At 60.0% G+C, this 225,908-nt stretch carries 215 protein-coding genes, 6 tRNA genes, 1 pseudogene and 1 riboswitch (2 of these 223 running past the window's edge); of the genes and pseudogenes, 102 read left to right on the forward strand and 120 right to left on the reverse strand.

The genetic code is table 11. The annotated features are described in order from the left end of the window. The 3 genes in view from ACQZ60_RS07515 to ccoG are tightly spaced (each overlapping or abutting the next) and all read right to left on the reverse strand, a layout consistent with a single transcriptional unit that may run on beyond the window. On the reverse strand, nt 1–482 hold the 5' end (the start) of the coding sequence (locus ACQZ60_RS07515) for a cation-translocating P-type ATPase (RefSeq protein WP_448735004.1). The gene continues 1,810 nt to the left of window position 1, outside the view; only the first 482 of its 2,292 coding nucleotides appear in the window; it begins with the start codon at nt 480–482; its stop codon lies off the left edge, out of view. Further along, nucleotides 479–979: a FixH family protein gene (locus ACQZ60_RS07520; RefSeq protein WP_142845515.1), complete on the reverse strand. Its 501-nt coding sequence runs from the start codon at nt 977–979 to the stop codon at nt 479–481. The genes ACQZ60_RS07515 and ACQZ60_RS07520 overlap by 4 nt, the downstream gene beginning before the upstream one ends. Continuing rightward, nucleotides 976–2,559, reverse strand: coding sequence for a cytochrome c oxidase accessory protein CcoG (ccoG, locus tag ACQZ60_RS07525; protein ID WP_448735005.1), 1,584 nt, complete (start codon nt 2,557–2,559; stop codon nt 976–978). The genes ACQZ60_RS07520 and ccoG overlap by 4 nt, the downstream gene beginning before the upstream one ends. 119 nt (nt 2,560–2,678) lie before the next feature. Here ccoG and ACQZ60_RS07530 point away from each other — a divergent pair, with 119 nt between their 5' ends. Then, a complete protein-coding gene (locus tag ACQZ60_RS07530) occupies nt 2,679–3,083 on the forward strand; it encodes an SRPBCC family protein (RefSeq protein ID WP_448735006.1) in 405 nt (134 codons plus the stop codon). A 10-nt stretch (nt 3,084–3,093) separates the two neighbouring features. Continuing rightward, nucleotides 3,094–3,450, forward strand: coding sequence for a VOC family protein (locus ACQZ60_RS07535; RefSeq protein ID WP_448735007.1), 357 nt, complete (start codon nt 3,094–3,096; stop codon nt 3,448–3,450). A 221-nt stretch (nt 3,451–3,671) separates the two neighbouring features. Here ACQZ60_RS07535 and ccoP read toward each other — a convergent pair whose 3' ends face one another. Genes ccoP through ccoN form a run of 4 tightly spaced genes read right to left on the reverse strand, consistent with a single transcriptional unit; the run spans nt 3,672 to nt 7,070 of the window. After that, complete coding sequence (gene ccoP, locus ACQZ60_RS07540; RefSeq protein ID WP_020813187.1) at nt 3,672–4,535, reverse strand: cytochrome-c oxidase, cbb3-type subunit III; 864 nt, start codon at nt 4,533–4,535, stop codon at nt 3,672–3,674. Between the two features lie 3 nt (nt 4,536–4,538). Further along, a complete protein-coding gene (locus ACQZ60_RS07545) occupies nt 4,539–4,691 on the reverse strand; it encodes a CcoQ/FixQ family Cbb3-type cytochrome c oxidase assembly chaperone (protein WP_003525003.1) in 153 nt (50 codons plus the stop codon). A 13-nt stretch (nt 4,692–4,704) separates the two neighbouring features. After that, nucleotides 4,705–5,436, reverse strand: a complete 732-nt coding sequence (gene ccoO, locus ACQZ60_RS07550) for a cytochrome-c oxidase, cbb3-type subunit II (protein ID WP_448735008.1) — start codon at nt 5,434–5,436, stop codon at nt 4,705–4,707. 11 nt (nt 5,437–5,447) lie between these two features. Further along, a complete protein-coding gene (gene ccoN / locus ACQZ60_RS07555; protein WP_142779226.1) occupies nt 5,448–7,070 on the reverse strand; it encodes a cytochrome-c oxidase, cbb3-type subunit I in 1,623 nt (540 codons plus the stop codon). Nucleotides 7,071–7,381: 311 nt separating this feature from the next. On the opposite strand from ccoN, the gene ACQZ60_RS07560 reads away from it, so the two are divergent. From ACQZ60_RS07560 to ACQZ60_RS07570, 3 genes are all read left to right on the forward strand, one after another. Then, nucleotides 7,382–7,870, forward strand: coding sequence for an RNA polymerase sigma factor (locus tag ACQZ60_RS07560; RefSeq protein WP_245289574.1), 489 nt, complete (start codon nt 7,382–7,384; stop codon nt 7,868–7,870). Nucleotides 7,871–7,926: 56 nt separating this feature from the next. Further along, nucleotides 7,927–8,862, forward strand: coding sequence for a FecR family protein (locus tag ACQZ60_RS07565; protein WP_448735009.1), 936 nt, complete (start codon nt 7,927–7,929; stop codon nt 8,860–8,862). Between the two features lie 90 nt (nt 8,863–8,952). After that, the gene (locus ACQZ60_RS07570) at nt 8,953–11,988 is read left to right on the forward strand and encodes a TonB-dependent receptor (RefSeq protein ID WP_031234514.1); all 3,036 of its coding nucleotides are present in this window, start codon (nt 8,953–8,955) and stop codon (nt 11,986–11,988) included. Between the two features lie 6 nt (nt 11,989–11,994). On the opposite strand, the gene cobU is transcribed toward ACQZ60_RS07570, so the two are convergent. Then, nucleotides 11,995–12,516, reverse strand: a complete 522-nt coding sequence (cobU, locus tag ACQZ60_RS07575) for a bifunctional adenosylcobinamide kinase/adenosylcobinamide-phosphate guanylyltransferase (protein WP_020813192.1) — start codon at nt 12,514–12,516, stop codon at nt 11,995–11,997. A 503-nt stretch (nt 12,517–13,019) separates the two neighbouring features. Here cobU and ACQZ60_RS07580 point away from each other — a divergent pair. Both ACQZ60_RS07580 and ACQZ60_RS07585 read left to right on the forward strand, forming a co-directional pair. Further along, complete coding sequence (locus tag ACQZ60_RS07580; RefSeq protein ID WP_003524993.1) at nt 13,020–13,712, forward strand: DUF599 domain-containing protein; 693 nt, start codon at nt 13,020–13,022, stop codon at nt 13,710–13,712. Between the two features lie 69 nt (nt 13,713–13,781). Then, nucleotides 13,782–14,747 (forward strand): heparan-alpha-glucosaminide N-acetyltransferase, encoded by a 966-nt coding sequence (locus ACQZ60_RS07585; protein ID WP_020813194.1) that lies wholly within the window; start codon nt 13,782–13,784, stop codon nt 14,745–14,747. A 164-nt stretch (nt 14,748–14,911) separates the two neighbouring features. Here the strand turns inward: ACQZ60_RS07585 and ACQZ60_RS07590 are convergent, their stop codons facing one another. Next, entirely contained in the window at nt 14,912–15,298 is a 387-nt protein-coding gene (locus ACQZ60_RS07590) for a MerR family transcriptional regulator (protein WP_003495942.1), read from the reverse strand. A gap of 71 nt (nt 15,299–15,369) precedes the next feature. Further along, complete coding sequence (gene mgtE, locus ACQZ60_RS07595; protein WP_448735010.1) at nt 15,370–16,797, reverse strand: magnesium transporter; 1,428 nt, start codon at nt 16,795–16,797, stop codon at nt 15,370–15,372. Between the two features lie 393 nt (nt 16,798–17,190). Between mgtE and ACQZ60_RS07600 the strand changes: the two genes are divergently transcribed. The 3 genes from ACQZ60_RS07600 to ACQZ60_RS07610 are packed head-to-tail and all read left to right on the forward strand — an operon-like array spanning nt 17,191 to nt 20,305. Beyond that, the gene (locus ACQZ60_RS07600) at nt 17,191–19,491 is read left to right on the forward strand and encodes an FdhF/YdeP family oxidoreductase (RefSeq protein ID WP_020813195.1); all 2,301 of its coding nucleotides are present in this window, start codon (nt 17,191–17,193) and stop codon (nt 19,489–19,491) included. Then, nucleotides 19,491–19,793, forward strand: a complete 303-nt coding sequence (locus ACQZ60_RS07605) for a hypothetical protein (protein WP_020813196.1) — start codon at nt 19,491–19,493, stop codon at nt 19,791–19,793. Before ACQZ60_RS07600 ends, ACQZ60_RS07605 begins: the two co-directional genes overlap by 1 nt. A 17-nt stretch (nt 19,794–19,810) precedes the next feature. Beyond that, nucleotides 19,811–20,305 carry a peptide deformylase gene (locus ACQZ60_RS07610; protein ID WP_448735011.1) on the forward strand — a complete coding sequence of 165 codons (495 nt, stop codon included), beginning with the start codon at nt 19,811–19,813 and terminating at the stop codon, nt 20,303–20,305. Between the two features lie 3 nt (nt 20,306–20,308). On the opposite strand, the gene ACQZ60_RS07615 is transcribed toward ACQZ60_RS07610, so the two are convergent. After that, nucleotides 20,309–20,734: an OsmC family protein gene (locus tag ACQZ60_RS07615; RefSeq protein ID WP_020813198.1), complete on the reverse strand. Its 426-nt coding sequence runs from the start codon at nt 20,732–20,734 to the stop codon at nt 20,309–20,311. Nucleotides 20,735–20,845: 111 nt separating this feature from the next. On the opposite strand from ACQZ60_RS07615, the gene ACQZ60_RS07620 reads away from it, so the two are divergent. After that, nucleotides 20,846–21,013 carry a Thivi_2564 family membrane protein gene (locus tag ACQZ60_RS07620; protein ID WP_003502827.1) on the forward strand — a complete coding sequence of 56 codons (168 nt, stop codon included), beginning with the start codon at nt 20,846–20,848 and terminating at the stop codon, nt 21,011–21,013. 77 nt (nt 21,014–21,090) lie between these two features. On the opposite strand, the gene ACQZ60_RS07625 is transcribed toward ACQZ60_RS07620, so the two are convergent. Beyond that, on the reverse strand, nt 21,091–21,516 hold the full coding sequence (locus ACQZ60_RS07625) for a PAS domain-containing protein (RefSeq protein WP_020813199.1): 426 nt from the start codon (nt 21,514–21,516) through the stop codon (nt 21,091–21,093). Between the two features lie 301 nt (nt 21,517–21,817). Here ACQZ60_RS07625 and ACQZ60_RS07630 point away from each other — a divergent pair, with 301 nt between their 5' ends. Continuing rightward, nucleotides 21,818–21,979, forward strand: a complete 162-nt coding sequence (locus ACQZ60_RS07630) for a hypothetical protein (protein WP_078053104.1) — start codon at nt 21,818–21,820, stop codon at nt 21,977–21,979. 198 nt (nt 21,980–22,177) lie between these two features. Here ACQZ60_RS07630 and ACQZ60_RS07635 read toward each other — a convergent pair. Continuing rightward, nucleotides 22,178–22,262: transfer RNA gene (locus ACQZ60_RS07635), tRNA-Leu, on the reverse strand. A gap of 189 nt (nt 22,263–22,451) precedes the next feature. Between ACQZ60_RS07635 and lipB the strand changes: the two genes are divergently transcribed. From lipB to ACQZ60_RS07650, 3 genes are all read left to right on the forward strand, one after another. Then, nucleotides 22,452–23,183, forward strand: coding sequence for a lipoyl(octanoyl) transferase LipB (gene lipB, locus ACQZ60_RS07640; protein WP_121490406.1), 732 nt, complete (start codon nt 22,452–22,454; stop codon nt 23,181–23,183). 66 nt (nt 23,184–23,249) lie between these two features. Further along, nucleotides 23,250–24,317: an NAD(P)-dependent alcohol dehydrogenase gene (locus ACQZ60_RS07645; RefSeq protein ID WP_059753106.1), complete on the forward strand. Its 1,068-nt coding sequence runs from the start codon at nt 23,250–23,252 to the stop codon at nt 24,315–24,317. Nucleotides 24,318–24,404: 87 nt separating this feature from the next. Further along, nucleotides 24,405–25,340, forward strand: a complete 936-nt coding sequence (locus ACQZ60_RS07650) for a DMT family transporter (protein ID WP_003524974.1) — start codon at nt 24,405–24,407, stop codon at nt 25,338–25,340. Between the two features lie 20 nt (nt 25,341–25,360). Here the strand turns inward: ACQZ60_RS07650 and ACQZ60_RS07655 are convergent, their stop codons facing one another. The 5 genes from ACQZ60_RS07655 to yajC all read right to left on the reverse strand — a co-directional run bounded on the left by ACQZ60_RS07655 (nt 25,361) and on the right by yajC (nt 30,227). Beyond that, entirely contained in the window at nt 25,361–25,819 is a 459-nt protein-coding gene (locus ACQZ60_RS07655; protein WP_059753108.1) for a hypothetical protein, read from the reverse strand. A gap of 145 nt (nt 25,820–25,964) precedes the next feature. After that, nucleotides 25,965–26,810 carry a phytoene/squalene synthase family protein gene (locus tag ACQZ60_RS07660; protein ID WP_448735012.1) on the reverse strand — a complete coding sequence of 282 codons (846 nt, stop codon included), beginning with the start codon at nt 26,808–26,810 and terminating at the stop codon, nt 25,965–25,967. A 23-nt stretch (nt 26,811–26,833) separates the two neighbouring features. Continuing rightward, nucleotides 26,834–27,226, reverse strand: coding sequence for an Mth938-like domain-containing protein (locus ACQZ60_RS07665; protein ID WP_003524967.1), 393 nt, complete (start codon nt 27,224–27,226; stop codon nt 26,834–26,836). Next, on the reverse strand, nt 27,226–29,799 hold the full coding sequence (gene secDF / locus ACQZ60_RS07670) for a protein translocase subunit SecDF (RefSeq protein ID WP_003524965.1): 2,574 nt from the start codon (nt 29,797–29,799) through the stop codon (nt 27,226–27,228). The genes ACQZ60_RS07665 and secDF overlap by 1 nt, the downstream gene beginning before the upstream one ends. An 80-nt stretch (nt 29,800–29,879) precedes the next feature. Beyond that, complete coding sequence (gene yajC, locus ACQZ60_RS07675) at nt 29,880–30,227, reverse strand: preprotein translocase subunit YajC (RefSeq protein ID WP_003524964.1); 348 nt, start codon at nt 30,225–30,227, stop codon at nt 29,880–29,882. A 206-nt stretch (nt 30,228–30,433) separates the two neighbouring features. Here yajC and ACQZ60_RS07680 point away from each other — a divergent pair, with 206 nt between their 5' ends. After that, nucleotides 30,434–31,306, forward strand: a complete 873-nt coding sequence (locus tag ACQZ60_RS07680; RefSeq protein ID WP_448735013.1) for an ATP-binding protein — start codon at nt 30,434–30,436, stop codon at nt 31,304–31,306. Between the two features lie 161 nt (nt 31,307–31,467). Then, nucleotides 31,468–32,658 (forward strand): formaldehyde dehydrogenase, glutathione-independent, encoded by a 1,191-nt coding sequence (gene fdhA, locus ACQZ60_RS07685; protein ID WP_003524961.1) that lies wholly within the window; start codon nt 31,468–31,470, stop codon nt 32,656–32,658. Between the two features lie 97 nt (nt 32,659–32,755). Here fdhA and ACQZ60_RS07690 read toward each other — a convergent pair whose 3' ends face one another. After that, complete coding sequence (locus ACQZ60_RS07690; RefSeq protein WP_448735014.1) at nt 32,756–33,415, reverse strand: TetR/AcrR family transcriptional regulator; 660 nt, start codon at nt 33,413–33,415, stop codon at nt 32,756–32,758. 110 nt (nt 33,416–33,525) lie between these two features. On the opposite strand from ACQZ60_RS07690, the gene ACQZ60_RS07695 reads away from it, so the two are divergent. Then, entirely contained in the window at nt 33,526–34,920 is a 1,395-nt protein-coding gene (locus ACQZ60_RS07695) for a cytochrome P450 (protein ID WP_448735015.1), read from the forward strand. Between the two features lie 55 nt (nt 34,921–34,975). Here ACQZ60_RS07695 and ACQZ60_RS07700 read toward each other — a convergent pair whose 3' ends face one another. The 3 genes from ACQZ60_RS07700 to ACQZ60_RS07710 all read right to left on the reverse strand — a co-directional run bounded on the left by ACQZ60_RS07700 (nt 34,976) and on the right by ACQZ60_RS07710 (nt 37,122). Continuing rightward, complete coding sequence (locus tag ACQZ60_RS07700; protein WP_003524869.1) at nt 34,976–35,179, reverse strand: DUF3126 family protein; 204 nt, start codon at nt 35,177–35,179, stop codon at nt 34,976–34,978. A gap of 141 nt (nt 35,180–35,320) precedes the next feature. Next, nucleotides 35,321–36,145, reverse strand: coding sequence for a serine O-acetyltransferase (gene cysE / locus ACQZ60_RS07705; RefSeq protein ID WP_035261225.1), 825 nt, complete (start codon nt 36,143–36,145; stop codon nt 35,321–35,323). Nucleotides 36,146–36,345: 200 nt separating this feature from the next. Further along, nucleotides 36,346–37,122: an alpha/beta fold hydrolase gene (locus ACQZ60_RS07710; protein WP_080818716.1), complete on the reverse strand. Its 777-nt coding sequence runs from the start codon at nt 37,120–37,122 to the stop codon at nt 36,346–36,348. 170 nt (nt 37,123–37,292) lie between these two features. Here ACQZ60_RS07710 and ACQZ60_RS07715 point away from each other — a divergent pair, with 170 nt between their 5' ends. Both ACQZ60_RS07715 and ACQZ60_RS07720 read left to right on the forward strand, forming a co-directional pair. Next, a complete protein-coding gene (locus ACQZ60_RS07715) occupies nt 37,293–37,538 on the forward strand; it encodes a zinc-finger domain-containing protein (RefSeq protein ID WP_035261222.1) in 246 nt (81 codons plus the stop codon). Nucleotides 37,539–37,568: 30 nt separating this feature from the next. Then, complete coding sequence (locus ACQZ60_RS07720; protein ID WP_448735016.1) at nt 37,569–38,750, forward strand: FAD-dependent monooxygenase; 1,182 nt, start codon at nt 37,569–37,571, stop codon at nt 38,748–38,750. A gap of 2 nt (nt 38,751–38,752) precedes the next feature. Here ACQZ60_RS07720 and ACQZ60_RS07725 read toward each other — a convergent pair whose 3' ends face one another. Next, a complete protein-coding gene (locus tag ACQZ60_RS07725; protein ID WP_448735017.1) occupies nt 38,753–39,940 on the reverse strand; it encodes a cystathionine beta-lyase in 1,188 nt (395 codons plus the stop codon). Between the two features lie 376 nt (nt 39,941–40,316). Between ACQZ60_RS07725 and ACQZ60_RS07730 the strand changes: the two genes are divergently transcribed. The 6 genes from ACQZ60_RS07730 to ACQZ60_RS07755 all read left to right on the forward strand — a co-directional run bounded on the left by ACQZ60_RS07730 (nt 40,317) and on the right by ACQZ60_RS07755 (nt 45,799). After that, on the forward strand, nt 40,317–41,339 hold the full coding sequence (locus ACQZ60_RS07730) for an amino acid ABC transporter substrate-binding protein (protein WP_003524863.1): 1,023 nt from the start codon (nt 40,317–40,319) through the stop codon (nt 41,337–41,339). A 106-nt stretch (nt 41,340–41,445) separates the two neighbouring features. After that, the gene (locus tag ACQZ60_RS07735; protein ID WP_003524861.1) at nt 41,446–42,642 is read left to right on the forward strand and encodes an amino acid ABC transporter permease; all 1,197 of its coding nucleotides are present in this window, start codon (nt 41,446–41,448) and stop codon (nt 42,640–42,642) included. Between the two features lie 2 nt (nt 42,643–42,644). After that, nucleotides 42,645–43,802: an amino acid ABC transporter permease gene (locus tag ACQZ60_RS07740; protein WP_003524858.1), complete on the forward strand. Its 1,158-nt coding sequence runs from the start codon at nt 42,645–42,647 to the stop codon at nt 43,800–43,802. 11 nt (nt 43,803–43,813) lie between these two features. Beyond that, on the forward strand, nt 43,814–44,587 hold the full coding sequence (locus ACQZ60_RS07745; protein ID WP_003524857.1) for an amino acid ABC transporter ATP-binding protein: 774 nt from the start codon (nt 43,814–43,816) through the stop codon (nt 44,585–44,587). 610 nt (nt 44,588–45,197) lie between these two features. Continuing rightward, nucleotides 45,198–45,272: transfer RNA gene (locus ACQZ60_RS07750), tRNA-Glu, on the forward strand. 452 nt (nt 45,273–45,724) lie between these two features. Further along, nucleotides 45,725–45,799, forward strand: a tRNA-Glu gene (locus ACQZ60_RS07755). 128 nt (nt 45,800–45,927) lie between these two features. Here ACQZ60_RS07755 and recJ read toward each other — a convergent pair. The 5 genes from recJ to ACQZ60_RS07780 all read right to left on the reverse strand — a co-directional run bounded on the left by recJ (nt 45,928) and on the right by ACQZ60_RS07780 (nt 52,096). Then, nucleotides 45,928–47,736 carry a single-stranded-DNA-specific exonuclease RecJ gene (gene recJ / locus ACQZ60_RS07760; protein ID WP_236780859.1) on the reverse strand — a complete coding sequence of 603 codons (1,809 nt, stop codon included), beginning with the start codon at nt 47,734–47,736 and terminating at the stop codon, nt 45,928–45,930. 94 nt (nt 47,737–47,830) lie between these two features. Further along, complete coding sequence (locus tag ACQZ60_RS07765) at nt 47,831–48,055, reverse strand: hypothetical protein (protein ID WP_003524853.1); 225 nt, start codon at nt 48,053–48,055, stop codon at nt 47,831–47,833. Nucleotides 48,056–48,242: 187 nt separating this feature from the next. Then, nucleotides 48,243–49,553 (reverse strand): homoserine dehydrogenase, encoded by a 1,311-nt coding sequence (locus ACQZ60_RS07770; RefSeq protein ID WP_448735018.1) that lies wholly within the window; start codon nt 49,551–49,553, stop codon nt 48,243–48,245. A 60-nt stretch (nt 49,554–49,613) separates the two neighbouring features. Further along, complete coding sequence (locus ACQZ60_RS07775) at nt 49,614–50,834, reverse strand: LL-diaminopimelate aminotransferase (protein WP_059758717.1); 1,221 nt, start codon at nt 50,832–50,834, stop codon at nt 49,614–49,616. A gap of 302 nt (nt 50,835–51,136) precedes the next feature. Then, nucleotides 51,137–52,096, reverse strand: coding sequence for a nucleoside hydrolase (locus ACQZ60_RS07780; RefSeq protein ID WP_031233910.1), 960 nt, complete (start codon nt 52,094–52,096; stop codon nt 51,137–51,139). 184 nt (nt 52,097–52,280) lie between these two features. On the opposite strand from ACQZ60_RS07780, the gene ACQZ60_RS07785 reads away from it, so the two are divergent. Then, nucleotides 52,281–53,084 carry a TSUP family transporter gene (locus tag ACQZ60_RS07785; RefSeq protein ID WP_031233909.1) on the forward strand — a complete coding sequence of 268 codons (804 nt, stop codon included), beginning with the start codon at nt 52,281–52,283 and terminating at the stop codon, nt 53,082–53,084. Between the two features lie 48 nt (nt 53,085–53,132). On the opposite strand, the gene ACQZ60_RS07790 is transcribed toward ACQZ60_RS07785, so the two are convergent. The 8 genes from ACQZ60_RS07790 to hemN form a co-directional block, all read right to left on the reverse strand. Next, nucleotides 53,133–53,828, reverse strand: a complete 696-nt coding sequence (locus ACQZ60_RS07790) for a nitrogen regulation protein NR(II) (protein ID WP_020810296.1) — start codon at nt 53,826–53,828, stop codon at nt 53,133–53,135. 279 nt (nt 53,829–54,107) lie between these two features. Then, nucleotides 54,108–55,037 (reverse strand): lipid A biosynthesis lauroyl acyltransferase, encoded by a 930-nt coding sequence (locus ACQZ60_RS07795; protein ID WP_423753072.1) that lies wholly within the window; start codon nt 55,035–55,037, stop codon nt 54,108–54,110. A 5-nt stretch (nt 55,038–55,042) separates the two neighbouring features. Continuing rightward, nucleotides 55,043–56,071, reverse strand: a complete 1,029-nt coding sequence (locus tag ACQZ60_RS07800) for a zinc-binding dehydrogenase (RefSeq protein ID WP_174056829.1) — start codon at nt 56,069–56,071, stop codon at nt 55,043–55,045. Between the two features lie 157 nt (nt 56,072–56,228). Beyond that, complete coding sequence (locus ACQZ60_RS07805; RefSeq protein WP_003524844.1) at nt 56,229–57,512, reverse strand: beta-ketoacyl-ACP synthase; 1,284 nt, start codon at nt 57,510–57,512, stop codon at nt 56,229–56,231. An 11-nt stretch (nt 57,513–57,523) separates the two neighbouring features. After that, nucleotides 57,524–58,720: a beta-ketoacyl-ACP synthase gene (locus ACQZ60_RS07810; RefSeq protein WP_080851947.1), complete on the reverse strand. Its 1,197-nt coding sequence runs from the start codon at nt 58,718–58,720 to the stop codon at nt 57,524–57,526. Between the two features lie 209 nt (nt 58,721–58,929). Further along, nucleotides 58,930–59,409 (reverse strand): 3-hydroxyacyl-ACP dehydratase FabZ family protein, encoded by a 480-nt coding sequence (locus tag ACQZ60_RS07815; RefSeq protein ID WP_020810293.1) that lies wholly within the window; start codon nt 59,407–59,409, stop codon nt 58,930–58,932. Nucleotides 59,410–59,497: 88 nt separating this feature from the next. Then, nucleotides 59,498–59,782, reverse strand: coding sequence for an acyl carrier protein (locus ACQZ60_RS07820; protein WP_003495848.1), 285 nt, complete (start codon nt 59,780–59,782; stop codon nt 59,498–59,500). 114 nt (nt 59,783–59,896) lie between these two features. Continuing rightward, nucleotides 59,897–61,246, reverse strand: coding sequence for an oxygen-independent coproporphyrinogen III oxidase (gene hemN, locus ACQZ60_RS07825; RefSeq protein ID WP_448735019.1), 1,350 nt, complete (start codon nt 61,244–61,246; stop codon nt 59,897–59,899). A 213-nt stretch (nt 61,247–61,459) separates the two neighbouring features. Between hemN and fnrN the strand changes: the two genes are divergently transcribed. Next, entirely contained in the window at nt 61,460–62,185 is a 726-nt protein-coding gene (gene fnrN / locus ACQZ60_RS07830; RefSeq protein ID WP_080851943.1) for a transcriptional regulator FnrN, read from the forward strand. 293 nt (nt 62,186–62,478) lie between these two features. Here the strand turns inward: fnrN and ACQZ60_RS07835 are convergent, their stop codons facing one another. Together ACQZ60_RS07835 and ACQZ60_RS07840 are read right to left on the reverse strand one after the other, a co-directional pair. After that, nucleotides 62,479–62,787, reverse strand: coding sequence for a hypothetical protein (locus ACQZ60_RS07835; RefSeq protein WP_080851942.1), 309 nt, complete (start codon nt 62,785–62,787; stop codon nt 62,479–62,481). Nucleotides 62,788–62,820: 33 nt separating this feature from the next. After that, a complete protein-coding gene (locus tag ACQZ60_RS07840) occupies nt 62,821–63,360 on the reverse strand; it encodes a hypothetical protein (protein WP_425647317.1) in 540 nt (179 codons plus the stop codon). A gap of 25 nt (nt 63,361–63,385) precedes the next feature. On the opposite strand from ACQZ60_RS07840, the gene ACQZ60_RS07845 reads away from it, so the two are divergent. The 6 genes from ACQZ60_RS07845 to ACQZ60_RS07870 all read left to right on the forward strand — a co-directional run bounded on the left by ACQZ60_RS07845 (nt 63,386) and on the right by ACQZ60_RS07870 (nt 70,015). Next, complete coding sequence (locus ACQZ60_RS07845; RefSeq protein ID WP_448735020.1) at nt 63,386–65,245, forward strand: PHA/PHB synthase family protein; 1,860 nt, start codon at nt 63,386–63,388, stop codon at nt 65,243–65,245. Nucleotides 65,246–65,275: 30 nt separating this feature from the next. After that, nucleotides 65,276–65,995 carry a DNA/RNA nuclease SfsA gene (gene sfsA, locus ACQZ60_RS07850; RefSeq protein WP_271046057.1) on the forward strand — a complete coding sequence of 240 codons (720 nt, stop codon included), beginning with the start codon at nt 65,276–65,278 and terminating at the stop codon, nt 65,993–65,995. A 31-nt stretch (nt 65,996–66,026) separates the two neighbouring features. Continuing rightward, nucleotides 66,027–66,866 (forward strand): type I methionyl aminopeptidase, encoded by an 840-nt coding sequence (map, locus tag ACQZ60_RS07855; RefSeq protein ID WP_035223263.1) that lies wholly within the window; start codon nt 66,027–66,029, stop codon nt 66,864–66,866. A gap of 14 nt (nt 66,867–66,880) precedes the next feature. Next, the gene (gene radC / locus ACQZ60_RS07860) at nt 66,881–67,714 is read left to right on the forward strand and encodes a RadC family protein (protein WP_448735021.1); all 834 of its coding nucleotides are present in this window, start codon (nt 66,881–66,883) and stop codon (nt 67,712–67,714) included. Between the two features lie 137 nt (nt 67,715–67,851). Next, entirely contained in the window at nt 67,852–68,274 is a 423-nt protein-coding gene (locus ACQZ60_RS07865; protein WP_003524819.1) for a TadE/TadG family type IV pilus assembly protein, read from the forward strand. Nucleotide 68,275: 1 nt separating this feature from the next. Beyond that, on the forward strand, nt 68,276–70,015 hold the full coding sequence (locus tag ACQZ60_RS07870) for a TadG family pilus assembly protein (protein WP_448735022.1): 1,740 nt from the start codon (nt 68,276–68,278) through the stop codon (nt 70,013–70,015). Nucleotides 70,016–70,081: 66 nt separating this feature from the next. Here the strand turns inward: ACQZ60_RS07870 and ACQZ60_RS07875 are convergent, their stop codons facing one another. The 4 genes from ACQZ60_RS07875 to rpiA form a co-directional block, all read right to left on the reverse strand. Beyond that, nucleotides 70,082–71,458: a class II 3-deoxy-7-phosphoheptulonate synthase gene (locus ACQZ60_RS07875; protein ID WP_035262011.1), complete on the reverse strand. Its 1,377-nt coding sequence runs from the start codon at nt 71,456–71,458 to the stop codon at nt 70,082–70,084. A 248-nt stretch (nt 71,459–71,706) separates the two neighbouring features. Next, nucleotides 71,707–73,092 carry a glutathione-disulfide reductase gene (gene gor / locus ACQZ60_RS07880; protein WP_035262014.1) on the reverse strand — a complete coding sequence of 462 codons (1,386 nt, stop codon included), beginning with the start codon at nt 73,090–73,092 and terminating at the stop codon, nt 71,707–71,709. A 208-nt stretch (nt 73,093–73,300) separates the two neighbouring features. Beyond that, entirely contained in the window at nt 73,301–73,870 is a 570-nt protein-coding gene (locus ACQZ60_RS07885; protein ID WP_003524811.1) for a DUF2059 domain-containing protein, read from the reverse strand. Nucleotides 73,871–73,886: 16 nt separating this feature from the next. Beyond that, on the reverse strand, nt 73,887–74,582 hold the full coding sequence (gene rpiA / locus ACQZ60_RS07890) for a ribose-5-phosphate isomerase RpiA (protein ID WP_035262017.1): 696 nt from the start codon (nt 74,580–74,582) through the stop codon (nt 73,887–73,889). Nucleotides 74,583–74,772: 190 nt separating this feature from the next. Between rpiA and ACQZ60_RS07895 the strand changes: the two genes are divergently transcribed. After that, nucleotides 74,773–75,474, forward strand: coding sequence for a phosphoglycolate phosphatase (locus ACQZ60_RS07895; RefSeq protein ID WP_020811185.1), 702 nt, complete (start codon nt 74,773–74,775; stop codon nt 75,472–75,474). A 312-nt stretch (nt 75,475–75,786) separates the two neighbouring features. Here ACQZ60_RS07895 and ACQZ60_RS07900 read toward each other — a convergent pair whose 3' ends face one another. Beyond that, on the reverse strand, nt 75,787–77,736 hold the full coding sequence (locus ACQZ60_RS07900) for a L,D-transpeptidase family protein (RefSeq protein ID WP_020811186.1): 1,950 nt from the start codon (nt 77,734–77,736) through the stop codon (nt 75,787–75,789). Nucleotides 77,737–78,148: 412 nt separating this feature from the next. Between ACQZ60_RS07900 and fumC the strand changes: the two genes are divergently transcribed. Then, nucleotides 78,149–79,540 carry a class II fumarate hydratase gene (fumC, locus tag ACQZ60_RS07905; protein WP_003524804.1) on the forward strand — a complete coding sequence of 464 codons (1,392 nt, stop codon included), beginning with the start codon at nt 78,149–78,151 and terminating at the stop codon, nt 79,538–79,540. A 120-nt stretch (nt 79,541–79,660) separates the two neighbouring features. After that, nucleotides 79,661–79,993: a hypothetical protein gene (locus ACQZ60_RS07910; protein ID WP_155246281.1), complete on the forward strand. Its 333-nt coding sequence runs from the start codon at nt 79,661–79,663 to the stop codon at nt 79,991–79,993. A gap of 118 nt (nt 79,994–80,111) precedes the next feature. On the opposite strand, the gene ACQZ60_RS07915 is transcribed toward ACQZ60_RS07910, so the two are convergent. The 4 genes from ACQZ60_RS07915 to ACQZ60_RS07930 all read right to left on the reverse strand — a co-directional run bounded on the left by ACQZ60_RS07915 (nt 80,112) and on the right by ACQZ60_RS07930 (nt 84,336). Continuing rightward, nucleotides 80,112–81,740 (reverse strand): CTP synthase, encoded by a 1,629-nt coding sequence (locus ACQZ60_RS07915; protein ID WP_035223457.1) that lies wholly within the window; start codon nt 81,738–81,740, stop codon nt 80,112–80,114. 159 nt (nt 81,741–81,899) lie between these two features. Continuing rightward, on the reverse strand, nt 81,900–82,355 hold the full coding sequence (gene secG, locus ACQZ60_RS07920; RefSeq protein ID WP_003524802.1) for a preprotein translocase subunit SecG: 456 nt from the start codon (nt 82,353–82,355) through the stop codon (nt 81,900–81,902). A 116-nt stretch (nt 82,356–82,471) separates the two neighbouring features. Beyond that, the gene (gene tpiA / locus ACQZ60_RS07925; protein WP_304982655.1) at nt 82,472–83,242 is read right to left on the reverse strand and encodes a triose-phosphate isomerase; all 771 of its coding nucleotides are present in this window, start codon (nt 83,240–83,242) and stop codon (nt 82,472–82,474) included. A gap of 212 nt (nt 83,243–83,454) precedes the next feature. Continuing rightward, a complete protein-coding gene (locus ACQZ60_RS07930; RefSeq protein WP_020809900.1) occupies nt 83,455–84,336 on the reverse strand; it encodes an alpha/beta fold hydrolase in 882 nt (293 codons plus the stop codon). 225 nt (nt 84,337–84,561) lie between these two features. Here ACQZ60_RS07930 and parE point away from each other — a divergent pair, with 225 nt between their 5' ends. Further along, on the forward strand, nt 84,562–86,676 hold the full coding sequence (gene parE, locus ACQZ60_RS07935; protein WP_020809899.1) for a DNA topoisomerase IV subunit B: 2,115 nt from the start codon (nt 84,562–84,564) through the stop codon (nt 86,674–86,676). A 67-nt stretch (nt 86,677–86,743) separates the two neighbouring features. Further along, nucleotides 86,744–87,634: an NAD-dependent epimerase/dehydratase family protein gene (locus ACQZ60_RS07940; RefSeq protein ID WP_448735023.1), complete on the forward strand. Its 891-nt coding sequence runs from the start codon at nt 86,744–86,746 to the stop codon at nt 87,632–87,634. A 10-nt stretch (nt 87,635–87,644) separates the two neighbouring features. On the opposite strand, the pseudogene ACQZ60_RS07945 reads toward ACQZ60_RS07940, so the two are convergent. From ACQZ60_RS07945 to ACQZ60_RS07955, 3 genes and pseudogenes are all read right to left on the reverse strand, one after another. Further along, nucleotides 87,645–88,254 (reverse strand): annotated as a pseudogene (locus tag ACQZ60_RS07945) (ATP-dependent Clp protease proteolytic subunit). Between the two features lie 41 nt (nt 88,255–88,295). Then, nucleotides 88,296–88,652: an SRPBCC family protein gene (locus tag ACQZ60_RS07950; protein ID WP_304982659.1), complete on the reverse strand. Its 357-nt coding sequence runs from the start codon at nt 88,650–88,652 to the stop codon at nt 88,296–88,298. Beyond that, nucleotides 88,649–88,963 (reverse strand): ArsR/SmtB family transcription factor, encoded by a 315-nt coding sequence (locus ACQZ60_RS07955; RefSeq protein WP_003524773.1) that lies wholly within the window; start codon nt 88,961–88,963, stop codon nt 88,649–88,651. The genes ACQZ60_RS07950 and ACQZ60_RS07955 overlap by 4 nt, the downstream gene beginning before the upstream one ends. A 159-nt stretch (nt 88,964–89,122) precedes the next feature. On the opposite strand from ACQZ60_RS07955, the gene ACQZ60_RS07960 reads away from it, so the two are divergent. Beyond that, nucleotides 89,123–90,679: a phospholipase D family protein gene (locus ACQZ60_RS07960; protein WP_020809894.1), complete on the forward strand. Its 1,557-nt coding sequence runs from the start codon at nt 89,123–89,125 to the stop codon at nt 90,677–90,679. 15 nt (nt 90,680–90,694) lie between these two features. Here ACQZ60_RS07960 and ACQZ60_RS07965 read toward each other — a convergent pair whose 3' ends face one another. From ACQZ60_RS07965 to ACQZ60_RS07985, 5 genes are all read right to left on the reverse strand, one after another. Beyond that, on the reverse strand, nt 90,695–91,528 hold the full coding sequence (locus ACQZ60_RS07965) for a response regulator (RefSeq protein ID WP_003524770.1): 834 nt from the start codon (nt 91,526–91,528) through the stop codon (nt 90,695–90,697). 162 nt (nt 91,529–91,690) lie between these two features. Beyond that, nucleotides 91,691–94,204 (reverse strand): GcvT family protein, encoded by a 2,514-nt coding sequence (locus tag ACQZ60_RS07970; RefSeq protein WP_065115789.1) that lies wholly within the window; start codon nt 94,202–94,204, stop codon nt 91,691–91,693. Nucleotides 94,205–94,469: 265 nt separating this feature from the next. After that, on the reverse strand, nt 94,470–94,808 hold the full coding sequence (locus ACQZ60_RS07975; protein WP_425647285.1) for a hypothetical protein: 339 nt from the start codon (nt 94,806–94,808) through the stop codon (nt 94,470–94,472). Continuing rightward, nucleotides 94,805–96,127 (reverse strand): hypothetical protein, encoded by a 1,323-nt coding sequence (locus tag ACQZ60_RS07980; RefSeq protein ID WP_448735024.1) that lies wholly within the window; start codon nt 96,125–96,127, stop codon nt 94,805–94,807. The genes ACQZ60_RS07975 and ACQZ60_RS07980 overlap by 4 nt, the downstream gene beginning before the upstream one ends. Nucleotides 96,128–96,384: 257 nt before the next feature. Continuing rightward, complete coding sequence (locus tag ACQZ60_RS07985; protein ID WP_448735025.1) at nt 96,385–99,066, reverse strand: mechanosensitive ion channel domain-containing protein; 2,682 nt, start codon at nt 99,064–99,066, stop codon at nt 96,385–96,387. A gap of 122 nt (nt 99,067–99,188) precedes the next feature. Here ACQZ60_RS07985 and ACQZ60_RS07990 point away from each other — a divergent pair, with 122 nt between their 5' ends. Both ACQZ60_RS07990 and ACQZ60_RS07995 read left to right on the forward strand, forming a co-directional pair. Beyond that, a complete protein-coding gene (locus ACQZ60_RS07990) occupies nt 99,189–99,443 on the forward strand; it encodes a GlsB/YeaQ/YmgE family stress response membrane protein (protein ID WP_003524764.1) in 255 nt (84 codons plus the stop codon). Nucleotides 99,444–99,597: 154 nt separating this feature from the next. Further along, a tRNA-Lys gene (locus ACQZ60_RS07995) sits at nt 99,598–99,673 on the forward strand. Between the two features lie 170 nt (nt 99,674–99,843). Here the strand turns inward: ACQZ60_RS07995 and ACQZ60_RS08000 are convergent. Then, complete coding sequence (locus tag ACQZ60_RS08000) at nt 99,844–100,680, reverse strand: hypothetical protein (RefSeq protein ID WP_448735026.1); 837 nt, start codon at nt 100,678–100,680, stop codon at nt 99,844–99,846. Between the two features lie 78 nt (nt 100,681–100,758). Here ACQZ60_RS08000 and ACQZ60_RS08005 point away from each other — a divergent pair, with 78 nt between their 5' ends. The 3 genes from ACQZ60_RS08005 (at nt 100,759) to ACQZ60_RS08015 (ending at nt 101,913) form a co-directional block, all read left to right on the forward strand. Continuing rightward, nucleotides 100,759–101,010: a hypothetical protein gene (locus tag ACQZ60_RS08005; protein WP_448735027.1), complete on the forward strand. Its 252-nt coding sequence runs from the start codon at nt 100,759–100,761 to the stop codon at nt 101,008–101,010. A 201-nt stretch (nt 101,011–101,211) separates the two neighbouring features. Continuing rightward, the gene (locus ACQZ60_RS08010) at nt 101,212–101,442 is read left to right on the forward strand and encodes a hypothetical protein (RefSeq protein ID WP_003524760.1); all 231 of its coding nucleotides are present in this window, start codon (nt 101,212–101,214) and stop codon (nt 101,440–101,442) included. A 282-nt stretch (nt 101,443–101,724) separates the two neighbouring features. Further along, the gene (locus ACQZ60_RS08015) at nt 101,725–101,913 is read left to right on the forward strand and encodes a hypothetical protein (RefSeq protein ID WP_448735028.1); all 189 of its coding nucleotides are present in this window, start codon (nt 101,725–101,727) and stop codon (nt 101,911–101,913) included. 236 nt (nt 101,914–102,149) lie between these two features. Here ACQZ60_RS08015 and ACQZ60_RS08020 read toward each other — a convergent pair whose 3' ends face one another. Further along, the gene (locus ACQZ60_RS08020) at nt 102,150–102,398 is read right to left on the reverse strand and encodes a hypothetical protein (protein WP_003524756.1); all 249 of its coding nucleotides are present in this window, start codon (nt 102,396–102,398) and stop codon (nt 102,150–102,152) included. Between the two features lie 156 nt (nt 102,399–102,554). Further along, on the reverse strand, nt 102,555–102,713 hold the full coding sequence (locus tag ACQZ60_RS08025; protein WP_448735029.1) for a hypothetical protein: 159 nt from the start codon (nt 102,711–102,713) through the stop codon (nt 102,555–102,557). Between the two features lie 370 nt (nt 102,714–103,083). Here ACQZ60_RS08025 and ACQZ60_RS08030 point away from each other — a divergent pair, with 370 nt between their 5' ends. Then, nucleotides 103,084–103,521 carry a PACE efflux transporter gene (locus tag ACQZ60_RS08030; RefSeq protein ID WP_080851886.1) on the forward strand — a complete coding sequence of 146 codons (438 nt, stop codon included), beginning with the start codon at nt 103,084–103,086 and terminating at the stop codon, nt 103,519–103,521. 21 nt (nt 103,522–103,542) lie between these two features. On the opposite strand, the gene ACQZ60_RS08035 is transcribed toward ACQZ60_RS08030, so the two are convergent. From ACQZ60_RS08035 to ACQZ60_RS08055, 5 genes are all read right to left on the reverse strand, one after another. Further along, nucleotides 103,543–104,508, reverse strand: coding sequence for an alpha/beta hydrolase family protein (locus ACQZ60_RS08035; protein ID WP_448735030.1), 966 nt, complete (start codon nt 104,506–104,508; stop codon nt 103,543–103,545). 112 nt (nt 104,509–104,620) lie between these two features. Continuing rightward, nucleotides 104,621–105,226, reverse strand: coding sequence for an ABC-type transport auxiliary lipoprotein family protein (locus ACQZ60_RS08040; protein WP_020810469.1), 606 nt, complete (start codon nt 105,224–105,226; stop codon nt 104,621–104,623). A 15-nt stretch (nt 105,227–105,241) separates the two neighbouring features. After that, nucleotides 105,242–106,612 carry an MlaD family protein gene (locus ACQZ60_RS08045; RefSeq protein ID WP_020810470.1) on the reverse strand — a complete coding sequence of 457 codons (1,371 nt, stop codon included), beginning with the start codon at nt 106,610–106,612 and terminating at the stop codon, nt 105,242–105,244. An 8-nt stretch (nt 106,613–106,620) separates the two neighbouring features. Then, nucleotides 106,621–107,457, reverse strand: coding sequence for an ABC transporter ATP-binding protein (locus ACQZ60_RS08050; RefSeq protein WP_035223193.1), 837 nt, complete (start codon nt 107,455–107,457; stop codon nt 106,621–106,623). 10 nt (nt 107,458–107,467) lie between these two features. Next, nucleotides 107,468–108,628 carry an ABC transporter permease gene (locus tag ACQZ60_RS08055; protein WP_020810472.1) on the reverse strand — a complete coding sequence of 387 codons (1,161 nt, stop codon included), beginning with the start codon at nt 108,626–108,628 and terminating at the stop codon, nt 107,468–107,470. 143 nt (nt 108,629–108,771) lie between these two features. On the opposite strand from ACQZ60_RS08055, the gene dgcA reads away from it, so the two are divergent. Beyond that, nucleotides 108,772–109,755 (forward strand): N-acetyl-D-Glu racemase DgcA, encoded by a 984-nt coding sequence (gene dgcA, locus ACQZ60_RS08060; RefSeq protein ID WP_035260342.1) that lies wholly within the window; start codon nt 108,772–108,774, stop codon nt 109,753–109,755. A gap of 535 nt (nt 109,756–110,290) precedes the next feature. Here the strand turns inward: dgcA and ACQZ60_RS08065 are convergent. Next, on the reverse strand, nt 110,291–111,130 hold the full coding sequence (locus tag ACQZ60_RS08065; RefSeq protein ID WP_004433026.1) for a UDP-2,3-diacylglucosamine diphosphatase: 840 nt from the start codon (nt 111,128–111,130) through the stop codon (nt 110,291–110,293). 228 nt (nt 111,131–111,358) lie between these two features. Between ACQZ60_RS08065 and ACQZ60_RS08070 the strand changes: the two genes are divergently transcribed. After that, nucleotides 111,359–113,674 carry an NADP-dependent malic enzyme gene (locus ACQZ60_RS08070; RefSeq protein ID WP_020809546.1) on the forward strand — a complete coding sequence of 772 codons (2,316 nt, stop codon included), beginning with the start codon at nt 111,359–111,361 and terminating at the stop codon, nt 113,672–113,674. A gap of 136 nt (nt 113,675–113,810) precedes the next feature. Further along, a complete protein-coding gene (locus ACQZ60_RS08075) occupies nt 113,811–114,923 on the forward strand; it encodes a DUF2865 domain-containing protein (protein WP_031233649.1) in 1,113 nt (370 codons plus the stop codon). 194 nt (nt 114,924–115,117) lie between these two features. Here the strand turns inward: ACQZ60_RS08075 and bluB are convergent, their stop codons facing one another. Together bluB and ACQZ60_RS08085 are read right to left on the reverse strand one after the other, a co-directional pair. Next, nucleotides 115,118–115,834, reverse strand: coding sequence for a 5,6-dimethylbenzimidazole synthase (gene bluB / locus ACQZ60_RS08080; RefSeq protein WP_059760139.1), 717 nt, complete (start codon nt 115,832–115,834; stop codon nt 115,118–115,120). A 77-nt stretch (nt 115,835–115,911) separates the two neighbouring features. After that, nucleotides 115,912–116,093, reverse strand: a riboswitch (cobalamin riboswitch). 64 nt (nt 116,094–116,157) lie between these two features. Beyond that, the gene (locus ACQZ60_RS08085; protein ID WP_059760141.1) at nt 116,158–116,988 is read right to left on the reverse strand and encodes a TolB family protein; all 831 of its coding nucleotides are present in this window, start codon (nt 116,986–116,988) and stop codon (nt 116,158–116,160) included. A 188-nt stretch (nt 116,989–117,176) separates the two neighbouring features. On the opposite strand from ACQZ60_RS08085, the gene ACQZ60_RS08090 reads away from it, so the two are divergent. Next, nucleotides 117,177–117,554 (forward strand): glyoxalase superfamily protein, encoded by a 378-nt coding sequence (locus ACQZ60_RS08090; protein WP_059760143.1) that lies wholly within the window; start codon nt 117,177–117,179, stop codon nt 117,552–117,554. A gap of 253 nt (nt 117,555–117,807) precedes the next feature. Here ACQZ60_RS08090 and ACQZ60_RS08095 read toward each other — a convergent pair whose 3' ends face one another. Beyond that, complete coding sequence (locus tag ACQZ60_RS08095) at nt 117,808–119,487, reverse strand: NAD+ synthase (RefSeq protein WP_059760145.1); 1,680 nt, start codon at nt 119,485–119,487, stop codon at nt 117,808–117,810. 222 nt (nt 119,488–119,709) lie between these two features. Between ACQZ60_RS08095 and ACQZ60_RS08100 the strand changes: the two genes are divergently transcribed. The 3 genes from ACQZ60_RS08100 (at nt 119,710) to sthA (ending at nt 124,455) form a co-directional block, all read left to right on the forward strand. Beyond that, nucleotides 119,710–121,650: an LTA synthase family protein gene (locus ACQZ60_RS08100; RefSeq protein ID WP_448735031.1), complete on the forward strand. Its 1,941-nt coding sequence runs from the start codon at nt 119,710–119,712 to the stop codon at nt 121,648–121,650. Between the two features lie 116 nt (nt 121,651–121,766). Then, nucleotides 121,767–122,300 carry a DUF1003 domain-containing protein gene (locus tag ACQZ60_RS08105; protein ID WP_448735032.1) on the forward strand — a complete coding sequence of 178 codons (534 nt, stop codon included), beginning with the start codon at nt 121,767–121,769 and terminating at the stop codon, nt 122,298–122,300. A gap of 751 nt (nt 122,301–123,051) precedes the next feature. Continuing rightward, entirely contained in the window at nt 123,052–124,455 is a 1,404-nt protein-coding gene (gene sthA / locus ACQZ60_RS08110; RefSeq protein ID WP_448735033.1) for a Si-specific NAD(P)(+) transhydrogenase, read from the forward strand. A gap of 200 nt (nt 124,456–124,655) precedes the next feature. Here sthA and ACQZ60_RS08115 read toward each other — a convergent pair whose 3' ends face one another. Then, on the reverse strand, nt 124,656–125,315 hold the full coding sequence (locus ACQZ60_RS08115) for a hypothetical protein (protein ID WP_004433046.1): 660 nt from the start codon (nt 125,313–125,315) through the stop codon (nt 124,656–124,658). A 369-nt stretch (nt 125,316–125,684) separates the two neighbouring features. Here ACQZ60_RS08115 and ACQZ60_RS08120 point away from each other — a divergent pair, with 369 nt between their 5' ends. After that, nucleotides 125,685–126,554, forward strand: coding sequence for a DUF6615 family protein (locus ACQZ60_RS08120; RefSeq protein WP_448735034.1), 870 nt, complete (start codon nt 125,685–125,687; stop codon nt 126,552–126,554). A 182-nt stretch (nt 126,555–126,736) separates the two neighbouring features. Here the strand turns inward: ACQZ60_RS08120 and tig are convergent, their stop codons facing one another. Together tig and ACQZ60_RS08130 are read right to left on the reverse strand one after the other, a co-directional pair. After that, entirely contained in the window at nt 126,737–128,215 is a 1,479-nt protein-coding gene (tig, locus tag ACQZ60_RS08125; RefSeq protein WP_448735035.1) for a trigger factor, read from the reverse strand. Between the two features lie 239 nt (nt 128,216–128,454). After that, a tRNA-Leu gene (locus tag ACQZ60_RS08130) sits at nt 128,455–128,537 on the reverse strand. 664 nt (nt 128,538–129,201) lie between these two features. Between ACQZ60_RS08130 and ACQZ60_RS08135 the strand changes: the two genes are divergently transcribed. The 3 genes from ACQZ60_RS08135 to trmFO all read left to right on the forward strand — a co-directional run bounded on the left by ACQZ60_RS08135 (nt 129,202) and on the right by trmFO (nt 131,897). Then, nucleotides 129,202–129,348 carry a DUF1127 domain-containing protein gene (locus tag ACQZ60_RS08135; RefSeq protein WP_004433052.1) on the forward strand — a complete coding sequence of 49 codons (147 nt, stop codon included), beginning with the start codon at nt 129,202–129,204 and terminating at the stop codon, nt 129,346–129,348. Nucleotides 129,349–129,828: 480 nt separating this feature from the next. Further along, complete coding sequence (locus tag ACQZ60_RS08140; RefSeq protein WP_003495735.1) at nt 129,829–129,972, forward strand: DUF1127 domain-containing protein; 144 nt, start codon at nt 129,829–129,831, stop codon at nt 129,970–129,972. A 482-nt stretch (nt 129,973–130,454) separates the two neighbouring features. After that, nucleotides 130,455–131,897, forward strand: coding sequence for a methylenetetrahydrofolate--tRNA-(uracil(54)-C(5))-methyltransferase (FADH(2)-oxidizing) TrmFO (trmFO, locus tag ACQZ60_RS08145; RefSeq protein WP_020811362.1), 1,443 nt, complete (start codon nt 130,455–130,457; stop codon nt 131,895–131,897). Nucleotides 131,898–131,903: 6 nt separating this feature from the next. Here the strand turns inward: trmFO and ACQZ60_RS08150 are convergent, their stop codons facing one another. The 4 genes from ACQZ60_RS08150 to ACQZ60_RS08165 are packed head-to-tail and all read right to left on the reverse strand — an operon-like array spanning nt 131,904 to nt 134,436. Further along, nucleotides 131,904–132,506: a TadE/TadG family type IV pilus assembly protein gene (locus tag ACQZ60_RS08150; RefSeq protein WP_020811361.1), complete on the reverse strand. Its 603-nt coding sequence runs from the start codon at nt 132,504–132,506 to the stop codon at nt 131,904–131,906. Next, nucleotides 132,503–133,069, reverse strand: coding sequence for a TadE/TadG family type IV pilus assembly protein (locus ACQZ60_RS08155; protein ID WP_448735036.1), 567 nt, complete (start codon nt 133,067–133,069; stop codon nt 132,503–132,505). Before ACQZ60_RS08155 ends, ACQZ60_RS08150 begins: the two co-directional genes overlap by 4 nt. Before the next feature lies 1 nt (nt 133,070). Then, nucleotides 133,071–134,198 carry a pilus assembly protein gene (locus tag ACQZ60_RS08160; RefSeq protein WP_155246289.1) on the reverse strand — a complete coding sequence of 376 codons (1,128 nt, stop codon included), beginning with the start codon at nt 134,196–134,198 and terminating at the stop codon, nt 133,071–133,073. Further along, nucleotides 134,146–134,436: a hypothetical protein gene (locus ACQZ60_RS08165; RefSeq protein WP_155246288.1), complete on the reverse strand. Its 291-nt coding sequence runs from the start codon at nt 134,434–134,436 to the stop codon at nt 134,146–134,148. Before ACQZ60_RS08165 ends, ACQZ60_RS08160 begins: the two co-directional genes overlap by 53 nt. Nucleotides 134,437–134,713: 277 nt before the next feature. Between ACQZ60_RS08165 and ACQZ60_RS08170 the strand changes: the two genes are divergently transcribed. The 5 genes from ACQZ60_RS08170 (at nt 134,714) to ACQZ60_RS08190 (ending at nt 140,028) form a co-directional block, all read left to right on the forward strand. Further along, entirely contained in the window at nt 134,714–135,841 is a 1,128-nt protein-coding gene (locus ACQZ60_RS08170) for an S-(hydroxymethyl)glutathione dehydrogenase/class III alcohol dehydrogenase (protein ID WP_003525152.1), read from the forward strand. Nucleotides 135,842–136,128: 287 nt separating this feature from the next. Next, a complete protein-coding gene (locus tag ACQZ60_RS08175; protein WP_448735037.1) occupies nt 136,129–136,869 on the forward strand; it encodes a hypothetical protein in 741 nt (246 codons plus the stop codon). A 105-nt stretch (nt 136,870–136,974) separates the two neighbouring features. Beyond that, entirely contained in the window at nt 136,975–137,238 is a 264-nt protein-coding gene (locus tag ACQZ60_RS08180) for an acyl carrier protein (RefSeq protein ID WP_003525150.1), read from the forward strand. After that, nucleotides 137,235–138,767, forward strand: a complete 1,533-nt coding sequence (locus tag ACQZ60_RS08185; RefSeq protein ID WP_448735038.1) for an AMP-binding protein — start codon at nt 137,235–137,237, stop codon at nt 138,765–138,767. The genes ACQZ60_RS08180 and ACQZ60_RS08185 overlap by 4 nt, the downstream gene beginning before the upstream one ends. Beyond that, nucleotides 138,751–140,028 carry a type III PLP-dependent enzyme gene (locus ACQZ60_RS08190; protein ID WP_448735039.1) on the forward strand — a complete coding sequence of 426 codons (1,278 nt, stop codon included), beginning with the start codon at nt 138,751–138,753 and terminating at the stop codon, nt 140,026–140,028. Before ACQZ60_RS08185 ends, ACQZ60_RS08190 begins: the two co-directional genes overlap by 17 nt. Here ACQZ60_RS08190 and ACQZ60_RS08195 read toward each other — a convergent pair whose 3' ends face one another. From ACQZ60_RS08195 to coaD, 6 genes are all read right to left on the reverse strand, one after another. After that, nucleotides 140,029–141,186, reverse strand: coding sequence for an aminodeoxychorismate synthase component I (locus ACQZ60_RS08195; RefSeq protein ID WP_448735040.1), 1,158 nt, complete (start codon nt 141,184–141,186; stop codon nt 140,029–140,031). A 190-nt stretch (nt 141,187–141,376) separates the two neighbouring features. Continuing rightward, entirely contained in the window at nt 141,377–142,507 is a 1,131-nt protein-coding gene (gene tgt / locus ACQZ60_RS08200; protein WP_448735041.1) for a tRNA guanosine(34) transglycosylase Tgt, read from the reverse strand. Further along, the gene (gene queA, locus ACQZ60_RS08205; protein ID WP_020810246.1) at nt 142,507–143,589 is read right to left on the reverse strand and encodes a tRNA preQ1(34) S-adenosylmethionine ribosyltransferase-isomerase QueA; all 1,083 of its coding nucleotides are present in this window, start codon (nt 143,587–143,589) and stop codon (nt 142,507–142,509) included. The genes tgt and queA overlap by 1 nt, the downstream gene beginning before the upstream one ends. A gap of 323 nt (nt 143,590–143,912) precedes the next feature. Then, nucleotides 143,913–144,422 (reverse strand): peptidylprolyl isomerase, encoded by a 510-nt coding sequence (locus ACQZ60_RS08210; protein ID WP_448735042.1) that lies wholly within the window; start codon nt 144,420–144,422, stop codon nt 143,913–143,915. Between the two features lie 37 nt (nt 144,423–144,459). After that, complete coding sequence (locus tag ACQZ60_RS08215) at nt 144,460–145,029, reverse strand: peptidylprolyl isomerase (protein ID WP_059760168.1); 570 nt, start codon at nt 145,027–145,029, stop codon at nt 144,460–144,462. 29 nt (nt 145,030–145,058) lie between these two features. Then, nucleotides 145,059–145,553, reverse strand: a complete 495-nt coding sequence (gene coaD / locus ACQZ60_RS08220; RefSeq protein WP_020810243.1) for a pantetheine-phosphate adenylyltransferase — start codon at nt 145,551–145,553, stop codon at nt 145,059–145,061. A 436-nt stretch (nt 145,554–145,989) separates the two neighbouring features. Here coaD and ACQZ60_RS08225 point away from each other — a divergent pair, with 436 nt between their 5' ends. From ACQZ60_RS08225 to ACQZ60_RS08260, 8 genes are all read left to right on the forward strand, one after another. Then, nucleotides 145,990–146,169 (forward strand): hypothetical protein, encoded by a 180-nt coding sequence (locus ACQZ60_RS08225; protein WP_003522749.1) that lies wholly within the window; start codon nt 145,990–145,992, stop codon nt 146,167–146,169. Nucleotides 146,170–146,209: 40 nt separating this feature from the next. Then, nucleotides 146,210–146,344 (forward strand): hypothetical protein, encoded by a 135-nt coding sequence (locus ACQZ60_RS08230; protein ID WP_003522748.1) that lies wholly within the window; start codon nt 146,210–146,212, stop codon nt 146,342–146,344. A 270-nt stretch (nt 146,345–146,614) separates the two neighbouring features. Beyond that, nucleotides 146,615–148,507, forward strand: a complete 1,893-nt coding sequence (locus ACQZ60_RS08235) for a peptidylprolyl isomerase (RefSeq protein ID WP_142779297.1) — start codon at nt 146,615–146,617, stop codon at nt 148,505–148,507. Nucleotides 148,508–148,523: 16 nt separating this feature from the next. Further along, on the forward strand, nt 148,524–149,543 hold the full coding sequence (gene trpD / locus ACQZ60_RS08240; protein ID WP_448735043.1) for an anthranilate phosphoribosyltransferase: 1,020 nt from the start codon (nt 148,524–148,526) through the stop codon (nt 149,541–149,543). 10 nt (nt 149,544–149,553) lie between these two features. After that, nucleotides 149,554–150,369: an indole-3-glycerol phosphate synthase TrpC gene (gene trpC, locus ACQZ60_RS08245; RefSeq protein WP_448735044.1), complete on the forward strand. Its 816-nt coding sequence runs from the start codon at nt 149,554–149,556 to the stop codon at nt 150,367–150,369. A 7-nt stretch (nt 150,370–150,376) separates the two neighbouring features. Next, nucleotides 150,377–150,868, forward strand: coding sequence for a cyclic pyranopterin monophosphate synthase MoaC (moaC, locus tag ACQZ60_RS08250; protein ID WP_448735045.1), 492 nt, complete (start codon nt 150,377–150,379; stop codon nt 150,866–150,868). After that, a complete protein-coding gene (locus ACQZ60_RS08255) occupies nt 150,869–152,086 on the forward strand; it encodes a molybdopterin molybdotransferase MoeA (RefSeq protein WP_448735046.1) in 1,218 nt (405 codons plus the stop codon). 506 nt (nt 152,087–152,592) lie between these two features. Beyond that, nucleotides 152,593–153,663 carry a GGDEF domain-containing protein gene (locus ACQZ60_RS08260; RefSeq protein ID WP_020809132.1) on the forward strand — a complete coding sequence of 357 codons (1,071 nt, stop codon included), beginning with the start codon at nt 152,593–152,595 and terminating at the stop codon, nt 153,661–153,663. Nucleotides 153,664–153,887: 224 nt separating this feature from the next. Here the strand turns inward: ACQZ60_RS08260 and ACQZ60_RS08265 are convergent, their stop codons facing one another. The 3 genes from ACQZ60_RS08265 to ACQZ60_RS08275 all read right to left on the reverse strand — a co-directional run bounded on the left by ACQZ60_RS08265 (nt 153,888) and on the right by ACQZ60_RS08275 (nt 157,041). Next, nucleotides 153,888–154,496, reverse strand: coding sequence for a pyridoxamine 5'-phosphate oxidase family protein (locus tag ACQZ60_RS08265; protein WP_080816895.1), 609 nt, complete (start codon nt 154,494–154,496; stop codon nt 153,888–153,890). 54 nt (nt 154,497–154,550) lie between these two features. After that, nucleotides 154,551–156,362 carry a monovalent cation:proton antiporter-2 (CPA2) family protein gene (locus ACQZ60_RS08270; RefSeq protein WP_080851818.1) on the reverse strand — a complete coding sequence of 604 codons (1,812 nt, stop codon included), beginning with the start codon at nt 156,360–156,362 and terminating at the stop codon, nt 154,551–154,553. A gap of 310 nt (nt 156,363–156,672) precedes the next feature. Then, nucleotides 156,673–157,041 (reverse strand): gamma-butyrobetaine hydroxylase family protein, encoded by a 369-nt coding sequence (locus ACQZ60_RS08275; RefSeq protein ID WP_003522738.1) that lies wholly within the window; start codon nt 157,039–157,041, stop codon nt 156,673–156,675. A 132-nt stretch (nt 157,042–157,173) separates the two neighbouring features. On the opposite strand from ACQZ60_RS08275, the gene moaA reads away from it, so the two are divergent. The 5 genes from moaA (at nt 157,174) to mobB (ending at nt 161,699) form a co-directional block, all read left to right on the forward strand. After that, on the forward strand, nt 157,174–158,223 hold the full coding sequence (gene moaA / locus ACQZ60_RS08280; RefSeq protein ID WP_031233491.1) for a GTP 3',8-cyclase MoaA: 1,050 nt from the start codon (nt 157,174–157,176) through the stop codon (nt 158,221–158,223). 171 nt (nt 158,224–158,394) lie between these two features. Next, nucleotides 158,395–159,363: a DMT family transporter gene (locus ACQZ60_RS08285; protein ID WP_035260165.1), complete on the forward strand. Its 969-nt coding sequence runs from the start codon at nt 158,395–158,397 to the stop codon at nt 159,361–159,363. A 1-nt stretch (nt 159,364) separates the two neighbouring features. Further along, on the forward strand, nt 159,365–160,564 hold the full coding sequence (locus tag ACQZ60_RS08290; protein WP_020809125.1) for a multidrug effflux MFS transporter: 1,200 nt from the start codon (nt 159,365–159,367) through the stop codon (nt 160,562–160,564). Next, the gene (gene mobA / locus ACQZ60_RS08295; RefSeq protein ID WP_448735047.1) at nt 160,561–161,187 is read left to right on the forward strand and encodes a molybdenum cofactor guanylyltransferase MobA; all 627 of its coding nucleotides are present in this window, start codon (nt 160,561–160,563) and stop codon (nt 161,185–161,187) included. The genes ACQZ60_RS08290 and mobA overlap by 4 nt, the downstream gene beginning before the upstream one ends. Next, entirely contained in the window at nt 161,184–161,699 is a 516-nt protein-coding gene (gene mobB, locus ACQZ60_RS08300; RefSeq protein ID WP_448735048.1) for a molybdopterin-guanine dinucleotide biosynthesis protein B, read from the forward strand. Before mobA ends, mobB begins: the two co-directional genes overlap by 4 nt. Before the next feature lie 287 nt (nt 161,700–161,986). Here the strand turns inward: mobB and ACQZ60_RS08305 are convergent, their stop codons facing one another. From ACQZ60_RS08305 to ACQZ60_RS08365, 13 genes are all read right to left on the reverse strand, one after another. Continuing rightward, nucleotides 161,987–163,552, reverse strand: coding sequence for a LysM peptidoglycan-binding domain-containing M23 family metallopeptidase (locus tag ACQZ60_RS08305; RefSeq protein ID WP_003522732.1), 1,566 nt, complete (start codon nt 163,550–163,552; stop codon nt 161,987–161,989). Between the two features lie 345 nt (nt 163,553–163,897). Next, nucleotides 163,898–164,551, reverse strand: coding sequence for a protein-L-isoaspartate(D-aspartate) O-methyltransferase (locus ACQZ60_RS08310; protein WP_003522731.1), 654 nt, complete (start codon nt 164,549–164,551; stop codon nt 163,898–163,900). Next, nucleotides 164,548–165,318, reverse strand: a complete 771-nt coding sequence (gene surE / locus ACQZ60_RS08315) for a 5'/3'-nucleotidase SurE (protein WP_020811580.1) — start codon at nt 165,316–165,318, stop codon at nt 164,548–164,550. The genes ACQZ60_RS08310 and surE overlap by 4 nt, the downstream gene beginning before the upstream one ends. A gap of 205 nt (nt 165,319–165,523) precedes the next feature. Further along, complete coding sequence (gene serS, locus ACQZ60_RS08320) at nt 165,524–166,807, reverse strand: serine--tRNA ligase (RefSeq protein WP_448735049.1); 1,284 nt, start codon at nt 166,805–166,807, stop codon at nt 165,524–165,526. Between the two features lie 101 nt (nt 166,808–166,908). Next, the gene (gene tatC, locus ACQZ60_RS08325; RefSeq protein WP_003522727.1) at nt 166,909–167,712 is read right to left on the reverse strand and encodes a twin-arginine translocase subunit TatC; all 804 of its coding nucleotides are present in this window, start codon (nt 167,710–167,712) and stop codon (nt 166,909–166,911) included. Continuing rightward, entirely contained in the window at nt 167,709–168,467 is a 759-nt protein-coding gene (tatB, locus tag ACQZ60_RS08330) for a Sec-independent protein translocase protein TatB (RefSeq protein WP_448735050.1), read from the reverse strand. Before tatB ends, tatC begins: the two co-directional genes overlap by 4 nt. Before the next feature lie 157 nt (nt 168,468–168,624). Then, complete coding sequence (locus ACQZ60_RS08335; protein ID WP_003509722.1) at nt 168,625–168,831, reverse strand: twin-arginine translocase TatA/TatE family subunit; 207 nt, start codon at nt 168,829–168,831, stop codon at nt 168,625–168,627. A 128-nt stretch (nt 168,832–168,959) separates the two neighbouring features. After that, nucleotides 168,960–169,694 (reverse strand): SMC-Scp complex subunit ScpB, encoded by a 735-nt coding sequence (gene scpB, locus ACQZ60_RS08340; protein WP_121490267.1) that lies wholly within the window; start codon nt 169,692–169,694, stop codon nt 168,960–168,962. Beyond that, the gene (locus ACQZ60_RS08345) at nt 169,684–170,532 is read right to left on the reverse strand and encodes a segregation and condensation protein A (RefSeq protein ID WP_003522723.1); all 849 of its coding nucleotides are present in this window, start codon (nt 170,530–170,532) and stop codon (nt 169,684–169,686) included. Before ACQZ60_RS08345 ends, scpB begins: the two co-directional genes overlap by 11 nt. Nucleotides 170,533–170,590: 58 nt before the next feature. Next, nucleotides 170,591–171,607 carry a beta-N-acetylhexosaminidase gene (nagZ, locus tag ACQZ60_RS08350; RefSeq protein WP_448735051.1) on the reverse strand — a complete coding sequence of 339 codons (1,017 nt, stop codon included), beginning with the start codon at nt 171,605–171,607 and terminating at the stop codon, nt 170,591–170,593. Nucleotides 171,608–171,867: 260 nt separating this feature from the next. After that, a complete protein-coding gene (locus tag ACQZ60_RS08355) occupies nt 171,868–174,870 on the reverse strand; it encodes an SPOR domain-containing protein (protein WP_448735052.1) in 3,003 nt (1,000 codons plus the stop codon). Nucleotides 174,871–174,936: 66 nt separating this feature from the next. Further along, nucleotides 174,937–176,694 carry an arginine--tRNA ligase gene (gene argS / locus ACQZ60_RS08360; RefSeq protein ID WP_003522720.1) on the reverse strand — a complete coding sequence of 586 codons (1,758 nt, stop codon included), beginning with the start codon at nt 176,692–176,694 and terminating at the stop codon, nt 174,937–174,939. A 75-nt stretch (nt 176,695–176,769) separates the two neighbouring features. After that, nucleotides 176,770–177,987 (reverse strand): deoxyguanosinetriphosphate triphosphohydrolase, encoded by a 1,218-nt coding sequence (locus ACQZ60_RS08365; protein WP_059760463.1) that lies wholly within the window; start codon nt 177,985–177,987, stop codon nt 176,770–176,772. Between the two features lie 215 nt (nt 177,988–178,202). Here ACQZ60_RS08365 and erpA point away from each other — a divergent pair, with 215 nt between their 5' ends. Together erpA and xth are read left to right on the forward strand one after the other, a co-directional pair. Further along, nucleotides 178,203–178,535, forward strand: a complete 333-nt coding sequence (erpA, locus tag ACQZ60_RS08370) for an iron-sulfur cluster insertion protein ErpA (RefSeq protein WP_020811519.1) — start codon at nt 178,203–178,205, stop codon at nt 178,533–178,535. 311 nt (nt 178,536–178,846) lie between these two features. Next, a complete protein-coding gene (xth, locus tag ACQZ60_RS08375; RefSeq protein WP_020811520.1) occupies nt 178,847–179,644 on the forward strand; it encodes an exodeoxyribonuclease III in 798 nt (265 codons plus the stop codon). A gap of 90 nt (nt 179,645–179,734) precedes the next feature. On the opposite strand, the gene exoR is transcribed toward xth, so the two are convergent. From exoR to ACQZ60_RS08400, 5 genes are all read right to left on the reverse strand, one after another. Then, entirely contained in the window at nt 179,735–180,529 is a 795-nt protein-coding gene (gene exoR / locus ACQZ60_RS08380; protein ID WP_003509731.1) for an exopolysaccharide production regulator ExoR, read from the reverse strand. A 564-nt stretch (nt 180,530–181,093) separates the two neighbouring features. Beyond that, complete coding sequence (locus ACQZ60_RS08385) at nt 181,094–182,383, reverse strand: outer membrane protein transport protein (RefSeq protein WP_448735053.1); 1,290 nt, start codon at nt 182,381–182,383, stop codon at nt 181,094–181,096. A 461-nt stretch (nt 182,384–182,844) separates the two neighbouring features. Next, nucleotides 182,845–185,688 (reverse strand): valine--tRNA ligase, encoded by a 2,844-nt coding sequence (locus tag ACQZ60_RS08390; RefSeq protein ID WP_035263974.1) that lies wholly within the window; start codon nt 185,686–185,688, stop codon nt 182,845–182,847. Nucleotides 185,689–185,908: 220 nt separating this feature from the next. Beyond that, entirely contained in the window at nt 185,909–186,916 is a 1,008-nt protein-coding gene (gene popZ, locus ACQZ60_RS08395; RefSeq protein ID WP_035263970.1) for a cell division protein PopZ, read from the reverse strand. A gap of 389 nt (nt 186,917–187,305) precedes the next feature. Further along, nucleotides 187,306–187,977, reverse strand: a complete 672-nt coding sequence (locus ACQZ60_RS08400; RefSeq protein ID WP_035263968.1) for a protein-L-isoaspartate O-methyltransferase family protein — start codon at nt 187,975–187,977, stop codon at nt 187,306–187,308. A gap of 304 nt (nt 187,978–188,281) precedes the next feature. On the opposite strand from ACQZ60_RS08400, the gene ACQZ60_RS08405 reads away from it, so the two are divergent. Continuing rightward, nucleotides 188,282–188,355, forward strand: a tRNA-Cys gene (locus ACQZ60_RS08405). Between the two features lie 106 nt (nt 188,356–188,461). Here ACQZ60_RS08405 and ACQZ60_RS08410 read toward each other — a convergent pair. Continuing rightward, on the reverse strand, nt 188,462–188,614 hold the full coding sequence (locus ACQZ60_RS08410; RefSeq protein WP_003495626.1) for a DUF3309 family protein: 153 nt from the start codon (nt 188,612–188,614) through the stop codon (nt 188,462–188,464). Between the two features lie 708 nt (nt 188,615–189,322). On the opposite strand from ACQZ60_RS08410, the gene ACQZ60_RS08415 reads away from it, so the two are divergent. Further along, a complete protein-coding gene (locus ACQZ60_RS08415; RefSeq protein WP_003523369.1) occupies nt 189,323–189,628 on the forward strand; it encodes a hypothetical protein in 306 nt (101 codons plus the stop codon). Nucleotides 189,629–189,722: 94 nt separating this feature from the next. Then, nucleotides 189,723–189,968, forward strand: coding sequence for a DUF982 domain-containing protein (locus ACQZ60_RS08420; RefSeq protein ID WP_003523370.1), 246 nt, complete (start codon nt 189,723–189,725; stop codon nt 189,966–189,968). A gap of 513 nt (nt 189,969–190,481) precedes the next feature. On the opposite strand, the gene wrbA is transcribed toward ACQZ60_RS08420, so the two are convergent. Beyond that, entirely contained in the window at nt 190,482–191,081 is a 600-nt protein-coding gene (gene wrbA, locus ACQZ60_RS08425; RefSeq protein WP_003509751.1) for an NAD(P)H:quinone oxidoreductase type IV, read from the reverse strand. Between the two features lie 277 nt (nt 191,082–191,358). On the opposite strand from wrbA, the gene ACQZ60_RS08430 reads away from it, so the two are divergent. From ACQZ60_RS08430 to ACQZ60_RS08460, 7 genes are all read left to right on the forward strand, one after another. Further along, nucleotides 191,359–192,150 carry a competence/damage-inducible protein A gene (locus ACQZ60_RS08430; protein ID WP_003523372.1) on the forward strand — a complete coding sequence of 264 codons (792 nt, stop codon included), beginning with the start codon at nt 191,359–191,361 and terminating at the stop codon, nt 192,148–192,150. Between the two features lie 221 nt (nt 192,151–192,371). Next, nucleotides 192,372–193,217, forward strand: a complete 846-nt coding sequence (locus ACQZ60_RS08435) for a universal stress protein (RefSeq protein ID WP_142779320.1) — start codon at nt 192,372–192,374, stop codon at nt 193,215–193,217. 300 nt (nt 193,218–193,517) lie between these two features. Next, entirely contained in the window at nt 193,518–194,015 is a 498-nt protein-coding gene (gene gpt / locus ACQZ60_RS08440; protein ID WP_448735054.1) for a xanthine phosphoribosyltransferase, read from the forward strand. 553 nt (nt 194,016–194,568) lie between these two features. Then, nucleotides 194,569–194,700 carry a hypothetical protein gene (locus tag ACQZ60_RS08445; RefSeq protein WP_256364474.1) on the forward strand — a complete coding sequence of 44 codons (132 nt, stop codon included), beginning with the start codon at nt 194,569–194,571 and terminating at the stop codon, nt 194,698–194,700. Next, nucleotides 194,690–198,508: a vitamin B12-dependent ribonucleotide reductase gene (locus ACQZ60_RS08450; protein WP_448735055.1), complete on the forward strand. Its 3,819-nt coding sequence runs from the start codon at nt 194,690–194,692 to the stop codon at nt 198,506–198,508. The genes ACQZ60_RS08445 and ACQZ60_RS08450 overlap by 11 nt, the downstream gene beginning before the upstream one ends. Nucleotides 198,509–198,622: 114 nt before the next feature. Next, entirely contained in the window at nt 198,623–198,901 is a 279-nt protein-coding gene (locus tag ACQZ60_RS08455) for a BrnT family toxin (RefSeq protein ID WP_142779324.1), read from the forward strand. Continuing rightward, a complete protein-coding gene (locus ACQZ60_RS08460) occupies nt 198,891–199,223 on the forward strand; it encodes a helix-turn-helix domain-containing protein (protein ID WP_196377957.1) in 333 nt (110 codons plus the stop codon). Before ACQZ60_RS08455 ends, ACQZ60_RS08460 begins: the two co-directional genes overlap by 11 nt. A 6-nt stretch (nt 199,224–199,229) precedes the next feature. Here the strand turns inward: ACQZ60_RS08460 and ACQZ60_RS08465 are convergent, their stop codons facing one another. Further along, nucleotides 199,230–200,555 (reverse strand): Nramp family divalent metal transporter, encoded by a 1,326-nt coding sequence (locus ACQZ60_RS08465; RefSeq protein ID WP_448735056.1) that lies wholly within the window; start codon nt 200,553–200,555, stop codon nt 199,230–199,232. A 357-nt stretch (nt 200,556–200,912) separates the two neighbouring features. Between ACQZ60_RS08465 and ACQZ60_RS08470 the strand changes: the two genes are divergently transcribed. Next, nucleotides 200,913–201,140: a hypothetical protein gene (locus ACQZ60_RS08470; protein WP_003523379.1), complete on the forward strand. Its 228-nt coding sequence runs from the start codon at nt 200,913–200,915 to the stop codon at nt 201,138–201,140. A gap of 25 nt (nt 201,141–201,165) precedes the next feature. Here the strand turns inward: ACQZ60_RS08470 and ACQZ60_RS08475 are convergent, their stop codons facing one another. Next, on the reverse strand, nt 201,166–202,899 hold the full coding sequence (locus ACQZ60_RS08475) for an ABC transporter ATP-binding protein (RefSeq protein WP_448735057.1): 1,734 nt from the start codon (nt 202,897–202,899) through the stop codon (nt 201,166–201,168). 229 nt (nt 202,900–203,128) lie between these two features. Here ACQZ60_RS08475 and ACQZ60_RS08480 point away from each other — a divergent pair, with 229 nt between their 5' ends. Further along, nucleotides 203,129–204,364, forward strand: coding sequence for an AI-2E family transporter (locus ACQZ60_RS08480; protein ID WP_220318594.1), 1,236 nt, complete (start codon nt 203,129–203,131; stop codon nt 204,362–204,364). Between the two features lie 182 nt (nt 204,365–204,546). Here the strand turns inward: ACQZ60_RS08480 and ACQZ60_RS08485 are convergent, their stop codons facing one another. Further along, nucleotides 204,547–205,002, reverse strand: coding sequence for a GNAT family N-acetyltransferase (locus ACQZ60_RS08485; RefSeq protein ID WP_448735058.1), 456 nt, complete (start codon nt 205,000–205,002; stop codon nt 204,547–204,549). A 106-nt stretch (nt 205,003–205,108) separates the two neighbouring features. Between ACQZ60_RS08485 and ACQZ60_RS08490 the strand changes: the two genes are divergently transcribed. After that, complete coding sequence (locus tag ACQZ60_RS08490) at nt 205,109–205,528, forward strand: hypothetical protein (protein ID WP_080851767.1); 420 nt, start codon at nt 205,109–205,111, stop codon at nt 205,526–205,528. 167 nt (nt 205,529–205,695) lie between these two features. On the opposite strand, the gene ACQZ60_RS08495 is transcribed toward ACQZ60_RS08490, so the two are convergent. From ACQZ60_RS08495 to ACQZ60_RS08505, 3 genes are all read right to left on the reverse strand, one after another. Next, nucleotides 205,696–206,886, reverse strand: coding sequence for a DUF2336 domain-containing protein (locus ACQZ60_RS08495; protein ID WP_448735059.1), 1,191 nt, complete (start codon nt 206,884–206,886; stop codon nt 205,696–205,698). A 75-nt stretch (nt 206,887–206,961) separates the two neighbouring features. Beyond that, complete coding sequence (locus ACQZ60_RS08500; RefSeq protein WP_448735060.1) at nt 206,962–207,573, reverse strand: flavin reductase family protein; 612 nt, start codon at nt 207,571–207,573, stop codon at nt 206,962–206,964. Beyond that, nucleotides 207,573–208,154, reverse strand: coding sequence for a nitroreductase family protein (locus tag ACQZ60_RS08505; protein WP_020808944.1), 582 nt, complete (start codon nt 208,152–208,154; stop codon nt 207,573–207,575). The genes ACQZ60_RS08500 and ACQZ60_RS08505 overlap by 1 nt, the downstream gene beginning before the upstream one ends. 110 nt (nt 208,155–208,264) lie before the next feature. Between ACQZ60_RS08505 and ACQZ60_RS08510 the strand changes: the two genes are divergently transcribed. Then, nucleotides 208,265–209,245 (forward strand): hypothetical protein, encoded by a 981-nt coding sequence (locus ACQZ60_RS08510; RefSeq protein ID WP_059760238.1) that lies wholly within the window; start codon nt 208,265–208,267, stop codon nt 209,243–209,245. Nucleotides 209,246–209,455: 210 nt separating this feature from the next. On the opposite strand, the gene thrS is transcribed toward ACQZ60_RS08510, so the two are convergent. The 4 genes from thrS to ACQZ60_RS08530 all read right to left on the reverse strand — a co-directional run bounded on the left by thrS (nt 209,456) and on the right by ACQZ60_RS08530 (nt 212,915). After that, on the reverse strand, nt 209,456–211,459 hold the full coding sequence (thrS, locus tag ACQZ60_RS08515; RefSeq protein WP_448735061.1) for a threonine--tRNA ligase: 2,004 nt from the start codon (nt 211,457–211,459) through the stop codon (nt 209,456–209,458). A 125-nt stretch (nt 211,460–211,584) separates the two neighbouring features. After that, nucleotides 211,585–212,109, reverse strand: a complete 525-nt coding sequence (locus ACQZ60_RS08520) for a DUF1697 domain-containing protein (RefSeq protein WP_448735062.1) — start codon at nt 212,107–212,109, stop codon at nt 211,585–211,587. Then, entirely contained in the window at nt 212,106–212,465 is a 360-nt protein-coding gene (gene yidD, locus ACQZ60_RS08525; RefSeq protein ID WP_080816842.1) for a membrane protein insertion efficiency factor YidD, read from the reverse strand. Before yidD ends, ACQZ60_RS08520 begins: the two co-directional genes overlap by 4 nt. 3 nt (nt 212,466–212,468) lie before the next feature. Continuing rightward, nucleotides 212,469–212,915: an iron-sulfur cluster assembly scaffold protein gene (locus ACQZ60_RS08530; protein ID WP_003523393.1), complete on the reverse strand. Its 447-nt coding sequence runs from the start codon at nt 212,913–212,915 to the stop codon at nt 212,469–212,471. Nucleotides 212,916–213,197: 282 nt separating this feature from the next. Here ACQZ60_RS08530 and folE point away from each other — a divergent pair, with 282 nt between their 5' ends. The 4 genes from folE to ACQZ60_RS08550 all read left to right on the forward strand — a co-directional run bounded on the left by folE (nt 213,198) and on the right by ACQZ60_RS08550 (nt 215,811). Next, nucleotides 213,198–213,824, forward strand: a complete 627-nt coding sequence (gene folE, locus ACQZ60_RS08535; protein ID WP_003495569.1) for a GTP cyclohydrolase I FolE — start codon at nt 213,198–213,200, stop codon at nt 213,822–213,824. Between the two features lie 124 nt (nt 213,825–213,948). Further along, nucleotides 213,949–214,401: a phosphoribosyl-AMP cyclohydrolase gene (gene hisI, locus ACQZ60_RS08540; RefSeq protein WP_020811294.1), complete on the forward strand. Its 453-nt coding sequence runs from the start codon at nt 213,949–213,951 to the stop codon at nt 214,399–214,401. Nucleotides 214,402–214,496: 95 nt separating this feature from the next. After that, a complete protein-coding gene (locus ACQZ60_RS08545) occupies nt 214,497–215,435 on the forward strand; it encodes a patatin-like phospholipase family protein (protein ID WP_003508061.1) in 939 nt (312 codons plus the stop codon). 46 nt (nt 215,436–215,481) lie between these two features. Next, entirely contained in the window at nt 215,482–215,811 is a 330-nt protein-coding gene (locus ACQZ60_RS08550; RefSeq protein ID WP_111792193.1) for a hypothetical protein, read from the forward strand. A 52-nt stretch (nt 215,812–215,863) separates the two neighbouring features. Here ACQZ60_RS08550 and ACQZ60_RS08555 read toward each other — a convergent pair whose 3' ends face one another. After that, nucleotides 215,864–216,298 carry a CBS domain-containing protein gene (locus tag ACQZ60_RS08555; protein WP_003508059.1) on the reverse strand — a complete coding sequence of 145 codons (435 nt, stop codon included), beginning with the start codon at nt 216,296–216,298 and terminating at the stop codon, nt 215,864–215,866. A 154-nt stretch (nt 216,299–216,452) separates the two neighbouring features. Continuing rightward, nucleotides 216,453–217,190 (reverse strand): rhomboid family intramembrane serine protease, encoded by a 738-nt coding sequence (locus tag ACQZ60_RS08560; RefSeq protein ID WP_020811297.1) that lies wholly within the window; start codon nt 217,188–217,190, stop codon nt 216,453–216,455. 354 nt (nt 217,191–217,544) lie between these two features. Between ACQZ60_RS08560 and ACQZ60_RS08565 the strand changes: the two genes are divergently transcribed. Together ACQZ60_RS08565 and ACQZ60_RS08570 are read left to right on the forward strand one after the other, a co-directional pair. Further along, complete coding sequence (locus ACQZ60_RS08565; protein WP_162724110.1) at nt 217,545–218,087, forward strand: PAS domain-containing protein; 543 nt, start codon at nt 217,545–217,547, stop codon at nt 218,085–218,087. Nucleotides 218,088–218,271: 184 nt separating this feature from the next. Next, nucleotides 218,272–218,889: a PilZ domain-containing protein gene (locus tag ACQZ60_RS08570; protein ID WP_003508056.1), complete on the forward strand. Its 618-nt coding sequence runs from the start codon at nt 218,272–218,274 to the stop codon at nt 218,887–218,889. Between the two features lie 247 nt (nt 218,890–219,136). Here the strand turns inward: ACQZ60_RS08570 and ACQZ60_RS08575 are convergent, their stop codons facing one another. Then, nucleotides 219,137–219,376, reverse strand: a complete 240-nt coding sequence (locus ACQZ60_RS08575; RefSeq protein WP_448735063.1) for a hypothetical protein — start codon at nt 219,374–219,376, stop codon at nt 219,137–219,139. A gap of 278 nt (nt 219,377–219,654) precedes the next feature. On the opposite strand from ACQZ60_RS08575, the gene ACQZ60_RS08580 reads away from it, so the two are divergent. After that, on the forward strand, nt 219,655–220,263 hold the full coding sequence (locus tag ACQZ60_RS08580) for a transglutaminase-like cysteine peptidase (protein WP_003523403.1): 609 nt from the start codon (nt 219,655–219,657) through the stop codon (nt 220,261–220,263). Between the two features lie 84 nt (nt 220,264–220,347). On the opposite strand, the gene ACQZ60_RS08585 is transcribed toward ACQZ60_RS08580, so the two are convergent. Together ACQZ60_RS08585 and ACQZ60_RS08590 are read right to left on the reverse strand one after the other, a co-directional pair. Continuing rightward, complete coding sequence (locus ACQZ60_RS08585) at nt 220,348–220,782, reverse strand: DUF1489 family protein (protein WP_020012781.1); 435 nt, start codon at nt 220,780–220,782, stop codon at nt 220,348–220,350. A gap of 65 nt (nt 220,783–220,847) precedes the next feature. Beyond that, nucleotides 220,848–222,251, reverse strand: coding sequence for an L-serine ammonia-lyase (locus tag ACQZ60_RS08590; RefSeq protein WP_174039234.1), 1,404 nt, complete (start codon nt 222,249–222,251; stop codon nt 220,848–220,850). On the opposite strand from ACQZ60_RS08590, the gene ACQZ60_RS08595 reads away from it, so the two are divergent. Further along, on the forward strand, nt 222,250–222,516 hold the full coding sequence (locus ACQZ60_RS08595; protein WP_162935857.1) for a hypothetical protein: 267 nt from the start codon (nt 222,250–222,252) through the stop codon (nt 222,514–222,516). The genes ACQZ60_RS08590 and ACQZ60_RS08595 overlap by 2 nt on opposite strands. 391 nt (nt 222,517–222,907) lie before the next feature. Then, complete coding sequence (locus tag ACQZ60_RS08600; protein ID WP_137003655.1) at nt 222,908–223,258, forward strand: hypothetical protein; 351 nt, start codon at nt 222,908–222,910, stop codon at nt 223,256–223,258. A gap of 9 nt (nt 223,259–223,267) precedes the next feature. Here the strand turns inward: ACQZ60_RS08600 and ACQZ60_RS08605 are convergent, their stop codons facing one another. Together ACQZ60_RS08605 and ACQZ60_RS08610 are read right to left on the reverse strand one after the other, a co-directional pair. Next, nucleotides 223,268–224,020 carry a phosphodiester glycosidase family protein gene (locus ACQZ60_RS08605; RefSeq protein WP_448735064.1) on the reverse strand — a complete coding sequence of 251 codons (753 nt, stop codon included), beginning with the start codon at nt 224,018–224,020 and terminating at the stop codon, nt 223,268–223,270. Between the two features lie 118 nt (nt 224,021–224,138). After that, entirely contained in the window at nt 224,139–224,300 is a 162-nt protein-coding gene (locus ACQZ60_RS08610; RefSeq protein WP_003495552.1) for an entericidin domain-containing protein, read from the reverse strand. Nucleotides 224,301–224,492: 192 nt separating this feature from the next. Here ACQZ60_RS08610 and ACQZ60_RS08615 point away from each other — a divergent pair, with 192 nt between their 5' ends. Both ACQZ60_RS08615 and ACQZ60_RS08620 read left to right on the forward strand, forming a co-directional pair. Next, entirely contained in the window at nt 224,493–225,269 is a 777-nt protein-coding gene (locus tag ACQZ60_RS08615) for a formyl transferase (protein WP_448735324.1), read from the forward strand. 89 nt (nt 225,270–225,358) lie between these two features. After that, a protein-coding gene (locus tag ACQZ60_RS08620; protein WP_448735065.1) for a methylenetetrahydrofolate reductase crosses the window boundary here: on the forward strand, nt 225,359–225,908 show its 5' portion. The gene runs 371 nt beyond the window's last position; the window shows 550 of its 921 coding nt (coding positions 1–550); its start codon is at nt 225,359–225,361; its stop codon lies off the right edge, out of view.

Raw genomic sequence — 225,908 nt, forward strand, 5'->3', positions numbered from 1 at the left:
GAAATCCAGTGGAACATGTCGCGCGTCGCCGCATCCGCCCCCGACCACACGGAAACGGACAGAAGCATGATATTGGCGGAGGCAAAACCGCACAGCGCCACCGCCCTGATCAGCTGCGAGCGCAACGCGTCCGAAGCATCCTGCCCGCTGGCGAAAAGATGTGTGCGGTATCCCGTCGACAGGATTGTACGGGCAATCTCGGCGGGATCGGTCCTGACGCCATTGACCTCTTCCCTCCAGACAACCGCCACACGTTTGGACGACAGGTTCACACGCGCCCGCTCCACTTGGCGCAGACGGCCGAGCGCGGTCTCGATGGTGGTGATGCAGACGCCGCAATACACATCCGGCACGCTGAGATCGGTCTGGCGCAGCCCCTGCCCCAGATCGCGGCTCGCCAGCAGCAATTCCTCCGACGATGGCGGATTGACCGGCTCGCCAAGTTGCAGCGAACCTTCCGTTCCCGGTGCGCAGCAGCTCATTTGCGCCCCCTGATGACGGCGATCCGCGTGCCCTCATGCACGATGATCCGGCCGTCCTTGACGGCGGTAACCTCGACGATCCATTGGCCCGGCAACATGTCATGCGGGCCGGTGAAGACGCCGGTGGAAACCGGGGTCAGTTCCATGTCGAAATTCTGGCGTTCCCCGACAGGCCGGCGAAAATGCGCCGTCACCTTATCGGTGTCGACCGGGCCGGTGTCGGGATGAAATACCTCGTAACGCACCGTCTTTTCATCCACGATGAGCTTGCCCTTGATACCGGTCGCGGCCCTTGCCTTGGCGGCTTCCGCCTTGGCGTTGAACTGCTGGCTGGCCACATAGGTATTGGGCACGACGAGCCCGCTCCAGCTGTTGACCGCGTTCCAGGCCATCACCATGTTGACGGTGATGACGGTGCCGAAAAACAGCAGCATGACACCCAGCATATGCCAGCCGGTGAACGTGAAACCGGACGTCTGACGATTGTTCACGGTCATTTTTTCACTCCCGGAGCGTTGAAGACAGCATCGTAGCGGGCCGTCTCATGGCCGCCCGTATCGCTGACGATGAATTCGAAATTTTCCGCCGCCCGCGCCACATCTTTGCCCGGCAGGGTGACGAAGACCTTCAGCGTCGTCGCCTCGTCCGGCTCCACCGTCACTTCGAAGGTGCGTGCGGCCGTATCCGGCATGCCGTTGATCTTCATCACCGCATTCGGAATGCCCTCGATGGTCAGGCTCATTGTGCGTGGCTGCGGCACCATGTTGAGAATGCGCACCGTATAGCCGTTGCGAATGGAACCGTTCGATTCCAGCACATATTGCGGATTGCGGTCATGCAGGACATTCAGCGCCAGCCGCTCGCGCGTCACCAGCGCAAACAGCATGCCGATACCGACCGCCGACCATATGGCCGTGTAAAGCAACGTGCGCGGCCGGAAGACGATGCGCCAGTTGAAGTGGCGGACGCTCTTCCTGAAGCTACCGTCCTCCTCGCGCACCTTTGCGGGGCGGATGGCATGCTCACCATTGCCGGTCGCCAGCGCCATGTTGGACTGGTATTCGGAAAGCGTCGCATAGGCGATCAGCCCGCGCGGCTTGCCGATCTTGTCCATCACCCCGTCGCAGGCATCGATGCAGAGCGCGCAGGTGATGCATTCCAACTGCTGCCCGTCCCTGATATCAATGCCCATGGGACAGACCGCGACGCAGGCATTGCAATCGACGCAGTCGCCGATGCTCTCCCCTGCCGCCGCAGCCTTCTTGGCATGCCGCGAGCGCGGTTCGCCGCGCCAGTCATTATAGGTGACGACAAGCGAATTCTCATCCAGCATCGCCGCCTGAATGCGCGGCCAGGGACACATATAGGTGCAGACCTGTTCCCGCATCAGCCCGCCGAAGACATAGGTGGTGGCGGTGAGGATGGCGACGGTGGAATAGGCGATCATCGGCGCCTGCCCGGTCATGAACTGCATCGCCAGTGTCGGCGCATCGGCGAAATAGAAAATCCAGGCGCCGCCGGTCAGAACGCCGATCACCAGCCAGATCGCGTGTTTCAGCACCCGCTTGCGCAATTTGCCGAATGTGAAGGGCGCGGCATCCAGTTTCATGCGCGCGTTCCTATCGCCCTCTATCGCCCGCTCGACCACCAGAAACAGGTCGACCCAGACGGTCTGCGGACAGGTGTAACCGCACCATGCACGCCCGACAGCGGACGTGACGAGAAAGAGCCCAAGCCCGGCCATGACCAGCAATCCGGCGACGAAGAAGAACTCCTGCGGCCAGATTTCGATGAAGAAGAAATAAAAGCGCCGGTTGGCGATATCGATCAGCACCGCCTGATCCGGCGCATAGGGACCGCGATCCCAGCGCAGGAACGGCGTCAGATAATAAATGCCGAGCGTGACCAGCATCACCAGCCATTTGAACCGCCGAAACCGCCCCTCAGCGCGCTTGGGAAAAATCTTCCTGCGTGCTTCGTAGAGCGGTTTGCGCGTTTTTGCGGAATTGACGGCTTCCGCCTCCAGCCTTTCGACAGGCTGTTGCGGGCGGTCCTGTCCGGCGCGATAGATGTTCATGATAGGAGTCCGTTTTTATCTCCTTGCTTTCTCCCATCTCCCCGGTGAAACATCCTTGACTTACATCAAGTGACGACAAAGTGGCGCAGTATGGGAACGCGCCGCCAAGGGAGGATGAAATGCCTGTCATGCAGTCGAGAATCATTCATCTGTCGGTCGAAAAACCCTGGAGCCACGTCTATGACTTCGCCTCCAACCCGCAGAACATGCCGCACTGGGCCGCAGGCCTTGCGGGCGGCCTCACACCGGACGGCGAGGACTGGATTGCCGAGGGCGGGCCGCTTGGCGAGGTGCGGGTCAATTTCGCGCCCGCAAACGAGTTCGGCGTCATCGACCATGTCGTGACCTTGCCGGATGGTGTGAAGGTTTATAACGCGCTACGGGTAACGCCGAATGGCAGCGGCACGGAGGTGAGTTTCACCCTGCTTCGCCTTCAGGGCATGACGGACGAGGATTTCGAGCAGGATGCAAAAGCGATCACGGCCGATCTCGAAACGCTGAAGGCGCTGCTCGAAAAGGATTGATGGAGGAAGCATGACCACGAATACGAACGACCGGCGGATCGACTATGTCGAATTCAACGTCGCCGATATCGAGCGCAGCAAGGAATTTTACGGCGGCGCCTTCGGCTGGTCCTTTAAGGATTACGGTCCGCAATATTGCGAGTTTTCCGATGGCCGGCTGACCGGCGGTTTCACCACCACGGCGCCGGTCTCGGCCAAGGGCGGACCGCTCGTCATTCTCTACGCCGCCGATATCGAGGATGTGCAGCGACGCGTCGAAGCCGCCGGCGGGCAGATCAGCGTCGCAATCTTCGAGTTTCCGGGCGGGCGGCGTTTTCACTTCACCGATCCGGACGGGTATGAACTGGCTGTCTGGTCGGACCGATAAAGAAAAAAGGGCCGCTATGCGGCCCTTTGAGTGTGATGGCAGAGCTTCTTTACACTCGACGTCATCCTTGGGCTTGTCCCAAGGATCTAATCACGTCCAATTAAATCGAGACGTTGCAGATGCTCGGGACAGGCCCGAGCATGACGGAAGAGAGCTTTCAGGCCGCTGTCATCTATCCGGGGGCCGCATGACACAGCCCTTTCCATTTCCTGTCTTTGCTATCACTCACCACCGCCAAGCGAATGAACGAAGATCGCCAGCTGCTTGACCGTCGTATCGCCGAGGCGCTCACCCCAGGCGGGCATGACCCCGTGCTTGGGCGACCGTATCTGCGAGACAATCCCCTCTTCGCCCTGCGACTTCAGCCAGATCGCATCGGCGAGATTGGGCGCGCCGAATTCGCGGTTGCCCTTGGCGTCTTCCCCGTGGCAGGAGGCGCAATTGTCGGCAAAGAGCTGCTTGCCGGGCTCCACCAGCGCCGGGTTGGAGGGGGTGCCGGTGAGACTGACGACATAGGCGGCAACCTCGCGGATTTCATTCGACTGGAGGATATCGCTAAAGGCCGGCATTTCCGAAGCGCGCGTATCCGCATCGTCGGCAAAACGAATGCCGTGCTTCACCGTCGTATAGATGTCGTCGACGCTGCCGCCCCACATCCAGTCGTCATCGTTGAGGTTGGGATAACCCTGCCCGCCTTCAGCACCTGAACCGTGACACTGAATGCAATTGACCTTGAAAGCGGCAGCGCCGCCGGAAAGGGCAAATTGCATCAGAGTCGGGTCGGCCTGAATTTCGGCAAGCGACGAATTGGCGATCTTGTCGACAAAGACGCTCTGCGACTGTTTTGCATCGGCAATTTCGGCGGCGATGTCGCCGCGGCTGTTCCAGCCGAGCAACCCTTGCGTCGCCCCATTGATCAGCGGCCATGCCGGATAGGCGATGGTGTAACCGATGGCCCAGAGGATCGTGAAATAGAAGGTCCAGACCCACCAGCGCGGCATGGGATTGTTCAGTTCGCGGATACCGTCCCATTCATGGCCGGTGGTTTCGACGCCGCTGATGTCATCAATGTGTTTTTCGGACATATCCTAGTCCTCCTTAAGCGGAATGCTGGCGGCATCGTCCGCGGCTTGTCTGGAGCCGGGGCGAAGGGTGAAAACGACGACGCCGGCAAAGAACAGGGTCATGGCAAGCAGGCCCCAGCTATCGGCGAAGTGGCGCATGGCCGTGTAGGTTTCCATGGCTTAAACCTCCTCACCGGTATCCGGCGGCATCGTCATAGGTCGAGAAATCGACCAGCGTGCCGAGCATCTGCAGATAGGCGACCAGCGCATCCATTTCGGTAAGCTTGGCCGGATCGCCGTCGAAATCGCCCACCTTCGCCTTCGGATAACGCGCCAGAAGTTCCGACGAATCCGCATTCGGGTCGGCCTGGGCGGCAAGATCGGCGGCGGATTTTTCGATCATCTCGTCACTATAGGGCACGCCGACGGCGCGGTTGGCCTTCAGCTCCATGGAAACGTCGGTGATCTTCAGCGGCGTGGTCTTCAGGAACGCATAGGAGGGCATGATCGATTCCGGCACCACCGAACGCGGATCGGCCAGATGCTGCACGTGCCACTCGTTCGAATAACGATCTCCGACGCGCGCGAGGTCCGGCCCCGTGCGCTTGGAACCCCACTGGAACGGGTGGTCGTACATGGATTCCGCCGCCAGGCTGTAGTGCCCGTAACGCTCCACCTCGTCGCGGAACGGCCGGATCATCTGGCTGTGGCAGACATAACACCCCTCGCGGATGTAGATGTTGCGCCCGGCCAGCTCCAGCGGCGTGTAGGGTCGCATGCCCTCCACTTTCTCGATGGTGTTTTCGAGATAGAAGAGCGGTGCGATTTCAACGATGCCGCCGATGGAAACGACCAGCAGGGAACCGACCAGAAGCAGCGTCGCGTTGCGTTCGATGACGGCGTGTTTGTCAAGAATGGACATGGGGCCCCTCCTTATTCAGCAGGCTGCAGCGAGGGTGCCGCGCCTTTGCTGGCGCCCTCCTCGCGTTGATGACCGAGGATGGTCATCGTGACGTTGTAGGCCATGATCAGCGCGCCGCTGAGGAACATCAGGCCGCCCAAGGCACGCATCACGTAATAGGGGAACAGCGCCGCGACCGATTCCGCGAAGGAATAGACGAGGAAGCCTTGGGCATCGTATTCGCGCCACATCAGCGCCTGCTGGATGCCGGCCACCCACATGACGGCGGCGTAAACGACGATGCCGAGCGTGGCGAGCCAGAAGTGCCAGTTGACCAGTTGCAGGCTGTAGAGACGCTCCCTGCCCCAGAGTTTCGGCGTCAGGTAATAGATCGCGCCGAAAGTGATCATGCCGTTCCAGCCGAGTGCGCCGGAATGAACATGGCCGATGGTCCAGTCGGTATAGTGGCTGAGCGAGTTGACGGCCTTGATCGACATCATCGGACCTTCGAAAGTCGCCATGCCGTAGAAGGCCACCGCCATCACCATCATGCGCACGACGGGATCGGTACGGATCTTGTCCCATGCGCCCGAAAGCGTCATCAGGCCGTTGATCATGCCGCCCCACGACGGCATCCACAGCATGACAGAGAACACCATGCCGAGCGTCTGCGCCCAGTCCGGCAGCGCGGTATAGTGCAGATGGTGCGGGCCGGCCCAGATATACATGAAGATCAGCGCCCAGAAGTGGATGATCGACAGGCGGTAGGAATAGACCGGGCGGTTCACCTGCTTCGGGATGAAGTAGTACATCATGCCGAGGAAGCCGGCCGTCAGGAAGAAGCCGACGGCGTTATGGCCGTACCACCATTGCGTCAGCGCGTCCTGCACGCCCGAGAAGGCCGAATAGCTCTTGATCCCGAGGAAGGACACCGGCACCGCCAGATTATTGACGATATGCAGCATGGCGATGGTGACGATGAAGCTCAGGTAGAACCAGTTCGCCACATAGATATGCGGCTCCTTGCGCGTGAGGATCGTACCGAGGAACACAAGCAGATAGGCGACCCATACGATGGTCAGCCAGATGTCCACATACCATTCGGGTTCCGCATATTCGCGTCCCTGCGTAATACCGAGCAGATAGCCGGTGGCGGCCATGACGATGAAGAGGTTGTAGCCCCAGAACACGAACCAGCCGAGATTGCCGCCGAACAGGCGCGCCCGACAGGTTCTCTGCACCACGTAAAAGGAGGTGGCGATCAGCGCATTTCCCCCGAAAGCGAAGATCACCGCCGATGTGTGCAGCGGCCGCATCCGGCCGAAATTGAAATAGGGCGCGATATTGAGATCGGGAAAAGCGAGCTGAAGCGCCACCACGACGCCGACCAGAAAACCGACGACACCCCAGAACACGGTGGCGATGACGCCGTATTTCACCACCTCATCGAAATATTCCGACTTGAGGCGGGCACGCGCGGCTGAATCGACAGGCGCGAAGGAGACACGGCGCAGCAGAAGCACCGTGCTGACCAGAAGCGTAAAGAACAGCACCCACATATGGGCGGCGAAAAGACTGTCATGGGCAAAGGCTGCCCCGAGCAACGCGAGAAAGGCGCCGAGCGCCACGATCGCGGTTTCTAACGTGTAATTCATTGTTGGTTTCCCCCAACGTGCAAGCCGACCGACGAAAAGCACGGCACGCGCCTGGGAGAGCGGAAACGCGCCTTTGCGTCGGTTGGAGCATTGCCACCGGCAGGGCAACGCCACCTTGATCCAGATCAAGAAAAAGAACCCGGAAAAAATATGAATAATACAATCATGTTTTTATTGCCTTTTCATGTGGCAATGCTATTTCGTCTGGGAAACTGCGGCTTTAACTGGATTGGCAAAAGATTATAATGAGTTCGAAGCCGCCGATCGAAGTATCTCCAGAACGTTTTTCCGACGAAAGGCGTCCGCTGGACATGTCTATTGAACGTTATTACAGGGAGATAATTCAGGCTGTCAGTCGAAAAGGTATCGATCAGTCCCTGTCGCACGATGTCGTGCATGATCTTTATATAAAGCTTGCAACCAGTGACCATCGGCTGGAACACAAATCCAGTATAAAAGCCTTTCTCATTCGGGCGGCCGTCAATCTCGGTTTCGACAGGATGAGAAGAGCCGCTTTCGAAACACGGCTTTTCGCGCAGCTTGACCGATCCGCAGAAGCAATCGCCACCCAGCAGCACGCCCCCGGACAAAATCTTGATCTCCGCAAGCGGCTTACGGCATTGCGCGAGGCAATCCAGGCTTTGCCGCCGACATGCCGCCGGGTGTTCATAGCACACAGGGTGGGACAAATACCGCGCGAGGATATCGCCGCCGCCATGGGCATCACACGTGGATCGGTGGACAGGCATTTGCGACATGCCGTGCTCCATTGTCTGGAAAAGATGGATCAGTTCGACTAGCCGCATTCGGCGCCCAATTCCGCAACCCCGATTGAACGCGATGGAAACGTGAAAGCATGACAGACAACAGCAAGCGCATCCGGCAACAAGCGGTGGATTGGGCGCTCTGTCTTTCGGAAACCACAAGCCCGACCGAAAAGGAAGAGTTCGACCGGTGGCTCGCGGCCGATCCCGCGCATGCGGAAGCCTATCGTCGTGTCGCTGCCGTGCTTGATCATACGCATATCGCGCTTGCAAAAGAGCCGGCTTTCACGAGGAAGGCATTTCGCCGCGGCAAAGGGCCTGGCAAAATAATCGTGGCCGTCCTTTTGCTGACGGTTTCAGGTAGCCTCATTGCCGTCTTGGATGTTCCAACCCAACTCAGGGTCGACCTGATGACGGCGAAGACGGAACTGCGAACCGAAAAGCTGCCGGACGGTTCGACCATACATATGAATTCCGATACCGCGATTGCACTTTCCTTCTCCAACGGACGCCGAAGGATAGATTTGCTGAAAGGCGAAGCCTATTTCGAGGTGGCGCGGTCCGATACGCTCGGCGCTTTCGAAGTCGCCACGCCGGAGGGCGCCGTCACGGCGCTCGGAACGGCTTTCGACGTCAATCTTCTGGAGAGCGGCTTTGAGGTAACGGTGACAGAAAGCAGGGTCGCCGTCCATTCCGACGCCACGAAGCAAAGGGTCGTTCTGGATCCGGGAAAACGCATCATCGTCGATGACGCGGGCATCGGACCTGAGGAAACGGTCCCAGCGGAGTTTCAGACACCCTGGCGCAACGGTCGCCTCGTCTTCGACGATCGCCCGCTATCGGAGGTGGTCACCCAGATATTCCGTCATATACCCGGCCGCGTCATTACGCTCGATCCCCGTCTGAACAGGAAAAGGATAACCGGTTCGTTCAATCTGACGGATGGAAACCGCGCACTTGACGATTTCGCCGATGCTTTCGGTCTGCGGATCGCCCGGACCGGCAAATTCCTGACTATAATTTACTAGTTTTTCTTCACCGGACTGCAGAAACCCCGATGCTCATTCGTCTAGCTCCCCGACAAACCTTTTTTATCGGATTTGCTGGGGATTGGGGATATGAAGAGAAAGATCGTTATGCGCGGCATGCTGGCTGCGGCCCTTTATAGCGGCGCGAGCCTGTGCGTGATGCCGCTTGCGACCGCGCAAACGCCAGGTGAAGCCATAACATTCGAAATTCCCGCCGGCAAACTATCCGCGACTCTCAACGCGCTGGCAGCACGCCTCGGCTTACAGATCGGCATCGAAGCTTCACTCGTCAGGGAAAGAACCACATCCGGCCTTTCGGGTTCCTTCACACCCTCGCAAGCCATAAGCCGTCTTTTGCGGGGCACCGGACTTCAATACCGTTTCCTGAATGACAAGGTCGTCACCATCACCGCCACACCCCAGGCATCGGTAGAGGCGGAAGGCACGGAGCTCGAACCAATCATTGTGTCAGGCGCAGGATTTGGCCGCTTCAACGGGGAAAAAACCGCGGCCTACGATCAGGCGCAAAGCGCTTACTTCGTGGATGAGGAAACGATCAGCCGGCTGACCGGCTCCAGCCCTTCCGATATTCTGAAAGGAATTCCAGGCGTCTATACCGGCGAAGCGCGGACAGGCGGAGGCATCGATCCCAATATTCGCGGTCTGCAAGGGCAAAAGCGGGTCAAGGTGACCGTGGACGGCGCGGAAAACAGCATCGATGTCTATCGCGGTTATGCGGGGCGTCAGGAAAGAAACTATATCGATCCGGATTTGATAAGCTCGGTCAGCGTCTTCAAAGGCCCCTCTCCCGCCCTTGACGCCATCGGCGGCACCATCGCCATGTCGACGATCCGGCCGGAGGATGTTCTGATAGAGGGCAACGAAATCGGCGTGAGGCTCAGGGGAAGCGTCGCTTCCAACAGCGCATCGTTGCCCGATACTTTCAATGCGCCGGAAAATACCGACAGAAACTCGTTTTTCGAACCGCAAACGGGCAATGGAAGCGCTGCCTTCGCACTCGGCCAGGAAAACTTCGACGTGGTTGGCGCCTATGCAAAACGTCACAACGGCAATTACTTCGCCGGCAGCAAGGGCCGCGACAAATATCGGATATTCCAGGATGGAAGAGAGGAAAACTCGGTCGCAAAGCTCTACCCGGATGGCGGCGAGGTGTTCAACACCTCAAGCCAGACGGAATCCGCCCTATTCAAGCTGACATTGCGTCCGCTCGAGGATCACACACTGGATCTCGGCTATCGCTATTTCAATGGTCGCATGGGCGAGATCATGAGTTCGCAAATATTGCGAAACTCAACAGGCTCCATCCCGCAATGGGATCCCTCGACGGTCAACAGCGATAGCGTAACGGCACGATACAGGTGGAATCCACAAGACAGCGACCTCATCGACCTGACAGCCAATTTCGCTTATTCGCATCTGGCCTATGACGGCTATCTGACGCTATCGAGCCAGACGCCCAGCGACCGGCCCGCATGCAACGACGATCCTTTCTCGGAGCGGTGCTACAAACGCTTTTACGGCGCGTCACGTATCATGGAGACGACTTCGGTTGATATCGCCAACACATCCAAAGTCGACACCGAGATTGGACAGTTCAAAATCAACTATGGTGCGGCGCTGCGCTTCGAGAAGCTTTTCCCGCCCTCGGACGCCCCCAGCGAAGCCAATGGCAGACAGGTCAGCGGAAACTTTCATCAGCAGGCGGACCGTGAGCAGTTCGATAGCTTCGGCACAGTGACCTGGGAGCCGGACGAGCGCCTGGACATCAGCCTCGGCGGCAGGTTCACCAAATTCAAGACCTACGATCATAACAAAAGACGTGAAGAAGAGACTTATACGATCAACCGTAAATCGCTCTATTTTTACAAGAACGAAACCGAGTACGACTTCCTGGTCGATGGCGACGGCAATCTGGTTCCGGACGGCAACGGCTGGTACCTGTATGATTATTCTCTTCCGCTAGAGACACGCCCAGTGCCGCGCGGCAATGCGTTCTGGTATTCCGATACCCAAGGGAACTATACCGATGCCACCGATCCGCGAAAGATGCCCGATGGCAAAGGATATCCTGTTGGACACGCGGGGGATGACAGTGAAATGACATCTCTTTCCTCTTTAGACTATGATGACAGTCTCACTTTGGTCGAAAGTGATCAATGGTCCAGCGAGGGTAAAAGAACCATATATTATGACAATCTGCGGCGTCGCAACTCAGGCTTTGCGCCCAGTCTCAGCGGCAGCTACGAAGTTTTCGATGGCTGGAAGCTTCACGCGGCCTATACCCACGGGATTCGTATGCCAAGCCTCACGGAATCCATGGTCGGCAACGCTTCGGCCGCGGCGCCTGCCGATCTGAGACCCGAACAGGCCCGCAACCTCGAATTCGGCGTGTCGACCAAAATGGAAAATCTTCTGGAGGGCGGCGACAGTTTCATGGCCCGCCTCTCCTACTTCAACAACAAAACCAAGGACTACATCACCCGACACGAATATTATAATGAGGGCTCCTACAGGGATCCCGCGCTCAGGAGACTGGCGCGCCAATATAATAATGCGTTCTACAATGCCGATTCCTTTACCGTGAAGGGACTGGAACTCCAGGCGACATACGACAATGGAGCGTTCTTCACGGATGTTTCGGCCACATACAATCTCTCAGCCACAACATGCGCACCCGATGTAGCGCAATTCATGAGGACAATGTCCTCCGACAGCCGGCTGAAAAACATACCCGGATGCGTCGATGGCGGGTTCTCCGGCTCCTTCACGAACGCGCAAAACCCGCCCCAATACACATTGACCGGAACCTTCGGAGCGCGTTTCCTGGATGAGGCTCTGGAAATCGCAACCAGAGTGACCCACACGAGCGCGCCGATCACGAAACTGGATAAACCCTGGAACAATTTCGGAGGCGTCGCGACACAGCTATTCTACCAGCCGGTGACGCTCTTTGATTTATCCGCATCCTACAAGATAAGCGAAAACGCCACCGCCGGATTCAGCATCGAAAACGTGTTCGACCGCTACTACATCGATCCCCTGTCGCTCAGCATGATGCCGGGTCCAGGACGGACATTCAAAGCGTCCCTCACTATGAAGTTCTAAGCGCAATTAGCCCTTCATCTTCAGGGGCAGACCGGCGGCGACAAAATAGACCTCAGCGGCAATGGCGGCGATTCGCTGATGCAGGCGGCCGGCGTGATCGCGAAATTCCCGCGCCATGCGGTTTTCCGGCACGATGCCGAGACCGACTTCGTTGGAGACGAAAATCAGCCTCGCCCGAGCCGATACAATCGCCGCCTCAAGCGCCGCAAAGGCAACCTCGATATCGGCATTCTCCATCATCAGATTGGTGAGCCACAGGGTGAGGCAATCGATGAGAACGACATTTTCCGGCGCGTCGAGCTGCTCCAGCACGGCGGCAATATCGACGGGCGCTTCATGGGTGGTCCATTCGCCGCCGCGCCGCGCCTGATGATGGACGATGCGGTCGCGCATCTCGTCATCCCATGCCCGGCCGGTGGCCAGATAATGCAGGCTTCCACCGGACTTGCCCGCAAGCTCCTCTGCAAAACGGGACTTGCCGGAGCGCGCGCCGCCAAGAATGAAAACGGAGCGGTTTTTATCTGTCATCTAAAACCTGAAGGAAGAGAATGAAGCGGACCGGCATCTTCGCCGTGTCGCAAGCCAGGGACAGGCAGACATGAAGGGAACGATTCGTAGAAAAAGGCGTCCCCCGGTTGCTCATGCCGGACTGCCGCTGATACCGGACCGGAGAAAACAAGACCTGCCTGCAGGATGCGGGGCATATCAGCCTTGGCGACTCCGGATACCGGAAACACCGGTCCTGATGAAAGGCTAGGTGCGAACGGCTATCCTGTCAATCGGTCCCTGCCGTTAGCCAAAAATCAGGCGGAACCGGGACGCAAAACCTTAATCCGGAACCGGCAGACCTGTCGTCCGCGACTGGATTGATAAAGCGACTTGGTTACCGGAAAGTTAGCGAAAAACCGAATGATGAAACCGCAACGCCAAAGGAGAATATGGAGTGACGGCAGCCGCCGCCATTGCCTTGCCATCGCCTTCAAATCAATATGCTTTCGAAGATTCGCAAACAGCAAGGTGACCTGCCCGTGATGACCGTCATGGACTATATCTCGATCGTCGTTTTCATCCTGTTATGGGCCGTCTATACCCATGTCACGACGGGAACGAGGCTGTTTTCGAGAGCCAGCCTCAATCAGGCCATGGCCGAGCGCCGCCGCGACTGGATCATGAACTCGCTGAAGCGCGACCTGAAGATGATCGACACGCAGATTATGGCCGGCCTGCAGAACGGCACCGCCTTTTTCGCCTCCACCTCCATCTTCGCCATCGGCGGATGTTTCGCCCTTCTGGGCGCGACAGAACAGGTCGAATCGGTGTTTCGCGACATGCCTTTCGTTCATTATGCCGGGCGCACGGCCTTCGAACTGAAGGTCATCGGGCTCACCTGTCTTTTCGGTTATTCCTTCTTCAAGTTCGGCTGGTCCTACCGCCTGTTCAACTATTGCACGATCCTGTTCGGCGCCATTCCCATGGTCCACGATGTCGGCGCCGATCGCGAGGCGGCGGAGCGGGCGGCCGAAAACGTCATAAAGATGAACATCATCGCTGCTAAGAACTTCAATGACGGCCTGCGGACCATCTTTCTGTCCATCGGTTATCTCGGCTGGTTCATCAGCCCTTACGTCTTCATCGCCAGCACGGTCATCATCATCGTGGCGCTGTTACGCCGCCAGTTCTTTTCCGAAGCACGACGCGCCATCATGGAAGAAAACAGGCCTTGAAATAGCCGCACTTCAAGGGCCAAGCCCATCGTGATACCGGCCTCCCCGAAAGCTTGAAAAACGGAAACCATGGACACGAACGCAGCCGCAAACGAAAACCGCCGCAAAGGCCGCATAGGCGGTCTCGACACCCTGCGCGGGCTGGCCCTCATCGCCATGGCGTCCTACCACTTCACGTGGAATCTGGAATATTTCGGCTATCTCGAACCCGGCACGGCGACGACCGGCCTGTGGAAACTCTATGCGCGCGGCATCGCCAGCTCGTTCCTGTTTCTGGCAGGTTTCAGCCTGTTTCTCGCCCATGGCAAGGGCGTGAACTGGCCGTCCTTCGGCAAGCGTTTTGCGATGGTGGCCGGCTCGGCGCTGCTCATTACCGTCGCCACCTATTTCGCCTTTCCGGACAGCTTCATCTTCTTCGGCATATTGCACAATATCGCCGCCGCAAGCCTTGTCGGGCTGCTGTTCCTGCGAGCACCCGCGGCCGTGACGCTGCTTTTTGCAGCGATCGCTTTCATCCTGCCGCACTATCTGCAATCGGAACTGTTCAACGCAAAATGGCTGGCCTGGATCGGTTTTTCCACCATGCCCCCCCGCTCGAACGATTATGTGCCGCTTCTCCCCTGGCTTGCGCCCTTCCTTGCCGGACTTGCGGTCTCGCAATTCGTCACGCCGCGCGACTGGCTCGACCGCTTTCGAAGCCCGAGTTCACCTCGCAACCTGATCGCAGGCGCCGGCCGTCACAGCCTTGCCTTTTACCTCATTCACCAGCCGGTGCTGATCGGCCTCGTCTACACGCTGTCGCTCATCGCCCCGCCCCCGCCTGTCGATCAGGTCGAGCTTTACAAATCGAGCTGTGAGAAGAGCTGCGTCGAGCAGGCGAACGGGCTGGAACTGTGCCAGCGTTTTTGCGGCTGCACGCTGGAGAAGCTGCAGGCGGAAAACCTGTTCGACACGATGATGGAAGGCAAGCTCAGCGCCGATCAGCAGACGAAGGTCAGCGAGGTGGCGCAACAGTGTACCGTTGAGGCGCAGTAGGCTCAGGTAGCCAGAACGTTAGCCTTGCCGCCTTTTCTTCTCCCCGGCGGGGAGAAGAGACAAGCAAAACCCGCTCGTTCCATATGCAACAAAAATGGAAAGGCTTCGGAGCAATTCTCGACAGTTACGTCGACGGAATAGCCAATACCGCTATAGGGCCGGCTTCAAGTCCCAACGCCGATTTCGGCAAGCCGCGTCAGACAGGCTTCTTCGACATTGTCGAGTTCCGCCAGCGTCTCTTCGATGTCCTTGCGTTTTTGCCTGAGATCGGCGCGCTTTTCATCGACCTTCTTCATCAGAAGCACCAGTTGGCCCGATTCGCCCGGCGGCTCCTTGTAGACGTGAATGATTTCGCGAATTTCGGAGATCGTGAAACCGATACGGCGGCCACGCAGGATTTCCTGAATGAGGCGGCGGTCCGCAGCCCTGAAAAGCCGGGTGCGCCCGCGACGCTCAGGGTGAATAAGCCCCTCGTCCTCATAAAATCTCAAGGTACGGGTGGAAACACCGAATTCGCGTGTCAGTTCGGTTATGCTATAATACTTGTCCAAGGGCCTATCCGATTCATAACCGGATGATATTATTTGACCTTCACGTAAAAGTCAATTTTTGCCCGCTTCCCCTATCCGGAAATACCGTACCACCAGGTCGCGATCCCCAGAAAGGCGAAAAAGCCGACAATATCTGTCACCGCCGTGACGAAGACTGCCGAGGAGACGGCCGGGTCCGCTCCGAACTTGTCGAGCACCAGCGGAATGAGAATGCCCGCCAGCGCCGCCGCCAGCATGTTGAGACACATGGCCGTGGCGATGATGCCACCGATATGGATATCCTGAAACCAGACACCGGCGACAATGCCGATGGCGCAACCGAACAGCATGCCGTTCAGGATACCCACACCCGCCTCGCGCCTGATGATGCGGGCGGCGTTGTGAATATCGAGGCTTTTGGTGGCGAGCGCCCGCACCGACACCGTCATGGTCTGCGATCCGGCATTGCCGCCCATACCGGCCACCGCCGGCATCAGGATCGCCAGAGCGATAATCTGCTGGATCGTCGCATCGAACAGGCTGATGACCGAGGCGGACAGAAAGGCGGTAAGGAGATTGACGGCAAGCCAGGGCACACGCGAGCGCGAGGTGCTGACAATGCTATCAGACAGCTCTTCGTCACCGACACCGCCAAGGCGCAGCAGATCCTCTTCGGCCTCTTCCTGAATGACGTCCACCACGTCATCGATGGTCAGCACGCCCACCAGCCGGCCGTTGTCATCGACTACGGCTGCGGAGAGAAGGTCGTATTGCTCAAAAAGCTGCGCGGCCTCTTCCTGGTCCATCTCGGCCGGAATGGAGTGGTTGGTCTCGTGCATGATCGTTTCGATCTTCACCTGACGCTTAGCGCGCAGCACGCGATCGAGATCAAGCGCACCGACCAGCTTGAACGTGGGATCGATAACGAAAATTTGCGAGAAGGATTCCGGCAACTCTTCTTCTTCGCGCAGATAATCGATGGTCTGCCCCACGGTCCAGAACGGCGGCACGGCCACGAACTCCGTCTGCATGCGGCGGCCGGCCGAACTTTCCGGATAATCCAGCGCCCTCATCAGCCGCACGCGTTCGGTGAACGGCAGTTGCGAGAGAATATCCTCGCGGTCTTCGTCGTCGAGGTCCTCGAGAATATAGACGGCGTCGTCCGAATCCAGCTCGCCGATGCCGGCGGCAATCTGCTCGTTCGACATCTGGTCGACGATATCGAGACGGATGCCCTCGTCCACCTCGGTCAGCGCCGTCATGTCGAAATCGGAACCGAGAAGCCGCACCAGCGCATGGCGCTGTTCAGGCAGGATGGATTCCAGGAGGTCGCCGAGTTCCGATTCGTGCAGCCGCGCCACATTCTTGCGCAGGAAAAGCAGATCGCGGTCAGCGATCGCCGCACCCACCATCGTCAGAAAATCCGAGCGGACGGACCCGTCTTCTGCGTAAATATCGGAGGGCGCTTCCGCAGGCTTCATGTCCTCGGGCGCGACAGGATCGTCGTCACGGTCTGTCATCTGGCGTCCCCTTGTATTCAAATGCCGCAGTGCACGGATGCGCAGGCAGAATGGCGTTAAAAGGTTTATTGTCAACAACCGGATAGCGGCAAATAAACAAGCTCTCCGGCTGCGGCGAAAAATCCATCCGACATTCCCCTTCCGGTTCGCAGGCTCAGCCGCGGCCAGCGGCTATAGGCATGTTTAGCCAAGCTTTGCAGCTTGTTTTGCGACAACGCCCACCCCCTTTACGCCGTTCCCGTTTTAAATGTCGAACGGGCGAACAAAGGTTTCGCCGCAATGCACAATTAAGACATTGACAGGCAGCGTGGAACGGCGCTTCTGGATAGGCATTTGACAAACGGCAAACGCCGGCAGGCGGGCACGAGAAGACAGTTTCCGGGAATCAGGACCATGAGCAAGACGGACTTCATAGGCAAGGCATCGACCGCCGCAGGCGGCTGGGGCGCACTCAAAAGCGTCGGCAAACGCCTTCTTGAATCCGGTGCCCCGATTTCCGGCGCCCGCACGCTTTTGAAGACCAACCAGCCGGACGGATTCGACTGCCCGGGCTGCGCCTGGGGCGACCCGGAACACGGCTCATCTTTCGAGTTCTGCGAAAACGGCGTCAAGGCGGTGTCATGGGAAGCAACGGAAGCCCGCGTGCCGCCGGACTTCTTCGCCAGCCGCACCGTCTCGGAACTGCGCAGCTGGTCCGACTACGATCTGGAAAAGCAGGGCCGCCTCACCCACCCCATGCGTTATGACCGGGCGAGCGACAAATATCTGCCCGTCTCCTGGGACGATGCCTTCGCCGAAATCGGTCGTATTCTCAACAGTCTCGACAGCCCGGACCGGGCGGAGTTCTATACCTCCGGCCGCGCCTCCAACGAGGCTGCCTTCCTCTATCAGTTGATGGTTCGGCTTTACGGCACCAACAATTTCCCCGACTGTTCCAACATGTGCCACGAAGCAAGCGGCGTCGGCCTTAAGGCTTCGATCGGCGTCGGCAAAGGCACCGTCTTGCTTGAGGATTTCGAGCAGACGGACGCCATTTTCGTCATCGGGCAAAATCCCGGCACCAACCATCCCCGCATGCTGGGCGACCTGCGCCGCGCCGCCCTTCGCGGCGCCCGCATCGCCGTTTTCAACCCCATCCGCGAAAAGGGTCTGGAGCGCTTTGCCGACCCGCAGGACAAGGTGGAGATGATTACCGGCAGCAGCACCCGCATCGCCACCAATTATTACCAGCCGCGCCAGGGCGGCGACATGGCGGCCGTGCGCGGCATGAGCAAGGCGGTGTTCGCCGCTGACGATGCCGCAAGGGCGGCGGGCGAACCCGCCATCATCGATTACGACTTCATCGCCGAACATGCGGCGGAGTTCGAGGCCTATCGCGCCGCCGTCGATGCAACGAGCTGGGAAAGCATCCTCGACCAGTCCGGCCTCACCCGCGCGGAGATTGAGGAATCCGCCCGTATCTACATGAATGCCGGTTCCGTCATCGCCACCTGGGCCATGGGCGTCACCCAGCACAAGCATTCGGTCATCATCGTTCGCGAGATCACCAATTTCATGCTGCTGCGCGGCAATATCGGCCGTCCGGGCGCCGGCCTTTGCCCGGTGCGCGGCCATTCCAACGTGCAGGGCGACCGCACCGTCGGCATCGATGAAAAAGCCCCGCCCGCACTTCTCGACGCGCTGGAAAAGGAACTCGGCGTCCCCATGCCGCGCAAGCCCGGCCACAACACCGTCGAAGCCGTCGCCGCCATGCTGGACGGCGAGGCGGATACTTTCATCGCGCTCGGCGGCAATTTCATGCGTGCGACGCCCGACAGCCCGCTGATCGTCAAGGCCTTCGAAAAGCAGAAGCTGACCGTCAACATCGCCACCAAGCTCAACCATTCGCATCTGGTGCCGGGCGAAACTTCATTCGTGCTGCCCTGTCTCGGCCGAACGGAAATCGACCGCAATTCGGCCGGCCGCTCGCAGATCGTCACGGTGGAGGATTCCATGAGCATGGTGCACGGTTCCGGCGGCATCAATCCGCCGGCCTCGGATGAGCTGCGTTCGGAAGTCGCCATCGTCGCCGGCATCGCCGAGGCGACGCTTGGCAATGCCCAAGTCGACTGGAAGGCGCTTGCCGATGACTACGATCTCATCCGCGACATGATCGAGCGGGTCATTCCCGGTTTCGATAATTTCAACGAGCGCGTCCGCGTGCCGCGCGGTTTTCATCTGCGCAACGCAGCAGCCGAACGGGAATGGAACACACCGGCGAAAAAGGCCACCTTCTATAGCGGTCCGCTGCCCGAACAAACCGAACACCAGCAGGCGCTCACGCGCGATGACCTCTTCGTATTGCAGACCTTCCGCAGCCACGATCAATACAACACCACGATCTACGGCATGGATGACCGATATCGCGGTGTCTATGGCGAGCGCCACGTCATCTTCATGAATCCGAAGGACATGGAAGCGCTCGGCGCCCATTCCCGCCAGCGCGTCGATGTCATCGGCGAATATGGCGACGGCGTTGAACGCATTGCGCGGAATTTCCGGCTGGTGCCCTATAATATCCCGCAGGGCAGCGTCGGCGGTTATTATCCCGAACTTAACGTGCTGGTGCCGCTGTCGAGCTATGGCGAAGGCAGTTTCACGCCGACATCGAAATCGGTGCTCGTCTCCGTTCGCCTGCGCCGGGATGCCTCCTGATGGAAGAGGAGCAATCCGCCGCCGCGTTCATGGCGGCGGTGGAGCGGGTTCATGAAAGCGCCTCACGGGCGCTGACAGCCACGGGCGCAGCGATCCTTCTTTCGGTTTATCTGAACATCGCCGCTGACAGCCGCAGCATCGCCAACCGGCTGGGGCTTGCACACGCCCTCATTCTGCGCGAAATCACTGCCCTGTCGCCACGTTTCGTGCAGGTGACAAAACGCGATGCCCGCACCCAGCGCAGCTTTCTGGAGGCAACCGAAGAAGGACAGGCCCTTGCGGCGGCGTCCCTGCGGATTTGAAACGAACGGAGCATTCCTTGGCAATCAGGCCGATCCTGCCCTACCCCCATCCCGGCTTGTCCGAAATCTGCGCGCCGGTCACGGCTTTCGACGGGCAATTGCAGGAGCTGGTGACGGACCTGATCGACACGATGCGCGCCGCGCCCGGCGTCGGCATCACCGCCGCCCATATCGGCGTCAAACAGCGAGTTTTTGTGCTGGAGTTGACACCGGGAACCGTCCTTACCTACATCAACCCTGAAGTCGTCAGCCAATCCACGCAGACTATGCGCCATGTGGAGGGCAGCGTCTCCATGCCGGGATTTACCGACGAGGTGGAGCGGCCCTCCGAAATCGAGGTGAGATTTCAGGACATAGCCGGCGGCGAACACCGGCAGACCGCCGGGGGATTTCACGCCATCTGCATCCAGCACGAGATCGACCAGCTGGACGGCATTTTCTGGCTGAAGCGCCTCTCAAAGCTCAAGCGCGACCGGCTGGTGAAAAAATGGGAAAAATCCCGGAAATCCTGATGGTCAGCCGGTAATCGAAAGCGCAAATTCCGCATCGCCCTTCAGCGTGTTGCTGACGGTGCAGATATCCTCCGCCATATGGGCGATGGCGCCGCGCGCGGCCTCATCGAAATCCCCCTTTATCTCGATCCGGACATCGAAACGCACGATCCGCGACGGCTCCTCCTCAGCCTTTTCGCCTGATACATGCACCGTGACCTTCTCGAACCGGTCGAGCACACCCATGCGGCTCGCCGCAATCCGGGCGCTGAGCGCCAGACAGGCCGACAGCGACGAATAAAGAAGGTCGAGCGGATTGAAACCCGGCTCCGAGGCCGCCGTCACCACCGTCAGGGCGCCTCCAGTGGCCGTGACGACATCGGGATGCCCGAGACGGCCAAGAGTGACGACAGCGCCCGTCGGCCGCTTTTTAACCCTGAACTGATTCATGCCCGACCTCACACCGCGATTTCACCCGATGGAACCAAAATTAGCCTCGCGCTTTTACTCACGCAACGGTGAACGACCGTTGAGTATTGATTGAAAAGGGAGCTGGGACATATGGTTACATCTACGCTCGTCAGCATTCTGATCACCTTCCTGGTGATTGTGCTCGTCTTGTGGCTTATCGCGCGACTGCCGGTCGGCGGCGGTGCGAAACAGATCGCACAGGTGATCGTCATCATCATCGGCATTATTTCGCTGCTGAAATATCTTGCCGTCTTCTGATGTCCCGGCACAGTGCAGACGAAAAAAGGCGGCGAAAGCCGCCTCTTTTTATGCACGATTTTCACCCCGTCCGGTCGCTATTGCCGAGGCTCGAACTGATAGGTTTTTTTCAGGGTAATATCCCGAACGCTGCCAATACCCAGAAACGGCGTATTGTCGGCATCAAAAATCGCCCTGCCCTTCGCCACAATCCACCGGTCCGACCCATCCGGCAGATTGACCTTGTAGCGCTGGTCGAAAAACACACCGGTAGTGATGCTCTCAAAAATGGCCTGCGCCACCTGATCGCGCATCTCGACATCGATTCTTTCCAGAATCTCCTCGATCGTCACCCCGCGCGACGCAACCGGCTCCGAAAACCCGTGGCATTCCGCAGTGACCGCATCCATGATCAGCCTGTTGTCGGAAATGCTCCACATGTAATAGCCAAGCGCATTGTCTGAATCCGTTTTGTCCCCCAGCACGAAAACCCCCAGACATATTTTCCTGACAAAAGCTAACATCGGACCTCTAATATTCCACCCCTCGTTTTTGTAGGGGGGAACCGCACGACTACTGCAGCGTGCATCGATATCCACCGAAATTTGACGATGGCCGAATCCAGCTAGAGCATTTCCAGTAAAAGTGCGCAGCGGTTTTACGTCTGGAAATGCGAAAAAACAAAGCGATAGAGCACGTCCGACGATTCCGTTTTGACCGGACGTGCTCCAGGGTTCCGAAATGGACGATAAATTTCAAAGAGGCATCGCAAAACCACCTGGCTGCGCCTACATGGCTTGTGATGACATGTCGAAGGAGTTCAATATGGTGCGAGCCGCCCTCACTTTCGGATTGCTGACCGCAACCGTCTTTCTGGCCGGGTGCCAGACGTGGCATAGTCCATATCGTGGAAACGAGTGGCGCATGGATCAGGTCATGGACGGTGACCCCTACCGTGTCGGTGACGGCCAGCGCAACCGACGCTGATCCACCTCGTCCATTCAATTCGAACGGCGGCAGGTCGATAATTTGCCGCCCTTAATTCATGGCGCTCTGGCTGCGGGATAAAGCAGATTGGTGTGGCTTGGGGCACATCCAATACCGTCCAACGAACCGGGGACAGGAAACAGAAGGCAAGCTAAACGACTGGCTAAAAAAGAAAAAACCCGCCGAAGCGGGTTTCTTTGGTGCGGTCGAGAAGACTCGAACTTCCACGGGTTGCCCCACAGCGACCTCAACGCTGCGCGTCTACCAATTCCGCCACGACCGCATCGTGGTAGGCGTCGACTTGCGCCGACGGGGGTGCATGTAGCAAAAGGATTTTCGGTGCACAAGAGCGTCGTGACAGTTTTTTGAAATTAAAAATCGCACCGCACCATCCTATATGCAGGAAGCCCGGAAATGCTGGGGTTGCGGCCTTGTCGCCATTTTGCGAGAAGGCTGTGGAAAGGACTTTTTCATGCTCACACGCACCGATATCGAGACAAACATGCTGCCCGCCGCCGGTTCGCCGCCCGTACGCTGGCGAATCTCGGAAGGCCTCGTCCCTTATGAACAGGCGATTGAGGAAATGGAGCGTGAAGTCGCCGCCATCGCCAGCGGCGAAGCAGACGAGCTCGTCTGGCTTCTGGAACATCCGCCGCTCTATACCGCCGGCACCAGCGCCGATGCCGCCGACCTCATTGAACCGGAGCGTTTTCCTGTCTTCGCCACGGGTCGTGGCGGTGAATATACCTATCACGGGCCGGGACAGCGGGTCGTCTATGTCATGCTCGACCTGAAGCGGCGGCGGCAGGATGTTCGCGCTTATGTGGCGGCGCTGGAGGATGTCATCATCCGCACGCTCGACAAGATGAATGTGCGTGGCGAGCGGCGCGAGGACCGCGTCGGCGTCTGGGTCAGGCGTCCGGAAAAACCGCTGCTTCCCGATGGCGGCATGGCCGAGGACAAGATCGCGGCACTTGGCATCAGGCTGCGCAAATGGGTGAGCTTCCACGGGCTCTCGATCAATGTCGATCCAGACCTCTCGCATTTTTCCGGCATCGTTCCCTGCGGCATCAGCGCCTATGGCGTCACCAGCCTTGTCGATCTTGGATTGCCGGTTATGATCGGCGACGTCGACGTTCTGCTGCGCGAGGCCTTTGAGGAGGTGTTTGGCGAGGCAGTGCCCGAAACCGGCGCAAGCGGCTGATCCCACCGCAACCTTTGCCGCAGGCCGGTGTTTCCAGCATCGATCACCACAAGAGGAGGAACGATCATGTTCACTACGTCCGCCTATGCCTGCGATGACGGCTCTTCGCCGATGAAGCTCGCGACCATCAAGCGTCGCGATCCCGGCCCGCGCGATGTCGAAATCGAGATAGAATTCTGTGGCGTCTGCCACTCCGATATCCACACTGCCCGCAGCGAATGGCCGGGCTCCCTCTATCCCTGCGTTCCCGGCCACGAAATCATCGGCCGCGTCGGGCGGGTGGGCTCGCAGGTCACCCGGTTCAAGGCGGGCGACCGCGTCGGCGTCGGCTGTATCGTCGATAGCTGCCGGGAATGCGCAAGCTGCGCCGAGGGGCTGGAGCAATATTGCGAAAACGGCATGACCGGCACCTATAATTCGCCCGACAAAGCGATGGGCGGCGGCGCGCATACGCTCGGCGGTTATTCCGCCCACGTCGTCGTCGATGACCGTTACGTCCTCAACATTCCCGAAGGCCTCGATCCGGCGGCGGCAGCACCCCTGCTCTGCGCGGGTATCACCACCTATTCGCCGCTGCGCCACTGGAACGCCGGACCCGGCAAGCGTGTCGGCGTCGTCGGTCTTGGCGGTCTTGGCCATATGGCGGTCAAGCTCGCCAATGCCATGGGCGCAACCGTGGTGATGATCACGACCTCGCCCGCCAAAGCGGAGGACGCGAAAAAGCTCGGCGCCCACGAGGTGATCGTCTCGCGCGATGCCGAGCAGATGAAAAAGGCCGCCTCGAGCCTCGATCTCATCATCGACGCCGTGGCCGCCGACCATGACATCAACGCCTATCTGGCGCTGCTGAAACGCGATGGCGCGCTGGTGCAGGTGGGCGCACCGGAAAAGCCGCTCTCGGTTATGGCCTTCAGCCTCATTCCCGGCCGCAAGACCTTTGCCGGTTCGATGATCGGCGGCATTCCCGAGACGCAGGAGATGCTGGATTTCTGCGCCGAAAAAGGCATCGCCGCCGAAATCGAGATGATCGATATCGATCAGATCAACGACGCTTATGAACGCATGATAAAAAGCGATGTGCGTTATCGCTTCGTCATTGATATGAAGAGCCTGCCGCGCCAGAAGGCCGCCTGACCCCGGAAGGGGGCGACCTTGCGGGCGTCCCCTCTCCTGTTGGACCTTTTGGTCGAAAGCGCAGCCTGACCCATGACTCCCCGATCCATGACCAGCCAGACCGGTTTCAACGATATCGCCAAGGGCATGACCATCATGGCGGGTTGCATGCTGGTGCTGCCGGTCATGGATGCGATTGCTAAATACATGGCGGTGAGCGGCGGCATGTCGCCGGCGCAGGTGACCTTCTACCGCTTCTTTTTCCAGGTGCTCTGCACCCTGCCGCTGCTGCTCGTGGTGTCGCCCAGGGCGCTGTTCAGCGCCAGACGGCCGTGGATGAACTGCCTGCGCGGCGTCCTGCACGCCTCGGCCAGCCTGATGTTCTTCGCCGCCGTCAAATACATGCCGCTCGCCGATGTCTTCGCGATCTATTTCGTCGAGCCTTTCATGCTGACGATGATGTCGGCCCTCTTCCTCGGCGACAAGGTGGGCTGGAAGCGCTGGACGGCGATTGCGGTCGGCTTCGGCGGTGCCTTGATCGTCATTCAGCCGAGTTTCGAAATCTTCGGCTGGACATCGCTTCTGCCGGTCGCCTGCGCCTTTCTTTATACGCTCTACCTCTTCCTGAACCGCGCCATCGGCGATGCCGACAGCCCGCTTGTCATGCAGACAATGTCGGGCATTGCGGGAACCGTGTTCATGGGGGCTGCACTTTTCGCCGGCGATGCGCTGGGCGACAAGGATTTTGCCGTCTCGCTGCCGCAATCCGGCTTCGCACTTGCCCTTCTCGTATTGTTGGGGTCGATATCCGGCTACATGCACCTGCTGATTGTCAGGGCCTTCCGGCTGGCGCCGCTCTCTCTGCTGGCGCCGTTCCAGTATTTCGAGATCATCTCGGCGACGATCCTCGGTTATGCGCTGTTTTCGGATTTCCCGACGCCGTCGAAATGGCTCGGCATCCTCATCATCGTCGCATCCGGCCTGTTCATCATCTGGCGCGAACGCCAGCAGGCCGGTGCGAACCCGCCGCTTGACGGACAGTGACAGCCGACACCTGACGTGCCTCAACCGTTCGAGGGCAGCGGCCCTTCGTCGTGATGGTCCTGCGCCTCCACGAGACTGCCGAGCAGCCAAAGGGAAACCTCGGCCGCCTCTCCGGCCGATTTGAACCGGTATGAGCCGCTATATTTCGGCATGTCGAAAAAGGTGACGACGAAACCGTCGCCGCTTTCAAGACTTTCGACCCGGATGCGCTCGGGATCGATCATCACGCACACATAATGCGATCCCATATTGCGCATGAAGCCGGCCTTGTTGTCGTGCAGCCGCACGAAGGCTGCGCCGCCATCCGCCGTCATATGCAGACTTCTGATCGCCTCATTGGGAAAGGCGCGGGCGAAATCCATGATCGCCTGCCCCACATCATGACTGTTATCCTCATCCGTCGCCCGCGACATGCGCCAGGCGTAAACAGCGAAGACCGAAAGCAGCACGAAAACGATAATCCAGATCGCAATACTCATCCGGGACGCTCCCTCAGCATCGAAACATCAAGATTCGCGAATCGAAACGATGCGAACCCGGTTCAGGTTCATATAGACCGAGGCTTGTGTGAAGTGTGGCTTTGCGGGATCGACGTCGTTTCGCCGCCTGGCACGGTCCGCGCCATCAGAAACGCTTGAGGAAGGAAGCCTTTGCCAGCAGCCATTGCCGGCGAAGCTGCGACAGTTGCAGGTCGCCGTCGAATACGCCGCTCCCCGCCTTTCTGGCGGCGGCGATGACCGGCCCGGACAGGGCGACGGGAAGATAGGCGGCAAAGACATTTTTCGAAATCTTCGAGCGTCTCGCCTTCTCGATATGATCCAGCGCATGGGCCGCGAAAATTTCGATGGCGATGCCGATGCGCTGCCTGTCCTGCCCTTCAAGAAATGTTTCGCGGTCGAGCCCGGCCGCAGCCAGCATATCGGCGGGAATATAGACCTGCCCGCGACGCCGGTGCAGCGGCATGAGCAGCAGCATGCCCGCCATGGCCTGCGCCACGCCCGCGTGACCTGCCGCCTCCGCGCTGGATGCGGCGTCTTCAGTGGAAAGCACGAGGCTTGCAAGCTGGATCAATGCGGATGCGGTCTCTCCGGCATAGCCTTCCAGCGCATTGCGATCCTCGAACAGGTCGTCATAGAGATCGAAGATACGCGCTTCGATCATATTGGCGAGAACCGGGCGCGGCAGGCGATAATGCTCTATCGTCGTCAAAAGCGCTGCAGCCACCGGGTGGGACTGGCTGTCGCCGTGCGGATTGCCGTCGAGAAGATCGCGCCACCATTGCATGCGTACCTCGCCGGGCAGCGCTTCGCGCACGGAATCACGGATGCGGGCAATTTCGGCATTGAAGGCGTATAGCGCGGCAAGCGCATTGCGCCTGTCGGCAGGCGACAGAAGACAGGCGAGATAGCGGTCGCGATCGGTGTCGCGCAGCGTCGCGAGGCAGACGTCGAGATTTTCTGTGGGTGCCATGGTTCCCCGCGCGAAACGTCCTGTCAGCCTTCGACGGCAATCAGCGCCGCGGCCACGGCGCGCGATTCCGACAGCATGATATTATAGGTGCGCACGGCGGCACCCGTGCTCATCGGATCCACCGAAATGCCCGCCTCCTTGAAGGCGGCGCGCAATTCCTTCGGCAGAACCCGCATGCCGTCGCCCGTGCCGATCAGAAGCACTTCGATATCCTGCGCTTCCGCCAGAACCTTTTCGAAATGTCCGACCGTCAGTTCTTTCGCATCGACAGGCTCCCACCCGTAGATGCCCGAAGGCAGGAGCAAAAGCGAACCGCGATGCGACATGTCGGCAAAACGGAACCCGCCATTGCCATAGGCATCGATGGGCGCCCGGCCGGGAAAATGGGCCGGGCGTATTTCAATCCCGCCGGCCATCAGACGGCAGGCTTGCCGCCAATGGCGCCGGTGTTGTTTTCTTTCTTGTCGTCCTTCTCGTCTTCCGCATCCTTGCTGTCAGGACGCAGCTTGAAGGCGATCAGCACCGGAGCGGCGATGTAGACCGAGGAGAACACGCCGATACCGACACCGAACAGCATGGCGAAGGTGAAGGAACGGATGACCTCGCCGCCGAAGAGATACAGTGCCAGAAGTGCCAGAAGTACGGTCAGACCGGTAAGGATCGTACGCGAAAGAGTCTGGTTCAGCGACACGTCGATGATCATGGAAAGCGGCATCTTCTTGTATCGCCTAAGGTTTTCACGGACACGGTCGTAGATGACCACGGTATCGTTCAGCGAATATCCGATGATCGTAAGGATCGCCGCGATACTGGTCAGATTGAACTCTATCCCAAGGAAGACGAACAGGCCGATAGTGAAGACCACGTCGTGCACCATGGAGATGACCGCGCCGAGTGCAAACTGCCATTCGAAGCGAACCCAGATGTAGACCATGATCGCCGCCATGGCGAGCATAACGCCGATGGTGGAGGTAACCGTCAGGTCGCCGGAAACGGCAGGACCGACGACTTCCACGCGGCGGAAGTCATATTTGTCCTCAAGCTCGCCGCGTACCATGGTGATGGCTGACTGCTCGGCATTTTCGCCGCCGTCCTGCGCCTGGATGCGGATGAGAACATCCTGCGGCGTACCGAAATTCTGCGCCTGGATTTCACCGAGATTGAGCTGGTTCAGACGATCGCGAATATCGGCGAGATCGGCTTCACCCTGCTTGGCGCGCACTTCGATGACCGAACCGCCCTGGAAATCGATGCCGAGGTTCAGACCCTTGGCCACGAAACCGCCGACGCAGGCGAGCATGATGGCGCCGGTGATCATGAATACCACGCGGCGATAACGCATGAAGGGAATGTCGCGACCGTCGAACATGGCGGTGCGGACACCCTTCGGCAGGTGTTTCGGGCGGCTGCGGCGAACCCAGTAGCCGAACATCCACGCCGTAAGCGTATAGGCCGTGAAGACGGTGGTGATGATACCGACGGCCAGCGTGACTGCGAAGCCCTTCACCGGGCCTGTGCCCATGTAGAACAGCACACTTGCCACGATCAGCGTCGTCAGGTTGGCGTCGATAATGGTCGCAAAGGCGCGGGTGAAGCCGTTATCCAATGACTGGATCAGCGGTTTACCGCTCTTCACCTCCTCGCGTATGCGCTCATAGATCAGAACGTTCGAATCCACAGCCATGCCGATGGTCAAGACGATACCGGCAATACCCGGCAAGGTCAGCGTCGATCCGATCACACTCAACACAGCGAGCAGCATGATGACGTTGACGATAAGGGCGATATTCGCCAGCAGGCCGAAGAAGCCATAAAAGACGAACATGAAGATGAGGACGCCGACCGCGCCGATGGCGCTGGCCGTCAGGCCGGCGGTGATGGAGTCGTTACCGAGGCTCGGGCCGACGGTGCGTTCTTCAACCACGGTCAGCGTGGCCGGCAGCGCGCCGGCGCGCAGCAGAACCGCGAGATCGTTGGCGCCCTGTACCGAGAAATTACCCGAAATCTGTCCCGAACCGCCGATGATCGGCTCGCGGATGACAGGCGCGGAGATGACCTGGTTGTCGAGCACGATGGCGAAAGGCTTGCCGACATTCTGCTGCGTCGCCTGCGCGAAGCGCTGCGCACCGCGGCTGTCGAAGCGGAAGGTGACGACCGGCTCGTTGGTCTGCTGGTTGAAGCTTGCCTGCGCGTCGACGAGATTATCGCCGGAAACGAGCGCACGGCGCTCCACCAGATAGGGAACCGGCGGATCGTCCTGCGAATAAAGAACTTCCGACGTTGCGGGCGGACGGCCGTTCATGGCTTCCTGTACCGGCATCGTCGTATCGACCATGCGGAAGGAGAGCTTTGCCGTCTGGTTCAGAAGCGACTTCAGGCGCTGCGGATCCTGAAGGCCGGGCACCTGCACGATGATGCGGTCCGAACCCTGACGCTGGATAAGCGGTTCGGTGGTGCCGACTTCGTCAACGCGACGGCGCACGACTTCGATGGATTGCGAAACGGCGGACGACAGGCGGTAGTCGATGCCTTCATCCGTCAGGTTGAGCCTGAGCAGATTGTCGCCGCCATCATTCATCGTCACTTCGGTGATGGAGCCGCCGACCAGCGTGCCGGCGGACACCGGCTGCGTCAGGTCGCGAAGCGCGTTCTTGGCGGCTTCCACCTGCGCGGGATCGCTGATGCGGACCTGAATCTGCTGGCCGTTGCCGGTAAGCCCCGAATAGCGGATGTTGGCGTCGCGAAGCTGCGTGCGCACATCGCCCACGATCGTTTCAAGCCGTTCCTTGACGATGTCGGAACGCTCGATCTTGAGCATGATGTGCGACCCGCCCTGAAGGTCGAGACCGAGCGTTACCTTGTTGTCCTTGTACCAGGCAGGCATGCCCTCCAGCTGTTTGTCCGTAAACAGGTTGGGAGAGGCGATGAAGACGCTTGCCAGCACAAGCAGCCAGATGAAGACTGTTTTCCAACGGGAAAAATGAAGCATTTCGATCTCGGTCAGGGTTGGGGTCGCGCTGTGCGCAACCCGTCAAAATTCGCAATCGGGCATTCGATAATCCGGCAGGATCAGGAAGCGGCTTCCGTCTTGACCACTTCGCCCTTCACACGCACTTCGGCAATGTAGGCGCGGGCGGCACGGATTTTCACGCCTTCGGCGATTTCGACTTCGAGTTCATTGTCATCGATGACCTTGGTCACCTTGCCGACGATGCCGCCGCCGAGAACGACCTGATCGCCACGGCGAATATTGGTCAGCGTTTCCTGGCGCTTCTTCATCTGCGCGCGCTGCGGGCGGATAAGGAAAAAGTACCAGACCACCATAAGCGGCGCAAACAGGAAAAGCATTTCAAGGCCGGAACCGAAGGCCGATGCGCCGCCCGCTGCGTCCTGGGCAAAAGCTTGACTAATGAACATATAAAACTCCTCAGAATTACGGCACGACCTTGGATGCCGCCCCAGCTTTCAAGCCGCCGGAATATAGTGGGGAACGCCGGGATTGCAACAGATGCAGGGCCCACGCCGTACCGATTCCGGACCTCTTAACCTTTATGGGCCTGAAACGCCATGCTAGGCCGGGCGCAAAACAGAGTTTTGAACACCAGACAAGCGGAAGAAACACCATGATTCGAGAAGAAACGGCCTCCCTGCTTCTTTCAGAACTGCGCCGGCTCACCATCGCCGTGGAACGTCTGGCCGGGCCGGCGCCCGCCGTAAACGACTGGAATGCGGCCGATTGTTTCGTCTGGGCGCCAGTCAACTCCTTTATCCAGCCGGTTCCCCGCCCCAACCGCATCGCCCTGAAGCTCATCCGTGGTGTTGACCATGTCCGCGACATTCTCCACGAAAACACACTGCGTTTCGCGGAGGGTTTTGCCGCCAATAACGTGCTGTTGTGGGGTGCGCGCGGCATGGGTAAATCCTCGCTGGTCAAGGCCGTTCACGAAGATGTGCGCGCGGCAAGCGGCGTTTCGCTGAAGTTGGTGGAAGTGCACCGCGAGGACATCCACACCCTGCCCGCTTTGCTCGACATATTGAAAGCCTCCGGCCATCGCGTCATCGTCTTCTGCGACGACCTCTCCTTCGACCATGACGATACGGCCTATAAATCGCTGAAGGCGGCGCTCGACGGAGGCATCGAAGGCCGGCCGGACAATGTGCTGTTTTATGCGACCTCCAACCGCCGCCATCTTCTGCCGCGGCACATGATGGAAAACGAGCAGTCCACCGCCATCAACCCTTCGGAAGCGGTGGAGGAAAAGGTCTCGCTTTCGGACCGTTTCGGCCTGTGGCTCGGCTTCCACAAATGCGGCCAGGACGATTATCTGACGATGATCGACAGCTATGCGACGCATTTCGATCTGGGTCTGGACCGCGAAACGCTGCATCACGAGGCGCTGGAATGGGCGACCACGCGCGGCGGCCGCTCGGGCCGTGTCGCCTGGCAATATATTCAGGACGCCGCCGGCCGCCTCAGAAAACCGCTCGACAGATAACGCCACCGTGACATCGGGCGAAACGCGGTGTCGTTACGACCACACCGCGTGTCGTATTCCCGAACGCCACATCTCCCCTCACATGGTTTGCTGCACCCATGGAGTCACCTGTCTGCGGAGGAGCGGACAGGTACGGTGTTCAAACCATGGAGGAGATGGATATGAGCAGAAACAGAGGCGTCGTTTACATGCGGCCGGGTCAGGTCGAGGTTCGCGATATCGATGACCCGAAGCTTGAGGCGCCGGATGGCCGCCGCATCGAGCACGGCGTCATTCTCAAGGTGATTTCCACCAATATCTGCGGCTCCGACCAGCATATGGTACGCGGCCGCACCACGGCGATGCCGGGCCTCGTCCTCGGCCATGAGATCACCGGTGAAGTCATCGAAAAAGGCGTCGATGTCGAGATGCTCGAAATCGGCGATATCGTCTCTGTGCCCTTCAACGTTGCCTGCGGCCGCTGCCGCTGCTGCAAGTCGCAGGATACCGGCGTCTGCCTGACGGTGAACCCATCCCGCGCCGGCGGCGCTTACGGTTATGTCGATATGGGCGGCTGGATCGGCGGACAGGCCCGTTATGTCACCATCCCCTATGCCGATTTCAACCTGCTGAAGTTCCCGGACCGAGACAAGGCGATGTCGAAGATCCGCGACCTCACCATGCTGTCAGACATTCTGCCGACCGGCTTCCATGGCGCCGTCAAGGCGGGCGTCGGCGTCGGCTCCACGGTCTATGTCGCGGGCGCCGGCCCGGTCGGCCTTGCCGCCGCCGCATCCGCCCGCATTCTGGGTGCTGCAGTCGTCATGATCGGCGATTTCAACAAGGATCGCCTTGCGCACGCGGCAAAAGTCGGTTTTGAACCCGTAGATCTTTCCAAGGGCGACCGGCTGGGCGACATGATCGCCGAAATCGTCGGCACCAACGAGGTGGATAGCGCCATCGACGCCGTCGGTTTCGAAGCGCGCGGCCATGCGGGCGGCGAACAGCCGGCCATCGTTCTCAACCAGATGATGGAAATCACCCGCGCCGCCGGCTCCATCGGCATTCCGGGTCTCTATGTCACCGAAGACCCCGGCGCGGTGGATGCGGCGGCGAAACAGGGCAGCCTGTCGCTGCGCTTCGGTCTCGGCTGGGCCAAGGCGCAATCCTTCCACACCGGTCAGACGCCAGTGCTGAAATATAACCGCCAGCTCATGCAGGCGATCCTGCACGACCGCCTGCCGATTGCCGATATCGTCAACGCCAAGATCATCGCGCTCGACGATGCGGTGCAGGGCTATGAAAGCTTCGATCAGGGCGCGGCCACCAAGTTCGTCCTCGATCCGCATGGCGATCTGCTGAAGGCTGCCTGATACTTCAGCGGCATATGGCTGATAATCGTAAAAGCGCCCGCGACGGATATCGTCGCGGGCGTCCCTGTTTTCCGGCCCTGTCACTACCCGGTGAAACTTACGGCTCCCCGACCAGCAGCGTTTCCAGCTCGGCTTTCGCTTCCGGGGAGAGATAGGGTCTGAACAGGCTTGAGACCTGCTTCAATCCCCAGTCCAGCTGCGGCGGACCGAACTCGGTGATGCCTTCCTGAAGGTTGAGATAGGACGCCCAATAGGTGGAGACGATCCAGAGGTTCGTCAGAACGGCAGGCCGCTCTTCCTCGGGTATCGCGGCGAGGCCCGCTTTCTCCATGCGCGCGACGATATCGCCGACGGCAAGCCGCATCGCGGTGCTGATGGTTCGCACGGGCTCCACCAGCGCCGGGGCGGAAGAGACAAGACCGACCAGATCGCGAAACAGGAAACGATAGTCCCACACCAGCGAAAACCAGAGCCGCAGAAAACCGGCATAGGTTGCCGCCGCTCCCTCATCGGCCTCGTCAATCTTTCCGACAATTGCCAGCGCGTCGGCTTCGAACCGGGCAAACAGCGCCAGAACCAGCGCTTCCTTGGTGCGGAAGTGATAATAGAGATTGCCCTCATTGATCTCTACCACCCTTGCGATTTCGGCGGTCGTCACGTGGTCGGGCCCGCGCTCGTTAAACAGAGTAAGAGCGGCGTCGAGAATTCTCTGGCGTGTGGGGCGTGCCGCCGTCCGCCCGGTACTGCTTTTCTTCATTGATTTCGAACCCGACCATTGAAATCTAAGGTGCGCACCTTAAATACCCAGAATAAGGTATACACCTTAACAGGAAATGTAAGTGTTCAACGCGGACAAAGGACCTGCAAATGACCGGAGCCGACCTTCGCACCGCTTCCCCGGATACGCCCGGAATCGCTCCCGTCTCCAAATTCGCAACAGCCCGCGTCGCGCTGTCGCTCATCCGCAATCCGTTGAAGGCTCTGCCGCCGGAAATTTTCAGCGAGCCGGCGGTCTTTACCCGTCTCGGCGGCGTCATGCGGGTTCATCTTGCCGATCCCGCGCTTATCCATGAGGCGCTGGTCAAGAACGCCCATCTGCTCGGCAAGGGCGAAGATGTGCGCCGCGCCCTCGGCCCCGCGCTCGGCCAGGGGCTTCTGACAGCCGATGGCGATCACTGGAAGTGGCAAAGGCAATCCGTTGCCGCAGCGTTCCGGCACGAGAAGCTGCTGGAATTGCTGCCGGTCATGATCGACGCCGCGCGCCGCACGCAAGAGCGCTGGCACTCATCGCCTGCCGGCGACATCGATATCGGCCATGAGATGATGCGGACGACCTTCGACATCATCGTCGAAACCATGATGTCCGGCGGCCATGAGATCGATATAGCCCGCGTCGAGCAAAGCATCACCGATTATCTGAAACCCACGGGCTGGACCTTCGCGCTTGCCATGCTGGGCGCACCGGAATGGCTGCCGCATCCGGGCCGGCGCAAGGCGCGCGCGGCGGTGGATTATCTTCGCTCCAGCCTTGCGACCGTCATTTCCGAAAGGCGCCGGAAGCCAATCGAACGGAACGATCTGGTTTCCATGCTGCTCGAAGCGAAAGATCCGGAAACCGGGCGCATGATGAGCGACACGGAAATCATCGACAATCTCCTGACCTTCATCACCGCCGGGCATGAAACCACGGCCCTCGGCCTTGCCTGGACCTTCCATCTGCTCTCGCAAAACAGCGACGTGGAGCGCAAGGTCATCGACGAGATCAAGACCGTTACCGCAGGTGAACCGGTCGCGGCCGAACATATCGCCCGCCTGACCTATATCAGACAGGTATTTTCGGAAGCGATGCGGCTTTACCCGCCCGCCCCTGTCGTGACACGCACGGCATTGCAGGACTTCAGGCTCGGCGAGCATGACATCCCGGCCGGCACCGTTCTTTATGTGCCGATCTACGCCGTCCACCGGCACACAACACTGTGGGAAGAACCCGACCGCTTCGACCCGTCACGCTTCGAGCCCGAAAAGGTCAAGGCGCGCCACCGCTATGCCTATATGCCCTTCGGCGCTGGCCCGCGCGTCTGCATCGGCAATGCCTTTGCCATGATGGAGGCTGTCGCAATCCTTGCCGTGCTTTTGCAGAACGACCACCTCAGGAACAAAAGCCCGGCAAATACCGAGCCGCTGATGCGGGTCACCCTGCGTCCGGAAAACCGCCTGATGATGCGGGTCAGCAGCCGAAAAAACAAATCGCCCGCGGCGTAACCGCCACGGGCGACTGGTTCAGTGCGAAACTCCATCCGTCACCGGATGGTGACGATCACAGATCGACGTCGAGGATCGCCATGGAAAAGTTGTAGGAGCGGTCGCCGTCTTCGTCATCGATATAAACGACGCCGAGAAACTCTTCGCCAAGATACACTTCGGCGGAATCGTCCTTGCGCGGACGCGCCTTGACCACCATCGTCGGGTTGAAGGTGCGCTTGAAATAGGCGTCGAGTTTTTTGATTTCGTCGGCTTTCACCACTATTCTCCTGTGCGGTTCGCGTTGGCCCGCTTTTGGCATGGGACAAAGGCCAAAGTAAAGTGAAAGCGGCAAGTCATCCGTGTCTTCCACACGGACGACCATGAAAATGCCGGCCCCATCGGAGCGCGACAGGGCCGGTCAGATATCGGCCCCGATAAGCTGGTCCATCAGGCGCGAGGGTTCGGAACACCCTGCTTCTCCCACCACACGCGCCGGCACGCCGGCAACGGTCGTCTTGGGCGGAACCGGCTTCAGCACCACCGAACCGGCGGCAATGCGCGAGCAGCTACCGATCTCGATATTGCCGAGGATTTTCGCTCCGGCCCCGATCATCACGCCGTTTCCGATCTTCGGATGGCGGTCCGCCCCCTCCTTGCCGGTGCCGCCGAGCGTGACGCCGTGAAGGATGGAGACGTTGTCGCCGATCACCGCCGTTTCACCGACGACAAGCCCGGTGGCATGATCGAGGAAGATGCCCTTGCCGATGCGCGCGGCCGGATTGATATCCGTCTGGAAGATGCTCGAGGAGCGGCTTTGCAGGTAAAACGCGAAGTCCTTGCGGCCCTTCTGCAGCAGCCAGTGGGCGAGCCTGTGGGTTTGGATGGCCTGGAACCCCTTGAAATAGAGGAGCGGCTCCATGAAGCGCGTGCAGGCGGGATCGCGGTCGTAAACGGCCTGAATGTCGACGCGCAGCACGCTTCCCCATTCCGGCCAGTCATCCAGCATGTCCTGGAAGGTCTGGCGCAGAAGCACGGCCTGCATGTCGGGATGATCGAGGAGTTCGCAGATGCGGTAGATCACACATTCTTCGAGAGACCGGTGATTGAGGATCGTCGAATAAAGGAAGGCCGAAAGCAGCGGATCCTGCGCCGCGGCGCTACGGGCTTCATTGAGCAGGCTGCCCCAGATGGGATCGACGATCGCCAGCTGTTCGGGCTGACGGGCCTCGGTACGTGCGACCATGAATGGTCTCCTCGTTTGCAGTGGTCGTTCTTTATACAGAAAAAGACGTGCATTAGAAATGGGATTCGAATGACGACTTTAAAGGCGGCAAGGCTTCAGTTTTTCTTCATGCAGCATGAAAAACCGTTTCTTGCCGTCCTCAGCGTTGCCGCATTTCCGGACGGAAAACCGGGCTCCGCTTTTCCCGGAAATGCTCCCGATCAAAGCGAGCGGTAAAATTCCAGCACCGCCGCCTTGAACACCCGGTCACCCACGGCCAGCATGTGGTCGCGGCCGGGAATATCGATGGCCCGTGCATGCGGCATGATCGCGGCAAGCTCCGCGCCGGATCCGGCGATATCGTCCTTCGTTCCGACCGCGATCAGCGTTGGCGCATCGATTTTCTCAGCCTGTTCGCGCGTGACGAGAACCCGCGACGTCTCGATACAGGCGGCCAGCGCCAAGCGGTCACTTTTCGTCTGGTCGGCGAAGGCGCGGAACATGCGGCCGCGCTCATGGGTGACGACATCGAGCGAAGGTGCGAGAAGCGCCTCGGCAATCGGATCCCAGTCGCCGACACCTTCGACCATGCCGATGCCGAGCCCGCCGAAGACCAGCGAACGCACGCGCTCCGGATGCGCCATGGCCAGAAAGGCGGAAATGCGCGCGCCCATGGAGTATCCCATCACATGCGCTTCGGCGATGCCCAAATGGTTGAGCAGCGCCACCGCATCCCCGGCCATGACGGGCGGATAATAGGCTTCTGAATCGTGCGGCTTGTCGCTTGCGCCGTGTCCGCGATTGTCGATGGCGATCACCCGATAGCCCGCTTCGCCCAGCGTCTTCAGCCAGCCGGGATGCACCCAGTTGACATTGGCGCTGGAGGCGAAGCCGTGGATCAGCAGAACCGGATCGCCCGCCGGATCGCCCTCGTCGAAATAGGCAAGGCGAAGGCCGTCATGGGAAAAATCGGAAAACTGCGGCGTGTTGAGATTCATCAAGGACATCCTTTTTGCCGGACCATATGGCAGGAATTAGCAATGTTGAACATGTTTTGCTGACGATTTTTATGGAGATGCAATGCGTTTGAGGCTACATATCCGCAACGACGAGCCGGCACGCGAAGACGGATTGCGGCTCGATAACGATATTGCATTTGGAGACGAACATGGCCGGGCATTCCATTCCCCACTTCCAGAACGATGGCGGACACCGCATGATCGAGATCGGCGTCAAGGAATTCATGTGCACCGGCGCTTCCGTTCCTTACGATCATCCGCATATCTTCATCGATATGGGCGACGACAACGAGAAGGTCTGTTCCTACTGCTCCACCCTTTACCGCTACAATCCGTCGCTGAAGGCCGAGCAGACCAATCCTCCGGGCTGCGTCTTCCATGTGAAGGCCGCCTGACCTTCCACTTTTCCTGATCGGGGCGCACCAATGCCCATCAAATCCGTAGCCATTGTCGGTGCCGGCATCGCCGGTCTCACCGCCGCCCTTTCCTTTGCCCGGTACGGTATCGACTGTGACATCATCGAGCAGGCCGGTGAGCTGACGGAAGTGGGCGCAGGCCTGCAACTCTCGCCCAATGCCGCCCGCATTCTCGCCGAACTCGGCGTGCTGCCGGAAATCGAAGCGCGCTGGACCGAACCGGTCAGTGTCGAACTCGCCTCCGGAAAATCGCTTGCCACGCTGCTCTCGCTGCCGATGGGCGCGGTGGCCCGCACGCGCTGGGGCGCACCCTATGGCGTGCTGCACCGCTCGACGCTGCAGAATGCGCTTCTCCAGGCGGTGACACGCAACCCGCTCTGCCGCCTGCATCTCGGCAAGCGCATTGAAAACGCGACGGTGGATGTGATTGCCGCAACCACCTTCCGTGACCATGATCTGATCGTCGGCGCGGATGGCGTCTGGTCGGCGGCCCGCTTCGCGGTTCCTTCCGCCCCCACAGCCACCTTCTCCGGCAATATTGCCTGGCGCTTCACCGTTGCCGCAAACGATGTGCCGTCAGCCATCAACAAAAGCGCAGTGACCGCCTATCTCGGTTCCGGCGGCCATATCGTCGCCTATCCGCTGAAGGAAGTCGGCGGCTTCAACATTGTCGCCATCGCGCTCGGTGCCGACCCCGGCGCAACCTGGCGGGCGGAATCGAGCGGGCGGCAGAAAACCATGCTGCTGGAGCAGTTTCGCGGTTTCAGCCCGGATATCGTCCGATTGCTCGATTCGTCTGAAAATCCCACCTTCTGGCCGCTCTATCAGGCCGGCCCGGGCCGCTGGCACAATGGTCGCGACACGGTGCTGATCGGCGATGCGGCGCATGCCATGATGCCCTTCGCCGCACAGGGCGCGGCCATGGCGATAGAGGATGCTTTCGAACTTGCGGGAGCGACGGCAGGCGGCAACGCCGAAAAGCCCCGGCCCTTGCCGCAGGCCCTTGCCAGCTTCGAGGCCCTGCGTCTGCCGCGCATAGAAAAGGCCCGCAAGCGGGCCTCTCTCAATCGTTTTGCCTATCACGCCACAGGCCCGGTGCGTATTGCGCGGGACTTCGTGTTTTCCACGCGCCCCACCGACGCCTTCCTGAAGGACTTTGACTGGCTCTACGGCTATCGCGCCAAAGGTTGAGGTCAAACCCCGGCCGCAGCCGCAAATCCGGCCTCGAGGTCCTTCTTGAGATCGGCGATATCCTCGAGCCCGATCTGCAGGCGGATGACCGGCCCTTCCGACGGGCCCTTGGCAAGGGTCCTGTCGACAAGCGAGACCGAAACGGCAAGCGATTCGTATCCGCCCCAGGAATAGCCGAGCCCGAAGAAGGTCAGCGCATTCAGGAAGGCGGCCGCCGCCTGCTTGTATTTGCCCTCTTCCGCCTTCAGCACGAAGGAGAAGACACCGCTTGCGCCCTTGAAATCGCGCTTCCAGAGTTCGTGCCCGGCAAAGCTCGGCAGTGCCGGATGCAGCACACGGACGACGTCGTCACGGCTCTCCAGCCATGTGGCGATATCGAGCGCGCTTTTCTGGTGGTGCTCCAGCCTTATTCCCATGGTGCGCATGCCGCGCAGGATCTGGTACGCATCGTCAGAGGTGACGCAGATGCCGAGATTGGTATTGGCCTGATAAAGCGCCTTCCAGTGCTTTTCATTGGCTGAAACGAAACCCATCAGCACATCCGAATGACCCGAAGGATATTTGGTGGCGGCGTGAATGGAGACATCGACGCCGAAATCGAGCGGCTTGAAATAGAGCGGCGTCGCCCAGGTATTGTCCATCGTCACCACGCAATCATGGCGGTGAGCGATATCGGTGATCAGCCTGACATCCTGAATCTCGAAGGTGTTGGAACCCGGCGCTTCCAGATGCACCAGCTTCGTGTTCGGCCGGATGAGAGCCTCGATGCCCTCCCCGATTGCCGGGTCGTAATATTCCACCTCGACACCGAGCTTCTTCAGCATCGTATTGCAGAAACGGCGCGTCGGAAAATAGACGGAATCGACGATCAGCGCATGATCGCCGGCGCCGAGATAGGCAAGGAACGGCACGGTGATGGCCGCAAGGCCCGAGGGCACGAGAATGGTTCCGGCAGACCCTTCCAGTTCGTTGACGAGATTACACAAAGCATCCGTCGTCGGCGTGCCGTGGGTGCCATAGGTATATTTCTGGTTTTCGGTCGAAAGCGTCTCCGCGTCGGGAAAAAGCACGGTCGAACCGCGCACGATGGGCGGATTGACGAAACCGAAACAGTCCGCGGGATCGTTGCCGCCATGGGTCAGGCGCGTATTCACACCTGCGGCGGAAAGCAGGTCATTTGTCTTGGTCATTTCAGATCAGCTTTCGAAGGAACATTGACGCGTGCGACAATGCTAAGACCGCAACGCAAGGTCAAGTCCCGCAGGGACGCCTGAGCGGGTCGGATTGATCCATCGCCAACCAGAATACAATAAGTATACAAATACTGTGCAAGTGCAAATTTCCGCAAAAATATGCTTATATTTTCACCCTTTGCACACTTCCCGACCAAATTTTGGAAAATTCCGTTTTATAGGCACAATTATTGCCCGCACGTCTTGACCCCGCTGCCAATTGTGATTGTGATAGAAAAAGCGGATCGAAAAAGATCTCGCTGAAGGGGGAGCTGGGGAAGACAAACATGCCGGTCCTCTTCCAAGTGACGATAACAAACAAAGGTTGGGAAAAATGAAAAAGGCAATTCTGTCAGCCGCCATCGGCGCAGCAGTTTTGGGAGGAGCCTCGGTCGCTTCGGCTGCGACGCTTCAGGATGTGAAGGGAAAAGGTTTCGTCACCTGCGGCGTCAGCGCGGGCATTCCGGGATTTTCCAATCCCGATGACAAGGGCGAATGGTCCGGTATCGACGTGGACTATTGCCGTGGTATTGCCACCGCGGTTTTCGGTGATCCTTCGAAAGCCAAGTTCGTCGCCCTTTCGAGCAAGGACCGCTTCCCGGCTCTCCAGTCCGGTGAAGTCGATGTTCTGACCCGTAACACCACCTGGACGATCAGCCGCGACACGTCGCTCGGCTTCAACTTCCGCACCGTCAACTATTATGACGGCCAGGGCTTCATCGCCAAGAAGAGCCTCAACGTGAAGTCCGCTCTCGAGCTCTCCGGCGCCGCCGTCTGCGTTCAGACCGGCACGACCACCGAGCTCAACCTGGCCGACTACTTCAAGACCAACAATCTGCAGTACAACCCGGTCGTTTTCGAAAAGGAATCCGACGCAACCTCCGCCTATGATTCGGGCCGTTGCGACGTTTACACCACCGACCAGTCGGGTCTTTATGCAATCCGTCTGAAGCTGAAGAACCCGGACGAAAACGTCGTTCTGCCGGAAGTCATCTCCAAGGAGCCGCTTGGCCCGGCCGTTCGCCAGGGTGACGACCAGTGGTTCGACATCGTGACCTGGGTTCACTATGCGATGGTCAACGCCGAAGAGCTTGGCGTCACCTCCAAGAATGTCGATGAGCAGAAGAACAGCGCCAATCCGGACGTGAAGCGCCTGCTCGGCACGGAAGAAGGCACCAAGATCGGTACCGATCTCGGCGTGACCAACGACTGGGCCTACAACATCATCAAGCTGGTGGGTAACTACGGCGAAGTCTTCGACCGCAACGTCGGCGCTGGCTCCCCGCTGAAGATCGAGCGTGGCCAGAACGCGCTGTGGACCAAGGGCGGCCTGCAATACGCACCGCCGGTCCGTTGATCGGCCCCATTACCGGCTAGATCATAAGGAGGCTGGGCAACGCCCGGCCTCCGCTTCAAATTATATAAATAAGCTCGCAAAGAGCACATAAAAGGGAAAGGTGCCTATGGCAGGCAACGCGGTCAGTTCGCAACGATCGCGCGCGCAAAGCGCGTCGTCACTTATCTACGATCCACGCATACGCGGCATTTTCTATCAGGTCCTGACAGTCGTCGTCCTGGCCGCCTTCGTCTGGATCATCGTGACGAATACGATCACCAATCTTCAACGGTCAAACATCTCGTCCGGCTTCGGCTTCCTCAACGGAAGAGCCGGTTTCGATATCGGCCAGTCGCTGATCGCTTATACCAGCGATGCGACCTATGGCCGGGCATTGCTCGTTGGCATTCTCAACACGATCCAGGTTGCGTTTTTTGGCATCATCGCCGCCTCGATCATCGGTTTCATCGTCGGCATCGCCCGGCTGTCCAACAACTGGCTGATTTCGAAACTCGCGCAGGCCTATGTGGAAATCTTCCGCAACATCCCGCCGCTGCTCGTCATCTTCTTCTGGTACAAGGGCGTCATCTCGGTTCTGCCGCAGGCGCGCGAGTCGCTCGAGCTTCCGCTTGGAACCTACCTCAACAATCGCGGCTTCTTCTTTCCCAAGCCGCTGTGGGGAGAAGGCACCTGGCTCGTGCCGCTGGCTTTCCTCGTCGCCATCGTTCTCAGCGTCTTCGTTTACCGCTGGGCGAAGGCCAGACAGGAAAGAACCGGACAGCAGTTCCGCACCGGAATTACGGCGACGCTTCTCATCATCGGCCTGCCGCTGGCGACATTTCTGGCGCTCGGGGCGCCGCTGACATTCGACTATCCGATTGCCGGGCGGTTCAATCTCTCGGGCGGCGCGGTCGTCGCACCTGAATTCATGTCGCTGTTCCTGGCGCTTTCCTTCTACACCGCCTCCTTTATCGCCGAAATCGTTCGCGGCGGCATCAAGGCCGTGGCGAAGGGTCAGACGGAAGCTGCGGATGCACTGGGACTTCGCTCCAGCACCACGACGCGCCTGATCGTCGTTCCGCAGGCGATGCGCATCATCATCCCGCCGCTGACGAGCCAGTATCTCAACCTGACCAAGAACTCCTCGCTTGCGGTCGCTGTCGGCTTCGCCGACATCGTCTCGGTCGGCGGCACGATCCTGAACCAGACGGGACAGGCAGTCGAAGTCGTTGCAATCTGGCTGGTCATCTATCTCTCGCTGTCCCTGCTCACGGCCGTGGTCATGAACTGGTTCAATGCGAAAATGGCCCTGGTGGAGCGATAACGATGACGATCAGCAATCACGCATTCGTGCGACAGACCATCGAGGACGCCAAACCCGCGCCCTCGAGCGCCGTCGGCTTCGGCCACTGGCTGCGCACCAAACTTTTCGCCACGCCGAAGGACACCGTCCTGACGGTTATCGCCCTTGCCCTGCTCGCCTATCTGGTGCCGCCGATCATCAAGTGGCTGTTCATCGACGCGGTATGGACCGGCAGCGATCGTATCGCCTGCCTGACCGCTTCGCAGGGCGGCGCGCTGCCGGACGGCCAGTCCGGTGCGTGCTGGGCCTTCGTTTCGGCGAAGCTCGGCCAATTCGTCTTCGGCCGCTATCCGATCGACGAACGCTGGCGTCCCATCCTGGTGATGGTGGCGTTCGCCATCCTGCTGATACCGATGCTGATTCCAAAAGCGCCGTTCAAGCGACTGAATGCGCTGGCGCTTTTCATCATCCTACCCTTCATTGCGTTCTTCCTGCTCATCGGCGGCGTCTTCGGCCTGCCGAAGGTGGAAACGCAACTCTGGGGCGGCCTGATGGTGACCCTCATCCTGTCGTTCTTCGGGATCACGGTATCGCTCCCCTTCGGCATTCTTCTGGCGCTCGGCCGGCGGTCGAACCTGCCGGTGATCAAGATGCTCTGCGTGCTCTTCATCGAGGTCATTCGTGGCATTCCGCTGATTACCGTCCTGTTCTTCGCCAGCATCATGCTGCCGCTGTTCCTGCCCGACGGCTGGACCTTCGACAAGTTCCTGCGCGCGCTCGTCGGCGTGTCGCTGTTCTCCTCGGCCTATATGGCGGAGGTGATCCGCGGCGGCCTGCAGGCCATTCCGAAGGGACAATATGAAGGTGCGGATTCGCTCGGCCTGAACTACTGGCAGAAGACGAGATTGATCGTGCTGCCGCAGGCGCTGAAGCTCGTCATTCCGGGCATCGTCAACACCTTCATCGGGCTGTTCAAGGACACGTCGCTGGTCTCGATCATCGGCATGTTCGACCTGCTCGGCATTGTCACACTCAACCAATCGGATGCGAACTGGGCCACGCCCGTCACCGCCATGACTGGCTATATTTTCGCAGGCTTCGTATTCTGGATATTCTGCTTCGGCATGTCGCGTTATTCGCTGTTCATGGAACGGCACCTCGACACCGGGCATAAACGATAAGGGACGCTCAAATGGCAGAAACCCAAGCAAAAAAACTGACCGTCTCGACAACGGACGTGGCTATCGAACTCATCGGCATGAACAAGTGGTATGGCGACTTCCACGTGCTGCGCGATATCAACCTGAAGGTCATGAAGGGCGAGCGCATCGTCATCGCCGGCCCTTCGGGCTCCGGCAAATCGACCATGATCCGCTGCATCAACCGGCTTGAAGAACATCAGTCGGGTACGATCAATGTCGATGGCATCGAGCTCACCAACGACCTGAAGAAGATCGATGAGGTGCGCCGTGAAGTCGGCATGGTGTTCCAGCACTTCAACCTCTTCCCGCATCTGACGATCCTCGAAAACTGCACGCTGGCGCCGATCTGGGTTCGCAAGATGCCCAAGAAGGAAGCCGAAGAAGTGGCGATGCACTATCTGAAGCGCGTCAAGATCCCCGAGCAGGCGAACAAATATCCCGGCCAGCTCTCCGGCGGCCAACAGCAGCGCGTGGCGATTGCCCGCTCGCTCTGCATGAAGCCGAAGATCATGCTGTTCGACGAGCCGACCTCGGCGCTCGACCCGGAAATGGTCAAGGAAGTGCTCGACACCATGGTGAGCCTCGCCGAAGACGGCATGACGATGCTGTGCGTCACCCACGAAATGGGCTTCGCCCGCCAGGTGGCAAACCGCGTCATCTTCATGGACCAGGGCCAGATCGTCGAACAGAACTCGCCCGCCGAATTCTTCGACAACCCGCAGCACGAGCGCACCCGGCTGTTCCTCAGCCAGATTCTGCACTGATCATTGAAGAGGCGTCCGGAACGGACGCTTTCAAATTGCAAACCTAAAAACGGGACCTCACGGTCCCGTTTCTTTTTTTAAACTGAAACCGAGGGCCGCAAGTGAAACCGGAGCCTCTTTATTATTTTATTCTCGACCCAAGCAGCAATACTTGAACTTCTAACTGGCCAGCCTGATATATTCGTAGCGATAATTTAATCGTGGCCTTGGACATATTTGCGATGGATGGTTTGCTTGTATTTCTAGGAGACATATTAAGCGGCTTGATATCCGGCAGTCCCCCGAAATCAAATTTTGTGCGGTGGATGGCATATGCGATCAATGCAATCATAATAATACTCTCCGGCCTGCTGATATATGGAAAATACCTGACTTGATTTTCGCTAGCCCGCAGGCTTGAGAAGCCACATGTTTCGCAAGGCAATTGAAGCCGAGCCATATCACTCACGCAAAACAGCAAACTCCGACCGTTTAACCATTTGTTACGAAACAAGAATCCTTGTTTTTCAGGGCTTCTGGCGGCCCATGTCATTTTTTTGTCAAATCATGCATTTTTCCGCTTGCAGACCTTCGGGAGCCTGACTATAAGGGCGCCACACCACAAGCGCACGCGCCCTTCGTCTATCGGTTAGGACGTCAGATTTTCATTCTGAAAAGAGGGGTTCGACTCCCCTAGGGCGTGCCACTTGCCTTCGTGTTCTCTCCCCTTCAAAAAAATGACAGCATCGCATCAGCTCGCAAATTCGTCACGCGTGATCAATGCGCCGGAACCGATTCCCGCCGGGCACGTTAGAATGCTGTCCCCCCGATGGAAGGCAAGCCGGACGAAACGCCAACAGGCAAATCAACCCGGCTTGCCTTTCCCCTTCAGCCGACCACAGCATCCGCTTCATCCAGCCGGCAGCCTATGCCAGCTAAGGGTTGGAAAACTGTGTCCCCGGCCCCCCACAAGGCATGAAGGCATTACTGACGCGCAGCGATAGAGGCGATATTTCAAGGCCTTGGCCAGTTCTGGCGCAGTTTTCCACAGCCCTTCCGGCCTCCATAAAAAAACTCGTCACGAAGCAAGAAAAATCAATTTTTCCGCTTGCGGACCAACCGGAGCCTGACTATAAGGGCGCCACACCACAAGCGCACGCGCCCTTCGTCTATCGGTTAGGACGTCAGATTTTCATTCTGAAAAGAGGGGTTCGACTCCCCTAGGGCGTGCCACTTGCTTCTCCTTTGAAATCAGCTGCCTGCACGAAAATCTTCACGCATCGCGTAAAGAAGTCTCGTTGCATCTCATCCATTCGCATGGGCCGGTGTTCGGTGAAACACCAAGATAGCTGGAAGGCCCGTCAGGGCGCGAAAGCCGCGTCCAGAACGCGCAGTTGAACGCGCCTCTGGCCCTGCCAGAGATCGGCGCCCACGGTGCCGGCGACGTGAATATTCCGGCCGCGTGCATTCAGCAGCATCTGCCCCAGAGGCGCTTCTGCGGCGCGAAACGCGATACCGTCCAGTCGCGAGCCGTCCATGGCCTCCAGCGTGATCTTGACGTGAGCTGTACCCACAAGCCGCACATCGCGCAGACGATGCGCCGGCACGGCAAAGATGGGCTGCGAATGACCGGAGCCATATGGACCGGCCTGCTCCAGCTGGTCGACAAGCTGCAATGTCGCGCCCGACGCGCCGATAGCGCCGTCGATCTTCAGCACGCTGCTTTCCACCAGCTCGTTCACGGTCTTTGCCGCCGCTTCCTCGAAGAAAGTCCTGAGCTTGCCGAGATTGGCGCGCTCCACCGTCAGGCCGGCCGCCATGGCATGCCCACCGCCCTTGACCAGCAAGCCGGCCTCCACGGCAGCGCGCACCATGCGCCCCATATCGAAGCCGTTGATCGAACGGCCGGAGCCGGTGCCCTTGCCGGAGGGATCGAAGGCAATGGCGAAAGCGGGACGGCGGAAGCGATCCTTCAGACGCGAGGCGAGCAGACCGACAATGCCGGGATGCCAGTTTTCACGCGCAGTCACGATGACGCCCGCACCCGAGCCGTCGCCATATTCGAACAGCGCCTCCGCTTCTGCTTCCGCCAACATGGCGGCTTCCATGGCCTGCCGCTCGCGGTTCAGCTCATCCAGCCTCTCGGCAATGACCTCGGCCTGCGACGCATCGTCGATGGTCAGGAGACGGCTGCCGAGCGCAGCGTCGCCGATGCGGCCGCCGGCATTGATGCGCGGCCCGATCAGGAAACCGAAATGATAGGGCGTCACCGGCCCGCCCAGCCCCGCCTTCTTGAAGAGAGCAGCGAGCCCGGCATTGTTCATATGGCGCGCGGCAATCAGCCCCTTCACCACATAGGCGCGGTTGAGCCCCTTCAGCGGCACCACATCGCACACGGTGGCAAGCGCGACGATATCGAGAAGCGACAGCAGATCGAGCGTGAAGGCCTGCCTGTGCCGCCTCTCCTTCAACAGCCGCAGGGTGGCCACCAGCACGAGGAATACCACGCCGGCGGCACAGAGATGCCCCTGCCCCGAAAGATCGTCCTCGCGGTTGGGATTGACCAGCGCCACGGCCGGCGGCAGCTCCGTGCCGACCTGATGGTGGTCGATCACCACCACATCCGTTCCCGCATCCCTGGCAGCCTTCAGCGATTCATGGCTAGTGGAGCCGCAATCGACCGTCACGATCAGCGTCGCACCATTGGCGGCAAGCTGCTGCATCGCCGCCGGGTTCGGCCCATAGCCCTCGAAAATACGGTCGGGAATATAGATTTCCGGTGTCAGACCGAAATGCGCGAGAAACCGGTACATCAAAGCGGAGGAAGCAGCGCCGTCGACGTCGTAGTCGCCAAAGATCGCCACCTTCTCGCCTGTCTCGATGGCCCGCACCAGCCGCTCGGCGGCCTTTTCGCAATCGGTCAGCACATGCGGATCTGGCATCAGGGAACGAATGGTCGGATCGAGGAACGCGAGGGCGTCATCGACACCCACACCGCGCCCGGCAAGCACCCGTGCGATCAGTTCTGGAATGGCGTGGATCTGGGACATGGCCAGCGCGCGGTTCTGCCCGGCCTGATCCAGCCGCGACACCCAGCGCTGTTCTGTCGCCGACCGCTCCACGCTTAGAAACGCGCGGGCCACGGTATCGGCCGGCTCCATCATTGCCATCCTGTCCATTCATCCTGTCATGCGCCCAATCGCGCTTTAAAACGGGCTAAATGGCGGTGGCGCGTTTTTCAAGCAAAAACGCGCTTATGAGGATTCACACCGAAAAAATCGAGAAAAACGGGCTGACGATCGAGACCGCGCCAACAAGCAGCAGCAGCGAGAACACGGCAAGCGAACACCAGTTGCGCTCATGCTCCCCCATATCGAATTCCATGCTGCGAATATTGTCATTGGCATTGTGAGGCCGCGCCCGGTGATGGGCGGCCGCAACGCCTGCACGCTTATTGTCCTTGAACAGGATGATCGATGTCACGGCCACGCCTCCCTCGCTTGGTGAACAGGATTAACCATAGTGCCGAATCGCCTTGTTTTCCAGCGCTTCCGACGCCGTCCCCCCAAATTTTATGGGCGCGAGACTACCGGCACGATGCGGGCAGCCATAGAACGAAAAACCGCGCCTCCATCCGGAAGCGCGGCCCTCGATAAAATCAAGATAACGAAGCGTCTCAGGTGCGCTCGATGCGGATGACCTGCGGCTCGCTGACGAGATATTTCTCGTTCTTGATCGCTTTCACCGCCTTGCGGATCGCATCTTCCATCGTCGCATGGGTAACGAGGATGATGGTCTGCGGCGCGCCTTCCACATGCACGCGCTGGCGCTGCACGATGGATTCCAGCGAGATGTTGTTATCCGCCATGCGGGTGGCGATGGAGGCAAAGACGCCGGCCTGATCCTTCACCGTGAGGCGAATGAAATAACCGCCCTCGTGGCTCTTCATCTTGGCGCGGCGATATTCCGTCAGCGATTTCGCCGGACGGCCGAGAACAGGCACCTGCTGGGCGCCCGGACGGCTCTTGGCGATATCGGCAATGTCGCCCAGCACGGCGGACGCCGTGGCGTTGCCGCCCGCACCCGGACCAACCATCAGCAATTCGCCGAGAATGTCGGATTCGATCGCCACCGCGTTGGTGACGCCATCCACCTGGGCGATAACGGAATCGAGCGGCACCATGGTCGGATGCACGCGCTGCTCGATGCCGGATTCGGTCACCTGCGCCACGCCGAGAAGCTTGATGCGGTAACCGAGTTCGGCGGCCGCCTGAATGTCCTCGCTGGAGATATTGGTGATGCCTTCCAGATAGATGTCATCGGCCGAAATCTTGTTGCCGAAGGCAAGCGTCGTCAGGATGGCGAGCTTGTGGGCGGTATCGTTGCCCTCGATATCGAAGGCAGGATCGGCTTCGGCATAGCCCAGCCGCTGCGCTTCCTTCAGACAGGCCTCGAAGGACGGCCCTTCCTTCTCCATCTTGGTCAGGATGTAATTGCAGGTGCCGTTCATGATGCCGTAGATGCGTGACACATGGTTGCCGGTCAAGGATTCACGCAGCGCCTTGATGACGGGGATACCGCCGGCCACCGCCGCTTCGAAATTGAGAAGCGCGCCCTTGTCTTCGGCAATGGTCGCCAGTTCGACGCCGTGTTTGGCCAGCAGCGCCTTGTTGGCTGTCACCACATGGAGACCGCGTGCGAGTGCGGCGCGCACCGCATTTTCCGCCTGTCCGGAAGCGCCGCCGACCAGTTCGACGAAGACGTCGATCTCGGCTTCGCTCGCCAGCTGCTCCGGCGTGTCGAACCAGGTAATACCCGTGAGATCGATGCCGCGGTCGCGCGAACGGTCGCGCGCGCTCACCGCAATAATCTCAATCGCGCGTCCGCAGGTAATCGCAAGTTCGTTGCTTCTCTGCTGGAGGATGCGCACGAGCGAAGCGCCGACAGTGCCGAGCCCCGCTATGCCGATTCTCAATGAATCTGCCATGGGTATGTTCCTGATTGCTGTTGATGGTGGCGGCCGGGACCCGGCCGCCTTGGGTTGCCCTTATCTGTGGGCGTTGAGCGAAACGACGTTATGCATCGTTTCGTCTGCGCTCGACAGGAAACGCTTCAGATTGCGCGCTGCCTGACGAATTCGATGCTCGTTTTCCACGAGCGCGAGACGGACGTAATCGTCGCCCATCTCGCCAAAGCCGATGCCGGGAGCAACGGCGATATCTGCCTTCTCGACCAGAAGCTTGGAGAATTCCAGGCTGCCGAGATGGCGGAATTTTTCCGGGATCTTCGCCCAGGCGAACATCGTCGCCGCCGGCGGCGGAACTTCGAAACCGGCCTTGCCGAAGGTATCGACCATCACATCGCGGCGGCGGCGATAGACATTGCGCACTTCGGCGATGTCGGAACCGTCACCGTTCAGCGCATGGGTCGCCGCAACCTGGATCGGCGTGAAGGCGCCGTAATCGAGATAGGACTTCACACGCGTCAGCGCCGCGATCAGCCGCTCGTTGCCGACGGCAAAGCCCATGCGCCAGCCGGGCATGGAGAAGGTCTTCGACATGGAGGTGAACTCCACCGCAACGTCGATTGCGCCGGGAACTTCGAGAACCGAAGGCGGCGGATTGTTTTCGTCGAAATAGATTTCCGAATAGGCAAGGTCGGAAAGCACGATGATCTCATGCTTCTTCGCAAAGGCGATCACGTCCCTGTAGAAATCCAGCGAGGCGACATGCGCCGTCGGGTTCGACGGGTAATTGACGATCAGCGCCAGCGGCTTCGGAATGGAGTGGCGCACCGCGCGCTCCAGCGGTCCGAAGAAGCTGTCATCCGGCTCGACATTCATCGAACGGATAACCCCGCCCGCCATCAGGAAGCCGAAGGCATGGATCGGATAGGTGGGGTTCGGACACAGGATAACGTCACCCGGCGCGGTGATGGCCTGCGCCATATTGGCGAAGCCTTCCTTGGAGCCGAGCGTGGCGACGACCTGCGTGTCGGGGTTCAGCTTCACGCCGAAACGGCGGGCATAATAGGCTGCCTGCGCGCGGCGAAGGCCGGGAATGCCCTTGGACGAGGAATAACGATGGGTGCGCGGGTCCTGAACGACCTCGCAAAGCTTGTCGACGATGGCCTTCGGGGTCGGAAGGTCGGGATTGCCCATGCCGAGATCGATGATATCGGCCCCGGCCGCTCGCGCGCTCGCTTTCAAACGGTTGACCTGTTCGAAGACGTATTGCGGCAGACGCCGGACCTTGTGAAACTCTTCCATCTCTTTCCTCATGGGAATGGACCGGTTCTGCCGGCCCATAACGAAGGTTCGTTTTTTGTTGTTAAACGCCGCCGACACGAACCGACCCGGCAGGCGTTATTCATTGTAGCGCAAAGCACGGGAAAACCTACAAGGCTTTTCTCGTCCCACGCCGCATAGCGGTGATCCGCCCGTCCTTCCGGCACGGCCTTCTCAGCCCCGCCGGCAAGGCGGATCGCGCACTATGATCAGGGAACTTGCATAACGCCAGATTCTTGGAAAATGCAAGGCAAGCCATGCTCAAGAACGGCCATTCCTGCCCTTCAGCCGCGCTCACCCTTCACAATTGCCGCACGGATGACCGAAAGCACGCGCTCCGGCTCGATATCCGTGCAGATGAGCTGGCTCGGATGCCCGTCCCAGTCGCCCGGCGGAAAGGCGCGGCCATCCGGCTTCTGGATCGTCTGGCCGTCGGCAAGACCGCCGCAGACCACACGCACCGGGCCGCTGCGGGTGGTAAACAGTTCCGGCGCAACGAGATAAACGCAGGCGCAGCTATCATGCACCACCATGCCGTCGCCGGTGCGGGTCTTGTAGAAATCGATATAGAATTGCGACAGGTCGGAAAGCAGCTGCACGGGCTTGCCGCCGGCCTCTGCCATCTCCGCCATGAAGGCGCTGGTCATCACGGTTTTTGTCGTCACGTCCAGACCGACGACAACAACGCGCCAGGGCGCGGTGAAGACGAGATCGGCCGCTTCCGGATCGCCGTGAATATTGGCCTCGGCCGCCGGCGAGACATTGCCGTTCATGTCGAAGGCGCCGCCCATGACGATCACTTCCTTCACCAGCGCGGCGAAATCCGGTTCCTCACGCAGTGCCAGCGCCAGATTGGTCATGCGGCCGACGGCGATCAGCGTCACCTCGCCGGGATGGGCCTTCACCGTCTCGATGATGAAGCGATGCGCCGGGCGCGGATCGAGCGGCAGATCGATGTTTTCAGGGATATCGATATCGCCGAGACCGTTTTCGCCGTGGATGAAAGTCGGCCAATGGCCTTCCTTGCGGGCGGGATCGAAAGTCACGCCGGCGCCTCTCGCAACCGGTGCGGTCATCTGCCATTCCCGCTTGAGGAAGAGCGCATTGCGGGTGGTGATATCGATGGGGGCGTTGCCGAAAACCGTGGTGACGCCGATCAGATCGATATCGGGGTGACGGTGCAGGAACAGAAGCGCCATGGCGTCGTCCACACCGGGATCCGTATCGAATATCACTTTATGCATAATGCCCTCATCCATATGTCTTCAAGCGCCATCCGCTTCTGCCGGCGACGCGCCACGGAAACATAACGATAAGCGGCAACACCGCAATCCCCCCGCAGGCGGCATATCATGCAGAAAAATATTGCGTGGCGGTCTTTTCAGTGAAAGAAGAAGCCCTCTCCCGCCGCCTGCCCGGATATCCCCAGTGCAAGACATCGCCCTCAACGTATTTATCGTTCTCTTCTGCGTCGCCATTTTTGCCGGCTTTATCGATTCCATCGCCGGTGGTGGCGGTCTCATCACCATTCCAGCGATGCTGATCATGGGCATTGCACCGCTCGATACGCTCGGCACCAACAAGCTGCAATCGCAGTTCGGCTCTGCCTCCGCCACCATCGCCTATGCCCGGCGCGGCCATGTCAATCTGAGGGAACAACTGCCCATGGCCGTCATGGCCATGCTTGGCGGCGGGCTCGGCGCGGTCACCGCCGCCTTCGTGCCGTCCGACCTGCTGCGCACCATCATGCCGTTCCTGCTGATCGCGATTGCGATCTATTTCGCCTTCAAGCCGCAGCTCAGCGATATCGACAGCCATCGCCGCATCACACCCTTCGTGTTCGGCTTCACCGTCGCGCCGCTGGTGGGCTTCTACGACGGTGTTTTCGGCCCCGGCGCGGGATCCTTCTACATGCTCGCCTTCGTGGCGCTTGCCGGTTTCGGCATGTTGAAGGCAACCGCCCACACCAAGCTTCTGAATCTCGGCTCGAACTTCGGCGGTTTCGTTGTGTTTGCGATAGGTGGTGCGGTTTTGTGGAAGCTCGGCCTCGCCATGGGCGTCGGCCAGTTCATCGGCGCACAGATCGGCTCCCGCTTCGCCATGAAGAACGGCGCGAAGATCATCCGCCCGCTGCTGGTGCTTTCCTGCCTGGCCATGGCGACGAAGCTCCTTGCGGATGCATCATCCGCATGGTCCATCGCCGCGATATGGGAAACCGTGTTCCCGAAATAGCAGGAAACGGCAAAGCCGGGAGAGTGTCGTCAGAGACCAGCGGTGACGTCACGCCGTGGCGCGACGTCTGCGATCGGCAATTTCCCGGATCACCACCATGGCGCCGACGAGCTTGTAGGCGGAGGAATAGCAGGGGGACATTTCCAGCGACTTCACGATCGTCCGGCCGTTCTGATCTTCCGCATAGGTATATTTCGACGTATCGCCCTTGAAGCAATTGTCGAGTTTTTCCCGAAGGTCGTTCTGGAAGCGGTGGACGCCGACGAGTTCGGCAATGTGGCAGCCGACGAGCCCTTCCGGCGCATTACGCTGGAAAGCGTCAAGCGCATTGGCAAAGGACACGCGGTAGCCGGGAGAAACGATGACCACCGGCTCGTCCAGATCGTTGAGCATGTCCTCATCGAGGATCAGATGGCGGTGATGCCATTCCAGGGTGTCCTCGTCCTCGTCACCGATGACCTTGGCCTTGGGCGGCATGCCGACATAACGGTCGACCAGGGTTCTCAGAAGCTCGGAATTGCGCTGCACGCAGCCGAGATCCTCCGCCTCGTGGTTCAGGAGGTCGATGGCGAAACGGAACTGTTCGCGAATATCCTCGGAGTTTTCAGTCTGACGCCCGACGACCCGCTCGAGAAGCTGCTCCAGTTCGCGCTCCAGCACTGCGATCTTGTCGGCTTCGTTTTTACCAACGGCAGATTGCAGTTCCGTATAACGCAGCCAGAACAACTCAATCAAATCTTTCAACCCAACTCTCCCTGAACGGGCATAACCCGGTTCCCAATGCGAACGGATTAACCCTTTGCCCCCTGATTATAGCGTCTTTGCGCTTAAAAATGACGTAACGAAACGCAGGAACGCCGCGAGGATTGATGTCCAAAATATCACAGCAGCCGCCAATTTTTCAATTTCGATAATCCATGAACGAAAAATGAGGTTCCGCTAATATGGAAAAACACCGAAACGCATGGTTTCCCGGCCGAATTTCGTGAAAGTCGCGGAAAATCCGGCCGCACGGCAGTCACCTCAAATCTGGTGCTTCACGTCCCAGCGGTCGTGATACCACAGCCATTGTCCGGGGTATTCGCGCACCCAGCTTTCCACCTTGTCGTTCAGAAGCTGCGCCGTCGCCTGAATGTCGACATTGCCCTTTTCATCGCGCGGAATTTCAACCTTGGGCTCTATTTCCAGCCTGTAGCGATTGTCGGGAAGACGCACGCAACGGGCCGGATAGACATCGCAGTTGAACTGCCGCACCAGCTTGGCAAGCAGCGGATTGGTGCGAACTTCAAGGCCAAAGAACTTCGTCGTCAGACCCTTGCCGAACTTCTGGTCGACGAGCACGCCGACACCGCCGCCCTTTTCCAGCTGCCGCGCAAGCGCGAAAGAGGAACCGGCGTGCGACGGCACGAGATTGCCCATGCGCTCCTTGCGGAAATTGAACACCTTGTCGGCCACGAAAGGATTGTTCGGCGGACGGAACAGCACCGTTACATCGAGACCGAAAGCCGAGCCGGCCACCGGCAGCAATTCGAAATTGCCGCTATGGGCGGTAAAGACGATGAAGGGCCGCGGATTGTCGCGCAGCTCGAGGAAGGTGGGGATGCCCTCGACCTCGATGCGGCCCGGTTCGTTCTTTTCCGGATCGAAATCGAACAGCCGGTCGAGAAACACATATTCCGCCGCAAGCCGGCCCATATTGGCCCAGCTGTCCATGGCGATCTCAAGCCGCTCCTCCTCGGATTTCTCCGGAAAGGCGCGCGCCAGATTATGGAGCATCAGCTTGTGGCGGCCGGTTTTCGGCCCCACCCAGCGCGCCAGCCGGTCGGCGGCGCGAATGCCCGCATCGGCGGGAAAAAGCTTCAGCAGATTGAGGAGGCCGAAGGCGAATGTCGCAATCAGCCACTGCCGGAAGTGGTCCAGTTTCAGGACAATCCGTGTCAGGTACAGCTTCAAGATGCTCAGTCCATTCGCAGAACGATCTTGCCGAACACCTGGCGCGTCTCCATGCGCTCCAGCGCCCGGTCGATATCGTCGAAGGTCACTTCGGTGTCGATGACGGGATGAACGATGCCGCGCGCCATCTTCTGCATGGCGTTGGCCATGTTTTCCATGCGGCAACCGAAGGAGCCGAGCAGCTTCAGCTGCTGCTGGAACAGCATCATCAGGTTGATATCGGTGGAAACGCCCGACGTGGAGCCGCAGGTGACGAGACGGCCGCCGCGCTTCAGCGAGAACATCGAACCCGCCCAGGTGTCCTTGCCGACATGTTCGAACACGACGTCGACGCCCTTCTTCTTCGTCAGCTTGCGCACGACGCCTTCGAAACGGTCGGTCCGGTAGTTGATGACGTGGTCGGCGCCCAGCGCCTTCGCCCGTTCGATCTTGTCGTCGGAACCGACTGTGGTGATGACGGTGCAGCCCATCTTCTTGGCAAGCTGGATCGCCGCCGTGCCGATGCCGGAACCGCCGGCATGGATGAGGATGGTTTCGCCCGGCTCGAGCTTGGCATTGTCGAACAACATGTGCTCGACGGTGCCGAAGGTCACCGGTGCGAGAGCCGCAGCAACGGCATCGACGCCATGCGGCGCGGGCACCAGCTGGCGGGCGGGAATATTGATCTTTTCCTGCGCGAAACCGTCAAGGTGGAAACCGTGCACGCCCTGAACATGTTCGCACAGATTGTCACGGCCTTCGCGACACGGCTTGCACAGCCCGCAGGTGCGCGCGCCGTAGATCGACACGAGTTGGCCGGGCAGCACGTTCGAAACGCCCGGACCGATGGCTTCGACCACGCCCGAAGCCTCGGCACCGATGGTGAGCGGCATCTTGCGCTTGGCAAAAGCCATGCCGCGCCAGCCCCATACGTCGATGTGGTTGAGCGCGACGGCCTTGACGCGCAGCGTCACCTCGCCCGGCGCCGGTGCGTCCGGTTCGGGCAGGTCCACTTTTTCGAGCTTCCGGTCGTCCACGAGTTGAAGAGCGCGCATATATCAGTCCTTCGCCCAGGGGCGTTTATCTGGGGGCGTTATCTAAAAGCTATTCCCGCAAAACTCTGTAACCGTTTTGCGGCCGGAATGCGTAATCAAAGAAGCGAGAGCATTTCCGCAATTGCCGCGGAAACGCTCCTGTTGATGGCGAAACCGGTTAAGCCGGTTCCCGCGTCATGACAAGGCTTGCATTCTGCCCGCCGAACCCGAAGGAGTTGGACAGAACCGCACTCACCTGAGCATCCCGCTTCACATTCGGCACCACGTCGAGCGTGATGGTCGGATCGGGATTGTTGTAGTTGATCGTCGGCGGCAGGGTGCCGGTCAGCATGGTCTGCAGCGAGAACACCGCTTCCACGGCGCCTGCTGCGGTCAGGGTATGGCCGATCATCGACTTGTTGGACGATAGCGGAATATCCTTCAGGCCCTCACCGAAGACGGCGAGCATGGAGCCATATTCCATCTTGTCGTTTTCCGGCGTCGAGGTGCCGTGGGCGTTGATGTAACCGATATCGCTTTCTGCCACGCCCGCATCGGCAAGCGCCGCACGGATCGTCGCAATCGCCGGGCCGCCATCGGGCGAAGACCGCGTGCGGTGGAAGCTGTCGGCCTTTTCGCCCGCACCTTTGATGATGCCGAGCACCTTCGCACCGCGTGCAACCGCAGCTTCCAGCGATTCCAGCACCAGCGTCGCCGCACCTTCGGCGATCACGAAACCGTCGCGGTCCTTGCTGAACGGCTTGGAGGCCTTTTCCGGCGGGTCGTTCTGGGTCGAAAGCGCGGAGAGAAGCGAGAAGCGAATGAGCGCCTCGGCACTGACCGAACCGTCGGTGGCGACCGTCAGCGCCCGCTCGGTGCGGCCCTGGCGGATGGCCTCGACGCCGAGCTGGATCGCGGTCGCGCCCGATGCACAGGCCGTAGACAGCGTGACAGGCAGGCCGCGCGTGCCAAAACGGTCGGAAAGACGCTCGGAAATCGCGCCGAACAGGGCAGCTTCCTGGAATGCCGGGTCGGGACGCTGGCGGAAGGCCGTCAGGAACCGCTCATAGGCGTCACCCGGCTGGGCGGCCGGCGGAGACCGGTCGGCAAGCTCGAAACGGGCGCTCCATTCCGGCTCGATAGGCGGCGCTGCGAGAAACAGCGGGCCGTCGAAATCGCCGGAGATACCGGCCTGCGCCAGCGCTTCGATGGTGGTTTCGCGCGCGAAGGCATAGGAACGCTCGACGGAATTCGGAACCGGGATATCGATGAAATCCACTGTGCCGCTGATGCGGGTCGAAAGCCCCTCGGTCGGGAAACGGGTGATCTTGTGAATGCCCGATTTGCCCGATGTCAGCGCCGCCCAATTATCGGCAAGCCCCTGCCCGAGCGAGGTGATGATGCCCATGCCGGTGACGGCGACGATGGGACGACCGAGATGATCCCTGAAATTGGAAGTCATGGTCTTTCTCCTCAAACGTCGCGGGACAGAACGGCGACACCTTCGCCGCGCACATGGCCGACGGTGGTGACGACGGCTTCGCTGGCCGCCTCGCCCATGGGCTTTTCCTCAGCCGCATCGAAGGTAGGCACCTTCGCGCCGCTTTCAAGCGTCAGCGCGGCAAGCGCCAGGCCGAGCGGGAACTGTGCTTCCAGCCCATGACCGGTGACGCCGCCAAAACCGCGAATGACGGCATTCGGCAGGGCCTTTTCGAGAATGTCCTTCTCGCGGGCCGTCACGCCGTCATAACCGCTCGCGCCGGAAAATACGACGGTCGCCGCGCTGTCCTTGGCGGGTGCAAGCAGCCGCTCCATGCGCTTTTCCATCTTGCCTTCGTCGCGGCTGCCGCGGTCGCCCTCGATGGCGTCGATGCGGGCATAAATGCGCGCGCCGCGCTCGCTGGCGTGCTTGCGCGATTCCAGCACCAGGAAGGCACCGAGCGAACCGGAAACCATGCCGCCGCCTTCCTGGCCCTCGCGCGACCACAGCGGCTGCCAGCCGCCCTGCGCATGTGCGCCGATGGCCTCAAACAGCAGGATCATGTCGGGACGTTCCGCCGAGAAAGCGCCACCCACCAGCGCATGGCTCGATTCGCCGGAGCGGATGCGGTGGAACGCAGTTTCAACGGCGGAAATGCCGGCCGCTTCCTCGCCCATGAAGGTGCGGGAAGAGCCGGTAACCTTGTGCACGATGGAAATATTGCCGGCCATCAGGTTGGAAAGCTGGGCGAGAAACAGCGTCGGGCGCAGCTCGGTCGTCAGCTTCTCGTTGAGCAGCTTTTCGCGGTCATTGCGCTTCAGCGCTTCGTCGACGATCAGCGTATCGACATTGATGTCGCGCTCACCGCCGCCGGCGGCAACGATCATGTCCATGGTGGCGCAGGCTTCGGCATCTTCCTTCAGCCCGGCATCGTCGAGTGCGAGACCGGCGGCGAAAACACCGAGGCGCTGCCAGTTTTCCATCTGGCGCTGGTCGCCGCGCTTGGCGATCTGCGCGGACCAGTCGATCTCCGGCATGGGATGGACCGGATAGGGCTTGAACTTTTCGGTCTCGACCACCGGCTCCGGCACGGCGGTTCCGGAAAGAAGCGCCACATGCGCCTGGCTGCCGACGCCGTGACAGGTCACGATGCCGACCCCTGTTATCACCACATCATTGTCAGATTTCATCGTCTGTCATCCTTTGCAGCCGGCCCCGTCGAAACGGTCACGGCTATCCAACAGCGGTCGCGAACAACCACTTCATGCGTTGCGGAATAAAGCGCGCGATGCGGATTGGCAATGGTGAAGGCCTGATCCGCCGTCGCGAGCCCACGATTTTCGTGCTCAAAAACCGGGCCGGCGGGAAAAACGCTCTCTTTCGAAACGGACGGAAACGCTTATTTCTGCGCATCCGCGGCAATCGCCGCCATCAGGCCGACTTCCTCGGCCCGCTTCTTGACGATAGGCCCAAGCGGGATTTCGCTGAAGGGCATGGTCCTGAGCTTAAGCTGCGCGTCGCAGACCTTCTTGCCATCCGAGGTGATCTTCGCCTTGGTAACAGCAAAGCCGGAACCGTCATGCTCCAGCACCGCCTCGATGTCGAGAACGGCGCCCGGCTCCACGAAGGTGCGCATCTTGGCGCCGTCCACCGACATCAGGAACGGCATGGACGCAAAATCGGAAAACGCCAGAACCAGCATGCCGGAAGCCTGCGCCATGGTCTCGATCAGAAGCACGCCCGGAACCAGCGGCATGCCGGGAAAGTGGCCTTCGAAAACCGGGCTTTTGTCGGGAACGACAGACTGCGCCTTCAACGTGCGCGTCGTCATGTCCACGGCCTCGACCTTGTCGATCATCTGAAAATATTCAAGCAGCATCCGTCCGGCCCGTCTCTGGTCGGTTAGTCATGGTTTGCCCGCAGGCGGCATCAAAAGAAAATGCCCGCTGTAAGCGGGCATTGTCACATCAGCCCTTGGCTGCGCGCAATTCATCGATCTTGGCGCAAAGGTTCTTCAGCACGAAATATTCTTCGGTGGAAACCTTGCCTTCGTTGACTTCCTGCGTCCACTGCTCGAGCGGAATCTTGATGCCGAATTCCTTGTCGATCGCGAAAACGATATCAAGAAAGTCGAGGCTGTCGATGCCCAGATCGTCGATCGTGTGGCTCTCCGGCGTAATGGTTTCGCGGTCGATTTCGCTGGTTTCGGCGATAATGTCGGCAACCTTGTCGAATGTAGCTGTCACGCCCATAATCCTTATTGTCGTTCGTATGAATTATCCTGTCTGACGCACCACATAGGCAAGTCGCACAAAAAAGCCAATGGTTTCGTGACGTAACTTTGAAATTTGCCCCAAAACTGTTGCCTAAACAGCAACCGAATGACGGCCGCGTCCATTGCCGAGATAGGCGTCGAAGATTGCCGCGATGTTACGCACGAAGGGCTTTCCAGCCTCCGTCACCGCAAAAATATCGGCGTCCATCCGCACCACGCCGTCCCTGTCGCTTGCGGCAAAATGCTGCGCCTGGGCTCTCACGGAATGGCTGACCTTGCCGAAACGGTGCTGCAACTGCGAAAGATCGATAGCGAAATCGCACATCAGCCTTTCGATGACATGCGAGCGCAGATGATCGTCCTGCGACAACTCTATGCCCTTGACGGCGGCAAGACCGCCCTCGCCCACCATTCGCTGATATTCCCCTGTCGCCACCATGTTCTGCACGTAGCCCTGCGGCAGCCTGCCGATGGACGATGCGCCAAGCCCGATCAGCGCATCGGCCGTGTCGGTCGTATAGCCCTGAAAATTCCGCCGCAGGGCGCCCGCTTCGGCGGCCTGGCATAATGTATCGGTCGGCTTGGCGAAGTGATCGATGCCGATGGCCTCGTAACCCGCCTGTTTCAGCATTTCCGCCGCCATCGTCATCTGGCGGTAGCGCTCGGCAATATCCGGCAGGGCGTGCTCCGGGATCAGCGACTGGTGTTTTTTCATCCACGGAACATGCGCATAACCGAAAAGCGCGATGCGATCGGGGTCGAGCGACACGATCTGGTTCACCGTCTTTTCCAATGTCCCGCAGGTCTGGAACGGCAACCCATAAAGAATGTCGCAATTGACCGAGTGAACGCCCCTCGCCCGCACCGCATCCACCACGGCTTTCGTCTGTTCGAAGGACTGGATGCGGTTGATGGTTTTTTGCACTTTGTCATCGAAGTCCTGAACCCCGAGGCTCGCCCGCGACATGCCGATGGCGGCAAGCGCATCGTAGCGGCTGTCATCCAGATCGTTGGGGTCCATCTCGACGCTGATCTCGGGTGCGAGGCCGAAGGTGAAATGACGCCGCAGACAGTCCATCAGGCTCTGCATGTCCTCCGGCTTCAACATGGTGGGCGAGCCGCCGCCGAAATGCACCGCACTCACCACCGCATCCGGCGAAACAAGTGCGCCGACGGCTTCAATCTCCTGCTTAAGTGCTTCAAGATAAACGGCAATCGGCTCGTATTTCAGCGTGTTCTTGGTGTGGCAGGCGCAGAACCAGCACAGCCGGTCGCAATAGGGAATATGCAGATAAAGCGACAGGCGATTCCTGTGACCGAGCGCGCCGAGCCAGCGGCGATAGGTGCCATTATCGATTCCCTCGTGAAAATGCGGCGCGGTCGGATAGCTCGTGTAACGCGGCACTGCACCCGAATATTTGTGAAGAAGTTCGGTATTCATCGCCCGATTTGCCTTTTATCAAGAAAATGTCGATTTCCTCTCTTTCAGTAACGGCTGCGACAGTTTGCAACTTTGACTTCAATCAAATTGCACCGTAAGTTCTTGCTAAAGTAGACGCAGGGGCGACGGCTACGTGGCGAAAGCCTTGCATGAGACCGGATTTGACACCCACGGTCGCAATCGTCCTGAAAAAGCCAGCATTGGAAAAGGCTTATGGACACGCTGCAGAAGACCATCCACAATTCGGAAGAACCCGTCGTTTGTCGCTCCTGCGAGGCGCGCCATGGCGGGCTTTGCAGCAGCCTGACGCCGCAGCAGCTTTGCGAGCTGAACCGCCATTCCAGCCGCAAGAAACTGGAAGCGGGCAATGAGCTTCTTGGCCAGGGCGAACTCGTCACCTCCTACGGCAATATCCTGAACGGCGTGGTGAAGCTATCGAAAATGATGTCGGACGGCCGCCAGCAGATCGTCGGCCTGCAATTCGCACCGGACTTTCTCGGCCGCCCCTTCATGGCGGAAAGCAAGATGACGGCGGAAGCCGCAACCGATGTGGAGATTTGTCTCTTCCCGCGCCGCGTCGTCGACCGGATGGTTTCCGAAGTGCCCGATATGGAACGCAAGCTCCACAACCAGTCCCTCAAGGAACTGGACGAGGCGCGCGACTGGATGCTGACGCTGGGGCGCAAATCGGCGCAGGAAAAGGTTGCCAGCTTCCTTTACATGATCGCCACCCATATCGACCCGGAAAACGACGACAAATCCTGCTTCGACCTGCCGCTTTCACGCGCCGATATCGCCGACTTCCTCGGGCTGACCATCGAAACGGTTAGCCGGCAAATGACCAAGCTGCGCAAGGAAGGCATTATCCGCATCGAGAACAATCGCCATATCACCGTGCCCGATCTCGACGTGCTGAGCGAAGCCGCCGGCAACGACTGACGGAATTCGCCTCTCACTGCCCCTGAAGTGCAGGTGCCCCGAAATTGATGTGCGGCGCCCGCGCCTGAGCGGGTGCGAGCGCAAAACCGGCAAGAACCAGCAAAGCGGCGATGCATTTCATGATATTTCACCCCGTGCCCCGCTTTTTCAGCGGCCTGTTTGTTATGGCCGCATCATAAGCGGCAAACCTCATCCATCCGCTTAACATCTTGGGTAAGCGGAAGGTTCAGAGGCAGGGTAAAGAAGGGGTTATGATTGCCACTCCTCCCGCAAGAGAGAGCCGTCGAAGCAAATCAGGCTTTCGCTGCAAGCAGCAACAGGACGAGGGAGAGAGGGCTGGACATGCCGGCCAGTACAAAAGCGAATACGCAGGCGACCCCGTAACTTAGCCACCCTAAACGATATCGCGTGGCCGCACCCCACAAGCAAACTAAAATATTCAGAACAAAGATCGATATACCGAGAAACATCGACGGCCCCACGTCGAGTAAGCGCAGGACAAGAGGCAGAACGCCCAACAAAACTACAAAAACTAAAAGCACTTTTGGATTGCGCATTTCGACCAAAACCGGTTTCGCAAAATATAGCGCCAAAGCTGCCATACGCGATGGCCATAGCATGTATTGATTTGGGATTTATTGCGAGGCGGCAGGCGTCGCAACCGGCTTCTGGTTTTCGGCAAGCGCTCGCAGCTCCGCCACGCGGCGCTTGTATTCGGCTTCCGAAATCTGGCCGTTGCGCCGTGCCGCACCGAGCCGCGACAGGCTCGATTCCATGGTGGAGGCCTCATCCTCGCCCATCTGGGTGCCAGCGGCCGTCAGCGGCTGCGAAAAGGTCGGATAGGTGCCGGTGTCGCGCTTCTGGCTCACCGCAGTGTCGCTGACCGGGCGCGGGCCGACGATTTCGGCCGTCGGGCGGCGCATATGGGCGGGCGCGACGATCGGCTCCGGAGCCTTGCAGGCGGCAAGTGTGGCGGCGAGCATTGCGCCGGAGAGCGAAAGCACAGCGATTCTTGCCGCATTTTCCGCATATGTTCCCCATGTGCCCATGTGCTTGCCCATCGTCATGTTCCGCCTGTAAGGATATCTGCCGATATCGAATTCGACCACGGTTCGGCGCTTTGCCGCCTCCCCTTGCTGGTGGAACTTGTATTCGTTTTCATGCAGAATGTGCAAACACAAATTTGGTGGAGGATGTTGCATGGCAGGTGTTGACGGCGGGGACACGAAAAAGGGCGACAAAACGCCCGGCTTCGACGCCAGCTCCGCCGAGGCCTACCTGATCCGCGACCCGGAAACCTTCGCGATCAATATCGCCCGTGCGCTCGAAAATCTCGGCAAGGCCGCATCCGAGTGGCTGGCGCCGCGCGAACGCGGTGAGATTCCCCAGACCAGCGCCGATCCGGTAACCGATCTCGTCAAGACGCTCTCCGATGTCGCCGAATACTGGATGGCCGAACCGAAGCGCTCGCTCGAGGCGCAGACCCATCTGCTTTCCAGCTATTACGATCTCTGGGCGAAATCGGTGGCGCAGTTTTCCGGCGATGCCGATTCGGCCCCGGAAAAACCCGCCGAAAGCGGCCCTGCGGAACGCAGGAGCAGGCGTTTTGCCGATGCCGACTGGCAGGCCAATCCGTTCTTCGATTTTCTCCTGAAGGCCTACCAGACCACCGTCGGTTTCGCCGACCGGATGGTGACGGAGGCAGACGGGCTGGACGAACATACCCGCACCAAGGCGCTGTTTTACATGCGCCAGGTGACGGAGGCCCTTTCGCCGGCCAATTTCGTCTTCACCAATCCGCAGGTCTTCCGCGAAACGGTCGCCTCCAGCGGCGCCAATCTCGTCAAGGGCATGGCGCAGCTGGCGGAAGATGTCGCGGCCGGCAACGGCCACCTGAAACTGCGCCAGACCGATTACAGCAAATTCGTCATCGGCCAGAATATCGCCGTCACGCCGGGCAAAGTGGTGGCGAAAAGCCCGCTCTGCGAAATCATCCACTATGCGCCGACGACGCAGAAGGCCTTCAAACGGCCTTTGCTGATCGTGCCGCCATGGATCAACAAATTCTACATCCTCGATCTCAACCCACAGAAATCCTTCGTCGGCTGGTGCCTCGAGCAGGGCCACAGCGTCTTCATGGTCTCCTGGATTAACCCCGATGCCCGCCTCGCCGACAAGGGCTGGGACGATTACGTCTGCGAAGGCATCGATTTTGCGCTGGATACCATCGAGGAGCGGACTGGCGAAAAAGAAATCAACGCCATCGGTTATTGCGTCGGCGGCACTCTTTTATCCTCGGCGCTGGCGCTGCATGCGCAGGAAGGCGATGAGCGCATCCGCAGCGCCACGCTATTGGCCGCCCAGACCGATTTCATCCATGCCGGCGATCTCAAGGTCTTCATAGACGAAGGCCAGCTTGCGGCGCTGGACAAGCACATGCAGGCGGTCGGTTATCTCGACGGTTCGATCATGGCGACCGTCTTCAACATGCTGCGCGCCTCCGATCTCATCTGGCCCTATGTGGTCGATAACTACCTGCGCGGCGCCGAGCCCCTGCCCTTCGACCTGCTCTACTGGAACTCCGATTCGACCCGGGTGACGGCCGCCAGCCACTCTTTTTATCTGCGCAATTGTTACCTCGAGAACAACCTCGCCCGCGGGCTGATGCGGGTCGCCGGCAAGCGGATCAATCTCGGCGACATCAAAATCCCGGTCTATGACCTTGCCACCCGCGACGACCATATCGCCCCGGCGAAATCGGTATTCACGGGTGCTGCGCTGTTCGGCGGGCCGGTGGAATTCGTGCTCGGCGCATCCGGCCACATAGCCGGCGTCATCAACCCGCCGCAGCTTGAAAAATACCAATATTGGACAGGCCCGTCACCGGCCGGAGACTTCGACGGCTGGCAAGCGGCCGCCACCCCGCACAAGGGCTCCTGGTGGGTGCACTGGCAGAACTGGATCGAAAGCCAGGATGGCGAGAAGGTAAAGGCGCGAAAACCGGAGGACGGCAAGCGTCCCGTGCTCGGCGATGCGCCGGGAACCTATGTCCTTTCCTGACCCTCCATCATTTCTCACCTTTCAGGCCACATGTTCTTCACACCCCCGCTTACTCCCGCCACGCTGATCGCCCGCTACAAACGCTTCCTGTTCGATGCCGTTCTGGAAGACGGCACCGCGATCACCGGTTCCTGCCCCAATACCGGCTCCATGCGCGGGCTCACGGCTCCGGGCTCCCGCATATGGCTGTCGGAACATGACAGCCCCACCCGCAAGTACCGGCACATGCTGGAAATGGTCGAGGCTGATGGCACCACGGTCGGCATCAATACCGGCATGCCGAACCGGCTGGCGGAAGAAGCGATCCTGAACGGCCGTATTCCGGAACTCGGCGGCTATTCGACAATCCGCCGCGAACAGAAATACGGCCGCAATTCCCGCATCGATTTCCTGCTGTCCGAGCCCGGCCGGCCGGACGCCTATGTGGAAGTCAAGAACGTGCATTTCATGCGCGAGCAAGGCCTCGCCGAATTTCCCGATACCGCCACCAAACGCGGTGCGAAACATCTGGAGGAACTGGGTGACGCTGCGGAAGCAGGTTACCGTTCGGTGATGCTCTATCTCATCCAGCGCGACGATTGCGACCGGATGCGCATCTGCGACGATCTCGATCCCGTCTATGCGCTGGCGTTTCAGCGGGCGATGGCGCGCGGCGTGGAGGCCTATGCGGTGAAATGCACGGTCTCCCCGGCACAAATTTCGGTCAGCGGAACGGTTAAGATGGACGAATGGCGTCCGGCTGTTTTATGAACAGGGACGTAAAGAGACAGAAAGCACCAAGATGGTCACCTATATCGACGCAGCCTCCGCCCCCCTCAAGAATACCGGCGTCATCCGCCTCTATAACTCTGAGGACTTCGACGGCATGCGCAAGGCGTGCCAGCTGACGGCGCGCTGCCTCGATGAACTTGCGGCAATCGTCAAGCCGGGCGTCACCACGGATGCCATCGATCGTTTCGTCTTCGAGTTTGGCGCCGACCACGGCGCGCTGCCGGCAACACTAAATTATCGCGGTTATACGAAATCCGTCTGCACCTCGATCAACCATGTGGTCTGCCACGGCATTCCAGACGAAAAGCCGCTGCGCGACGGCGATATCGTCAATATCGATGTGACCTATGTGCTGGATGGCTGGCATGGCGATTCAAGCCGCATGTATCCGGTCGGCCAGATCAAGCGCGCCGCCGAGCGGCTGATGGAAGTGACCTATGAATGCCTGCTGCGCGGCATCGCGGCGGTGAAGCCCGGCGTGCGCACCGGCGCAATCGGCGCGGCGATCCAGGCCTATGCGGAAGCGGAGCGCTGCTCTGTCGTGCGCGATTTCTGCGGCCATGGCGTCGGACGCCTGTTCCACGACACGCCGAACATCCTGCATTACGGCCGCCCGGACGAAGGGCCGGAAATCCGCGAAGGCATGATCTTCACCATCGAGCCGATGATCAATCTCGGCAAACCGCATGTGAAGGTGCTTTCCGACGGCTGGACGGCGGTAACTCGCGACCGGTCGCTCTCCGCCCAATATGAACATGCCGTCGGCGTCACGGCCACCGGCTGCGAAATCTTCACACTGTCGCCCGGCGGCTTCGACCGTCCGGGCCTGCCACCGCTTCCCCCCGCATAAGGCCAGACTCGCCTATGGCAAAACGCCCCGCCCCGCCTTCCGCCGATCTTTCCAAAACTCCCGGCTTTCAGGCGGGCGAAGGCGATCTGTTCAACGGAGCGGATGAGCGCGGTTTTTTTGCCGAATCGCGAAGCGGCGCAAAAAGACCGGCAGCCATCGTCGAACAGGAAACGGATGCCGCCCATTATCATGGACATCGCGACCGGCTGCGGGCGCGTTATCGCGATGGCGGCGACGCGGCGCTCGCCGATTACGAATTGCTGGAGCTTCTTCTCTTCCGGCTGATCCCGAGGCGCGATACCAAACCCATCGCCAAGGCCCTGATCGCCCGCTTCGGAACGCTTGGCAGCGTGCTCGGCGCGCCCTTGCCGCTGTTGCAAGAGGTGAAGGGCGTGGGCGAAACCGTGGCGCTCGATCTGAAGCTCGTCGCCTCCGTTTCCCAGCGCATGCTGAAAAGCGAGATCCGCAACAAGCAGGTGCTCGGCTCCTGGTCCTCGGTCATCGATTATTGCCACGCCGCCATGGCCCATGAAACGCGCGAACAGTTCCGCGTCCTGTTCCTCGACAAGCGCAACGTCCTGATCGCCGATGAGGTGCAGGGCCAGGGAACCGTGGATCACACGCCGGTCTACCCGCGCGAGGTCGTGCGCCGCGCCCTTGAACTTTCATCTACCGCCTTGATTTTAATCCACAATCATCCAAGTGGAGACCCAACGCCTTCGCGCGCCGATATCGAGATGACCAAGACCATCATCGATACGGCAAAGCCGCTCGGCATCGCCGTCCACGACCACATCATCATCGGCAAGGACGGCCACGCCAGTTTCAAAGGCCTTCGGTTGATCTGAAGTAGACGCGAAAGTTTAAGAAGAGCTGCAACCCACAGGAGCGGCATCAACACAAAATTAACACCTATAAATTAGCATTTCCGAAAATAATAAATCAAGGCATCGAACCTTGATGCCTGAAGGAACGGGGGTGCTTTATGTTTAATGGAGTGCGTTTCTTTCGCGATAGATCTGGCTCGTCTGCTGTCGAGTTCGCCATCGTCGCACCGATATTCTTTCTCGTCCTGCTCACCATGATCGCCTACGGCATTTATCTGATGGCGGCCTATTCGGTGCAGCAGATCGCCGCAGACGCGGCGCGGACGGCGGTTGCCGGCCTCAATACGACCGAGCGCCAGCAGCTTGCCCGGGATTTCGTCACCAAAAGCGACCTCAGCTACGCCTTCATGGACAAGAGCCGCTTCACCGTCGATGTCGCGACGGATCCCGCCAATGCCAACCAGTTCACCGTGAAGGTCGAATATGACGCCCGCGATCTGCCGATCTGGAGCCTCTACAGCTACACCCTGCCCGAGCCGGTCATCCGGCGTTTTTCCACCATCCGGATCGGAGGAGCATGACATGCGAGATTTTCATTCCCTGCTTCCCCGCTTCCTCAAGGATAAAACGGGCAACATCGCCATTTCGGCGGGGCTCACCGCACCGCTCTTCATCGGCATATTGGCGCTCGGCGTCGACTACGGTTATCTGACATTGCAAAAACGGCAATTGCAGCAGACCGCCGATCTCGCAGCCATATCGGCGGCAGCAAACGCCGCGGACGCCGAAAAGGCGGTTCAGCAATATTTCGCCCTCAATGGCATGGATCTCGGTGTCAGGACGGCCCAGGGACTTTTGACCGAAAAGGGCCTGCAACCCTTCGACCCGCTGAATGAATTCGCCAACAGCAAGGGTTATGCCGAGGTCATCAAGGGTCATTACGAGCCGGATGCGACAGTCCCGGTCGGCCAGCGTTTCGTCGATAACGCCCTGCCCACCAATGCGATAAAGGTGAACATCGTTGAACAGGGCCAGATATTCTTCGCTTCCGCCTTCACCAAGCCGCCAAAGGTCTCGGCGGTCGGAACGGCCTCGTCCCAAAGGATCGCGGCATTTTCGGTGGGATCGCGCCTCGCCAGCCTCGATGAGGGAATTCTCAACAGCCTGCTCGGCGGTCTGCTCGGCACCACGGTTTCATTGAAACTCATGGATTATCAGGCGCTTCTCGCCGCCGATGTCAATGCGCTCAAGATCGTCGAGGCGCTGGCCATCGATCTCAACCTCACCGCCGGCACCTATAAGGATGTTCTGAAAACGGAAATCAGCTACGGCAAATTCCTCGACGTGCTGACGAAAACCACGGGGTTGCAGCCGGCGGTCGTCAACATTTTGAATACGCTGCAAAAAACCGTCAACAAGAGCAACGTCAAGATCAAGCTCGAGGAGATACTCAATCTCGGCCCGTTCTCGGACAAGCTGATCGGTACGGGCGAAAACCTCAAGGTCACCGCCGGCGTCTTCGATCTCATCAATGCCGCCGCCGTGGCGGGCAATGGCGGCAACCAGCTGGGGCTTAATATCAACGCCAATCTTCTCGGCCTCGCCTCGGTCAAAGCGACACTCGCCATCGGTGAACCGCCGGTCGAAACGCCGTCGCTCGCCGTCGGCGGTCAGGGCACCGTGGTGCGCACCGCACAGACCCGTCTTGCGGTCAGCGTCGTGGTGGACGGGCTTCAGGCCATTGCCGGCCTCAAGGTCAATCTCCCGCTTTATGTGGAAGTCGCCCATGCCGAAGCGCGGCTTGCCGATATTCGCTGCACGGGCGGCGGACAGGGCACCGTCGATGTCGAGGTCGTTCCCGGGATCGTCGAAATCGCCCTTGGCAATGTCGATACCACAGCCTTTGCCAATTTCGGCAGGGACCCGCGCGTCACCAAGGCCGCAATCGTGGACTCGGCGCTGCTCGCCATCAATGGCAGCGCCCTCATCAATGCCACCAATATGACCAAAACCAAACTGACCTTCACGCAGTCCGATATTACCCAGGCCAAGATCAAGAGTGTCTCCACCAAGGACACCGTCACCACTCTTGTCAGTTCACTGCTGAAGAACCTCAACCTGGATATCAGGCTTCTCTTCCTCAACCTGGATTTGGGAGGCCTGGCGGGCATTCAGTCGGCGCTTGCCAACACGCTTGCGGCAGTCACCGCTCCGGTCGATCAGCTGCTCTACAACGTGCTTCTGGTTCTCGGCGTCAAGATCGGCGAAGCCGATGTGCGGGTCACGGATGTCCGCTGCCAGCAGCCGGCGCTGGTGCAATAATTCAGTACCGCGCATGAAAAAGCCGCCGGAGGGTCTCCCGGCGGCTTTTTTGTTTATGGTGTCAGATCAGGCGTTGGCGATTGCCAGACGCTTTTCATCGCGGCCGCTCTTCATGCGCTCGGACAGCAGGAACGCCAGTTCCAGCGCCTGATCGGCATTGAGGCGCGGATCGCAATGGGTGTGGTAACGGTCGGACAGCGAATCCGCCGTCACGGCGCGCGCGCCGCCCGTGCATTCCGTCACGTCCTTGCCGGTCATCTCGATATGGATGCCGCCCGGATGCGTGCCTTCGGCGCGGTGGATCTGGAAGAAGCTTTCGACTTCCGACAGGATGCGCTCGAAAGGACGCGTCTTGTAGTGGTTGAGCGTGATCGTGTTGCCATGCATCGGATCGCAGGACCAGACGACTTTGCGGCCTTCCTTCTCAACCGCACGGATGAGCTTCGGCAGGCTGTCCGCCACCTTGTCATGGCCGAAACGGCAAATCAGCGTCAGGCGTCCGGCCTCGTTCGCCGGGTTCAGCGCATCGATCAGCTCGATCAGATTGTCGGGCGTCAGCGACGGACCACATTTCAGGCCGATCGGGTTCTTGATGCCACGGAAATATTCCACATGCGCATGATCGAGCTGGCGCGTGCGGTCGCCGATCCAGATCATGTGGCCCGAGGTGGCGTACCAGTCGCCGGAGGTGGAATCGACGCGGGTAAGCGCCTCTTCGTAGCCGAGAAGCAGCGCCTCATGGCTGGTGAAGAAGTCGGTCTCGCGCAGGCTCGGATTGCTCTCCGCCGTGATCCCGATCGCCTTCATGAAATCCATGGTCTCGGAAATACGGTCGGCCAGCTTGCGGTAACGGTCCGCCTGCGGGCTGTCCTTGATGAAGCCGAGCATCCACTGGTGAACGTTTTCGAGGTTGGCGTAACCGCCCATCGCGAAAGCGCGGAGCAGGTTCAGCGTCGCCGCCGACTGGCGGTAGGCGTCAAGCTGCCGCTCCGGGTTCGGAATGCGCGAGGCCTCGTTGAATTCGATGCCATTAATGATGTCGCCGCGGTAAGACGGCAGCGTCACGCCATCCTGCGCTTCCACGTTGGAAGAACGCGGCTTGGCGAACTGACCGGCAATGCGGCCGACCTTCACGACGGGCAGCTGCGCGCCATAGGTCAGCACGACGGCCATCTGCAGGAAGGCGCGGAAGAAGTCGCGGATATTGTCCGCGCCATGTTCGGCGAAGCTTTCAGCGCAATCGCCGCCCTGCAGCAGAAAGGCGTTGCCTTCCGCCACGTTGGCAAGCTGTTTTTTCAAGCGGCGTGCTTCACCGGCAAAGACCAGGGGCGGATAGGTCGCAAGCGTGGCTTCCGTTGCCGCAAGCGCTGCCGCATCCGGATATTCGGGAACCTGCTGGATCGGTTTCTGCCGCCAGCTGCCGGGGGTCCAATTCTGTGCCATGTTCTCACCCTTTTCTCGCCCGCGCGACGTCGCGCGGCCGCCTCGAAAAATTGAGCGGCTTATAGCTCCAAGCATCGGCTTTGCATAGCCGATCCCTGAGCCATCCGGCTCATTCTGCCCGTTTTGCGCGCTCCAGACGCACAAAAGTCAATTCAAACGATTTAACAACCCCGCCGCCATTCGAAAACTTCGCTTTCAAAGGGCGGCAGGCTGATGTGGGCGACGATTATATCACGCCTGTACCGGCGTTACACACGCTCGCCATTCACGACGCGATAGCTCGGCGAATACATCGTCACCAGCTCTTCGGCGGCCGTCGGATGAACCGCCATGGTGCGGTCGAAATCATCCTTGGTGCAGCCGGCTTTCAGCGTGATGCCGAGAAGCTGCGCCATCTCGCCCGCCTCATGGCCGAGAATATGCGCGCCCACGACCTTGCGGTCGGCGGCATTGACGATCAGCTTCATGATCGTCTTTTCCTGACGGCCGGAAAGCGTCGCCTTCATCGGCCGGAACTGGGCGCGATAAACTTCCAGTTCCGGATATTTCTTGCCGGCTTCCTCTTCCGAAAGACCGACGGTTCCGATTTCCGGCTGCGAGAACACCGCCGTCGCGATCAGCTCATGATCCGGCTTGGTCGGGTTGTTCTTGTATTCGGTTTCGATGAAGCACATGGCCTCATGGATCGCCACCGGCGTCAGCTGTACCCGGTCAGTGACGTCGCCCAAAGCGAAGATATTCGGCACGTTGGTGCGCGAATAATCGTCGACGATGATCGCGCCGCGCGCATCGAGCTTCACACCGGCATTTTCGAGACCGAGACCTTTCGTGTTCGGATCGCGCCCGAGCGCCAGCATCACCGTCTCGACGGCAAGCGTGCCATGGTTCTTGGTGCGGGCCTGCAATACGCCCTCACCCTTCGTCACTTCTTCGATGACATCGCCGAGCAGGATCCTGATGCCCTTGGCCTCCATGGCCTCGTGCAGACCCTTGCGCATGTCCTGATCGAAACGCGACAGGATTTCCTTGCCGCGGTAGATCAGGGTCGTTTCAACGCCGAGTCCATGGAAGATATTGGCGAATTCGACCGCGATGTAACCGCCGCCGGCGATCAGGATCGACTTCGGCAGCTCTTCCAGGTCGAAGGCCTCGTTGGACGAGATCGTCAGCTCATGGCCGGGCAGCGCCTTGTGCTCGTTCGGCGTGCCGCCGACGGCAATCACGATACGCTCGGCGGTGAAGGTCTCGCCGGTTTTCGTCAGCTTCACGGTATGGGCGTCGACCAGTTCCGCCCGGCTGTCGAAAATATCAGCCTTGGCGTTTTCCAGACCCTTGCGGTAGAGCCCTTCGAGACGGGCGATTTCCTTGTCCTTGGCCGCGATCAGCTTCTTCCAGTCGAAGCTGCGCTCGCCGACGCTCCAGCCGAATCCTTCCGAATCCTCGAAATGCTCAGGGAATTGCGAGGCATAAACGAACAGCTTCTTCGGCACGCAGCCGCGGATGACGCAGGTTCCGCCATAGCGGTATTCCTCGGCGATTGCGACGCGCTTGCCGAGCGAGGCCGCCACGCGGCCGCTGCGCACGCCGCCGGAACCGCCACCGATGACGAAAAGATCGTAGTCATAAGCTGTCATAGTCAAAACCCCTGATCAAAACCGCCGCCGTCAGCCTCGAGACGGGCGGCGGCGCATTCACGGCACATATAGGTGCTGCGACGCACAAATGAAAAGCCCGGTCTTGCGGCCGGGCTTTGAATATTTCTGAAGGTAGGCCTTTTTGCCCGAGCGTCGGATTTTCCGGAAACCGCTTCACACGTTCCGGCCCGATGCTCTCCCTGTTCAATCAGGGCTTGGGAGCAGCCGGAGCGCCACCGGTGGCGTTCTGATCGGCCGGAAGCGGCTTCAGATCGGCGCCGGCAACCTTCTGCAGTTCCGACATGCTGGAAGCGTTGAGGTCGCGGTTGATGCCGGCTGCCCAGATGTCGGCGGCCTTCATCAGTTCGCGCGTGGCGATCGGGCCGTCCTTCAGGAGCTTCTTGCCGGCTTCGCTGCTGTAGAAGGTGGAAATGGCGTTCAGCTCTTCGACGGTGAAGGCGCGCGCATAGGTGAGCGCTGCTTCGCGCTCCAGATCGGCGCGGCGCGGCGCAAGCTCGAGCGCCTTGGCATCGACGGTCTCGGTGATTGCGTCCTGAACGTTCGGCGAAGCCTGAATGAGCTCGGCCTTCAGACGCTCCGCCAGACCCGGCAGAATGTCGTCGAAACGGTCGGTAACGCCAAGAGAGGTGATCGCCTGCCGTGCGGCAGCGATATGCGCTTCCGAAATTTCCTGAGCGCGTGCGGCAGTACCGAACACGATGCCGGAAATGAGGATCGAAGCAGCGGCAGCTTTGCCCAGTCCCGCTAGTTTGACCATGAAAATCTCGCTCCTGTTATACTGCCTGCATCACGCGGGCGCCTTCAGGACCCGCGATAATGGCAAGCGATGCCAAATTTATGAAAAGTCCGTGCTCGACGACACCGGGAATCGTGTTCAGCTCGCGTGCTAGCGCTTCTGCATCAGGAATACGGCCAAAAGATGCGTCGAGGATAAGGTGCCCGCCATCGGTCATGAAGGCGCCGTCGCCGGAAGAACGCATCGTCAGCGTGCCGGAAAGCCCGGAACGCGCCGCCAGTTTTTCGATGGCGATACGCGTCGCCACCTGGCCGAACGGGTTGATTTCGATGGGCAGCGGAAAGGCGCCCAGCGTCTCCACCACCTTGCTCTGGTCGGCGATCACGATCATGCGGGCGGATGCCGCCGCAACGATCTTTTCGCGCAGCAGCGCACCGCCGCCGCCCTTGACGAGACGCAGCGCATGATCGACTTCGTCAGCGCCGTCGATGGTCAGATCCAGCTCCGGCAATTCATCCAGCGATTTCAGCGGCACGCCAAGCTCGACGCACAGGCGCGCGGTGCGCTCGGATGTCGGCACGCCCTCGACCTTCAGACCGGCGGCGACCTTTTCGGCCAGAAGCCTGACGAATTCCTCGGCCGTCGAACCCGTGCCGATACCGAGCCGCATCCCATCCTGTACGTGGGACAATGCGGCCTCGGCGGCCTTGATCTTCATCTGGCGGGCATCCATGTGCCTGAAACTCCGGTAACTTTGTCGTCGCCGTGCTGTTTACACGGGTCGAAAGCCAAACGAAAGCCTTTTTCAAGCCAACGAACAGAACGTTGTGACGCGGTTGCAAAGACAGGCCCGTTTGCCTAGGCTTGGCGGGAATGAAAGCACCGATACATCAGTTACACGCATTCCCGAGAGGCCAGTTCCCGTGACATCCCGCCCGCTCTCCCCGCTCGCCATTTTCGATCTCGACGGCACGCTGGTCGATACCGCCGCCGATCTGGTCTCGAGCCTTAACCACACCATTGCCGCAGCCGGGCTTGCTCCCGTCACCTATGACGACCTGACCCACCTCGTCGGCCAGGGCGCGCGGGTGATGATCAAGCGGGCCTTCGCGCTTCGCGAGACGGAACTGCCGGAAGCCGAAATCGAGCCGCTCTATGAGCGCTTCATCACCCATTACCGTGCCGAAATGCCCGGCGAGAGCCGCCCCTATCCCGGCATCATCAATACGTTGGATGCGCTCTCGGAAGCCGGCATCACGCTTGCCGTCTGCACCAACAAGACTGAAATCCTCGCTCTGCCGCTGCTCGAAGAACTCGGTCTGACACGCTATTTCGCCGCCATCACCTGCGGCGACACCTTCTCCTTCCGCAAGCCGGATGCCCGCCATATTCTCGGCACCATCGAAAAAGCCGGCGGCGACATCCAGCGCTCCATCATGGTTGGCGACAGCATCAACGACATTCTCGCGGCAAAGAACGCCGCCGTGCCGTCGATCGGCGTGACCTTCGGTTATTCGGATGTGCCGATGGTTGAACTCGAACCGGATGTGGTGATCGACGATTTCACTGAATTGACGCCGGCGCTGTTCGAAGAACTGGTTGCGAAGGGTGCAGCGGCGGCCTGAGAGGCTGAACCAGACAAGTAAAGCGCCAGGGAACGGCGATTCCGACGTCAATGAGAGCTGAACAACCTCTCTTCCGTCATGCCGGACTAGATCCGGCATCCAGTCACGGCGCGTCTGCGCGGTGAAAAGACTCTTTTGCGATCAAGGACTTGATCGCGCTGGACCCCGGATCAATTCCGAGGTGACGGAGTACGGTGTTGCCGTTGACGCCAAATGTAAGGCGGACTCCAGCACCAAACAAATTGGACAGGCCTTTCCTTCAAACAAAAAAAGCGCCGTCTCCGGCGCTTTTTTTTCTTGATGCTATTCTGATCAGATCGACGCGGCCCGCGCCTTCGTCGTCACGGCGAACGCCTTCTGCACATAGCTGTCGCGGTCATAAACATCGTCGAAGAACTGCACCTTGCCGTCCTTGTCCGGCCAGGCGGTGAAATAGGCCACATAGACCGGAACCTTCTCCGGCACCTGCACGGCGCGGTTCTTGCCGGATGCGATCTGCTCGCCGACCTTTTCGACACTGGTGCCGAGAACGGCGGCGGCCATGCGGCGCGGGTCGACCAGACGGATACAGCCATGGCTCAGCGCCCGCATGTCGCGGTTGAAGAAGCTCTTGGCAGGCGTGTCATGCATGTAGATGGCATGCGCATTGGGAAACAGGATTTTCAGGTCGCCCAGCGCATTGTCGCTGCTCGGCGGCTGGCGCACGGAAACGGCGTTGGTGGAGCCATACCAGTTGACGCTGGTGGAGGAGACGGCACGACCGCCCACTTGCACTTCGTAACCCAGCCGGTCGAGATAGGACGGATCGCGGCGCAGCTTCGGCAGCATTTCGTTGACGATGATCGACTGCGGCACGCCCCAATAGGGGTTGAACTCGACGGTCTGGATTTCATCCTGGAAGAAATAGGTCTGGTTGGCCTTGGAGCCGACGACCACCTTCATGCCGAACTGTTCTTTACCCTCATTGTGGTAATAGGCCATGAAAGCGGGCTGGTTGATGAAGACGTAACGCTGGCCGAGATCGGCCGGCAGCCAGCGGACCTGCTCCATGGCCACCTGCACCTTGGCGATCTTCGCGTCATTGCTTTCGCCGACCATGGCGCGCACGGTGGCGCGGCCGATAACGCCATCGGGTTTCAGGCCGTTTTCGCTCTGGAACGCCTTCACCAGATCGACGAGATCGGGCGTATAATCAGGCGTCTGCTGATAAGCGGAAATGATCGCGGCGTGTTCGGCCTTGAAGGCGGGCGAAGCGCGATGTTCGATGGCCTTGACGACATTGGCCATATCCGCGCTGCTGTTGCCGGGCTTCAGCACCAGATCGGCGGGAACTCGGACGACATGCGCCGCATCGCCTTCGCCGCGCAGGCGGGCAAGCTCCGCCTTCAGCGCCAGATATTCGGCGCTCGACGGTTCGCGGCTGCGCAGATAGGCGGCGACATCGGGGCTCAGGCCCGCAAGCTTCAGCACCGGTGCGAGGTTCACCGTCTTGCGCTTGAAATCGTGATAGCCGGAGAGCCGGTTCGGATCGACACGGCCACGGGCCGTATCCTGCACATAGGCGAGAACCTTGGCGGAAAGCGCCAGCTCGAACTGCATCTGCGCCCGCTGATAGGCGTCGGACACGGGCGCCGAGGCCGTCTCCACCGGCGTACCGGGCGCAGCCGCACCGGAAGCGTTGCTGATGCTGGCCGTCACATCCTTTGCCGGTGGCGAAATGCTATAATCGGCCGGATCGAGGCCGCTTTCACCGACCGTCTCGAGAAAGGCGATGACAGCATTGGCGCGCGCGGTCAGCTCGCCTTCCGAAACCCAGAGCGTCTTGCCGCCGGCGCCGTAATAGGCTTCCAGCGCCTTGGCGATCTCGGGGGTGGCGCTGAATTTCAGATTGGCAAGGCCTTCACCGAAATTCGCCGTGTTCACCGCACGGGCCGTATCCGCCTTGTAGTCGTAATAGCGCGGACCGGAAACACGCGGCAGCGGCTCGGGATCGGAAGCATCCGCGCTTTGGCCGGCGCTCGATCCGGGGGGCGAGGTGACGATGCCGGCCGGCGGCAACTCACCGCGATCGCGCGCGATCTTGCCAGGGCCGCCGCGCAGGAGGTCCATCAGCGTTACCGCACCGGCGCTGCCGGGAAGAGCGGTGGAAACGGAAAGACCGAGAGCCAGCACCAGTGCTGCCGATGTTTTTCCAGATGTGACTTGCAATTTGATCCTCGTAGCACCCAGCACCGCCAGCGAAAGGGCGGGCATCAGTTTCATGCCTGTCTAGCCGATCGACGGCCCGTTGAAAAGAAAACGCGAAAAAGCCCACAACCGTGCCGAAATGAACCTTATGATACAGCCAAAGCCGTAAAAACGTAATTTCCAGAATTGGCGAGAATGGTTAAATTTCCATTTATTTCATTCACTTTGCCCTGTCCCGCCAGACCTTCCGGGCGCCCCGGAAAGCCCGGTTTTCCAACCATTTCGCGTCGTAGTAAAAATGACACGCCGGCGCCTTTTTCACCCCGAGCCGCGCCATACGGCGAAATCGCTTTTACGCGGCGGGAAATATCTGCCTCCGCTGCATTGCAGCGCTTTCATTGCCGGCGCGATGATTCTATATATCGGCCGCGCAAGGCGGGCGAAGGCGCCGTTTTGGCGGAGGAAAACGAGTAAAAAGGCAAGATTGATGACAGCCACACGGACGGAAACCGATACATTTGGACCCATTGAAGTTCAGGCCGATCGCTATTGGGGCGCGCAGGCGCAGCGCTCGCTCGGCAACTTCAAGATCGGCTGGGAAAAGCAGCCCGCCTCTGTCGTTCGCGCGCTCGGCATCGTCAAGCAGGCCGCAGCCCGCGCCAACATGGCGCTGGCCGGCCTCGACCCCAAGGTCGGTGACGCCATCATCGCCGCCGCGCAGGAAGTCATCGACGGCAAGCTGACGGAGCATTTCCCACTCGTCGTCTGGCAGACCGGCTCCGGCACCCAGTCCAACATGAACGCCAATGAGGTGATTTCCAACCGCGCAATCGAGATGCTCGGCGGCGAAATGGGCACGAAGAAGCCGGTTCACCCCAACGACCACGTCAATATGAGCCAGTCCTCGAACGACACCTATCCGACGGCGATGCACATCGCCTGCGTGGAAGAGATCGTTCACCACCTGCTGCCGAGCCTCAAGCACCTGCACAAGGCGCTGGAAGCCAAGGTCAAGCAGTTCGAAAAGATCATCAAGATCGGCCGCACCCATACCCAGGATGCAACGCCGCTGACGCTCGGCCAGGAATTCTCCGGCTACGCCGCGCAGGTCGCCTCGGCCATCGCCAATATTGAGACCACCCTGCCCGCGCTCTCCAAGCTCGCCCAGGGCGGCACCGCCGTCGGTACGGGCCTCAACGCTCCCATCGGCTTCGCCGAAAAGGTCGCCGAGGAAATCTCCAAGATTACCGGCCTGCCCTTCGTGACCGCGCCGAACAAGTTCGAGGCACTCGCCTCGCACGATTCCATGGTCTTCTCGCACGGTGCGATCAATGCGGCCGCTGCTGCGCTGTTCAAGATCGCCAACGACATCCGTTTCCTCGGCTCCGGCCCGCGCGCCGGTCTCGGCGAATTGTCGCTGCCGGAAAACGAACCCGGCTCGTCGATCATGCCCGGCAAGGTCAACCCCACCCAGTCGGAAGCGCTGACGCAGGTCTGCGCCCACATCTTCGGCAACAATGCAGCACTGTCCTTCGCCGGTTCGCAGGGCCACTTCGAGCTCAACGTCTATAACCCGATGATGGCCTACAACTTCCTGCAGTCGGTCCAGCTTCTGGGCGATGCGGCCGTTTCCTTCACCGACAATTGCGTCGTCGGCATCGAAGCCCGCGAAGACAACATCCGGAAGGGCGTCGAAAACTCGCTGATGCTTGTCACTGCGCTCAACAGCAAGCTCGGCTATGACATCTGCGCCAAGATCGCCAAGACCGCGCACAAGAACGGCACGACGCTGCGCGACGAGGCCGTTGGCGGCGGATACCTCACCAACGAGGAGTTCGACCAGTATGTGCGCCCGGAGAACATGATCGGGCCGAAGTAAGCCTGTTTGAATCGTGCTGAAATGAAAACAGGCCTTCGGGCCTGTTTTTTTGGGGGGGGCATGAGGGGTGCGACGATGGCGCTCAAACTCCACAGAACTTCAATCTGAGCGGGGATAACATTGAAATATACGGGCATTATCCTGATTGCCGTAATGGCTCTAGCGTCGTGCAATACACTTGGACCCTACAACACCCCAGAGATACGCCGCGTCGCGTCAACCGGGAGCGCATTAGGCAAATGCTTGCAGCGGACCGCAAAGTCGTTTCTTGTTTCAAACAAAAATCCGCAAAAAGTCGCTTCAATGCTTGATAACGCATGCATGTCGGAACGAAAGGCAGCGTTGGATGCCAAGCGTGCGGCAGGTTTGCCGGTGAGCTATTTCGATTATGGAAAAGGGCGACACGAAGTCTCATTATATTGGGCGCACAATGCACAGTGGATTCAAGAATAAGCGGACCACAACCAAAAACCTCTGTGTAAAGAGGTCAGTATCTGAAACTCATGGCGGCAATCTTTAATGCACAATAAAAAGGGCCGCTTTCGCGACCCTCTTCGTATTCTGCAAACCGTCAAACCAGCCGGCTTTGTTCCACCGCCGCTTCAATGAAGCTGGCGAAAAGCGGATGCGGGTCGAGCGGGCGGCTCTTCAGTTCCGGGTGATACTGCACACCGATGAACCACGGGTGGTCAGGATATTCCACCGTTTCCGGCAGGACACCATCCGGAGACATGCCCGAGAAGACCAGTCCGCATTCTTCCAGCCGGTCCTTGTAGTCCACATTCACCTCGTAGCGGTGACGGTGGCGCTCGGAAATGTCAGTGGTGCCGTAGATATCGGCAATCTTGGTGTCTTTCTTCAGCGCCGCTTTGTAAGCACCGAGACGCATCGTACCGCCGAGATCGCCCTTGGAGGAACGCTTCTCCAGCTCGTTGCCCTTCACCCATTCGGTCATCAGGCCGACGACCGGCTCAGAGGTCGGACCGAATTCGGTCGAGGAGGCATTTTCGATGCCGGCCAGATGACGGGCCGCTTCCACGACCGCCATCTGCATGCCGAAGCAGATGCCGAAATAGGGCACGTTGCGCTCACGCGCGAACTGCGCCGCCATGATCTTGCCTTCCGAACCGCGCTCGCCGAAACCGCCGGGCACCAGAATGCCGTTGACCTTTTCGAGATAAGGCGTCGGGTCTTCCTTTTCGAAGACTTCCGACTCGATCCACTCCAGCTTGACCTTGACGCGGTTGGCGAAACCGCCGTGATGCAGCGCCTCGATCAGCGACTTATAGGCATCCTTGAGGCCGGTATATTTACCGACGATCGCAATGGTCACTTCGCCTTCCGGCGTGCGGATGCGGTTGCAGACCTCTTCCCACTGTTCCAGACGCGGCTTCGGCGCCGGCTCGATGCCGAACGCGGCCAGCACTTCCGAATCGAGACCTTCCTTGTGGTAGGCAATCGGAACGTCATAGATATTCGCCACATCCAGCGCCTGGATGACGGCGGAAGGACGCACATTGCAGAACAGCGAAAGCTTGCGGCGTTCCGCTTCCGGGATTTCCCGGTCGGCGCGCACCAGCAGAATGTCGGGATGAATGCCGAGCGCCTGCAATTCCTTCACGGAATGCTGGGTCGGCTTGGTCTTCAGCTCGCCAGCTGCCGGAATATAGGGCATCAGCGTCAGGTGAAGATAGATCGCCGTGCCGCGCGGCAGGTCGTTGCCGAGCTGACGGATCGCTTCCATGAACGGCATCGCCTCGATGTCACCCACCGTGCCACCGATCTCGCAGATAACGAAGTCGTAATCGTCATTGCCTTCGATCACGAAATCCTTGATCTCGTTGGTGACATGCGGAATGACCTGAACGGTTGCGCCGAGATAGTCGCCGCGCCGTTCCTTGTCGATGATGTTCTTGTAGATGCGACCGGTGGTGATGTTGTCGGTCTTGGTGGCCGAACGCCCCGTGAAGCGCTCGTAATGGCCAAGGTCGAGGTCCGTCTCGGCACCGTCATCCGTCACGAACACTTCGCCGTGCTGTGTCGGGCTCATGGTGCCGGGATCGACGTTCAGATAGGGGTCGAGTTTACGAAGCCGCACCCGATAACCACGGGATTGCAACAAAGCTCCGAGTGCTGCCGCGGCGATGCCCTTGCCTAGAGAGGAGACCACGCCGCCTGTGATGAATACATATCGCGCCATGGGATTCACCGGATACCTTTTTACCTCTGATTCCGCCAGCCCAAATTTCATGCTTTCGAAAATTCGCTGTTGACGAATTTGCGATGGGTCAGGCCGGAATGCGAACAAAAGAAAACCGGCAGGCTTTTGGCCTGCCGGAGCGTTAAATCAAAACCGGGCTTATTGACCGGTCGGAACTGCGTTCGGATCGGCGGGCTGCGCCGGGGCCGGAGCGGCCGTGCCGGAAGCGGCCGGAGCCGGGGTCGTCTGAGCCGGTGCGGCTGCACCATTGGTCGGAACGCCATTCTCAGCCGGAGCCGGCGTCGACGGCGTCGTCGCCGGGCCGAGCGTATCGAGAATGCCGTTACCCTGGCCCTGCGTGGCCGGAATACGGTTCAGAATATCGGTCGGGCGCGATTCGTAACGCGTCAGAAGACCGAGGCCGAGCGAGGTCGCGAAGAACAGCGCGGCAAGGATCGCCGTGGTGCGCGTCAGCGCATTGGCCGTTCCGCGCGCGGACATGAAGCCCGAACCGCCGCCGATACCGAGGCCGCCGCCTTCGGAACGCTGGATCAGGACCACGCCGACAAGCGCCAGCACGATCATGAGGTGAATAACAATCAAAACGGTCTGCATGACAATCCATTCCATGCCCCGCGCGGAGCACTACAAAGAAGGTTTCGCGGCTCTTTACATGAGGCGAAGGCTTATTCCAAGCCCCTTTCCCGCCATCTGTAACAGGAAAACCTGTCTCAGGCCGTCAGTTGCTCGTATGCCGCATAGATGGACAGGAAGTCTGCGGCTTTCAAGCTCGCGCCGCCGATCAGCGCGCCATCCACGTTCTCGACGCCCATCAGTTCCAGCGCATTGGCGGGCTTCACAGAGCCGCCATAGAGGATGCGCATGGTCTTGCCAGCGTCGCCGAAGCGCTTGACGAGTTCGTCGCGCATGAAGGCATGGGCCTCACGCACATCGTCCACGGTGGGCGTCAGACCCGTGCCGATCGCCCAGACGGGCTCATAGGCGATGACGGTATTTTCGGCGGTCGCCTCGTCCGGCAGCGAGCCGGCGAGCTGGCGCTTGAGGATATCGAGCGTCTGGCCCGCCTTGCGCTCATCCGCCGTCTCGCCGATGCAGACGATGGCAATAAGATCGGCTTGATGGGCGGCAACGGCCTTGGCGCGCACCAGATGATCGGTCTCGGCATGGTCGGTGCGGCGCTCGGAATGGCCGACGATGACATGGGTGCCGAAGCAGTCGGCGATCATCTCGGCGGAAATATCGCCGGTATGCGCGCCGGAGGCGTTCTGGTGGCAATCCTGCGCGCCGATCATCAGCGGGCTGTCATCGCACAGCGCCGTTGCCACGTAGAGCAATGTCGAGGGCGGGCAGATCAGCGCATCCACCTTTTCGGACAGCGCGCCCTTGACGCCCTCTGCCATGGCCTTGATCTGATCGAGCGAGGCACGGGTGCCGTTCATCTTCCAGTTTCCGGCAACAAGCGGTCGAACATTCGGCGTCATGCGTATCCCATTCCCTTTGTCTTGAGGCCGCCTGTGGCGGCGCCCCTTCCCTCAGCCGTATCACGGCCCATAATCGCGACAGAAACACTGCCGGAAATCCCGGGATATTCCTTTAACCTCAGCCGGCAACAAATGGTACAAAAAAGCGGCCTAAAGGTTCAAAACGACGGGCAATTTCTAAAAATTTGCCGTTGCTGACCCAAATCGAGGCCTCAGCGGCTCAAAATCCAGTTCAAAACCGCCCGCCAGTCGGTCATGCGCACCGGTGTGCCGTGGCTGCCGGTCTCATAGCGCGTGAACCGCGCCGGCTCGCCGGCCTTCAGCAAAGAGCGGAAGATGCTTGCCTGCTGATCCGCCGAATAGACCTTGTCGGCGCTGCCATGGGTGAACCAGACCGGCTTCTTCGCCCTGGCAAACGCGCTTTTCGGAAAATCCGGATCGACCGCACCGCCGAGGATCGCCATGCCCTTGAGATTGGCGACGGCAGCCTTGTCGCGGCTGATACCGTAACAGATGAAACTGCCCATCGAGGCGCAGGTCAACACGACAGGCTTGCCGCCCGATTTTTTGGCCGCATCGGCAATCAGCGCCGCGATATCGGCAACGCCGTTCTCATCGAAGGAACGCACGCTCGGCGCATAATAGGTGCCGCCATTGGCGACGGCGAGGTTTTTCAGCCGGTTGAAATTGCCGCCGAAGGTGTAGTCGTTCATTCCGAGCCGCCGGTCGCCGCCGCGTCCATGGATGAAGATGACCGTGAAGGCCTGCCCGCTCGCCGGCCCGACACGGCCGACCTCAAGCGCCCTGCCCTCAACGGAAACACTTTCCAGCGCCTGCGCCTTCTTCGGCGTCATATCGACATATTGCCGTTTCACCCGCCGCTCGGGCACCTCGTCGCGGCCGTTGATATCGCGCATCTCCTGATAGTCGACGACTTCTGAAGCGCCGCCATCGGCCGTGGAAAGCACCGTCTGGGCGGAAAACAGCTCATCCTTGAAGGGACGCAGCGGCCCATCGGAGGCCAAGGCCGCAACCGGCATGGCCGCAACAGTCAGGCTGAAAAGAGTACAAAACGTGAAATGAGCTGTGGACATGCCTTGGCTAACCGTTCATTCGTGGCTGCGAGACTTGCCATTGCAACCTCGCCAGCGCAATCCTCCTGTTGCGAAACCCTGACACAATCGTGGCATAGGATGCGCCGCATCTGCCAGACGGGCCCACTTCAAATCGGACGGGAACCGCGTTTGGCGTTATGATTGACGCTACTGGCATAATGATTCGCATGGCGAAATTCTGACACACGCTTTTGAACTTTGGACATGATGGACGACAGCAACGATCTCTTCTCCGGTCTTCCGGCAGCACGAAACAGCGATACGGAAACGAACGAGGACACCGCAAAGACGCCGGTGACCGCGGCCGCCAACGTGCCCGCCAACGCGAATGTGCAGCCGAAGCCCGCAGCCGTTGCGGCCGTGACGCCGCCCGCCCCCGTATCACCATCCGGTGACGACTACGGCGCGTCCTCGATCCGCGTGCTCGAAGGGCTGGAGCCGGTGCGCATGCGCCCCGGCATGTATATTGGCGGCACCGATGAGAAGGCGCTGCACCACCTGTTCGCCGAAGTCATCGACAACTCCATGGACGAGGCCGTCGCCGGCCACGCCAATTTCATCGAGGTCCATCTCGATGCCGAAGGTTTCCTGACGGTCACCGACAATGGCCGCGGCATTCCGGTGGAAAACCACCCGCAGGTTCCCGGCAAGTCGACGCTCGAAGTCATCATGACCAAGCTGCATGCCGGCGGCAAGTTCGACGGCAAGGCCTATGAGACATCGGGCGGCCTGCACGGCGTCGGTGTTTCCGTGGTCAATGCGCTCTCCGATCTTCTCGAAGTGGAAGTGGCCCGTAACCGCAAGCTTTACCGCCAGCGTTTCTCGCGCGGCCTGCCGATCGGTCCGCTGGAAGAACTGGGCGACGTGCACAACCGTCGCGGCACCCGCGTGCGTTTCCATCCCGATCCGCAGATCTTCGGCGACCACGCGAAGTTCGAACCGGCCCGCATCTTCCGCATGGCCCGTTCCAAGGCCTATCTCTTCGGCGGCGTCGAAATCCGCTGGAGCTGCGATCCCGGCATGGTGCCGGCCGGCGGCGAAATCCCCGAAAAGGCCGTGTTTCATTTCCCCGGTGGCCTGAAGGACTATCTCGCCGCCACGCTCGGCAAGGAATTCACCGTCACCCGCGAGATTTTCTCGGGCCGCACGGAAAAGACCGGCGGCCACGGCGCGCTGGAATGGGCCGTCACCTGGTATGGCGGCGACACGCAGATCCATTCCTATTGCAACACCATTCCCACGCCGGAAGGCGGCACGCATGAGGCCGGTTTCCGCATTGCGCTCACCAAGGGCCTGAAGAACTACGCGGACCTGACGCAGAACAAGCGCGCCAAGGACATCACCACCGATGACGTGATGATCTCGGCCGCCGGCATGCTCTCCGTTTTCATCCGTGAGCCTGAATTCGTCGGCCAGACCAAGGACAAGCTCGCCACCGTCGAGGCTCAGCGCATCGTCGAAAACGCGCTGCGCGATCCCTTCGACCATTATCTTGCCGGCAATCCGGGCGAAGCGGCGAAGCTGCTCGACTGGGTGATCGAGCGCGCCGAAGAGCGCCTGCGCCGCCGCAAGGAAAAGGAAGTCAACCGCAAGACCGCCGTGCGCAAGCTGCGCCTGCCCGGCAAGCTGGCGGATTGCGCCCAGAACACGGCGGAAAATGCGGAACTTTTCATCGTCGAGGGTGACTCGGCGGGCGGCTCGGCCAAGCAGGCGCGCAACCGCGCCAACCAGGCCATCCTGCCGCTGCGCGGCAAAATCCTCAACGTCGGCAGCGCCAGCCGCGAAAAGCTCTCCGCCAACCAGCAGATCGCCGATCTCATTCAGGCGCTCGGCTGCGGCACGCGCACGAAATATCGCGAAGAGGATTTGCGGTATGAGCGCATCATCATCATGACCGATGCCGATGTCGACGGCGCCCATATCGCCTCGCTGCTCATCACCTTCTTCTATCAGGAAATGCCGGAACTCATTCGCGGCAGCCATCTCTATCTCGCCGTGCCGCCGCTTTATGTCATCCGCCAGGGTGCCAAGAGCGCCTATGCCCGCGACGACACCCACCGTGCCGAGCTGATGGAAACCGTCTTCAAGGGCAAGAAGGTCGAAATCGGCCGCTTCAAAGGCCTCGGCGAGATGATGGCCCAGCAGCTGAAGGAAACCACCATGGATCCCGAAAAACGCACCCTGCTGCGCGTCGAGATCGACGATGTGGATTTCGAAGGCACCCGTGAGGCCGTCGACAATCTGATGGGCACCAAGGCCGATGCCCGCTTCCGTTTCATTCAGGAACGGGCGGCCTTCGCTGATAATCTGGATATCTGATCTTCCGGATGAAACCTTGAAAGGCAGCGCATGGCGCTGCCTTTTGTGTTGATGTGGAGGCAACATCATGCGGATAGTGCTGACGGGCAGTTCCGGTCGGGTCGGCCGCGCGATTTTCAGTGCACTGGCCGGCAGGCATGATGTCGTCGGCATGGATCGCTCCCCCTTTTCCACCACCCATATCGTCGGCGATTTCGCGGACAAGGCGCTCCTGCGCTCCGCTTTCGAACAGGCGGATGCGGTGATCCATACGGCAGCGCTCCACGCCCCGCATGTCGGCATTGTTCCGGACACGGAATTCCAGCGTATCAATGTCGACGGAGCCCGCATGGTGGCGGAAGCGGCAATGGCGGCGGGCGTGCCGAGGCTGGTCTATACCAGCACTACGGCGCTTTACGGACACGCGGTTTCCGCAGGGGCCTGCACCTTCATCGATGAAGAGACGCCGCCCCGGCCGAGGAGCATCTATCACCGCACCAAACTCGAAGCCGAGCAGATGCTGGAGGCGATGGCGGGCCCGCATCTCGCCGTGCGCGTGCTTCGCATGTCCAGAAGTTTCCCGGAGCCCGCCGACGTGATGGCGGCCTACAGGCTGCATCGCGGCGTCGATATCCGCGATGTCGCCGATGCCCATGTGCTGGCGCTGACCAATGCGGGAAACGATTTCCAGCGCTATATCATATCGGCAACCACCCCGTTTTCCGCCGATGACTGCGACAGCCTCGCCAAGGATGCCGCTTCCGTTCTCCGGCAGCGGACCCCGGCCCTCGCCGACGCTTTCGCGCAAAGGGGATGGGCGCTGCCTGAAACGATTGACCGGATCTATTCGCCCGCCCGCGCCGCAGAGGGTCTGGGCTGGACATCCCGCTTCGGTTTCGGCGAGGTACTTGCACAATTGGACCGGCGCAGTCTGGAGGTCCCGCCTGTGGGCGCCAATATCAGCAGGAAATCCGAATAAGCGTCCGGCCTTATGCCGCGACATCCTCACGAACGCCCAGAATGCGATCGATCAGGCCCCATTCCAGAGCTTGCTCCGCCGTCATGAAAAAATCCCGGTCCATGGCCGCTTCGAATTTTTCATAGCTGTGTTTGCAATGCTCGGAATAAAGCCGCGTCATACGGTGCTTCGTCTGCTTCATCTCTTCGGCATGGATCAGCATGTCCGAAGCCTGCCCCCTGGAAACCGCCCAGCGGTTGATGAATGTGGATGCTTGCATTGGGAAGGGCGCTCCGCTCGCCCGGTTCACCCGCCATCAGCAGAAACGACCCCATGGAGCGGGCCGTTCCCATGCAGAGCGTATGAACCGGTGCGCGGATATAATGCATGGTGTCATACATGGCGAGACCGCTGGTCACCACACCGCCCGGCGAATTGATATAGAGATGGATCGGCTTCTTCGGGTTTTCCGCCTCGAGAAACAGCAATTGCGCGCAGACCAGCGCCGAAACCGCATCGTTCACCTCGCCGTTGAGGAAGATGATCCTTTCCCGCAACAGCCGGGAATAGATATCGAAAGACCTTTCTCCCCTTGACGATTGTTCGACTACCATAGGGACGAGTTGCATCGCTTCGCGCATCGGCGAACTCCTGTCGTTGAAATGTCGGGGAACGTTCGGGATCAGGCGGCGAGCTTGATCGGCGAACCATTATGGTTTGCAGCGGCCTTTATCATCCGGCCGGTATTGACGGGCAGATCATGAATGATGCGCAGGCTGGTGCCGCCATGGGCATTCGCCGCGATCCTGAAGGTGACGGTGCTTTCCAGAAATGGCGGATTGTTCTCGCGCAGCCGGTAGCGAACCTCCTCGCCGGGCTTGATATCGATCGCATCGGGCTCCGCCAAAGCCTCCTTCGGCAGCCAGTTTTCACGAAACGCCGGAATGCTGATGGCGCGCCAGACCTTTTGCGGCGGCTCGTCCAGATCATATTCAAGCTCGATGCCGTTTTTCGGCGCTTCCGGTGTCTGCCTGTTCATTGGTCCATATCCTTCAGCAGGAGTTTGAGAGCCTCAATGCGCTGCGGCCAGTAGGCGCGATATTTGCCGAGCCAGGCCGCAATGCGCGTCAGCCCGTCCGGATCCACTTCATAATTGACGAAACGGCCCTGCCGCTTCTCGACCACCAGCCCTGCCCCGCGCAACACTGAAAGATGCTGCGACATGGCCGGCTGGCTGATCTCGATCCCCTCACGCAGGGCGGAAGCGTTCATGGCGCCATCCGCCAGCTTTTCGAAAATGGCGCGGCGCGTCGGATCGGCAAGCGCCCGGAAAATATCGTTCTCTGTCATGACAACACATAAGCACACACTTATGTGATTCACAAGCCCTTTCGGCGCGTGGAAAACGCGCCTTTTTCACGCCGATGGCACAAGATGCCGTGAACGCTTTATCCGCTCGCGCGTTCTCATCCCGCCTGATACTCTTCGGGCCGGGAGCGATCAAAACAAGTGACTGCATTTACGGTCTTCATCGTCATTCTTCTTATGGTCATCGGGCCGAGCCTGTTCGTCGTCATCGGCAAACAGCGGGAAAAGGCCATTCCCAAGCGCCCCTCCACCGCCCTGCCCCTTGCCGAAGACGCAACGACGCTGGACCGGCACTGGCAATCGATAAGAAACGGCTGGAACGAGAAAAATGCGCTCTGCCTGCTGCATTCCAACCTCGATGCCTTTGCGGTGCGCGTGGCGGCGGCGCGTGCTGCCGGGCGCAGCCTCGATCTGATGTATTACATGTGGAATGCCGACCTGACCGGACGGCTGATGATGCGTGAAGTCATCGCCGCCGCCGATCGCGGCGTGCGCGTGCGCCTGCTGCTCGACGATCTCGGCGTCTCCATCTCCGACCGCATCTTCCACGCCATCGACAGCCATCCGAATATCGAGTTGCGACTGTTCAACCCCACCCGGGCGCGGGAAAACATCCTGCATCGAAGCATCGAACTGGTGCTGCGCTTCCGAAGCGTCAACCGGCGCATGCACAACAAGGCCTGGATTGCCGATGGCCGGGCCGTGATCGTCGGCGGGCGCAACATTGGCGACGCCTATTTCGACGCCGCCGAACGGGCGAATTTCCACGATTTCGATATTCTCGGCTTCGGCAGGATCGTCGCCGACGCCACCGAAATCTTCGACGATTACTGGAACAGTGCCGTTTCCGTGCCCGTGCGTTCGCTATTGGCGCGCAGGCCGAGCAAACTCGCAAGGCTGCGGCGCGAGCTGGACGCCCTGCCGAAAAGCGAAGCGGCAAAACCCTATCTGGAGCGCGTCGAAAGCCAGTATGGCCGCGACCATTTCCTGATGTCGGACCGTCTGCACTGGGTCGAGGCGGCGGATATCCTCGCCGACCCGCCGGAAAAGGCGGCGGGCAAGCGCCGCAAGGGTCATAACTTCCTGATGGAAAGCCTGCTGCCACTGATGCAGGCGGCAAGCGACAGCCTGCACATCACCTCCCCCTATTTCATTCCCGGCAAACAGGGCGTGGGGATATTTCTACAGCTCGCCGAGAACGGCGTGTCGGTCGCCATCCTCACCAATTCGCTGGCCGCGACGGATGTGGCCGCCGTGCACGCCGGTTATGCCCGCTATCGAAAACCGCTTCTCTCCGGCGGGGTGCGCCTGCACGAGCTGCGCGCGCAGGCGGATCAGTCGAACTTCACCCTGCGCGGCTCGGGACAGGCGAGCCTGCACACCAAGGCTTTCACCCGCGATGGCAGGACCGGCTATATCGGTTCGCTCAATTTCGATCCGCGTTCCGCCTCGCTCAATACGGAAATGGGCGTCGTGTTCAACTCGGCCCCGCTGGTTGCCCGCATGGACGAGATATTCGCGGGCGAAATCCGTCGCACCATGAGTTTCGAGCTGGAAATCGACAAAGGCAGGCACATCGTCTGGATGACGGAAGAACAGGGGCGGACAAGGACATACCGGCGCGAACCCGACGCCACCATCAGCCGCCGCATCGTCGCCGGTATCATGCGCTTCCTGCCGCTGGAATCACAGCTTTAACGGGGAAAGCCTGGGTCAGGCCGCCGGCCTTACCCCCGCTTTCGCCAGCTGTATCTGCACCAGCGTATCGAGGTTCTGGTTGACCCGGCAATAAAACTCCTCGTCGATGAAGGGCCGCAGCATGAAATCATTGCCGCCCGCCTTCAGGAACCGCGCCGAAAGCAGCCGGTTGGTGGAGGAAGACACCCCGATAATGCGCAGCTCATGCGACCCGCGCACGGTGCGGATGCGCCGCGTCAGTTCGAAGCCGTCAATATCGGGCATGTTGTAATCGGTCACCACGAGGCCGATATCGGGATTGGCCTTCAGGATATCGAGCGCCTTCGCACCGCTGTCGGCCAGGCTGACGCGAAAATTATAGCGCTTGAGACGGCTCGAAAGCAGCGCCCGCGCCGTCGGGCTGTCATCGACGATCAGCACGTGATGGCGATGGTTGGTGAGAAAGCGGCAGACGGATTCCGTCAGCATATCCACGGCGAAAATATTGTCCTTCAGAATATAATCGACCACATCCTTGGCGATCAGCGTTTCGCGCGTCGCCTCATGAAAAGTGCTGGTGAAAACGATGGTCGGGATCGAAAGATCGATCAGATATTCCAGCGCCTCGCCCTTTTCCGCCCCCGGCAGGTTGATGTTGGAAATCGCCAGCGTCACCGGTTCGGGAGAATGTTCGTAACAGGCCTGCAATTCCTCGAAATTGCGGCACACTTCCACGGTAACGCCCAGCAGTTCTTTCAGGCGCATGCTCACCATCTGGGTGAACACATTGGTATCTTCCGCCAGCAAGATGCGGCTGTTGGTAAAAGGCACGCCAGAATATTGCATGCCCGTAATGCCTAGAAAATTCATTCTGCCCCGATCCCCCATCGTATGTCAGGGAAAGATAGCAGGCTCATTTTTCAGAATCATTAATAACACTTTTTCCGGAAAAGCAGTTGAGCACATGCTTACCTAAACGGAAATACGGCCCACGAGGGGCCGTATTCCGACTTTGGGAGGGGATATTTTGTCTCAGGCGCGCAGAAGCGCATTATCCGTGTCGAACGGGCTTTCTTCCACCACTTCGGCATCGTAGGACGTACCGAGAATGCGAATCTTGAGCTTGGTGCCCACGGCCGCATATTCCGGTTTGAGCATGGCGAGCGCGATGGATTTGCCGAGACGCCAGCCGAAACCGCCGCTTGTCGCGCGGCCCGCAAGCGCGCCGCTTTCATCGAAGATCGCCTCCGAACCGCGCGCATCGACATCCGTATTGCCTGATACGGTCAGCGTCGAGAACACCCACTTCACGCCGGCCTCTTTATAGGCCACCAGCGCATCGCGGCCGATGAAGCTCTTCTCCGGGCGCAGGAAGCGGTCGAGACCCGATTCATAGGCGTTATATTCGACCGAAAGCTCGCGACCCATGTTGCGATAGGATTTTTCGAGCGACATCGATACCATGGCGCGGATACCGAAGGGCTTGATGCCGAATTCGGCGCCCGCTTCCATCAGCCGGTCGAAGATATAGTTCTGCATCTCGATCGGGTGGTGCAGTTCCCAGCCAAGTTCGCCCACGAAGTTGACGCGCAGCGCATGCGCCGTCGCCACGCCAACGGAAATCTGCCTGCCGGTGAGCCAGGGGAAATCCTTGTTCTCAAGGCTGGTGCGGGTCAGCTTCTTCAGGAGATCGCGCGACTTCGGGCCGGCAAGAACCAGCACGCCGTATTTCTGCGTGATCGGCTGCAGCACCACGGAACCATCGGTGGGTGCAAGGCGGCGCAGCACGTCATGGTCATGCGCTTCGAGACCACCGGCCGAAACCATGTAGAAGCGGCCCGGCGCCCATTCATAGACCGTGAATTCCGCCTTCACGCCGCCATTCGGTGTCAGAAGATGGGTGAGCGCGATACGGCCGCGCTTCTTCGGCACCGCATTGGCGAGAATGCTGTCGAGCCATGCCCGCGCACCGGGGCCGGAAACCTCCATCTTGGCGAAGGCCGACATATCGAGCACGCCGACATTCTGGTGAACATTCTTCACCTCGTTGCCGACATGTTCGAAATAATTCGAGCGGCGGAACGACCATTTCTCGACGATACGGCCGTCATCCAAGGCCGGCGCATGGTTGTGGCTGGTGATGACATCCGCACCGACGCCGAGGTCTTCCTCGCGCAGCGCATAACCTTCCGGCGCATACCAGTTGGCGCGCTCCCAGCCATAAACCGAGCCGAACACGCCGCCGAGCTTCTTCAGGCGGTCATAAACCGGCGTCGTCTTCAGCGGACGGGCGGCGGAGCGCTCTTCGTCCGGGTAATGCATGGTGAAGACGTTGGCATAGGCTTCCTCGTTTTTGGCGATGAGGTAACCTTCCGTAGCGTAAGGGCCGAAGCGGCGCGGGTCGACACCCATCAGGTCGAGCGTCGGCTCGCCATCGACGATCCATTCGGCCAGTTGCCAGCCGGCACCGCCGGCAGCGGTGATGCCGAAGGAATGGCCTTCGTTCAGCCAGAAATTCTTCAGGCCCGGTGCGGGGCCGACAATCGGGTTGCCGTCAGGCGTATAGGCGATAGCACCGTTATAGACCTTCTTGATGCCCACTTCGCCGAAGGCCGGAACGCGCACCATGGCGGTTTCGATATGCGGCATCAGGCGGTCGAGTTCTTCCTGGAACAGTTCATATTCGCTGTCGTCGGAGGGACCGTCGACATAACAGACCGGCGCGCCGACTTCATAAGGACCGAGGATCAGGCCGCCCGCTTCCTCGCGCATATACCAGGCGGAGTCGGATTCGCGCAGCACGCCCATTTCCGGCAGGCCCTGGCGACGACGCTCCTGAATGGCCGGGTGCGGCTCGGTGACGATATATTGATGCTCGACCGGAATGACCGGAATGTTGATGCCGACCATCTCGCCGGTCTTGCGGGCGAAGGAGCCCGTGCAGGAGATGATATGCTCGGCGATGATCTCACCCTTGTCGGTCGTCACCTTCCAGTGACCGTCTTCAAGCTGCTCGATGGCGGTGACGGTGGTGTTGCGATAGATGGTCGCCCCGCGATCACGCGCGCCCTTGGCGAGCGCCTGAGTCAGATCGGCAGGCTGGATATAACCGTCATCCGGATGCTGGATGGCGCCAAGCAGGCCGTCCGTCTCGCAGAGCGGCCAGATTTCCTTCACCTGCTCCGGCGTCAGCATGTTGACGCGCACGCCGATGGTCTCGGCAATGCCGGCATAATACATATATTCGTCCCAGCGATCCTTGGTGCGGGCGAGACGGATATTCGAGACCTTGGAGAAGCCGACATTCATGCCGGTCTCTTCCTGAAGCTCCTCATAGAACTTCACAGAATATTTGTGAATCTGGCCAACGGAATAGCTCATGTTGAACAGCGGCAGAAGCCCGGCCGCATGCCAGGTGGAACCCGAGGTCAGCTCCTTGCGCTCGATGAGAACGCTGTCGCTCCAGCCCTTCTTGGCAAGATGATAAAGCGTCGAAACGCCAACGACGCCGCCACCGATCACCACCGCCCGTGCATGTGTCTTCATTTACAGAACCCCTGAAAAGCGCCGGCCTTGCCTTATTCCGCCGACATTGGATGGGAGGAATATGAAGCGCTTGCGGGTTGTTCAGCCGCCTGATTGCGACATGGCCATAGGGTGCTGCGACAGGGAAGAAATTGCCGCCATCGGGGTGGGCTTTCGTATTGCCGCCGCCCAGCAGGACGACGAATGAGAGGATGTCGGAAAAATACCTGCCCATGGCAGCGTCGAGGATTTTCAAACCTCGTGGCACCCAAAGACCAGCAGATGCCTATTTGGACCACCTGTTCTGAAGCTCCTTCTGCATATCGAGCATTTTAGGCTCATCCAGCTTGAAGTCCTTCAGCATATTGTTGCCTGGGATAATAATCGTTTCCTTGAGCACGGGGGCGCCCGGCAAGTTATGGATACCGCCGCCGCCCGGTGCCGGTGGTGGAATGGGAATAGGACTTCTGGGACCGGGCGGTGGTGGAGGCTCGCAAGGTGGAATCTCATATCGGCAGTCTATGGCAAATGGGAGGAAGACACCATTGGCAGGCTGTGCAAACACCTCTTGCGAATTCATCAAGAATGAAACGGCAAGTCCGAAAAAAATCGAAGCGCTTTTCATTTCCCTGCCTCCGTTGAGGTCGCACATGCCAGCACGGTGCCTTTTACTTTTTTATCAGCGGAGGCCTTCGCCAGATCGTCCCTCCAAGCAGGCGTGCTGCCACGCATACCCAGTGAAACGGAATTGAACCCGATAACTAGTGGCCGCGCAAAACGACGATCAGAAAATAGGCCCGAACTATTGGCGCTGCGGATGGCGTTTTCAGCCGCAAGCCTGTCCTTTATGGCGGCCTCTGCCGGAACGTCTTTGGGCGGTTCCGTGGCCGATGACGTCACAACGTCCTGCAATTTCTCCATGTCGGGCCGACGGCTGGCCAGATTGGCTTCGATCAGCCGACCACGCCCGTTGGTGACCTTCACGCCGCGAGTCAGAAATGCCTGCCGCACCACAATCAGCCGGATGTCGTAGATGTAGCGCAGACCGCAATCTTTGGTTTCCGCACTCCTCAAGATGTCGCGGCCGAGAATATAGGAGAGCTTCTCGCGCAGATATTCATCGTTACAAAGGAGTTGCGTTTTCTCGCCGGCACAAAACTGAATCAATGCGTATTGAGCGTGAAAAGGATTGATGGCGTAGGTCTGGACGTTCTGCAGCTCGATTTCCTCGACATCAGCACGCGCGCCGCCGAAACCGATAGTGTTCCAGAGCCCGGCCATGCCTTCCCTTCGCTCGATCTTGATAACCGGGAAAAGCACATCCTTCACCTCAAGACCCGAGGTCGTGCCATTATTCTGGACTTCGCTGCGCGGCTGCGAAAGGGCAAGCTTCTCCTCACCCTGCTGCCAGGTATTGTCACCGAAATAAGGGGCTTCCGATTTCAGGGAAAGGTATTGTCGAAGATCCGGTATCTGCGTCACCTTGACGTAGCGGCCAATGAAGGATTCGCTCTGGAGATCGTCCGGCAGCGATTTAAACTTATGGCCTGAATCTACGACTTCGGCGATGATATCGCCGACGTAGATGTCCTCCTGGGGCGGATAGACCGGCGTTATGCCGAGCCGTCGGATGGATTCATTCCAGCGTTTGGGCAGGTAATCGTCGGTCACATCCGCTTCACCCATCAGGAAAAACAGACCCGCCGAGCCGATAACTACCCCCGCCGTCAGAAGGGACAGCCGGGCGGCATGGGGCTGCGTCCACGCCCAAAGCCCCTTCAGCTTCTCCCGAAGAGATGTTTTTGCAGGAACCGGGCCCGGAGGCTGGGCAGGCTGGGCAGGCTGGGCAGGCTGGGCAGGCTGGGCAGGCTGGGCAGGCTGGGCAGGCTGGGCAGGCTGGGCAGGCTGGGCAGGCTGGGCATTCTCATCGACTGGATCCGGCATTTGAACCCCGACAGGAAAGAAATAAACTAAATAATAACCATAATATATCAACTTAAAGTTTACATAGCAATACAGTCACTGCGGGTATTTCGATTATTTTTCATGACGGCGGCCGGGCATATCCGACCTCCATCAAAGTAAAAAGCTGTCCCGGGAAGTACCCATCATTCACAGCAACGCAGCCGGGTGCGAGACTTGGCCCCGCACCCGCCGGAACCGATACCGTCGGCCCAATGATCGGCACCGGCCGCAGCCGCTCAATTATCCTTGCCGACCACCTTCGCCGCCGTCGGCTGTTCCGCAACGGCCTTGTCGCCCGTCTTGTCAGCTGCCTTGCCCGCATCCTTTTCCGGCACAGTGCCAGCAACGGGCGATGCCGCGCCCGTATGGGCCACCACCGCCTTGTCGCCCTCCTCCGAAAGCAGCGCCGCCAGCATCTGCGGATTGGCGTCGCCTTCCACGTGGATGTTGAGGTTGCGCTGCGGGAACGGGATGTCGATCCCCTCCTCCCGGAAGCGCTGGAGGATTGCGATGCGGAGCGCGTTTTTCACGCCAAGACCGTTGGAGAGATCGGCAAGGTGGAAACGCAGTTCGAAATCCAGCGAAAAATCGCCGAAGCGCAGGAACTCCACATGCGGCTCGGGATTGCGCAGCACCGGCGGCTGGGCGCGCACCAGTTCCAGCAGAATATCCATGACCTTCTGCGGATCGGAATCGTAAGAGACAGAAACGGGAATTTCCGCGCGCATGATGCGGTTGCGGTGTGTCCAGTTGCCGACCGAGGAATTGATGAATTCCGAATTCGGCACGATGATCGACTGGCCACGGAAGGTTTCGATTTCGGTGGCGCGCACGGAAAGCCGCTTGACGGTGCCTTCCGTCGTGCCTGTCACCACCCAGTCTCCCACCTTGAAGGGGCGTTCGACCAGCAGGATGAGGCCGGAGACGAAGTTGGAGACGATGTTCTGCAGGCCGAAACCGATACCGACCGAAAGGGCCGAAGCCACCAGCGCCAGGCTGGAGAGGTTGAGACCGGCGGAGGAAACGCCGAAGATGGCCGCCACTGCGATACCGAGATAACCGATACCGGTCTTGACCGAGTTGCGCACCCCGGCATCCACCTGGCCGCGCGCCATGACGTTATTGTCCAGCCACTTCTGGAACCAGCGGGTGATGATGTAACCGATGGCGAAGACGAGAACGCCGCCGAAGAGGCCGATCAGCGAAATGGAGGCATTGCCGACGGTGATGCCGGTCAACAGGCGATAGGCCCAGCTTTCGATATCGCCCGGCTGGAAGCCCCAGGAAAACAGGATGAGCGGCACACCGAAGGCAAGCGCGACGGCATAGATGCCTAGCCCCGCGGCAAGGCCGGCCTGATCGAGCGCCACCACGCCGAGGCCGAAACGCCGCGCGAGATAACGGCCAGCAAGCGATTCCGCAAAGGCGCCCTGTCGCGAAATCGCCTTGCCCGAGAGAATGCCGATATACATCGTCGCCAGCACCGCGCCGGTGGCGACGATCTGCGTGGCGAGGAAGCGCGCAAGCCCGACATAACCCGTCAGGCAGGCGCCGATGAGAACGAGACCGCCCACCCGGAGCAAGATGACGAGCCAGCGCGGCAGGCGCTGGTTACCGGTCTCGTAATCCTGCCCCTCGCCGATCACCGGCCGCAGGAACGATACGGTCAGCAGGATAAGGCCGATGATGATCGAGGCGAGGAAGCTTTTGGCGACGGTGACGATCAGCGGAGAATAAAGCGTCTCGCTGATCGTGCCAAGCAGGTAATCGAGCCCGTTGACGAGCGCCATTAAAAGCACGGCCGAGGACAGCGTGTGCGCGCCCTTGTTGGACACCTTCAGAAGGCGCCATTCCGGCTGTGTCGGCGCGAAGATCGCATAGCTCAGCCGCGAGACGAAATAAACGAAACCGGTGATCGCCATCGCCCCGAACAGGATCGGCGCGATGTCTGACCGCAGCACGTTGAAATTATCGAGGAAGAAGGCGGAGGTGACGAGAAACAGGAAAAGCGACAGCGACTGCACCATGGTGGACCAGAAGGCCACCGAAAGCCGTCTCAGATAGGAAGGCTCGCCCGTAAAGGCGCGCCGGTCCATGCGGCTGCCGAAAAAGCGGTAACCGCCCACGAGAAACAGCAGGGCGGCCATGATCGACAGCGTCACCGCCCCGAACATCGGCAGGCGCTTGTAATTCCAGACAAAGCTCGCCCAACTGCTGAAAGCGTTGTTGAGGTTGGTCAATTCGGTCAGAAAGGCGGAGGAGGCGTCGCCCAGTGTCTGCGCCGAAACTTCGGTGCGCTTGAACAGCGTGGCGGCAAAAAGCGCCCGACGAACGGCAGTGATGTTATTGGAAATCTGCGCGGCATTGGTGGCCGTGCTCTCCACCTCGCCGGCAATCGCATTCACCTCGGCCCGTTCCGCCGTCAGCCGGTTTCGCTCCTCCGTCACCATGCTGGCTTCCGGCGGCTGGTCGTCCGCAGGCGCCGCACCCAGCGCATCCAGCCGGGTCTTGATCTGGTCGAGACGGGTGCGCAGCTTGGTGTTGGCGGCGGCGGCATCGGCGGCAATGGTGTCGGCGCGGCCCTTCAGGTCCACAAGCTGCACATCGTCGCTGCCGCCTGCTTCCACCTGTTTGGCGATGGCCGCGACATCGGCCTTCCATTTCTCCAGCTCCGCCCTCGCCTGTTCGACGGTCGAGGCCTGGATCGCCACCGGGGCGGGCGATGTTGTTTCCCCCTGCGCCGCCGCCGGCATTGCCGACAAAAGACCGCCAGCCAGAAAAAGCACCATGGCCATTATCGCCGCCATGGCGCTCCTTTGCCGCCGATCCCGCACCAGGCCGTCGAACACCCTTCTGCCGTCCATCAATCCGCCGAACATCAACCGCACATCCATGCCTTTCGTCTCTTTGCGCCGCATCAGGCTTTTTAGCGCCTGCGGCGCGGAAAACCACCCGCATAAAGCGAGGTTTTCAGGAGTTTGCCTTGCTTTTCACCACGAGAATCATCACCTTTGATGATGCAGCAACATGGGAGGAAATCATGGAATCTGCTGGCATAGGCTGGATCGCAGCCATCATCATCGGTGGTGTCGCCGGGTGGCTCGCCGAACAATTCATGAAAAGCAATATGGGTGTTTTCATGAACATCCTTCTTGGAATCGTCGGCGCGATCGTCGCCAACGCCATCCTTTCGGTATTTGGAATCGTTTTGACGGGTTGGCTCGGTTATCTCATCGCCGGCTTCATCGGCGCCTGCATCCTCATCCTTATCGGCCGGGCTTTCAGGCGCGGATGAATAAAAGGAAAAATCCGTAAAACCCCGGATTTCCAGACTTTTCCAGCGCGACTGAAATTTTTCGTCACAAAAATCGAAGAAATTTCATTTCCGCGCTGGACAAGCCCAAACTTCCCCTTTATACGCCCCCTCACACCGCCACACGGTGCCGGTCGGGTGATTAGCTCAGTTGGTAGAGCAGCTGACTCTTAATCAGCGGGTCGTAGGTTCGAGCCCTACATCACCCACCATTAACTCCTTGATTTATCATAAAATTAACGGACACAGCCAGCGTCGGCCATACGGGCCGATGAAGCCTTGGGCAAGCTGCGAGCCTTGGACGCCGTCCGTTAAAAAGGCGGCTTGCGCCGCCTCTGTCGGTATTCCCAAAGCGCATTGTTCACGCGGAGCTAGAAGCCTCTCAGCGGCATTGCCCCGCCAGCTCGATACCTTCCTTGATCAGCCCTTCATTGACCGCAAAACCGGTCTCCCGCCTGAATTTGCTACCGAGAACGGCAACCAGATTGCCGACATTCGGGGAGCCGTCAGTACCGAAAAGCTCAAGATTGTCATTGACCCCGACGTTCACGCTGGCCGCCATGCCCCGCGCAACGCCATCGGGGCAATTGCAGCTCCCGCACTGGCCGGCCACCGGAGTGCCGTTTGCGGGTTTTGCGCAGAGAGGACCTTTGAAGCCTGCAGGCGGCTGCGGACCGCCAGTGCATGATCTGCCCCAGCCGTTTCGAACCCCGACGGTGCCCAGCGTATCGCACCAGGGTGAGTAGGTCTCGGCAATCTGCATTGCAGATCGCAATCCCCTGCGGTTCTTCGAGCAATAATCCCGGACAACTGCGCGCACCGACCATTTCGGATGCTCGAAGATGGCATGACCGACCCTGTCGTTGCTAACTGCCCCTTGCCAGCCCCGCCCCATAACGCATCCGTAATTATTCATTTTTACGCAACGCAAGCGGTTCTGGTGGCGCTGCAGGTCTGCCGCGTCGAACGTCAGGACCTGGCCATTATAGGTCAAATATTCGGAAGCAAATTTTTTCCAGTCAGGAGCTGAATCCTGAGCAACAGACGGCGATATGGCGAAGAGAAAAAATGCAAGCGTAATAAAAACGACCCTGATCATCTGAAAATCCCCATTTATAACCCCGAAGTAATAAAACCATAATTCCCGTAAAACGCGAGTCATATTTAAAATTCGACTTAATGTTTTCATCAACTCGCTGCAGCGGGAAAAGATGTTCATTCCTTCTCAAGGCGGCCGAAACGGCGAATATAGATCTCTCCGTGACGCCGTTTCCCCAAAGCTGTCTCAATCGTCCTTATGATCGGGACCATGAGATTGCTCATCAACATAATGCTTTTCATTCTCGGCGCGGTCGGGAGCGGGATATGTGCGTTTTTATTATCGGCAGCGCTTGCCGATTCCGGATTTCTCGGCTCCTGTTTTGAAGGAAATTGCGCTTATGCGGCGCTTTTCATGGTACTGCCCGTCACATGGTTCGTGCTTTTTGCGCTTTATGTGATGGCGCTGCTGATCTGGCGACGAAAGCCTTTCCGGAACGGAAGGCTCTGAAAACGCAGATGGCGACGTCATCGCCGCCGCGCACGCGTTGACAGCGATCAAGACTTGCCGCTAACGTCCGCCTGCTGGGGGATTCGCTGCCAGTGATATGCGGGCCTCATGAGCATACCCGATATCACCGGCCTCTGAATGTGCATGTTCCGATTTGCGTCTCGCGTATGTGGACATGACGGAAAACAGGGAGACCAAAGGATGCGGGCCGCAATCAATTCCCCGTCGCTTTCGATCGACACCATGGACTATCAGGCCGAGTGCCAGTTCGCGCTGGAACCTTCCATTCACGGGCTGATCGAAAAAGCGGAACATGCCGGCTGGAACCGCCAGCAGGCCGCCCTTGCCATCGTCGCGCTCGCCAGCGAGCATCTCACCGATCTATTGTCCGCCGGCGGCGTTCCCGCGCCGGATCAACGCCCCCTCTCCTGATACCCTCCTTAAGCCAGGCGGATCAGCGCCGGCGTCATCGAAACATCATCGTAAAAATCAACACAGCAGGTCCGGAGTGTCCCTGTCGACACTGCCGGAACAGGTTCGTGCTGTGAAGGTCGACGTGTAGGCAAATCCGATCCCTCGCGCACCCGACGCAGCCTGTCGCGCGCCCGTCCGTTCATTGTGCCGGGCGCCAAACCGCCTGCCGGCAACCCTGCCATAGTGTTGACACAAGCCACCAATAATGAGAACATAAAGTGAACATTATGGAGGTCAGCGATGAACACAGCAGACGCAGCCATAGAAAATGCCCTCTCCGTTGTCGCCCGCTCCCGCGATATGCGCGAACGCGCGCTCGAGCGGCGGCGCGAGCTGCAACGGCGAACGGAAGTCATCATCACCCGGCCGCTTTACGTGCTCAAAAAGAACGAAGGGCCGAAACAGCTGTTGCTGAAACTCGATAGCTAAAGCACGCCCGGTTTAAACGGAATCGGTGGACGTGCTCTACCTCTTTGTTTTTACGCATTTTCCGGACGTAAAACCGCTTCGCACTTTTACTGGAAATGCTCTAGTCGCCGATGCAAGGAACCGGCAAGCGTGGCGCTGTGAAAGCGACGGTTGCCCCGCCTTCCTCCTGAAAGCAAAATCCCGTGCGGATCACCTCACGCACGGGATTTTTAGAATGAAGAGGTTGTTGTTCCTGTTTATTGCATGCGTTGCATTGCGGCTTCTGGTTCACCCGTCGTCGCAACCGTCGCAGGAAGGCGGTCGGTCTTTTTCAGGATGACGACTGGCTTTTCCACCGGATCTGTCGGCGGAACGATGCTTGCGGTTTTGAATTCACGGTCTACGGCAGGAACGGAAGCGTTGATCTGTTGATGACCTGCGCATTCCGCAAGCGCTGCACTGGCGGAAAAACCAAAGACAGCGGCGATAATGAGAACTGATTTCATGTCATTCTCCCTTCGCTCTGGTGGCGATCTCCAGTCTAGGTGGAGACGGGCCGGATTGAAAATCACACTTTAGAGACATCTAAAGCTCATCATCATTTCGACAGTCGTCGTCATCATCGATGTGCGGGGGCAGGCAACAGGCAAATGCCGTTGCCCTTATTTCTTCCGCACATCCAGCGGATTTCGGCAAAGCGGTCTGCGAAATATCATCGCCACATAACTTCCCTTAAGAGAAATGAGGCTTGGCGTGTAAGTCGAAACCTTCGCCGTGTTGGCGGCCTTTATCGTTTTCCCCTCAGAGGAATTCTGCTGCATGGCACGCCTCCTTCCATAAGCAATAACGAAAATGCGCCGGTCTTGTTCCCCATCGCCCTCTCTTTGCTCCGAGAGAGGTCGAGGCGCTGCCAGTTGTTTCTTCTCCCCGCCGGGGAGAAGGTGGCCCGAAGGGTCGGATGAGGGGGCTAGCTCTCCGAATGTCTCCACCCTCGCCCCCTCATCCCGCTGCCGCGGACTTCTCCCCGGCGGGGAGAAGAAACAAGCGGCGACCTTCCAGCCATATCCGCGACCCCAAATGCGCAGTGCTTGAAAAATTCGCCCAAAACCTCTATATGCCTCAGCGCGAGGACGACCTCGGCCACATCGGCGACAGCATGCGGGACGGCCCGGTCACATACCGGAGAATGAAATGCGTTCCCTGCAAGATCGTATCCGCCACGCTCTCAGCTTCGAAATCATCGGCCTGCTGCTCATCATTCCGCTCGGTGCGCTGCTGTTTGGCATGCCGATGGAAGATATCGGCATTGTCGGCATCGTCAGCGCCACGCTGGCGACGGTCTGGAACTATGTCTACAATCTCGGTTTCGACCACGCCATGCAGCGGCTGAAAGGCACGACGCTGAAGACGCCCGCCCTTCGGGTCGCCCATGCCGTGCTGTTCGAACTCGGTCTGCTGATCGTGCTGATGCCCTTCATCGCCTGGTATCTGAATATCAGCCTTGCCCACGCGCTGGTGATGGATATCTCGTTTGCGCTGTTTTACGTGGTCTATGCTTTCGTCTTCAACTGGAGCTACGACCGCGTTTTCCCCCTGCCGGAATGGAAGTCGCAGCAGGACGCCGCCTGACCGGCGCGAAAAGGAAAAACGTCAGCGCAGCGACGCCTTGAAGAAGCTGACCACCTCGGCGTTGAAGCTGCGGTGAAACCCCGCCCGGTCGAAACCCGCCGCATCGCTGCAAATCTGGGGCACGGCCTTTTCCATCTCCGCGGGGCAAGGGGTGATAAAGGAAAAGTGCCCCGCCCCTTTTACCATCCGATAGTCCGGTTTCACCGGCAGATCGTCGCGCAGCCTCGCAACATCCTGCGGCGCGACACCATCGCCGCCGCGTTCCGAACTCCAGAGCTGGACGGGGATCGTGATATTCTTCAGGTCGCCTGCGCCGGGAAAGGCATTCAACGGGTCGGCGGCAACCACAGCCTTTATCCGCGCATCCTGACCGCCATGCTGCGGCAATGTCGTCTTCTGCCGCATCTGCGTGCAAATCGGCGCCTGCGGGTCGGGACAGGGCAGCCCGGCATTGGCAAAATCAGGCGTGCCGCCGGCAAGCACCAGCGCGGTATAACCGCCGCGCGAAAATCCGAAGACGCCGATCCGTCCGGCATCGATGGAACCGGCTTCGCTAAAACCTTCAAGCAGATGATCGAGCAACCGGGCAATATCCGCCGGACGGCCCGTCAGCGCGGAAAGCTCTCCGGCCTTCTTCATTTCAAGCGCATTGTCTCCGGGGTGATTGATCGCCGCAACAATGAAGCCGGCATCCGCCAGCGCCGCCGCCGTGTCCCGATGGCTGAAATAGGTGCCGCCAAAGCCATGGGAGATGACGATGAGCGGATATTTCCCTTCAGGAACAGGGCAATCGCGCACGGCCGGCAAAAGGAAGGGACCGATCCTGACCTCTTCCGGCGCGGCCGCGCAGGGCGACCAAACCGCAGCCTTCATGGCAGCTTTGCCATTCGCGGCTGGAATGTCGATCAGCCGGAGACCGGCCGCCATGGCGGCGCCCGTTCCAGACAGGGCGGAAAAGATAAGGCAAAGCAGCAGCAGAAATCGCATCACCAACTCACGGATCGGGCTCACGGATCGGGACCATTATGCATAGGCCGATCGGTGACCGGCGCTACGCGAACATAAAGCGGTTTCCTGTGACGGCAATAACGCCGAACGCTTAAAGCGATTTCAGCGTCCAGGCCACGATGTCGCGCGTGGCGGCGGCAAAGGCCTGATCCAGCGCCTTCACGAAATTCGCGTTGCCGGAACCGCTGACGCGGGCGCTGGCGCGGAACACGTCCTGCGCCTTCACCGTGCCGTTGCGGTCATTCAGCAGTTTCACCGACATCTCGATATTGGCGATATTCTTCACCGTATCGATTTCGAAGGCGCGAATATCGGTCACGACCTGATAGTCGATTGCCAGCCCCTGCCCCGGCCGGCCGACGCCGCCGAGCTTGCCGGTATCCTCGAAGGCTTCCACCAGCTTGGATTGCACCATGCGCGGCAGGCGGTCGCTCCATTGCGAGTTGCCGAGATATTGCACCTCCGAGCCGGAAAGGCGCACCACGATGTTTTCGCTGTCGAGCGCCTTCAGGGCGGTCGGATCGGCGATCAGCAATTGCCGGCTTTTCAGCGAAGGTCCTTGCGCCACCGCCGCCGAAGAGACGGAGAGATCGAAAGTATCGTTCTTCGGCGCACCCGCGCAGCCCGCCATCAAGGTGGCAAACAGCGGAGCCAGAATGAGGGCGCGGCGCTGACGGCCGTTCATCAATCGTGTCATTGGCCCATACCCCTCTTAGCGCCTTGTTCTGCCATCATATTGTTTCACGGTTTCGCCGCCGAAAATCAACCGCTGCGGATCGCGGTCGATATTGGTGATGGCATTGTTGAGATTGTCGACCGTGACCCGCGTGCTGCCGATCAGCGCCTGGAAATCCTTCAGGCCCGAGCTGGAGAAACGGGTCAGATTGTCGGCAATCGGCCCGATACGGGCATTGAGATTGTCGGCCACCGCCTTGAAGGAGGTCAGCGTTTCACGCGCCTTGGCAAACAGCGAATTGGCGTCATCGGTGCCGAGCATGCCGTCCACCTTGGCGAGAATACCGTCGACGCGGCTGGAGGCAAGGTTCAGCTTGCGGCCCATTTCTGTGAAGTCGGAAACCGCCTGGTCTATATCGGCGCGACGGGCGCCGACATCGTCGGCGATGCGTTTGAAGTTCGCCACGGCATCGCGCGCATCGGCGGTCGCAGAGGAAACGTCATCAACCACGGTGCCCACCTTGGCGGGATCGACGGAGGCGAGAAGCTCATCCGCGCGCTTCACCACGGTCTGCACTTCCGTGCTCGCCGCTTCGAAATTGCGCGCCGTGCTCTGCACCGTCTCCATGATGCCCTGAATGTCGCTGGAAGCGGAAGCGACATCCTTCGTCACCTTGTCGACATTCGACAGGATGGAATCGATCTTGCCAGCATCCACCGCCTTCACCAGATCCTCGATGGCGGTCAGCGTGCCGTCGAGACGGACCGAGACCGACTGCACCGTGGTGGAAAGCGAGCTGAGGCTGGCGATGAAATTCTTGATGCCGTCGGAATTGGCCGCCAGCGCATCGGAGAATTTCTCGGCATTGCGCACCGTCTGCGTCAGCGGGCCACGCGCATCCTGCACGAAACCCTGCAATTCACCGATGGCGCCATCGGCGCGTTTCAGGATTTTATCGGCCGTGGCGAGCAGGTTAGTGACGCTGGAAAGATCGGCCGTCAGTTCGGCCGGAACCCCGCTTTCGACAGCCTTCTGCAGAATGCGCTCGCCATCCTTGTTGCCACCGGAAAGCTCGATATAGGCAGCACCCGTCAGGCCCTGAATTTCAAGCACGGCGCGGGTGGACGGGAAAACCGGGGCATCGGCCTGCACTTCGGTAAAGGCGATGGAATAGGCCGGATCATCGCGGTCAATGGCAAGGCCGCGCACGGTGCCGACCGGAATACCGTTGAAACGCACGGGAGAACCGACGGAAAGACCGTTCGCGGAGCCGGGAATACGCACGACGAGCTGGGCCGTCGGGCCGCCACGACCGAATTCCGCCATCCAGTAAACGAAGCCGAATGCGGCGGCGATCACGATCAGCGTGAAAATTCCGACTATGGTGTAGTTCGCCTTGGTTTCCATGCTTCTTGTTACTCCACCGGATTTTCGTGTCTGCCGTCCGGAAGAACGACAGAGCGCGCCCGTTTGCCGCGGAAATAGGACTGCACCCATGGGTCGTCGCAGGCGAACATGTCCTGCAATGTCCCTTCCACCAGCACTTTCTTCTGGCCCAGCACCGCAATGCGGTCACAGACGGAGAAGAGGCTGTCGAGGTCGTGCGTCACCATATAAACGGTCAGGCCGAGCGAATCGCGCAAGCGCGCAATCAGCATATCAAATTCCGCCGCCCCGATGGGATCGAGGCCGGACGTCGGCTCATCGAGGAAGACGAGGTCGGGATCGAGCGACAGCGCGCGGGCAAGCGCTGCGCGCTTGATCATGCCGCCGGAAAGCTCGGAAGGATACTTGTCGCCCGCATCGGGCTTCAGCCCCACCATCTCGATTTTCAGATAGGCAAGCTCGTCCATCAACTTCTTCGGCAGGTCGAGATATTCGCGCATCGGCAGCTGGATGTTTTCCTTCACCGTCAGGCCGGAAAACAGCGCCCCCTGCTGGAACAGCACGCCAAGCCGCTGGTCGAGCATCATGCGGTCGTCTTCGCTCGCCTTGTCGTAATCGGTGCCGAGAATGCGGATCGCGCCTGCCTGCCGCGGCAGGAGCCGCAAGATCGCGCGCATCAACACGGATTTGCCGGCACCGGAGGGGCCGATGAAACCGAGGATTTCACCGCGATAGACATCGAGATCGAGATTTTCGAGTACGTTGCGGCCGTTAAAACCGACGGTCACGCCCTCGACGGAAAGCACCACCTCGCGGCCGTCTTTACCGGTTCTGGTCTCCTGCGGTTTCTGATCCAGTTTCTCCAACGCGCCCTCCCTAAAAATCGATGGCTGCGTAGAAGATGGCGAAAAGGCCATCCACCAGAATGACGACGAAGATCGACTTCACCACCGAGGAGGTGACGTGCTGGCCGAGCGATTCGGCCGAGCCGCCCACCTTCATGCCCTCTACTGCCGCGACGATGCCGATGATGAGCGCCATGAACGGCGCCTTGATCATGCCGGCGGCAATGGTCGATTCCTCGACAGCGCCATGCAGGCGCGACAGGAACACCTCAAACGTGATGCCGGAATAAAGCAGCGCCACGATGGCCGCACCGAAAAGTGCTGCGAAATTGGCGAGAATGGTCAAAAGCGGCAGCGCGATGGTGAGCGCCACCAGCCGCGGAAACACCAAAACACCCACGGGGTTGAGGCCGATCACCTTCAGCGCGTCGATTTCCTCGCGCATCTTCATGGAGCCGATTTCCGCCGTGATCGCACTGCCGGAACGGCCGGCGATCATGATCGCGGTCAGAAGCACACCAATTTCGCGCAATTGCAGAATGCCGACGAGATCGACAACGAAGACTTCCGCACCGAAATAACGGAGCTGGAACGCGCCCTGCTGCGCGATGATCGCACCGATCAGGAACGACATCAGCATGATGATCGGCACGGCGCGCACGCCCATATGGTCGATCTGGTTGACGATCGCCGCCGGCGAGACGCCGCGCCCGCGCCCGAGCTTCATCTGCGCGCCGCGCACGGCCGAGCCGAGAATATACATGCCCGCCAGGAAATCCGCGCCGTTCTGGATGACGGCCTTGCCGATGGGCGCAAAAATACGTTCGGCGAGCCCCGCCTTCGCAGCGGCTTCGCCCTCCATCTCCACCTTTTCGGGCAATTGGCCGATGACCTCTTCGATACGGTCATTGCCCGTCACGGTGACGGTGGCGCCATTTGCCTCGAGGTCCTTGCGCAGGCGCTGGATGATCCATGCGCCGGTCGTATCGATGGCCTCGACGGAAGAAAGATCGATCTCCACCGGGCCGGCGGATTTGCTCTTTTCGATCTTTTCAAGACTGGGGAAAACACCGGCGAGATTGCTGTTGCGCCAGGAACCGCTCATGACAAAACGCAAGCCGCCGCCGGAGACGTTATCGTCTTCGGTGATTGCGGCCGGGTTCGCCTGTTGCCGTGTGTCCTGTTCTTGCATAATGCTCCGAGCGAGTGCAGCCGTCACGAGATTCTTAAAGGTTTCATAACGTTTTGGCCTCCGGCAAGCCACAGTGACGGCCGACAATTCGTGATAAATTTGGCGTCATGTGTCTTTTGCCGCCCAATCGGAAGTGAAAAAACATGCCCCGTTACCTTCAAGCCACAACAGAACGTTTTCCCGTCGCCGGCAGCTTCACCATTTCACGCGGCACCCGCACGCATGCGGATGTCGTAACGTGCACCATCCGCGATGGTTCCTTTACCGGCATTGGCGAATGTGTGCCCTATCCGCGTTATGGCGAAAGCATCGAAGGCGTCATCGCCGATATCGAGGCGATGGCGCAGCAGATCGCCGGCGGCGTGACACGGCAGGAACTGCAGCAGGCGATGCAACCCGGCGCCGCCCGCAATGCGGTCGATTGCGCGCTGTGGGACCTCGAAGCCAAGATCAGCGGCAAAACCGTTGCCGAGCGCATCCTCGGACAGGCGGCAAAGCCGCTCGTCACAGCCTACACCATCTCACTTGCCGATCCCGAGACCATGGCCGCAAAGACGGCGGAAAACGCAGGCCGCCCGCTGCTGAAAATCAAGACCGGCACGGCGGACGACGAAGCGCGTCTAAGGGCCGTGCGCGCCGCCGCACCTGAAGCGCGCATCATCATCGACGCCAATGAGGGCTGGAACGATTATAATATCGAATATTATCTGAGACTTGCGGCAGAGCTGAAGATATCGCTGATCGAGCAGCCGCTACCCGCCGGCAAGGATGACATCCTCGCCCGCATCGACCATCCGGTGCTGATCTGCGCCGATGAAAGCGTGCATTCCACCCGCGACCTCGCCGCCCTGCGCGACCGTTACGATGCGATCAACATCAAGCTCGACAAGACCGGTGGCCTGACCGAAGCGCTCATCATGAAGGCCGAGGCCGAAAGGCTCGGCTTCACCATCATGGTCGGCTGCATGCTCGGCACCTCGCTCGGCATGGCGCCGGCCGTGCTGGCGGCGCAGGGTACAGCCTTTGCCGATCTCGACGGACCGCTGTTGTTGGCGCAGGATCGTGAGCCGGGACTGGTTTATGAGGGTTCGCTGGTTTATCCGGCGCGGCCGGAACTGTGGGGGTAAGTCGCTGGTATTGGAAGCAGTGAGACAAAGTGATCCACAACGTCGCCCCTTGTTTCTTCTCCCCGCCGGGGAGAAGGTGGCCCGAAGGGTCGGATGAGGGGGAGAGGTCAACGATGGGCCGAGAGCTTGCCCCCTCATCCCGCTGCCGCGACCTTCTCCCCGGCGGGGAGAAGGCGAAAAAACGCACCCGCTCGCCTTAAATGACGGAAGGGCTCGTCTATGAGGAAGGCGTGGTTATCCGGCCCCGCCGGAATTGCAGAAGTCTCGCTCAGGCACCGCGCGCCAAGGCGGTATCTTCCGCATGCCTTACTCAAAGAGTCACAGGGAAGATTTTAGAACCTCTCCTCCGTCATGCCGGACCTGATCCGGCATCCAGCCACGGCGCGTCTGCGCGGTGAGAAGAGTCTTACGCGATCAAAGACTTGATCGCGCTGGATCCCGGCTCAAGGCCGGGATGACGGTGTGCGGATATTGCCACTCATCGAATGCGGCATTCCATACGAGCCTATCGTCAGCGCCCGTCAAACGCCCCAATTCAGGCCGCGTGCTTCCCGATCAGCCCCGGAATATCCACCGGCTCCATCTCGTCCGATGCCTGCTCGGCGGTAACGTCGCTCGTCTGCATCCAGGTGATCAGCTCGAAGCTGCCATCGGCGTTTTCGGCAATCGCCGTGCAGCTTTCCACCCAGTCGCCGGTGTTGATGTAGCGGATGCCGTCCATGTCTTCCATCACCGCATGGTGAATGTGGCCACAGATGACGCCGTCGACATTGTTGCGGCGCGCCTCTTCGGCCACCACGCGCTGGAATTCGCCGATGAAGTTGACGGCGTGCTTGACCTGAAGCTTGGCCCAGGCCGAAAACGACCAGTAAGGCAGGCCGATGCGGCGGCGCACGGCGGCGATGGCGATGTTGAGCGCAATCGCCGCATCATAGGCCCAGTCGCCGAGATAGGCGAGCAGGCGGGCGTTGCGCACCACCACGTCGAACTCGTCGCCATGGATGATGAGATACTTCTTGCCGTCGGCCGCCTCATGGATCATGCGTTCGGCCACTTCGATGCCGCCGAAATGCATGCCGGGAAATTCCCGCAGGAATTCATCGTGATTGCCGGGAATATAGACGATGCGCGTTCCCTTGCGGGCCTTGCGCAGAAGCTTCTGCACCACGTCGTTGCAGCCCTGCGGCCAGTACCAGCTGCGGCGCAGACGCCAGCCGTCGACGATGTCGCCGACGAGAATGATCGTCTCGGCCTCGTGATGTTTCAGGAAGTCGAGCAGATAGTCCGTCTTGGCCGCCTTGGAGCCAAGATGAACATCCGAAATGAAAAGCGTTCTGAACTGTCTGGTTTCGATTTGACCGGCCACGGATTTCATCCCCCTGTTCGGTTGCGTCCCTGCGGCTTTCTTACCTCTCAGAACCAGACTCGTGTTTCAGCAACATGACAGACGCCGGTTTTTATAGGGAATATGACGAAAGCCTTCACGAAAACGCGAATAAGCCATGGCCGCATTTGCATAAGGTACGGTCAAATAACGGCTGTACCACGGGGAAGTTTGTTGTATTCAGGGGGCCGGAATTGAACCAGACATGACGGTGGAAGAATGACCTCTCACGATAAGAACAACACGCCCGCCAACACGGCAAAGGCCGATATCGAGGAACAGGCGCTCTTTTTCCACCGCTATCCGCGCCCCGGCAAGCTGGAAATCCAGGCCACCAAGCCGCTCGGCAACCAGCGCGATCTGGCGCTTGCCTATTCGCCGGGTGTAGCCGCCCCCTGCCTCGCCATCCATGAAAATCCGGAAACGGCGGCGGAATATACCGCCCGCGCAAACCTCGTCGCCGTCATTTCCAACGGCACGGCAGTGCTCGGCCTCGGCAATATCGGCCCGCTCGCTTCCAAGCCGGTGATGGAAGGCAAGGCCGTTCTCTTCAAGAAATTCGCCGGCATTGACGTCTTCGATATCGAAATCGATGCGCCCGGCATCAACGACATGGTCTCCACCATCGCAGCGCTGGAGCCCACCTTCGGCGGCATCAACCTTGAGGACATCAAGGCGCCGGAATGTTTCGAGGTGGAACGTCAGCTGCGCGAAAAGATGAATATCCCGGTCTTCCACGATGACCAGCACGGCACCGCGATCATCGTCGCCGCCGCCGTCACCAATGCGTTGGAACTCGCCGGAAAATCGCTCTCGAGCGTCAAGATCGTCGCCTCGGGTGCAGGTGCGGCGGCGCTTGCCTGCCTCAACCTCCTCGTCGCCATGGGCGCGAAGAAAGAAAACATCTGGGTCCACGACATCGAAGGCCTCGTTTATGACGGCCGCAACACGCTGATGGACGAGTGGAAGGAAGTTTACGCCCAGAAGACCGACAAGCGCGTCCTGGCCGAAACCATCGACGGCGCCGACGTCTTCCTCGGCCTTTCCGCCGCCGGCGTGCTGAAGCCGGAACTCTTGGAGCGCATGGCGGAAAACCCGCTGATCCTGGCGCTTGCCAACCCCAATCCGGAAATCATGCCGGAGGCGGCGCGTGCGGCCCGTCCGGATGCGATGATCTGCACCGGCCGCTCGGATTTCCCGAACCAGGTCAACAACGTTCTCTGCTTCCCCTATATCTTCCGCGGCGCGCTCGATTGCGGCGCGACCACGATCAACGAGGAAATGAAGATGGCCGCCGTGCAGGCCATCGCCGAACTCGCGCGGGAGGAAGTCTCCGAAGTGGCCGCAAAGGCCTATAGCGGCGAAACGCCGGTCTTCGGCCCGAACTACCTCATCCCCTCGCCCTTCGATCCGCGCCTCATTCTGCGCATTGCGCCCGCCGTTGCCCGCGCTGCGGCCGCAAGCGGCGTCGCCGCCCGGCCGATCACCGATTTCGAAGCCTATCTCGACCAGCTGAACCGTTTCGTCTGGCGCTCCGGCTTCATCATGAAGCCGGTCTTCAATGCCGCCAAGGCCGCCGAAAAGAAGCGCATCATCTTTGCCGAGGGCGAAGACGAGCGCGTGCTGCGCGCCGCCCAGGTGCTTCTGGAAGAAGGCACCGGCATTCCGATCCTCATCGGCCGCCCGCAGATCATCGAAACGCGCCTGAAGCGCTTCGGCCTGCGCATTCGCCCGCATACGGATTTCGCCGTGGTCAACCCGGAAGACGATCCGCGCTACCGCGACTATGTCGATGACTATTTCGCCCTTGTCGGCCGCGTCGGCATCAACCCGGAAGCAGCCCGCACCATCGTGCGCACCAACACGACCGTCATCGGCGCACTGTCGGTGAAGCGCGGCGAAGCGGATGCGCTGATCTGCGGCCTCGAAGGCCGTTACGACCGCCACCTGCGCGACGTGAACCAGATCATCGGCAAGCAGGAAGGCGTGCGTTCCTTCGCCGGCCTCAGCCTGCTCATCACCCAGCAGGGTGCGCTGTTCCTGACCGACACTTTCGTGAATTACGATCCGACCTCCGAGGAAGTGGCGGAAATGGCCATTCTCGCGGCCAAGGAAATCCGCCGCTTCGGCATCACGCCGAAGATCGCCCTCGCCAGCCATTCCAATTTCGGCTCGCGCGATTCCGAAAGCGCCCGCAAGATGCGCCGTGCCCTGAAGATCGTGCAGGAAGCCGCACCGGAACTGGAAGTTGACGGCGAAATGCAGGGCGGTTCGGCCCTTTCGGAAGCGCTGCGCAAGCGCGCCATGCCGAACAGCGTGCTGACCGGCGAAGCGAACCTTCTGGTCTTCCCGAACCTCGATGCCGCCAACATCACCCTCGGCGTCACCCGCACCTTGACGGAAGGCCTGCATGTCGGCCCGATCCTGCTCGGCACGGCCCTGCCCGCCCATATCCTGTCGCCCAGCGTCACCTCGCGCGGCGTCGTCAACATGGCGGCCTTTGCCGTCGTGCAGGCCTCGCATCCTTCGGTGTGATAGAGGCCCTATTAACGCAATTTTGAACAGGCTGTTGCCGCCTTGCGGCAACAGCTTATGTTATCTTCCCGAAACACGGATTTCGTGAAGTATAACGCCCCTGCCACCGGCCGGGGACATCGAACGGATCGAACAATTGACCCGCCGCAGCCGCATCATCGGCCTCCTGCTTCCCCTTGTTTTCGTCGCCCCGGCCGCCGCTTTCGCGGATCAGGTCTGCGATATGCTTTATGCGCAATTGCGCGAGCCGCCCCGCGTCATCGGCAATACGGCCGAGGTGCGGCGTTACGCCAATGCGCTCGCCCGCCAGAATATCGTCATCCGCAAGATCAGGAACGACTTGCGCGGCTATGGCTGCTCATCCGGCAGCGTCATCGTCTACGGCAATCCCAATGCCGGTATCTGCGCCGAAATCGGCGATGCGCTGGCGGAAGCAGAAAGCGAGCGCGACGCCATCATCCGTGACCGCGACGACGCCATGGCGGCAGCGCGTAGCGACGACGGCGACATCAGGCGTCAGCGCATTCTTGCCGCCCTCGATGCCAATGGCTGCAACACCCTGCCGCAAACGGAAACGCAATTGCCGCCGCCTCCGGATGTAACGCGTTATCCCGACGCTTTTCGGCAGAATGGCCCGCAGAACGGCGACGAGCCGGGACAGGCGGGGCTTTCGCCCTACCCCAACGCCGCCGAGGGCGGGCTTCGCACACTCTGCGTGCGCACCTGCGACGGCTCGTTTTTCCCCATCGCTTCCAATGCCTCGCCGCTCGATTTCCGCGCCCAGGCGGAGCAGTGCGAGAAAATGTGTCCGGGCACCGAGACGGAGCTTTATTTCCACTCCATGACGGATCAGGAAACCGCCGATATGGTTTCGGCGGAAACAGGCAAACCCTACAGAGAGCTGCCAACCGCCTTCGCTTACAGGAACGCCACAGCAAAAGCGCCGGGCTGCGCCTGCAACATGGCCGCCTATCACAATGAAATGCAAAAGCAGGAAGAGGCCGCCCGGCCGCAGCCCGAAAAACCCTATTCCGGCATCACCACCATTCCATCACCGCAAGGTGACAAGGCTGAAAAACCCACCGAACAGCAACAGGCTGCCAAGCCGCCGGAACAGCCCGTTCCCGAACGCGACTATGACCCGAACGATAGCCGCGTCCGCGTCATAGGCCCGAAATTCCTGCCCGACCAGACGGGCCGGATCGACCTGAAGAACCCGGCATTGAAGGGTATACAGCCGCAGCAGTGACATACATCGCGGAGCGAGCGCGCTCCCCTTGCTTCTTCTCCCCGAGGGGGAGAAGTCCGCGGCAGCGGGATGAGGGGGCGGCGTCAGCGATATTCGGAGAGCTTGCCCCCTCATCCGACCCTTCGGGCCACCTTCTCTCCGGCGGGGAGAAGAAACACGCGGCAACGTCCCGCTTTGTTCACAGGCCTCCGCTTCTACACCCCGCCCCAGCGGTTACGGAACACCAGTTCCTCCAGCGGCACGCGCTGTCGCCAGCCCTTCACCGCCAGTTCCGGCTCGTTATAGAGCGCATCGACACGGCCGAGGCAAAGCCAGGCGACGATTTCGATATGGTCGGGAATATCGAGAATGGTGCGAATGTCGCTATCGTGGAAAATGCTGACCCAGCCGACGCCGATGCCTTCGGCGCGCGCCGCGAGCCAGAGATTCTGGATGGCGCAGACGGTGGAATAGACATCCGTGCGCGGATTGTGGGTGCGGCCCAGCACCACCTTGCCGCCGCGCGTCGGATCGCAGGTGACGCAGATGCTGAGCGGCGCCTTGCGGATGCCTTCAAGCTTGAGACTGCGATAAAGCGCCTGCTGCTCGCCCGTAAACATCGCCGCCGCCTCCTCATTGGCGCGGCTGAAGGCCACGAAGGCCGCCTGACGGATCGCGCCATCGGTGACGAGGGTAAAATTCCACGGCTGCATGAAACCGACAGAGGGTGCGGAATGGGCCGCCTTCAAAAGACGCTCCACCAGATCGTCCGGCAGCGGGTCCGGCAGGAACTGGTCGCGCACGTCACGACGGGTCTCGATGGCGCGGTAAATCGCCTCGCGTTCCTCACAGGAAAACGGGCGGGCGGGCGAGAGCGCGTGATCGAACGAACTGGCGCCGGGCGGATTGCTTACGGACGAATCGGCTGGCATCGTTTATCCCCAACAATGCGAAGACCGGGCGCAAATGCGCACCCCGCCTCGACAACAACCTGCCGCCGTCCGCGCGGTTCGGTCTATCCCGTCAGGCCGGTCTTCTGACTTGGCTTCATCCGCCCTTTTCGCCTTCCCGAATTGCTCCAGTGGCTTTAAAAAAGAACGTCCGCCTCACAGCGCTGGGCACGTTCCGGTCTTTCACCGGATTCCCGATTCTCCCGCCGCAAGGGCAGGCACCTGACAGGCAAGCTATGGGCAAAAAAGTTTGCGGATGCAAGCATCCTGCCGGCGGTGCGGCAATGTGGCCTGCCTCATCCCCATCATTCCACCGGGAAATACCTGACATAAGCGAACTCGTCCCCATCCGGTGACCAGTTGGGCGAATTCATCGTTCCCTGCCCGCCGAAAAGTTCGAACAGCGTCTCGGCATTGCCGCCATCCATATCCATCAGCCGCACCCGCACATCGAGATCGCGCGGATGGTCGAAAACGTCGCCGTCATAGGAAACGAACACCACCTTGTCTCCCCTCGGAGACGGGTGCGGAAACCAGTCGCCATAGGGGCTGTCGGTGATGCGCTCGACGGCTGAGCCATCCACCCGCACGCGCCAGATCTGCATTCGCCCGGTGCGGCTGGAATTGAAATAGATCCACTCACCGTCCGGCGAATAATCCGGCCCGTCATTGCGGCCTTCGCCATGGGTCAGCCGCGTCTCGACGCCGCTTGTTATATCCATCGAATAGATATCGAAGACCTGATCGCGAATGCCGCAATAGGCAAAACCTTTCTCATCCGGCGACCAGCCATGCCAGTAAGAGGGAAGATTTTTCGTCATCAGCCGCGGCGCACCGCCCGCCGAGGCCATGAGATAAATGGCGCTCTTGCCGAATTCCACCTTGTCGGAAATGGCGTAGAGCGAACCATCCGGCGAAATGCCGTGATCGTTGTTGCAGAGCGTCGCAAAGCCGGTATCGACCTTTTGCGGCGAAATATCACCGGCAAGAGACAGGCGGTAAAGCAGCCCTTCGCTGTTCAGCAGCAGGTATTTTCCATCCGGCGACCAGTTCGGCGCTTCAAAAAGATCAGGCGTCTGCCACACCACCCGCATCTGCCGGGTGCGGATGTTGAAGATTTCGATGGAGCTGCGCATTCTGCCTCCCGGGCGTGTCGGTGTCTCGTTCAAAGCGCCCGGTGCAGACATTCCGTTTGCATCCGCCATCGCCTCGATTATGATCCTAGGGCGGCAGGCACCGTCCTGCAAATTCAAACCAGAAAAAACGCCAGCGCTCCGGCACCGTCCGCGACCTTTGCCGTTTCTCCCAGATCCGAGGTTCCGCGATGAATACCATCGCCGATCACGGCATCCGCTTCGGCCGGATCGCCGCAATGCTTCCTGTCAAAAACATCGAAAAGGCCCATGATTTTTACGTTGGCGTGCTGGGCTTCGAAAAGACCTTCGAAAACGGCAACCCTGTCGGCTTCATGATCCTCAAACAGGGCAATGCCGAGCTGCACCTGACATTGCAGCCCGCACACAAGGCAGCACCCTTCAATGTGGCGCATATGATGGTGAGCGATGTGGACGCGCTGCATGCGCTCTGCAAGAGCCAGGGCTTGCGCATCATCAAGGGCCTGCAGGACAAGGATTACGGTCTCAGGGCCTTTGTGTTTGAGGACCCGGATGGCAACCGCATCGATGTGGGACAAGTTATTTAAGGTAAGTGAACGGCGCGGGGTTTTCTCCGCGCCGCTTGCTTAAACACGAAGGCTTGTTGTGGAACGAGCGCATGCCGCTTGTTTCTTCTCCCCGCGGGGGAGAAGTCCGCGGCAGCGGGATGAGGGGGCGACGTCAGCGATAGACCGAGAGGTTGCCCCCTCATCCGACCCTTCGGGCCACCTTCTCCCCGGCGGGGAGAAGAAACGCACGGCAACGCCGGGCAAAGCATCCGCTACCCGCGCCTTCCTTCAATCATCGATCCCGAAACCGGTTGGTGATCGGATAACGCCTGTCACGCCCAAAGTTCTTCTTGGTGATCTTCACACCCGGCGCCGATTGCCGGCGCTTGTATTCGGCGAGATAGAGCAGATGCTCCACCCGGTGCACCGTCGCCACATCATGGCCACGAGCCAGAATTTCCTCAACCGACATTTCCTTCTCGACGAGGCATTCCAGAATATCGTCCAGCACCGGATAGGGCGGCAGCGAATCCTGGTCGGTCTGGTTGGGGCGCAATTCGGCCGAGGGGGCCTTGGAAATGATATTGGCCGGGATCACCTCACCGGAAGGGCCGAGCGCGCCCGGCGGCACATGGGCATTGCGCCAGCTGGAAATGGCATAGACCTGCATCTTGTAGAGGTCCTTGATGGGGTTGAAACCGCCATTCATGTCGCCGTAGAGCGTGGCATAACCCACCGACATTTCCGACTTGTTGCCCGTCGTCACCACCATGGAGCCGAACTTGTTCGAGACGGCCATCAAGATGGTGCCGCGCGTGCGGCTCTGCAGGTTTTCCTCGGTAATGCCCTCTTCCGTGCCCTCGAAGAGATCGGAAAGCGCCGAGAGGAATCCTTCCACCGGCTCTGAAATCGGCACGATATCGTAACGGCAGCCCAGCGCCTTGGCGCAATCGGCCGCATCCTTCAGCGATTCCTCCGAAGTATAGCGGTAAGGCAGCATGATGCAGCGCACCCGCTCCTCGCCCAGCGCATCGACGGCAAGGGCGGCACAGATCGCCGAATCGATGCCGCCGGAAAGGCCGAGAACCACGCTCTTGAAGCCGTTCTTGTTGACGTAATCGCGAAAGCCCAGCATGCAGGCGCGGTAATCCGCCTCCTCGCCTTCGGGAATCTTCGAGAAAGGTCCGCTATCGCAATGCCAGCCGTCTGCCGTGCGTTTCCAGTCGGTGACGGCAAGTGTGGCCTCGAACTGACTCATCTGGAAGGCGAGCGTTTTGTCGGCATTGAAGCCGAAGCTCGCGCCGTCGAACACCAGCTCATCCTGCCCACCCAACTGGTTGGCGAAAACGAGCGGCAGGCCGCTTTCAATCACCTGTCGCAGCGCCACCTGATGGCGCACATCCAGCTTGCCGCGATAATAGGGCGAACCGTTCGGCACCAGCAGGATTTCCGCCCCGCTTTCGGCAAGCGTCTCGCAGACACCCATATCGTTCCAGATTTCCTCGCAGATCGGAATGCCGATCCTGACCCCACGGAAATTATAGGGACCGGAAATCGAGCCTTCGGAGAAAACCCGCTTCTCGTCGAACTCGCCGTAATTCGGCAGGTCGATCTTGTCGCGCAGCGCGATGATCTTGCCGCCATCCAGAAGCGCCACGGAATTGTGCCGGCCCGTCTCGCCCTGTCGCGGAAAACCGATGACGATGCCCGGTCCGCCATCGGCGGTTTCCGCCGCCAGCTCTTCCACGGCTTTCAGGCATGCTTTCAGGAAAGCCGGTTTCAGCACCAGGTCTTCCGGCGGGTAGCCGGATATGAACAGCTCCGTCAGGAGCAGAAGATCGGCGCCCTGCGTCGCCGCATCGGCCCTTGCCTCGCGCGCCTTGGCGAGATTGCCCGCCACGTCGCCAACGGTGGGATTGAACTGCCCGACGGCAATCCGGAGATGGTTCTGGATATCGTGTCTGTCGCTCATGGCTTTTCAATACCGCGCCCGTGGCCGCTCCGCAACGCGGCAATTGCATGGCGGCGTCCGTTACGCTTCGGCCGCGCGCGTTCACGCTAAGGTTATCGCCGCACCGGCCAGACTCTTCAAAGTTCATGTCGCGTTCATCGCGCTTATGTGACAGTTACATGACACTTTTGCGACACCCGATTCACCTCCCCGGATCGGCCGTGCCGCCTGCAATACCGGAGTATGGGTTTGAGAGATTCGGCGCCAAAAACAACGGCTTCCGAAAAGGCTGGTTTCGTCTTTTCGCCTGCATGGACAAGGAGCCTTTCCAAGCTTTCGGGCATCGCCTATCCGCTTGCCAATCTGACGGTCGCGTCCGTCGTGCTGGTCGTGGCGCTGGAGTGGATCGCCCGCGGTTCGCTCACGGATGTCGGCGCTTTCCTCACCTCCTCCGCCCGCCCCGGCATGACCACCATTGCCGCCGTGCTCGCCCTTCTCGTGGCGCTGGATGCACTTCTTGGCAGGCGTTACCTGTCGCTGATCGCGCTTGCGCCGCTCTGCGCGCTGACGGGGCTGATTTCGGCACAGAAACAGACCTATCTTTCCGATCCGCTTTATCCATCCGACCTGCTGTTCGGCCGGCAGATTCTTGAGCTTCTGCCGACCATGCTGAAGGCCCAGCCGATGACGGCAGCCCTCGTCGCCCTCGGCATCTGCGCCACGATTGCCGCTCTCGCAGCGCTGTGGCTGCTGGCGCGCCGCCATTCACCGGGCTTGAGCTGGCGCGAACGCGCCGCCGGTCTCGCGATGGCGCTGCCGCTTCTTGCGGGGCTCGCCTCACTGATGGACTATTCGCATTATTCCTGGGTGCGCGATCGCCTCAACATCATTCCCATGATGTGGGATCAGCAGGAAAATTACCGCCATAACGGCTTCCTGATGGCCTTCGCCTTCAATATTCCGATGGCCAATGTCTCGGCGCCGCAGGGTTACGGCGAAAACAGCATTGCCGACCTGACCGCGGAACCCACCGCCTTCGCCGCCAACAAGGGCGATTACCCCGATGTCATCATGCTGATGAGCGAGTCGCTGTGGGATCCGACGCGGCTGGAAAATGTGAGCCTCTCCGCCGATCCCATGCCGACGATCCGCGCCAAACAGTCCGGCAATGTCTTTTCCCCGGAATTCGGCGGCATGACGGCGAATGTGGAATTCGAGGCGCTGACCGGCTTTTCCAACGCCTTCCTGCCCTATGGCAGCATTCCCTATCAGCAATATATCCGCCGCCCGGTGCCCTCGCTCGCCAGCTTCTTCCGTGGCGAAGGTTATTCCGCCATCGCCATGCATCCGTTCCAGGAATGGTTCTGGAACCGCAAGCAGGTCTACAGGAATTTCGGCTTCGAGGAATTCCGCTCCGAAGAGACGCTGCCGGCCATGGAAAAACGCGGCAATTTCGCCTCCGACGATGCGCTTATGGACGAGATCATGGCGACGGCCGAAAAGGCGCAGAACCCGCTCTTCCTCTTCGCCGTCACCCTTCAGGGACATGGTCCCTACGAGGCGACCCGTTACGCCGAAAACACCATCGGCGTCGAAGGCGATCTATCCGCCTCGGCCTCGCAGGCGCTCGCCACCTATTCTCAAGGGGTGGCGGAGGCTGACGAAGCGCTGCTGAAACTGATGCGCTGGGCAAAGAAGCGCGACCGTGAAACCATCATCGTCCTCTTCGGCGATCACCTGCCGCCGCTCGGCCAGACCTTCGTGGAAAGCGGCTACATGCCGGGCATGGTGGCCAGCCGCCGCGCGCCGGTGGAGGTGATGAAGAAGGAACACGAGACGCCGCTCGTCGTCTGGTCTTCCAAAAAGGGCGTGCGCAAGAATATCGGCACCATCAGCCCGGCGCTTTTGCCCTATCATGTGCTGAAAACGGCGGGCTTCTCCGATCCCTTCTACACCGGCACGCTTGGCGAAGTGCAGCAGGCCTTTTCCGTCATCGACCGACATATGCTGGTGACGACCGACGGCAAGGCCCTGCCCGACTGGTCGATTGCCCCGAACGCCGTTCCCGACGTGGTGCGCGACTACCGCCTGCTGCAATTCGACATGATGTTCGGCCAGCAATATGGCCGCGAGCGCTTCTTCCCCGGTTTCAACTGGCTGCACGAGGGCGCGCCATCGGTCTGATGTTTTTCGGCGGGGACGCCTGAACCGCATGGCGGTGGAAATCGTTTGAATTCCACCGCCATGCGGGTTTATCTCGGGATAACATCCGCATCGCCCATCAGAACCGGAGACACACCGTGTCAGATATCTCCGACTATATCGTTTCGCATTTCAAGCGCTCCTCTCGCGAAATCGGCGAAGTGGAGCGGCGCATTCTGGAACTGTCGCACCAGAAGAAGCTGGTTTCGAGCGACACCAATGCGGAATTTTCCGCTGGCGCCAGTTTCGGCGACAGGCTGGCCGACAATATCGCCAAGGTCGGCGGCTCCTGGGGTTTCATCCTCGGTTTCTGCTTTTTCCTGATCTTCTGGGCTGTCATCAACACCATCATCCTGACGACCGGCGCCTTCGATCCCTACCCCTTCATCTTCCTCAACCTGCTGCTTTCCATGCTGGCGGCCATTCAGGCGCCGATCATCATGATGTCGCAGAACCGCCAGGCCGCCCGCGACCGCTTCGAGGCCGCCAAGGACTACGAGGTGAACCTGAAGGCCGAGCTTGAGGTTCTGTCCCTGCATGAAAAGATCGATGTGAAGGTGCTGGCCGAACTGGCCGCGCTCCGGCAGGACCTTGCAGCACTTCACCGCCATGTCACCCGCAAGGAAGACTGACGCCGGAAAATTCATCCCCGCTTTTCCCCACCCCGCGACGCGCTGTTAGATTAAACGCAGTCCCGCCGGGTGGACGCCAGACGTGGCGGAAACCGAGGGACGGTCCTGGTGGTGGAACGCTGGCAACGTTCGTGGAAAGGACCATTTCGCAAAAGGCGGTGCACCGCCTTTTGCGAAATACGGCATGGTGAAAGACCCGGCTGCGCAACGCATCCGACCCACACCAACCTCAACCAAAGCGCAGCCGGGCAATCGCCCGACGCAGAGTATCCCCGACCGGCGACGCTGGGCGGGATGATGCTGTTTGGGTTTTAGGGCGTTTTCAGGAAAAGTCGACCGAAGTGCGCGGGGCTTACCCCCCTCTGCCCTGCCGGGCATCTCCCCCTCAAGGGGGGAGATCGGCAAGAGGCCCTCTTGTCGCTTCATTCTCAAGCTTCAAGATGGACGAGACATCGCCGCAGATCGATCTCCCCCCTTGAGGGGGAGATGCCCGGCAGGGCAGAGGGGGGTAAGCTCCACGCACCGCCACCCTCCATGAATCGCACAACCTCCTGAAACCTCACCCCCAGTTACGAATCCGTCAGATTCTTACGCTACAGATTGACGCAGGCGTTTGTTGCATTGCACTCTTGCGGGCAAGGCTGAAGGGGAATCACTCCCCATCGTCAAAATGGCATCACGACCATTTCGCGGCGACGCCATGCCGGATGCAACATCCGGTCATTGCAATAATTCTGTTCCGGGGTTTTTCATGCACCAGTTCGATCTGATTGTTGTCGGCAGCGGCCCGGCGGGAAGACGGGCCGCCATTCAGGCAGCCAAGCTCGAAAAGAGGGTTCTGGTCATCGAGAAGGGCAGCCGCGTCGGCGGCGTTTCCGTGCACACCGGCACCATTCCATCGAAGACCCTGCGCGAGACGGCGCTCAACCTCACCGGCTGGCGCGAGCGTGGTTTTTACGGCCGCGCCTATCGCGTCAAGCAGGAGATCGATGCCGAAGACCTGCGCCGTCGCCTGCTCATCACGCTGGATCACGAAGTGGAAGTGCTGGAACACCAGTTCGCCCGCAACCGCGTGCAGCACATTCGCGGCACGGCGAGCTTCATCGACGCCAACACCATGAAGGTGGTGAAGAGCGACGGCGAGATCATGACCGTGACGGGCACCTCCATCCTGCTGACCATCGGCACCCGCCCCTACCGGCCGCCGCATATTCCCTTTGATGGCGAAGTGGTGCTCGATTCGGACGAGATTCTCGAGATCAAGGAACTGCCGCGCTCCATGGTCGTGGTCGGCGCCGGCGTCATCGGCATCGAATATGCCACCATTTTCAGCGCGCTCGATACACAGGTGACGGTGGTGGAGCCGCGCGAAACCATGCTGGAATTCATCGACAAGGAAATCGTCGAGGACTTCACCTATCAGCTGCGCGACCGCAACATGAAGCTGATCTTCGGCCAGAAGGCGGAAAAGGTGGAGCGCGACGAAAGCGGCAAATGCCTCGTCTCGCTCGGCAATGGCCGCGTGCTGAAGGCCGAGACGGTGCTGTTCGCCGCCGGCCGCGTCGGCGCCACCGATACGCTCAATCTTTCGGCCTGCGGGCTGGAGGCCGACAGCCGTGGCCGCCTGAAGGTCGATCCCGAAACCTTCCAGACCTCGGTGCCGAATATCTATGCCGCCGGCGACATCATCGGTTTCCCGAGCCTTGCCTCCACCTCCATGGAACAGGGCCGCATCGCCGCCCGCCACGCCGTCGGCGCACCGGCCGGGGAACCGCCGCAATTCTTCCCCTATGGCATATATGCCGTCCCGGAAATCTCCACCTGCGGCCTGACGGAAGAAGAAGTCATCGAACGCGGCATTCCCTATGAATGCGGCATCGCCCATTTCCGCGAAACCTCACGCGGCCACATCATGGGTCTCGACAGCGGCCTCTTGAAGATGATCTTCTCGCTCAAAACCCGCCGCCTGCTCGGCGTCCACATCGTCGGCGAAGGCGCGACCGAACTGGTGCATATCGGCCAGGCGGTGCTGAACCTGAAGGGCACTGTGGAATATTTCGTCGAGAATACGTTCAATTACCCCACGCTCGCGGAAGCCTATAAGATTGCCGGGCTGGATGCGTGGAACCGCATGGGTGAGATCAAGAAGGATTAGGCTTTTGTTGCGGGGAGAGTTCGTGCGATATGCACAACCCTCTCCTTCGTCATGCTCGGGCCTGTCCCGAGCATCTGCAACGCCGCAATTTTATACGACGTGATTAGATCCTTGGGACAAGCCCAAGGATGACGCCGCGCAGGGCGCGAAAATGCCTATCGTTTCTGCTCATTCATCCGACAACCGGTAAGGCACCCCCCTCACCACCGAATACTATACCGCGCACTCACCCCCGGCCGGAAATGATCCGCATAGCCCTGATCGAGCGTCCCCCGCACAGTCAGGTGATCGCCCAGTTTCTGCTCCACCGCCACGCCGCTGCTGAACTCGTTGAAACTGTTGCGGCTCGCCCCCGTCAGCACAAAAGCCGTGCCCGTTTCGGACCGGGAAAGGCGCAGCGACTGCGACACATCCAGCCCGTTCCATTGCTGCGCTGTGCCGTCATAACGCACGGTGAAATTGCGGTTCGCCTCGATATCCAGCTCCGGCGTAACGATGCGCTTCTGCTGCGAGGTCACGGAAACGCTGCTCGATCCCGTCAGCGCATTGAAGATGACGCCGACATCACGGGCCAGGGAAACGCCGGGCAACTGTTCAGCCAGCAGCGTGACATTACCCCATACCCGCACCGGTGTATCCACCACTTGCCCCGTTTTGGAAGCGCTCATGCCCATTTCCAGCCCCGCCCGAATGGGCGTATCGACCGGCAGTTTCGCGCCGATGCGCGCCGTATAGGAACGGTCTGAATTCTTGACCGGCTTCCAGATCAACCCGGCTTCGTCCGCATGCACCGTCGTTCCGCCACAGAGGCCAGCAACGAGCGACAGGTGAAAAAAGAAAATCGATGTTCGGAACGGCATATCTTGTCCCCAAATCATTTAAGGGCGTGCCGGCGCTACCCGGAAAGCACGGTAAAAGTCGAGTCCAACGAGATTGTCGGCGTGACGGCCACCCTATCAGGCTGGCCCGCATTCCCCTGAACGGCAACACGAGGCAACAGGGAAATCATGGCAGTCATTGTGCCAGATGAACGGGAGATGAACAAGCGCACATGCAGCAAAATTATGTGCGGTGCGATAAAGATGGAATGAGCGCTACCCCCTCATGGCCTCTTTGCGCCAGAAGCGGTCATTGCGCGCAGCAGACCGAAATGGCCAATATGACGCCGAATTGGTTGCATATTTTACAATAACAACTGAATATTCAGATTTCTAATATTGGGAGACAGCATGATTTCCTTGCTCCACACACTGTTGGAACTTGGCCACTCCACCTCGAAGAACTTGGAATTCGCTCATTCGCCCGATGTTCGGGTCAGCTATGGAGAAGAGACGATTACTGAGACGAATTTGCTGGAGATAAGGCGGCGCCATCCGCACAAAGTAACGCTGCTGACATTTTCAAAATCGCAGGAAAGTAAGAACACAGGGGCCGACTGGGAGTGGCACATTATCGGAAAAGTCTACACCCTGAAGATGCGCGTGCAAGCCAAGAGAATTCATAAGGCCGGCGGAATTGGAAACCTGAAGCAGATGGGCAAAGGAGCCGCCAAGCCACAGATAGATTTGCTCATCGAGGATGCAAAAGCGAACAGCCTCTTCCCTGCATACTGCTTCTATTGCGCTGAACCCCAAAGGTCTTACTGGGTAAAAGGAACCGTAGAAGAAAAAGTCGAAGCGTTCGAAACCGGTTGTCTGATTGCGGACGCCGAAACTGTGAAATCAAAAGCGCCAAAAAAACTTAATGAGATCGAAAACGATACCGTTCCCTGGCATTTTTTGTGCGCGCGACACAAGTTTTCTGCAAGGCAAACCCCCTATTTTCAGCGATTTCAGGAAGACCTTCCGATTGAGCGATATATTGAGCAATTCGTGGAAGAAGTCATACCCGTCTATGAAGACCGCGCAACCGATATTGGATTGCCTACGGTCTTCCAACTGAATGACGGGCGCTCCAGACTTGATGAGAGAAAAGGGATATCCCGCACGCTTGAGGCCGTTGCCAAAGAGGTCATTCCAGCGGATTTTGAAAGGCGGGGTATAACCAGATTTTTAAAGATCGACATGCGGACACCTGATCTGTTTGCGATAGGAGGCTGACCATCTGACCTATCAGGCTAGGCGCAATGCAGATCATCGCATCGTTGGACATCTTGTATTCCGGAAAAGTTATGGAATGACTGCTTTGGGCCGAAACCAGACATCCTCCCCATCCCCAAAACACAAAAAAGGCCGCAGCTTTCGCTACGGCCCTTTGTTCAATCAGCTTTCGCCGAAGAAGATTATTCGGCGTCGCCTTCAGCGGCCTTCTTCTTGGCCGGAGCCTTCTTCTTCGGAGCGGCTTCTTCGCCTTCAGCGGCGTCGTCAGCCTTGGCAGCGGCCTTTTTCTTGGCCGGGGCCTTCTTCTTGGTTTCCGTTGCTTCTTCGGCGTCGTCAGCCAGAAGCTCTTCCTTGGAAACGGTCTTGTCCGTTACCGAGATTTCGGAGAGCAGCTTGTCGATGACCTTTTCTTCGAAGATCGGAGCGCGCAGCGAAGCGGAAGCGCCGGGGGTGTTGCGGAAGAAATCGAGGATTTCCTTCTGCTGGCCTGGGAACTGCTGCAGCTGCTGGAACAGCGCGCGCTGCATTTCTTCTTCGGTCACTTCCACGCCGGCCTTTTCGCCGATTTCGGAGAGAACGAGGCCGAGACGGACGCGGCGTTCAGCCAGCTTGCGATATTCTTCGCGGGCTTCTTCTTCGGTCGTGTCTTCGTCAGCGAAGGTCTTGCCCGACTGTGCGAGATCGGTGTTGATCTGACGCCAGATGTTGTCGAACTCGGCGTCGACGAGGCCAGCCGGCGTGTCGAACTTGTACATCTCGTCCAGCTGGTCGAGGATCTGACGCTTGACCTTCTGGCGGGTGATGTTGCCATACTGGCTTTCGATCTGGCCCTTGACGATTTCCTTCAGCTTTTCAGCCGATTCGAGACCGAGCTTGGTGGCCAGTTCGTCGTTGATTTCAACAGCAGCGGCAGCAGCGACTTCCTTGACGGTGATGTCGAAGTTGGCTTCCTTGCCAGCGAGGTTCGCAGCCGGGTAATCGGCCGGGAAGGTCACGGTGATGGTCTTTTCATCGCCAGCCTTGACGCCGACCAGCTGGTCTTCGAAGCCGGGGATGAAGCGGCCCGAACCGAGAACCAGTTCGGCATCTTCGGCAGCGCCGCCGTCGAAGGCAACGCCGTCAACCTTGCCGAGATAGTTCATGGTGACGCGGTCGCCGTCGGCGGCCTTGCCCTTCTTGGCCTCGTAGGTGCGGGCGCTTTCGGCGATCTTGAGGATCTGCTCGTTGATTTCGTCTTCGGAGACTTCAACGACTTCGCGGGTAACCTTGATGCCGTCATTGGCCTTCAGTTCGATGGCCGGAATGATTTCGTAGGCAACGGTGAATTCGAAATCGGATTCGGCCGACAGGATCTTTTCGGCTTCCTGCTCGTCTTCGGTCATGGAGATGGCCGGCTGCGTCGCAGACTTTTCGCCGCGGCTGGAGAGGATTTCGGTCGGCTTTTCACGAACCAGCTCGTTGACGAGGTCGGCCATGATGGACTTGCCGTACATCTTCTTCAGGTGGCCCATCGGCACTTTGCCGGGACGGAAACCGTTGATGCGAACCTTGTCCTTGGCGTCAACCAGGCGCTCGTCCAGACGAGCCTTCATGTCGGCGGCCGGAATAACGACCTTGAGTTCGCGCTTCAGCCCTTCAGCGAGCGTTTCGATAACCTGCATTTTCCTAACCTTCACATCATGGCGGCGGTGCTCAGACAGCCGTTGGTTTACTTTCGAGCACTGCGCCGGAAACATCGTTGCCCGGCCGTGGCTTCCCTTATTTCTTTACACAAGCGCCTGCCGGACACCATTTAGCCTGCACCGGAGAAAAGACCAAAGGGGAGAAATGAACCCCGAAGCTCCCCGCATCTTATAAAGATGCACTCTGGCGCAAGCGTGGCGCAGCCATGCCTTGCTTGTGGTGCGGGTAGAGAGACTCGAACTCCCACGCCGAAGCGTTGGTACCTAAAACCAATGCGTCTACCAATTCCGCCATACCCGCACGTTGGGCGGCGGTATGTCACAATGTTCAGAAAGGGTCAAGCACGCCGTTCCCCCCGCCTTTCGTTTCCTCCGGACTTTTCTTGCCGTCCGCGCCGGTGGCAAGAGATGGCCGCCCTCTCCGCTTATTCGCCGCCCGCGCCGGGGGACAGCGCGCAACAGCCGGACAGAGGCGTTTTGGGAGAAAAAACGGCAAGCCGAACCACATCCGCCTCCATCGCCTTCCCGACCCACCTCGCCCGGCACATCGCATGCAGGCAGGCGCGGAAAGCAGGCAATATTTATGCGGCTACATTGACATTATATATAGCCTGCCCCGCAGCCCAAGTTGCCGGATTGCTGGCCGTTGCTCCAAACCGGCGATTCAGGGCTTCCGCACCCTGCCCCGCCCCTTATCCGTTCATCTTACACGCCTTCGCACTGCCAAACCTCCAGGCGATCACCAAAAGCACACAAATTGGTCACAAATTATGCATGAATCGCCGCAATCGGCCTGTTTTACCGGCTTGCATTGCAATGCGTGCATAGGTGACATCTTGCTTTGTCTGTTTTTGTTTTGATTAAACCGATTATATTCATGGTCATACAGAGATCGAGTTCAGCCCCGGACCAAAGCCTCCCAAGACTGGCCGCAGAGACTGAACAGCACGAAGAGGAAGATGAAAATGAACATTGCACGCTCGCTCACCAACTGGCGCAAGTATCGTCAGACCGTAACCGAACTCGGCCGCATGACCGACCGCGAACTGAGTGACCTCGGCATTGGCCGTCAGGACATCCGCCGCGTCGCCAAGACCGCCGTCGGCTTCTGATTATACGCCCCGCCGCTTCTTGCGGCGGATGCGAGACGACCTACCCAAAAAGGCCTGAGGCTCCCGCCTCCGGCCTTTTTTCTTTTTCGGCGGTTCTCCGGGTCGAAGCGGCACTGCCTTAGCCGCCCGCAGTGTCAGCCGATGAAAAATGCATCGATGGCCGACCGTTCACGCCGCGCCCGGATAGCGTCCGAGCCCCTCCCGACACCCCTTTTCACGCCGCAAAACCCCTTTAGCGCCGCGAAAGGCTGCCATATCAGTCAAAATCGCCTGAAACACAGGCATTTCCGCTCATATTTTGCTCAGATGATATTCAAAGCCGCAAATTTAGCCGACATACTGCACAAATGCATGGCAGTAGCCTAAATTCTGCACTGCACAACATGGCTCAATGTCTATATATAAACCTCAACAGCCGAGAGCACAGAGAAACGCTGAGCCGGCAGACGAAATCAACAGAGATAGATTGAGGAAACGACCATGAACCCCATCCGCATCGCAAAGAACTGGATCTCCTACCGCCGCACGATCAACGAACTTGGCAGCCTTTCCAACCAGGCTCTGAGCGACATCGGCCTGACCCGTTACGACATCCGTAACGTAGCAGCCCGTTCGTTCCGCTAAGGCGTAAACGATCGTCCCGCTGCCCGACCTCCAGGGCGCGACGATTGAGCGACAGGTAAAAAAAGCGGCGCCTCTGGCGCCGTTTTTGATTCTGGGGTTTGGCTGGAGGAACTGGCCTTTGGAAAGGCGCCCGGCATCGCGGCATATTTCTTCTCCCCGCCGGGGAGAAGGTGGCCCGAAGGGTCGGATGAGGGGGCAACGCCAGCGATAGACCGCACCCTAGCCCCCTCATCCCGCTGCCGCGACCTTCTCCCCGGCGGGGAGAAGAAACAAGCGGCACCCGCTCGCTCCAAAATGCGCGTCTGCTCCTCGAGCCCGCCGGGAGCTTGGCAGCCCCCTAGCCTCCATCCCTCAAAAACATTTGGCTGCCCCGGCCATGCATGCTAGTGCATCCGCAAACAATGCCGCGTCCTTAGGGACCCGTGCGGAACAATCACTCGAAAGACAGCCGCCGGACGGGAGCCTTTGCCCCGCGGCCGCCCATGGACGCCAGCATGCAAGACAAGAGCACTTCTCCCATTCACGTCGTGGGCGGCGGACTGGCCGGTTCGGAAGCCGCGTGGCAGATCGCGCAGAGCGGTGTGCCCGTCATCCTGCATGAAATGCGCGGCGTGCGCGGCACGGATGCGCATAAGGGCGATACGCTGGCGGAACTGGTCTGCTCCAACTCCTTCCGCTCCGACGATGCGACCGCCAATGCGGTCGGCGTTATCCACGCTGAAATGCGGCTTGCCGGTTCTCTCATCATGGCCTGCGCCGACAGACACCAGGTGCCGGCCGGCGGCGCGCTCGCCGTCGATCGCGACGGGTTCTCCGAGGCCGTGACGAAAAAGCTGGAAAGTCACCCATTGGTGACGATCGTGCGCGAAGAGGTGAATGGCCTGCCGCCGAAGGAATGGGGCAACTCGATCATCGCCACCGGCCCGCTGACCTCGCCGGATCTTGCTGCCGCCATTCAGGCAGAGACGGGTGAGGATGCGCTCGCCTTCTTCGACGCCATCGCCCCCATCGTGCACCGCGACAGCATCAATATGGATATCTGCTGGTACCAGTCGCGTTACGACAAGGTCGGTCCCGGCGGCACCGGCAAGGATTACATCAACTGCCCGCTGAACGAGGAGCAGTACAACGCCTTCATCGACGCGCTGATTGCCGGCGACACGGTCGGTTTCAAGGAATGGGAAGGCACGCCCTATTTCGACGGCTGCCTGCCTATCGAGATCATGGCCGAGCGCGGCCGCGAGACGCTGCGCCACGGCCCGATGAAGCCGATGGGACTGACCAACGCCCATAACCCCACCGTCAAGGCCTATGCCGTCGTGCAGCTGCGACAGGACAATGCGCTCGGCACGCTATACAACATGGTCGGTTTCCAGACCAAGCTGAAATACGGTGTGCAGGCGGATGTATTCCGCATGATACCCGGCCTCGAAAATGCGGAATTCGCGCGCCTCGGCGGCCTGCACCGCAACACCTATATCGATTCCCCGATCCTGCTCGACCGCTCGCTGAAACTGAAATCGCGGCCGGACCTGCGTTTCGCCGGCCAGATCACCGGCTGCGAAGGTTATGTGGAAAGCGCCTCCGTCGGCCTTCTCGCCGGCCGCTTCGCCGCCGCCGAACAGAAGGGCGAGTCCCCAAGCCTGCCGCCGGCCACCACCGCGCTCGGCTCGCTCCTCAACCACATCACCGGCGGCCACCTTTCCTCCGATGATGAGCCGGGCAAACGCTCCTTCCAGCCGATGAACATCAATTTCGGCCTCTTCCCGGAACTGGCGCCGGGCTCCATCGTCAAGCCGGAAGGCGTCAAGCGTTTTCGCGGCAAGGACAAGACGATCATGAAACGCCAGCTTATTGCAGCGCGGGCGTTGCGGGATTGCGCGGCGTGGCTCGGCGAAAGCCAGGCCGAGACAGAGGCTGTCTGAGGCCGATCAGTTTGCTTTGAATGGCGAGCGCTTGAGGTTCCATTTTGCGAAATCCGATTTGCCGCTCTGGTAAGGATATCGCTGGGAAAAGAACGGGTTGACGGCCGCAACATATTCGAATTTGAGCGTGATATCGGCCAGGACCGAGATCAGCGGCCGATAGCTGTAGCGACCGGAGACGACGATGATAGCTTCCTGAGCAACGAAACCGTTGGCAATCACGGTTTTCTCCCATGGCACATCTTCGGCAGATCCCAGAAAATTGTGGGCGGGAAATTGCAGCCGGGCGACCTTATCCACCAGTTTGACGCTTCTCAGCGTCAGGTCGAGTTTGCCCGTCTGGAGAATGCCGCTGCCGGAAAGGACAACGAAGCTCGGAACCCCCGTGCGCACCCGTTCCTCGAATTCGGGGAATCTTGCCGCCCAGCGCGCTGAATTGTCGACTATCGTCATGAACCGGTCATAGCTCAGCCAACCCCGCCCGACCTCAATGATCACTGCAAGCATAAGGACAAGCAGAGGCGCCAAAAGCCCCATTTCCACCGCCGCAGCACCAGAACGGCAACGGCCGAAACCAGCAAGACGCAAAAACCATGTCGCCTTTTTCATTCCGTCACCCGCACGGCAGTGATCGCCAGGGAAATGTTGCGCAATTGATGAATGCCGCCCGTGTCCGGCACGAGGAAACGCGTCGTCGGCATCAAAAAATTCCAGTTGTAACCGATGGCCAGAATGTACTGCCCGGCGGTATCGGCGGGCGGGCGAAAATCGTTCACGATTGGTATGGGCACTTTGGCTTCGGCAATATCGTCGTCGGGGATCGGCAAAAGGGCAATCTTGAGATTGGTTTCGTCAGTCCCTCCAATGAAATGGGAGGCGATTGCCTTGCGCAACGCAATCTCGGTCGCCGGTTTACCGTCCGCCGCCGCCTTGCGGAGATATTCGATACCCGCATTCGATGCGAACGAGAGATAAAGATAATAGAGCATCAGCAGGCCGATTTCGAGCGTCCCGAAAATCAGCGCAAAAAACAGCGGCAACAGCAGCGCCGTCTCGACCGCCGTTGCTGCCTTTCGGTCGCCAAATAGCCGGTAACAGGCGGCATGCGCGAACAGGCATCTGCGCGGGCGACCACGGCTTTTATCCTGACGCGGGAAAAGTAAGGACTTCATCTCAGCCCTCTTCCATTCGATCCACGTAGATGAGCTGGAAACCGGTGATGATGCCACCGAAGCTGTCGCTCAGGCCGGTTGCCTCAATCGTCACCCGATAGATGGAGTAGGCCTTGACCCTGAAACTGTAGTCCCTCGGCGTCCAGGCAATACTGTTTTTATCCTGGGTCAACTCCCACACCCGCTGCTGGGGTTGCAGGTCAGGAAGGAGCTGTTGGAGCGAGATCTTGATTCCGTTTGTTTTTTCCACGTCCTCGACGGCCCGGCGCCCATTATACCAAACCATGATCTTATATATTCCGGGATGAAGCTCGACATCCTTGTAGATCGAACTATTGGCTTCGATATTTTTTTTCTTGCCGGGCTTAGGCGGGCCCCAGTCGCTGTCGAGCTCCATGACATAACGGGTTGGCAATGAGAGCTCGGTGCCCGCCTTCTTGTCGATTTCGATCTTGTCGGTGGTCTTTGCCTTATCGACCTCCTTCAAAGTGCAGGCTTTGTCGTTGGCGGTAGGGGCCTCGTTGAGTTTCTTGCTCTGCATTCCCGCCGGATAGCCCTCCCAATTGTGGTTGCGGCGGCAGCAGGGGCTGCTCCAGTCCTGCAACTCGACGCCGGGGCCGGTCCCGCCATCCCATCCGATTTCCGAATAGGGATAGACACCCCAGCAACCGCCGGGGGTTTCCTTGGTAACGCCGTTTTTCAAAACCCGCTCGACGCCGAGAGCGTTGCTCTCGAACATATTGTCAATGATAACCGCATCGTCCTCGGGATAGGGCGGGATACCTTCGCAGGACTCATCAAGGCGATATTTCAGCTTCTCGAGATTGAACATCTCCGAGAAAATCAGCCCGTAACTGAACTCGGCATTGATTTTTGTCTCAGTCCATTTCACTTGCACGTCTCGCGAGAGGACCTTCTGCTTGGTGGATTGAATCATCGCATCGAAGGCCCCGGCCACATTGGCGCGCCGCACTTCATCGGACAATGTGAAGGTGCGAGTCGGCTTGGTGGCTCTTTCGCATGCCATCGCCATGACCCGCTTTGACTGGTTGTAATAGGCCAGCGCCCTGCCACCCTCAAAAAGCAGCCCCAGCAAAATGATAAAGACCGGCAGCAGCAGCGCGGTCATGATGGCGAAGGTACCCGCGCGATCCCTGAGGAGCGATGAAAATAGGCTCCATTTCCATGCCGCTTTTTTTATCCGCCTGCTCGTCATCAAAACACCGTCTCATGTCGCTCATCGCCATGGGAAAGGCGCGCTGTGAAAAGCGACAGGCCTGGCTTTCTGCGACGCTAAAAAATGTCCGGCTCACGCCGGTCGCTCGAAAATTGCTCGTTGGTCGCCGGCGGCGCTGCTTTTCGAGCAACTTCGCCTGACCACTGAAATACAGGGGTCAATTAACACACAAACCGTAAATCAAAGCTCAATCGGAATCTAAAAATATGAAGCAAATTCATATGCTTAGTTTATTTATTAGTAAATTAGAGCCAGCCAATAAAATCGTATGACCGCGTGACGGCAGTGTGGGGTTTGCATTCACGGTTTCTTCCGAAAACACAAACTTGGGCTCGCCCCTTGTCCCTCCAGCCAAGCTCGGGCAAAACAGCCCTGTTCAATCACAAGACAATGCCAGGAGATAAGATATGGACGTTCGCGCCGCAGTTGCCATTCAGGCCGGAAAGCCGCTTGAGGTCATGACCGTTCAACTCGAAGGCCCGCGCGCCGGCGAAGTGCTGGTTGAGGTCAAGGCGACCGGCATCTGCCATACAGACGATTTCACTCTTTCGGGCGCCGATCCGGAAGGCCTGTTCCCGGCCATTCTCGGCCATGAGGGCGCGGGCGTCGTCGTCGATGTCGGACCCGGCGTCACCTCGGTCAAGAAGGGCGACCATGTCATTCCGCTCTACACGCCGGAATGCCGCGAATGCTATTCCTGCACCTCGCGCAAGACCAATCTCTGCACCTCCATCCGCGCCACACAGGGCCAGGGCGTGATGCCGGACGGCACCTCGCGCTTCTCCATCGGCAAGGACAAGATCCATCATTATATGGGCTGCTCGACCTTCTCGAACTATACGGTTCTGCCGGAGATTGCGCTTGCCAAGATCAATCCCGACGCACCTTTCGACAAGGTATGCTATATCGGCTGCGGCGTCACCACCGGCATCGGTGCGGTCATCAACACCGCCAAGGTCGAGATCGGTTCCACCGCCATCGTCTTCGGTCTCGGCGGCATCGGCCTCAACGTGCTGCAGGGCCTGCGCCTTGCCGGCGCGGACATGATCATCGGCGTGGACATCAACCCCGACCGGAAGGCCTGGGGCGAGAAGTTCGGCATGACCCACTTCGTCAACCCGAAGGAAGTCGGCGACGACATCGTGCCCTATCTCGTCAACATGACGAAGCGCAATGGCGACCTGATCGGCGGCGCGGATTACACATTCGATTGCACCGGCAATACCAAAGTCATGCGTCAGGCGCTGGAAGCCTCGCATCGCGGCTGGGGCAAGTCGGTCATCATCGGCGTTGCCGGCGCCGGCCAGGAAATCTCCACGCGCCCGTTCCAGCTGGTCACCGGCCGCAACTGGATGGGCACCGCCTTTGGCGGCGCACGCGGCCGCACGGATGTGCCGAAGATCGTCGACTGGTACATGGAAGGCAAGATCCAGATCGACCCGATGATCACCCACACCATGCCGCTCGAAGACATCAACAAGGGCTTCGACCTGATGCACAAGGGCGAAAGCATTCGCGGCGTCGTGGTTTATTGATTGAACAAGACGCAGGCGGGCGCGCGTAACCGCGCGCGCCCGCCATTCATGCAAATGTGATCGCCTCCAACCCGCTGCAGCCATTGCGATTAACGGGACGGTAAATCTATCGTCGTAAGCCGATACTACGCGGTGGAGTTGAAAATCCCTCCCCGCCCAGAACGACGCCAGACCTGCGGAGAGCGACCCTGAAAATCGTACCGATCGACAACGGAAACCGCGTCGCCGCCGTCGCTCTTCTGGCGAAAGGCTTCCCGGAAAAAAGCGAGGCCTTCTGGTCGCGCGGGTTGTCGCTCGTCAGCGAACATCACGAGCGGCGCGAACTCGGCCCTATCGGGCAATTGCTGATGAAGGGCGACGATGCCGCAGGCGTTCTGCTGACGATCAAAAGCCGCCTGCCAGAGACCGGCAGGATCGTCGTCAACCTGTCCAGCTGGTATGTGGAGCCTTCCTGCCGCTGGTTCGCCCCGCGCATGTTGCAGATGGCATCCTCCAATGAGGACGAAATCTTCACCGATCTCACCCCCTCTTCCGAAGCCTGCAAGCTGAATGAGAGGCTGGGCTTTACGACGGTGACCGATTGCACGCTTTTTTATCCGCTGCCCTTTGCAGCGCTTCGCCCGGCAAGCGCACGGCTGCGCCCGCCAGGCGAGATAAAACCGGAAATACTCTCCGCCGAAATGCGCGACATGCTGGAAGACCATGCCCGTCTCGGCTGCATCGTGGCCGTGATGGAGGCGAAGAGCCGCCATTACCCTCTGGTCTTCCTGAAAACCACGACCAAAAGATTGCCATCCGCGCGCCTCATCCATTGCGAAGACCGGCAGGTCGCGCAAAGGCACATATCCGCAATCGCCCGCCACCTTCTTGGCCATGGCCGGCTTGCGCTGACCATGGCGGCAATGGGCGCAGAGCGAAAGGCCGGCGGGCTTGCCGCACATAAATCTGCACCAATACAAGTAAAAGGCGCATGGAACCCACGATTTATTAACGAAGCATACTCAGAGTTGGTGTTATTGCCACCGTAGGTATTCTAGTGAGTCGTGCGCGACTTGACGGAATCTTGGCCTTTGCAGAAAAAGCGCCGTTCCGGGCAGGTCATTGGGAAAGACGCGGGAAATCGGAGAACGAGCATGCTTGCAGCGAAAAAGAGTGAAATCGACGTTGCCGATACCATCTCTTCCTATCTCTCCAACCGTTTTCCCGCCTATGCCCCCTTTTCCGCCGATACGCTGCTTCTCGAAGGCGGCGTAATCGATTCGCTCGGCTTTCTGGAACTGATGATCTTCCTCGGCGAAAGTTTCGGCATCATTCTCGATGACGAACATTTCACGCCCGACAATCTCGGCACGCCGGCCGATCTCATCGCCTTCGTCCTCAGGGAACGGAGGAGATGACACCCCATTTCCTGCTGCACCACCTGCTTGCCGCCCGGGCGGCGAGCGACGATCAGGCCCTCGTCCACAAGGACCGATCGCTGAATTATCGCGAATTTGCCGCAGCGGCGGCCCGTTGCGCGGCGGCATTGCAGGAAGCCGGAGCGCAACGCGGAGACCGCGTCGTCATCTATCTGCCGCGCGGCATCGAGGAATGCTGGTCGATCTTTGGCGTGAGCATGGCGTCCGGCGTCTTCGTGCCGGTGAACGCATTGCTGAAGGCGCAGCAGATTCGCCATATCGTCAGGGATTGCGGCGCAAAAATCGTCATCAGCGACGCCGCGATGATGGAAGAGCTGAAAGCGGCACTGGAAGACCTTCCCGAGGTCAAAATCCTGCTGGCGGAAGAGATAGAGGCCCGCGCCGACACACCCGCCCGGCCTTCAGCGGCAATAGGGGAAGACCTGGCCGCCATTCTTTATACCTCCGGCTCCACCGGCTCGCCCAAGGGCGTGATGCTGTCGCACCGCAATCTTCTCGCCGGCGCGCGCATCGTGCGCACCTATCTGGACATCACCGGCAAAGACCGCATTCTTTCCCTCCTGCCCTTCAGCTTCGATTATGGCCTGAACCAGTTGCTGACGGCGGTGGAACAGGGCGCGGCCACTGTTATCTCCACCTTCCGGCTGGGCGATGAGATCGTCCGCGATCTGCGCGACCATGCCATCACCGGTCTCGCCGGCGTGCCGACCATCTGGGCGATCCTGACGAAAGCGGCCCCGTCGCTCACAAAGACACCTCTGCCGCACCTGCGTTATATCACCAATTCCGGCGGGCGCGTGCCGCAGGAAACCGTGAAAGCGCTGCGCGAGAAGTTGCCGGATACGAAAATCTACCTGATGTATGGCCTCACGGAAGCCTTCCGCTCCACCTTCCTGCCCCCCGATGAAATCGACCGCCGCCCGACCTCCATCGGCAAGGCCATTCCCGAATGCGAAATCTTCATCGTCACCGATAAGGGACAGAGGGCGAAGCCGGGTGAGCCCGGCATTCTCGTGCATCGCGGGCCGACCGTCTCGCTGGGTTACTGGAACCGGCCGGAGGATACGGCAAAGGTGCTGCGTCCTCACCCCTTCATTCCGGCGGCAATGGGCGGCGAGACCGTGTGTTATTCCGGCGATCTGGCGGTGGAGGACGAGGATGGTTTCTTCAGCTTCGTCGCCCGCAACGATGCGATGATCAAATCGTCGGGCTATCGTATCAGCCCGACCGAGGTTGAGGAAAGCCTGATGTCGACAGGCCTTTTCCAGCAGGTCGCCGTCATCGGCCTGCCGGACCCCTTTGCGGGCGAAAAGGTCCATGCCGTGGCGACCGCCGCCAACCAGAATATCGATGTTTCGGCCGCGCTTAAAAAAGCCGCCGAAATGCTCGCCCCCTTCATGATCCCGCGCGCCATCGAACTGGTGGAACGACTGCCGGTCACGGCCAATGGCAAGGTGGATTACCGCGCGCTGGTGCGCGAACGGACGGACAATGGCGCCAACGGATAAACCCCAGAGCCACGGCCCGGCTTTTGCAGCCGGGTTGTTCGACATAGGCGAGAACGATCTGATGATCGGCGGACTTCCCGTGCGCGAGATTGTCGCCGGGACTGGAACGCCTTGCTTCCTCTATGACGCCGCCGCCATGCGCCGCGCCTATCGCGATCTCGAAACCGCGCTCGGCGGTTTTGCCGATATCTATTATTCGGTGAAGGCCAACCCCCTGCCCGCCATCATCTCGCTTTTCCGGCAGGAAGGTGCGGGTGCGGAAATCGCGTCCGTCGGTGAATACCGCGCCGCGATCAAGGCCGGTGTCGCAGCGCAAAACATCATCTTCGCTGGCCCCGGAAAAGGCATGGCCGAGTTGCGCGAAGTGATCGAGGGCGGCATCGGCGAAATCCACATCGAAAGCGCCGAGGAAATCACCCGCATCGAGGCGATCGGCAAGCCGGTCAAAGCCTCGATCCGCATCAATCCGGTGCCGGATGCACAGGCCGGCGCGATGCGCATGGGCGGCAAGGCCACCGCCTTCGGTTTCGATGAGGAAGAGCTGGAAAATGTCCTGCCGCTCTTCAAGGACGCCCGATATATCGATCTCGTCGGCGTCCATATTTACGGCGGCACGCAGATCCTCGATGCCGACATGCTTGTCTCCCAATGGAGACACGGCATTTCCCTTGCCGCGCGCATGGCCGAAATGCTCGGCAAGCCGCTCGAAACCATCGATCTCGGCGGCGGTCTCGGCATCCCCTATTTCGCGGGCGAAACGCCGCTCGATCTTGAAAAAGTCAGCGCCGCCATTGCCGACCTCAAGGCGCTTCTGAAGGCGCATCCGCTGATAACCGACGCCCATGTCATCGTCGAACCCGGCCGTTTCCTCGCCGGTCCCGGCGGCGTCTATGTGGCGGAGGTGAATTCGGTAAAGACCTCGCGCGGCACTACCTTCATGGTGATGGATGGCGGCATGCACCATCACCTGGCCGCCTCCGGCAATCTCGGCCAGATCGTCAAGCGCAACTATCCCATCGTCGCACCGGCCATGATGCTGGCGGAGCATGAAGAGACGGCAACCATCGTCGGCCCGCTCTGTACGCCGCTCGATACGCTCGCCCGTAATGCGGCGCTGCCGAAGCTCAAGGCCGGCGATCTCCTCGCCATCCTGCAATCGGGCGCCTATGGCGCCAGCGCCAGCCCAGCGGGTTTTCTGAGCCATGCGGCAGCGAAGGAAGTGCTGGTGGAGAATGGGGTGTTTGAGGTGATCGGGCGATAATCACCCCCGAAGCAACCTGTCCCCCACCGCGAATTTCGATTTCAGCAGACACTCGTCATATTCCGCCTCGGCAACGGAATCGAACACAATACCGCCGCCGACATTGAAGACGGCGCGGCCGTCGTCAAACAGGCTGAGCGTGCGGATCGCCACGGAGAACCGCATCTCACCATTTGGAGACATGAAGCCGACTGCGCCGCAATAGGCGTCGCGCGGCGTAGCCTCCAGCTCGCGCAGGATTTTCATCGCCCACATTTTCGGTGCGCCGGTAACGGAGCCGCAGGGAAACAGGGCGGCGAAGATATCTTCCACCGTCACGTCAGGCAGAAGTTTCGCCCGCACATGGCTGACCATCTGGTGCACGGTCGGATAGGTCTCGATATCGAACAGCCGCGGCACATCAAGGCTGCCGACTTCGGTAATGCGAGAAATATCGTTGCGCAGCAGATCGACGATCATGCGGTTTTCGGCGAGCGTCTTTTCGTCCGCCAGCATTGCGGCGATAATCGCCCGGTCTTCTTCCGAATTTGCCCCGCGCGGCGTCGTTCCCTTCATCGGATGGGTTTCGATGAAACCTTCCCCGTCAACCGAGAAGAACAGTTCCGGTGAGCGCGACAGGATAACCGGCCCGCCGAGATCGACCAGCGCGCCATATTTCACCGGCTGCCGCTCGATCAGCGACCAGAAGGCCGTCAGCGGATCGCCGCTCCAGCGGGCATGGACCGGCATGGTCAGATTGCCCTGGTAACAGTCGCCGCGACGCAGATGCCCGTGCAGACGCTCGAAACGCTGGCAATAGCCTTGAAGGCTCCATGCCGGCACGGGATCGGACAGAAACGCATCCGCATCCGGCAGATTTGCCGGCCGCGCAAACCGTCCCTCATCCGGCTGCGGGCCGGAAAAGACGCCGAAATTGAGAAACGGCACGTTGCGAGGCTCGTCCGCGAAAGGCGCAAGCTTCGGCTCGAACAGGAAGCCCGCCTCGTAGGACATATAGCCGGCGAGGTATTTCCCGGCCCGGCGCAGCTCTTCCATGCGCTTCAGCGCAGCAAAAAACGCCGCCGGCTCGTCCGCGACGATGATCTCTTCCGGCTCGGTGAAGGCTGTCACCGTGCCGGTCGTGTCATCCCGGAAAAGAACGTAAGGCGCGTGTGCCAAGGAAAAATCCGTAGAAGGAAGGTTTGGGGTGTTCAAAGCGGCGGATAGAAACCTCTCCTCCGTCATCCTCGGTCCCCGGATCAAGTCCGAGGATGTCCCGAGGATCTTCCGCTCGTTGATTTCTGCTACATTGGTAGATCCTCGGGGCAAGCCCGAGGATGACGTCGAGTGTGGGTGGAAGCTCTGCAACCTAAACCGGGTCTATATCGCCCCGCGCCCACATTTCGATGGTTTCCGCATAAAAATCGGCGAAACGGCCTTCCTCGATAGACTTGCGGATACCCTGCATCAGCTCCTGATAATAGGCAAGATTGTGCCAGGAGAGCAGCATGCCGCCCAGCGCCTCGTTGGCGCGGGTGAGATGGTGCAGATAGGCGCGGGAATAATCGCGCGAGGCCGGGCAGTTGGACTGCTCGTCGAGCGGGCGCATATCCTCGGCATGGCGGGCATTGCGGATATTGACCTTGCCGCGACGGGTAAAGGCAAGCCCGTGACGGCCGGAGCGGGTCGGCATCACGCAGTCGAACATGTCGATGCCGCGCGCCACCGATTTCAGGATGTCATCGGGCGTGCCGACGCCCATCAGGTAACGCGGCTTTTCGGTGGGCAGCACCGGCAGGGTAATATCGAGCATGCCGAGCATCACATCCTGCGGCTCGCCGACGGCAAGGCCGCCGACCGCATACCCCTTCAGATCGAGCTGCTTGAGGCCCTCTGCGGAACGGATGCGCAGGTCCGGCTGGTCGCCGCCCTGCACGATGCCGAACATGGCCTTGCCGGGCTGATCGCCAAAGGCCACGCGGCAGCGCTCGGCCCAGCGCAGCGACATTTCCATGGCCCGCTCGATTTCCTTGCGCTCGGCCGGCAGGGCGATGCATTCATCAAGCTGCATCTGGATGTCGGAATCGAGCATGCCCTGGATTTCGATGGAGCGTTCCGGCGACATGTGGTGAAGCGAACCGTCCACATGGCTCTTGAAGGTCACGCCCTGCTCGTCCAGCTTGCGCAGGCCGGAAAGCGACATCACCTGAAAACCGCCGCTATCGGTGAGGATCGGGTGCGGCCAGCGGATCAGCTCATGCAGGCCGCCAAGGCGGGCAACACGCTCAGGACCCGGCCGCAACATCAGGTGATAGGTATTGCCGAGAATGATATCGGCCCCCAACTCCCGCACCTGATCGAGATACATGGCCTTGACGGTGCCGACCGTGCCGACAGGCATGAAGGCAGGCGTGCGGATGACGCCGCGCGGCATGGCGACTTCGCCGAGGCGCGCGCCGCCGCTCGTGGCTTTCAGGGTGAAGGTGAATTTGTCGTGCATCAGTTTTTCCGGAACAACAGGCTGGAATCGCCATAGGAATAGAAGCGGTATCCGGTTTCGATGGCGTGCTTATAAGCGTCACGCATCGTTTCGAGACCGCAGAAAGCCGAAACGAGCATGAACAGCGTCGATTTCGGCAGGTGGAAATTCGTCATCAGAATATCGACCGCGCGGAAACGGTATCCCGGCGTGATGAAGATGCCGGTGGCATCGGACCATGGGTGGATAACACCATTCTCATCGGCCGCACTTTCGATCAGGCGCAGCGATGTCGTGCCGACGCAAACGATGCGTCCGCCGCGCGCCTTTACCGCATTCAGCCGGTCGGCGGTTTCCTGCGACACATGGCCGATCTCGAAATGCATCTTGTGATCGTCGGTATCGTCGGACTTGACCGGAAGGAAGGTGCCTGCCCCAACGTGAAGCGTCACGAAATGCCGCTCGATACCCACCTTGTCCAGCGCGGCAAACAGATCGGGCGTGAAATGCAGCCCGGCGGTGGGGGCGGCAACGGCTCCCTTTTCGCGGGCATAGATGGTCTGGTAGTCGGTCTGATCCTGTGCATCTTCCGGACGTTTCGCGGCGATATAGGGCGGCAAGGGAATATGGCCGACGGAGGCGATTGCCTCGTCCAGCACCGGGCCGGAGACGTCGAACAGCAGCGTGATCTCGCCCTCCTCGCCCTTTTCCTCGACGGTGGCTTCCAGATGGGCAAGGCCGCAGGCATTGTCGCGCTCGTAACCGAAACGGATGCGGTCACCCTGCTTGATGCGCTTGCCGGGGCGCGCGAAGGCCTTCCAGCGAGATTGATCGGCGCGCATGTGCAGCGTGGCCGAAACCGCCGTCTCCGGCGCGCCTTCGCGCAGCCGTACACCTTCGAGCTGGGCGGGAATGACGCGGGTATCGTTGAACACCAGCGCATCGCCGGGCTTCAGGAAGGACGGCAGGTCGAAGACGCGATGGTCTTCCATACGGTTCTCATTCGGATCGACCACCAACAGGCGCGCGCTATCGCGCGGGTTCGCCGGGCGCAGGGCGATATTCTCCTCGGGCAGATCGAAATCGAACAGGTCTACACGCATGAAAGGGTCTTCCAGAAATCCAATTTGACACGGCACGGTGTTTTGCGGCCCGACGCATCCGCACCCCTCACCCCTCATTCCTGTGCTCGTCACAGGAATCCAGTCGGCGCGCGTCTGCGCGGCGGGAGGAGTCCTTTCAGCCCAGGGACTTGGGCTGGCTGGATTCCTGTGACAAGCACAGGAATGAGGGAAGAAGAGAACGGCGCGACGGATGGCAAGCGTCAAAACTGCCGCGTCCATCCTTAAAATCACGTACCGTCAATAAACGTCAAAACCCGCCTCGCATAGACTGCGAGACGGGTCGAACTGCAATTTCCAAAAAATCAGGCCGCAGAAGCGAGCTTGATGGAAACGATCGAATCCGGGTCCTTCACCGGCTCGCCGCGCTTGACCTTGTCGATGGCTTCCATGCCTTCGATGACCTGGCCCCAGACGGTGTACTGCTTGTTGAGCCACGGCGAATCCGTGAAGCAGATGAAGAACTGCGAGTTGGCGGAGTTCGGGTTCTGCGAACGGGCCATGGAGCAGGTGCCGCGCACATGCGGAATGGCGGAGAATTCGGCCTTCAGGTCCGGCTTGTCGGAGCCGCCCATGCCGGCGCGGGCCGGGTTGAAGCTTTCCGCACCCTTCTTGCCGAACTTCACGTCGCCCGTCTGGGCCATGAAGTCTTCGATGACGCGGTGGAAAACGACGCCATCGTAAGCGCCTTCCGATACGAGTTCCTTGATGCGGGCGACGTGGCCCGGAGCAACGTCCGGCAGCAGCTGGATCACGACCTTGCCGGTCGTCGTTTCCATGATGATGGTGTTTTCCGGATCCTTGATCTCGGCCATGACTATTCTCCTCTGTTCGGGCTCCATTGCCCTTACCTTACTTTTTGCCGACGGTGACCTTGATCATCCGGTCGGGGTTGGAAACTTCGCCGTTGCCGCCGGCGCCGCGCTTGATCTTGTCGACGGCTTCCATGCCGGACACGACCTTGCCGACCACGGTATATTGGCCGTTCAGGAACGGACCGTCGGCAAACATGATGAAGAACTGCGAATTGGCGGAATTCGGATCCTGCGAGCGGGCCATGCCGACCACGCCGCGCGTGAACGGAACCTTGGAGAATTCGGCCGGAATATCCGGCAGGTCGGAACCGCCCGTACCCGCGCGCTGGGCGCTGAAGCCCTTCTCCATGTTGCCATATTGCACGTCGCCGGTCTGCGCCATGAAGCCGTCGATGACGCGGTGGAAGGCGACATTGTCATAAGCGCCCTTCTTGGCCAGCGCCTCGATCTGCGCCACGTGCTTGGGCGCGACATCCGGCATCAGTTCGATGACAACGGGGCCGTCCTTCAGCTGCACGGTCAGGAGTTCGGCGGCGGAAGCAAGGGTGCTGGCGGCAAGCGCGCCTGCAAACATGGCGCCGGCAAAGGCAAATCGAACGAGTTTCATCGGATTGGCTCCAGAATGTGGGGCTGAAGTCAGCGCTTCAGCTTGGCGTTGAGGGCTTCAAGCACGGCTTTCGGCACGAAGGCGTCGACATTGCCGCCCATGGCGGCGATCTGCCGGACCAATGTGGCTGTAATGGGTCGCGACGAGGTGCCGGCGGGCAGGAATACGGTCTGGATATCGGGCGCCATCTGGCGGTTCATCCCGGCCATCTGCATTTCATAATCGAGATCGGTGCCGTCGCGCAGGCCGCGCAGCAGAAGGCGCGCACCGTGCTCTCGGGCGGCATCGACGACCAGATTATCGAAAGAGACGACTTCCATGCGCGCCGCTTCGCCCGGCAGATGTTCGGCAAGCGCCCGCTTTATCAGCCCTGCCCGCTCCTCGAAGCTGAACAACGGCGCTTTTCCGGGATGAATGCCGACCGCAACGATGACTTTCGACGCCACGTTCAGCGCCTGAATAAGCACATCCAGATGTCCGTTGGTCATCGGATCGAAGGATCCTGGATAAAAGGCAATCGTCATATCGCTCTCAGGTGGTGGGCGCGTCTCGACGCTTCAGCATATGTGCCGCCTTTTGTCATGGAGAGGCACGCGGCGCAAGACTTTATAACCACCCCTCACAAGCGCGGCTGCGGCGTGAACCGCGGATGAATGGGCCGTTCAGTGCGGTTTCACAGCTATTTTGTCTAAATGCACGGCATCGGGAAACCGAAACGCCCCTCACTCGTTAAGCATCCGGAGAATTGAAAATGCTGGCCTTCATGATCGTCCTTTCGATCATCGCTTCATTCGCTGCCGAGTATCTTTTTCTCGAATGACGACATCAGCCAGTTTCCTGAACGCCAGATGAACGAGCCATTCAAGGAAGTTTCACAGGCGCGATGCTAATCGATTTTTACGGTTGACGCGGAACATGTCGAGACATGGCGCGTTAAGAAAGAACCAAAGGAACGGACAGATGTTTATAAGAGAAAAACAGTCTACTTCGGCGAAAATCAGCGTCATCAGCACAGCCTGGACAGTACTGGTTATCGCAATGGTAGCAACGACGTTTAGCCTTTATGAACAGAAGCCTGAAAAGCTGGGCCCGGACTATCCGCAGCTGACCGCCCGTTATCAGTATATGAATTACTACTGATAACGGAGAGAATTTTCTCGAAACTCCCGGAGACGATATCATGTTCACATTTCTGACAATGCTTCTTGCCCTGATCAGCGTTATGTTCGTGACATCGATGGTCTCCGTGGTCGCCGAAATGCGACGTGAAGACGAGGAATTCAAGGCGATGATCCGGCGCGACCGCGCCTTCTGAGCGCGACGGGCCGGGCAGACGGCCGCTTAAAGGTGATTCTTTTCAACCGCCTGGACCTTCCGGGCGGTTTTATTTTGCACCTCGCGGGGGGCGATGGGGCGAAGACGATGGCGGAAAATCCCGCCTCCAATCACACAAGCGTTTTCAAAACCCCGTTTTTCCAAGGCAAATTCCCTTCAATTTCCGTTTGGATTGATTTAAGGAACGCCGATACGTTGCGGGCCGGACAGCCGGCGACCGCAATGACGTTCCTGTGAGGTTTGCATAACGATGCTCGATTCCCTGAGAAATGCTTCTCGAACCATGGCAGCCAAGCTGCTGCTTCTCCTGCTTGTTGTCTCTTTTGGCATCTGGGGCGTTTCCGCATCGCTTGTCACCGCCAATTCCCACGCCGTCATGACGGTGGGCGACCAGACGGTCAGCCCGGAGGAATTCCGCCTCGCCTATCAGCGCCAGATTTCCGATCTCAGCCGCCAGTTCGGCACAAGGCTGACGACCGAGCAGGCCAAGGCCTTCGGCATCGACCGTCAGGTCTTCAGCCAGCTTGCGGCCGGTGCAGCGCTTGATGAGCTCGCGTCCAGAATGAATCTCGGCCTTTCGGAAAACCGCCTCGCCAATCTCATTGCCGAAGACCCGGCCTTCAAGGCGGTCAACGGCCAGTTCGACCGCAATCTCTTCAGTGAACGCCTGCGCAATTCCGGTTTCCGCGAGGATGACTATATCAAGGAACGCAGCAAGGTCGCCGTCCGCAGCCAGATCGTCGAAGCCGTCTCGGACGGTTTTGCCGCACCGCAGGTGCTGGTGGATGCGCTGAAGCAATATCGCAACGAGCAGCGCGCCGTCGACTACGTCATTCTTTCGAACGCCGTCATTCCGCCGGTCAAGGCGCCGGGCGACGACGTGCTTGCCCCCTGGTTCGAAACCAACAAGACGAAATATCGCGCGCCCGAGTTCCGCAAGTTCACCTATGTGAAGCTTGAGCCGTCCGATATCGCCGATCAGGCTGCCGTCACCGACGCCCAGATCGCCGATTATTATAACAGCCATAAGGACAGCTTCCGCACCGCCGGCCGTCGCACGGTGGAGCAGCTGACCTTCCCTGAAAAGGAAATGGCGGAGGCCGCCGCCGAGCAGATCCGCCTCGGCAACACCACCTATGACCAGGTGGTGAAGGATCAGGGCAAGACCGCTTCCGACGTGACCCTCGGCGAATTCACCAAGGATACCATCCCCGACCAGTCGATTGCCGACGCCGCTTTCGCCATCCAGAAGGATGGCGGCGTATCGCCGGTGGTCCAGGGTTCCTTCGGCCCGGTCCTCCTGCGCGTCACCGGCATCAAGCCGGAAACGACCCGCACGCTGGATGAGGCGAAGGAAGATATCCGCAAGGACCTCGCCACCGCCGCCGCTGCGGAAGAAATCACAAATGTTCACGACCGTTACGAGGATCTGCGCGCCGGCGGTTCTTCGCTCGCCGATGCGGCAACGCAGTTGAACCTGAAACCCGTCACCATCGCCGCCATCGACGCTTCCGGCCTCGATGAAAAGGGCGATGCGGTTCAGGGCCTGCCCTCCCCGCAGCTCGCGCAGGAGGTCTTCAAGACCGAACCCGGCACGGAAGCGCTGCCGATCAATCTCGGCCGTGAAGGCTACATCTGGTTCGATGTCGACCAGATCATCGCCGCCCGCGACCGCACGCTTGCCGAAGTTCGCGACGATGTCGTGGCCGACTGGACGGCGGAGCAGCAGCGCAACGCGCTTGCCGCCAAGGCCGAGGAACTGAAGGCGCGCGTCGAAAAGGGCGACACGCTGGAAGCCGTGGCCGGTGAGCTGAGCCTTGCCGTCGAACAGAAATCCGGCCTGCGCCGCAACAGCGAAGACGCTATTTTTGGCCAGCAGACCATCGCGGCGGTCTTCTCCGGCGCGGAGGGCAAGGTGGGCACGGCGGCCGATGCCGACGGTTCCAGCCGCATCCTCTTCAAGGTCACCTCGGTCGACACCAATGCGCCTGCCGACGCGCTCGCCAATGACGACCAGCAGTTCGCCGCCATTGCCCGCGCGGCCGGCGACGACATGCTGGACCAGATGGTCAACCGCCTGCAGAATGACTATGGTGTCACCATCAATCAGGCCCTCGCCGATCAGGCGATGGTCGGCTTCTAACCCGGGGGGCGACAAGATGGCCGAACTGAAGCCGCTGATCGCCAAGGTCGCAAATGGAGAAAGCCTGAACCGCGAGGAATCTCGGGCGGCTTTCGACATTCTGATGTCGGGCGAAGCCACGCCGTCGCAGATCGGCGGTTTCCTGATGGCGCTGCGCGTGCGCGGCGAGACGGTGGACGAAATCGTCGGCGCCGTCTCCTCCATGCGTTCCCGTATGCTGCCGGTTTCGGCCCCCGCCAATGCCATCGATATCGTCGGCACCGGCGGTGACGGCATCGGCACCTATAATATCTCGACGCTCGCCTCGATCATCGTCGCCGGCACCGGCCTGCCGGTCGCCAAGCATGGCAACCGGGCGCTGAGCTCCAAATCCGGCACGGCGGATGCGCTCTCGGCGCTCGGCGTGAAGCTCGATATCGGTCCGGAACTCATCGCCCGCTGCATCAGCGAGGCGGGTCTCGGTTTCATGTTCGCGCAGCTTCACCATTCGGCCATGCGCCATGTCGGCCCGAGCCGCGTCGAGCTCGGCACGCGCACCATCTTCAACCTGCTCGGCCCCCTCTCCAACCCGGCCGGCGCCAAACGGCAATTGCTCGGCGTCTTTTCGCCGCGCTGGCTGGTGCCGCTTGCCGAAGTGCTGCGCGATCTGGGTTCGGAAAGCATCTGGGTCGTGCATGGCGACGGCATGGACGAGGTGACGACCACGGGCATTACCCATGTCGCGGCGCTGGAAAATGGCAAGATCCGCACCTTCGACCTGACGCCGAAGGATTTCGGTGTCGAGCCCGCTTCCATGGAAGATCTGAAGGGCGGCGACGGCATTGCCAATGCGGCGGCGCTGCGCGAGGTTCTGTCCGGCAAGCGCAACGCCTATCGTGACGTGTCGCTGTGCAACGCGGCCGCAGCACTGGTTATCGCCGGCAAGGCGGAGACACTGTCTCAGGCGATGGCGATCGTCAGCGAGGCGCTGGACAGCGGCAAGGCCGCAGCCGCGCTCGACCGTCTGGTTGCCGTGTCCAACGAGGGTCAGGAATGAGAGCGAGATCATGAGCGACATTCTGAAAAAGATCGAGATTTACAAGCGCGAGGAAATCGCCGCCGCCAAGGAGAAGGTTTCGCTGGCCGACCTGAAGGCCATGGCCGCAGGCCAGAGCGCACCGCGCGGTTTCTACAGGGCGCTCCGGGCAAAGCAGGCCGAAGGCAAATTCGGCCTGATCGCCGAAATCAAGAAGGCCAGCCCCTCCAAGGGCCTCATCCGTCCGGATTTCGATCCGCCGGCGCTGGCCGCCGCCTATGAAGCCGGTGGCGCCGCCTGTCTTTCGGTGCTGACGGATAGCCCAAGCTTTCAGGGCGCCCCGGAATTCCTGACCGCCGCCCGCAATGCCTGCGCCCTGCCGGCGCTGCGCAAGGATTTCATGTTCGAGACCTATCAGGTACATGAGGCCCGCGCCTGGGGCGCGGACTGCATTCTCCTCATCATGGCCTCGCTGTCCGACGACGAGGCGAAACGCCTTGAAGACGAGGCTTTCGCGCTCGGCATGGATGTGCTGGTGGAAGTGCATGATGAGGAAGAAACGGAACGGGCGCTGAAGCTCGCCTCGCCGCTTCTCGGCATCAACAACCGCAACCTGCGCACCTTCGAAGTCAGCCTCGAAACCAGCGAGAAGCTCGCAGGCCTCGTGCCGGCCGAAAAGCTGCTGGTAGGCGAAAGCGGCATCTTCACCTTCGAGGATTGTAAGCGTCTCGAAAAAAGCGGCATCGGCACCTTCCTCGTCGGCGAAAGCCTGATGCGCAAGGACGATGTGACGGCAGCCACCAAAGCCCTTCTGACCGGCCAATCCGGCATTCTGGCCGCGGAATAATGCACCGATGAGCGAGGCGGGAAAGCTCACCCATATCGATGCCGGCGGCGAAGCGCATATGGTCGATGTCGGCGACAAGGCCGAGACCGTCCGCGTCGCTGTGGCCGAAGGTTTCGTGAAGATGAAGCCGGAAACGCTGGCGCTCATCCGCGAGGGCAACGCCAGGAAGGGCGATGTCATCGGCACCGCGCGCCTCGCCGGCATCATGGCCGCCAAGCAGACGGCAAACCTCATCCCGCTCTGCCATCCGCTGATGCTGACCAAGGTGGCGGTGGACATTACCGAAGACGCCGCCCTGCCCGGCCTGCGGGTCGAAGCGCTGGTAAAACTGTCCGGCAAGACCGGCGTGGAGATGGAAGCGCTGACCGCCGTGTCCATCGCCTGCCTGACGATCTACGACATGGCCAAGGCCGCCGACAAGGCGATGGAAATCGTCAATATCCGCCTTCTCGAAAAGAGCGGCGGCAAATCCGGCGATTTCCGGCGACAGGAGACTTGAATGAAACCGCTGCTGCCCGTGGATGAGGCCATGAGACGCCTTCTGGAAGCAGCGGTTCCGGTGACCGAAAGCGAAACCCTGCCGCTCGCCGAATGCGATGGCCGGGTTCTCTCGGCCGATCTCATTGCACGCCTCACCCAGCCCCCCTTCGATGCCTCGGCCATGGACGGTTATGCGCTGCGCAGCGCCGATGCGGCGGAGATCGGCTCGGTCCTCACCGTCATCGGTCAGGCCGCCGCCGGTCATGCTTTTACCGGCACGGTGGGTGAAGGTCAGGCCGTGCGCATCTTCACCGGCGCGCCCGTGCCACAGGGTGCGGACACCATTCTCATTCAGGAAGATGCCGAAGTGCTGGAGGGCGGAAAAATCCGCACCGCCTTCGACGTCACCGCCGGGCGACATATCCGCCCGCGCGGACAGGATTTTACCGAAGGCGAAGCGGCCCTCACGGCCGGGCGTGAGCTCGGCTTCACCGACCTGACGCTCGCGGCGGCGATGAACCATGCCGCTCTCACCGTCTATCGCAGGCCGCGCATCGCCATCCTCGCCACCGGCGATGAGTTGCTGCCGCCGGGAAGCGCGCCGCAGCCCGCCCAGATCATCGCCTCCAACACCTTCGGCGTCGCAGCCCTTGCCCGGCAGGCCGGTGCCGAGGTTGTCGATCTCGGCATCATCGCCGATGATGACAGGCTGATCCGCGCCGCCATCGGCAAGGCGGTCGCGGCGAAGGTCGATGTGCTGGTGACGCTCGGCGGCGCGTCCGTCGGCGACCACGACCTCGTGCAGGCCGCCTTGAAGGCGGAAGGCATGCAGCTCGATTTCTGGCGCATCGCCATGCGTCCGGGGAAACCGCTGATGGTCGGGTCCATCGGCGCCATGCAGGTTCTGGGCCTGCCCGGAAACCCGGTTGCCAGCCTCGTCTGCGGCCTGCTGTTCCTCGAACCGCTGCTCCGCAGCATCGCCCGCCGCGCGCCGCTGCAACGCACGACGACCGCCCGCACCGCCACGCCGTTGAAAGCGAATGATCACCGGCAGGATTATCTGCGCGCCCATTTCAGCACGGACGAAAACGGCCTGCTGGTGGCGGAAGCCCATGCGAAGCAGGATTCATCGATGATGAAGATATTGGCCCATTCCGACGGCTTGATCGTGCGCCCGCCAAATGCGCCGGCGGCGGCGGCGGGAACGGAATGCCCGGTCATCAGGCTGAGATCCTGACACGCAGGCGATACGGCCGGACCTGCTGCCGGCAGCATAACTCGCCTCTTCCTGAACCTTACCGAATGGTTGCCGCGCCGTCACAAAACGGCACTGACGCGTGCCGCGTGGCACGGAAACCGAAGATAAGACTGTAACATTCCTGTATCCCGACACGAATGACAAAAAAAACCGCCTATAGGCGGGATCTCCACGAATTCAAAAACCACCGTGCCTTTCCGCCCCGGGATTATTTCTCCATATTGTTGTGCCAAAATAAATCACACGAATCCCGTTATTGGGATTGACAGAATAAATTCGATGCTGTCACCAAGGCGAATAGTAGAGGGAAAAAGTTCCGGAATTCTTCAAAATGAAAATTACTTATATTTATCAATTAAATAAAATAAAAAGTGACGAAAATGAAGTTTCCGGGCACAAAAATTAGTTTCCCATAAATTAAGCTTTCCAAAACGAGCTTCATAATAATAATCATAGTCGATAAGCAGACTCACTGGAGTTTCTTGATGAACACGGCATCCACGCCCAAAACCACGGGGCCCGACATTGCCGGGCAGATTGCCTATGCCATGCGGAGCATGGGTGTTTCGCCGATCCCGCGTAACTACAGCCTCTTTTACGAAGCCTATATCGGTTCGAACCCTGCCCTGACGAAGGATCTGGCCGCGCTTGGAAATCGGGTCACGCAGGAGGATCTGGACGAGCTGTCCTCACGTTACGGGGAAGGCAATCCCGCCCGGTCCATCGACGATGCGCATGAGAAGCTCAGGCGCGAACTGGAGGGCCTTCTGGGCACGCTGAGGCGCGAACAATCCTCCATCGAAAACTACAACAGGATTCTCGGCGAAACGCGCCAGCGCATCGATGACAAGAATGCCGCCAGCAGCAATATTCTGAGGAATGCGATTTCGCTGCTGGCCGAGGCCACCGGCTCGAAGATCATCGACGGCGAAAAGGCCTTCAACGATGTCAACCGCCATGCCGAGGAAATGCATCAGGTACGTCTGGAGCTGGATGAGTACAAGCGCATCGCCAATACGGATTCGCTGACGCGCCTGTCCAACCGCCGCGCCTTCGACGACCGGCTGGCATCCGTCTATGACAGCTCCATCGGCCTGCAATATACCACGCTCGTCCTGCTCGATATCGATCATTTCAAGCGGATCAACGACACTTTCGGCCATCCGGTCGGCGACAAGATTCTCGCCACCGTCGCCTCGGTCATCCGCGCCAATGTCCGCAAGGATGGTTTTGTCGCCAGAAGCGGCGGCGAGGAATTCGCCATCATTCTGGACGGCAATACGCCGGAAGAGGTGATGGTGATGTGCGAGCGCATCCGCCTGTCGCTGGAAAGCACGCCCTTCCGCAATTCGAGATCGGGAGCCGACTACGGCACGGTGACGATCTCCCTCGGCTTCGCTTCCGCCGCACAGGCCACCAATCCCAGCGAGCTTTACGGCCATGCCGACACCGCGCTCTACCATGCCAAGGAAACCGGCCGGAACCGCTCCGTCTATTACGAGGACGGCATGCAGAAGAACTATACCGGCAAGAACTGGCTGATCTATCGGACGTGAAGAGCGACACTGGTAGGTAGCATCGAATGCAGCGCCCTCTCTCCCTCATTCCTGTGCTTGTCACAGGAATCCAGTCGACGCGCGTCTGCGCGGCGGGAGAGTCCCTTCAGCCCAATGACTTGGGCTGGCTGGATTCCTGTGACAAGCACAGGAATGAGGGCGGTTTGATATAAGCGGCGCACGCCCTGTTAAGTGCGCAACCTGTTACTGCGGCAAATGACGCCTCACCACATGGTCTTCGCCGCCCGCGCCGCCCATTCCCGGTCATAGGTCTCCTGATCGAATTCCGCCTTGGCCGCCTTGAGCAGAAGACCGGGTGTCGGAAGCGAGGCCGGGTCGACGAAATTATCGGGGTTCCACAATTCCGAGCGCATCAGCGCCCGGGCGCATTGGAAATAGACTTCATCGATTGTCACCACGATGACGGTGCGCGGATGTTTGCCATCCATCTCGAAGCTTTCCAGCAGATCGGGATCGACGGAGACCACGGCGCGGCCGTTGATGCGCATCGTCGTATTCGAGCCGGGTATCAGGAACATCAGCGCCACGCGCGGATCGCGCACGATGTTCAGAAGCGAATCGACGCGGTTATTGCCGCGCCAGTCCGGCAAAAGCACGGTCCTCTCATCGGCCACCCGGACCACGCCGCCCTTGTCGCCGCGCGGCGAACAGTCCATGCCTTCCGGCCCGACCGTCGCCAGCGCCAGGAAGGGCGAAGTCTCGATCATCAGCCGGTATTCGGCCGTCAGCGTGGCTGTCACCTTGGCGATCGATGCCTCGCTCGTGCTGTCATAGATGGCCTTCAATTCCTCAACCGTGCGAATGATCGTCATGTCCGTTCCTATCCCTGCCAATTCCCTCTGTCGCCGCCGAAAGACCGGGGCGTCCTATTCCTCTGCGGCTTCCGCCTTTTCCCGCTCGGCCCGCTCGCGCGCGGTGCGGGCGGCAACGAGGTCGGCCGGCTGGGCGTTGCCACGGATCAGCGAACGGCCGGCATAGATGCCGCCGACGACTTCCATGGCGAAACGTTCCTCGTCGCGGTCGCGGAATTCTTCCACCAGACGGGCGGCGTCTTCCCGCTCCTCACCCATGGCGCCCAGCACTTCCTCGCTGAAATTCAGCGCCGATTCCAGCGTTTCGCGGATCTGGTAATCGACGCCCGCCTTCAGCAGATCGATGGCATGGCCACGGTCGTAAGCGCGGGCGAGAACCGGAACCAGCGGGAATTCGTGCTTGACGATCTCCGCGATCCTGACGGCAGCCTCCTTGTCGTCGACGCAGATGAGAACCGCGCGCGACGTGCCCGCACCGGCGGCATGCAGGATTTCCGCCCGCGAACCGTCGCCATAATAGACCTTGAAGCCGAATTCCGCCGCTTCACGCACGAAGTCGGCATCCTTGTCGATCAGCGACAGGGTGTAGCCCCGCGCCAGAAGCGGCTGGCTGACGATCTGGCCGAAACGCCCGAAGCCGATGAGGAGAATGCTGCCCTCGACATTTTCAGGCACGTCGAGATCGTCGGTATTGGGAACCGCCGCCGGCACCAGCCGGTCATGCAGGATGACCATCAGCGGCGTCAGCACCATGGAGATGATGATGGTCGCCGTCAGTATGGCGTTCGCCTCCCGGTCGAGAATGCCGGCGCTGACGGCGGCCGAATAGAGCACGAAGGCGAATTCGCCGCCCTGCGCCATCAGCACCGCCCGTTCCAGGCTTTCGCGCCGGGTGGTGCCGAGCGCCCGCGCCACGCCATAGATCAGGAAGGCCTTGAGCAGCATGTAGCCCGCAACGCTGATGACCACGAGCTGCCAGTTGGAGGCGATGACGGCAAGATCGATCGCCATGCCGACGCCGAGGAAAAACAGGCCGAGCAGAATGCCGCGAAACGGCTCGATATCCGCTTCCAGCTGATGGCGGAAGGAGGATTCCGACAGCAGCACGCCGGCAAGAAAGGCGCCCATTGCCATGGAAAGGCCGCTGACCTGCATCAGAAGCGCCGAACCCAGCACCACCAGCAGCGCCGCGGCCGTCATCACCTCCCGCGCGCCGGAAGCCGCAAGCAGGCGAAAGAACGGGTTGAGAAGATAACGCCCGGCAAGGATGAGCGCACCGACGGCGGCAAGCGCGATGCCGACGGAAGCCCAGCGCTCCGACGCCGTGACATGTTCGCCGCCCGAACCGAGGAAGGCGACAAGCGCCAGCAGCGGCACGATGGCCAGATCCTCGAACAGCAGGATGGCGATGATGCGCTGGCCTTTCAGGCTCGACATGCTGTTGCGCTCCTGCAGCATCTGCATGACGATGGCCGTCGATGTCAGCACGAAACCGGTGCCGGCGACGAAGGACATGATGACGGGAAAGCCGAGACCGACGCCGATCAATGTCAGGCCCGCCATGCAGACCAGTACCTGAAGCGCACCCAGCCCGAAAATATCCTGCCGCATAGACCACAGCCGCGACGGCTGCATTTCAAGGCCGATGATGAACAGAAACATCACCACGCCGAGTTCCGCTATATGCAGAATGGCCTGCGAATCGGAGAAAAAACCGAGACCGTAAGGCCCGATCACCAGACCGGCGGCCAGATAACCGAGCACCGAACCGAGGCCGATGCGCTTGAAGATCGGCGCGGCGACAACGCCTGCCGCCAGCAACACGACCACTTGGGCCAGATCATTTCCGTTCGCTTCTACAGCCACACGCCACCCCGCTGAAAATCGATAAGACGAGGGTGTTCCCTCCCTCACTTCCTAGCGCATCGGCGTGAAAAGCGAAAACGATTTTACTGAAGGACGATGCGCAGATTCAACGGGTTATTTGTCCATCAGGCATGCGGGCCTCGGATGCCGCTGTCCTCCTCCCCCTCTTTCCTGTGCTTGTCACAGGAATCCAGTCGACGCGCGTCGGCGCGGCGGGAGGAGTCTTTTTCAGCCCAAGGACTTGGGCTGGCTGGATTCCTGTGACAAGCACAGGAATGAGGGTGGGAGGGTCCGAAGGCCTTGCGTCCGCCTACCGGTATCGCGGCTCCCTGCTCAAGCCCTTTTCGGCGAGCTGCCGCTCATAATCCGCAAACAGCGCATCGCCGGTCTCACCCAGTTCCTTCAGATATTTCCAGGTGTAGATGCCGCTATCGTGGCCATCGTCGAAAACGATGCGAACCGCATAATTGCCGGTGGCAACCATGGAGCGGATGGTAACATCGCGTTTGCCGGGCACCGTGACCTTTTGTCCCGGCCCATGGCCCTGCACCTCGGCAGAGGGCGAAAGCACGCGCAGCATCTCGGCTTGAAGCCGGTAAACGCTTCCATCGTCGAAGGAAACGGTCAATTCGCGCCGGTCTTTCGACACAAGCAGCTCGGTCGGCCAGGCATCGCTCATTTTTCACTTCCGCAAGCTCGTCATATGCGTCAGAATTACGGACTTGCCTCACGATAGGCAAGCCACTACATCACCTGATAGAGCACACATTCAGCGTGTGTGCCCGGCGCAAGGCGCATTGAGGATGGAGACGTGAACGGTTTCTCCGGCTCGCTTGAAAAAGCGAAAACCCTGACGGAAAACAGCACACCGATGGTGGACCCTTTCGGCCGCGCCATCACCTATCTACGCGTTTCCGTCACCGACCGCTGCGATTTCCGCTGCACCTATTGCATGTCCGAACACATGACCTTCCTGCCGAAGAAGGACCTTCTGACGCTCGAAGAACTCGACCGGCTCTGTTCCGTCTTCATAACGCGCGGCGTGCGCAAGCTGAGGCTGACCGGCGGCGAGCCGCTGGTGCGCAAGAACATCATGTCGCTGGTGAAGAACCTCGGCCGGCATGTGCGCACAGGCGCCCTCACCGAGCTGACGCTGACCACCAACGGCTCGCAGCTTGCGAAATTCGCCGCGGAACTCGCCGATTGCGGCGTGCGCCGCATCAACGTGTCGCTCGATACGCTCGACCGCGATAAGTTCCGCCACATCACCCGCTGGGGCGATCTCGACCGCGTCATGGAGGGGCTCGACGCCGCCCAGGCCGCGGGCATCAAGGTCAAGCTCAACGCGGTGGCGCTGAAGGACTTCAACGACGCCGAGATTCCCGATCTCATGCGTTTCGCCCACGGTCGCGGCATGGACCTGACGGTGATCGAAACCATGCCGATGGGCGAGATCGAGGAAGACCGGACCGACCGCTACCTGCCGCTTTCGAAACTGCGCGCCGATCTCGAAAAGAGCTTCACGCTCATCGACAGCGATTACCAGACCGGCGGCCCCGCCCGTTACGTGACGGTGAAGGAAACCGGAGGCCGGCTCGGCTTCATCACGCCGATGACGCATAATTTCTGCGAAAGCTGCAACCGCGTCCGCCTCACCTGCACCGGCACGCTTTATATGTGCCTGGGCCAGGATGACGCCGCCGATCTGCGCACCGCGCTGCGCGCCTCCGACAGCGACGCCTATCTTTCCAGCGCCATCGATGAAGCCCTTCTGCGCAAGCCGAAGGGGCATGATTTCATCATCGACCGCACCCACAACCGGCCTGCCGTCTCCCGCCATATGAGCGTGACCGGCGGCTGAGCGACGGCTGAAACTGTTTCTCGTCCACCCACCCATATAAACGGTTGAAATGCCGGCTGTGCCGTGCCACGTCTCTTTACATGGAGGAATGCGCGGTCACGCCGGAAAGGCGGCCCAAATCGCCCCGAAAGGGCGGGCGGGAAAACCGCGCATGGTCTGGGATATTTTGGAATGGCATTGACGGACAATACGCGCGGCGCCCTGTTGATGGCGCTCGCCATGGCAAGCTTCACGGCCAACGACGCTCTGACGAAATCCGTCACCCCCTATATCAACACCGGCCAGATCATGTTCGTCCGCGGCATCATGACGGTGGTGCTGATCTACATCGCCGCCCGCCATTTCGGCGCGCTCCGGCCGCTGAAAACCCTCATGCGCCCCATCATCATCCTGCGCTGTCTCTGCGAGGTGACTGCAGCCGTGCTCTATCTGACGGCGCTCGGCCTCATCGAATTTTCCAATGCCTCGGCCATATTGCAGTCCCTGCCCCTGGTGGTGACGCTGGGTGCGGCGCTGTTCCTGCGCGAACCCGTGGGCTGGCGGCGCTGGGTAGCGATCATCGTCGGCTTTATCGGCGTGCTCGTCATCATCAGACCCGGCCCGGAAGGCTTCACGCCGGGTGCGCTTCTGGTCGTCGCATCGCTCGCCGTCACTGCTGCGCGCGATCTGCTGACCCGGAAAATGTATGCCGATGTGCCCTCGCTCGCCATCACCGTCATCACCGCCTTCGTCAACATGGCGGTGGGCGGCCTGCTGATCGTGCCCTTCGGCGGCTGGCAACCGATGAACTTCATGATCGTATCGCATCTGGCCGCTTCGGCCATTCTGGTGCTGGTCGGCTATCAGGCGATCATACTGTCGATGAGATCAGGCGAAATCTCCTTCGTCGCGCCGTTCCGTTATACCGGCCTGCTCTGGGGTTTCATGATCGGCGTGTTCTTCTTCAACGAAAAGATCGACAATTACACCATCATCGGCGCCATGATCGTCATCGGCTCGGGCCTTTATACCTTCTACCGCGAAAGCCTGCGCAAGCGCTCGCAGATGGCCAAGCGCGCAGCCGCCACACCCACCGCCGCGACCACGGTACGGCCGGCTTCCGTAACGAAAACTGCCGTTACGGAAGAGGCGGGAGAATGACATGAACAGCGGCCGTTTTCTGGACAGAACCACCCCGCCCCACATCATCACGCTGGTCGTCATCGCCGGCGTTGCGGCGCTGTGCATGAATGTGTTCCTGCCCTCGCTTGCGGCCATGGCGGTTTATTTCGAGACCGACTACGCGGTGATGCAATTTGCCGTTTCGGGTTATCTTGCCGCCACCGCCTGCCTGCAGCTCATCATCGGCCCGCTTTCCGATCTCTTCGGACGCCGCCCGGTCATGCTGGCCAGCATCGCCATCATGATCGTCGCAACGCTCGTCTGCATGCTGGCGCCCAACATCACCGTCTTCATGATCGGGCGCGTTGCGCAGGCGGCCGTCGTTTCCGGCTTCGTGCTGGCGCGCGCCATCGTGCGCGACATGGTGCCGATGGAACAGGCGGCCTCGATGATCGGCTACGTGACCATGGGCATGTCCGTGGTGCCGATGGTGGGGCCGACGGTTGGCGGCCTGCTTAACGACATATCCGGCTGGCAATCGAGCTTCGCCCTCCTCTCCCTGCTCGGCGTCGGCATTCTGGTGCTCGCCTGGTTCGATCTCGGCGAAACCAACCACAATAAGTCGGCTAGTTTTTCACAGCAGTTCCACGCCTGGCCGGAACTGCTGCGCTCGCCGCTGTTCTGGGGTTATGCGCTGACCTCGACCTTCTCATCGGGCATGTTCTTTTCCTTCCTCGGCGGCGCGCCTTTCGTCGGCAGCGTGCTTTATGGGCTTGCGCCGGCCATGCTCGGCCTGCAATTCTTCTTCATGGCCAGCGGTTACATGCTCGGCAACTTCATCTCCGGCCGTTATGCCAGCGAAATCGGCATTACCCGCATGATGCTGTCGGGCAATGTCATCGCCATTGCAGGCATCGCCACGACCATGATGCTGATCTCCGCCGGGGCGGAAAGCGCCTATGCGTTTTTCGTGCCGCTTGCCTTGATCGGCGTCGGCAACGGCGTGACACTGCCAAGCGCCAATGCCGGCATGGTCAGCGTCCAGCCGCATCTGGCCGGCTCCGCCTCCGGCCTCGGCGGCGCGATGACCATCGGCGGCGGCGCAGCGCTCTCGGTGCTCGCCTCCTCGGTCCTGTCCAGGGAGGACGGAACCTGGCCGCTTCTTCTGGTGATGCTGGCGACCGGCCTTGTCGCCCTCCTCACCACCTATGTCGTAAGGCTGCAGGAAAAGCGGGAATGACGGCCCCTTTCGAAATACCCGGTCTCGTGCTTGCCGGCGGGCTTTCGCGGCGCATGGGCAGCAACAAGGCGATGGTGCAATTGGGCGATGCGCCCCTCATCTCCCATGTCATCAGCCGCATCACGCCGCAGGTCTCAGATGTCACCATCAATGCGGCCAATGGCTGGGCGGAGAGTTTCGGCCTGCCGCTGCTGCCCGATACGCTGAACGGCCATGCCGGGCCGCTCGCGGGTATTCTGGCCGGCATGCGCCATTTCCAGCACCGCGGGGATGCGGCGAGCCACTTCCTGACGGCGCCCGCCGACAGCCCGTTTTTCCCGGACGATCTCGCGGCGCGGCTTTACGAACACCTGTCGGACAATGCGATCGTCATCGCCGCCTCCAGCGGCCAGCTTCACCCGGTTTTTGCGCTGTGGCCGCTGGCACTGGCCGACGATCTCGAGGCGTGGCTGAAGAACGATGCGAACCGGCGCATCCGCGCCTATCTCGCCCGCCATGTCACCATCGGCGTGGCCTTCCCGCCGCTGGAAACGGCAAAGGGCAGCCTCGATCCGTTCTTCAACATCAACACGCCGGATGAACTGGCGCTGGCGCGCAGCTATCTGGAGAACCTGCAATCATGACGGAACAAAAGGTCTTCGGCATCGCCGGTTGGAAGAACTCGGGCAAGACCGGCCTTGCGGTCCGTATCGTCACCGAGCTGACGGCGCGCGGCTACCGTGTCTCCACCATCAAGCACGCCCATCATGATTTCGATATCGACAAGGTCGGCGCGGATAGCTGGCGTCACCGCCAGGCCGGCGCACATGAGGTCACCATCGTTTCAGGCACCCGCTTCGCCATCATGCATGAATTGCGCGGCGAACCGGAACCCTCCTTCGAGGATATTCTCGCCCGCCTCGCCCCCTGCGATCTGGTGCTGATCGAAGGCTATAAATACGAGCCGGTGCCGAAGATCGAAGCACGCCGGCTGGAGGCCGCCAAGACCGAACCGCTTGCCCCGCTCGATCCGCATATCATCGCCATTGCCGCCGACCACGCGGTGACGGACACGGCGCTGCCGGTTTTCGATCTCGACGATACCGGCGCCATTGCCGATTTCATCGAGAGGACGGTTGGGTTAGTGAGGGCGTAAACAGGCGTCGGAACGGAGCGGCGCGGCGCCCAGGCCACCTCCCCACTTCCGTCATACCGGCCCTGAGCCGGTATCCAGCCAGCCCAAGTCCTTGGGCTGAAAGGACCCTCTCGCCGCGCCGACGCGCTGGATGCCGGCTCAGGTCCGGCATGACGGAGGAGAAGTGCCGTCAAGCCGAAACCCACAACGCCTGCCGCAACGACGACGCAAGCTCCCGTGATCCCCCACCCCAAAAATGAAAAAGCCGGGCTCTTCACCCGGCTTCATCATTCCTTGAGACGCAATACCTATTCAAGGAAACTGGAGGGGTTCACCGGCGTCGCATCCTTGCGAACTTCGAAGTGAACCTGCGGACGCTTGGCGCTGCCGGTCATGCCCGATGTGGCGATGGTCTGGCCGCGCTGAACCTTCTGGCCGCGCTGCACATCGAGATTGGCGGCGTTGCCGTAAACGGTGACCTTACCGTCGTCATGGCGAACGAGAACCGTGTTGCCGAGCTGCTTCAGGCCGTTGCCCGCATAGATGACCACGCCGTTTTCGGCGGCCTTGATCGGCGTGCCCTCGGGAACGGAGATGTTGATGCCATCGTTGCGGCTGCCTTCGACATTGTCGCCGAAATTGTTGATGACCGCGCCGCGAACCGGCCAGCGATATTTGCCGATGCCCGTGGATTCCGGTGCGACGGAAGCCATGTCGGCCTTTTTCTCGATGTCGCTGACACTGGCGGTGGCCGGTGTGGCAGGCGCAGTCGGAGCCGCGGCAGCAGCCGGCGCCTTGTAGGGCTCAGGCTTGGCCGATGCGGTTTCGACCGGCTTGGCCGCTTCCTTGGCGGGAACGGAAGCCGTCTTGATGGCATCCGTCGAAGCGCCGGGCATATTGAGCGTCTGGCCGACGCGGATGCTTTCGTTGCTGAGACCGTTTGCCGCCTTGAGGGCAGCGACCGACACGCCGTTTTCACGGGCGATCTTCGCCAGGCTGTCGCCGGGCTGAACCTTGTAACCACCGGTCGGCGGCAGCGGCTTGCCGCCAGGAGGCGTCAGCTTGCCGGTTTCGGAGGAAACCTTGTCACGGGCCGCGGCCTGCGACGGCAGCACGGCCACGTTCCCTTCAGGACTACGCAGCGGTGTCGGCTGGTCGCCATTGCGGTTGAGAGCGATATCGCCGGCCGCGTCCTTGGCGGCATTGCGGACCTGACCGAACTTCGGAATGAGGATCGACTGGCCGGCCTGCGCCGAGGATGCGGTCTTCAGACCGTTGACGCGCAGCAGTTCCTTTTCCGGAACGCCGTAGCGGTTGGAGAGGGTCGCGATGCTTTCGCCGGGACGCAGGGTCACGGAGGAAGCGCCATCGGTGTGCCAGCCGTTCTTGTCGGAACGAACGGTTGCGGTCGTCAGATTGTCGGCAACGGGAGCGGCAGCCTGCCGGGCGGGCGCAGCAAGAGACGGCGCGGCCTTGGGCTGAGCGGACGGGAAAGGCTGGGCCATGGCTTCGTTGCGGGTCGACGGATCGCGGCTTGCCACCGCCGTCGGCGCCGACAGCTCGGAACGCTGCACCGGAGAGGCCGAAGCCGAACGGGCCGTGGAAGGTTGAACGCCGCCATACCCCCCCGACTGCGGATAGGAATTGCCCGCCATGTTCTGGTTGGCATAACCGCCCTGCGGTGCGGCAGAGGCGTAACCGCCATTCATGTCGCCCTGCGGAACCGGGGCCTGCCCGTAAGCACCGCCGCCCTGACGGGCAGGAATTGACGCCGTGGTCATCTGATCCGGTCCACTGGAAAAGAGGCCGCTGAACCGCGTTGCATCCGAGCTACAGCCCGTTGCGACGCTTGCCAGCAATGCCGCTGCGAACATTTTTGCGACTGATTTTCCGATTTTAGACGAATGTCTCATACGCATGACTCGATCTACACTGACGCCAACCCGCCGCATCGAGACCGATCCGGCACAAATTTCACTTCTTGCAAGGCCCATTTCCCGAGGTGGGGAAAACCATGCGTCGATGTTTATGATTAAAGCGCGTTAGTGTTACCACGCCGTTAAAACGTTAAGCCGTTCAGCCCTTTTTTGACACTTCGATAACCATGACGAAAACCGGATGCGTCATGTTGATACAATAATGATATTGAAAATCAGATAGTTGCGGCAATTCAGAACATTAGGAGACAAAAATAGAATGTCGCCAAAATTTTCATTTTGTCACAAATGACGCGCAATATGAGTGCTGAGCGGCAGGTAAGGCGCCTCGAACAGCTCTTCCTTCTCGAAGCGGCTGCCGGTCTTGGAGAAGCGCGTCATCACGCAACGCTCGTCTTCGAGAATGATCGGCGCGATCATCATGCCGCCCGAAACGATCTGCTCGGCAAAGAAGCGGGGCATGGTGGTGAAGGCGGCGGTGGAGACGATGCGGTCGAAGGTGCCCTCGCCCACGAGGCCGTTGCTGCCATCCGCCTGACGGATGACGACATTGCGGATGGAGAGATCGTCGAGACAGTTCTGCGCCTGCTGCACCAGCGTCTTGTAACGCTCCAGCGAAAAGACGCGCTCCACCCGGCGCGCGATGATCGCGGTCATGAAACCGCTGCCCGTGCCGATCTCCAGCACGCGCTGGCCGGGTTTCAGCTGCAGCCGGGCAAGGATCTTCACCGCCATGTCGGCGCCTTCCATGAAGGCGCCGCAGTCGATCGGAATCGTGCGGCTGGAATAGGCGTCCGCCGCAAATTGCGGCGGCACGAATTTGGAGCGTGGCGTCTGCTCGACCGCCGTCAGAAGGTCAAGATCGGAAATCCCCTCGCCCCTTAAGCGGAGAACGAGAGCGGCAAAACCTTCCTTTTCGACCATTGCGGATTTCAATCGGCGACTCCGAATCCAAGTGCTTGCGCAACCCGATCCTTCACCGTGTAGTCCGTCAGGTCAAGCTTAAGCGGTGTGACGGAAATCTTGCCATGTTTCAAAGCGTGGATATCGGTGCCTTCGCGGAAGGTGCCGAGACGTTCGCCGAAGCGCAGCCAGTAATAGGGAAAACCGCGGCCATCCTGACGTTCTTCCACCGTCAGGCCGAAATCGAGCTTGCCCTGCCCGGTCACGGAAACGCCCTGCACATCCTTGGGCGCGCAATTGGGGAAATTCAGATTGAGGAACGTGCCATCGGGCAGATCGACATTCATCAGCTTGCGCAAAAGATCCGGCGCATAGGTTTCGGCGACTTCCCACGGCACGACGCGGCCATCGGCGTGGCTGAAGGCCTGGCTGAGCGCAAAGGAGCGCACGCCCTGCAGCGTGCCTTCGATGGCGCCGGCAATGGTGCCGGAATAGGTCACGTCATCGGCCATGTTGGCGCCGGCATTGACACCGGAGAGCACGAGATCCGGCTTTTCCGGCAGCACTTCGCGAATGCCCATGATGACGCAATCGGTCGGCGTGCCGCGCAGCGCGAAATGCTTGTCGGAAACTTTTCGCAGACGCAGCGGTTCGGACAGGGTCAGCGAGTGCGCGAGACCGCTCTGGTCGGTCTCCGGTGCGACGATCCAGACATCGTCGGACAGCGTGCGGGCGATACGCTCCAGCACGGCCAGACCCTCGGCGTGAATACCGTCGTCATTCGTCAGCAAAATCCGCATATTTTCCTCCGCTGCTGTATCCCACTATGAGGACACAATGATTTCTCTCACAGAAGCCCCCCACGACCGTCATTCCGGCCTTGAGCCGGAATCCAGTCGACGCGCGTCTGCGCGGCGGGAAGAGTCTTTTTCAGCCCAAGGACTTGGGCTGGCTGGATTCCGGCTCAAGGCCGGAATGACGGCCGCGCCTTTAGCAGACGAACAATCAGGCCGCCTTCTCGATGCGCTTCAGACCGCCCATATAGGGCAGCAGCACGTCTGGAATTGTGACGGAACCGTCCTCGTTCAGATAATTTTCGAGAACCGCAATCAGGCAGCGGCCGACAGCCGTGCCGGAGCCGTTCAGCGTGTGTACGAACTTCGTCGCCTTGTCGTCCTTGCCGCGATAGCGCGCATTCATGCGCCGCGCCTGGAAATCGCCGCAGACCGAGCAGGACGAAATTTCGCGATAGGTGTTCTGGCCGGGCAGCCACACTTCCAAATCGTAGGTCTTGCGGGCGCTGAAGCCCATGTCGCCGGTGCAGAGCGTCATGGTGCGGAAATGCAGGCCAAGGCGCTTCAGCACCTCTTCGGCGCAGGCCGTCATGCGCTCATGTTCGGCAACGGCGCTTTCCGCATCGGTAATGGAGACGAGTTCGCATTTCCAGAACTGGTGCTGGCGCAGCATGCCGCGCGTGTCGCGACCGGCCGAGCCCGCTTCCGAACGGAAGGACGGCGTCAGCGCCGTGAAGCGCAGCGGCAGCTTCTCCTGGTCGAGAATTTCGCCGGAGACGAGGTTGGTCAGCGTCACTTCCGCCGTCGGGATCAGCCAGCGGCCATCCGTGGTCCTGAACAGGTCCTCGGTAAATTTCGGCAATTGGCCGGTGCCGAACATCGCCTCGTCGCGCACCATCAACGGCGAGGACACTTCGGTATAGCCATGTTCGCCGGTGTGCAGGTCGATCATGAACTGGCCGAGCGCCCGTTCCAGACGCGCGAGCTGGCTGGTCAGCACGGTGAAGCGCGCACCGGAAAGCTTGGCGGCGCGCTCGAAATCCATATAGCCGAGCGCTTCGCCGATATCGAAGTGTTCCCTGGCCTCATGGTTCCAGCCGGGCTTCTGGCCGACGACGCGGGCCACCACATTGTCATGCTCGTCATTGCCGTCGGGCACGTCGTCGAAGGGCATGTTGGGCAGACGCGACAGGGCATCGTTGAGCTCGGCGGTGACCTGACGGTCCTCCTCCTCCGCGCGCGGCATGTTGTCCTTGATGTCGGCGACTTCCGCCTTGAGTTTTTCGGCAAGCTCCATGTTCTTCTGCGCCATGGCGGCGCCGATTGCCTTGGAGGCGGCATTGCGCCAGGACTGCATGTCCTGCAGGGACTGGATGACGGAACGGCGCTTTTCATCGAGCGCGATCAGGCCGCTGGCGGCGGGCTCCGCGCCACGGCGTGCAAGCGCCGCATCGAAAGCTTCGGGGTTTTCGCGTATCCATTTAATGTCGTGCATCGTCGTTCCAGACCGTTGTTGCATCGTCGCGTTTTACAGCAAAACGCCGGGCATGAGCCCGGCGCGAGGAAATGTCGTGAGCGGCAAGACCTTCAAGAATGTCAGGTCTCCTCCAGCTCCGTGCTTTTGGATTCCGCCGCACGTTTCCTCTCCACGAGTCGAGCCATGTAGATGGAAATCTCGTAGAGAATGATCGCAGGCAGCGCAAGACCGATCTGGGACATGGGATCCGGCGGCGTCAGCACGGCGGCGACCACGAAGGCGAGGACGATCGCGAACTTGCGCTTTTCCCGCAGCCAGTCGCTGGTCAAAAGCCCAACGCGCGCCAGAAGCGTGGTGACCACGGGCAACTGGAACACCAGACCGAAGGAGAGAACCAGCGTCATGATGAGGCTGAGATATTCCGACACCTTCGGCATCAGCGAAATCGCCACCTCGCCATCCTCGGGCAATTGCTGCATGGCGAGGAAGAACCACATGACCATGGGCGTGAAGAAGAAATAGACGAGCGCCGCACCGATGAGGAAAAGGATCGGCGACGCGATGAGGAACGGCAGGAAAGCCGCCCGTTCGTTCTTGTAGAGACCGGGCGCCACGAATTTATAGAGCTGCGAGGCGACCACCGGAAACGAGATCACCATCGCGCCGAACATGGCGACCTTGATCTGCGTGAAGAAGAATTCCTGCGGCGCGGTATAGATCAGCGACGATTTCGTGACATCGAGGCCCGCCCAGAGAACCGCCCATTTGTAAGGAATGACGAGCAGGTTGAACAGGTGCTTGGCAACGGCGAAACAGGCGATGAAGGCGACGAAGAACGCGCCGAGCGCCCAGATCAGCCGCGTGCGCAACTCCATGAGATGCTCGATAAGCGGCTGCGGCTTGTCCTCGATATCCCCGCTCATGCTTCATCCTTTTTGGGCTTTGCGGCCTTGGTTTTTGCCGGCTTGGTCTCGGCCACGACCGCCTTGTCTGCGGCAGGCTTTCTGACGGCCGCCTTTTTGGCGACGGTCTTCCCAGTGGGATTGGAAACAGCGGGCTTCGAAACGGCGGGCTCACTGGTTTTCGCGGCGGTTTTCGTCGCCGGAGCGGTTTCGGGCGTTGCCGCCGCGGCCTTGCTGCGGGCGGCGCGTTTGGGCTTGGCGGCAACCGCTTCGGCCTCCACGGTCGCAATCGATTTCGCCCGCGCGCGCTTCGGCTTCTCCTCCGCAGCGACGGCTGCGGCAACCGGCGCGGCCGATGCGGCGACAGCAGGCGGCGCATCCGGCAGTTTCATCTCCGGCTCGGGCACGCTCACCAGCGGCGCAACCGGCTCGCTTGTGACGGGCGCTGGGGTGGAAGACAGGCCGTCCGGCGGGGTGGTCGCCTTCTGCAGATCGGACTTGATCTCATTGCCAAGCTGGCGAAGCGGGTTCATCGCATCGCGCAGCGAGTTGGTGGGGTTGAGATTGCGGACATCGGAGATGGTCTGGCGCACATCGTCCATGTCGGCCTCTTTGAGGGCCTCGTCGAACTGGGTGCGGAAATCCCCCGCCATCTTGCGAAGGCCGGCCATCGTCTTGCCGAAAGCGCGGATCATGGGCGGCAAGTCCTTCGGCCCGACGACCACGATCAATACGACCGCAATCACCAGAAGCTCGCTCCAGCCGATATCTAACATCAATATGCTCCCGAGACCCTAGCGCATCGGCCCGAAAAATCGGAATCGATTTTCGACCGGAACGATGCGCAACATACAAGTGGTAGAGCGTCCTTGTGCGTCCGAAAGAACGCACGGCGCTCTAGCGCCAGTCCCACACCAAGCGGCGACAGGCCGCTTACTTGATCTCGTCAGCCTTGTGGTCGACGGTCTTCGTGTTGGCATCGGCCGGCGGCGGCGTCTGGTCTTCGTCAGCCATGCCCTTCTTGAAGCTCTTGATGCCCTTTGCGACATCGCCCATCAATTCCGGGATCTTGCCGCGTCCGAAGAGGACGAGAACGATCACCAGCACGATGAGCCAATGCCACACACTAAAAGAACCCATAACTGAAACTCCTGAATTTCGCTTTCAGACGATGTAAGACGTTTGAAAGGCTTTTTCAAACGACAAATCGCCGCTTCGACAGCGAGTGCGCATAAAGTTTTCGTGGCCCCGCCAACAGGATGGCGATATCAGTCGTCGCCATCGCCGCCGCCCGGCGCAAGCAGGCCCAGTTCCTCGAGATCGAGCTGCGTGATCGGGTCTTCGTCCTCACGCAATTCGTCGCTCATCATTGGCAGAGGAACGCCGAAATTGGAGGGAATGCGGCCCGAAAGCAGCCCTGCCCCCTTAAGCTCCTCGAGGCCCGGCAGATCGCGCAATTCCTCAAGGCCGAAATGGTCGAGAAACTCCACCGTGGTGCCGATCGTCACCGGCCTGCCGGGTGTGCGCCTGCGGCCACGGAACCTGACCCAGCCCGCCTCCATCAGCACATCGAGCGTGCCGCGAGAGGTCTGCACGCCGCGGATTTCCTCGATTTCGGCGCGTGTCACCGGTTGATGATATGCGATAATCGCCAGAACTTCCAGCGCCGCGCGCGACAGCTTCTTCGGCTCCTTTTCCTCGGCGCGGATGACGAAGGAGAGATCGCCGGCGGTGCGGAAGGCCCATTGCCCGCCCACCTGCACGAGATTGACGCCCCGCTCCGCATAAAGAACCTTGAGATGCTGCAGAATGGCGACGACATCCATGCCGCGCGGCAGGCGCTCGGCGATGAAAGCCACGGAAACCGGCTCGGACGAGGCAAAGACCAGGGCCTCGGCGATCCGCTCGGCCTCCCTCAGCTGGCGCTCGGAAAATACCGCGGGTTCGGGCTCGGCCCCTTCGGCCGCGATGGTGGCCTCGGCGGTCTCGTCGTCATTCATCATTGTCAGTCCTTTCGGCATTCACCGCACGGTCGTCTCGTCCACCCTTACGCATATAAATGGGCTGGAAAGCGCCCTCCTGCCGGATTTGCAGCGAGCCCTCGCGCACCAGCTCCAGCGAAGCGGCAAACGCGCTGGCAATCGCCGTCACCCGCATGGCGGGATCGGGCACATATTGCAGCAGATACTGATCGAGCACGGTCCATTCTCCGACATCGCCGAGGAGATGGGTCAGAAGCTCACGCGCCTCGACAAGCGACCAGACCTGCCGTTTTTCAATGGTGACCTGGGTAATCGCCTGCCGCTGCCGCAGATTGGCATAGGCGCTCAGGAGATCGTAGAGGTTCGCCTCATAGGCCGAGCGGTTGATATGGGGAATATGCTCCGGCGCGCCACGGGCAAAAACATCGCGGCCGAGCTGGGCGCGGTTGACGAGCCGTTCCGCCGCCTCGCGCATCGCTTCCAGGCGTTTCAGCCGGAAGGCGAGCGTCGCGGCCATTTCCTCGCCCGAGGGACCGTCATCCTTCGATTGCTGCGGAATGAGGAGCTTGGATTTGAGGAAGGCGAGCCACGCCGCCATGACGAGATAATCGGCCGCAAGCTCGATGCGCACACGGCGCGCGCTTTCCACGAATTGAAGATATTGTTCGGCAAGCGCCAGCACTGAAATGCGCGACAGATCGACCTTCTGCGTGCGGGCAAGATGCAGCAGCAGATCGAGCGGGCCTTCGAAACCCGCGACATCGATGACCAGCCCGGCCTCGCCCGTCAGCCGCTCCGGCGTCACATCCTGCCAGAGCTTGTCCATCGGTGTCGAATTGCGAGACTTGTCTGCGGCCATTGTTCCATCCGCCGGGCGTCCGGCCTGTCGTCCCGAGTAACGGGCCGCCGCCCGACTGTCAGGAAACGGCCCACATGGCGTTGAATTCGGCTCTCAGCTCCGCTTCGTCGGAAGGGTCCGCAACGGGGAAACCCGCTTCCACGGCCCGCACCCGCTCCAGCGAACGGCCGGAAAGAACGGGAACCTCCTTCACGACCTCAATCATTTCACCCATCACACCGTTGCAATGCAAGACTATATCGCAGCCGCCCGCAACAATATTCGCAGCTCTTTCACCGAGCGTGCCCTTCAGCGCATTCATGGAACTGTCGTCGGACATCAGCAGGCCGTCAAATCCGATCCGGCCGCGAATGATTTCCTCGATCACCTTCGGCGAGGTCGTCGCCGGTCGTTCGCGGTCGACGGCGTTGAACACCAGATGCGCGCTCATCGCCATCAATTCGCGGTTCAGCGCCCGAAACGGCACGAAATCATGGGCGTCCAGCTCATCGAGCGGCACATCGACGACCGGCAGTTCATGGTGCGAATCCACCATGCCGCGGCCATGGCCCGGCATATGTTTCATGACAGGCAGCATGCCGCCCGCCTTCAGCCCGTCGGCCGCCGCCTGCCCCATCTCGGCCACCATGGTCGGGGTATAGCCATAAGCGCGATTGCCGATGACATTGCTGGCGCCTTCCACCGGCACATCGAGCACCGGCAGGCAATCGACATTGATGCCGAATTTCATGAGGTCGAAAGCATGCAGGCGCGACATCAACCAAGCGGCGCGCAGACCCGCCCCCCGGTCGCGCTCATAGATTTCGCCGAGAATGCGGGCGTTCGGATAGGCCTGCAGGATCGGCGGCTTGATACGCTGCACGCGCCCGCCCTCCTGATCGATCAGCACCGGCGCATCTGGCCGCCCGACGGCATCGCGCATGGCGGCGACGAGATCGGTGATCTGCTGCGGCTCGCCAATGTTGCGCCCGAACAGGATGAAGCCCCACGGCTGCTCATCGCGGTAAAGGGCAATCTCGTCGGCAGTCAGCGAAAGCCCGCTGCATCCGAGGATCATAGCTTTGCAATCGGTCATGGTGTCACGCCTGTTACAGAATAGATGGGAAGAACTTTGCCTGCTCCTCGGCCAATGCCGGGGCGGCGACGTTTACCGTCCGTCATCCCGGCCTCCGAGCCGGGGTCCAGCGCGATCAAGTCCTTGATCGCGTAAGACTCGTTTCACGGCGCAGACGCGCCGTGGCTGGATGCCGGATCAAGTCCGGCATGACGGAGGTTAGGTGCTCCGTCACTGTCGTTAGACAACAGCGCCGGGGTACTACCCCCGGCGCGTCTCTATCACCGCGCCACGAGGCAGCTACCGCCGGCCGAGCGGAACTTTTCGCACAGCGCCACGGCTTCGTTCTTGTCACCCGCCGGGATGCGGACGCGGTAGAACGTGCCCTTGCCGGCGATTTCGGCGGCCTTGATGTCGACGCCGCGTCCACCGATGACCGAGCCGAACTTGGCCGACATGTTCTGGTAGGACTTCTGGGCTTCCGCCTGGCTCGGCAGCGAGGCGATCTGGATATAGTAGCCACCGGCGGAAGGCGTGCTGGTCGCTGCAGGCGTCGCGGCTGCCGTCTGCTGCTGCGCGGCCTGCGGCTGCGCCGGAGCGGTCGCGGGGCGGACATTGCCCTGATTGGTCACCGTTGCCACCACATTGGCGGGCTGCGAGGACGGACGCGCCGCAGGAAGCGGTGCTGCCGGCTTGGCAGCGGCGGCAGGCGTATTTGCCTGCGGCTGAGCCTGTTCCGGCGCGACCGGAACCCGCGATGCGGCGATGACGGCGGGAGCGCCCTCACCGGGCTTGGCGGTCTGCGGCGCTGCAAGCTCTTCGACCTTATCGGCCTTCGGCGGCTGGGCTGCCGGCACCTCGACTTCCTGGGCAACCAGCGTGCCGTCAGGCTTGACGATCATGGTGCGGACCTTGCGCGGCGAAACGCCGGTTGCAGCCGAACCTTCGGTCTGTGCGGCCTTTTCTTCCGGCGAAAGCAGGCGCGGATCCTCGGTCTCGCCAACCGGCGTGCCGGCGGCTTCCATATCCGCGTCGTTTTCGCCTTCCAGCGGCAACTGTTCGGGGATCAGCGTGCGCTGAACCACATCCACCGGCTGCTCGTTGCTGGAAATCAGCGCCGGCTGCTTCGGATCGGCAGCGCTGCCGCCGGCCACGCGGTCATAAACCGCCTTGTCCTGGTTCGGCACAACGCGACCGCCCGGATTTTCCGGAACGACCTTCATCGGATCGTTGTCGGCGGAAATGATGACCGGTGCGCCATTGGAACCGGTGCTGGACGAACCGCCGGAGACCAGCGCGTAAACGCCGCCACCGATCAGCACCAGACCGATTGCGGCGGCAACCGGCATGATCCAGCGGCGACCGCCGCGTTCATCTTCCTCACGATAGGCCGCCTGATGGTCGACATAGGTGTTTTCGGCATCGCGCGGGGCGCTGCCACGGGAAGCCGCAGCCTCCTGCATGGAGCGGCGGAAATCCTCTTCCAGCGCCCGTTCGAATTCGTCGGCCTCTTCCGGAGCCTGCACGGGACGCGCCTGGGCGGCGCCACGATTTTCCGCGTGCTTATGACGGTCGAGACCGCCGGCAACCGCAGGCGCAAACAGCGTCGCAAGCTCGGTATCGATATCGAGATCTTCCTCGTGGCGGCGCGCGGCCGGCTTGGGTTCGAAAACCCCGACCGGCAGTTCCGGCACGTCCATCTCGACGATGTTTTCCGGATGTTCTTCCGTCTCGCCGATCTGCGAAGGATCGAAAGGCAGGCTTTCCAGCGTCTGCGGCGCAACCGGCTGCGGTGCTGCGGCGGCCGGACGCGGCTGAACCGCAGCAGCGGCCACGGGTGCCACGGCGGCCGGGCGCGGCTGCGGCGCGGGCTGTTCCCTCACCGGCTGCGGCGCAACGGCAGCAGCGGCAACCGGAGCGGCCGGCGGCTGGCGAACGGGCTGCGGTGCGGGCGCAGGCGCAACTTCCGCCTCGGCGATTTCAGACAGGTCCAGATCAAGATCGAGATCGTCGAGCGCAAGCTCGAAATCATCATCGTTGAAGCCGGCGAAATCCGTGAAATCAAGCTCCTCAGCGGGTGCTGCGGGCGCGGCAGCGACAATCGGCGCTGCCTTCACCGGCGCGGCGGCAACCACGGGCGGCTCCACCTTCGCGGCCTGCGCAGCGGGAACATCCTGCACCAGCGGCGTTTCGCCACGACCGGGAATGGAATATTTCGCGACGTCGTAAATCAGCTCGTCCATCGGCGAGAGATGTTTCGCTGCCGGCTTCTCGGCAGCCTCGAACGCCAGAGGCTCTGCAGCAGGCGCAACAGTCTCGGCGAGCGGAGGCGTAAAGGACGGCGCGGTCTCTTCCGCCTGCACGACGGCAGGCGCGGCTTCGACCTGCGGCTCGATACGGGCTGCGGCAGGCTGCTGTTCGGAACGCGGCTCGACCCGCTTCGGATCGGCGGCAGAAACATCCCTACGCGCGCCGAAATTGGCGAGCGGCAGCCGCAGGCTGGAAAATTCCAGCGAGGAACGGCCGCCATGCGACGGCGGACGCACGGAAACCGGTGCGGGCGCTTCCTCGGCGACAGCTATTTCCACCTCATCGGCGAGATCGAAAGCCTGCGGCTCCGGCGCATAGGAATGACCATCGGCGTGAATGTTGCTCGAAACATCGGCCGGAAGCTCCGGCATCGTGTGCCATTCTGGCTCTACGCGTTCTGCGGCCTGCGGTTCTTCCCATGCCACCTGCTGGGCAGCGGGCTCGTAAACCATCGGCTCGGCGGGACGCGACTGGCGCGAATGCACATCGAAAACTTCCGCCACCGCGGAGGCATCGTCGCGGAAATCCGCGCGAATGTCCTGCGTGGTCGTTTCGACATAGTTGTGAATATAGGCCTGATCGACCTCGGGAAGTGGCTCTTCACTCACCTCCGGTGCGGATGCTGCCACGGGCGCGGGTTCATCCGCCGGCGCAAGCTCTGGCTCGCGGCGGGCGAAAACCGATTCGACACGCTGCATGAAATCGTTGGGGTGGATGCCCGCACGAACATCGTTTGCCGGATCAAGAACGACCGGATCGGCGTGCGGTGCGTCGTAAACCTCGAATTCCCTCAGAAGCTCATCTTCGAGATTGAATTCGGGCTCGCGGCGGGTCACCGATGGCGCAGCCTCGGAACCCGCATGCGAAGGACGATCTTCGAAGCCGACGATACGCGCCAGTTCTGCCAGAGGATCGTTGTCAGCGAACCCTTCGGACCGGGCGTCCCGGTTATACGCGACATTTTTTTCGACCATTACGTGTTCCACCATCTACGCATTGCAGCTCTTGCCAGCGTATTGTGAGCAAATAATGGTGATATGTTATCGCATTTCAGCAGGTGCGTCCGCTCCTAAAAGCGTAAGGCCGGACCTCAAAACATTTGCGACAGCATTCACCAGCCCAAGTCTGGCAATGCTCAATTCTCGGTTTTTATCGTTAATAAAACGTAATTCCGGCTGGTCTTTACCCTTGTTCCAGTGTCCATGGAAGGAACTGGCGAGATCATAGAGGTAAAAAGCAAGCCGGTGCGGCTCGTGCGAAAGGGCCGCCGATTCGATCAGGCGCGGATATTCCGCAAGCTTTGCAACCAGCTGCAACTCATTGATATCGCTAATCAAAGCAACAGAGGCCGCCATCTCCTCAGCCGAAGGAGAAAGCCCCGGAAACGCTTCCTGCGCCTGCCGGAAGATCGACATCGAGCGGGCATGCGCATATTGCACGTAAAAAACCGGATTATCCTTCGATTGTTCGGTCACTTTCGCGAAATCGAAGTCCAGCGGCTCGGAATTCTTCCGATAAAGCATCATGAATCGCACCGGATCGCGACCCACTTCGTCGACAACATCGCGCAACGTGACGAAATCGCCGGAGCGCTTAGACATCTTCACCGGCTCGCCGTCACGGAACAGCTTGACGAGCTGGCACAGAAGCACCGTCAGTTTCGACTTGCCTTCGGAGACGGCGCGCGCAACCGCTTCCAGCCGCTTCACGTAACCGCCATGGTCGGCGCCGAGCACATAGATCATCTCGGAAAAACCGCGGTCGAACTTGTTCTTGAAATAAGCAACGTCGGCGGCGAAATAGGTGTAGGAACCGTCCGACTTCATCAGCGCACGGTCCATGTCGTCGCCCACCTCGGTGGAGCGGAACAGCGTCTGTTCGCGGTCTTCCCAGTCTTCCGGCAATTCGCCCTTCGGCGGCGGCAGGGTGCCCTTGTAGACATGGCCCTTGAAGGTGAGATCGTTGATAGCCGAGAGGATCGGGCCGCCATTGCCCTCATGCAGCGTGCGCTCCGAGAAGAACACGTCGTGCCGGACGTTGAGCAGCGCCAGATCCTCGCGGATCATCGCCATCATCGCGTCGATCGCCTTGTCCTTGACGATTGGCATCCACTTTTCCTCGGGCATGGCGCGCAGCTTGATGCCATATTCATCCGCCAGCGCCTGACCGACGGGAACGAGATAGTCGCCGGGATAAAGACCGGACGGAATGGTGCCGATATCTTCGCCGAGCGCCTCGCGGTAACGCAGGAACACCGAACGGGCCAGCACATCGATCTGCGAGCCGGCATCGTTGATGTAATATTCCTTGGTGACGCCATAACCGGCAAAAGCGAGCAGGTTCGCCAGCGTGTCGCCGACGACGGCGCCACGGCAATGGCCGACATGCATCGGGCCTGTCGGATTGGCGGAAACATATTCGACGTTGATCTTCTGGCCCGCACCGATGGTGGAGCGGCCGAAATCGACGCCCTGCCCGATCATGTCGGCCAGCAGACGCTGCCAGTAACCGACGGAAACCTTGAGATTGATGAAGCCCGGACCGGCAACATTGACGCTGTCCACATCGCCATCGGCCTGAAGAGCCGGCACGATGAGTTCTGCCAGCGCGCGCGGATTGGTGCCGAGCGGCTTGGCCAGCACCATGGCGGCATTGGTTGCGACATCGCCGTGGCTGAGATCGCGCGGGGATTCGACGGTAATTCGACTGAAATCGACCTTTTCGCGGTTCTCTTTCACGAGATCGAGGGTCTCGAGCGCGTTTTTGATCCTGGTATCGAAATCGGCAAAAATGTTCATCGTTCCAACCTGCGCGAAGGGCTTCTGTTTATATCCGGCCTTTTAACCGGGTCGGCTTCGCGATCGCCCGCTGCCCTATCGCAAATCGGGGGTGTGGTCAAACAGCCGCTGGTGGGCGCGCAGTGCATAACTGTCGGTCATGCCGGCCAGATAGTCGCCCACATGCCGGGCTTTTGCGGCCACGCTCATGCCGGAAATGCTGTCCACCCAGTAGTGGCTCTGCATTTCCGCCGGCGTTTCCATATAACGGTGGAAAAGATCGGTGACGATCTGTGTCGCGCCGGCGCGGATGCGCATGATTTCCGGATGCCGGTAGATATGGCCGAACAGCAGTTTCTTGATCTGCCGGTCGGTCTCGGCCATTTCCGGCGAGAAGGTCGCAACGGTGAAATCGGCAGCGCGGATATCCGCCGCACTTTTCGGCTTCAGGCGGGCGAGATTCTGCTGCGCAACGCCGATCACATCTTCCACCATATGGGTGATCTGCCGGCGCATGATCTCATTGGCGAAGCGCTCCTTGTCGAGCACCGGATACTTCGCCCGCACCTCGGCCATCAGGCCGCCGAGGAACGGCACTTCCTCCAGCATCTCGAAGGTGAGATAACCGGCACGCAACCCGTCATCGATGTCGTGGGTATTATAGGCGATGTCATCGGCAATCGCCGCCACCTGCGCCTCGAGGCTGGCATAGCTGCCGATTTCCAGATCCTGCAGCTCGCAATATTCGAGGATGGGCAGCGGAACCGGTCCCTTGATCCCCTCGCCCTTGGCATTGACCAGCGGGCCATTGTGCTTGACCAGCCCTTCGAGCGTCTCCCAGGTCAGGTTGATGCCGTCATATTCGGCATAACGGCGCTCCAGCTTGGTGACGATGCGCAGCGACTGGGCGTTATGATCGAAGCCGCCATAGGGCAGCAGCACCGCATCCAGCGCATCCTCGCCGGTATGGCCGAAGGGCGTGTGACCGAAATCATGCACCAGCGCCACGCCTTCGGCCAGATCCTCATCGAGCTTCAGCGCGCGGGCGAGCGCCCGGGCGATCTGCGCCACCTCGATGGTGTGGGTGAGACGCGTACGATAATGGTCGCCGTCAGGGCTGATGAACACCTGCGTCTTATGCTTCAGGCGGCGAAAGGCCGTCGTGTGGACGATGCGGTCGCGGTCGCGCTGAAACTCCGAGCGCGTCAGGCTTCCGGTTTCGGGAAAAAGACGCCCGCGCGTGGTCCATGGATCCGAGGCGAAAACCGCCCTCTCGCCGCTTCCGAAACCCAATGCGCGCTGGTCTATGATCATGCATCCACCTGTTGTCTTCTCCAGCCGGGACTTCCTTTTGGTCTCGGCCATTGACCTTTTCATTCACCCTTCATACCTATCGCAGAGGTCGGCGCAAAGCATCATCGCCGCGTTGACCGTCTTCACACAGGCTATAGACCGGTAATTTGACCGGTTTATAATGGTGACAACGAGATTATTGCTCTCCGGTTCTTGACCCCGGCAGGAGAAACGACATGGAAAACAGCGACATTACCCTTTCTGAAGCTGCGGCGAAGCGAATCGCCCAGATCGTCGCGGCCGAAGCCGGCAAACAGGCGCTGCGCGTCTCGGTGGAAGGCGGCGGCTGCTCGGGCTTCTCCTACAAGTTCGATCTGGCCGAAGACAAAGCCGATGACGACATCGTGATTGCCCGCGGCGACGCCAAGGTGCTGATCGACAGCCTCTCGGTCGTCTATATGGCCGGCTCCGAAATCGACTTCGTCGACAATCTGCTCGGCCAGTCCTTCCAGATCAAGAACCCGAATGCGGTGGCAAGCTGCGGCTGTGGCACCAGCTTTTCTATTTGAGTGGGAAATACCGGCGTGCAATCCGCACGCCAGTCACCAAGCTTTGAAGTAACTCGCATCTCTCTTCTCTCCTCATTCCTGTGCTTGTCACAGGAATCCAGTCGACGCGCGTCTGCGCGGCGGGAAGAGTCCTTTCAGCCCAAAGACTTGGGCTGGCTGGATTCCTGTGACAAGCACAGGAATGAGGGAGGAAAAACGCAGCGACCCTGCCCGTCCGGCGTCTTTCCACCACATCCGCACCATCAATTTCCAAAAACGGTGGCAATCGCTTTTGCATCGGGTAAAAGTACCCTCGCAAAAGGGAAACTCCGATGAAGATTGCCACCTGGAACATCAACGGCGTCAAGGCGCGTATCGAAAACCTCTGCCAGTGGCTGAAGGATTCATCGCCCGATATCGTCTGCCTTCAGGAAATCAAATCGGTCGACGAGGGTTTTCCCCGGCTGGAGCTGGAGGCGCTCGGCTATCATGTCGAGACCCATGGCCAGAAGGGCTTCAACGGTGTCGCCCTGCTCTCGAAGGTCAAGCCCGACGAGGTCAATCGCGGCCTGCCGGGTGACGATGCCGATGAACAGGCGCGTTTCATCGAAGGCGTGTTTTCCGTCGATGGCGGCGCGATCCGCGTCTGCTCGCTTTACCTGCCGAACGGCAATCCGCCGGACGATCCAGTGAAATATCCCTACAAGCTTGCCTGGATGGAACGGCTGCGGCATTTTGCCGAAGATCGCCTCGCGCTCGAGGAGCCGCTGATCCTTGCGGGCGACTATAACGTCATTCCCGAACCCTTCGATTGCCACGACCCCCGTGTCTGGGAGGGCGACGCCCTGTTCCTGCCGAAAACACGCGCAGCCTTCCGCAGGCTGGAGAATCTGGGTTTCACCGATGCCGCGCGTGCGACGACGGATGAAGCAGGACTTTATTCCTTCTGGGATTATCAGGCCGGGGCATGGCCGAAAAACAATGGCATCCGCATCGATCATCTGATGCTGTCTGCCGAAGCTGCCGACAGGCTGCAATCCGTCAGCATCGAAAAACATGTGCGGGCCTGGGAAAAACCGTCCGACCATGTGCCGGTCTGCGGTTATTTCGATTTCAGTCCGATCGGCTGACAGACACCCTTCAGGCGGAAGAAGCCGCCTCGATCGCCATTCTCAATCCGGCCCATTCTCAATCCGGCCCGTTCTCAGTCCGGCCCGTTCTCAATCCGGATCGTTGAATTGCATGTTCTGCGCCATGGCGATGGCGGCGCGGCGATCGTTCTCACCGGCAAGCGAAAAAGCCTGTTCCTGCAGGTTCTGTATCCAGGTGCAGTCCGCCGCCGTGCATTTGTCGAGCGCCGCGGTCATGAAGGCCAGCCCCTGCGTCGTCTGGCCTTCCTGGAAGATCAGGTTGCCGAAAATCGACATGGCGCCGGCATGGCCGTGCTTGCGGGCCTGGTTGAGCCACTTCTTGGCCTGCTGCACATCGGCGCGGCCGCCCTCGCCGGCGAGAATCATCTCCGCCAGACGGAACTGCGCCTCAGCGACGCCAAAGGTGGAAGCAACCTGGAAATAAAGCTGGCGAGCCTGCGACAGGTCCATCTTTACCGGGCTGCCGGGAATGCCGTGACGGTAATAATCGGCAAGGGAAAGCAGCGCATTGACGAAAAAGCCGGTATCTTCCGAACCCGGCTCCACGCCCTGATTGGCGATTTCGCTGTAGATCTTGAAAGCTTCGAAGTCGTTCTTGGCGACGCCATCGCCATAGGCATACATATTGGCAAGCGCCCAGCGCGAGCCGGTATGGCCCTTTTCAGCCGCGTAGCGATAGGCCTCGACGGCTTCGCCCTTGTTGCCGTTCTTGTAGGCCTTGAAGCCGAACTTGAACAGGTCGAAGGGGCCGGATTCCTTGGTCACGCCCGCATTGATGTCAAAAGCCGCAGCAGGCATTGCGAGCGACGCAAGCAACATGCCCATGAGGAGCGGCTTTAAAACGTTGGCTTCACATTTCAGCATTTCAGCGAACTTCTCTTAACTCTTCCCGGCATATAGCCAATACTTGCGGAATACTGCAAAGCCGAACCCCGCCGGGTCGCGATTTTTCGAACACACTGCGTCTTTCCGGCAGCACTTTCCAGCGCACCACCGGTGGTCTTTTGCGGCAATTGCCCTAATTTTCCAGTGAGACAGATATAGGCATAATTTCCGGCAATATAACGGCATTTCGCCATCCACCGGTCAGCGCCAAACAAGAAAGCCGGATGAAATTCCCGTATTACTTGCTTAAACCCTGAATCCAAACCCGTTTTCACTTTCCGGCCTTGCGCACCACCACATCAAACGCCTGCATGTTCTTCCATTCCCGCGTCCCTAAACATAAGCCAAGCACCCTGTTTGTGGCGGGAAATGGACAGATATGCTCACATTCCAACGCGACCACACGCTTGCAGAAAAGTGTTGCCAAATCGTCACAAAACTTTCGGGCTAGAAAATTTTATCGAGCAGGAATCATAGTCGCGCATGAAAAAAGGCCCGGTTGGTAAACCGGACCTTTATTTTAGCATCTACGGAAGGATGATGTCAGAACTTGACCTTCACGCCGGTCGAGATGGCTGCGACGAGATCGTTACCGAAGTCGTAGCCCGCCTCATTGCCGCAGGTGAAGCCTGCGCCGCACGGTCCGCCATTGATGGAAGAGCTACCGGAGGTCAGGAGGCCGAGAGCGCCGGCAATCTTGAACTCGATGTTCTTGTTCGGGGAGTAGACGATCTGCGTGCCCAGCGTCCAGGTGTCGGTCTGGGTGCCAATGATAGTCGATGTACCGCGATCCCAGGTCAGGCTCACAGCACCGCTCCACTGCTCGTTGAACTTGTGACCGACGCCGCCCGAAATCGTCCAGCCGTCGCGATAAAACAGGTCAAGCGTGTTGAGCGTGTCAGCTCCGCTCGGAACGCACGGCGACGTGCCGACCGCGCAGAAAGGAATGACCTGAATCTGGCTCCAGTCCGTCCACTTCACCGAACCGAAAGCAAGCCAGTCCGGCGCTATGCCGGATTGCACCTTGAGTTCGATGCTGTCGGGCATGGAAACAGAGCCGTAGATCGGCACGAGCTTGCCACCGTATTTCGCAAGCGTCGGAGAAATGGACGGCGGCGTCTGCGGGATCGCCCTGACGTCGGCGAAACCCGTCAGGTCGTGATCGACGGCGCTGTTGTAAACGAGGCTCGCACGGAAGACGATCTCGGGAATCTCATAGGCCATGCCGGCGCGCCAGCCCCAGCCGTCACCTTCCATCTCAAGTTTGCCAACGCCGCTGAAGCTGGACCAGGCCGGATTGAGGCCCAGAACGGCCGGCCCGAGAACCTGACGGTATTTATAACCGCTGAGTTCCTGATAGAAACCACCGCCGATGATCGAGAAGTCGCCTTTGCCAAGATCGAACTTCACCCGGCAGGTGGTGGCGTAATTGTGCGACTTGACCTTGGTTTCGATATTGTAGCTCGATCCCTGCCAGATGCCGGGATTGAGATGCGCGCCCCACGGTTGTGAGTAATCGAACATGCAGTCGCCGAAATCACCGATTGCCGCCTTGGCGCCGATGCGGGTCGACCAGAAATTTTCGGAATCATCTGCACTGGTGGACCAGGACGCAGGCAAAGGACCGCTTTTCAGCGGATTGTCCCGCGCATTCTCTACCTTGCGCTGCGGCGCGACGAAGGTTGCGGAACTATCGAGAACATAATCGGACGGATCGAACAGCAGGTCGATATTGTAACCGCCGCGCTCAAGGCCACCGGCCAGTGAGGGCGTTACCGCCGCGATGCTGACTGCGAAACATACCGCGCCGCGAAAAATTGCAGTTTTTGCCATCTCTCTCCCCAATCAAGGCAATGTGATCATCAAAAGAGTGAAGCGCTTCGCAGCAAATGACAATCTGCCGCACTCTGGCACAGTTCTGCGACACTTCTCCATTTTTTACGTAAGAATTTCATGCCGATCCCCTTGCATAATCATTTTAGGTTATTTTTCTAATCCAATTGAAGCAATCAGACATAAAATGAAACAAATTCCCACTTGAGACAGGAATTGTCGCCAAATAACCACACTCACGAGTTTCCCGAGGAAACGCGCTTATCAGGCCGTTTTTGTTGGATTTTTTGACTGTTTCAGAGATTTTTGGCCGGGCGTGGCGTGAAATAATCGCTCTTTCAGACGCCCATGATTCGCCATTGCAGTGCAGCAATCAATCGAGACGAATTGTTACACCAAAATAAAAACGCCCCGTTTCGGACGGGGCGTTTTTGTTTCCATAAAAGAGCCGGAAGCAGCTATTACCCCGCTTCGCTGACCCGCGTGAGCGCCGTTCTCAGGCTTGCAAGCTGCACTTCCAGCTCCGCCTTGCGCTCGCGCTCGGCGGCGACCACTTCCGGATCGGCATTGGCCACGAATTTTTCGTTCGACAGCTTCTTGTCGATACGTTCCATTTCCGCATCCACCTTGCCGATCGCCTTTTCGAGACGGGCTTCCTCGGCGGCCAGATCGATGAGCTTGCCGAGCGGCAGGCAGACCGTGGCCTCACCGACGATGATCTGCGCGGAGCCCTTCGGCGCGACATCGGCGGCGCGGATTTCATCCGCCCGCGCCAGGCGCCGGATGGCGGCGGCGTGGCGGTCGAGCCGCGCTTCGGTGGAGGTATTGGCGCCGACAACCACCAGCGAAGCGGTGGCGCCCGGCGGCACATTCATCTCGGCGCGCGCGGAGCGAATGCCGGAGACGAGATCGATCAGCCAGTTGATTTCGGCCGCCGCGGCATCGTCGCGGAATTCCGGCACCGGCCAGTCGGTCAGGCAAAGCAGATTATCCCGCTCCTCGCCCTCGCCCGCCGTATGCGCCCACAGCTCTTCCGTCATGAAGGGCATGAAGGGATGCAGGAGCTTGTAGATCTCGTCCAGAACATAGGCCGCACAGGCCTGCGATTCCCTCTTGGCCTTTTCGTCTTCGCCGCTGAAGACGGGCTTCAGCAGTTCCAGATACCAGTCGCAGAACTGGTTCCAGACGAAACGGTAGAGAATGCCGGAGGCATCGTTGAAGCGGAAGTTCTCGAGCGCCGCCGTCACGTCGCGCGCCGTATTGGCAAGCTCGGTCAGGATCCAGCGGTTGATGGTCAGCGACGCGGTTTCGGCGAGGAAATGCGGATCGCGCTTCACGCCGTTCATCTCGGCAAAACGCGTCGCATTCCAGAGCTTGGTGCCGAAGTTGCGATAACCGGCGATACGCGCCGGGTCGAGCTTCACGTCACGGCCCTGCGCCGCCATGATGGCGAGCGTGAAACGCAGCGCATCCGCACCATATTCGTCGATCAGTTCCAGCGGATCGATGACGTTGCCCTTGGACTTCGACATCTTCTGGCCGTTCTTGTCACGAACCAACGCATGGATATAGACCGTGCTGAAAGGCTCGACCGGGTTGCCGGCATCGTCCTTCATGAAATGCAGGCCCATCTGCATCATCCGCACCACCCAGAACGGGATGATGTCGAAACCGGTCACCAGCACGTTGGTCGGATAATAGCGCGCCAGTTCCGGTGTCTGCTCGGGCCAGCCGAGCGTCGAGAACGGCCACAGCGCCGACGAGAACCAGGTGTCGAGCACATCTTCGTCGCGGATCAGGATTTCGCCCGGCTTGAAGTTCTCAAGCTTCTCCTCGACCCAGGCCTTCCACGGACCTTCATGGGCGATATAATGCTGGATGGCCGCCTGAAGCGCCTCTTCTTCGGTCTTCTCAACGAAGACCTGTCCGTCCGGACCATACCAAGCGGGGATCTGGTGACCCCACCACAATTGCCGCGAGATACACCAGGGCTGGATGTTCTCCATCCACTGGAAGTACGTGTTTTCCCAGTTCTTCGGCACGAAATTGGTGCGGCCTTCGCGAACCGAGGCAATCGCCGGCTGGGCCAGCGTCTTGTTGTCCACCCACCACTGGTCGGTCAGGCGCGGTTCGATCGGCACGCCGCCACGGTCGCCATGCGGCACGACATGCTTGTGCGGCTCGATCTTGTCGAGCAGGCCGGCTTCCTCGAAGATTTCGACGATAACCTTGCGGGCGAAGAAGCGATCCTGTCCTTCCAGACGATCCCATGCGCCATGCAGCGCCGCGGGATGGCTGAGACCCTCGAGGAAATCCTCGTTCTCCTTGATGGAGATCGTGCCGTCGATATTCATGATGTTGATGGCGCGCAGGCCGCAGCGCTTGCCGACTTCGAAATCGTTGAAGTCATGCGCAGGCGTGATCTTAACCGCGCCCGTGCCGGCCGTCGGATCGGCATAGTCATCGGCGACGATCGGAATCTTGCGGCCGACGATGGGCAGGATGACATGCTTGCCGATGATGCCCTTGTAACGTTCATCCTTCGGGTTCACCGCAACGCCGGTATCGCCGAGCATGGTTTCGGGCCGCGTCGTGGCGACGACGATATAGTCGCGCGTTTCGAACTCGGTGGGCTTGCCCTCCTCGTCGAAAGCGATCGGATATTGATAGGTGACACCCTTTTCCAGCAGATAACGGAAATGCCAAAGGTTGCCCTTCACCTCGATCTGTTCGACTTCCATGTCGGAAATCGCGGTCTGCAGCTTCGGGTCCCAGTTGACGAGGCGCTTGTCCTTGTAAATCAGGTTCTGCTTGTAAAGGGTGACGAAGACCTCGAGAACGGCCTCGGAAAGCCCCTCATCCATGGTGAAGCGCTCACGCGACCAGTCGCAGGAGGCGCCAAGACGTTTCAGCTGGTTGAAGATCAGACCGCCGGATTCGGCCTTCCATTCCCAGACCTTCTCCACGAAGGCCTCGCGGCCCATCTCGCGGCGGCCCGGAAGCTGCTGCTCCATCAGCTTGCGCTCGACGACCATCTGCGTGGCGATGCCGGCATGGTCCATGCCCGGCTGCCACAGCACGTCCTTGCCGCGCATGCGCTCAAAGCGGACCAGAATATCCTGCAGCGTGTTGTTGAGCGCGTGGCCCATATGCAGGGAGCCGGTCACATTCGGCGGCGGGATGACGATGGTGAAGGTTTCCGCGCCCGGCTTGGCGTTGGCGCCGGCACGAAAAGCGTTAGCCTCGTCCCAGGCTTTGGCGATCTTCGGTTCGACGGATGCGGAATCGTAGGTCTTTTCGAGCATTTCCTGACCTGAATTTTAGAGTTCTTGTGTGGATTTTTTTAAATAAGGATGGACGGGAGAGAGTCAACAGAAACCCGCCCGCGAGCCAACCATTGAGCGGACCCACGGGTGACTATGACCCCATAACACCTTCATCTTCAACAAAAAAGCCGCCCCGATGCCGGAGCGGCCCCTGTTTCGTCGCATCCCGCCGCAATCGCACATGCGGCCAAAGCGGAACTTAGCGGCGCGAACCGCGCGCCACGCGCTCGATTTCCTCGCGCACCAGACGCTCCACGAGCGTCGGCAGATTGTCCTCCAGCCAGTCCTGCAGCATCGGGCGCAGCATTTCGGCGGCCATATCTTCGATCGAGCGCCGCTCGACGCCGTCGAAAACCTCTGCAAGCTCGCTGAACGAACGGGCGATCTGTGCACCGGCAGCAGCAGAAAGAAGATTGAGCGACAGACCGCCCTCGACACCCGCCTCGTCTTTTGCCTGTGGCTCGGCCAGATCGAATGCCGGTTTGCCAACGGCAGGTTCCAGCACCGCTATGTCGAAACGCTCCGCTGTCAGCGGCGTTTCGAGGGCGCCGCGCAGCGAAAGCTGATCGAAGCGGTTTTCGGCCGAAGACGCGCTTTCGATGGCGGCAGCGGCGGCGCGATCCTCAGCGGCAAAAGATACCGGCTGCTCGTTCACGCTGGATGCCGGCTGCTCGCTCACGCTCGCGGCGGCCGCAGCCGCCATCAGCGGCCGAACATCCGTCGGGCGCTGCGGTGCGGCGCGTTCGGAAGACGATACGGACAAAGGCTGCGATACGGTCGGGGCAGCAGCCGACGGCACGGTCTCGGCCACGCCACGCTGGGCCTGCGCGGCGAAAGCCTGCGGCCCCATGGCGGCGTTACGGTCTGCGGCGGCACGCACACGGGCGGCAACATCTGCAAGCGACATGGTCTTTTCGGCAGAGCTTTCCTGCCGTTCAGCCATGGGTCCTTCAGAAATCGGCGAGAAATCCTGCGCAGGCCGTGCGCCAAAAGCCTGGTTTGCGGCGGGGGGAACGCGCGCCGGCGGGCTGATGGGCTCCGCCACGAAGGCCGCTTCGCTCGCAGCCTCGTCTTCATCGTCATAGACCGGCGGCAACTGCCCGGAAAACGCACCGGCAGGTCCGGTCTCGTTGCTTTCGATGATCCGGCGGATAGACGCCAGAATCTCTTCCATGGACGGTTCACGCGCTACGCTTGGCTGAGCCATATCAATCCCCGGTTTCCACTCTTCGAGCACCCTTGCCGCATCCCTCGGACACCGGATGAGCGCTCCTTGACCTGTTCAATTTTCACATCGCGTTTTCGACAACCGAAATCGATCGTCACACCGATGCTCTGAAACATGGCCGGCCAAGCGCCTGAGCATTTCGCCGTCCCTGTCGCAGGATCATGCGGGGCAGAAATACGCACACCCCGAATCACCCTTAGTTTAGGTCAGCATAGCGAGGAACTAAATCACTGATTCGACAAGTTTCGTGATGATGCACAGCTTTGTGAGAATGGCCCGAAAGGACGCGCCGCGCCGGCAAACCGAACATAAAAACGCCGGGGCGGAAACTCCACCCCGGCGTCAGAAAGAAGAGGATCGTTTGCCGATCAGAAAACGAATTCGGCCGCCTTGGCAAAACCCGGCAGCGGCTTGACCGAAGCATTGAAGAAAGTGGCAGCCGATGTGCTGTTGCCATCGCGGCGATAGACGGTGGCCTTCGCGGCGCCGCCATATCCGACGACGACAACCAGACGGCCGCCGTCGCGCAGCTGGTCGGTCAGTGCCGCCGGCACTTCCTCCACCGAGCCGTTGATGAAAACGAGGTCATAGGGTGCTTCGCCCGCATAGCCCTTTTCGAGATCGCCGGTCACGACGGCGACATTGTCATATCCAAGCGAAGCGAGCGTCTCGGTCGCCTGTGCGGCCAGCGCCTCATCGCTTTCAAGGGAAACCACCGAACCGGCAAGCTGCGAAAGGATGGCGGCCGCATAACCTGCGCCGCCGCCCACTTCCAGCACCACGTCCTCCTTCGACACGGCCGAAAGCTGCAGCAGCTTCGCCAGCGGCGAGGTCTTCATGACATAACGGGCCGGACGGCCATCGCGGGCGGGACAGATCTGCAGGTCCTCGTCCACATAGGCAATCTGCCGCACGCCCGCCGGCACGAATGCCTCGCGCGGCACGCTCAAAAACGCCTTCAGCACGGAATGCGACGTCACGTCGGTCGTGCGCAACTGGCTGTCGACCATATTGGCGCGTGCGGTTTCGAAATCCATCATATCGTATCGCCTCAATTTCACGGATGCCGGTCGGGAAGCCTCGGCTCCAAAAGCTCAAAACGGCAGGGGCTCACCCTCGCCTTTGGATAATCTCATAATTGCCAAGGCGCGCGCTTTCAAGCGCGCTAAGCCGGATGTGTGGGAAAAAGCGACAGGATATCACGCCCATGAAGGAGACTTTTTATCGTAACGATCTGTCTTCGTGCGCAGAAACTAAAAAACAAGCGCATTCGAAATTAGGGCCTTGCACCCTAAATGGATTCGTTCTAAATGCCCGCCATCGCTCAAGACGACGAGCGGTTGAGGCCTCGTGGCGGAGTGGTGACGCAGAGGACTGCAAATCCTTGTACCCCGGTTCAATTCCGGGCGAGGCCTCCATATCTTACATCACACCCAATTTCGGTATGAACTGAGCAGCGCCACACAGGCGCTTGAGTTCAACTCGCCTGTCATCATGCGAGCGACGCTGCCCCTTTTCGCATGATCAGATCCGCCCAAGCAGAACCAGGATCAGGACGATCACCAGAACCAGTCCGAGACCGCCTGACGGGCCATAGCCATAATTATGGTAACCCCAGCTTGGCAGTGCGCCGATCAGGAAAAGAATGAGCAGGATGACGAGGATGGTGCCGAGCATGTGTAACCCTCCACTATTGGCATGTGTCCTGCCTGTTTGAATGATGAAACGCGCAAAAAGTTCCCTTTCCTGTATAGCCGGCAGCATAATGGTAGAAAGGCATCCTCTTCCGTTTCAACGGGTTACACCGGAAATTCGGGAATGCGGCCTTGCCTGCTCCCGTCTCGGAAAATAATTCTCTGGCTAATTATATCGCCGCAAAAAGCCCTGAAGGCCTGCGGCGGGCCGGCCTTCACCGGGATCGATGAAAGCAGCGATTTATTCGAGGTAATTTCTCGGCCTATGTCTATCGGCAGTTGTCCGTCATATTAGCGCCAGTCCCCCGTACCCTGAAACTGGCGGGAGACGGAGAGATCTGGCATCACTGGCAGTGCGCCAGATCTCTCCCGCCCCTCCCCACGCTCCTCGAATTCTCCTTTGCAGGCACACGGATATTTTACCGACTGTGTTCTCGTTTCCCTTGCCTTGCCGGTTTCACTCCGGCTAGACCCCGGACCGGGAGGGAGAAACGAGAATCATATGTCCGGTTTTGCGAACCTCATCCCGCTTTTCATCTTCGGCCTCCTCGTCTACTTTTTCTTTCGCTGGGTCGCGCGCGACATTCAGAATCCGAAGAGCAAATAGTCGGGGAAATCGTCTCCGGCCCCCTGCCCGCCGGGAACCGCCGCGCCTCGACATCGTTTTCACGGACGCACTTCGGAGGACAGGATGAAAACGCTCGTATCGTCGGCCGCTATCGCGCTTACACTGGCGCTTGCCGGATGCACCACGGCCGGACCGGCCGCCTATGTCGGCCCCGCGCCCTATGTCGAACCCATCCCTGGCAGCATCATCTACAGGGGCCAGCCGCGCACCAAACTGACGAAATCGCCGATCGGCAGTACCTTCACCCATGAATTCCGCATCGACGCCAGCACGCGGGCGGTGGAAACCTACCGCATCGCGCCGGACCGCTCGCTGGAACTCATCGACCGCCGCATCATCCGCGAATGGCTGTTCGGGCGCGACGACTGACCGCACCGCAACCGCGCGAAACGGGCCGGGAACGGGATTGCGCATCCTGACCGCTTGGTTTAGAGCCGGGCGCAACAACCACTATGGATAGGCGATGAATACGCGCTGGCAAAAACCCGTCCTGATCGCGTTCGAAACGCCGGGCGACTATACGAGCATCGACACCACGCAGGCGGCCTCCTGGGCGCTGATCGAGGATTGGCCGATCGAAGACGGGGATGCGCTGGACAAGGCGCTGCTGATCTGCGCCGCCGTCGATGCCGGCAGGAAAAAGCCTGAGGATGCGCGCAAGGCCTTCATCGCAGCCGCAATCGAAGCCGGCCTCGATATCAAGGCCTGATGGCGGAGTGACTGCCGGCCGTCGACTAGAAATGCCGCCTGCGGCGTCAGCTTTTCAGAATAAGACGTTGGATGGATCGCAACAGATGGAAGCTTCCGGAAACATGAAAAAAGCCCTGTTCATTTTTCTCCTCTCCTGCCTGGCGATCGGCCTTCTCGGCCACCTCGTGGTGGCCTTCGTCGTCACCGGCTGAAGCGGAAAAATCCCCTCCGCCGGAAGACGGGACGAGTGGACATTAGAATTTCCTGAATTTCATTCTTTCGTTATGGAACCGCGATAAACTCTGGCCGTTCTCTTTTCATCCAACAGGAGGAGGATTGGAATGCGTGACGGATTGAACGGTTTTCTCGAAATCTCGATGCTCGGCTTCGTGGTCGCAAGCTGCCTTTTCATGGTCAACCTACCGATCTGACCCACGGCAAAAATTCTTCTTCGACAGGACCGGCGACGTGACGTTCCGGCATTAAAAAATGCGGCCTTGTGGGCCGCATTTTTTTTGGACAAATCATCCAATCAGGCCGAAAGCTTGGCAGCCAGTTTGGCGACATGCGCGCCCTGATAACGAGCGGCTTCCAGTTCGATTTCCGAAGGCTGGCGCGAGCCGTCGCCATCGGTGATGGTGGAGGCGCCATAGGGCGAGCCGCCCTTGATTTCATCGACGCCCATCTGGCCCTGGAAAGCATAGGGCAGACCGACGACCGCCATGCCATGGTGCAGGAAGGTGGGGATGAAACCGAGGATGGTCGATTCCTGGCCGCCATGCTGGGTGGCGGAAGAGGTGAAGGCCGAACCGACCTTGCCGACCAGCTTGCCGCTGAACCACAGGCCGCCGGTCTGGTCCCAGAAATTGCGCATCTGCGAGGCGACCGTGCCGAAACGCGTGCCGGCGCCGACGATGATGGCGTCGTAATCCGCCAGTTCGTCCACCGTCGCCACCGGGGCCGGCTGATCCAGCTTGAAATGGGAAGACTTTGCAACTTCTTCCGGAACGAGTTCGGGAACGCGCTTCACCACGGCTTCCGCGCCGGTGGACTTCACGCCCTCGGCAACGGCATAGGCCATTTTCTCGATATGGCCGTAAGAGGAGTAATAAAGTACCAGAACCTTCGTCATTCTCTTCGTTTCCTTTGCTGGAACTGTTTCCGGCGTACCGGCGACAAGCTTCTTTAAAAACTCAATGATCATCGGCTTTGACCTGTAAAAGCGTATGACAAAAAGGTAGCGGACGGATCGGTCTGCCGCCAGCCGGGGATTGGCATACGCACTGTTCACGATGAGTGAACGCTCGGAGCCATCGTCAACCAATCCCCCTTTTGCGTTTCTTCAAAACCGCTTTGCATTCGCGCTGGCGCGGCGTTAACGTCGGGTGAAACAGATGACGAGTGCAACCATGTCCAATCCCTCCTCCGCCCAATCCGTCGTGACCGCCGCCATGCTTGCCATTGGCGACGAACTGCTTTCGGGCCGCACCAAGGACAAGAATATCGGCCACCTCGCGGATGTCCTCACCATGTCCGGCATCGACCTGAAGGAAGTGCGCATCGTCGCCGACGAGGAGGAAGCGATCGTGGAAGCGCTGAACGCGCTGCGCGGCCGCTATGATTATGTCTTCACATCAGGCGGCATCGGCCCGACCCATGACGACATCACCGCGGATGCGGTCTCTGCGGCGTTCGGCCTGCCCTGCGAGCACGATGCCGAGGCGCTGCGCCTGCTGGGTGACATGTATCGCGTCCGCGAGATGGAGTTCACCGAGGCGCGCAAGCGCATGGCGCGCATGCCGAGAGGAGCCGCCCACATCGCAAATCCCGTTTCCGTCGCCCCCGGCTTCGTCATCGGCAATGTTTACGTCATGGCCGGCGTGCCGCAGGTGTTTCAGGCCATGCTGGACAATGTCATGCCGACGCTGCGCACCGGCGCAAAAGTCATGTCGCAGGCGGTGCGGTCGCCCTATGGCGAGGGCGATATCGGCACGCCGCTGACAGCCATCCAGAAAGCCCATCCCGAAACGAGCATCGGCTCGTATCCCAAATATGACGGGCAGCGCTTTTCGACGGAAATCGTGGTGCGCGCCCGCGACGCCGGCGTCCTGAAGGCGGCAGCAGACGCGGTTGCCGCCATGATCGAGACCATCGGCCATGAAAAAAGACTGGCAGCCAGCAAGGGCGATGCAACCGCCTAAGGCAGAAAAGGCTTGAGACAGAAGAGGCTTGAGACCGGGAAGCTTTGACCAAAATCAAGGTGGCGGCCTGTAAAGGCGGCCACTCTCCCCCTGAGCATTTCCAGGAAAAGCGGAACAGCTTTTCCGTCCGGACAATGCATAAAACAGAGACTTAGATCGTTCTGGCGATTCGAAGAAAAGCCAGAACGATCTGAAAACGACATGTCACCGAGGAGAGAGAAATGGGTTACAAGACGATATTGGCAGTGGTCGACAATGTTTCGAACACGCAGAAGCTTGGCGAATTCGTGGTAAGCCTTGCCGATCAGTTTTCCTCGCATGTGATCGGCCTGCATATGGAAACGCTGGCCGCCGTTCCCCTCGTCGCGCCGATGGAAATTCCCGACCCCGCCACCGTGCAGGCGCTGCAGGACGTGGCGCATAAGGAAACCACCGACGTCGGAACCATCTTCGAGCGTACGCTGGCCGCCAACGGCATCTCGCATGAATGGCGCAGCTTCGTCACATCGGTGGGTTACGCCTCCGCATCGGCCATCGACAGCGCCCGTTGCGCCGATCTCATCGTCGCCCGCCAGAGCAACTCCTCCGCACTTTCCGACAGCCGTTCGGATATTGACGGTTTCCTCTATGAAAGCGGCCGCCCCGTTCTCCTCGTGCCGCATGTGCTGACCGTTGCGAAACCGATCAAGCGCGTCCTGATCGCCTGGAACGGCTCGCGCGAGGCGACCCGCGCCACCTTCGACGCCCTGCCCTTCCTCAAGGCAGCCGACAGCGTCGAGATATTCTCCGTCGATCAGGCCGAGAGCGAAACGCAGTCCTCCGGCCTCGCCGGTGCGGAACTGGCCGCCACGCTCGCCCGCCACGGCGTCAACGTCACCGTGACCTCGCAGGAAAAGATCGCCGGCGTCTCGCCGCAGGCCGCCATCGAAAACCGGCTGTCCGATAACAGCATCGACCTTCTTGTCATGGGCGCTTACGGCCATTCCCGCTGGTGGGAACTGCTGTTCGGCGGTGTCACCCGCACCCTGCTCGATTCCATGACGGCGCTGACGCTGCTGTCGCGTTAAAAATGGATGCGGCGCAAACAGCGCGCCGCAAGCCCCGCCATCTCGGTTAAAATGAGCGTTTGCCCCTTGTTTCTTCTCCCCGCCGGGGAGAAGTCCGCGGCAGCGGGATGAGGGGGCAAGGGTAGAGATATTCGGAGAGCTTGCCCCCTCATCCGACCCTTCGGGCCACCTTCTCCCCGGCGGGGAGAAGAAACAAGCGGCAATCTCCAGCTCTGTCCTTTAAGCGGAAAGCTTGCCTTTTTGCCGGTCTTGCGGCTATTAGCCAAAGCCATCGACAATTTTGACCAGATGGTAGACGACATGTCCCTTCCCGATAAAGCCTTTCCCGTCTCCTGGGACCAGTTCCACCGCGATGCCCGTGCGCTTGCCTGGCGTCTTGCCGGCCTCGACAAAGAGTTCCGCGCGATCGTCTGTATCACCCGCGGCGGCCTCGTGCCGGCGGCGATCATTTCCCGCGAACTGAATATCCGCCTGATCGACACGGTCTGCATCGCCACCCGCCATGATTACGTCAATCAGGGCGAAACGGTTCTGCTGAAGGGTGTCGCCCCGGAACTTTCGGCGGATGGCGGCGAAAGCGTGCTGGTGCTGGACGACCTGACCGATACCGGCAAGACGGCGCTCGAAGTGCGCGAAATGCTGCCCAAGGCGCATTTCGCCTGTGTTTACGCCAAGCCGAAGGGCGTGCCGACCATCGACACCTTCGTCACCGAAGTCAGCCAGGACACCTGGATTTATTTCCCCTGGGACATGGGCTTCACCTATCAGGAGCCGATCGCCAAGGGATCGCGCGGCTGACCAGCCCCGAAGAGAAAAATCACGCTTTGGAACCGCCCCATCGGGGCGGTTTTTTTGTCGGGAAACGCCTTTATGGCGACAGCTAAAAAACACGGAAAAACCGCAGTGTCGCCTTTATGCCTCACCCCGGAAATGCGGGGTTTTGCCTTTCCCTTGCGGAAACCAGCCTCGCGCAAGCTTCAAACTTTCCCGCCAAGTTACTGATTTTTCTAAGAGCTTTTCCTATCCCCGTTTTCCACAGGCACTCCACACAATATCTTGTGGTTAAAAATGGGTTTCAATCTATGGCTTGACGAATCTGTGCCGCGAGAGGAAAGTGACAATTATGTTGCGGCGGCAACGGACCGGAAAGTAACGAGGCCGGTTCCTCTCCATCTTCAGCGCGCATGTCCAAAGCGGCGTCCCGGCCATGAGGGGGCGGTTCGCCGCAGGCTTTTGCGCGCCTTTCGGAACCGCCAAAAACATGACGCGGGGACTGGCGGCAGGAAGCTGTTGATACTATATTTAGTATTCCATGACATGCTTGCAGCCGAATAAGCCACGAGATACAGGGATGACATCCAAGGATGAACATCCCTTTCAGATCGGCAACAACCGGCTGCGCGAAGGCATCGCACGGCTGGACCGGATTTTTGCGCCCTTTACCGGGCGCCCAATGGACGAGGACAGAAACCATGCGCATTGAACGCCGCTTCACGAAGCCCGGCCAATCGCCTTATGCGGAAATCGACTTCCGCAAGGCCGTCAGTGAAATCAAGAACCCGGATGGATCGATCGTGTTCCGTCTGGCGGACATCGACGTTCCCGCGCAGTTCAGCCAGGTTGCCACCGACGTTCTGGCGCAGAAATATTTCCGCAAGGCCGGCGTGCCGAAGTTCCTGAAAAAGGTTGAGGAAAACGACGTTCCTTCCTTCCTGTGGCGCTCCGTGCCCGATGAAAAGGCGCTGAAGGATGTGCCGGAAGCCGAACGTTTCGGCTCCGAAACCGATGCGCGTCAGGTTTTCGACCGTCTGGCCGGCACCTGGGCCTATTGGGGCTGGAAGGGCAAATATTTCTCGTCCGAAGAAGATGCGCTGGCCTTCCGCGATGAGCTTGCCTATATGCTCGCCACCCAGCGCGTTGCGCCGAATTCTCCGCAATGGTTCAACACCGGCCTGCACTGGGCCTATGGCATCGATGGCCCCGGCCAGGGCCACTTCTATGTCGATCCCTTCACGGCTAAGCTGACCAAGTCCAAGTCCGCTTACGAACATCCGCAGCCGCATGCCTGCTTCATCCAGTCCGTTGAGGACGACCTCGTCAATGAAGGCGGCATCATGGATCTGTGGGTGCGTGAAGCGCGCCTGTTCAAATACGGTTCCGGCACCGGCTCCAACTTCTCCTATCTGCGCGGCGAAGGCGAAAAGCTTTCCGGCGGCGGCCGCTCCTCCGGCCTGATGAGCTTCCTCAAGATCGGCGACCGCGCAGCTGGCGCCATCAAGTCCGGCGGCACCACCCGCCGTGCGGCCAAGATGGTCGTCGTTGATGCCGACCATCCTGACATCGAAGCCTATATCGACTGGAAGGTGAACGAAGAGCAGAAGGTTGCCGCGCTGGTTACCGGTTCCAAGATCGTCGCCAAGCACCTGAAGGCGATCATGAAAGCCTGCGTCAATTGCGAGGCTGACAATGGTGACTGCTTCGACCCGGCCAAGAACCCTGCCCTTAAGCGTGAAATTCGCGCTGCCAAGAAGGACATGGTGCCGGAAAACTACGTCAAGCGCGTCATCCAGTTCGCCGAACAGGGTTACAAGGACATCCAGTTCAAGACCTATGACACGGATTGGGATTCGGAAGCCTACCTCACGGTTTCAGGCCAGAACTCCAACAACTCCGTCTCGCTGAAGGATGACTTCCTGCGCGCTGTCGAAAATGACGGCGACTGGAACCTCACCGCCCGCAAGGACGGCAAGGTCATGAAGACGCTGAAGGCCCGCGACCTCTGGGAAAAGATTTCCCACGCCGCCTGGGCATCGGCAGACCCCGGCCTGCACTTCAACACCACCATGAACGACTGGCACACCTCGCCAGCCGCCGGCCCCATCCGCGCCTCCAACCCGTGCTCGGAATATATGTTCCTCGACGACACGGCCTGCAACCTCGCCTCGCTGAACCTTCTGCAGTTCAAGGATCAGGCGACGAAGCGCATCGATATCGCCGATTACGAACATGCCGTTCGCCTGTGGACCGTCGTGCTCGAAGTGTCGGTCATGATGGCGCAGTTCCCGTCGCGCCAGATCGCCGAACTCTCCTATGAATACCGCACGCTGGGCCTCGGTTACGCCAATATCGGCGGCCTCCTGATGTCCTCGGGCATTCCCTATGACAGCGCCGAAGGCCGCGCCATTGCCGGCGCGCTCACCGCCATCATGACCGGTGTATCCTATGCCACCTCGGCCGAAATGGCCGGCGAGCTTGGCCCCTTCCCGGGCTTTGCGCCGAACCGCGACAATATGCTGCGCGTCATCCGCAACCACCGCCGCGCCGCTCACGGCCAGTCGGAAGGGTATGAAGGCCTGTCGGTCAACCCGGTCGCGCTCATCCATGGCGATTGCCCGGATCAGGACCTGATCGCCCATGCCGTCGCCGCCTGGGACAAGGCGCTGACGCTCGGCGAACAGCACGGCTACCGCAACGCCCAGACGACGGTTATCGCGCCGACCGGCACGATCGGCCTCGTGATGGATTGCGACACGACCGGCATCGAACCCGACTTCGCGCTGGTGAAGTTCAAGAAGCTCGCCGGCGGCGGTTACTTCAAGATCATCAACCGCGCCGTTCCGGATGCGCTGCGTTCGCTCGGCTATTCCGAAAGCCAGATCGCCGAGATCGAAGCCTACGCCGTCGGCCATGGCAATCTCAACCAGGCGCCCGGCATCAACCCTTCCACGCTGAAGGCCAAGGGTTTCACCGATGAGAAGATCGAGGCCGTCAATGGCGCGCTGAAGAGCGCCTTCGACATCAAGTTCGTCTTCAACCAGTGGACGCTGGGCGCCGACTTCCTCAAGGAAACGCTGAAAGTTTCCGACGAGCAGCTCTCCGACATGAGCTTCAACCTGCTCGAGCACCTCGGCTTCGGCAAGAAGGACATCGAAGCGGCAAACGTTCACGTCTGCGGCGCGATGACGCTGGAAGGCGCACCGTTCCTGAAGGCCGAGCATCTGCCGGTCTTCGATTGCGCCAACCCCTGCGGCAAGATCGGCAAGCGTTATCTCTCGGTCGAATCGCATATCCGCATGATGGCGGCGGCACAGCCCTTCATCTCGGGTGCGATCTCCAAGACGATCAACATGCCGAACGATGCGACGGTCGAGGATTGCGGCAGCGCCTACATGCTCTCCTGGAAGCTGGCGCTGAAGGCAAACGCCCTTTACCGCGATGGCTCCAAGCTTTCCCAGCCGCTCAACGCCTCGCTGGTGGAAGATGAGGACGAAGAAGACCTGATCGAAGAGCTGATCCAGCAGCCGGCTGCACAGCAGGCCGTGACAATCACCGAAAAGATCGTCGAACGCGTCATCGAGCGCGTCTCGCGCGAGCGTGAAAAGCTGCCGAACCGCCGTCAGGGTTACACCCAGAAGGCAACCGTCGGCGGTCACAAGGTCTATCTGCGCACCGGCGAATTCGGCGATGGCCGCATCGGCGAAATCTTCATCGACATGCACAAGGAAGGTGCGGCCTTCCGTGCGATGATGAACAACTTCGCCATCGCCATTTCGCTCGGCCTGCAATATGGCGTGCCGCTGGAAGAATATGTGGAGGCCTTCACCTTCACCAAGTTCGAACCGGCCGGAATGGTGCAGGGCAACGACGCCATCAAGAACGCCACGTCGATCCTCGACTACGTGTTCCGCGAACTCGCCGTCTCCTATCTCGGCCGCCACGATCTGGCCCATGTCGATACGTCCGACTTCTCCAACACGGCGCTCGGCAAGGGTATCCAGGAAGGCAAGACCAACCTCGTTTCCACCGGCTGGACCCGCGGTTACAAGCCGACTCTGGTTTCCAGCAATGGCGGCGAACGGTCGTCTTCCGAGCCGAAGGGCTCGGCAACGGCAGCCCCCGCCCGCGCCTCGGCCAACATCACCTCCTTCGCCGGCTCCGCCGCCCGCAAGCTGGAACCGACCGTCTCCGTCGCAACCTCCGAAATCGTCTCCTTCAAGCGGGACTATGAAGAGCGCGCCAGGGAACTGGCCGAAGAAATCGCCGAGGAAGTCATCGACGACGTCGCCCAGGAATCCCAGCAGACGGCAACCGCCCTCTTCTCCGACAAGGCCGCCGCCGACGCGGCATCGGCCAAGACGGAAGCCAAGAAGGTGGAAAACGAACGCCGCATGCGCTCGATTGCTCAAGGCTATACCGGCAACATGTGCTCGGAATGCCAGAACTTCACGATGGTGCGGAACGGCACTTGCGAGAAGTGCGATACTTGTGGGGCTACGAGCGGTTGCAGCTGAGCGTTAGCTTAGGCACCAAAAAATGATTAGTCTTGAGGGCTCTTTCAGATATGAAAGAGCCCTTATTGTTTTGATGTTTTATTTATTGCAACTACTGGAAACCCGTAGTTCAGAATGTTATATTTCGAATGGAATGCGCATAAGGCGTCAGCCAATCTCGCCAAACATGGCGTCAGTTTTGAAACCGCCCGCAGGGTTTTTGACGATCCATTTGCCGTGGATATCGAGGATCGTTCAGCGAATTACGGTGAAGTCCGACGGCGTATAGTGGGGTTGGGCAACGGATTGGTTCTGGCCGTGATCTATACCGAACGAAGCGAAACGATCCGCATCATCTCCGCACGAAAGGCGACACGCGCAGAGCGCAAGGAATATGACGACAATGGCTGGTAAAACCGATCAAACCGACTGGGTCCGTCTTCACGCCATGACCGACGAGGAAGCAGAGGCCAATGCGCTGGCCGACCCTGATAATCGACCGCTTTCCGCCGAACAGCTCGCCGCAGCGCCCAGAATGCCGCGCATCAAGATCATCCGCCGGGCTCTGAAGCTGACGCAGGAAGAGTTTTCCGCGCGTTATCATATTCCGCTCGGCACCTTGCGTGATTGGGAACAGGGTCGAAGCGAGCCGGATCAACCGGCCCGCGCCTATCTAAAGGTCATCGCCGTCGATCCGGAGGGAACGGCGGCCGCGCTTCGTAAAGGCGCGGCCTGACCCACCTCACCCCATAAAATCCACCAGCAACTTCACATTCAGCCCCGCAATCACCACCGCGATCAGCCAGGCAAAGGCCGAGAGCCAGAGCGGTGAGCGCAGCTCGCCCATCTTGGCCTTATCGGCGGTAAACATCACGAGCGGGAAGACGGCGAAGGAGAGTTGCAGGCTGAGCACCACCTGCGTCAGGATCAGCAGTTCCGCCGTGCCGCTATCGCCATAGAAGATGGTCACGCCCGCGGCGGGGACGATGGCGATGGCGCGGGTGATGAGGCGGCGCAGCCAGGGGGCGAGCCGCATCTTGAGGAAACCCTCCATCACGATCTGGCCGGCAAGCGTTGCCGTGACGGTGGAATTGATGCCGCAGCAGAGGAGCGCCACGCCGAACAGCGTCGGCGCAATGGCAAGGCCGAGCAGCGGTGCCAGCAGATTATGGGCTTCGCCGAGTTCGGCAACGGTCGTCTGCCCCGCCTTGTTGAAGGTCGCTGCCGCCAGAATGAGGATCGAGGCGTTGATGAGGAGCGCGAACATCAGCGCGATGGTGGAATCGAGCGTCGCGAATTTCAGCGCCTCGCGTTTTTCGGCAATCGTCTCACCGATTTCGCGGGTCTGCACGATGCCCGAATGCAGATAGAGATTATGCGGCATGACGGTGGCGCCGAGAATGCCGAGCGCCAGATACAGCATGTCCGGATTGGTGACGATCTCCGTCGTCGGCGCGAAACCGAGGATCACCTGCCCCCAGTCAGGGTCGGCGAGCGCCACCTGAATGGCGAAACACACGGCGATAACGGCAAGCAGGGTGATGACCAGCGCCTCCACCCAGCGGAAGCCGAGCTTTTGCAGATAAAGGATCAGGAATACATCGAGCGCGGTGATGAGAACGCCGAGTTCGAGCGGAATGCCGAAAATGAGGTTGAGGCCGATGGCCGTGCCGATCACCTCGGCGATATCGGTGGCGATGATGGCGATTTCGGCCAGCAGCCACAGCACCATCGCCACCGGCTTCGGATAGGCATCGCGACAGGCCTGGGCGAGATCGCGGCCGGAGGCGATCGCAAGACGGGCGCAGAGCGATTGCAGCACGATCGCCATGATGTTCGAGACCAGCGCGACGGTGAGCAGCGTGTAGCCGAATCTGGAGCCGCCGGCGAGCGATGTCGCCCAGTTTCCGGGATCCATGTAACCGACCGCAACGAGATAGCCGGGGCCGAAAAAGGCCATCGCCCGGCGAAACGTGCCGGCATTCGGTTTGACCCGGATCGAGCTGTGAACGTCGGACAACGAGAGATCGTCGCCGTTCCGTCGCCATCCAAAGACTGGCTTGTCCATTTTCTGCGCTTTCAAATGGGAAATTGAATTGGTGCAATTGCAAATCATTCGCATAAGCGGCAACGGCTGGCAAGGGGAGTCTTGCGGCCGGATATCGGCGCACGATGCCGCAGGCGCGTGCCCGGTTCGGACGCGAACCGACACACCATCACGCGCTTATGGCTGGCCCTCCCCCTCCTTCCCGTCATGCGCCGACTGGATTCCGTCTAAGGCAGGGATGATGGAGGTCGGGGGAAAAAGGGCGGGGGCGAACCGGAGGCCTCACGGCCTTGTCATCGCCCTGCCCCGTCGATTTCGGAACGGCCGCACACCCGCCTGCGTTGACCTTTCAGGAAGCAACCTATTGCGGGAAAGTTCATGCGACAGGGCCACAAATTCAGCCTGGTGAACCATCCGAGCCGATGGCCGAAATATATCATGGCGCACAGAAAACCGCGCGACTGGCTGATGACGATCAGCGGCATCGTGCTGCTGTTCATCGTCGCCGCCGCGGTCGCCATGGGTTATCTCGTCACCAGCCATCCCGGCAAGCCGGAGCCCAACCCCGGCATCGTGGAGGAACAGGCAGCGGAAAACGGCGGATGAGCGATGGCGCAGAACGCGCCGCTCATCAGCTCAGGCCCGCAAGGTGCCCGCTGAACTGCGCCTCGTGCAGCCGGCTGTAATGGCCCTTAGCGGCCAGCAGCTCGGCATGGGCGCCGGTTTCGGCAATGCCGGTCTGGTCCACCACCACGATGCGCGAGGCGTCGCGGATCGTCGCCAGCCGGTGGGCGATGACGAGCGTGGTGCGGCCTTTGGCAAGCTCCGTCAGCGATTGCTGGATGGCCCGTTCGGTTTCCGTGTCGAGCGCCGAGGTCGCCTCATCGAGAATGAGGATCGGCGGGTTCTTCAGGAACATGCGTGCAATGGCAAGGCGCTGTTTCTGGCCGCCGGAAAGCTTGACGCCGCGCTCGCCAATGACGGTGTCGAGCCCGAGCGGCATGGCTTCGATGACGCCATCGAGACGGGCGCGCCGCGCCGCATCCATGATGTCCGCATCCGAGGCGCCAAGCCGGCCATATTCGATATTCTCGCGGATCGTGCCGCCGAACAGAAAGACATCCTGCTGCACGATGCCGATCTGGTTGCGCAGCGAAGCAAGCTTCATCCTGCGGATATCGATGCCGTCAATGGTGATCGCGCCGCTGGTGACATCGTAAAAACGCGGCAAAAGCGAGCAGAGCGTCGTCTTGCCCGCCCCCGAAGGACCGACAAAGGCCACCGTCTCGCCGGCGCTGATCTTCAGGTCGATATTGGTAAGAACCGTCTTGCCCTCGGCATAACCGAAACCGACATGGCAATATTCAATATTGCCGCGCAGCAGCGGCGCTTCCACCGCATCCGGCGCATCGACGATATCGGGCGCGGTATCCAGCAGTTCGGTGAAGCGGCGGAAACCGGCAATGCCCTTCGGATAGGTCTCGATGACCGAATTGATCTTTTCCACCGGCCGGAAAAACACGCCCACCAGCAGCAGGAAGCCGACGAAGCCGCCTTCCGTCAGGCTGCCCGTCAGCACGAACCAGGCGCCGCAGATCATCACGATCATCTGCGTCAGGCGCATGCTCATATAGCTGAGCGAGGTGCTGGCCGCCATGATCTTGTAGGCATCGAGCTTGGTGCGGCGGTATTTCTGATTGTCCTTCTCGAACAGCGCCCGCTCGTGATCCTCATTGGCGAAGGCCTGCACCACTCGCATGCCGCCGACATTTTCCTCGATACGGGCATTGAAATCCCCGACCCGGCCATAAAGCGCGCGAAAATTCTGCGTCATGCGGCCGCCGTAACGGCTGGTGACCCAGGCGGTAACGGGCACGACGGCGGCGGTGATGAGCGCCAGCGGCACATTGACCGAAAGCATCAAGAGGAAAGCGCCGATGAAGGTCATGATGGCGATGAACAGGTCTTCGGGGCCGTGGTGGGCCACCTCGCCGATCTCTTCCAGATCCTTGGTCAGCCGCCCGACCAGATGGCCGGTCTTCTGGTTGTCGAAATAACGGAAGGAGAGCTTCTGCAGATGGTCGAAAGCCAGACGCCGCATGTCGGTCTCGATATTGATGCCGAGCATATGTCCCCAATAGGTGACCGTCGCCATCAGCCCTGTATTCAGCACATAGATAAGCAGCAGCCCCACGGAGGCGGCAAGGATGATGGCCCATTCACCGCCCGGCAGCAGCACATCCACAAAGGCCTTCACCGCCATCGGGAACCCGAGTTCGAGCACGCCCGACAAAACCGCGCAGGAAAAATCGAGAATGAACAGACCGCGATAGGGGCGATAATAGGCGAAGAAACGGCGGAGCATGGCATGACCTGGAGATCGGGCGCGGCAACCTTACGCCGCAAGAAAAACGGAGTTCAATTCTCATATTTCGATGCGCGCGCCAAGACCGATGTTCTATTTTTACCAAAATCGTTCAATAGGTTCAGTAATAAACACACAACGGTAATGTGATCCGATTATATTGCACTTATATGTATCGGTGTGACAGAGTGAATGCACCCTTCGGGGAGAATGCGAGAAAGAGCCTGCCGTGAGTAACATTGACAGCCGTAAGCCCAGTGGCGAACCGAGATGGCTTGGTCCCGCCAGCCCGACGCGGATCGCCCTGATCCCGCCCATTTCGGCTGCGCGCTGGCTTCTCGTTCTCGTCGCCCTTGCCGGCATTTATTTCTTCCACGGCTTTCTCGTCCCCGTTCTCGCCGCTCTCGTCATCGGTTTCGCCAGTTGGCCGGTTTATACCCGGCTTCTGCGGCAGGTGGGCGGCAACACCACGCTCGGCGCCACCATCGCCATCATCCTCATCCTCGCCTTCCTCGTGGTGCCGATCTTCATCGCCGCCTCCTATACGGCAAGCGAAATCCGCGAATGGTTCGGCTGGGCGGTGCATGTCAACAAGACGGGCGCGCCCGTGCCGGACTGGATCGCGGCGCTGCCCGCCGTCGGCCCCTGGCTCGGCGAACAATGGGTGAAGTATATCGGCACACCGGGCGCCATCGGCGAACTCATCCAGCTCGTCAGCGGCGCCAATATCGGCAATATCTACCGGGCGATCCTCGCCGCCGGCAACGGCGCGTTCCACCTGGTGCTGACCCTGCTGTTCATGCTGATCGCGCTGTTCTTCGTCTACCGCAACGGCGCGGGCTTCACCCGGCAGGTCGATCTGGTGGGCGAACGCATCCTGCCGACGCGGTGGGAACGCATTTCCCGCGTCGTGCCCGCCACCATCAGCTCCACCGTGACGGGCATGACGCTGATCGCCATCGGCGAAGGCATCATCCTCGGCATCGCCTACTGGATCGCCGGCGTGCCCTCTCCTGTCACGCTCGGCGTACTCACCGGCGTCATGGCGCTCATTCCGGGCGGCGCGCCGCTCTCCTTTACGCTGGTATCGATCTATCTGGTCGCCAGCGGCTCGCCCGCCCACGGGCTGGCTCTGTTCGTCTGGGGTTCGGTGGAACTCTTCATCGTCGACAAGACCATCCGCCCGAAACTCGTCGGCGGCCCGATCAAACTGCCCTTCCTGCCCACCTTTTTCGGCCTCGTCGGCGGCGTCAAGACCATGGGCTTCCTCGGCCTCTTCATCGGCCCGGTGCTGATGGCGCTCCTGGTCGCGATCTGGCGCGAATGGGTGCGTGAGGTGGAAATCTCCGCCGCCGCCAGCGCTGAGGCTCCGCCGCCGCCCACGCAGGAAGACGCCGTTGATGAGGTTGCCGCGCTCGAAGACAATAGCGAAGAAACGACGGCGTTTCGGAAAGCGGCGTTTTGATCGGTGAAGCCAGCGGGCAGACGCCTCGACGCTGGTGCCTATAGATAGTCTTCAAACCGCGCATCCGTCATGCTCGGGCCTGTCCCGAGCATCTGCCACCGATTGATTCTACGATACGTGATTAGATCCTCGGCGCAGGGCCGAGGATGACGTGCAGGATACGGCAAACTCGCGCCGTAGGCTTAGAGCACCTTCTCCATGAACAGGCTGAGCGGATCCGGCTTATAAGGCGCAAAGGCCTCGATCTCCACAAACCCCGCCTTACGGTAAAGGCCGATCGCCTCCGGCTGGCTGATGCCGGTTTCGAGACGGATGGCGGAAAGGCCAAGCTCGGCGCCGCGCGCGACAAGCGTATCCATGATCAGCTTGCCGATCCGCAATCCCCGCGCCTCGGGATCGACGAACATGCGCTTGACCTCCGCCGTGCCGTCTCCCGCCTCCACCAGCGCGCCGCAGCCGACGACGCGGCCATCGTGCCGCGCCACGAAAAACGAGACATTGTCCTGCTCGAGCGCGCCGATATCGACCAGATGATTGCTCTCGGCGGGATAAAGCGAGGCCATATAGACGTTCGAAAGATCGATGAGGCGCAGAACCGCATCCTGCCGGGGTGTTTCAAGCTTGATTTCGGTGGCCAATGCGATGCCTGCCTTCTCTATAAAAATGCGTATTTCGTCGTAATGTCACTGCAATCGGGATAGATGAGTTTCTAGAGCATAATTCCCGACAGAGGCAACAGACACCATGAAAACAGCCCTCGTTCTCATGACCTTCCTTGGCTGCGACGACAGCGCCACCGATTGCCATTACCTCGCCACCTCGCAGCAGCGCTGGACGAGCATCGAACTGTGCGACGCCGTGTCGGAAAAGGAGCTGGAGCGTTACGCCAACGCACCCTACCCCGTCGTGGTGGCCGTGTGCCAGACACCAGGCGAACAGCCCCCGCAGACTGCCGGCACGCAACCTCCCGCCTCGGCACCGGCCGCTGCACCGCAGGCAACGGCGGCTGTTACGCCGAAGGAAGAGGAAAGCCTCACCAAACAGGCAATCAGCCGCGTCAGCCGTATCCTGCCTTCCACCGAAGGCATAAAGCATCTTTTGGGAACGCCGGTGAGGATGGTTGAAAACAGCTATTCGTGGATCGCCAAACGGTTCGATAAGTGATTGCTGGGAACCGATCTTCCCTCATTCCTGTGCTTGTCACAGGAATCCAGTCGACGCACGTCCGTGCGGCGGAGAGAGTCTTTTCAGCCCAAGGACTTGGGTTGGCTGGATTCCTGTGACAAGCACAGGAATGAGGGTGAAAGAACGCACCCGCGGAAACCCGGACGTTACGCCGCCTCGACCGTCTGCGCTTCGGCATAATACCGCGCCTTCTGCCGCTCTTCGGCGATGGCGAGCTTGCGCACGGCATGCAGCAGTTCGAATAGCGTTTCGGAACCGCTGACGTCACGGAAATGCGCCAGCAGTTCCGCCGAGACGGAGGCCGCCACATCAGAAAGCTGCGAGCGGGCGGCACGGCGCCACAGCAGCGTCGCCTCGATGAAGACGTCGACAACATCGCCGAAAAGACCGACCGACTGGAACAGCGCCTTCAAGGCATGCGGCCGCCCCGTCGCCAGAATGGCGCGCACCTTGCGGTCATCGAGACCGGAGAGATTGACCATGGCCGCCGTGAAGAATTCCAGCCGGCCCGAACAGACGGCATGGATGAGCAGCGCCGGCGTCAGTTCCAGCCGCTGGCGCAGATGCTCCACCAGCGCCGGCAGCTCCGGAGAGGAAACGCTGGCCGCGATAAGGATGGTGGCGGAATCTTCCGCCTCGCGGAAAAGACTGTCGGCGCGGTTGCGCGCGATCATCGCGTGAACCAGCGCGGAGCCCGCGAGAGCTTCGCTGATGCGGCCCATCAACAGGTGACGCGCATCGGCGGGCAGCGCCTCGCGGCGAAGCAGGAGGTCGCGAATATCGGCGTCCGAGCCATGGCGCTCGGCGATGCGCCTGAGCGAAAACGGCGTGATGAAGGCATCGTCGTTTTCGAGCAGGATGATGGTTTCCGGCAGGTCGCCCACTTCGGCAAGCGCTGCGCAGACACCGCGCGGCAGGCCCGGCCTTGCGGCGATGAGAGCGCGCGTCAGGCTTTCTCCACGCCCGGCGAGATCGACCAGATCGGCCTCGCCGAGAACCGGTGAACGGGCAATGACGGTGCAGGCAATTTCCGGCTGGTCTTCGGCGAGTGAAACGAGAATGGCGCGCGGTGCGTCATGGGCATCCGCCAGCGCTTCGGCAAGCGCTAGTCGCACACGCGGCGAAGGATCGTCGAGCAGATAGGTCATCGCCATATAGGCGGCATCGCGGTTCTCGCGCGCCATGTCGGACTGAAGATAGGCACGGCCGAGAGCATTGGCGGCTTTCGCCCGCTCGGTCGAGCCAGCCTTTTCAGACCAGCGAAGAAATGCCTGTACGATCACCTGAGCCTCGAAAACATTCGCAACAATGGATGGCGGCATCATCGCCGCCACCATGTATAAAACTCTAGGCGCAAATGGTTTACGTTTGGTTCACCATAAAAATTAACCGCCGCCGAAGAAGGGCTATATTTACGGCGCAGTAGAGGGGCGCTGCAGCTGGAATACATCGCTGCCGCCATCGCAGTAATCCATATAGCCCATGCGCGCCACGGGTCGCGACAGCCCCATATCGATGCGCCCGTCGCGAATGATCGTTTCATCGATATGGATCGCCATGACCTGTCCGATCACCATCCACGAATCCGCCGGCTGGCCGTCAACGTCCTTAAGCTGCTGTATCTGGGTCACGCGGCACTCCAGAACCGCCAGCGCCTCGCCCACGAAAGGCGCATCCACCACCCGCCCGTCGACGGCGGTGAGACCGGCAAGGGCGAACTCGTCGACATTATAGCCAACGGGTGCAGAGGACGCATTCATCCGGTCCACCAGATGGCGGCTGACGAGATTTGCGGTGAAGACGCCGGTTTCTTCGACATTGCGCAGGCTGTCCTTCCTGCCGCTGGAGGAGAACATCACAAGCTTTGGCCGGTCCGAAATCGCATTGAAGAAGGAATAGGGCGAGAGGTTGAGGGAACCGTCCCTGCCCTTCGAGCCGATCCAGCCGATCGGACGCGGTGCGACGATGGCCTTGAACGGATCATGCGGCAGGCCATGCTGGTTGGTGTCCGTGGTGTAGAACATCAAACGTCCCCGACCCAGGTGACGACATCGGCAAGCTCCGGCCGCGGCCGCTCCACCGGCGGGAATGTCGTCGAGCCGATATGAATGAACCCGGCGACCTTCTCTTCCGCGCCAACCTCGATTTCCGCGAGAAATGCGGAATCGAAAGCAAACCATTCGGTCAGCCAGTTCGCTGCAAAACCGCTGGCATTGGCGGCGAAGATGAGGTTGAGGCACACAGCACCGGCGGACATCACCTGTTCCCATTCCGGAATCTTGAAATGCGGCTTTGCGGTGCTGATGACGGCGATAACGACGGGCGCGCGGGTGAAGCGGGTGCGTTCCGCTTCCTGCTGCTGCAGGTCCAGTTCCGGGTTCTTTTCAAGCGCGATCCTCAGCGCCGTCTCACCGAGACGCACGCGCTCCTCGCCGCGATAGACGACGAAACGCCAGGGGGCGAGCTTGCCATGGTCAGGCACGCGCACGGCAAGGCGCAGGATGTCCTCGATTTCCGCCTTCGAAGGCCCCGGCTCGGCAAGTTGCAGGGCCGGCGTGGAACGGCGAACCTTGAGATAATCGAGGAGCTTGATATCATTTGTCATGATCAAAAATCTTCCATTCTGCTGTCATCGCAAAAACATGGGCCTTGAAATAGCCACGGCATTGGTTTTGAAGTGATCCGGGAAAATCAAGAAGTCAATCGGTATCGAAAATGTCGGCAATCAAAATCGCGGCACGTCTGACCATTGCATGTGCCGTGCTTGGCCTTTTATCGCAAGCCGCTTTTTCGCAGGATGCCTTCAAAGACTTCAAGCAGCTCGGCGGCACGCCGAAAATGCCGAAGCTGAACGCTTTCACCGCCCCTTCCGCACCCAACGCCCCGGAAAGCACCGCCCGCGATATCAGCATGGAAGCCAAGCTGACCAGCGAAGGCGAAGCGGTGAAGGAAGGCCTGTCCTGGCGCGTCTTCAGCCCCATTCCCGGTGCGGACGGCAAGTTGCCGATGCTGGCAAGTTCGGAAGGTGGCTCGGCGGAATTCCATCTGGTGCCGGGCGAATATTTCGTCAACGTCGCTTTCGGCCGTGCGGGCGTCACCAAGAAACTCAATGTCCCGACCTCCGGCAATGTGCAGAAACAGGTACTGATTCTCGATGCCGGCGGCTTCGTGCTGAATGCGGTTGCGGGCTCCGACAAGCAGATTTCCGGCAACCAGCTCAAATTTTCCGTCTATTCGTCAGACGCCCGCCCCGATGGCGAGCGCGGCCTCGTCATGGCCGATATCAAGCCCAACACCATCGTGCGCCTGAATGCCGGCACCTATCACGTGGTTTCCGAATATGGCAACGTCAATGCGGTGGTGCGCGCCGACATCCAGGTGGAAGCCGGCAAGCTGACGGAAGCGACGCTCCAGCATCAGGCCGCTCAGATCACCCTCAAGCTCGTCTCCGAAGAAGGCGGCGAAGCCATTGCCGATACGGCCTGGTCGGTGTTGAACGGCGGCGGCGACGTGGTGAACGAAAGCGTCAGCGCCTTTTCGACCATGGTGTTGGCGGAAGGCGAATATACCGCCATCGCCCGCAACAAGGACAAGGTCTACCAGCGCAACTTCAAAGTGACCTCCGGCCGGGATTCGGACGTGGAAGTGCTGATGAAGGATCAGGCTCCGGAAGATATGACCGGGGATTTCGAGTAGGCGTCACCTACATCTCATCCGTCATGCCGGACTTGATCCGGCATCCAGCCACGACGCGTCTGCGTCGTGAGGAACGAGTCTTTCGCGATCAAGGACTTGATCGCACTGGACCCCGGATCTAGTCCGGGGTGACGGAGTGCGGATGCCCCGCCTTCTGCCAGCACATCTTTCACAAACAAAAACGGCCCCCGAAGGGGCCGTTGTCATTTCTCACGCAACCTGCTTCTTCGCCGCAAGCTTGCGCTTCACATCCGGCGGCGTCGCCTCGTCCACGAGGCTCGTAATCGCATCTTCCAGCGACATCGGCGTCTGGTTCTGCGAACCGAGACGGCGGATGTTGACGGTGCGCTCCTCCGCTTCCTTGCGGCCGCAAACGATGATGACCGGAACCTTGGTCACCGAATGCTCGCGGATCTTGTAGTTGATCTTCTCGTTGCGGAAGTCGGTCTCGACCGCCATGCCCGCCTCGCGCAGCGCTTCGGCAACCTCACGGCCGTAATCATCCGCATCCGAGGTGATCGTCGCGACCACGACCTGAAGCGGCGCAAACCACAGCGGCATATGGCCGGCGAAGTTCTCGATGAGAATGCCGAGGAAGCGCTCCATCGAGCCGCAGATGGCGCGGTGAATCATCACCGGCTGCGTCTTTTCGGAGTTCTGGTCGATATAGAAGGCGCCGAAACGTTCCGGCAGGTTGAAGTCCACCTGCGTCGTGCCGCATTGCCATTCACGGCCGATGGCGTCCTTCAGCGTATATTCGAACTTCGGCCCGTAGAACGCACCCTCGCCCGGCAGGATGCCGGTCTTGATGCGGCCTTCGGACTGCTCCTCGATGGTCTTCAAAACATCCATCATCACGCTTTCGGCGCGATCCCAGAGATCGTCGGAACCGACGCGCTTTTCCGGGCGCGTGGAGAGCTTGACGACGACTTCGCTGAAGCCGAAATCCTCATAGACGGAGAGGATCAGATCGTTGATGCGCAGGCATTCCGCCGCCATCTGCTCTTCCGTGCAGAAGACATGCGCATCGTCCTGCGTGAAGCCGCGAACGCGCATCAGGCCGTGCAGAGCGCCCGAAGCCTCATAACGATGCACGGTGCCGAATTCCGCAAGGCGGACGGGCATTTCACGGTAAGACTTCAAGCCATGCTTGAAGATCTGAACGTGACCCGGGCAGTTCATCGGCTTCAAGGCGAAGACGCGCTGATCGGCTTCCTCGTCATCGGGATGGGTGAAGGCATGGGCGGATTTCACCGCGAACATGTTTTCCTGATACCAGCCCCAGTGACCGGAGGTTTCCCACAGCGACTTGTCCAGAACCTGCGGCGCGTTGACTTCCTGATAGGTATTGGCGAGCCGGCGGCGCATATAGGCCGTCAGCGTCTGGAACATGCGCCAGCCCTTGCCGTGCCAGAACACGACGCCCGGGCCTTCTTCCTGGAAATGGAACAGGTCCATTTCGCGGCCGAGACGGCGGTGGTCGCGCTTTTCGGCTTCGGCCAGCACGTGGAGATAATTGTCCAGCTCTTCCTGCGTCGCCCAGGCGGTGCCGTAGATGCGCGACAGCATCGCATTGTTGCTGTCACCGCGCCAATAGGCCCCGGCCACCTTCATCAGCTTGAAGGCCGTGCCGATCTGTCCCGTGGAGGCCATGTGCGGCCCACGGCAGAGATCGAACCAGTCGCCCTGATAATAGATCTTCAGGTCCTGACCTTCCGGAATGGCGTCGACCAGCTCGACCTTGTAGTTCTCGCCCTTGGCGGCGAAAACTTCCTTGGCCTTCTCGCGCGACCAGACCTCGCGGGTAAACGGCTTGTTGCGCAGAATGATTTCCTTCATGCGCTTTTCGATCTTCGGCAGATCTTCCGGCGTGAAGGGTTCGTTCTTGGCGAAGTCGTAATAGAAGCCGTTCTCGATGACAGGGCCGATCGTCACCTGCGTACCGGGCCAAAGCTCCTGCACGGCTTCAGCCATGACGTGGGCGGCATCGTGGCGGATGAGTTCCAGCGCACGACCGTCTTCACGCGTGACGATCTCGATTTTGCCATCGGTGATGGTCTCGGACAAATCGCGCAGGGTGCCGTCAAGCGCAATGGCGACAGCCTTCTTGGCAAGCGATTTGGAAATGGATTCGGCGACCTCGCGGCCGGTCGTACCGGCGGGGTAGCTGCGCACGGATCCATCGGGAAATGTAAGGGAAACAGCTTCAGACATTGTCTAATCTCCTGTCCAGTCCCGCCAACGAATGCGGGTGGTGTTGGAATAATGATTTGCCCGCGACAAGCGGACAGGCAGGCTGATAAAGGCTTTTGCCATTGCAGTCAAAGGCGAAGGATCGCTCAGCGAAGCATTTGCGCGAGACCATTGACCGTATTGGCGTTGCGGGTCGTGCCGATACCGAGCCTTTTGGTGGTCAGCACGGACAGCAGCCTGCTCTCGCTCGGCTTGCCGCAAAAATCGATCCATAGATCGCCGCCGGCAAGAGCGATCTTTTCCCTCCCGCGGTATTTCTCCAGCAATTCAAGGACGCCGTTGTCCAGCGGCGCCCGCATCACCCGAACGCAGACATCCGGCGGATTGCCCTGGACGAAAGGATTGTCCGCCGCCAGTTTCAGCCAGTCGCCGCCCGAACGAACGAGAATATCGACATGTTTGCCGAAGCGGTCTTCGAAGGCGCGCTCCAGCCTGTCCTCAATCTCACGAACAGGTGCCGCCCCGGCGCAAAAAACCAGATTTCCAGTCGCGACCAGCGTTCTGCATTCGGCAAATCCCAGCTCTTCCGCCAATGCCCGCAGATCGGCCATGACGAGCCGCTTGCCCGCGCCGAGCACAATGCTGTGCAGCAGGGCCACATAGTCATTCATCGATGCAGGCTCCAGTAACGCCACGGCATCCACCAACGCCTGCCGCCATCGAGCACTTCCGGCACCGGGTCCAGCCCGCTGGTGCCGCCCGGCCCGCAGCGCGCGACGCGAAACAGCGTCATCCAGCCGCCGGCCCACAGTCCGTGTCGGGCAATGGCTTCATAGCCATATTCGGAACAGGTGGGGATATGGCGGCAGGAATTCCCGATGAAGCCGGATAGCGTCAGCTGATAAAGCCGAATGAAACCGACGCCCAGAAGCCGCCCCGGCGTTTTGGCAAAGCTGCCCGTCCAGTTGCGGGATCGGCCCGCTTTTTCCGCCGTCTGCTGGTGCCGGCAGCCCGGTTCGCCGCACATCGCCTAACCCGCGGCGTTGAGAGCCGGCCGCCCTTCGATCTGGTCGAGCGCATCGACCACCGCTTCGAAGGTCAGCATGGTGGAGGCATGGCGGGCCTTGAAATCGCGGACGGGCTGAAGCACCCGCATGTCTTCGAAACGGCCCGTCGGCCCCTCGCCGTCCTGTTTCAGCATGGCGAGCATGTCTTCCCGCGCCTGCCGGATTTCGCCGCTGGAAGCCCCGATGATGTGGTGCGCCATGATGGAGGCGGAGGCCTGGCCGAGCGCGCAGGCGCGAACCTCATGCGAAAACGCCGTCACGATGCCGCCTTCGACCTTCAGATAGACCTTGAGCTTAGAGCCGCATAACCGGGAGTGTTTCTCGGCGCTGGCGTCGGCATCCTCAAGAACGCCGATGAGCGGAATATTCCCGGCAAAGTCCAGAATGCGATTATTGTAGATATCGTCCATCGTCGGTGCCCGGCGCGCTCAAGATTGCCCAAAAACAGGACAGGTCAAATTTTTCAAACACAGCGTTTGTCGCAGTGAAGCTTTCCTGCCCTTCATTCTCATTATATGCTAACGAGCTTTCTGGACATCAAGCCGTGATGAAATTAACGGCTCCGATACCGAAATAACAGCATCGGTCTTGCCAAAATGCTGTAAAACAACCAGATAGCAGCAACTGCGAACAAGAGTTCGCGATGAAAAACGAATTCAGGTGCGGCCTTTACCCGCATCGGGAGAGACGGAATGGATGCGATCGTGAAGAATTTCCCCGGCGCTGGCGCAAAACCCGACGTGGCAGAAGCTCGCCCAAGCCAGGCCGAAGCGGAAGAAGCAGTGCGCGTTCTTCTGCGCTGGGCAGGAGAAAATCCCGCCCGCGAAGGACTTCTGGATACGCCGAAGCGCGTCGCCAAGGCCTATCGCGAGCTTTTTGCCGGTTATGAGCTGAACGTTCAGGACGTGCTCGGCACGACCTTCGAGGAAGTCGGCGGTTATGACGATGTGGTGCTGGTGCGCGACATCCCCTTCTTCTCCCATTGCGAACACCATATGGTGCCGATCGTCGGCAAGGCGCATGTCGCCTATCTTCCGGCGGGCCGCGTGCTCGGCCTGTCGAAGATCGCCCGCGTCGTCGAAATCTTCGGCCGCCGCCTGCAGACGCAGGAAAACATGACAGCGCAGATCGCAAGATCGATCGAAGAAACCCTGAAACCGCGCGGCGTGGCCGTCATGATCGACGCCGAACATATGTGCATGTCCATGCGCGGCGTAAACAAGCAGGGGTCGACGACGCTGACCACCAGCTTCACCGGCACGTTCAAGAACGATCCGGCCGAGCAGGTCCGCTTCATGACCATGGTGCGCAACCGCTAGGCATCGGACCGAAAAGTGTAGCGCGGGTTTTTGAAAACCCGATGCTCAGACAAATTTTGGAGTGGCGGAGTGATCTCATTTTCCCCGCCGCTCTGAAACCTTCCGCTTTTCTCCCGGGGTAGCCATGTCCATTTCGTTTCCGTCCGCGCCTGCGGACAAGGAAGTGCTCGAAAACGCAGGTCTCTTTTCGCCGAAATTCGATGCCCACGGCCTTGTCACCGCCGTGGTTACCGATGCACGCGACGGCGAATTGCTGATGGTCGCCCATATGAATGCGCAAGCCCTGTCGCTGACGCTCGAGACCGGCATCGCCCACTATTACAGCCGTTCACGCGACAAAATCTGGAAGAAGGGCGAAACATCGGGCAACCTGCAGACGGTGAAGGAATTCCGCACTGATTGCGATCAGGACGCGGTGTGGCTGAAGGTCTCCGTCGCCGGCCATGATGCGACCTGCCATACCGGTCGCCGCTCCTGCTTTTATCGCACCGTCGAGCTCTCCAATGGCGATGCTGTGACGAAGATCACCGACGATACCCGCCATTTCGATCCGGCCACCACCTATTCGGACAAATAAACGGCTACCTTCCATCGGCCGCACCAATTTGCTACCAATATAGCGGGCTCCGGGGACAAGGGCGGAGCCTTACAGAATTGGCAGGGAGTGCGGTCATGTTGGGATGGGGAAATCGTCACAATCATCTTGCGGCTGGAAATCCCGAAGCCACCGGCAATGAGCCGCCCGTCACCCAGATCGTCGACAAGCACCGCATAGCGCTCGCCCTTGGCGGCGGCGCGGCCCGCGGCTGGGCCCATATCGGCGTCCTGCGGGCACTGGACGAGGCTGGCGTGAAGATCGGCATGATCGCCGGCACGTCCATCGGGGCGCTGGTGGGCGGTTGTTATCTCGCCGGCAAACTCGATGAGCTGGAGGAATTCGCCCGCTCGCTGACGATGCGCCGCATTGCCGGCCTGCTTGATCTCACGATCGGCGGCGGCGGCCTTTTTGGCGGCATGCGGCTGACCAAGCGCATGCAGGAGCATCTGGAAGGCCTGCGCGTCGAAAACCTCGATCATCCCTTCATCGCCGTCGCCACGGAGCTGCGCACCGGCCACGAAGTGTGGATCCATCAGGGCGACCTCGTCACCGCGCTGCGTTCATCCTATGCCCTGCCCGGCATTTTCGAACCCGTGCAATGCAACGGCCGCACGCTGATTGACGGCGCGCTCGTCAATCCCGTGCCGGTTTCCGTCTGCCGCGCCTATGAGCAGGCGCTGGTCGTCGCCGTCAACCTCAACTACGATCTCTTCGGCCGTTCCGCCGTGGTCAAGCACGCAGCCTCACCGCATGGCGGCGGCACACCGCCGGTGGAAACGGCGCCGCGTCCCGGCCTGCCGGGCGTCATGGTGCAGGCCTTCAACATCATTCAGGACCGGATTTCGCGCTCGCGTCTGGCGGGCGACCCGCCCGATCTGATGCTTCATCCCCGCATCAACCATATCGGCCTCTCGGAATTCCATCGCGCCAGCGAAGCCATCGACCGGGGATATGAGGAAACGCGCTCCCGTATTCCGGAGCTTGAGCGCATGCAGCAGGCGTTCCGGCGCTAATACCCTGCTTTAAAAAACGTCTCCAAAGCCCAGATATGGTGAGACCATGTATTGGTATATCTCGGTCCTGCCCCCGACCGACAAAAACATACTGTGCGACACGAATCGATTGATCGGGTTGCTGGAGGGACAGCCTGAGCTCAAACGGACAAACGACGTCACCTTTACGTCGGCGGACGGTCAGCCCTGGATCGACATCGTCATCGTGAAAGAAGCGGCCGATGGCAACTGGTCCAGCAGCGGCAAATTCATTTCACAGTTCAATCGGGTTGAAATTGTCTGCTCTGATTATGAGACGCAAAACTTCTACGTGGAAATATCGGCGAAAATAGCCGACTTTCTTCAATGGCGACTTGTTACCAAGGGCGATGCGTGAGTCCCGGCCCGAGATTGAACCTTTTCCAGCCATCTGACGCCGGGACGCAAGATCATCCGGCAATATAAGCCTTGATGTGCTCCGCTTCTGCTTCGATCTCGCCGATCCGCGCCTTCACCACGTCACCGATGGAGATGATGCCGGCAAGGCGGCCGTTTTCTTCAACAGGAACATGCCTGAAACGTCCGCCCGTCATGATTTCCATCAGCTCATCGGTGGTGGAATTGTGATGACAGCGAATGACATTCTTGGTCATGGCCACCGAAACGGATTGCTGGAGGGAAGCAGCACCCTGGCCCGCCACGATCTTCACCAGATCGCGTTCCGTGAAGATGCCGAGAACGACACCGTCGGCGTCGGTCACGACGACGGAACCGATCTTATGCGCATTAAGCGTTGCCGCCGCTTCACCGATGCTGACCTCCGGACCGACAGTCACGACGTCCCGGCCCTTGCGGTCGAGAAGATCCTTTACGAATGTAGGCATGCCTTCCTCCTCTTTTCAGCGATCCGCAGTGCCGCAGTCTCCCCCGGCGGTTGCAAATCATGAGATATGGTGCGCTGAGGCCCGCATGAATGCAATCCCGCATGGGGCGTGCGAAAGCAAATTTGCGCCACGGCCGACAAGGAGCGTGATCGGCCTAGCGTAACGGACGATCGAAAAGGCCGAAGAACAGAAAGCCGAGCAGAAAACCGAAAACATGGGCGTCCCAGGCAATTTCACCGCCGACATCGCCGAACAGCGGCACGCCCACCGCAATCAGCACATTGCCGAACAGCCACATCAGCGTGAAGATCAGCACCGTGCGGTTGGAAAGCGCCGCAAGAATGCTCTGCCTCGGCATCAGATGGCCGAAGGAGGCGCTATATCCGCCACGCGCGGGGAATGCGAAGCGGCAGGCCGCCCCCATCAGCGCCGAAACGACCCCGGATGCGCCGATCAGTACCGTCACATCACCCCAGTTCAACGCGGCATGACCAAAGGCCGAAACAGCGGCGGAAATGCACCATAACAGCACGAAGCGCACTGTTCCGATCCGGCGCAGAACCGGCGCGCCGAAGGCCATCAGCCACAAGCCATTAAAGAGAATGTGCTCGATGCCGCCATGCAGGAAAGAATAGGTCACCGGCGTCCAGAGCCATTCCAGCCCCTGCTGCGAAAAAGGCACCGCATAACGCAGCGGAATGAAGCCAAAAGTGAAGATGAACCAGCCATTGCCTTCCTCCGACAGAAGATAGGCGGGAACCACATAAGCGATGATCAGCGCGGCCAGTATGCCGACCAGCAGCGATGGCAGGTTGAAGACGGGATTACTCGTATCGTCTTTCGGCTCCGGTGTTTCCGAAACCGGCGGCTGTTCGCCGTCCCCGTAGGACATGATCCCATCCCTGTCTTGGTCGAATTTTGCGTTCCCCGAGCAATATAGGAAGCCCGAACGAAAAAAAAGCCGTCCCGCCTTTGAAGCGCGCGACGCCCAAACCGCAATCGGTCAAGACGCCGGGCCAGGGACGGTCCGGCTTACGGGCCCGCCGTAAAATAACGGGCGGCGCCATCGAATTGTGCTGACGGAGCTTTCCCCGACATGGCCGCACCGATGCCACGACCATTGCCGCCATTCAATATCAACCCTTTGTTAACCTTAACAAATCCAGTTGGCACAAAATTCGCTACACCTCCGGATACAGACGTTCGGATGGACATGATGTCCCAAAAACGAACATGGAGAGATGCTATGAAGAGCATGGCCGGACTGGACATATATGCCTATTGGGATGAATTGCGCGGCAAGCGATCGGCCCCACGACGCGAGGACATCGATCCCGCAAAGCTGAAACATCACCTCGGCGATCTTTTCATCCTCACCGACAAGGGAGAGAACACCCCGTTCTTCCGCCTTGCCGGCACACGTCTCTGCGACCTCTTCGGCCGCGAGCTGCGGGATCGCCCGTTTTCGGAACTGTGGCAGCCTGCAAATGCCACCTTCCCCTGCCGCGTTGCCCGCGGCATCCTTCATCATCAGTTGCCCGTGGTCTTCGATCTCGAGGCGGAAGACAGCCATGGCGCCGCACCGCTGGCATATGAAATGCTGCTCCTGCCGCTGCGCACGGATCCGGACGCCGCTCCAAGGTTGCTCGGGGCCCTGCTTGCGGAGCGGCCGCGACACGAATTCGCCGCGCCCATCCAGCATCTGTCAATGAAAAGCAGCCGCCTGCTGCGCCTGGACATCGCGCCCGTAGAATATCCGATGGATACGCAGCGCGCCGAAAGCTGCTGACCGGCCTGTTTCACCGCTCCCAAACCCGTCTGGAAAAGGTGCGGCGGCGTCGAAACCTCAAAAAAATAGGTCAGAACTGTAACGATATTGCCGATCAGAAAAATTGTAGAGATTAAACAATACAGTCTGTTAACTCGCGCAAGGTAGAAACTTACCATCATCATTCATTACAATTGCGCTGCTCATGTTTTCGTCCCGTTCGGTCAACACCGCCCAAATCCTGCGTCCGGTTGAGGAAGCTCATCTTGACGACGCCGTCCGCGTGTCCTTCACCGGCCGCCTCATGTTGCCCGACCATGAAGAATATGATTGCACCGCGACCGAGATGACCGCCGAAAGAGCGCAGTTCACCTGCTCGGGCATTGCCCGCCACGGAGACCGCGTCATCGCTTATCTCCAGCATATCGGCCGGATCGAAGGCACGGTGACATCGCTCACCGCATCGGGCTTCCTCATCGCCATCAACGCGCCGGAGCGCAAGCGGGAAAAACTCGCCGCCCAGCTGGCATGGATCGCCAAGCGTCAATTGCTCGGCCTGCCGGAAGACCGCCGCCACGACCGCCTGACGCCGCGCAACGCGAGAGCCCAGCTTGTTCTGGAAGACGGCGTGCTTGTCGCATGCCGACTGATTGACCTTTCCCTGTCGGGTGCGGCAATCGAGATCGAAAACCGGCCGCCGCTCGGAAGCCGGGTCCAGCTCGGCAAAAACATGAGCGGCAAGATCGTGCGCCATTTCATGGAAGGCGTCGCCGTCGAATTCGACCGCGTCCAGTCGCCCGACGCACTGATTGAATTTCTCTAGGACGTTCCACCAAACGCGGCAGGTTCTGCGCCCGTACGAATACGTGCGGCATTTGACGTGCTTTGCGCTCGCCCTAGTCGCATGATTGAGACGATTCCCGGACCACGGTTTGGCAGTCTATGCTTTGTCCTTCGCGGCTGTATCGGGTTCACGAGCCGCTGATAGCTTCCGGCGCTCCATTCTCTGCTTTCTCGCTGCCGAACCTTTCCATTTCATGCCCCGACCGCGCACGACATCCTGCGCATGCTCAGCGTGCCGGACGGAAAACGTAACTACCAGGGACAGCTGTGCGGCAGATCGGTCCACCATATTCGGCGAAAAGGATAAACGCGGCGGAACATGTCACGCCCTTGATCAGATCATCCACGGCACGAAAATCGACCCGCAAAACTTTTTTCCAGAAAAAATGCAGTTTTTTTGAAGTTTTTTTGCCGCTTTTTCCGGCCTGTCCCAGCCTGAAACAGCCATCCCAAAACGAGAAATCCACGCCTTCGGTACCGTTCGCTAACTGGCTGTACAGCGCTCCGGAAATATCCCCGTGCCGAAAATTGCTTTCAATACAGGGGCCTACATGGCTACCAAAAGCCTAAGGGTGGGATGCGTAAAATTGTAATAAAATTTGCTTCAAACACGCATAAAAACTAATTCGAATACAGTTCAAAACAACGGCTAATTTGCTGAAATTTAAGCTCAAATTGCGCTTCGCAAATTTCCGCCGGGTCAAAATATACCTGCGAATGTCTCCTCAACACGGGGAGACAAGCAATGAACAAGAACAACCGTTTCGTTTTCACTCTGATCGCATTCATCGTCAGCGCCTTCGCGCATCAGGCAAGCGCGTCGCCGGCCGCCGTCATGCGCGTCATCGGCAAGGCCAATCCGCCGATCGGCCACTATGAATTCTGCCAGACCTATCAGAGCGAATGCCAGCCGACATCGCTGGACAACGGCCCGATGAAACTGACTGAAGAGCGCTGGAAGACGATGCTCGACGTCAACTACACCGTCAACACCACCATCACGCCGATGACCGACATGGAAATCTATGGCGTCGAAGAGCGCTGGGCCTATCCGACCACGGTGGGCGATTGCGAAGACTTCGTGCTTCTGAAGCGCAAGATGCTGATGAACAAGGGCTTCTCCGCCTCCAACCTCTTGATCACCGTTGTTCTGCAGCCGAATGGCGAAGGCCATGCCGTTCTGACCGTCCGCACCGATCGTGGCGATTTCGTTCTCGACAACATGCGCAACAAGGTCATGAACTGGTCGGAAACCGAATACACCTACCTGAAGCGCCAGGACACCGCCAATCCCGGCCGCTGGGTCAAAATTCAGGATGGTCGCGCCACCACCGCGGTCGGCGGCATCAACTGAAGCCAGAAAACAACCCGTCTCCCCAAACGAAAAAAGCCGGCTCCCTAAAAGGGGCCGGCTTTTTTCATTTTCATCCGTCAGGCGTCAGAGCAGACCAAGCTCGGCCAGTTCACGCCTGAGATCGGAAGGCATGTCCTCGCCGCCTGCACCGCCGCCGAGATCGCGTGGAGCTTCATCGTCCTTCAGGTAACGCCAGCCCTGAAACGGGCGCTTTGGCGCAGGTGAGGTTTCGATGACTTCGGGGCCGAGAATGAGGTCACAGCGGGAAATACCGTCTTCGCCCTTGAAGGAGCGGATATCGAGAAGTTTCTGCCGCGCCTGTACCTGTCCCTTGATAACCCAGTAGAGCGAACCGCCCTCGAGCAATTCCTCGACCCGTTTCGGGATCATCCGGGTGGTGTGAACGCTGTGCGGCTCAAGGCCTGCGGCAATTGCGGTCAGCGCGCGATGCGCGACCCAGTCTCTCAAGTCCTGGATTGAATCCGCGCCGACGCAAAGTTTGATGAGATGTAAAGGCATGGTTCTATCAATGCCTTTTTGCAGCGGGCGTCAAGCATGGCAACCATGCCGGACGCCCTGCCCGTTCAGCACTCCACAACGTTCACGGCAAGGCCGCCGGTGGAGGTTTCCTTGTATTTCTCACTCATGTCATTGCCGGTCTGGCGCATCGTCTCGATACAGGCGTCGAGCGGCACGAAATGCTGGCCGTCGCCCTTCAGCGCCAGCGAGGCCGCCGTCACCGCTTTCACCGCGCCCATGGCATTACGTTCGATGCACGGCACCTGCACAAGCCCGGCAATCGGATCGCAGGTCATGCCGAGATGATGCTCGAGCGCGATCTCGGCGGCATTTTCCACCTGTTCCGGCGATCCGCCCATGACCGCGGCAAGGCCCGCCGCCGCCATGGCGGAAGCCGAGCCCACTTCGCCCTGACAGCCCACTTCCGCGCCTGAAATCGAGGCATTGTGCTTGATGATGCCGCCAATGGCGGCCGCCGTCAGCAAAAAGTCGCGCACGTCATCGACACTCGCATCCTCATGGAAATGCCGGAAATATCTGACGGTCGCCGGAACGACGCCTGCCGCACCGTTGGTCGGCGCAGTCACCACGCGGCCGCCGGCGGCGTTTTCCTCGTTCACCGCCATGGCGTAAACGCTCAGCCAGTCATTGGCCATGACCGGGTTCAGCCGGTTGCTGCGCCATTCCGCATTCAGCTTCTCGTAAATGGAGCGGGCGCGGCGGCGCACCTTCAGGCCGCCAGGCATGATGCCGTCCACTTTCAGACCGCGCTCGATGCAGCCGTTCATCGCCTCCCAGATCTGGTCGAGACGCTCGTTCAGCTCCTCGCGGGAAACCACCGTCTCCTCGTTGGCCCGCTTCATCTGGGCGATGGTGCGGCCGGAACGGGCCGCCATATCCAGCATTTCCCGCGCGGTGGCGAAGGGATAAGGCACGCGCGGACCGTTATCGATGGTCTTGCCGCGCTGCTTGATCGCCTCCAGCTCCGTATCGGTGACGACGAAACCGCCGCCGACGGAATAATAGATGCGCTTGATGAGCAGCCTGCCCTGATTGTCGAAGGCGGAAAAGATCATGCCGTTGGCATGGCCGGGCAGCGGGTTCTTCTTGTCGAAGACCAGATCTTCAGCCGGGCGGAACACATAGGACGGATGGCCGGGCGGCGTCACGGTGCCGGCCTTTTCCACCGTCTCGATAATGGCGTCCATCGCATCGGGATCGACGATATCCGGCCGTTCGCCGGTGAGGCCAAGAATGACGGCACGCCCGGTACCGTGGCCGATGCCGGTAAAGGCGAGCGAGCCATGCAGGCTGACCTTCAGCTGCGCAACGGCCGCGCCCGCCGGCCGCGGCCACTCATCGCTGAGGATCAGCGCCAGAAAGCGGTTGGCTGCCGTCATCGGCCCCATCGTATGGGAGCTCGAAGGACCGATACCGATCTTGAAGACGTCAAAGACCGAAAGAAACATGAAGTTCGCCTTGAATAAGAATGGATTCCACCACCATCATATCCAAAGCCGAAACGGATCGCCACAAAAGAGCGTCAGCGGTTTGCGCAGCTGCGACATAATTGCCTTCAAACGAAAACAGCACGGTTTCCAAAGGAAAACCGCGCCGTTTCAAAACCCGTCATTCAGGAGAGATGCTTATGGGCTGCCAAAAATGTACGTCAATGCGAGAAAAGCGGCAAAGCCTGCAAGTGCGCGCAAGGTGACGCCCCAGCAGGATTTCTGAGCGGTTTCTTCCATGATTACTCCAGCTATTCACTCTCCGGGGGATCTTCAAGACCCGGCCCGTTGAGGCAAGCATTTATTAAAATCCGGCGGCGAAGGCAAATGCAAAAAGCGGCTAAATGAAGGCGTTTTTGACAGGCTGCCATTCGCCACGTGCATAGGTATGTGAAAAAACAAGGTGTTAGCGTGAGGCCCGCACAAGCGCCATTTTGGCGATCGCCGCAATTTGGACTAAAGTGTAACTGTTATTTAAAGGTTATGCACAAACGCCTGTTGAAAACCCCGGCCGCCGGCACGTTACGGTCGAACTTCCCGCGCTGAAATACTGCGCCTTGAAAGGGCGTAACCTGTGCTTTATCGACGATGGCAACGGCAACGATGCGAGTCACCCCATGCAGCAGGCATCCTCCTTCCCTGATCGCGAAACGGTCGCATCGAAACTCACTTCGCTTGCAAGCGAGGATAAAGCCTGGGTGCTGCTGCTGATGGAAAACGCCCTGCAGGACGAGAACCTGCTGGCTGGCCTCAATCTTTATCTCGACCAGCAGACCAATGCCCGCTTCCTCAACAGCCTGAAACTGGAAACGACCGGCGAATGGCTTGGCGGCAATGCCCCTGCCCGGCTGCAGATCCGCATCACGGAAACAGCAAGGGCGAGCCAGCACCCCGCTTTTCTCGCCTTCCGCAAGGGGCTGACGGCATCGGCCGGTCTCGAAAAAGCCTATCCCAAGGCGCCGATCTGATCGTTCAGGCTAATCCGGCACCCTGTCGACAACGGCGATGATCGGCCCCATCAGGAACAGCGAGTCCCGCCTTTTCATTGCGGGAATATCGACGCTGGATATGGTGCCGTCGAGATAGAGCGCATTCGGCGCGTCCAGCACATCCCTGAACAGCGTGGCGAAATCGTAAAAGCGCACTGTATTTTCCGAAATGGCGAAATGCACCATGCCATCGCGGGAAACGCCGACGCCGTTGCGCCGCTTCAGGCTGTCGCTATCGGGCAGAAAGCGCGGATGCAGCTTGCCATCGATGACGAGCATCGGCCCGGATTGCGTGGCGAAGTCCGGCTTGGGATCCGCTGCCAGATAGGCCTGCGTTTCCAGCACGCCTGCCGCGGCCCCCTTCAGATAAAACACGCCATTGGGCAGAAGATGAAAATTGCCCCAGCCGCCGCCGGTGCTGATCGGCGAGCGTTCGATGCCATTTTCAATAAAGAGCCCGACGGGGGAATAGTCCGAATGATACATGCCGCCGTTCATGGCGAAGACGCTGAACATGTGCTGCCGCCACAGCGCCGACGAGAGAGCGGCAAAGGTGCCATGTCCCTCGCCGGAGACATGATCGCGGTCGTAAATACGGATGGTGCTTTTTGCCGGATCGAAACTGCAGACCGTATAACGACCGCCGGCATGATCCATGATCCTGCAGAAATCCGCCTGCCCGCCGGCCTGAGCCGAAAACGGCAACAGCAAAGGCAACAGCAGCTTCGCCAGTCTTTTCATCGATCCGTTCATGCCCGCCCCGTGATTCTCGCCGGGGCACATTCGCAGAAAAATTCGGTCAAAGAAAAGGCGTCACCCGTGTTTCAGGATGACGCCGGACCTTTAAGGGGAGATGTCGTCAGCGACGGGCGGCGCGGTCCACATTGCGGCCCGCATCCTGCGTCGCGTCGACGGCGTTCGCCGTGTCACGACCCATGCCGCGAATGGTGTTACCGCAGGAGCTCAGGGTGACAACGGTCAGCAAAGCCACGAAAACGGTCGAAAGAATGCGTGTGATCATGTGAAACTACTCCCCTATGACTTGCCGTCCAAAGGCAAGTACCGATGTGATATGCGTCACAATAACGTGAGTCCCAAAAATCCGTTCCAGCGGCATTTCAAAAAATCCTGTCGATGAAAATTAACATGGTTTTGAAGTTCACGCGTGAAACTCGGCGTCTGGATCATGGCTTAGGAAAATCCCGTGGGTGATATGACTGACATCAACAATCGGCTTCTGGTGATGACGGCGGGCGGGGTGAACCCCAATGTCATGATCAATGCGCTGGCGGCCCGATTTCCCGACATCCATGTTTTCATGGAGCAGCCGGAAAGCAAATCGGTCATTCTCAGGCGGCGCGCGCGGCGGCTCGGCTGGATAGTCGCTGCGGGTCAGCTGGCGACGATGATCGCCTCGCGGCTAGGCAAGCGCTTCACGGTTAGCAGAAGCGATGAGATCATCGCCGAACACGGCCTTTCTCCCGATCTCCACCACAGCCTTCCCGTCACCCAATTCGCCTCGCTCAACGATGAGGAATGCCGCAAGGCCGCCAATCTGCTGAAACCGGCGGCGATCTTCACCATTTCCTGTCGCCTGCTGACACCGACCACGCTTCAGGCCCTGCAATGCCCGGTCATCAATTTCCATGCCGGCATCAACCCCGCCTATCGCGGGCAGATGGGCGGTTACTGGGCGCTGGTGGAAAAAGACCGCGGCAATTTCGGCGCGACCGTGCATCTGGTCGACAAGGGCGTGGATACCGGCGCCACGCTCTACGAGAAGCGGCTGAAACCATCGCCTTCCGACACAATTGCCACCTATCCGCTGCTTCTGACTGCCGCTTCGGTGGATATCGCCGTCAGCGCCATCGAGGACGCCCTTTCCGGCAGCCTTGCGCCGCAACCGCCCTCACCCGGCAAATCGGTACTGCGCTTCCCGCCGACCATCTGGACATGGCTATGGAATGGCCTGACGAAACGGATCTGGTGAAACCGCGCGCAGGGTTTGGGGCCGAGCTTCGTCGCAGATGCAAGCCTGTCTTGCCGCAACAGGCACAGACTTCGCTGCAAAATAGGTGCATGATAATAAAAAGGATCACGCACAAATTGCCCGATATTTCCACCGCTTCCATCATTCCCGCCTCCATCGAAGCCTCGCCCGCGCAGGTGCTTGGCTCGACCGACCTTGCCGGTCTCTTTCCGCAGGGTGTGCGCGTCTATCTCACAGACACTGGAGCGGCCTCGCAGGAAAGGCTCGTTGAAGCCGCAGGACATTTGCGCGACCTCGGTTACGAGCCGGTGCCGCATCTTGCAGCGCGGCGCATCCCCTCCGGCACAGCGTTTGAAGAACAGGTGAGACGGCTTGCAGGAGAAGCAGGTGTTACGGATGTTCTGGTCGTCGGCGGCGGTGTCGACCGCCCGGCCGGTCCCTTCGCCTCCAGCATGGACATGCTGTCGTCAGGCATTTTCGACCGCTGCGGCATAAGACACATCGCCATCGCCGGCCACCCCGAAGGCAGCCCCGATTTCAACGAGGAGACGGCGATGGCCGCACTCAGGCTGAAACGCGATTTTGCCGAAAGAAGCGATGCCGCAATGCGCATCGTCACCCAATTCGGTTTCGATCCCG

It is taken from the genome of Agrobacterium sp. 22-223-1 (assembly GCF_053522385.1).

Bases quoted from the DNA above. Each gene is read 5' to 3' on its own strand.
- ACQZ60_RS07520 (WP_142845515.1), bottom strand. From the start codon at position 979: ATGACCGTGAACAATCGTCAGACGTCCGGTTTCACGTTCACCGGCTGG.
- ccoG (WP_448735005.1), bottom strand. From the start codon at position 2,559: ATGAACATCTATCGCGCCGGACAGGACCGCCCGCAACAGCCTGTCGAA.
- ACQZ60_RS07530 (WP_448735006.1), top strand. From the start codon at position 2,679: ATGCCTGTCATGCAGTCGAGAATCATTCATCTGTCGGTCGAAAAACCC.
- ACQZ60_RS07535 (WP_448735007.1), top strand. From the start codon at position 3,094: ATGACCACGAATACGAACGACCGGCGGATCGACTATGTCGAATTCAAC.
- ccoP (WP_020813187.1), bottom strand. From the start codon at position 4,535: ATGTCCGAAAAACACATTGATGACATCAGCGGCGTCGAAACCACCGGC.
- ACQZ60_RS07545 (WP_003525003.1), bottom strand. From the start codon at position 4,691: ATGGAAACCTACACGGCCATGCGCCACTTCGCCGATAGCTGGGGCCTG.
- ccoO (WP_448735008.1), bottom strand. From the start codon at position 5,436: ATGTCCATTCTTGACAAACACGCCGTCATCGAACGCAACGCGACGCTG.
- ccoN (WP_142779226.1), bottom strand. From the start codon at position 7,070: ATGAATTACACGTTAGAAACCGCGATCGTGGCGCTCGGCGCCTTTCTC.
- ACQZ60_RS07560 (WP_245289574.1), top strand. From the start codon at position 7,382: ATGTCTATTGAACGTTATTACAGGGAGATAATTCAGGCTGTCAGTCGA.
- ACQZ60_RS07565 (WP_448735009.1), top strand. From the start codon at position 7,927: ATGACAGACAACAGCAAGCGCATCCGGCAACAAGCGGTGGATTGGGCG.
- ACQZ60_RS07570 (WP_031234514.1), top strand. From the start codon at position 8,953: ATGAAGAGAAAGATCGTTATGCGCGGCATGCTGGCTGCGGCCCTTTAT.
- cobU (WP_020813192.1), bottom strand. From the start codon at position 12,516: ATGACAGATAAAAACCGCTCCGTTTTCATTCTTGGCGGCGCGCGCTCC.
- ACQZ60_RS07580 (WP_003524993.1), top strand. From the start codon at position 13,020: ATGACCGTCATGGACTATATCTCGATCGTCGTTTTCATCCTGTTATGG.
- ACQZ60_RS07585 (WP_020813194.1), top strand. From the start codon at position 13,782: ATGGACACGAACGCAGCCGCAAACGAAAACCGCCGCAAAGGCCGCATA.
- mgtE (WP_448735010.1), bottom strand. From the start codon at position 16,797: ATGACAGACCGTGACGACGATCCTGTCGCGCCCGAGGACATGAAGCCT.
- ACQZ60_RS07600 (WP_020813195.1), top strand. From the start codon at position 17,191: ATGAGCAAGACGGACTTCATAGGCAAGGCATCGACCGCCGCAGGCGGC.
- ACQZ60_RS07605 (WP_020813196.1), top strand. From the start codon at position 19,491: ATGGAAGAGGAGCAATCCGCCGCCGCGTTCATGGCGGCGGTGGAGCGG.
- ACQZ60_RS07615 (WP_020813198.1), bottom strand. From the start codon at position 20,734: ATGAATCAGTTCAGGGTTAAAAAGCGGCCGACGGGCGCTGTCGTCACT.
- ACQZ60_RS07620 (WP_003502827.1), top strand. From the start codon at position 20,846: ATGGTTACATCTACGCTCGTCAGCATTCTGATCACCTTCCTGGTGATT.
- ACQZ60_RS07625 (WP_020813199.1), bottom strand. From the start codon at position 21,516: ATGTTAGCTTTTGTCAGGAAAATATGTCTGGGGGTTTTCGTGCTGGGG.
- ACQZ60_RS07630 (WP_078053104.1), top strand. From the start codon at position 21,818: ATGGTGCGAGCCGCCCTCACTTTCGGATTGCTGACCGCAACCGTCTTT.
- lipB (WP_121490406.1), top strand. From the start codon at position 22,452: ATGCTCACACGCACCGATATCGAGACAAACATGCTGCCCGCCGCCGGT.
- ACQZ60_RS07645 (WP_059753106.1), top strand. From the start codon at position 23,250: ATGTTCACTACGTCCGCCTATGCCTGCGATGACGGCTCTTCGCCGATG.
- ACQZ60_RS07650 (WP_003524974.1), top strand. From the start codon at position 24,405: ATGACCAGCCAGACCGGTTTCAACGATATCGCCAAGGGCATGACCATC.
- ACQZ60_RS07655 (WP_059753108.1), bottom strand. From the start codon at position 25,819: ATGAGTATTGCGATCTGGATTATCGTTTTCGTGCTGCTTTCGGTCTTC.
- ACQZ60_RS07660 (WP_448735012.1), bottom strand. From the start codon at position 26,810: ATGGCACCCACAGAAAATCTCGACGTCTGCCTCGCGACGCTGCGCGAC.
- ACQZ60_RS07665 (WP_003524967.1), bottom strand. From the start codon at position 27,226: ATGGCCGGCGGGATTGAAATACGCCCGGCCCATTTTCCCGGCCGGGCG.
- secDF (WP_003524965.1), bottom strand. From the start codon at position 29,799: ATGCTTCATTTTTCCCGTTGGAAAACAGTCTTCATCTGGCTGCTTGTG.
- yajC (WP_003524964.1), bottom strand. From the start codon at position 30,227: ATGTTCATTAGTCAAGCTTTTGCCCAGGACGCAGCGGGCGGCGCATCG.
- ACQZ60_RS07680 (WP_448735013.1), top strand. From the start codon at position 30,434: ATGATTCGAGAAGAAACGGCCTCCCTGCTTCTTTCAGAACTGCGCCGG.
- fdhA (WP_003524961.1), top strand. From the start codon at position 31,468: ATGAGCAGAAACAGAGGCGTCGTTTACATGCGGCCGGGTCAGGTCGAG.
- ACQZ60_RS07690 (WP_448735014.1), bottom strand. From the start codon at position 33,415: ATGAAGAAAAGCAGTACCGGGCGGACGGCGGCACGCCCCACACGCCAG.
- ACQZ60_RS07695 (WP_448735015.1), top strand. From the start codon at position 33,526: ATGACCGGAGCCGACCTTCGCACCGCTTCCCCGGATACGCCCGGAATC.
- cysE (WP_035261225.1), bottom strand. From the start codon at position 36,145: ATGGTCGCACGTACCGAGGCCCGTCAGCCCGAACAGCTGGCGATCGTC.
- ACQZ60_RS07710 (WP_080818716.1), bottom strand. From the start codon at position 37,122: ATGAATCTCAACACGCCGCAGTTTTCCGATTTTTCCCATGACGGCCTT.
- ACQZ60_RS07715 (WP_035261222.1), top strand. From the start codon at position 37,293: ATGGCCGGGCATTCCATTCCCCACTTCCAGAACGATGGCGGACACCGC.
- ACQZ60_RS07720 (WP_448735016.1), top strand. From the start codon at position 37,569: ATGCCCATCAAATCCGTAGCCATTGTCGGTGCCGGCATCGCCGGTCTC.
- ACQZ60_RS07725 (WP_448735017.1), bottom strand. From the start codon at position 39,940: ATGACCAAGACAAATGACCTGCTTTCCGCCGCAGGTGTGAATACGCGC.
- ACQZ60_RS07730 (WP_003524863.1), top strand. From the start codon at position 40,317: ATGAAAAAGGCAATTCTGTCAGCCGCCATCGGCGCAGCAGTTTTGGGA.
- ACQZ60_RS07735 (WP_003524861.1), top strand. From the start codon at position 41,446: ATGGCAGGCAACGCGGTCAGTTCGCAACGATCGCGCGCGCAAAGCGCG.
- ACQZ60_RS07740 (WP_003524858.1), top strand. From the start codon at position 42,645: ATGACGATCAGCAATCACGCATTCGTGCGACAGACCATCGAGGACGCC.
- ACQZ60_RS07745 (WP_003524857.1), top strand. From the start codon at position 43,814: ATGGCAGAAACCCAAGCAAAAAAACTGACCGTCTCGACAACGGACGTG.
- recJ (WP_236780859.1), bottom strand. From the start codon at position 47,736: ATGGCAATGATGGAGCCGGCCGATACCGTGGCCCGCGCGTTTCTAAGC.
- ACQZ60_RS07770 (WP_448735018.1), bottom strand. From the start codon at position 49,553: ATGGCAGATTCATTGAGAATCGGCATAGCGGGGCTCGGCACTGTCGGC.
- ACQZ60_RS07775 (WP_059758717.1), bottom strand. From the start codon at position 50,834: ATGGAAGAGTTTCACAAGGTCCGGCGTCTGCCGCAATACGTCTTCGAA.
- ACQZ60_RS07780 (WP_031233910.1), bottom strand. From the start codon at position 52,096: ATGCATAAAGTGATATTCGATACGGATCCCGGTGTGGACGACGCCATG.
- ACQZ60_RS07800 (WP_174056829.1), bottom strand. From the start codon at position 56,071: ATGCGCGCTCTTCAACTCGTGGACGACCGGAAGCTCGAAAAAGTGGAC.
- ACQZ60_RS07805 (WP_003524844.1), bottom strand. From the start codon at position 57,512: ATGACTTCCAATTTCAGGGATCATCTCGGTCGTCCCATCGTCGCCGTC.
- ACQZ60_RS07810 (WP_080851947.1), bottom strand. From the start codon at position 58,720: ATGAAATCTGACAATGATGTGGTGATAACAGGGGTCGGCATCGTGACC.
- ACQZ60_RS07815 (WP_020810293.1), bottom strand. From the start codon at position 59,409: ATGCTGCTTGAATATTTTCAGATGATCGACAAGGTCGAGGCCGTGGAC.
- ACQZ60_RS07820 (WP_003495848.1), bottom strand. From the start codon at position 59,782: ATGGGCGTGACAGCTACATTCGACAAGGTTGCCGACATTATCGCCGAA.
- hemN (WP_448735019.1), bottom strand. From the start codon at position 61,246: ATGAATACCGAACTTCTTCACAAATATTCGGGTGCAGTGCCGCGTTAC.
- fnrN (WP_080851943.1), top strand. From the start codon at position 61,460: ATGGACACGCTGCAGAAGACCATCCACAATTCGGAAGAACCCGTCGTT.
- ACQZ60_RS07835 (WP_080851942.1), bottom strand. From the start codon at position 62,787: ATGGCAGCTTTGGCGCTATATTTTGCGAAACCGGTTTTGGTCGAAATG.
- ACQZ60_RS07845 (WP_448735020.1), top strand. From the start codon at position 63,386: ATGGCAGGTGTTGACGGCGGGGACACGAAAAAGGGCGACAAAACGCCC.
- sfsA (WP_271046057.1), top strand. From the start codon at position 65,276: ATGTTCTTCACACCCCCGCTTACTCCCGCCACGCTGATCGCCCGCTAC.
- map (WP_035223263.1), top strand. From the start codon at position 66,027: ATGGTCACCTATATCGACGCAGCCTCCGCCCCCCTCAAGAATACCGGC.
- radC (WP_448735021.1), top strand. From the start codon at position 66,881: ATGGCAAAACGCCCCGCCCCGCCTTCCGCCGATCTTTCCAAAACTCCC.
- ACQZ60_RS07865 (WP_003524819.1), top strand. From the start codon at position 67,852: ATGTTTAATGGAGTGCGTTTCTTTCGCGATAGATCTGGCTCGTCTGCT.
- ACQZ60_RS07870 (WP_448735022.1), top strand. From the start codon at position 68,276: ATGCGAGATTTTCATTCCCTGCTTCCCCGCTTCCTCAAGGATAAAACG.
- ACQZ60_RS07875 (WP_035262011.1), bottom strand. From the start codon at position 71,458: ATGGCACAGAATTGGACCCCCGGCAGCTGGCGGCAGAAACCGATCCAG.
- gor (WP_035262014.1), bottom strand. From the start codon at position 73,092: ATGACAGCTTATGACTACGATCTTTTCGTCATCGGTGGCGGTTCCGGC.
- ACQZ60_RS07885 (WP_003524811.1), bottom strand. From the start codon at position 73,870: ATGGTCAAACTAGCGGGACTGGGCAAAGCTGCCGCTGCTTCGATCCTC.
- rpiA (WP_035262017.1), bottom strand. From the start codon at position 74,582: ATGGATGCCCGCCAGATGAAGATCAAGGCCGCCGAGGCCGCATTGTCC.
- ACQZ60_RS07900 (WP_020811186.1), bottom strand. From the start codon at position 77,736: ATGAAACTGATGCCCGCCCTTTCGCTGGCGGTGCTGGGTGCTACGAGG.
- fumC (WP_003524804.1), top strand. From the start codon at position 78,149: ATGACAGCCACACGGACGGAAACCGATACATTTGGACCCATTGAAGTT.
- ACQZ60_RS07915 (WP_035223457.1), bottom strand. From the start codon at position 81,740: ATGGCGCGATATGTATTCATCACAGGCGGCGTGGTCTCCTCTCTAGGC.
- secG (WP_003524802.1), bottom strand. From the start codon at position 82,355: ATGCAGACCGTTTTGATTGTTATTCACCTCATGATCGTGCTGGCGCTT.
- tpiA (WP_304982655.1), bottom strand. From the start codon at position 83,242: ATGACGCCGAATGTTCGACCGCTTGTTGCCGGAAACTGGAAGATGAAC.
- ACQZ60_RS07930 (WP_020809900.1), bottom strand. From the start codon at position 84,336: ATGTCCACAGCTCATTTCACGTTTTGTACTCTTTTCAGCCTGACTGTT.
- parE (WP_020809899.1), top strand. From the start codon at position 84,562: ATGATGGACGACAGCAACGATCTCTTCTCCGGTCTTCCGGCAGCACGA.
- ACQZ60_RS07940 (WP_448735023.1), top strand. From the start codon at position 86,744: ATGCGGATAGTGCTGACGGGCAGTTCCGGTCGGGTCGGCCGCGCGATT.
- ACQZ60_RS07950 (WP_304982659.1), bottom strand. From the start codon at position 88,652: ATGAACAGGCAGACACCGGAAGCGCCGAAAAACGGCATCGAGCTTGAA.
- ACQZ60_RS07955 (WP_003524773.1), bottom strand. From the start codon at position 88,963: ATGACAGAGAACGATATTTTCCGGGCGCTTGCCGATCCGACGCGCCGC.
- ACQZ60_RS07965 (WP_003524770.1), bottom strand. From the start codon at position 91,528: ATGAATTTTCTAGGCATTACGGGCATGCAATATTCTGGCGTGCCTTTT.
- ACQZ60_RS07970 (WP_065115789.1), bottom strand. From the start codon at position 94,204: ATGAAGACACATGCACGGGCGGTGGTGATCGGTGGCGGCGTCGTTGGC.
- ACQZ60_RS07975 (WP_425647285.1), bottom strand. From the start codon at position 94,808: ATGAAAAGCGCTTCGATTTTTTTCGGACTTGCCGTTTCATTCTTGATG.
- ACQZ60_RS07980 (WP_448735024.1), bottom strand. From the start codon at position 96,127: ATGCCGGATCCAGTCGATGAGAATGCCCAGCCTGCCCAGCCTGCCCAG.
- ACQZ60_RS07985 (WP_448735025.1), bottom strand. From the start codon at position 99,066: ATGCGGCGCAAAGAGACGAAAGGCATGGATGTGCGGTTGATGTTCGGC.
- ACQZ60_RS07990 (WP_003524764.1), top strand. From the start codon at position 99,189: ATGGAATCTGCTGGCATAGGCTGGATCGCAGCCATCATCATCGGTGGT.
- ACQZ60_RS08000 (WP_448735026.1), bottom strand. From the start codon at position 100,680: ATGAACATCTTTTCCCGCTGCAGCGAGTTGATGAAAACATTAAGTCGA.
- ACQZ60_RS08005 (WP_448735027.1), top strand. From the start codon at position 100,759: ATGATCGGGACCATGAGATTGCTCATCAACATAATGCTTTTCATTCTC.
- ACQZ60_RS08010 (WP_003524760.1), top strand. From the start codon at position 101,212: ATGCGGGCCGCAATCAATTCCCCGTCGCTTTCGATCGACACCATGGAC.
- ACQZ60_RS08015 (WP_448735028.1), top strand. From the start codon at position 101,725: ATGAACACAGCAGACGCAGCCATAGAAAATGCCCTCTCCGTTGTCGCC.
- ACQZ60_RS08020 (WP_003524756.1), bottom strand. From the start codon at position 102,398: ATGAAATCAGTTCTCATTATCGCCGCTGTCTTTGGTTTTTCCGCCAGT.
- ACQZ60_RS08025 (WP_448735029.1), bottom strand. From the start codon at position 102,713: ATGCAGCAGAATTCCTCTGAGGGGAAAACGATAAAGGCCGCCAACACG.
- ACQZ60_RS08030 (WP_080851886.1), top strand. From the start codon at position 103,084: ATGCGTTCCCTGCAAGATCGTATCCGCCACGCTCTCAGCTTCGAAATC.
- ACQZ60_RS08035 (WP_448735030.1), bottom strand. From the start codon at position 104,508: ATGCGATTTCTGCTGCTGCTTTGCCTTATCTTTTCCGCCCTGTCTGGA.
- ACQZ60_RS08040 (WP_020810469.1), bottom strand. From the start codon at position 105,226: ATGACACGATTGATGAACGGCCGTCAGCGCCGCGCCCTCATTCTGGCT.
- ACQZ60_RS08045 (WP_020810470.1), bottom strand. From the start codon at position 106,612: ATGGAAACCAAGGCGAACTACACCATAGTCGGAATTTTCACGCTGATC.
- ACQZ60_RS08055 (WP_020810472.1), bottom strand. From the start codon at position 108,628: ATGCAAGAACAGGACACACGGCAACAGGCGAACCCGGCCGCAATCACC.
- dgcA (WP_035260342.1), top strand. From the start codon at position 108,772: ATGCCCCGTTACCTTCAAGCCACAACAGAACGTTTTCCCGTCGCCGGC.
- ACQZ60_RS08065 (WP_004433026.1), bottom strand. From the start codon at position 111,130: ATGAAATCCGTGGCCGGTCAAATCGAAACCAGACAGTTCAGAACGCTT.
- ACQZ60_RS08070 (WP_020809546.1), top strand. From the start codon at position 111,359: ATGACCTCTCACGATAAGAACAACACGCCCGCCAACACGGCAAAGGCC.
- bluB (WP_059760139.1), bottom strand. From the start codon at position 115,834: ATGCCAGCCGATTCGTCCGTAAGCAATCCGCCCGGCGCCAGTTCGTTC.
- ACQZ60_RS08085 (WP_059760141.1), bottom strand. From the start codon at position 116,988: ATGCGCAGCTCCATCGAAATCTTCAACATCCGCACCCGGCAGATGCGG.
- ACQZ60_RS08090 (WP_059760143.1), top strand. From the start codon at position 117,177: ATGAATACCATCGCCGATCACGGCATCCGCTTCGGCCGGATCGCCGCA.
- ACQZ60_RS08095 (WP_059760145.1), bottom strand. From the start codon at position 119,487: ATGAGCGACAGACACGATATCCAGAACCATCTCCGGATTGCCGTCGGG.
- ACQZ60_RS08100 (WP_448735031.1), top strand. From the start codon at position 119,710: ATGGGTTTGAGAGATTCGGCGCCAAAAACAACGGCTTCCGAAAAGGCT.
- sthA (WP_448735033.1), top strand. From the start codon at position 123,052: ATGCACCAGTTCGATCTGATTGTTGTCGGCAGCGGCCCGGCGGGAAGA.
- ACQZ60_RS08115 (WP_004433046.1), bottom strand. From the start codon at position 125,315: ATGCCGTTCCGAACATCGATTTTCTTTTTTCACCTGTCGCTCGTTGCT.
- ACQZ60_RS08120 (WP_448735034.1), top strand. From the start codon at position 125,685: ATGATTTCCTTGCTCCACACACTGTTGGAACTTGGCCACTCCACCTCG.
- tig (WP_448735035.1), bottom strand. From the start codon at position 128,215: ATGCAGGTTATCGAAACGCTCGCTGAAGGGCTGAAGCGCGAACTCAAG.
- ACQZ60_RS08135 (WP_004433052.1), top strand. From the start codon at position 129,202: ATGAACATTGCACGCTCGCTCACCAACTGGCGCAAGTATCGTCAGACC.
- ACQZ60_RS08140 (WP_003495735.1), top strand. From the start codon at position 129,829: ATGAACCCCATCCGCATCGCAAAGAACTGGATCTCCTACCGCCGCACG.
- trmFO (WP_020811362.1), top strand. From the start codon at position 130,455: ATGGACGCCAGCATGCAAGACAAGAGCACTTCTCCCATTCACGTCGTG.
- ACQZ60_RS08150 (WP_020811361.1), bottom strand. From the start codon at position 132,506: ATGAAAAAGGCGACATGGTTTTTGCGTCTTGCTGGTTTCGGCCGTTGC.
- ACQZ60_RS08155 (WP_448735036.1), bottom strand. From the start codon at position 133,069: ATGAAGTCCTTACTTTTCCCGCGTCAGGATAAAAGCCGTGGTCGCCCG.
- ACQZ60_RS08160 (WP_155246289.1), bottom strand. From the start codon at position 134,198: ATGACCGCGCTGCTGCTGCCGGTCTTTATCATTTTGCTGGGGCTGCTT.
- ACQZ60_RS08170 (WP_003525152.1), top strand. From the start codon at position 134,714: ATGGACGTTCGCGCCGCAGTTGCCATTCAGGCCGGAAAGCCGCTTGAG.
- ACQZ60_RS08180 (WP_003525150.1), top strand. From the start codon at position 136,975: ATGCTTGCAGCGAAAAAGAGTGAAATCGACGTTGCCGATACCATCTCT.
- ACQZ60_RS08185 (WP_448735038.1), top strand. From the start codon at position 137,235: ATGACACCCCATTTCCTGCTGCACCACCTGCTTGCCGCCCGGGCGGCG.
- ACQZ60_RS08190 (WP_448735039.1), top strand. From the start codon at position 138,751: ATGGCGCCAACGGATAAACCCCAGAGCCACGGCCCGGCTTTTGCAGCC.
- tgt (WP_448735041.1), bottom strand. From the start codon at position 142,507: ATGCACGACAAATTCACCTTCACCCTGAAAGCCACGAGCGGCGGCGCG.
- queA (WP_020810246.1), bottom strand. From the start codon at position 143,589: ATGCGTGTAGACCTGTTCGATTTCGATCTGCCCGAGGAGAATATCGCC.
- ACQZ60_RS08210 (WP_448735042.1), bottom strand. From the start codon at position 144,422: ATGGCCGAGATCAAGGATCCGGAAAACACCATCATCATGGAAACGACG.
- ACQZ60_RS08215 (WP_059760168.1), bottom strand. From the start codon at position 145,029: ATGAAACTCGTTCGATTTGCCTTTGCCGGCGCCATGTTTGCAGGCGCG.
- coaD (WP_020810243.1), bottom strand. From the start codon at position 145,553: ATGACGATTGCCTTTTATCCAGGATCCTTCGATCCGATGACCAACGGA.
- ACQZ60_RS08225 (WP_003522749.1), top strand. From the start codon at position 145,990: ATGTTTATAAGAGAAAAACAGTCTACTTCGGCGAAAATCAGCGTCATC.
- ACQZ60_RS08230 (WP_003522748.1), top strand. From the start codon at position 146,210: ATGTTCACATTTCTGACAATGCTTCTTGCCCTGATCAGCGTTATGTTC.
- ACQZ60_RS08235 (WP_142779297.1), top strand. From the start codon at position 146,615: ATGCTCGATTCCCTGAGAAATGCTTCTCGAACCATGGCAGCCAAGCTG.
- trpD (WP_448735043.1), top strand. From the start codon at position 148,524: ATGGCCGAACTGAAGCCGCTGATCGCCAAGGTCGCAAATGGAGAAAGC.
- trpC (WP_448735044.1), top strand. From the start codon at position 149,554: ATGAGCGACATTCTGAAAAAGATCGAGATTTACAAGCGCGAGGAAATC.
- moaC (WP_448735045.1), top strand. From the start codon at position 150,377: ATGAGCGAGGCGGGAAAGCTCACCCATATCGATGCCGGCGGCGAAGCG.
- ACQZ60_RS08255 (WP_448735046.1), top strand. From the start codon at position 150,869: ATGAAACCGCTGCTGCCCGTGGATGAGGCCATGAGACGCCTTCTGGAA.
- ACQZ60_RS08260 (WP_020809132.1), top strand. From the start codon at position 152,593: ATGAACACGGCATCCACGCCCAAAACCACGGGGCCCGACATTGCCGGG.
- ACQZ60_RS08265 (WP_080816895.1), bottom strand. From the start codon at position 154,496: ATGACGATCATTCGCACGGTTGAGGAATTGAAGGCCATCTATGACAGC.
- ACQZ60_RS08275 (WP_003522738.1), bottom strand. From the start codon at position 157,041: ATGAGCGATGCCTGGCCGACCGAGCTGCTTGTGTCGAAAGACCGGCGC.
- ACQZ60_RS08285 (WP_035260165.1), top strand. From the start codon at position 158,395: ATGGCATTGACGGACAATACGCGCGGCGCCCTGTTGATGGCGCTCGCC.
- ACQZ60_RS08290 (WP_020809125.1), top strand. From the start codon at position 159,365: ATGAACAGCGGCCGTTTTCTGGACAGAACCACCCCGCCCCACATCATC.
- mobA (WP_448735047.1), top strand. From the start codon at position 160,561: ATGACGGCCCCTTTCGAAATACCCGGTCTCGTGCTTGCCGGCGGGCTT.
- mobB (WP_448735048.1), top strand. From the start codon at position 161,184: ATGACGGAACAAAAGGTCTTCGGCATCGCCGGTTGGAAGAACTCGGGC.
- ACQZ60_RS08305 (WP_003522732.1), bottom strand. From the start codon at position 163,552: ATGTTCGCAGCGGCATTGCTGGCAAGCGTCGCAACGGGCTGTAGCTCG.
- surE (WP_020811580.1), bottom strand. From the start codon at position 165,318: ATGCGGATTTTGCTGACGAATGACGACGGTATTCACGCCGAGGGTCTG.
- serS (WP_448735049.1), bottom strand. From the start codon at position 166,807: ATGCACGACATTAAATGGATACGCGAAAACCCCGAAGCTTTCGATGCG.
- tatC (WP_003522727.1), bottom strand. From the start codon at position 167,712: ATGAGCGGGGATATCGAGGACAAGCCGCAGCCGCTTATCGAGCATCTC.
- tatB (WP_448735050.1), bottom strand. From the start codon at position 168,467: ATGTTAGATATCGGCTGGAGCGAGCTTCTGGTGATTGCGGTCGTATTG.
- ACQZ60_RS08335 (WP_003509722.1), bottom strand. From the start codon at position 168,831: ATGGGTTCTTTTAGTGTGTGGCATTGGCTCATCGTGCTGGTGATCGTT.
- scpB (WP_121490267.1), bottom strand. From the start codon at position 169,694: ATGATGAATGACGACGAGACCGCCGAGGCCACCATCGCGGCCGAAGGG.
- ACQZ60_RS08345 (WP_003522723.1), bottom strand. From the start codon at position 170,532: ATGGCCGCAGACAAGTCTCGCAATTCGACACCGATGGACAAGCTCTGG.
- nagZ (WP_448735051.1), bottom strand. From the start codon at position 171,607: ATGACCGATTGCAAAGCTATGATCCTCGGATGCAGCGGGCTTTCGCTG.
- ACQZ60_RS08355 (WP_448735052.1), bottom strand. From the start codon at position 174,870: ATGGTCGAAAAAAATGTCGCGTATAACCGGGACGCCCGGTCCGAAGGG.
- argS (WP_003522720.1), bottom strand. From the start codon at position 176,694: ATGAACATTTTTGCCGATTTCGATACCAGGATCAAAAACGCGCTCGAG.
- ACQZ60_RS08365 (WP_059760463.1), bottom strand. From the start codon at position 177,987: ATGATCATAGACCAGCGCGCATTGGGTTTCGGAAGCGGCGAGAGGGCG.
- erpA (WP_020811519.1), top strand. From the start codon at position 178,203: ATGGAAAACAGCGACATTACCCTTTCTGAAGCTGCGGCGAAGCGAATC.
- xth (WP_020811520.1), top strand. From the start codon at position 178,847: ATGAAGATTGCCACCTGGAACATCAACGGCGTCAAGGCGCGTATCGAA.
- exoR (WP_003509731.1), bottom strand. From the start codon at position 180,529: ATGCTGAAATGTGAAGCCAACGTTTTAAAGCCGCTCCTCATGGGCATG.
- ACQZ60_RS08385 (WP_448735053.1), bottom strand. From the start codon at position 182,383: ATGGCAAAAACTGCAATTTTTCGCGGCGCGGTATGTTTCGCAGTCAGC.
- ACQZ60_RS08390 (WP_035263974.1), bottom strand. From the start codon at position 185,688: ATGCTCGAAAAGACCTACGATTCCGCATCCGTCGAACCGAAGATCGCC.
- popZ (WP_035263970.1), bottom strand. From the start codon at position 186,916: ATGGCTCAGCCAAGCGTAGCGCGTGAACCGTCCATGGAAGAGATTCTG.
- ACQZ60_RS08400 (WP_035263968.1), bottom strand. From the start codon at position 187,977: ATGATGGATTTCGAAACCGCACGCGCCAATATGGTCGACAGCCAGTTG.
- ACQZ60_RS08410 (WP_003495626.1), bottom strand. From the start codon at position 188,614: ATGCTCGGCACCATCCTCGTCATCCTGCTCATTCTTTTCCTGATCGGC.
- ACQZ60_RS08415 (WP_003523369.1), top strand. From the start codon at position 189,323: ATGAAAACGCTCGTATCGTCGGCCGCTATCGCGCTTACACTGGCGCTT.
- ACQZ60_RS08420 (WP_003523370.1), top strand. From the start codon at position 189,723: ATGAATACGCGCTGGCAAAAACCCGTCCTGATCGCGTTCGAAACGCCG.
- wrbA (WP_003509751.1), bottom strand. From the start codon at position 191,081: ATGACGAAGGTTCTGGTACTTTATTACTCCTCTTACGGCCATATCGAG.
- ACQZ60_RS08430 (WP_003523372.1), top strand. From the start codon at position 191,359: ATGTCCAATCCCTCCTCCGCCCAATCCGTCGTGACCGCCGCCATGCTT.
- ACQZ60_RS08435 (WP_142779320.1), top strand. From the start codon at position 192,372: ATGGGTTACAAGACGATATTGGCAGTGGTCGACAATGTTTCGAACACG.
- gpt (WP_448735054.1), top strand. From the start codon at position 193,518: ATGTCCCTTCCCGATAAAGCCTTTCCCGTCTCCTGGGACCAGTTCCAC.
- ACQZ60_RS08445 (WP_256364474.1), top strand. From the start codon at position 194,569: ATGACATCCAAGGATGAACATCCCTTTCAGATCGGCAACAACCGGCTG.
- ACQZ60_RS08450 (WP_448735055.1), top strand. From the start codon at position 194,690: ATGCGCATTGAACGCCGCTTCACGAAGCCCGGCCAATCGCCTTATGCG.
- ACQZ60_RS08455 (WP_142779324.1), top strand. From the start codon at position 198,623: ATGTTATATTTCGAATGGAATGCGCATAAGGCGTCAGCCAATCTCGCC.
- ACQZ60_RS08460 (WP_196377957.1), top strand. From the start codon at position 198,891: ATGGCTGGTAAAACCGATCAAACCGACTGGGTCCGTCTTCACGCCATG.
- ACQZ60_RS08465 (WP_448735056.1), bottom strand. From the start codon at position 200,555: ATGGACAAGCCAGTCTTTGGATGGCGACGGAACGGCGACGATCTCTCG.
- ACQZ60_RS08470 (WP_003523379.1), top strand. From the start codon at position 200,913: ATGCGACAGGGCCACAAATTCAGCCTGGTGAACCATCCGAGCCGATGG.
- ACQZ60_RS08475 (WP_448735057.1), bottom strand. From the start codon at position 202,899: ATGCTCCGCCGTTTCTTCGCCTATTATCGCCCCTATCGCGGTCTGTTC.
- ACQZ60_RS08490 (WP_080851767.1), top strand. From the start codon at position 205,109: ATGAAAACAGCCCTCGTTCTCATGACCTTCCTTGGCTGCGACGACAGC.
- ACQZ60_RS08495 (WP_448735059.1), bottom strand. From the start codon at position 206,886: ATGGTGGCGGCGATGATGCCGCCATCCATTGTTGCGAATGTTTTCGAG.
- ACQZ60_RS08500 (WP_448735060.1), bottom strand. From the start codon at position 207,573: ATGTTCTACACCACGGACACCAACCAGCATGGCCTGCCGCATGATCCG.
- ACQZ60_RS08505 (WP_020808944.1), bottom strand. From the start codon at position 208,154: ATGACAAATGATATCAAGCTCCTCGATTATCTCAAGGTTCGCCGTTCC.
- ACQZ60_RS08510 (WP_059760238.1), top strand. From the start codon at position 208,265: ATGTCGGCAATCAAAATCGCGGCACGTCTGACCATTGCATGTGCCGTG.
- thrS (WP_448735061.1), bottom strand. From the start codon at position 211,459: ATGTCTGAAGCTGTTTCCCTTACATTTCCCGATGGATCCGTGCGCAGC.
- ACQZ60_RS08520 (WP_448735062.1), bottom strand. From the start codon at position 212,109: ATGAATGACTATGTGGCCCTGCTGCACAGCATTGTGCTCGGCGCGGGC.
- yidD (WP_080816842.1), bottom strand. From the start codon at position 212,465: ATGTGCGGCGAACCGGGCTGCCGGCACCAGCAGACGGCGGAAAAAGCG.
- ACQZ60_RS08530 (WP_003523393.1), bottom strand. From the start codon at position 212,915: ATGGACGATATCTACAATAATCGCATTCTGGACTTTGCCGGGAATATT.
- folE (WP_003495569.1), top strand. From the start codon at position 213,198: ATGGATGCGATCGTGAAGAATTTCCCCGGCGCTGGCGCAAAACCCGAC.
- hisI (WP_020811294.1), top strand. From the start codon at position 213,949: ATGTCCATTTCGTTTCCGTCCGCGCCTGCGGACAAGGAAGTGCTCGAA.
- ACQZ60_RS08545 (WP_003508061.1), top strand. From the start codon at position 214,497: ATGTTGGGATGGGGAAATCGTCACAATCATCTTGCGGCTGGAAATCCC.
- ACQZ60_RS08550 (WP_111792193.1), top strand. From the start codon at position 215,482: ATGTATTGGTATATCTCGGTCCTGCCCCCGACCGACAAAAACATACTG.
- ACQZ60_RS08555 (WP_003508059.1), bottom strand. From the start codon at position 216,298: ATGCCTACATTCGTAAAGGATCTTCTCGACCGCAAGGGCCGGGACGTC.
- ACQZ60_RS08560 (WP_020811297.1), bottom strand. From the start codon at position 217,190: ATGTCCTACGGGGACGGCGAACAGCCGCCGGTTTCGGAAACACCGGAG.
- ACQZ60_RS08565 (WP_162724110.1), top strand. From the start codon at position 217,545: ATGAAGAGCATGGCCGGACTGGACATATATGCCTATTGGGATGAATTG.
- ACQZ60_RS08570 (WP_003508056.1), top strand. From the start codon at position 218,272: ATGTTTTCGTCCCGTTCGGTCAACACCGCCCAAATCCTGCGTCCGGTT.
- ACQZ60_RS08580 (WP_003523403.1), top strand. From the start codon at position 219,655: ATGAACAAGAACAACCGTTTCGTTTTCACTCTGATCGCATTCATCGTC.
- ACQZ60_RS08585 (WP_020012781.1), bottom strand. From the start codon at position 220,782: ATGCCTTTACATCTCATCAAACTTTGCGTCGGCGCGGATTCAATCCAG.
- ACQZ60_RS08595 (WP_162935857.1), top strand. From the start codon at position 222,250: ATGAAGTTCGCCTTGAATAAGAATGGATTCCACCACCATCATATCCAA.
- ACQZ60_RS08590 (WP_174039234.1), bottom strand. From the start codon at position 222,251: ATGTTTCTTTCGGTCTTTGACGTCTTCAAGATCGGTATCGGTCCTTCG.
- ACQZ60_RS08600 (WP_137003655.1), top strand. From the start codon at position 222,908: ATGCAGCAGGCATCCTCCTTCCCTGATCGCGAAACGGTCGCATCGAAA.
- ACQZ60_RS08605 (WP_448735064.1), bottom strand. From the start codon at position 224,020: ATGAAAAGACTGGCGAAGCTGCTGTTGCCTTTGCTGTTGCCGTTTTCG.
- ACQZ60_RS08610 (WP_003495552.1), bottom strand. From the start codon at position 224,300: ATGATCACACGCATTCTTTCGACCGTTTTCGTGGCTTTGCTGACCGTT.
- ACQZ60_RS08615 (WP_448735324.1), top strand. From the start codon at position 224,493: ATGACTGACATCAACAATCGGCTTCTGGTGATGACGGCGGGCGGGGTG.